The following is a 167,558-nucleotide window of genomic DNA, read 5'->3' on the forward strand; positions in this document are numbered from 1 at the left end:
CTTGGGTTGCCCCCTTGGAAGGCTTGTGTGACAGGCGAGAGCCTGTGGGTTTTTTGCGCGTCATGTCGGTAGCTCTGGAAGTGGGTCGCGGTCACTGCAGGTTGCGTATGTTAACGGAAATCCCGCCTTCCGTGATAATCCAAGCGATCCTCACTTCCTGAAGACACTCTGCTAGAATGTGCGCTTTATTCGTCCCGCCCAATCAGACTGATGGTATGACTTTATGATGGCAGAGTGGATTTCCGTCGGCCTTCTGGCCCTTCTTGTGCTCGTGTTTGTGCTGGATATCGCCAGCAACCGCCGCCGCGTGCCGCGCCCCAAACCTGTTCCTCAGCGCAAACCGGAGGCTGTAAAAGGCCCTGCGCCCGAGGCACCGGTTGAGAAGACAGCCACAGAAGCCCCCAGGCCTGTACCTGAGGAAGCCAGGGAAGTGCCGGCAGTTGCTGAGCCGGCTGTTGTACCAGAGCCAGCAAAGGTTCCTGAGCCTGCGCCTTCGGTCAGTGTTTTTGAGCGTATCAAGCAGGGCTTGGGTAAAACCCGGGCAAGCCTCACCGGCGGTTTGACGGACCTTTTCTCCACCGGCAAGAAAATTGACGAAGACCTACTGGAAGAAATCGAAACCACACTGTTGATGGCGGATGTGGGCGTCACCGCAACCTCGGAAATTATTGAGTCGCTTACCGACAAGCTCCAGCGCAATCAGCTCAAGGATGGCGAAGCGTTGCGCAAAGCCTTGCGTGATCAACTGTATGGCTTGCTCAAGGATGTCACCAAGCCGCTGACGATTGATTCAACGAAAAACCCCTATGTAATCCTCATGGTCGGGGTAAATGGCGTTGGCAAGACCACCACCATCGGCAAGCTCACCAAGAAGTTCCAGGGTGAAGGTAAGTCGGTCATGCTGGCCGCTGGTGACACCTTCCGTGCGGCTGCCGTGGAGCAATTGCAGGTATGGGGAGAGCGAAATAACGTTCCGGTTGTGGCCCAGCACACAGGCGCTGACAGCGCGTCGGTGATCTTCGATGCGATCCAGTCTGGCAAGTCCCGTGGCGTAGACGTGGTGATTGCCGATACTGCAGGCCGACTGCAAAACAAAGACAACCTGATGGGTGAGCTGGAAAAGGTCGTCCGGGTGATGAAAAAGCTGGATGACTCTGCGCCCCATGAAGTGATGCTGGTGCTGGATGCCGGCACCGGGCAAAACGCCCTGAGCCAGGCCCAGGTATTTCAGAAAGTCGTTGGGGTAAGCGGTATTACCTTAACGAAACTGGACGGCACCGCCAAAGGCGGTATCGTGTTCGCCATTGCTCGCCAACTGCAGCTTCCCATTCGTTTTATCGGCGTTGGCGAGCAGGTTGATGACCTGCGCAGTTTTGATGCCGAAACGTTTGTGGATGCCTTGTTTGCTGAATAATCCGGTTTTTTGGAGCAGTAGCCCGCCATGATCGAATTTCGTCAGGTTACCAAGCGGTATGACAGTGACCATACCGCACTGCGCCAGGTGAATTTTCACCTCGATCGCGGTGAACTGGCGTTTCTGACCGGGCACTCCGGAGCAGGCAAAAGTACCCTGTTGAAACTCCTTATGGTTATGGAGCGACCCAGCGCCGGCGAAGTGGTCGTGGGTGGTCAAATGCTCAACCGTCTGCCGAGGCGACAGATTCCCTATATTCGCCGGCACATCGGTGTGGTGTTCCAGAACCATCAGTTGCTTTTTGACCGTACCGTGTTCGATAACGTTGCCATGCCGCTGGAGGTGATGGGTGCCTCTCCCCGCGACATGGGCCGGCGGGTCCGGGCGGCGCTGGACAAGGTCGGCCTGCTCAGCAAGGAAAAAATGAACCCTCTGCAGCTCTCCGGTGGTGAGCAGCAGCGCGTGGGTATCGCCCGCGCGGTGGTGAACAAACCACCCTTGCTGCTGGCGGATGAGCCTACGGGTAACCTCGACCCGAAGCTGTCCGCCGATATCATGAACCTGTTTGCCCAGTTCAGTCAGGTAGGTGTGACCGTGTTGATTGCCAGCCACGACCTTGCGTTGATCAGCGAAATGGGTCGGCGCACGCTGACCCTGGATCATGGCAACCTGATTGCAGGCGGTACGCCGTTGCAGGGAGGCTCAAGTGGCCGCTGATTCCTCATCCAGATCCCGCAAGCCTGACCCTGCTCGGGGTGCCAAAGTATCCCGCTCGCCGTGGCGAGAGCAGGCAGAGTCTTATTTCATGCATCACCGGAAAGTGGCCCGCGACAGCGCGGGTCGTCTTTGGCGAACGCCGGTGGCAAGCCTGATGACCTGGGCCGTTATGGGTGTTGCGCTGGCTTTGCCGGTCGCGCTCCTGTTGTTGTTGACCAGCCTCCAGGGCGTGAGTGCCGGATGGGAGAGCAGTGCTCGTGTGACCGCGTATATGGATCTCGATGCCAGTCTTGAACAGACCCGAAAGCTGGCCAGCGAAATCGCGTCAGACGGCCGCGTGGCAGAGTTGGAACTGGTAGACCGGGATCGGGCGCTGGCAGAGTTCCGGGCATCGTCGGGTCTTGATGACGCGCTGGATTATCTGGAAGAAAACCCCTTGCCCCATACGCTGCTGATCACGCCTGAGGAGAATGCCCGATCTGCGAGCGGTGTTGCCGCGTTGGTAACCTTCATTGAAAGTATGGATCGTGTAGAGCGGGTTCAGGTGGATCTCGGCTGGCTGCAGCGCCTCAACGCCATGACAGACCTGCTTGCACGGGCCGTGTGGGCATTGGCAATATTGCTGGCCGTGGCCGTGGTGCTGGTAATCGGCAATACCGTAAGACTGTCGATTGAAAGTCGTCGTGATGAGATTCTGGTGGCCAAGCTGGTTGGTGGGACCGATGGCTTTGTGCGTCGGCCGTTTTTGTACACCGGCGCCTGGTTTGGGCTGGGCGGTGGCGTTGTTGCCTGGATATTGCTGCAACTTTCGCTGTGGTGGCTGAGCGGGCCTGTTGAGCGTCTTGCCGGGCTGTATCGCAGTGATTTTTCACTCAGCGGCCTGAGTATTGACGGTGCGCTCGCATTGATTATTGCGGCGATGCTGCTAGGCTGGCTCGGCGCCTGGGTTGCGGTAAAGCGCCATCTGAGTGATATTGAGCCGGGCGAAATTGCCGGTGGCTAGTGGTCCGGATTGCGGTAAGACCGTATTGTCACCGGGGTGCATTGCGAGTTAGCTTTGTTGGCAGAAAAAGTCAGGGAGAATTATCCATTTTGTTGATTTAAAACGTAATATTGGATAATTCTGGAACTTTTAAGGTTCGTGGCGGTCTAAGTTTTATTCGTATATATTATGCGATCGTCAGGTTCGGAGGATAAAGCATGGGTACGAGCTTACAGCTCATTGAAAGACTGGTTCCGGGCGCCAATCTCGAGGCTTACATCCAGGCCGCGAGCCGCATCCCGGTACTTACCGTGGATGAAGAGCGGGAACTGGCTGAGCGTCTTCACTACGATGAAGACGTAGACGCGGCCCGTCAGATGGTACTGTCGCACCTGCGTTTTGTTATTCACATTGCTCGCAGCTATTCCGGCTATGGTTTGGCGCAGGCAGACCTGATCCAGGAAGGCAACGTGGGCCTGATGAAGGCCGTCAAGCGCTTCAACCCGGAGTACGGTGTCCGGCTGGTTTCCTTTGCAGTGCACTGGATCAAGGCAGAAATTCACGAGTTTATTTTGCGCAACTGGCGCATTGTTAAAGTGGCGACCACCAAGTCCCAGCGCAAACTGTTTTTCAATCTTCGCAGCCAGAAGAAAAAGTTGGCTTGGTTGAGCCACGATGAGTTACACGCTGTAGCTGAGGACCTGGGAGTCGAGCCAAGAGTTGTGCGGGAAATGGAAGGCCGTTTGTCTTCCCATGACACCGCATTTGATGGCCCCATGGATGATGACGACGACAGCGCTTACAAAGCACCGGCGTATTATCTGGAAGACCGTCGCAGTGATCCAGCTGTCCAGCTCGAAAATTCAGACTGGACTGAGGACTCCAACGGGCGCTTGATGGAAGCGCTGGAAATGCTTGATGAGCGCAGTCAGGATATCCTGCGTGAGCGCTGGCTATCCGAGAGCAAGGCAACGCTTCATCAGTTGGCCGACAAGTATGGCATCTCTGCTGAGCGTATTCGCCAGCTTGAGAAGAATGCGATGAAGAAGATCCGGTTGCAGATGGTTGAAGCTGCCTGATCTGGTAGTTCACGCTTAAGTGTTTTTTAAACGCCACCACCGTTCAGGTTGGTGGCGTTTTTGTTTGTATAGTGTGTAATGGCACCCAAGTCTACGAGGCGATTGGGCAGGCCTTTCCAAAACCGTGCGGAGCCATGGATGGCGGAGCCGAGCGTACAGGGATGTATTTACAGCGTGTTTTGGAAAGGCCTGCCCAATTGTCTCCTCCTCCGATGCTGGATAGAGGCTCACTCCCATGACAAAAAAACTCCCCCATATCGCTTTGCTCGGCATCGGCCTGATGGGCGGCCCCATCGCCCGCAATCTGCTGGATGCCGGGTTTCCTATGACTCTTTGGAACCGCACGGCCAGCAAGTGCGAGCCGTTTGCCAGTGAAGCAACGGTTGCTGACACCCCTGCAAACGCCGTGCGAACCGCGGATGTTGTGATCACCATGCTGGAAAACAGCGCTGTAGTGGAGCAAGTGATGATTGCAAGCGGTGCTATGGCAGCTATGAAACCGGGCGCTCTGGTGATTGATATGAGCTCTATTCAGCCGTCGGTAGCTCGTCGTCACGCTGCTCTTGCGGCGGAAAAAGGCGTAGGTTATGTGGATGCGCCAGTTTCCGGTGGCACTCTGGGTGCGCAGGAAGCACGATTGAGCATCATGGCTGGCGGCTCGGAGGAAGATGTTCTCCGTGCGCGGCCAATATTCGAGGTGCTGGGCAAATGCACGAGGATCGGGCCTGTTGGTGCCGGCCAGCTTGCCAAGCTGGCTAATCAGGCGATTGTGGGGATTACCATTGGGGCAGTGTCTGAAGCCTTGTTGTTGGCCGCCAAAGGCGGGGCTGATCCGGCGGCAGTGCGCGAGGCGCTGATGGGCGGTTTTGCGGGTAGCCGGATTCTGGAACTGCACGGTCAGCGAATGATTGACCGGGATTTTGCCCCCGGTGCGCCCGCCCGTATCCAACTAAAGGATCTGCGTATGATTCTGGATGAGGCCCGGGCAGAGGGGTTGACGCTGCCACTGTCACAGCAGGTGCATAATGAATACCTGTCTCTGGTGGCCAATGGCCACAGTGATGCTGATCACAGCGGTCTGCTACTGGAGTTGGAGCATATTAACGGAACCCGCCTTGCTGCCAATGGCCCGGGCCCCAAGGAGTAATTGGCCATGCCGCGTTTTGCTGCCAATTTGTCAATGCTGCATACCGAAATGCCGTTTACTGAGCGTTTTGCCAAAGCGGCTGAAGTCGGTGGAGCTGGATGAGGACACGGCCTGGCAGACGCTGGTGGCCAATATTGGGTGGGCGGCTGAAAAGCTGGCGGATGAGGGCATTACGTTGTGCCTGGAAGCCATTAATGCGCGGGTCGATATGCCCAGATTTTTTCTTGACACATCCGGAAAGGTCATCGCTCTGATCGAGGAAATTGAAGCCGATAACCTGCGCTTGCAGTACGACATTTACCACATGCAGATAATGCATGGGGACCTCGTGCGCTCTATGGAGTGCCTGTTGCCGTGGATTGGTTACATTCAGTTTACGGATAACCCGGGTCGGCATGAGCCGGGAACAGGGGAGATTAACTTTTCGAATGTTTTCTCAGCGATAGATAAAATGGATTATGACGGCTGGGTAAGCGCGGAATACCTGCCCTCGGGTGCTACTGCAGAAAGCCTGTATTGGCTGCCTGCACAAAACTGACCGTCGCCATTGGCGACACCCTCTTACAAGATCGTAACTGGTCGGTGTCCCGAGTTATTCGTACTCTGTTGCTAATGTAATCCGCTATCAGGAGGGGATCCGGTGAAAGCGCTGGTAATCGAAGACGATCAGGACGTAGCAAACTATCTTGTTAAAGGGCTGAAGGAATCAGACTTCGTAGTAGATCACGCTGCTGACGGCAAAGACGGCATGATGATGGCCGCCAGTGAAGAATACGACATCATGATTGTCGACCGCATGCTCCCAGGCATGGATGGTCTCTCCATCATCAAGACGGTTCGTGCCACGGGAAACCAGGTACCGGTACTGATCCTGAGCGCCTTGGGTGATGTCGACGATCGCGTTGAAGGCCTGCGGGGCGGCGGTGACGATTATCTGACCAAGCCTTTCTCTTTCACCGAGCTTCTTGCGCGGATTGAGTCGCTGGTGCGCCGGAACCGCCAGTCTGCAGAAACCGAAACCGTGCTGCGGGTGGCCGATCTGGAAATGGATCTGCTTGCCCGGACGGTAAAGCGCTCGGGCCAGAATATTGATGTTCAGCCTCGAGAGTTCCGGCTGCTGGAATATCTGATGCGCAATGCCGGCCAAGTGGTCACCCGGACCATGCTGCTGGAGAAAGTCTGGGACTATCATTTTGATCCCCAGACCAACGTGATCGACGTGCACATCAGCCGTCTTCGGGCAAAGATCGATAAGGAATTCGAGACGCCCTTACTGCAAACCATCCGTGGTGCAGGGTACATGCTACGTGAAACTGCTTAGCCAGCTCAGGACATCGTCCTTCCAGCTTGCCCTGCTGTATATGGTGGTGTTTGCCACCTCGGTATTTCTGTTGCTGGCCTTTATCTACTGGCGTACAGCGGGCTTTATGACCGCCCAGACCGACGAGACAATTGAGGCGGAAATCGCCGGGTTGGCGGAGCAATACCGGGGGCGGGGTGTCAATGGCCTGATCACAATCATCCGTGAGCGGGTCGCCCGCGATCCTAATGCAAAAACCATCTATCTGCTGACGACCGAAGATTTCCTGAAACTCGCCGGCAACATAGAGACCTGGCCGGAAGGTTCTCGCTCTGAAAGCGGCTGGATCAATTTTACGCTTAGCTCGGCTGTTGGGTGGACCGGATCGGAACGCTTGGCCCGTGCCCGTATTTTTGAGGTTCAGGGCGGCCTCAGATTGTTGGTTGGCCGGGATGTTGACGAGCTCACCAACCTTAAAAGGGTTATTGAAACGGCTATTAACTGGGGCATGGGGATCACCCTTGCATTGGCGTTGCTTGGCGGCTTTCTGATGAGCCGGAGCACAACACGCCGGATCGAAATCATCAACAACACCTCCCGGCGAATCATGAACGGACACCTCTCCCTTCGCATTCCGACTCGCGGGACAGAGGATGATTTTGACCAGCTCGCGGAAAACCTGAACCAGATGCTGGACCGGATTGTTTACCTGATGGAAGGTATCCGACACGTGTCAGACAGCATCGCCCATGACCTTCGTACACCTCTCACGCGACTGCGCAACCAGCTAGAAAACACCCTGATGTCCGTCGATAACGACGAGGCTCGAGAGCAGGCTGGCCGTGCCGTTGCAGAGGCAGACCAGTTGTTGGCAACCTTTAATGCACTGCTACGTATCGCGCGCCTGGAAACCAAAGGCAACTCTTCTGATATGAAACAGGTTGCGCTGGATGAGCTGGTGTCTGATGCCTGTGAGCTTTATGAGGCGTTGTCTGAAGATAAAGATCAGACGTTTGAGCAGTCTCTGGAAGCGGGAGTCATCATTGAAGGCGACCGGGACTTGCTGTTCCAGATGATCAGCAACCTGATTGATAATGCGATCAAATACACGCCCGAGAACGGCACGATTGGTGTGGCGGTGCGGAAAGAGGGTGAGGATGCCGTTTTTGAAGTCAGGGACAGCGGTATTGGCATTCCTGACGATGAGAAGGATCAGGTCTTCCAACGTTTCTACCGCGTTGGCAAGAGCCGCTCATTGCCGGGTAACGGCTTGGGCCTCAGCCTGGTGAGTGCCGTTGCCGAGATTCACCAGAGCCGGATTGTGCTTAGCGATACCTATCCCGACGAGGTGCCGCCGGGCCTGACGGTAGCCGTGCGTATGCCAGCGTTTACCGGAATACGCAAGCGTATCAGAGCGACTCAAGCGGAGCAGGCTGCTGGTTCGGCCGGCAATGACATTTCTGCCTCAGCCCACACCGGTCGAGCCTGAGGTTTTAGTGGCTCGGGCGGAACCGGTTGACCTGTGCCATTACCGGCGCGATCAGAGCATCTGTGCGGGTTTCAATCTGCTGAGTCATGCGCTCAAACTGTGAACGACGAAGGTTGAGGCGGACCTGAATACTGTCCCACTCACCTTCGAGATGCTTCTGCTCTGACATCAGGAAAGCCGCAATATTGTGGCGGTTAACCTTTCCGGTAATACCCATCTGGTCGAGGCGAAAGCCCAGAGCGTCGACGCCTTCAAGGGCCATATTCAAGATCTTCTGTGTGTTCATGCTGCTATCTCCGTAGCTGGAAGCGGATATAAGATTTGATACCTGAAAGCTATCGGCGTTCCCTAGAGTGTGCAACCTAATTTCCAGCCAGAGCTGCCCAGCCTACCCTGACTAAAAGGTAATTCATCGGCAAGGGCGCGGTAATACCGGGTGTGGAGAATAAGCATTGTAGACAGAGGCAAGCACCAATAGCCGCTTGTCTCTTCCTCCAGCACAGCGCTAGCCTTACCCCGTTTTTACGGGGTTTTTTTATGCCTGGTATTCAATGGCATTGATATACCAAGTGGTTGTCCGCGCTTCGGTTTTCACCTCGGCTTCGTCGCCCACTTCCTTTTTCAGCAGGGCGCGGGCCATCGGGGAATCGATGGAAATATAATCGTTGCGGTTGAAAATCTCGTCATAGCCTACGATTCTGAACTTCAGGATTTTGCCGTCATCGTTTTCGATTTCTACCCAGGCACCGAAAAAGACCTTCCCCTCTTGCTCCGGGCGCTGATCAACCACCTTAAGGTTTTCCAGGCAGCGTCTCAGATACCGCACCCGGCGGTCGATTTCCCGGAGCCGCTTCTTGTTGTACTGGTAGTCTGCGTTCTCACTGCGATCACCCAGGCTGGCAGCCCAGGTAACCTTCTTTGTGATCTCCGGGCGCTCGAATCGCCAGAGCTCGTCGAGCTCTTTTTGCAGGTCGTCGTAGCCCTGTCGGGTGATAAGCGGTGTCTTCAAGGCTGCTCCTGTGTTGCATGGCATGCGAATTTCAGGATTCGATTGTTCGCACTAGTGAAAGTTGTCACAAAACGGTCAGTCAACTGTGAAATACGACTGGCTTGGGGATAAACTGATCAAAAATTGACAGCTTTCGGAGAAGGCGTGTCGCAGATCAGGATGGACTCCATGAATGTCTTGCATCGTATTGCCAGATCATCTGAATTGATACGCCTCCGGATTATCCCAGCGGCTTTCCTGTTCATGGTAGCAGGGTCAGCCAGTGCGCAGGCCAGCCCTGGCGACAGTCTGGTGTTTGAGGTGGAGCAACGCTCAACGCTGGAAACCATTCCGTTCCGCTCCATTGCTGAAGACGCTCTGTCAGATACGGTGATTGAAGGCGGCTTGTCGGCCCCGGCGGGGTTGTTGCCGGGAGCGGAATGCAGGGCGGTTTATTACTTGAGGGCCTCAAGCTTGTCGATGTACTTCTGCATGGCGTCGTCTTTGGACATGCCTTTACACTTTTCCCAGGCGTCGTACTTGGCGCGGCCCACAAAATCCATCATCCCCGGGCGCTTGCCTGATACATCGCCTTCGGAGCCCTGCTTGTACAGGGCGTAGAATTCCAGCTTCATCTCGTTGGATGGCTTGAAATCACCGTCCGCAGTCTTGATGTCGTTCACTGCCGCGTCGAACCTGGTTTTCAGGTCGCTCATATCAATTTCCTCCTTGGTTTTTGTGATCTTGCAGTGATATTCCGCAATCGTTTGCAAGAGTATAGCCACGGCACTGCCTGCAGTCATTGACCGATTCTCCGGTTGTTTTTGCCAATAAGGCACAGCGGCGGCGGGTTTGGAAAAAGTTTGCACATGATCAAAGTTTGGTGATTTTTTCATGCAGAATCTCCCTGCGTGTAGCTTGCGGAAAATTCGACTTTTGAGCACCTCGGTTTTTCGGGGGGATTACCTGTTTCAAAATTAAGAGACATCAAACTGGTTAGCTCTAGGCTGTGGCAAGCACTAAGGTAGATACGTTGGGAGGCCAAGAAGGGCAAGCGCAGGCGGGGTTTTGCTGCGCATAATCTGGGTTTGTCGTGCAGAAAACGAAGCCAAGACTCTCCCTGGCAGTCACACCACTCGGCAGGTGTCGCGCTTTCCTGGCATCCATGCCGGAGGTGAGCCGACACTGTGCTAGCAAATCGACTCTTCTATAGGCTACATGCTGCGTGCCAACATTTCTGTAAGCAAAATCTCACACGAACGTAAGCTTTTGCACACACTGTAACTCCGGAGTTGTAAACTTTATTCTTCGAATTCATCGACGCAACGAGCACTCGCTAAGACAGCCACGGACTCCAATAGTTGTGATCACTGTAGGCCGTCAAATAAAATTCCCGACCGCCTGGCTCCCCCGCAATGATGTATAAGCGGCGAGCATTATTGGCTTTTCTGGGGCGGCATTGAAACTATTAATGGCTGTAGTAGCGCCCTTGGCGTTTTCTGCTTGGTTACTTGGTTAACCCATAGCATTCACCTCTAGGGCGGCTTTAGACACCGTCTGCCGCGGACAAGATTGACCAATGAAACGCAGTATCAGAATAGTAATCTTTTTGGTTGTGAGCGCTTTCGGACTGCACAGCCAAACGGCGATTGCCGACGTAGTGAAAATGTCCAGTAGTGGCTTATGCCATCCCCCACAGAGCAACTGGTATGAAAGAACACAAAACTATCGGGCTTTTAAATCGCTGGATGACTGCTTAGATGCCGGAGGCAAGTTGGCTAAAGGCGTAACGGGAAAAACTACACTGATCCCGTCTCAACAAACTCTGGCAATGGCACAAAACTACGACCGCTCTGCTTTCGGGCATGGTTGGGATGATGCCGACGGGGATTGCCAGGACAGTCGGGCTGAAGCCCTTATTGCGACCTCTACCACACCGGTTCGGTTTGCGACGGGCAAGCGCTGTCGTGTTGTTACCGGCCGTTGGATCAGCCCCTTCACAAACCAGGTTGTCCAGAACGCATCCGACATCGATATCGACCATGTGGTGCCGTTAGCTTGGTCTTGGGATCGTGGGGCAGGGCAGTGGTCACGTGAAAAGCGTGAACGATTTGCGAATGACCCAGTGAATCTTTGGCCAGTCGAGGCAAGTTTGAATCGAAGCAAAGGAGCGAAAGGGCCTAACGAATGGTTACCGCCTGCTGGGCAGTGCGGTTATGTGGCTCGCTTTTACCGGATAGTGAAGATCTACAAACTCGAGCCGCGAATGGGCGAAAACGAGTGGATAAGAGCGTTTCTGAATGACTGCCGAAGCTGACTACCTATTAGATTGGAGTGGTTACCTTGACTTGGCGACAGTCAATTTTTTGGATGGACACCCAAGGTCAGTTATAGCAATGTAATGATGGCCTTGACCACCAACATTCTGCTCGAAACATGGATTGACGCTACCCCCTATCGCTGATAAATTTCGAACTCAACTTGATCACGGCCTGATAGGGTCTGATAGCGGCATTTACGAAAGAGATCCCATCCGGGGTTTTTCGAGGCTGGCAGCCTTTGTCGCTAGATGTCAGTGATAGCTGCATGGTGATTGTAAATTGGGGATCAATCTTCAGGGTGATCCGGTTCGTATTCGGGGAGCCATAGCCCGACATACGGCATCAATTTATAGGTGCCACCATGCCCATTAAAAACGCACAGCGTACTGCCCCCGCATTCCAACACTACAAGCAAATTTCTTACGAAAACCTAGCCGCTAGCTGGTTTACGGCTGATGGCTGGGAAGTGTTTATGCCAGTTACAGACCATGACCGGAAAACCGATCTTGTTGTGGCAGACGACAACCACTACTACCGCATACAAGTGAAGTCACTGGAAAGTGGCGATGATAGCGTGTTCGTTGAGAATAAGTGGCGAGAGGCCAATATCGACTATGTTATCTACTTCTCGCGCACCTCCGAATGGGGCTATATCACTCCCGCCTTTTCAGAAGCTAGGCGCAGACTCAACTCTGCGGGCCATGTGCGCTTCCATCAACATCAGAAGCCCTTTTCAAAGGCGTTCAATAAAGCATGAGCTTTACCTGTTTGTTGCGAACAGTAAGGCTTTGTTGGTATGGCTGAACAAGCGATTGACCTGACGGTGGCCCCATTCTAGGGCCACCCAGAGTCGCGGAAGAATAACTTAAAATACTGTCCAGGATTAGTTGACCACTACAATTACATCCGCCTTATAAACAAAAGCGGACATTCGAGTCAGAGCTATCCTCAAGAGCTTCCAACCTAATCACAGCCATTTCATCCAGTATGATTGGTGGAGCAAACCCCAGACGTTGAATGATCACATGGCAGATATCGCCATGCTCGGCTAACCTATTGTTTTATCGATTCATGTACAGCGCGAGTGATGATTCAAAATCAGTAATAATGACGCAGATAATTTTCTGCAATGATCAAGCGCGCTGCCTAATTGCTTGTAGGTGGGAAGGATACGCCGCACCGTGATAGATCTCTGGAATCCAAACACTTTTGGCTTTGAACTTCAGCGTGTGCTCACAGCGGAATCACAGCTAGTTTTCGACTATCACTCTGAAGCACGCAGATTGATGGACGAGCATCTGAATAGCTCGCCTTATCAAAGCCTAAAGCCGAATCGGTTTTCTTCAGCATACTTATCGTTTCAGGAGCATGAGCTGACACCGATACTGGCCCAGACTCGTGTACGAGTATGGCACTACGCCAGATTGTTGGAACAAGAGGTGGATGCGATGCAACGAAGGCTCGTGCCTTCATCATTGGAGTTTTTGAAAAAACGACTTCATGATCTTGTTGCTATGGAGCTGGTGACGCAAGAGGAAGCCGATAAGGTATTTAATGAGAGCCCCTTTCATTCACAAAGGGACTCTAGGTCGGGGAGGTTGTGGACTGTCATCGTTCCACGGCATTGCAGCGATGGAGCCGTTTCGGCTCTTCTTGGAAGCTGGGGAGGCGAGTCTGCGTATTTTTGGCTTTCAGATAAGTCTTTGGCTACAAAACTGAGAAGCCTTGGATTGCCACGAATTCTTGAGATTGAGGCCGCACTTCCAGACGGTCTCAACGCATGCAGAGTTTCAAATACAGTTATGGAAGCGTGGGCGAAGAAGCTGGGAGTTTGCGTAGTTCCGACTGGTTGCGATCTTGCCATTTCAAATTGCCTCGGCACCGCTAAACTAATCCGGGTACATACTGAGGGCCAAAGCACGTTTGAGGCGGTAGCCAAGACATACCCTGAAGGCGTGAGCGAGAAAATCACCTAACGATTGGCTGCACGGCGACCGATTTTCCGCCGCTTCGCAGCTCCAAACCGGCGGGATTATACGGATGGATCTGAGCAATAAAGAACGAGAATCCATAGGGCTGTGCATTTGCCTAGAGGCGGTTAACGAAATTGTTAATCATGCCGTAATAGATGTCAGGAAAAGCTCAAGAATTCCTGGTGAAGCCCTGATATATTTCAAGGACTTGGTTCATCGCTCTCTGTTTATTATTCGAATTCTTGATTTCGCAAAAGAGGCCGGAGATAGCAGGTTAACGGGCGTTTCCGGTTCCTGCGTTGATATTCTTGAAAAGGTCTGTAAGGACAGTGAACTTGGCATGGACGACAGCGTTCGAGAACTCAAAAGCGCCGTTAATAACCTTAAGGATTGGTTAGATCAAAAGTCGCCTATAAAGCTTTGGTTGCCCACTTTGAATCTGGATGCGGAGATAGAAGTATCAAGAATCGAGTTTCTCAAAATATCCGGAAACAGTTCAAAGCATAATATTTCGAGATTAACGGGTGTTTCGAAAGGCATCCACACAATCCTTTCGGAGCATGGCTACGATGTTCCTATTGAGTTAATCCCGCTCGCCTTAGAAGATTTTCAGGAGCATCTTGAGCAAAATTACTTCACCTACTATGCATCTTGGATGGCTGAGTTGTTGAATGAGATTCGCTGGGGAATTCAAAGATACTTGGAGCCCTTGTATGCAGCGTCATACAAGCACCAGGAGGATGGATTCTCGTACAGATTTGAGTTCCCAGAGGGTTTCAATCACGAGATTCCCAAACAATGGTTTTGGCGCTTGATGAATCACACTAGGTCGGGGCCATATATCGATCGCTTCCGAACCCCCGCTAGTCTAAGGGAGCAAAGCTCTCTTGAGTGGGGAATTTGAGCGTAATGTCTAATCAATGCGTCAACGGGACCGGTTGTTCCGCTGCGCCCTACAAAACGGCCCGTTACGCCAGCGTTAGATTTTGAGGTGATATGACTGAGCAAGCCCAACTGCCTGAACCACCTAGGTTTTCTGAGACCCAAATGAAGAAGTGCCGTGAAACCGGTGACTACATGCCGGTGCTTTTCGAGTGGTATAAATTTGTAGGCCAAGTCTGTGTATATTTTGCGCAGATCGACCGAGAATCCCCGGCTGTAAAGGAAATATCATCTGTTCAATATGCTGTTCTCGTTGGCTTGTTGAATCGTTGCGCAAGACTAATGCTGGCAAACGTAGCGCTATCTCACAATGGTCGTTTTGGGGAGGCAACCGCGCTTTTAGATCGCTGTATTTTTGAGTCAGGCCTGAAGGTGGAGTGGCTGTGTCATAAAGGAAGCGATGATAGTTTTCAGCGATATTTGGCTGATGGGTTAAAGACCGAAGTAGAACTTGAATCCGAAATAAATGGGAATGTTAATAGCCGTGAAGGTAGCGAAGAACTTAATATTGAAAGGCGTATGCTTGCTTCAATCAAGCGTCATGTCGATTTGTCTGGGCTAACTGAGAGCGAAATTGTAGGAAAAAAGAAGCTGCCAGATGTCGCGTCCATGATCAAAGACTTAGGCCATGGAAGATTGATGTATGTCGTAGCCCAGCGGCTTGGTTCACACCATGTTCACGGAACATGGCCAAGTCTGTTGTTGCATTACCTTGAGGTTGATGACGATGGCGGTTTTCATCTGAGGGACCACAATTGCGCTTCGCATCCCAATCAATTCGTAATGACTCCCCTGCAAGTTCTGCAAGCGGTTCGAGCATTTATTGGATATGTCATCGAGCAAGGCGAGGAGTCTAAATCCATCATTGATTTACTCGACTCTATTCAGGAAGAAATCCTACGAATTAACTCTCAAATGGTCGGTAGTGACTTTGAAAGTTCAACAGAAATCTAATCAAGCGCTCAAGTACGTTCTGGACTTCCCCCGATTTGCATGACACTCACGACCCTCAAAGCGAGCCCTTCGACCTTTGATCTGAATGTCCGCTTTGCGACCCTCACGCCGGGCCGGCGGCTCAAAGCAATGGCTTCGTCTTTGAATTCTGGGGTTTAGCGTTGGCTGCTCATGGCACTTTCTCCTATGCTGTAATCATAGGCCAGGTGTGTCCACTACACCGGGGGAAGTCCAATCATAGGCCAGGAGTGTCTACCGCACTGCGGTAGTCCACCGATTGAGGCTCTGGTGTCATGCGTATCGAGGGAAGCCCAGACGAGCTTCAAATCACCTTCATGACAACAGACGTTGGAAAGTACGATGGAACCACTCCGTAAATGGGCGATCAGGCTTGAACTTTATTTCCGGCTGCGTCCTGTCGTCCTGTTCCAACTTTGCACGCTAGTCTGGCTGCTTGATTTCGGGGGCCCTGGGTTTGCCGCTTTGATGGGCGCAATTACCAGTGCCAACCTTCTAGTAAGCGGGCTCTCTCGACGGTTCGATATCGCGGCTCTTCGTGACGTTTTGGCGTACATGGATCAATTCCCAGACTGTCGATTCGAGTCGGTTGATTTGAAGCAGTTGGTAGGAGAGGATTTGTTAAGGAGTATTGGGGGGCGTTCTTTTTCCATAGGACCTAACCGTCCACGGGAGGAGAAGTGGGTTCAAGGGCAGAAAGTCAGCGAGGTGGCCTTGGAGAACACCCACGTCTTCGTCATAAAGCCTGAGCTGGAAAAGTCAATGCCAAACTCCCCAACGGCATTCCCATTGCGCCTTGGGGGATACATATTCCTTCTCGATGCGCCTTCATCTCTTCGCGGCCCTGGTAAATTTATCTTCCTGCATGAACTTGGCCACATTTCAATGGCTGGAAACTATTATGCGCTTCGAGCGCAAACTGGTTACTTACCCTTCCTCCTAGTTACGTTTTACGCGAGCTGCCAACTTGCGCCGACCACCCAGGCGGCCCCCGTACTGGGAATGTATACGGTACTGGCGTACATCTTCTTGAAGACGGCGAGCGAGGTGCTCTCAAAGATGGCCGATGGGCATCATGAAAGTCAGGCTGATTTTTTTGCTTTTCTAAATTTGGACGAATCAGATCGCAAAAGTGCTGCCTCGTTCCTGCGACAATTCCCAATTTCCGACATGAAGCTTGAGCCAGGCTTCGATGAGGTGCGCCGCATTTATCTTGCTAATAACTGCCGCTTGATCGAGTCTGGGAAAGACTGGCTGGAATACCATAAAATATCAGGCGATACGCCTTTTTATGTTTGGATCGCGCTAGGCGCCACTGCTTTACTCGCCTTTTTCATGCGACCACAAGACTTTGATTCAGTCTTCACCGAGATGCTGGTCTTCCTCGGAACTATGGTCTTTTTTTATGCAACCGTTTGGAGAGAAAAACGACTACGACAGCAGGTCAAAGTACGCCTCGAAAACAGGCTCTTGTAAAAACGTTGAAAGAGGAAATTAAAATGAGCCAAGAAACTAAAGAGATTCTTTATCAGATTTTTCCCAACGAATGTGACGCAGTCGGTTCGGCGCTGACGGACAGGCTTATCCAGAGCCAGCCCACCACGACGCCTGCGGAAGGTCGGCGAATGGATCTTTCTGGCGTTATGGAATTACTGGCGGCAGCCGTCACATTCATCAACGGAGTTATCGAATTGAGGGATAGGTTGAAAGCGAAGAAAGGTCCAAATGTTAGCAAGGACGAATTATTGGCGACCGCAAATGAGACTATGCAACCGGCAGATGGTCTTACGCAGGCTAAACAGAAGCAAATCATCGACGCAGTTGTACAAGAAAACGATCGACCGAATTAGAGTTGCCGCTCAGGAGAGGAAGTTGTTCAGGGTTCTACCCCGTTTCCACGGACGTTTTTAAAACGGTGGTAGGCTGTGCAGGCCAAGAGCCATGGGTGAGAAATGAGAGATCACATAACCAGTTGTTGTTCGTTCCGGGCCTCCGGCCCTACACCGGACGCCCATTACGCTGCGCTCCACGGGCGCCGCGAAACGTCGGCATAATCGCACCATCTGAATGTTCGCTTTGCGACCGTCAGCGGAGGGCTCTAATAGAGGTGCAACTAAAACAGGGATGCTTACAAAAGGGATCTTGGCGTTACTGGTAGCCATTTGCGAAGTTCGCCGAGGTACTATGAGAAATCCGGGCTAAGGGACGGTTCTGTGGTCAGGCCTGGTGCGGCCAGCAAGACTGGTCGTGGATAATCGGTCCATCCAGTTATCCGACAAAGCCGCGATAGGCGGACGGCGTTACCCCAAACCGGGCCTTGAACGTCCGGCTGAACTGGCTGGAATCATTGAAGCCGCAGGCCAGGGCGATGGCGGTGATTTTATGTCCGGGCTGGCGTAGCAGGTCACGGGCCCGGGTCAGCCGCTGTTCCTGGACGTATTGATAGGGCGCACAGCCGAAGGTGGCACGGAACAGGCGAGCGAAGTGATAGGGGCTGAGGTTTACCCAGCCTGCCATCTCCGCGAGGGTGAGCGGCTGGTCCAGCTGCTGATGGATGCGGGCCTGTAACAACCTGCGATAACGCATGGAGAGCTGGCCGGTGACAGCGGGTGGTGTCTTTTGCACCGTGGAGTGGCGGCTGAGCACCTGCAACAACAGCCACTGCGCCAGATGGTCCATTGCCATGGCTTGGCCAGGGGCCTGCCAATCGCTCAGCGCCAGCAACTTCCCAGCCTGGGCCAGTACCGGGTCTTCAGCATGGTAGAGCTCGGCAAGCTCGACGTTGTGTGGTTCGCAATCCCAGGTTTGCTCAGCGCATTGGGTTATGTCGAGGTCATTGAAGTAGAAATGGAAGAATTCGAACTGACCGCCGATCTTCCAGGTGGAGTGGCTGCCTGCCGGAAAAAGACAAACGGCACCGGGGAACCCCTGGCTCACGGCCTGCCCATTGACCATCCGTCTGGCTTTGGCACCCTCGTTGATGTAGATGCTCAGGGCGTGATGGTTTGGCCGCTCATAACGCACTTCTCCTTTGCGGTTCTGCCACTGTGCGAGCGCCCGCCCCTTATCCAGTTCCATCAGTTTCTGTGGCGCCACGCCGGCGGCTTTCAGCGTGTCCACGATATCGCGGCGCTTCGTCGGTGAAGTGTTTGTGGGTATCGGGTCGGTATCCATAGCGGGCCTCCGCAAGAATCATCCATGGTTGCGCAGAATGTGACAAGTCTTGCCCTCTCCATCCCCTTACTCTGTCCTTGTCGTTTGGTTACGTGCAACTTTTTTCTGGAATACCTGCCATGCCTGTTTCTGCTCATTATGCTCTCACGGTGCTGATCTGGGGCCTGACCTGGACAGCTATTCGCTTGCAGGTAGAGTCGGCGCCGGTTGATATTTCGGTGTTCTACCGTTTTCTCATTGCCTCTATTGTGACCCTGGCGGTGCTTGCGTTGCTGCGACGCCTGCAGAAGCTGAGCCTGAAGCAGCACAGTTGGCTGGTGCTTCAGGGGCTTACCATGTACAGCGTGAATTTTCTGCTGATCTATCGCGCTGCGGAGTCGATGACCAGTGGCCTTCTGGCGGTGGTGTTCTCGCTGGTGGCGCTGTTCAACGCGGTTAATGGTTGGTTGTGGCTAAGGCTGAAGCCCGTCGCCCGACTGTACCCGGCCGTGGCACTGGGTATAAGCGGCGTCGCGTTGTTGTTCTGGCATGACCTGCAGTTGGGTAACGCAACCGGCGCCAGCATACTGTTTGCCGCTGCGGGTACTTTCTGGTTTTCCATGGGGAACCTGGTGAGCATAAAGGTGCGACTGGCAGAGATTCCCCTGTTGGTCGCCAACGCCTGGGGCATGGTCTACGGTGCCTTGATCCTGGGTGTCTGGTGCCTGATTCAGGGAGTGGAGTGGGTGGTGCCCACGACAGCCACCTTCTGGGGTGCAACCGTGTTCCTTGCAGTCCCCGGGTCCATCATCGCCTTCTATTCCTACATAACTGTGATCCAGATCCTGGGCGCTGACAAGGCGGGCTATGCAACGGTGCTGTTCCCGATCGTGGCCTTGAGTGTGTCCACCTGGCTGGAGGGCTTCGAGTGGACTATTACGGCGGTGGCGGGAGCGATGTTGGCCATACTGGGAAACTACGTGTTGTTTCGTCGACCCGGTCAGAAGACCTAGCGTCTGCCGTATACTGCGGACGAATACACTCGGGAATTAATGGGCGAGCCCAATGACAAACAAAGTTGATATTCATTACTGCACAGGGTGCCGCTGGCTGCTTCGTTCGGCCTGGATGGCACAGGAACTGCTGACCACCTTCGAAGGCGAGCTGGATTCGCTGGCATTGCATCCGGGAAGCGGTGGAATTTTCGAGGTGTGGGTTAATGAAAAGCGGATCTGGTCCCGCAAGGAGCAAGGGGGATTTCCGGAGATCAAGGTGCTCAAGCAATTGGTGCGGGACGAAATCGACCCTGAACGCTCGCTCGGACACGTGGATCGTTGAAGCCCGGGATCAATGAGTCAGCCCGGGCTCTCCTGTTACGGGCCTGGCGCCCTCAGAAGGAGTGATCGATGAAAGGTGAATGTCTCTGCGGAAACGTGAAGTTCGAAATTGAAGAGGAGATTCGAAATTTCTATCAATGCCACTGCTCGTTGTGTCGAAAAGTTACTGGATCTTGGTCTTACCCACGAAAAGTAGACACTCGGTTATGCGCATCTGCGCTCATATTCTACCGGGCTGATATAGCCCAAGGCAGAGTGTCTTCTCTTCCGGTTATAAAACACTTCGATGTACTCGAAGATAGCCGATTTGGCCGCCCTGATCGAATCGAAACACTCGGCGTAGATCAACTCAACCTTGAGCCGGCTGAAGAACGATTCCATGGGGGCATTATCCCAACAATTTCCCTTCCGGCTCATGCTGGGCACACAGTTCCAAGAGCGCAGGTAATCCTGATAGCCCGTTGAACGGTATTGAACACCTCTGTCCGAATGCACAATCAAACCGGGAACCACCTCGCGGCGTCCATAGGCCATGCTTAGGGCATCTGTAATCAGCTGCTCCGTCATGCTCGTATCCAATGACCAACCAACGATCTGACGCGAGAACAAGTCCATCACCGTCGCCAGATACAACCATCGGTCGTTGACCCAGATATCGGTAATATCGGTGGTCCATTTCTGGTTTGGTCGCTCGGCAGCAAACTGACGCCACAACAGGTTGTCGGCGACATTGTTCATCGCCTCTGACGTGCGGCTATATTTAAAAGCCTTGCCATTGCGAGCGCGAATAGACTTCTCCCGCATGATCCCGGCCACATAATTGACCGAACAAGGAACGCCGGTTTCGGTTAATTCCCTGGCAATGCGGGGGGCTCCGTAGCGCGCCTTGAAGCTGGCATACGTTTCCATGATGGCTGACTCTACCTCGGCCCTTCGCTGATCCTTCAAGCTTGCAGGACGCTGCTTCCAGCGATAATAGCCACTGGCAGAGACCTGCATCACCCTGCACATAAGCCGCACGGTATACCACTGACGAAACTGATCCATCAGCGCGTACTTCACTCTTGGGACTTCGCGAAGTACGCAGACACCTTTTTTAGGAACTCGTTCTCCTTCTTCAGGGTATCCATTTCACGCCTGAGCTTGCGCATGGCTTCGCTCTCGGCCTTGGAATAATCGACTCCACCAACCGAATTGAACTGCTTGTCTGATAGTCTCTTGAACTGCTGGCGCCAGTTGTAGATCTGACCGGGATGAATCCCCAGCTCGCGTGCCACAGCCGCAGCTGTGTTATCTGGTTGATCAGCTCTGCGAACGGCTTCCCGACGAAACTCTTCGGTATAGGCCTGGGTCTGTTTGCGACTCATAAAACACCTCCGTGCTAGGGGCTACCCTAACTATAGAAGGTGTCTACTGTTCGTGGGTAACTCGGATCTCTAACGCCAGGTCGCAATTTCAGCATTCAGAGATTCCTCTCAAAGTCGTTCTCGCGGAATCCATGGCGAAAGAGTTGGACTGCAAAAAATGGCTCTATCACCCAAGGATGGCTAACTATCTTGAGTCACACGATCGTAAAGTGGAGAAATCCAGACATTGGGAAGATTTACCACAGTTCCAGGTCCAAAAACAGAACCATCAACCATCTCAAGTAATTCCTTCGGTACGGAAATCAGTAGATTCAGGAATGTATCGAAACGACCGCGGTGAATACCTGTTTTATTGTCGACGTTGTAATCATCAGGTTTTTCTAAATGCTCAACAATGCTTTTGTGAACTTTGCTCTGGTGTCATGTATCGAATCCATCGAGATCAGGTTAATGCCCGTAATCTTTGATTTGCTCGGTAGCTCGTTCTCATAGAAGGACAGCGTTATGTGTGGCCGCTACAACGTAATCGACGACCCTTTAGTACAGGATCTTTTAGAAATCCTGGGCATACCTATACGCGTTCAATCCCGCCTCAACATAGCACCAGGTGCAAAAGGCCAGATCGTCTACGAGACAAACCAGGGCAGAGCCCTGGAAGACGCCATCTGGTCACTGCTCATCGAACCCAAACCCGATGGTAGAGGCTATCGCCCCTCACCAAAATACAGCACCTTCAACGCCCGATCGGGAAGCCTGGGCACCAGCCCACTCTGGAAAAAACGGTTTCACTCCCAGCGGGCCATTATCCCGGCCAGTGGATTCCACGAATGGACCGGGGAAAAGGGGCGCAAGCAGTGCTACAACATTCATCCCGTTGATAGCGCCATCGCGTTTGCCGGGCTTTATGAGTTCTGGGATTTCCAGGGTGATATCGTACCTTCGTTTACCATCGTCACACTGCCGCCACATCCGAACTTCAGGCACATTCATCCGAAAAGCATTCCGTTGATGTTGAGACCGGAGGATTTTGAACTGTGGCTGGATCCTCAGCTGACGAATACCGATCCGTTGCAGCATCTGCTCAAGACGAGGATAGGTGGGCCACTCTCCGTCGAGCCGATAAAGTCTCCGGAGAAACTTGAGATAGCGGGTGAGGTCGAAAAAATTGAAGCGGACGATGCCTGATCAGGAGTGTGGTAGTGCAACCATAATTTGGCCGCGCCTTGTAACCATAAACTGGCCGGGTATAGCCTAGATATGGTGTTATCGATGCGAAGTGTGATATCGAGCTTATTTAAACAAAAGCGAACATTCGAGTCACGGCACTCTCCTGAGAATTCAAGTCGAATTACAGCCATTTCATCGAGTATGATTGACAAAGCAAATTGCAGACTCAGGATGATTACATGGCAAGGTTGTCCGTACTCGGCTAAGCTACTGATTTATCAATTCGAGCGCAGGCACGGCGACGCTTTTTTCTACGGCTTTGCTTTCATTATGAAGCCGAACACGCTGCCGACTTCATACGGCAGCGCACGGGTACTTTCATCCAATCTAATTTGGAGGTTCGGCATCGGTGACAAAAGTAATCAGTTAACTGCGACTCCAATTGCCGATAATAATAGTTAAAATTTAAATTTGGATGTAAGCGGATAGGATCTATCTATCATGGAAGGTTATGCAAATTTCAACAATTAATCGCGAAGCGTCGGACAAAACAAAGGGCTTTAGGCTACAAAAGCTGCGGGCGGCTAAACTAGCGCTAGAAGAAATAGAGAAAGGTAGTTTTTCTAACTTCTACATAGCCATCGAGCAGGGAGAGGATGTTTCTAAGATAACACCGGACGATTTAGGCGAGGAAGAATATTTTGAGGAGGATAAATACTATCCTGACTCAAATTTCACCATTAATTCCCATCCAGTTAAAAACACACTTGTAAGTTTTTTTGATCTTTACCTACAAAGATGGAGAGAGAGCAATAATATCTGCTTTGGTTTCTACACTACGGCTAATATTGGTAAAGAGAGTGCAACAAAATTATCAGCAGAGCATAAAATTAAATTCCCAAAAGAGAAAATACTAGATCTTATCCAGAGCGATGATATTGATGATTCGGTAGTTGATATCATTCATAAGATTTTAATTGTAGAATACGAAAAACAGTACAAAGATAAAGAGACAAGTGGAAACTTGGATATATTGAAGGCTTACGATAAAAAGTCCTTCAAAAAATTTCTTAAATCAATCCGATGGTTTTTCGGCGATGAGGATAATGAGGCCCTAAAAACATCTGCTTTAGTGAAGATCAAAAAAAGCCAATTTTTCAACTTTAAGCTCGAAGGGAAGGAGTCTTATATTCTCTCGGAAATTCTAGAGTGGATCGAGGAGAGGCAGGACAAAGCTAATTATAGCGAGCGGTTCATTGACAAGTATCAAATCGAATTGATCTTCAAAAAAGCAGAGTCGTATGATGAGGCAATAAAAAAAGATCCCGTTTGGAAGAGCTGGGAATCTATAGAAATACCCGATGATACGCGGAATTTGAAAGAAAAAGTTTATTCAGTATGTGGCTCATTTGATAAAAAAGAAATTAAAAGACTGACGCGGCGTGCCTGCGCTGCAAAAATTGAAGAAAGTGATTATGGAAAAGATTATCTTTCTTTGAAATATAGAGTTTTGGAGGCATGCGAAGAGATTATTCATAGCAAAGTTTCTTCTAGTGACATAAATCAGGAAAGAATTTCTCAGATATTTGAGGAATTGAAGGAAAAGTCCAAAGAAAGTATCGAGGAGCTTAAGAAGGATTTCAATTATCCTATCAACAATGCACATTCAATTAAAAGCATTGTATTAGATTTGTTTGATAGTTGTTATCTATCTTTCGACTAACTATGAGTGAAAAAATAGAAAATAAAAAGCGGATTATGTATATGTCTGGAGAAGATTTCTATTTCTTTACATATAACATTCTCTTGATTTTAAAAGAACTGGGATGCACAGATGGTCGAGTGTTCAAGGACTACCGTAAACTTCCATATGTGGTTGATGTGATTTCCGATCAGCATCTACTGAATATCTTAAAAAGAAATAATTTTGGAAGAATTAAGAGTCCTGTAGACAGAAGGCATCTAATAAGCTCTTACACAAACTGTAAGATTAAGACGTCTGAGTATTTAAAGCTTCTTTTTAGTTTAGAGAAAAAAGGATTAATAAAATTAAGTAGCAGCAAAAAAAGCAGCCAAATAGATGTTTCGTTGAATAAAGAATCAATTGCGAGAGAGTTCTTTAAGTCAGAATTCTTTGACAAAGAAAGAGAAAATATTTCTACCTTGAAGTCTGAGGTCCAGAGAATGTCATCTATAAACTTTGATACGCTAATTGACAAGTTATATACAGCTGAAGCGGATCACAAATGGGCAGTTTAAGAATAAATTCGGTCCTTTATGAGGGCAATGATTATTACTATCGATCACCTCGATTTGACAAAAATATTGTCATTATTGAAGGGCAAAATGGTAACGGAAAGTCTACCCTCTGTAAGCTGATATATCATGGCTTCGGTGGCGCTGTTGATGAATTCAAGAGAACCTCCAAAGAGCAGCACCAGGAGATAGTGCGAGATAAAGATAATTATGTAGAGTTAGATATCTCAATTGGCTCAGCTGGTTACCTCATTCGTAGGCTGATTAATGACAATGAAATTACTCTTACACCTTACGGCGTAGCGCCGAATAAAGATGGTGAAGAGGAAATTATTCTGGCGACCGACGACACCAGAGTTTTGCCTATTAACCGAAGTGAGAAAAAGCCCTTTACATTTTCAGATTGGATTCTTGAGAAATTAGATATCTCCGTCATCGATCTAAGTTATGGGGCAGCTAATTTTAAAATTAGATTTAATGATCTTTTCCGCTTGATGTACCACGATCAAAGTCCAGATCCAAATTATATTTATAAAAAACCCGAGTCAGAGAACTATGTTAGTGACTCAATAATGATTCGAAAGGTTATTTTCGAATTATTGATGGGCGAGGCTTATTCAGATTATTACGAAGCGATTTCGAAACGGAGAGATATCGAGAAGGAAAAGGTCTCTTCAAAAGCGATATTTGATGAATATGAGGCTATTGCTAGAGAGCTTCGCGGTTCTTCCGAGCCAAAAAACTTGACATTTTTGCGAAAAGAGATTGAGAATAATGATCAAACTCTAGAAAAGCTTCACTATTCAAGAGAAGCGCTAAAAAAGCCAAGAAGAACTGGTGATAACTTTAATGAAGTAGAAAATATAAAGAATGAAATACTTAAAAACGAATTATTACTTGGCGACAATAAAAAAGAGTTGCTAGACCTCTACAGAGAAAAATCGAGATTGATCGAGTTGAGATCAATAACAAGGGTTGAGGTTGAGCAAGTAGCGAAAATTATTCATACACATAGCCAGCTCAATCTCTTTTCGGCTGACACGTGTCCTTATTGTCTTTCAAAAGTCGATAGGCCAAAAGACCATTGTGTATGTGGAGCCCCTATTCAAGAAGCTCAGTATGAGAGATTTTTTTATACTGAGGCCGAATACAAAGAGCTTTTGAAGACTAAGCAAGCATCATTTAAGTCAATTGCAATTGCTTTAGAAGATTGTAAGGAAGATGAGAAAGAGTTAGAGGAGTCATTAGAAGAGATTGAGAGCAATATTGATAAGTTAAAGTCAAGACTGGCGAATCAGCTGATTGAGGTAGATTACGACACGAATATCACTGCTATGAACGATATCGATGACCAAATTTTGGAGTTAAGAGAAGCTAATGCTAAGTTAATGCAGCTGACTGATATCGAAATAAAATTAGAAAATTTAGATAAAAAGTACGAAGCAATATCAGACGACCTGAGAGAAGCTAAAAGAAACGAAAAAAGACTTGAGCTAAAGGCCCAGGAAGATATAAGCGCAAAGGTTACGAAGTTCAGCTCAATCTACAACCAATTTATGAAAGAGACTTTACCAAACTGTCGTAGCGCTAAGATTGATCCGGAAGACTATACTCCAATAATTAACGATTTCGAGTATAAAGAAGATAGCTCCCGAGTTCAAAAGCGGCTTATGTATTATCTAACGCTCCTGAAAATGAGCCTGATGCCTGAACAAAAGTCAGCATTTCCCCATTTCTTGTTAATAGATACTCCTGACACAGCGGGTATCGACAAGGGCAGGTTGATTCCCGCTATAGGTCAAATATCTAAATTTTCAGATGAGAAGCAAGATTTTCAAATAATACTTACCACAGGAGTTGGTATATACCCTCAAAGCCTTGATAACTTTGTGGCAGTTCGGCTAAGAGATGATGCGAAGCTGCTTAGCAAAAAAGGCTAGTTCTGGGACCATTTTACTAAATAAGGAGCACCACCACTTTCTGAATGAGGCCTATGTGATTCCATCTCAAATGCAATATGACAAGTGACTGTTGTCCGACGCTCCTACACTTTCGGTCTAGCACTCCACAGATCAAAGGCGTTATCCTCGAATCTGAATGTTCGCTTTGCGACCTCAGCGTACTTTGTTTCCGAATAGCGGAATGGGTAAGCCCCTATCTGAAAAGGTCTGCTTTGGGTTCAAACGATCAGTCGCGGCAGCGTAAGAAAGGTCCGCTTTTGAGAACAAAGCCTCGGCGACTGCACCGGCCTCTAACAACAGACTTTCCGAATTTTGCGTACCTTTCCTACTGTACATCTACTGCGCAGAATCAGCATTATGAAAACCCAGCCGGAAAATCATCCCAATTCCAGTAAAATCCGCTCGAAGTGATTCACATCCACCTGATTAGACATTGCCACATTGCCACATTGCCACATTGCTATATGGCTGAAAAAGTTCTGAATAGCCCTACCGGAAAGCGCACTCCCTTTTGCCCCATCTGCTGACAGATTTATTGTGCTTTTGGGGGTATTACAGCGAAAGTGCTTTGCTGATCTTTCCGAAGTGTTGAGCAGGCGGACGCAGAGGCCGTGGTGGTCGAACACCTGGCTGGCAAGGGTCGACTGACAGGCATGATGGGGGCCTTGAAAGTAGAGCTTCCAAACGGTCGCCGCTTCAGTATCGGAACCGGTTTCAGTGACCAGCTGCGTGCCCGGCCACCCGCTCGTGGAACGCGCATAACCTTCAAGTACTATGGTCTCACGGCAATGGGCCTGCCGCGCTTTGCAAGCTTTCTGCGAGTGCGCGACGACGAACCACCAGAGCCTTCGCCCTGATGGCTTTTAAATGCGTTCGCTATTGTCTGTAACTGTCTTCGATTTTATCCAGCTCGCCGGCTTTACGAGCCTCATCCAGGGCTTTTTGAAGGTCGGCAATAATAGTGGGATCGGTGTTGGTGCTGAACGCCAGATACATGGGCGTTTCACGGAATACCAGCACAGGCTTGAGGCCGGTTATTCCATGTTCCTCTCTGGCAACCAGCGGGCCAACCAGGCCATCCGTTACCCACAAATCTGCCTGCCCAAGCATCAGGCGCCGTGTATTTACATCACCCGAGACCGCTGTGATTACGTTGAAACCGTTGGCGATGAGGTAGTCAGACATGACATCACCCTTATAGCCGGCAATTTGCAGATTTTTTGCCTCTTCAAGGGAGTTCAGGCGGATGTTTGAATCCGGAGCGGCGAAAAGCGTCCATTTAATGGATGCCAGAGGCCCCACCCACTGGAATTGGCTCTCACGTTCATCTGTTCTGGCGGTACAGAACAGGCCGTGATTTTCGCGATCCTGAACCCAACTGTAGGCATAACTCCATGCCCGCATTTTCATAACGTAATCGTAGTCCACCCTGGGGAGGGCGGCTTTGACCATGTCAGTGACAAATCGTAGCAGCCTTCCAGATACAACGACTTTGTCTTCTGCGGGATCTGTGTACAGTTACGGATTCCCGGGCGTGTGCTAGAGTATTTTGGGACAGCCCATTGGGTTTGAATCAAACAGGCCTGTTCCAGGCCGTTGTCGATTGAAAATCAGAACCGAATCAGGAGACAGCTCATGGAAAAGCAAACAGCGAAAGATGATTATGATCGCGTTAAAGATGATCTGCAGGTGCTGCGTGAGGATCTTGCATCACTGACAAAGGCGGTTGCAGAAGGCCAGAAATCCAGCGCCAATAATCTGAAAGATGAAATCAGCCGGGAGACCCGGGCGGTTCTCGATCAGCTTCGCAAACGGGGCGACGCAGCGATTGCCCGTGCTACAGAAGCTGGCTCGCAGACCGTAGAGAATGTGGAGCACAAAATTGAGGAGCGGCCGTTTCTCAGTATTATCCTCATGTTCCTGGCGGGTATCATCGTGGGCAAAATGCTTGATCGCTGATGCTACCTGATTCTGCAACTATCCAGAGCACCCTTCGCAAAGCGGTCGCGGCTATCATCGGGATCGTGTTGGCTTTGGTGCTGCTTACGGCGTTATTGGTCACCGGATTTTATCTGCTGGTCAACGCCGCGACCTTGGCTCTGGCTCCCCTTGTAGGCGAGCCAGAGGCCATGGCGATCACCGGGCTTGCGTGCCTGTGCTTGCTCGCACTGTTCTTTTACCGCATGACCCGCCCGTCCAGGGCGCTTCGCAAAACCGAGGGCAACACTTCCGCTTCTGGTTCCGGCTCACCTATCGATGTATTACGTTCTCTGATTGCCAGCAATCCGTTGGAGGCTGCGGCGCTGGCTTTTGCGGTTGGCGTTGCAGAGCAGGGCGATCCGAGGTTAAAAAACCTGTTGCTTCAGGGCGGCATGGCTCTGATGCGTCAGTCTGCTGGTTCCGGCTCCCCGGTAACTGGCGATTCAGAAGGTGCGCCTGCGCCTTCTGCAGACAATACTTCCTCCGAATAGCGCGTTAGTTCCCTCCGGCAATAAGAAAGTCTTCTCATCTGCAAGCGTAAATCTGGCCTTCCGCACTGGCGAGAATGTTCAGGGTCTTAATTTATAATAATATGATTTTTAAGGTTTATTTAGGTTTTTTCTCTGGGAAAATTAAGAGAACATGAAGAGATTTTAGTCTGAATGTAACCCAAATCCGTGATCAGGGGCACTATGGTAGGAGCATGTGTTTCGGGGGCGGTGAATGAATAGACGTAGTCGCCTGAGGAACGCTTTGACGAATGGAATTCTTAACTAGCGAGGATAAAGCGTTATGAACTCTAAATCTCGTATTGCATGCGCCACGGTTTTGTCTGCGAGCGTATTCGCTGCTCCGGTAGCGTTCGCCCAAGGCTCTTATGATCGTGATGTCTCCGGCCCTTACATCAAAGGTAGTTACGGTGGCTATAAATCCCACGGTGGAGATTTCGACGACTCGAACGATCTCTATGGTGTGGGCCTCGGTTATCAGTTCAACGAGTTTTTTGCGCTGGAAGCGGCCTACATAGATTTTGGTAACTTCGGTGAAGATGACGCTAAGGGCAAGCTTAAAGGTGGTTCCCTCGTGGCGATTGGTCGTTTGCCGGTAACAGACAGCTTTGGTGTGTACGCCAAAGCCGGTGCCTTCGCGGCCGCACTTGACGTAGATGCGTTTGATGAGGATGAGACTTATGACGATGTAAGCCCCGTCATTGGTGCCGGTGTCGACTTTCGTATCACGGAGCACCTGACCACCTTCCTGGAATACAACCGCTATAACGTCGACATTGACGAGGACGACTTCAACGGTCAGTTGAACAACGACGGCCCGGAGTTCGATACCGCTCAGGTTGGGCTCAAGTTCCAGTTCTGATCAACGGGGAAAGACGGCCTGCGGTATCTCCCCTGACGTTTTTGGTTGTGCCGATGTCGTATTGGTTCAACCCTGTCGCCTAAAATACGATCACATTATAGCTATCGACAACCCGGTAAAGGGGAGATAGCAATGGCCGTTAAATTCGAAAAAGCATTACTGGATTATCCGCAACAACGGGCGGGTGCCGCCCGCCAGCCCGACAGTGTTGACCAGTCAGACCGTCGGGTACCCATCAATCTGCGTCAGTCCGGCCCTACGCCGGTGGAGATGCTGATTTCCACCCGGGTGCGCAAGTCGCCCTATTGGCACCTCGCTTTCGAGGCTGGCTGCTGGAGGGCGACTGTTTATAACCGCATGTACCACCCTCGCGGCTATGTTCGCCCCGAAGACGGCGGTGCGATGGTGGAATACGAGTCCCTGATACACGACGTCACCATGTGGAATGTGGCAGTGGAGCGCCAGATCCAGGTCAAGGGCCCGGATGCAGAACGCTTCGTGAACTACGTGATTACCCGGGACGCGACCAAAATCAAGCCCATGCGTGGCAAGTACGTCATCCTGTGCAACGAGGATGGTGGCATTCTCAACGATCCGGTATTGCTGCGGATCGCCGAGGATGAATTCTGGTTTTCCCTGTCCGACAGTGACCTGGAGTACTGGATGCGGGGCGTGAACATCGGTATGGGGTTCGACGTCAGCATAGCGGAGATCGATGTGGCGCCGGTCCAGATTCAGGGCCCGAAATCAGAGGCGCTGATGGCGGAGCTGTTCGGGGAAGGGGTGAAAGACATTCCTTTTTACGGGCTGATGGAAGGCCAGGTGGCGGGCCATGATGTAATCGTTTCCCAGACCGGTTTCACCGGCGAGAAAGGCTACGAGATCTATCTGAAGGAAGCCACCAAGTACGCCGAGGATCTGTGGTACACCGTGCTGTCGGTGGGTGAAGCTCACAATCTGCGAATCATTGCACCTGCGCACCACCGCCGGATCGCCGCGGGCATTCTTTCCTGGGGTCAGGATATGGATCAGGAAACCCTGCCGTTCCAGTGTGCCCTGGCGTATCAGGTGCCGCGTAACAAGGAAGCGGACTACATTGGCAAGCAGAAGCTTGAGAAGGTACGCGAGCAGATTGACGCCGGTCATCCGCCGTTCAGCCACATCATGGTCGGTATCCGCTTCGGCGGCGGCAAGGTGATCGATTACGCCAACGATTTCTGGCTGATCAGTGGCTCCGACGGCGGCGAGCCTGAGGGCTATGTCACCTCGCCCTGGTACTCGCCGGAATTGGAGACGAACATTGGCCTGGCCTATGTACCGTTTGACATGCGCGCTATAGGCACACGTTTAACGGTCCACCTGCCGATAGAATACGCCGCAGCGGATGGTTCAATCGATGTGGAAGCAGAGGTGGTGGAAGTGCCGTTTCGGCCATCAGTGAACCCCAATGCCCGCGAACGGGCTCGGGCGAAGGGAATTGACTTCGCAGACTAGCAAACGGGGTGCATGGCTTATGAAGCTGGCAAGCGAAAAGCAGGTAGTCAGTCGCCGGGATGCGGAGGCCGCAGCAAGGCTGCGGGCTCTGGTGCGCTCGGCCTCGATTGAGGCGACACCCCGCCAGATACTGACAGCGGAACATCTGCCGGACCTGCTGCCTGCGGGCACCTGTGTCTATGTGCCGTTCCTGCCCAAAGGGCGGTTCGGCGACACATTGGAAGCCTGCCAACGTCTGATTGATGTGGGCATGCAGCCGATCCCCCATGTGCCTGCGCGCATGGCTGAGAGCCGCGGGCAAATGCGGGACTGGCTGGCCCGGATGACGGAAAGCGGGGTTGACCGTTTGCTGCTGATTGCCGGCGACAGCGACGCCATTGCCGGTCCTTTCCCGGATACCCTGGCCATACTTGAATCGGGACTGTTAGCTGAGTTCCGGTTTCACGGTATTGGTGTCGCCGCCCACCCGGACGGCCATCCCATGGCGGACCGGGCCACGCTGATCCAGGCCCTTGGCATCAAGCGTGAATACGCTCGTACCACGTCCACCCGGCTCTGGGTAGTTACCCAGTTCAGCTTTGACCCAAACGCAGTCATCGACTGGCTGCAAAGCCTTGGCACTATTCTGGAGGAGGTGCCCGTCTACATCGGCATGGCCGGGCCGACGCGGGTGAAAACCCTCATGGCCTATGCCGCCCAGTGCGGGGTAGGGGCGTCTGCCCGGCTGATGTTGAGGCGCCCTGGCAGCGCCCGGCTGTTGCGAGCCTGGACACCCGACGCCATGGTGCGTGCGTTGGTGCGGTATTGCCTGGACAACCCGGATACCCTGCTGCGGGGTATTCACCTCTTTCCATTCGGCGGTCTGCGCCAGTCGGCGCAATGGATACAGGAACACAATGGGTCCGTTGAGGGCCAGAGGGGTCAGTTCCATGAGTCTTCAGTACAGTAAACTGACGCCCGCAACGCCTCCGGCGACAGAGTTTCCGCCGCCGGGCACTCCGGACATAGAAATTGCCCGCTCGGTCCAGCCCCAGTCCATTCTTTTGCTGGCACAACAGCGGTTCGGGCTGCCGGGGGAGAGCCTGGTGCCTTTTGGTCACTACAAGGCCAAGCTGGATATGGCCTATGTGGATACCTCTGACACCGCACCCCGGGGCAAACTGGTGCTGGTGACCGCGATAACGCCGACACCGGCAGGCGAGGGCAAAACCACCACCAGCGTGGGACTTAACGATGGCTTTAACCGTCTGGGTGTACGTTCATCCGTGTGCCTGCGGGAGCCGTCCCTGGGCCCCTGTTTTGGCATGAAAGGCGGGGCTGCCGGTGGTGGCCGGGCCCAGGTGATTCCGATGGAAGACATCAACCTGCATTTCAATGGCGACTTCCACGCCATCACGACCGCCCACAACCTGTTGGCATCGCTGATCGACAACCACATCCACTGGGGCAACGAGGCTGGGCTGGACTCGCGCTACGTAAGCTGGCGCCGGGTAATGGACCTGACCGACCGGTCCATGCGCAACATGGTGTGCGGCCTTGGGGGAGCATCCCACGGTGTGCCCCGGGAAACCGGGTTTGATGTCACAGCGTCGTCCGAGATCATGGCGATTCTGTGCCTGGCAGACGGGCGCGCGGACCTGAAGCAGCGGTTGGGTAACATCATCGTGGGCAGGCGGTCGAACATGACGCCGGTTACCGTGCGTGATCTGGGGGCGGAAGGCTCGCTGACGGTGCTGTTGAAAGAGGCGCTGCAGCCTAATCTGGTGCAGAGCCTGGAGCACAACCCGGTGTTTATTCACGGCGGGCCTTTCGCCAACATCGCCCACGGCTGCAATTCCGTCACTGCCACCCGCGCCGCTCTGGCGCTGAACGATGTGGTGGTGACCGAAGCCGGATTTGGTGCCGACCTGGGTGCGGAAAAGTTTATTGATATCAAGTGCCGGCACACTGGTTTGCGGCCGGACGCCGCCGTGCTGGTTTGCACCATTCGGGCGTTGAAGATGCAGGGTGGCGTCGTGCGCAGCCAGTTGTGCATTCCCGACCTGGCGGCGCTGCGAAAAGGCGCTGCCAATCTGGAGCGACACATCCTTAACCTGCGGCAGTTCGGGCTGACGCCGGTGGTATGCATCAACCGCTTCCCGGACGACACTGAGGAAGAAATGGCGCTGGTGCAATCCATCAGTGAAGAACTGGGGGTAAAGGCAGTACCCGCCGATCACTGGGCAGCCGGAGGCGAAGGCGCCACGGAACTTGCCCAGGTGGTTCTTGACCAGATGGAAGAGGGTAAGCCGGAAATCAACTTCCTGTATGAGGACAGCCTGCCACTGGCGGATAAAATCCGCACCATCGCGACCCGGATATATCATGCCCAAAGCGTGGAGTTTACAACCGTCGCCAGGCGGCAACTGGAAGAATACGAGAGTATGGGCTTTGGTCACCTGCCCGTGTGTATTGCTAAAACCCAGTACAGTTTTACAGTGGATTCGTCAATTAAAGGCGCGCCTTCTGGCCACATGCTGCCAGTTAGGGAAGTGCGTCTGGCGGCTGGTGCAGGATTTGTCGTAGCGATCTGTGGCGACATTATGACCATGCCGGGCTTGCCGAGACGACCCGCTGCGCTGGACATTGCCCTTGATGAAGATGGCCTGGTGGTGGGGCTAACCTGAGGCCGTATCTTCGGGTTGGCCCTCAAAGGTGCCGTAAGTGGGTTCGGTGCGGGCTCGCCTGAGCGCCTGGCGTGAAGAAGAGGGAAGGCTGGCCATGGTATCGGCCATGCCAGCGCCGTCTGCATCGCTGGAATAGACTTCTGTTCTCTCGTACTTGGGCGCGCGCCCCATGGTTTTCCGGTAGCAGCGGCTGAAGTGGGTGGCGGATACAAATCCGCACATGGAGGCGATCTCAACAATGGAGCTGGACGTCTGTTTGAGCAATCGACGTGCCCGGCTCAGGCGTACGCGCAGGTAATAACGCGAAGGTGTGCAGCCCAGATGTTTTAGGAACAGCCGCTCCAGCTGTCGCCGGGATATACCCGCCAGGGTCGCCAGTTCCTGAAGCTCGATGGGTTCTTCAATGTTCGCTTCCATTAGTTGGGCGGCCTCTGCCAGCTTGGGCTGTGCGCAGGCAAGTCTCTGGTGCAGGGGCATGGGTTGCTGTTCGCTCTCTTCGCGCACCCGGTCGCAGACGAACATGTGGGAGATTGCATTGCTGAGTTCCCGTCCATGCCGCCGTGCCAGAAAGGCGAGCATCATATGCATGGGCACGGTGCCGCCGGTGCAGGTCATGCGTTCACGCTCGACGGTAAACAGGCGGTTGTTGGTCTGAACGCGGGGAAATCCTTCCTGCAGCGCTTCCAGACATTCCCAATGGGCGCTGCAGGAGTGGCCGTCCAGCAGGTTGGCGCTGGCCAGAACATAGGCGCCCGTGCACACAGCCCCCAGTAACACATGGCGCCGGGCCATCTGTTTGAGCCAACTGACCTCCGTGCGGGAGAAGCTGTGGGTGACATCAATACCGGCAACTACGATGACCATGTCGAAACGGTGGTCGTCATGAACTGACGCGTCTGGCAGAAGGGTGATGCCGTCGCTGGCGCGGGCTGGCTCGCCTTCGGCAGTCAGCAGTTCCCAGGAATAGAGTTCGGTTCCGGCCAACTGGTTAGCCATGCGCAGTGGTTCAACGGCTGTCGCCAGGGCAATCAGGGTAAAGTTCTCGATCAGCAGGAAGCCGACCCGATAGGGTTGATCGGCGGGCCGGTTTAAGTGCGAGCCTGCTTCAGTGGTCATGCAACCCCCTCGCCCCGTCCGGGGCCGCAAATAAATGCAGTCAATAACCGGAAATACCGTTCAGGCTGCTTTAAATTAAACACTAGTTGGTGCACCGCAAGCGTGCAACAGTAGAGAGTGGATCTGATCTCGCCGTCACTGAGCGCCCTGGACTGGGTAAACCTCTACGCCCTGGCGGTGAATGAAGAGAACGCGGCCGGTGGCCGCATCGTGACGGCGCCTACCCACGGCGCTGCGAGGCGATGGCAAACATTACGTGTCGCTGGATAAAGTGCTGCACACCATGCGGGAAACCGCTCAGGATTTGACCCGTTCGTTGTCCGGATCATACAGCGCCCGGTAGCCCACCGCTTCGATCCGGATGGGGTAGTGTTCCTGAAAATATTCCAGGATCAGTTCCCGTCCTTCTTCTGCATACTCCGCCGGGATATAGCCCAGCAGGATGATCTGGCCCACCGATGGCCCCCAGGCCACGCTGGTGTTGTAGGAACGGCGGCCGTCGCTGTCCACCAGCACGTCGCCGGTTTGCGGGTCGAGAATGGGCCACTGGCCCACCGGGTAGCGCAGGGTGCCATTGGCGTCCCGGTGGTCCAGCATGGTCATGGTGCACAGGTAAGCCGCCTGACGGGGGCGCTCCCGCTGCTCCAGATAGGCGGCTTTGCCATGGAAATCCGCGTCTTTGACCTTGGGCCGCTGCAGTCCGGCTTCGTAAAGATTGTATTCGGTTTCCAGGTCCACGTTCTGCAGGCGCAGGCTTTTTTCCAGGCGCCGGGTGTTGGCGTAGGTTTCAATGCCCACCGGGATGACGCCGGCCTCGTAGAACAGGTCCCAGATCCGCAGGCCATAGCTGAACGGGAAGTACAGCTCCCAGCCCTGTTCACCCACGTAGGAAATCCGGAAGGCCCAGACCGGCACCCCCTGAATGTTCAGTTCCCGGGTGGTGGCGAACGGGAAATTGTCATTGGACAGTGATTCAGGGTCACTGACGAACTGCGCCAGGGTCTCCCGCGCCTTTGGCCCCCATAAACCCAGCGTGGCCAGTTCGTCGGTGCGGTCCTGCAGGTGGATATTATCGAGGCCCTTTTCCCGGGCGATACGGTTGATCCAGTAATGGTCCCGGTGGCCGGTGTCGCCGCCGCAGACCACGCGATAGCTGTTGTCGCCCCGTCGGATAATGGTCAGGTCAGAACGGATGCCGCCACGGCCATCCAGGAAGTGGGTGTAAACGCCTTTGCCATGGGGCGTGGTGCCGCCGACTTTGGCGACGGACAGGTACTCCAGCAGAGCTTCCGCATCGGCACCGGAGACATCAAAAATGGCGAAGTGGGAGAGGTTGATCATGCCCACCGATTCGCTCATTTCCAACTGCTCGGCGTTGGACACCTCCCAGAAGTGCCGCGCGTCCCACTCATGTTCCCGCACCGGAATGCGGTCGCGGTATTTCGTCAGCAGAGTGGGTTCGTTGGTGGCATAGCCATGGGCCCGCTCCCAGCCGGCGGCTTCCATGAAATAAGCCCCCAGCGCCACTTCCCGCAGATAGAATGGACTGGTTCGCATGCCTCGGCCCGTCATGTACGGCTCCCGGGGGTGAACCGCCGGGGTGTAGATTTTCTTGGCGGTTTCGTAGCAGCGGTTGTACACGTAATCCGGCGTTTTTTGCAGCGGATAGTGGCGGGCGATGTCGATGCTGTGTGGATCCACCTCCGGTGAACCGTGGGTCATCCAGTCTGCCAGTATCTTGCCCGCACCGGGGCCGTCCTTGACCCAGACCGCCTCGCAGAACCACAGATTGCGCACCTCCGGCGATTCGCCCATCAGTGAGCCGCCATCGGGGGTGACGGACAACAGGCCGTTAAAGGAGTGTTTTTCCTCCCAGCCCAGTTCCCCCAGAATTGGCGTCATTTCGATGGCCTTTTCGTAGGCCTCCATGACCTGATCCAGGGACAGATCCCGCATGGACGGCGACATCCGCGCATCGCCGGGTTCGGCAATGGCGCTGGGGTAGACCAGTCGCGGGTTTTCGGCCTCGTAGTAGCCCCACTCAATGCGTCCGCCCTCGGTGGTGGTGGGGTCGCCGGTATCCCGGACGTAGGCGGAGTTGCCCTGATCCCGGAACAGCGGGTAGACGATCTGTTTGCCGGTGCCGGCCAGTTCTTCACAGGGCCCGAAGAACAGCAGCGGATGTTCCAGCGGCATCAGCGGCAGGGGCGCGTTGGCGGTGTTGGCCATCAGCGGTCCCCAGATGCCCATGGACAGCACCACGTAGTCGGTTTCGATGTAGCCTTTGTGGGTTTCGACGCCACAGACCTGGCCATCTTTCACATCAATGCGGATGGCCGGAGTATAGGCAAACGCCAGAAGTTTGCCGGTGGCGACGGCTTCTTCCACCAGGTCGCCGGCTACTGCCTGCGAACGGGGTACCACCAAACCGGCGTCCGGGTCCCACATGGCGCCCTGAATGCTGCCTTCGTTTAGTAGCGGGAACAATTCCTTTGCCCTTTTGGGCGAGATCATACTGACGTTGGTGCCGAAGGCTTTTCCGGAACCCACCTTGCGGCGGAGTTCGTCCATGCGCCCGTCGTCATCAATTCGGGCTACTTCCATGCCCCCGCATTTTACATAGTTGCCTCGCTTCTCGTAGAAAGCCTGGCTGTATTTTGTGGTGTAAACGTTCAGCTTGTCGTGGGATGTGGTGAAGCAGAAGTCCGAAGCATGAGAAGTGGAGCTTATGTCTGAGGGAATGGCGGATTTCTCCAGCCCTACGATGTCGTCCCAGCCCTGTTCGATCAGGTGGTGGGCTACCGAGGACCCAACGATACCGCCCTGGCCAATGATGACGACTTTTGCACGTTTCGGTAGTTGTACCATCTTTGTTTCCCTTTTCCACATAATCTCGACGCAACCTACTCACAATATGTGATCGCGCTTCGCAGCATGGCCTTGGACCAATGTGGCTCTGATCGCCAGGGGGAGGTAAATCCAATACGACACCAAGCCGTCCAAAAACGGCAAAACCGGGCCCGCTGTTCAAATTACCCTGTTTTTTATAAAATATTTGAGTACAGGGTCCGCAATGGGGACACTGCGCGGAATGTTCGGATACGATAAACCGGTTTCAGAGCCAACCATGAACCGTCGTGGTAGGGAATCGTCCTCCCCGATAGCCCACCGGCGGTTTGTCCAGATATACTGAAGTTATGCCAGCCGGAAATGCACCGGAACGCACGTCTGTATTCAGCCGAACGGAAGAGAGCTTATGTCTGGAAACCAACCGTTTGACTGGTCATCCACCCCCGCCGCTGTGTGGCGCCGCCATCGCGCAGGCCTGCGTGCCGTGCGCAGGTTGGATCCGGTTCAGTGGGAATCTTTGACCGGCATTGACCGCCAGCAAAAAGCGCTTGCACGCAACACCGAACGTTTCCTGGCCGGAGAGCCCTCAAACAATGCGCTGCTCTGGGGCGCCAGAGGTACCGGCAAGTCATCCCTGATAAAAGCACTGCTGAATCGCTACAACGAGCAGGGCCTGAGAATCATCGAAGTGGACAAGGACGACCTGGTGAATCTGCCAGAGATTGTGGATGATATCTGCGATCTGTCTTATCGCTTCATCATTTTCTGTGACGACCTGTCTTTTGATGTGGGCGAGTCCGGTTACAAGGCGCTGAAAAGCGTGCTTGAAGGTTCGCTGGAGCTGCCGCCTGAGAATGTTCGCGTATACGCCACGTCGAACCGACGCCATCTGATGCCGGAATTCATGTCCGACAACCTGAAAGGCCACACTCAGGATGGTGAAATTCACCCTGCCGAGGCAATAGAAGAGCAGGTTTCTCTGGCCGATCGTTTTGGCTTGCAGTTGTCCTTCTACGCGTTTCCTCAGGAGGTGTATTTGCAGGCGGTGGATACATTGTTCCCGGACGTCACTGACCGGGAAAACCTGCACCGTGAAGCCATCCGGTTTGCAACCCAAAAAGGCGTACGTAATGGCCGCACGGCGCAGCAGTTTTATCGACAGTTCGCCGGAGATGAAAATATCCGTTGAAGCCGGTTTTACTGCTGCTTTGCCAGGCGCATAAAGTGGTGATGGACAAACCGTATGCCCAGATAGACCAGAGCCAGGGTGGCTGGAATGGCAACACCCAGAGCCAGGGATTTATTGAAGATAATGCCGGCTTCATAAATAGAGTCCAGGATCAATTTAAGTAGGCCGATCAGGTAATAGGTGATGGCAACAACCGAGAAGCCTTCAACGGTGTGCTGCATCATCAGCTGGATTTTTGAGCGCCGGTCCATGGAGCTCAGCAACTGCTGGTTTTGGCTCTGAATCGCCAGCTCGACCCGGGTGCGCATCATGTCCGAGGCACGATCCACACGTTTTGAAAGATCTTCCAGTCGCTCGCTGACGGCTTCGCAGGTCTTTACCGCCGGAGTCAGGCGCCGGGTCATGAATTCGGTAAGAGTCAGGTGCCCAGAAAGCTCATCTTCCCTGAGTTCTTCCAGGCGTGTCAGCACCAGCCGGTGGTAGGCACGGGTCGCCGAAAAACGGAAGGTGGCGTTGGCCCGGAAAGCCTCAATACGAGCGGCTATGTTGGTGAGCTGCGCCAGCAGCTTTTTTTCGTCCACATCATGATGGTCTGCCAGTGCCTGGGTGATGATGGCCAGCTTCTGATCCATATCGTTGAGCGATGGTGTGATCTCCCGGGCAACAGGCAGTGCCAGAAGAGACATCAGCCGGTATGTTTCAATCTCCATCAGGCGCTGGGTAAGACGGCCGAGCTGGCTGTCTGACATCTCGTGGTTCACCACCATAAAGCGCCCGAAACCATCAGAATGCAGCCGGAACGTAGCCCATAACTTTGCCGCGCCCTCCTGAGGGCTGCTGCCAACCAGCCGCAGCCCCTCGAAGTGTTTGCGCACATCGTCGGGATCGCCATCGGCGCCGGATTGTGCGGGTAGTATGTCGAGGTGGAAGGCGGCAACCACTGTGCCGGGCAGCTGTTCCAGCCAGCCTTTTGGCAAGGGGGTGATACCGGTTTCGGCAAAGGGTTCGGAGTCGCTGGCGCCGAGATTGATGAAAGTGTAAGAGGCGAACTCCAGATGCATTTCCCTGCGTACCCGCAGAGTGCCGAAGGTCTGCTCAAAACAACCTGTTTCCTGCTCCGGAACCGGATAGCCTAACTGGCGGGAAAGCGCTTGCAGGTGCTCGAACTGTTGTCGGCGTTGCTCCGGCGTGGTGAGCGCTGCAATGTGGGTGACCCGGGCAGAAGAGGGGAGAACCTGGAAAGGCCGGGAATGCAGCTCGTTGTAGAGATCGTCCCTGAGAGGGTGAATCTTCAGGGAGTCAATTAGCGCGCTCACGATAGGACGGATCCTGTGGTTAAAAATGGACGGGCGGAATAATAACCCGGAAACAGACACCGTCAACATCGTTGCGCGACTCATTTTCGGCTTCAACGCGCCCACCGTGAAAATCGGCGATCAGTTGGACAATCAACAGGCCTTGCCCAAGGTGGCCTTCTTCCTGGCCTTTCCGGACCGATACGAAGGGGCTGAAAATACTGGTGTCCAGATTATCCGGCAGAGCCGAGCCCTGGTTAAAAACGGACAGGCAGACATGATTCCCCATCTGTTCCACACCGATATGGATCTGACCATTTTGTGGCGTGAAATCCCGTGCGTTATCCACGAGTTTATCAAGCAACTGCACCATCAATTCCGGGGAGCCTGTCAGGTTGATGCCGGATTCCGGCCCGGTATAGTTAAACTGATGATGTGTGTCCAGGGTCTGGTAAGCCGCGGTCGCCTGGTTGATAACGTCCGCCAGATCGAATGCTTCCTTGTCGGCATGATCAAAGCTTTGCTCTAGCCGGGCCGCTTCGCTCATGCCATTGAGAATTTTCCGCAAACGCTCTGTAGCCGTAGTGGCACGGCCAATGTATTGCAAGCGCTCTTCTTCGGTGTCGCTGTGTGACAGGTTTTCCAGGGATGAGCGCACCACGGCTACGGGTGTTTTGAGCTCGTGGGACAGACGCTGTGAAAAGCTCTCGAGATATCGGTTATAGCCGTGCAGCCGGTCGGCCATCTGGGCAAAGTGGTTTTGTAGTTGCCCCAGTTCGTCCCGGGCTTTTGAGACAGGCAGCGTGCCAATAATCCGGCCGTCCTGATCGATGCTGACGCTGACGGCCCGCTGTAAACGGGCGATACGCCAGGACAGCCAGCTTGCGTAGCCCAGCAGTACCAAAGTCAGGCCTACGATGATAAGAATGCTACGGGCAATAACCGAGCCCAGAGTTGAGCCTGACAGCGTCAGCATCTGGTCCAATGATTGTTCCAGCACCAGAGTTCGGCTGCCGAACACCGGCTGGGTGGTCATGAGCCAGACGCTGTCATCTTCATGTCGGACAAGACCTTCGCGAGGCAGGATGCTCATATCGAGCCGGCTGCTACTGGCGGCCAGGATTGCAGGCCTGGGTTGATAGAACTGCACCAGCGCCCTCAGGGCATTGAGGCTGATGTGCTCAACAATCTGCAAAGGGCTGAGTGTCTCGAACTCTGGTTGTTCTTGCCGGGCAGGCGTTGACTGTTGCGCGACCACCCAGCCTGCCGGCTCAACCAGCCGGGCTATTTGCCCTCTGCTCATTCCCTGAATCAACTGGCGCTCAAGCTCGGGTTTGCGTTCGACCAGAATGGGCAATGGGTCCGTCGATGTGGATGTTTGCGCCGAATCCGGGCCGTCCTGCCATCGCGCGGCAAAACCCAGGCGGCTGCCTTGTGGCGGTTTGGGCAGTTCCAGTTCCAGCTGCCAGCCGCTCCCCACACTGTGCCAATAGCCACTGACCCGGTAATCGGGTTTTTGTTCGTTTCCGTTAGTGGTGTAAATCGTCGCGTAGACTTTGCCGGGTGCGGGGGTGCGGATGAGCCAGGAGGCAGGCTGGATATCCGCGTCCAGATTTTTGTTCGGGGGCTCCAACCAGATCTGAAGCCGATCATGGGTCTGATCTGGCGCACCGGGGTCGAAGAACACGGGGTGGCGATTGCTGATGCGTATCAACAGGTACAGGTGGCGCTGATCGTTTGCTGCTTGCCAGTGCAAAAAAGGTTGGCCTGTCGCTTCCTCTGATTGATTTGAGCGTTCAGCAGATTGCCAGGGCTGGAACTGTTCCTCTTCATCGTAACCGGGCCAGTCGGCACCGTAACCATCCAGATTGAGAGGGCTGCTCAGGTGTTCGACATAGATGGCCGGTGTTTGAGGTGAAATCGCGGGCAGGCCGAGGCTCAGATCTCCGGCGGTTTTCGCCAGCCGCTCAGCCTGATCTTTCAGCTGCTGGAGTGCCTGTTGTCGCAGAGCCTGGTCCAGCTCCAGCACAAACTGCAGGCCGGCCCAGGGGATCAGCAGCATCAACAGGCTGGCAATAAAAAGCTGACGTTTGAGTGTCACGAATCAGCACTCACGGGCATTCCAGCGATAGCCCATACCGTAGGCGGTCTGGATGCCGTCGAAGGTGCTGTCGAGCCGCAGGAATTTGCTGCGTATGCGTTTGATATGGGAGGTCACGGTGTTGTCATCCAGATACGTGCTGGCAGCTTCCATCAGTTGGTCGCGGCTGCGAACGTGGCCGGGGTGCTGTGCCAGTGCGTGCAGCATCCAGAACTCGGTCACAGTGAGGTCTATTGCAGCCTGATCCCAGGCCGCGGTCATGCGATCAACGTTGAGGTTGAGGCGGCCACGATTCAGGACTTCATCGGGTTTCTGCAGAGCCTCTGCCCAGGCATCGGCCCGGCGCAGCAGGGCGGTTACCCGTGCCAGCAGGTGTTCCATGCTCATGTCTTTGGTGACGTAGTCATCCGCGCCGAGGCGCAGGCCGTGTACGGAATCAATATCGCTGTCGCGGGCGGTGAGGAAGATGATGGGCAGTGTTCCGGACAGCGAGCGTAAGTCCTGACAGAGCGTGAACCCACCTTCGGGCTCATCGCCCAAGCCAACATCAATAATGGCAAGGTCGGGCAGGCTCTGGCGCAGAACCTGCCACGCAGAGGAACGGTCACCGTAGGTGGATACGCGATAGCCACGGCGTTCGAAGGCGGCGCGGTAGTTGTCGCGGATGGCGGGTTCGTCCTCTATCAGGACAAGGTGTTTTTTCATGGTTCTGGCTGTTATCCGGGGGTTATGAGGCTCTATTTAAACACGGCCTGCCTTGAGAACAAGGTTAGCTTGCGGTGTTGTCATAATTCATCATTTTTTGTTCGCGGAATGTTTGATTCTGCCACGGGAGTTCCTTTTCGGATTGCTGAAATGGCGAGGTCTTATTGAATCGTGTAGCTAAAGGATCTTGCCATGATGTTTTCTGCCCTATCGTCGAAACACAGTGGTTCATCGTTTTGTCCGAGCCCGCCCTCCCGCGAGGTGGCACCCGCCTCCGAAACACGCTGTGAATACGTCCCTGTACGCTCGGCTCCGCCTCTCGCTGCTTCATGCTCCTGCGTCGCAGCGAGAGTCCTGGGCAGGCCATCCCTGGCCAGCCCGAGAAGAGCTTTGCGCTCTTCTCCCATGGCTCCGCACGGTTTCGGGAGAGGCCCCAGCCGCTCGGGAGGGCTCAGTGCGCGCCGGAAGCTGCGGATGGTGCGTTTTATGGAGGGCGTAAGTTTGTGGCTCGCGGTTTTGTTGGTGCTGTTTGTTCAGCCGCTTTATGCAGAGGCCAGTAACAGTAACGAGGATACGGCGGGTGTGCTGCATTTTGTGAATGGCGAAGGCCAATGGCAGGAACCGGCGCTTGTGCTGGGGAGTGATTTTGATGTTCGGGTTAGTGGGCTGATTGCAGATAGCCGGTTGGTGCGAACGTTTCGGAACATAAGTGATCGGTGGCGCGAAGGGGTGTTTGTGTTTCCGCTGCCGGAGAAGGCGAGTGTTTACGGGCTGACGATGAAGGTGGGGGAACGCACGATTGTGGGGGAGGTTCAGCCGCGAGAGGAGGCAAAGAAGACCTATGAGAAAGCTCGCGACTCCGGGCGTCATGCGGCTACGGTTGAACAGCAGCGGCCGAATCTGTTCACGACCCGGGTGGCGAATATTCCGCCTGGGGCGACGGTGAGTGTGGAGTTGAATTATCAGCAGTTGGTGAGTTATCGGGATGGGGTTTTTGAGTTGAGTGTGCCGACGACTCTGACACCGAGATACATGCCGGGCGAACCTTTGGCTGCGACTCCACAGCAATGGCAGGGTGGCTGGGCGGTGCCTACTACGGAAGTGCCGGATGCCGATGCCATCAGTCCGTTTACGGTGGGTGTGGCAGACGTAGCTGCGGACAGTCACCGGGCGTCGGTTCGGTTCACTATTGATGCGGGCCTTCCGCTGGCGCGGGTGTCCAGTCCCAGCCATGAGCTGGCAACGCAGCAGGAGGGCCAGGTAATGACGGTTGAGCCCCAGGCTGGGGAGATTGTGATGAATCGGGATTTCGTATTGCGCTGGCAGCCTCTTGCGGGTCAGGAGCCGGGCGCCGCTGTTTTTCATCAGCAGTGGGAAGGAGAGGACTATCTGCTGGCGATGGTGGTGCCCGGGCGGGCCGGTAAAACTCGTTTGCCGCGTGAGCTGACGTTTGTGATTGATACCTCCGGTTCCATGGCTGGGGAATCTATCCGGCAGGCAAAGGAAGCGTTGCAGCTGGGGTTGGAGACGCTGGCGCCCGGTGACCGGTTCAATGTGATTCAGTTTAATTCTCAGCCACACGCTCTGTTCATGGCGTCGGAGATGGCAACGGCGAACAATCTGGCCCGGGCGCGGCAATATGTTAGTAGATTGAAGGCCGATGGCGGTACGGAGATGGCGCCGGCTCTGACGATGGCTCTGCAGGGTCACGGCAAGGGCAGGAGTGGGCTGCAAGATGATGCGTCAACAGAAGAGTCAACAAGAGTGCGCCAGGTGGTGTTTATGACCGATGGTGCGGTGGGCAATGAGTCAGCGCTGTTCAGCCAGATCCGCCGCCAATTGGGTGATCAAAGGCTGTTCACGGTTGCGATAGGTTCTGCGCCTAACAGGCACTTTATGCGTGAAGCTGCGCGTTGGGGACGTGGCAGTTATACCGCTGTGCAGGATCCTTCGGATATCAGCGGCCCTCTGGTCCGGTTGTTTGCGGCTATGGAAGCGCCGGTATTGACGGATATCGAGGTGCGCTGGCCGGGCCAGTCAGCTTCGGTGCAGGAAGACAGCTTTCCGCGTCGCCCCGGTGATCTGTTCCAGGGCGAGCCGTTGCTGCAGGTGGTGCGTGGTATACCACCCGCCGGTGAGTTGAGTGTGTCAGGCCGGTTGCCGGGTGGTGGTAAGTGGCAGCGCAATCTGGACTTGCAGCAGGCCGTCTCTGGCTTGGGCCTGAACCGCTACTGGGCCCGGGAGAAAATCGACAGTCTTCTCGATGAAGCACGGGTAGAGGGGCAGGAACCGGACAAAGCGAAAATCACCAGTCTGGCGGTTGAGCATAGCCTGATGTCGCCTTACACCAGTTTTGTGGCGGTGGATGCAACGCACGCCCGAGATCCCGAAAGCACTTTGTTAAAAGATAACTTGCCAACGCTACTGCCGGCAGGAAGTCAGCCCGGTATGGCACGCTACCCGCAAACGGCTACGGTTGCGCCTTTGCTTGTTGCTCTGGGGCTGCTTGGCTTGATGTTTTCTGCCGCCCTCGTGCTCCTGCAAAGGCGGGCATACCCATGAGCCGTTTGCTGCTGTTGCTGATGACAAGCTCTGCCACCCTGCTGGTTTTCGGGCTGTGGATCCCGCTGAAAGCGGTCGTCGCTCAGGAACTGCTGGAGATTGCCTGGGCCGAGAGCCAGGCCCGGCAGACCGAATCCCGACCTTGGCCATGGGCCGATACCTGGCCCGTGGCGAAACTGTCCATGCCGGAATTGGGAGACTCAATGATCGTGCTGGCCGGTGTCCATGGGGAGAGCCTGGCTTTTGGGCCGGGTCAGATGATGGGCGCGGAAAGTCAGCGGGGTGTGGTCATCATTGCCGGCCACCGTGATACTCATTTCCGGCCCTTGCAGTATCTGGAGCCTGGCAATGAACTGCAGTTGCAAAACCGTGACGGGCGCTGGCAGGGGTATCGGGTACAGGAAACAAGGATTGTGGATAGCCGCTCGGAGTTCATTGATACCCACAAGTTGCCTGCGGGTACCCTTTTGCTGGTTACCTGTTATCCGTTTGACACTATGGATGCAGGTGGCCCGCTCCGGTATGTGGTGGAAGCTCGTGCAGAGGTTATTCGCACCCAGGCCACGCAGAACAAAGACTCCTCAGGGAAGATTGATACTGTCGCACGGCTATAAATTTGGCGTACACTTGTGCGCCAAAATCCTGTTGCAGAGTTTGCCGTATGGGCTTTATCAGAAACTTTTTGGCTTGGATGAGTGTTCCTGTGCTTTGTATGCTCGCCTTGCCCCTCTATATTCTCAGGCCATTCAACCCCGATAATAACCGGTTATTGGCCATAGCAATGGCGCGGACTGGCCGCTTGATACTGGGCATGAAGCGGCCTCTGGAAGGCGCGGAACATATGCCCCAGGATCGCCCTGTGGTTGCGATCGCCAACCATCAGTACAACGACGATCTTTTTGTGGTGGGTGATCTCGTTGCGCCTCGTACTGTAACCGTAGGGAAGTCATCACTGATCTGGCTCCCGTTCTTTGGCTGGGTATTCTGGTTGGGTGGCAATGTGATGCTGAACCGTGCGCATTCGCGTAAAGCCATTGCAGCAATGCAGGCCACCAGCGACGCGATCACCCGTGATAACAAGAGCCTGTGGGTTTTTGTGGAGGGCACGAGGAGCAAGGGGCGTGGGCTGCAGAAGTTCAAAAAAGGTGCTTTCTACGCTGCGGTGTCGGCCGGAGCACCGATTGTTATGGTATGTACTGCCGAGTATCGGAACAAAACCCTGGGTTGGTTTGGTCGACGTGAGCCTGTGCCCATCCGGATCTTGCCCCCGGTGGAAACGACAGGCCTTACCACTGAAGATGTCCCTGCCCTGATCGCGCGCTGCCATAAAGAGATGGCGGAGACTATCGCCAATCTCTGAGATGCACCGGGCTTGATTACTCTGTATAAAGAATCTCTTGAAAGACGTCCCGCGAAGAGAGGAAAACGATGAACCTGATTCTGTTTCTGATTATCGGTGGTGTTGCGGGCTGGCTCGCTGGCCTGATCATGAAAGGCCGTGGTTTTGGCGTGCTGGCGAATATCGGTATTGGTATCGTCGGGTCGTTTATCGGCGGTTTTGTTTTTCGCTTGCTCGGGCTGGCCGCTCAGGGCGCCATTGGTGAGCTGGTAACCGCCACCGTCGGCGCGGTGTTGCTGCTGGCGATTGTCAGCCAGATCAGGAAGCGCTGACCATGATTGTACCTGTTACCGGAGTGTTTGCTGCTGTCCTCGGTATATTGTTGCTGGCGTTGTCGGCCCAGGTGGTGAAGTTTCGCCTGAAGTACAAGAAGGGCATGGGCACTGCTGGTGATCGCGATTTTGAAGCCGCCGTCCGCGCCCACGGTAATCTTGTAGAGTACGCACCGCTGGGCCTGATCATGCTGGGTATTGCGGAGCTGAATGGGGTGGCCAGCGGCCTTGTTTACTGGACGGGTATGACCCTGGTGGTTGGTCGTCTTCTGCATGCCTGGGGCATGATCAATGGCCATGGTGAGGAGCATAAGGCCCGATCGATTGGCATTGTACTGACCTGGCTGGCGATTCTGGCCGCTGCGATTCTGCTGTTATGGAATGTCTGGCAAGTCTACGGCTGATTGCGCCAATCATTCCGCCCGGGGCCACCCACTCTGGTCCCGGGCTGCTTTCCTTATCTAAAGTGCTTTTGCCATATCGCTGGCCAGATACTCTATCTCGACCCGGCGATTGGCGGCCCGATCGTCTGGTGTTGTGAAAGGGCGGGCTGAGCCCCAACTGGTAACCAGAATACGTGATTCGGCAACACCCTCTTTAATCAGAAGTCTGGCGACCGCGTTGGTCCGAAGCCTGGACAAAAAGCGGTTAAAGTCCTCGGCACCAAAATTATCAGAGTGGCCATGAATCCGGATGCTGACCGCCGGGTGCTGCCGGAGGTAGACCGCGTGTTGCAGGATAATCGCCTTGTCTGAGCTGTCCAGCGCGTGTTTGTTGAAACCGTAATGAAATCTCATCCGGTGTGGGCGACGCTCTTCCGGCGCCAAGGCCGCTGCATTAAAGCCGGATGCCACGACAGCTTTGGCGATCAACTCCGGGTTGTCCAATACGAGTACGGTCATCTGCAATATCCTTGTTCCAGGTCTCTGGTTTTTCTTGTTATTCCTGCGCACTATTGGCTGAGATAGAAATAACGGCAATTGGCGGATAGTCGACATGACATTCACGCTGAAAATCATTTAAGCGCGAAAATAAGGCACTGGTATGATAGAAAACAGTTTTTCAGGGACAGATTATGATGAATTGTGACCGCCCATGCTGATTATTCCTGCTGAGAACGCTGTTAACTGGAAGCGCCCGCCCTGGGTAACTCTCGGGCTGATGTTTACCTGCCTTCTGGTTTTCCTGTTTTACCAGGGTGGAGACAGCCGCAAACTTGAGCAGGCGGTTGATACTTATGTGGATTCTGGCCTGCCGCTTTTGGAAGGTCCTGCCTATGAGGATTACCTGCAACGGAAAATCCGGTTCGAAGGCGAAGATGAACTGGTTTCCGAGCTTCAGAGATTTCAGAAGCTGAGAGCAGAAGACGAGGACTTCTGGCTGGCGGTCAGCCTGCTTATGGATCGCGAGTTCTACCAGTACCTGCTGCAGAACCGCGATGTGATATGGGCCCCGGCTGATCGGGTGCGCTGGTTGGAACAACGCACCTTCATTGAAGAAACCTACATCCAGCGCCTGAGTGCGCAGCAGCTCGGCCTGATTCCCGCCCAACTGTCTTTCTACACCCTTGTTACCTACCAGTTCCTCCACGGCGGCTGGGGGCACATTATTGGTAATCTGGTCTTCCTGTTCCTGCTTGGCTTTACCGTTGAAAAGGCGCTTGGCCCGGGTCGTTTCCTGCTTGCCTATCTGGTGTGCGGCGCCTTGTCTGGCGTGGTTTTCACCGTTTTCTCGCTCGGCAGTCATATTCCGCTTGTGGGCGCCTCTGGCTCAATATCCGGACTCATGGGTATGTACGTAGCCATCTACGGTTTGCAGAAAATCCGCTTCTTCTATTTTCTTGGCGTGTATTTCAACTACTTCCGAGCGCCCGCGCTGGCCATACTGCCGGTGTGGCTGGGCAAGGAAATCTACGATTACTGGTTTGCCGGTGCGAGCGGCGTTGCCTACATGGCCCACGCTGGCGGCCTGCTGGCGGGCGCTGGGCTGGTATGGCTGCTGGGCAAAAGCTGGCTGCAGGTGCGCGAGGAATTTTTTGAGCCGGAAGGAGACAAACAGGACGATCGCTTTACGACAAGCTACGCCCAAGCCATGGCAAGTCTGGGGCGCATGGATTTTGAGCTGGCCCGGCGTCAGTTCGAGGCGTTGCGTGAACACTATCCGGACAGGCCCGTTTTGTTAGAGCACCTGTATAACCTCGCCAAATTGCGCCCGGACTTACCCGAGTACCAGATCCGCGCCCGCGAGCTGATGAATGGCAACCTGAGCCGCCGGCAGCCGGAACAAATGATTGCGGTCTGGCAGGAATACCTGAGTAAAGGGGAGAGTTACCACCCGCTTGCCGCCGAGGATCATAACCGGGTGTTGTTCGCCAGCCTCAAGCAACACGATCTCAAGGCCGCAGAGAAGGCTTTTGAACGCCTGCGTAGTGCTGATGCCCCGTTGTTGACCACAGAGGCTTGTCGGTTACTCGCAGAAGAGTTCGAGAAATTGCAGATGGAGCCCAAGGCTCATCATTATCGGCAGTTGCTTCAGGCAAATTGACGCAGCCGGGGGCCTGTGAGGGCGGAGCTCCCCAAAACACGCTGTGAATACATCCATGTACGCTCGGCTCCGCCATCCATGGCTCCGCACGGTTTTGGGGAGCTCCGCCCTCACAGGCCTTTCTCCCTCAGTCCTGAATCACAAACGAAGCCCGGGGCCCTTTGAGAAGCTCCCGCTTCTCAGCCTGCTCCAGAAAAGCCGGAATTTGTTCGTGCAGTGGGTGCTTCTCACAGCGCTTCTGGATGAACGTGAGGAAAGCTGTCGCCTTTTCCCACTGGTTCAGGCCGTTAGCCAGGCTTTGCGCAACCAGCAGGTAAGCTGGGGCCAGTTCATCGCTGTCCGGGAAGCGTTTATGGAAGTCCTGCAGCAACCGTATGGCCGGTTTGTATTGCCCGCGCTGATACAGGCAGCGGGCACAGCGCACGGCCAGTTCCGGATCCTCCAGTTTGACCCCCGGTTCCGCCTCTTCAAGCATGCCGAGCAACGAAGCTATACCTTCGCCGTCGTTCCGGTCGGCCAGCCAGCCCAGAATTCGGGGGTGGTACTGGTAAAGTTCAGTCGTATCGTTACGGGCAACCAAGAGCTGGTAGAGCTGGCCGATACGCAGTGCATCGTCCCGGTTTCGCTTCAGGGCTTCCTTCAGCATGCCTTGAACCCGGTCGTAATTGCCGTCTTTCAGGTTCATATCAAGGTCTGCATCAAAGCGGGTACTGCGATCCCGTTGGTCCATGTCCACATTCGCAGGCTCCCCCTGAATATCCGATGCGAATCCCAGCTCCTCCTGATACTGAAATAATAGATAGCCCAGCATGTTGAACAAAATCAGGGTAAAGGTGCTGTTCAGAAAACCGGACAAAGGCTGTGAAAACCAGAAGGGAAAGTGATTGAGTGCAAAATCCTGGGCTACACCAGAGGCCAGGGTGAGCAGAACAAGATAGCCGTATAGCAGAAAGTAGGGGGTGCCAATGCGGGAGATCAGTACCGCCAGATTCATCGGATTTACTGCGGCCCCCACGGATCGCTCCATGGCCAACACCATAATGCTGGCCGGCAGTGCCAGCACCACAAATGCCAGCGCCAGCAGCATGAGCAACGGGCCGCCCAGCATCGCGGCCGCGCCGACCAGCCCGCCCATCAGAATGAAAACCAGCAACTGGAGGATAACGATGTTGAACCCGCTACCGGTGAAGGCGACAGACACCGAAGGCGGCTTCAGGTAACCTTCGGCTGTGTGGTTGATGACCGCATAGGTGTATTTGAACAGCGCCAGTGCCAGCAGCAACCAGATCAGGACCCCGATCAGGTTGGCGGGCGCAACCAGGGGCACCAGCGTACAGATTGCGATGACGATCAGTGGATCCGAGTGGAACGGGTAACGAAAAAAAGATCCGATCCGGTTCCAGAAAGGTATTACCTCCGTCGCAGCGCCCAGATACCGCATGGCTTTGCTGCAGCTTGGACACAATGCTTTGCGCTGACGAATGTCAGCATCAGGCATACAGCCGCGGCAGTAATGAATCTGGCACTCGCCGCAGTGCCATTTGGCAGGGTCACCCGGGTGGTAGTGGCAATCGTGTTTCACGTTAGGTGTTTGTCCTGATCCATCAGAGAAGGGAATGATAATAATGCCAGATGTCCGGGTGGATCACAGCCCCCTCTGTCATGGTAGCAGCAGCCTGTCTTAATGGGGCTATGGCCTTGTATTCAGCGCGCGAATCCCGGACATTCACAGGATCATGGTTGAACTCTGGCCAAACGGTGCGATAGTTATACAAGACTTCACATTCCTTGGCTTTTGCGCCAGCCTGCTTGTTTGGGTTCGAAGCAGAACTTGTAAAAGTGCTCGGATTATGACGAATAACGGAGGCACAATATGTCGAATGATAGCCTTGGCAACGATAGCCTGAATACCCTGACCAGCCTGAGTGCAGGCGGCAAAACCTTCCACTACTACAGCCTGCCCAAAGCGGCGGAATCCCTCGGTGATATCAACCGTCTACCCTTTTCCCTGAAAGTGCTACTGGAAAACCTGTTGCGCAATGAAGATGGTGTAACCGTGGATCAAAGCCACGTCGACGCCATGGTGCAGTGGCTGAAAGACAAGCGCTCAGATACCGAGATTCAGTTCCGCCCAGCGCGAGTGCTGATGCAGGACTTTACTGGCGTGCCCGGTGTGGTTGATTTGGCTGCCATGCGTGAGGCCGTTAAAAAGGCGGGCGGCGACCCTGCGCTGATCAACCCGCTGTCTCCTGTGGATCTGGTGATTGATCACTCGGTGATGGTCGACGAGTTCGGCACTGCTTCTGCTTTTGGACAAAACGTAGCCATTGAGATGGAGCGCAACCAGGAACGCTATGAATTCCTGCGTTGGGGCCAGCAAGCCTTTGATAACTTCCGCGTGGTACCGCCGGGAACGGGTATCTGTCACCAGGTAAACCTGGAGTATCTAGGTAAAACCGTGTGGCACAAAAAGCAGGGCGATAAAACCATCGCCTACCCGGACACGCTGGTGGGTACCGACTCCCACACCACCATGATTAACGGCCTGGGCATCCTTGGCTGGGGTGTCGGCGGCATCGAAGCCGAAGCGGCCATGCTTGGACAGCCGGTATCCATGCTGATACCGGAAGTGGTGGGTTTCAAGGTTAGTGGTAAATTGCGTGAAGGCATCACTGCCACAGATCTGGTGCTGACCGTTACCGAAATGCTTCGCAACAAAGGTGTGGTTGGCAAGTTTGTTGAGTTCTATGGCGACGGCCTTAAAGATATGCCAGTGGCAGACCGTGCCACTATCGCCAACATGTCTCCGGAATATGGCGCAACGTGTGGCTTTTTCCCGGTGGACGAGCAAACCCTCAAATACCTGCGTTTGACAGGTCGCGACGACGAGCAGATAGAACTGGTTGAGGCCTATGCCAAAGCCCAGGGGCTATGGCGTGAGCCCGGTCATGAGCCGGTATACACGGCCACCCTCGAGCTCGACATGGGCGAAGTGGAAGCCAGCATGGCCGGGCCGAAGCGGCCGCAGGATCGGGTCGCGCTGAAGAACATGAAATCAACGTTTGAGTTGTTGATGTCGACGGCCGAAGGCGTGCCGGAGGCGGCTGACAGCCGTGAAAGCAATCTGGAATCAGAAGGTGGCCAGACAGCGGTGGGTGTGGATGACAGCTACCATCACCCGTCGAGCCAGCCGCTGGAAATGAACGGTGAGCAGACACGTCTTGACCCGGGCGCGGTAGTGATTGCCGCTATCACGTCGTGCACCAACACGTCCAACCCCAGCGTGATGATGGCTGCCGGCCTGGTAGCCCGGAAAGCGGTGGCCAAAGGTTTGCAAACCAAGCCCTGGGTAAAAACCTCGCTGGCGCCTGGCTCAAAGGTGGTCACGGAGTATCTCAACGCAGGTGGCTTCCAGGACGACCTGAACAAGCTGGGCTTCGACCTCGTGGGCTACGGCTGCACCACCTGCATCGGCAACTCAGGCCCGCTGCCAGATGCGGTTGAAAAAGCCATTGCTGATGGCGATATAACGGTGGCCTCGGTGCTGTCTGGCAACCGTAACTTTGAGGGGCGTATACACCCGTTGGTGAAAACCAACTGGCTTGCATCGCCGCCACTGGTTGTTGCCTATGCGTTGGCCGGAAACGTGCGGTTGAATCTGCAGGAAGATCCATTGGGCAAAGACCAGGATAGCAACCCGGTGTATCTGAAAGACTTGTGGCCCACCCAGCAGGAAGTGGCCGAGGCTGTGGAAAAAGTCAAAACCGACATGTTCCGCACCGAATACGCCGCCGTGTTCGATGGCGATGCCACCTGGCAAGCCATAGAAGTGCCGGAAACCAAGGTGTACAAGTGGTCAGACGACTCCACTTATATCCAGCACCCGCCCTTCTTTGAAGGCATGGGTCCGGAACCTGAGCCGGTAGACGATATCCGCGACGCGAATATTCTTGCGCTGCTGGGGGATTCGGTAACCACCGACCACATTTCTCCGGCCGGTTCGTTCAGCGCCGACAGCCCCGCTGGCAAGTATCTGCAGGAGCGCGGCGTTGAGCCGAAAAACTTTAATTCCTACGGTTCCCGCCGGGGTAACCACGAGGTGATGATGCGTGGCACCTTTGCCAACGTACGCATCCGTAATGAAATGCTGGATGGCGTTGAAGGTGGTTTCACGAAGTTTGTACCTACCGGGGAGCAAATGCCGGTTTACGATGCCGCCATGAAGTATATGGAACAGGGCACACCGCTGGTGGTGATTGCCGGCAAGGAATACGGAACCGGCTCAAGTCGCGATTGGGCTGCCAAAGGTACACGGCTGCTGGGCGTTCGTGCGGTGGTGGCAGAATCCTACGAGAGGATTCACCGTTCCAACCTGATCGGCATGGGCGTTATGCCATTGCAGTTCCCGGAAGGTACGGATCGTAAGAGCCTCAAGCTGACGGGTGAGGAAACCATTAGCATCAGCGGATTGTCTGGTGAGATAACGTCGGGTCAGACCTTGACCATGACGGTAACCTACAAGGACGGCTCCACTGCAACCTGTGATCTGAAGTCGCGGATCGATACTGCAAATGAGGCAGTGTATTTCGTTCACGGTGGCATCCTGCACTATGTGGTGCGTGAGATGCTCAAGTCTGCCTGAACCAATTGCTTTTCTGGTTCACACCCAAAAAGGCAGCCCGTTAAAGGCTGCCTTTTTCTATGGCTTATCGTCGCCTGACACAGGCAGACGTATCCAGAAGGTGGCGCCCTGGCCGGGCAAAGACTCGAAACCCACTTCGCCCCCCATCGCCGTGGTCAGTTCTCGCGTTATGGCGAGCCCAAGGCCGGTTCCACCCTGGCTGCGGGTGTCAGAACTGTCTGCTTGGGCAAAACGCTGGAAGATCTGGTCCCGAAAGGCGGCCGGAACACCCTGCCCTCTGTCTTCCACGCCAATCACGACGGTTGGTTTCCCTTCTGATAATTCATGGCGGGCGGACAAGTGGACACGGCCGTTGTCTGGGGAGAACTTTATAGCATTGGATATCAGGTTGTTCAGTGCCTGCAATAGCCGCTGGCCGTCTACGAGGACTTCGGTTTCGAGGATGCCAGGCGCTGGACTAATGGTGATTTTGCGCTGCGCGCCGTAAGACTGGTTTGTAACTATCGCCTGTTCAAGCAGGGGCTGAAGGGGCTGTCGCTCCATATTGATGTCCAGTTTGCCTTCTACCAGTTTTTCCATGTCGAGCAGGTCATTGATCAACGTAGCCAATTGTTGGGCATTGCGTTTGGCGATTGCCATCATATCCTGTGCTTTTGCGGGAAGTGACCCGGCGGCGCCGCCGGCCAGCAGACCAATTGCGCCCGTAATGGAAGTAAGCGGTGTGCGTAGTTCATGGCTGACGATGGAAACGAACTGGCTTTTCATGCGTTCGATCTTTTTGCGTTCAGAAATGTCCTCCATCAGAACCCAAAGTAATTTGCGCCCGGAGAAGTCACGTATCAGCATACTGTGAATAATGACGGGGAAGATAACCCCCTCACGATCGATCACGTTTTGCTCGACGGGGCCGAAATATCCCGTCTGCCTTAACTGATCCAAAGCTTCAGTGCGCCGTGATACGTGGTCGGGATCAAGCAGTTTTCGGTAGTCCAGCTTCAGGAACTCATCCTTGCTGTAACCGGTCGATTTGAGCATGGCTGCGTTCACATCGATGATTGCCGACGTCCGGTAGTCCGAAAGAAGGATTCCAGTGGGCGCAAGTTCAAACAGGCGACGAAGCTGCAGTTCGCTTTCCTGCAAACCTAGCAGTGCCTTTTTTTTGTCATCGATATCCTCAAGGTAGCCATGCCAGATAATGCTGCCGTCAGAAAGTTTCTGTGGCGTTGAGCGGCCTTCAATCCAGCGCCAGCGGCGCTCTTGCCCGCGCAACCGGAACTGGATCGACCAAGTGCTCAGTTGACGTGCAGACTCATCAATCGAAGCTTTTACGGCGTGCAGGTCATCTGGATGGATCATCTTGAACAGAGCTGCCGCATCATCCCGGGCCTGCCTTTGGGTCACACCAAGCGTGCGCTCAATCCCCTTACTGCTGAAAGGAAAGCTCATACGCCCATCCGGATAACGGCGGAACTGATAAAGGCTGCCGGGTGCCAGATCAGCAAGCTGTTTTAGCATTACCAGGGATTCATTCTGTTGTTCCAGTTCCTGCTCACGGTAGTGAATGGCCAATTCACGGGCGCTGATCTGTTCTTCAGCACAGTCGGCCAGATCCCGCAGAGACTGCCGATCCTCCTCGCTCAGTGTGTGTGGTTTACGGTCAATAACGCATAAAGTGCCGAGGGCATGGCCGTCTGCGCTGTGAAGTGGTGTGCCGGCATAGAACCGGATATATGGGGCGCCGGTCACCAGTGGGTTATCGCAAAAACGTTCATCTTCCCATGTGTCTTCGATCACCAGCGGTTGCCTGTCGAGAATGGCGTGGCCGCAGAAGGAAATGCTCCTCGGAGTTTCGCTGACATCCAGCCCGACACAGGATTTGAACCATTGTCGGTCTCGGTCTATCAATGAAATAAGGGCGACCGGCACATTCAGCAGACGTGCTGCCATTCGCGTCAGCCGATCGAAGCGTGCTTCAGGGGGCGTGTCGAGAATTCGCAGTTGGTCCAGCGCCGTTTGTCTTGCCCGTTCATTGAATGGAAATTCAGGTGCACTCATGATGACTGGGCCTCCGGCAAAGCGATGCTGTCCATGGGCAGCTCAACCCAAAAATGTGCTCCACCGTCATTGTAGAAGCCGACATTCCCGTTTAGCAGACCTGCAAGCTGGCGGCTGATCGCAAGGCCAAGGCCAGTGCCATTGGTTGCGCGCGTCGTACCGGCTTCTGCCTGGGCAAAACGTTCGAAAAGCTGGCTCTGAAATCCTTCAGGTACGCCTTTGCCCTGGTCGCTGACGGTGATTCGCAGTCGGCTTTGATCGGTTTGTTCAGCATGAAGTGTCACCAGGCCTTGTTTCGGTGAAAACTTGATGGCATTGCTGACGAAATTATCCAGGATTTGCCGCAACCTGTGACCGTCGGTCTGCAGAGTTATCGCGGGTGTGTCCAGAGCGGCGAGCCTGACACCGAACTCCCGCGCCGTTGTTTCGTTGCCGCTGACAGTTTCGGCGAGCAGTTGCTGCAGATGTTCAGGCTGAAAGCTCAGGCGCATTCTACCGCTGGCGAGTTTATTGAAATCGAGCATGTCGCTGATGAGCAATTGCAGGCGTTCGCCGTTGCGCAAAGCTAATGCTGTCATCTCCTTGGCTCGTTCTGGAAGTTCGCCGGTTGTGCCGGATTGAAGCAGCCGCAAAGCGCCATTTATAGAGGTCAGTGGTGTTCGCAACTCATGGCTGACATTGGACACGAAATTGTCTTTGAGTTGGTGGTTGGCATCGCGTTCATCCATTAATTGATTGAATGCCTTAGCCAAATCACGTACCTCTGGTGCACCCTGTTCTTTGAGGCGGCTTGATGATTCCGGCTTCCGGATCATGGAGCGTATGCGACGGGTCATCTGTGTGAGGGACGCGGTTGTCGAGCGGAGTGCCAGGTACGTCAGTAGTAATATGCCGAAGGCCAATCCTATACTGATCAGAAAAAATCGGCTGAAGGCCTCTTGTGCGGGAGCCGTAGCAAGTGACTTGGGAACGGCACGGATAAACAACCACCCAAGGCGTTGCAGATGGCTTGTTGCATAGATCAGTGTTTCACCTGAGGCGGCCTCAACCTCACCAAAACGGATACCGGACAAGGCGGCATCAATCAGTAAATTATCCCCGGGATCGGGAAGACTCTCGATAGCGTTGCCTTCACCAGAGCCTTCTACAAACAGGAAGTTACCCGTGTCTACCACCAGGAAAATAGCATTTTTACTGGCATTATTTCGCACGTGTTCCGGTATCAGAAGCGACTGATCCATTTTCAGGGTGCCGCTGAGGAACCCCAGGAGCTCTCCGTTATCACCCTCGATTGGCGCAATAAAAACCATCAGGGGTATGCCCGTTGTTCGGCCTATAAGGGGGCGACTGATTACGGGGCGACGAGTTTCAATAGCCTTTTTCCAGTGGGGCCGGTCGGCATAATAGGTGCCGACTCTGCCAGGAACAAAAATGTTTTCAGCAATCAGTGTAGCGTTTGCAGTCAGAACCGTCAGGCTGTGGGGAAACAGTTTTTTGAGTTTTTGCTGTTTTTTCAGGAGATCTGTAAGTTGTGCCTGAGGCAACAGTTGGCCATCGTGGCTTAGCATGGCGGTAAACTGAGCCATCACACTGGTACGAAGCTCAAGATCCTGGCTGACCAGGCTGGAGATGTAGGCTGTTTCGTTCGCCTGTTGCACGGACAGATTCGTTGCAAAGTCCTCCAGCAATGCATCGTAAGCGGCGTAGATAACCGAGCCCAAGGTTGCCAGACTGCCAAACAGTACGATCACAGCAAGGCGGGTGCCCAGAGATAGATAACTCAAAACGTGCTCCTGTCTGGCTATTTGCCGAAAAACTTGCTTTGATTGAACAGTAATTGATTCAGAATTCACAGCGTTTGCGCGCGATAATCAGCAAGAGCATTTATGCCTCAAAGCCCTTCTTCCGAGGTGCGCAGAAAACTGGAGACGCTTCGTAATCGCTTTCGCGATAAAACGATACGTGAAATTGAAGGCTTGGTCGCCAGTATTTTTAACGCATCCCGGTATCCGGAAGCCACCGAAGAGCTGATCTTTGTCTATCAGCTTTTACACAGACTGGCGGGTTCGGCTGGCACTTTCGGTTTTACCCAGCTTGGCGAGCAGGCGAGAAAACTCGAGATTGCTATAAAACCTCTGGCAGATCAGATAACGGAAGGGGTCGACAGCGAGCGTATCCGGCTTCAATTAAAGCAGTTGCTGGCTAACGGCTATGAAAACGACATTGCTGGTCTTGGCAGCCTGTTGGGGGTGGCCGAACCGGTATCAACCGGGTGGCACAAGCCGAGACCAGTAGAGGCCGGAAATCAGTCTGTCTTGTTGATTCTGGAGCCTGATCAACAGCGTAAGGAGCTGATATCGCAGGGCTTGGCACTGTATGGTTACCAGGTGCACAGTCTAAGTAGTGGCAAGCAGTGGCCAGATAGTATGGACGAGATTGATCTCGTCATGGTCAAGGATACGCTGCTCCGGGATGATGAGGCTCACTGGTTGTCCAAGCTTCGCAGCATTCCGGTGATTTGCTTCAGCGAGGCCCACGACTTTACGACCCGTTACCAGTTGGCCTGCCTGGGCGTCGATGCCTGTATTGATGAGCCTCAGGATATTCCCGCCCTTGCAGACCGTATAGAGCAGCTCCTGGCTGAGGGGTTGGCAACGCTCACCGGTCGGGTGATGATTGTAGACGATGACAGAGAGCTGCTGGAACACTACCGGGTGGTTCTTACCAGTGGCGGTTTGCAGGTGCGGGCACTTGATGACCCATCGCGCCTGCTGTCGGAACTGTCCGAGTTCCGGCCGGACATTCTGCTTATGGATGTGCAGATGGGGCATTACGATGGCCCGGTTCTGGCCCGGATGTTGCGGTTTCAGGCCGAGTGGCTCAGCCTGCCCATCATCTTCTTTTCGTCTGAAGAAGATCGCGACCTGCAATTGGATGTACTTGCCCGTGGCGGTGATGATTTTGTGACCAAGCCGGTATCCGATGAGTTTTTGCTGCGCACGGCGAGGATTCGATGCTACCGCGCCAGACAGCTTGGCAAGCTGGTATCGCTCGACAGCCTTACCGGCTTGCTGAAGCACGCTCTCGCTAAAGCAGAGCTGAACCGGGAATACGCGCGTTGTACCCGTACCGGGCATGATTCTGTTGTCGCCATGCTGGATCTGGATCACTTCAAACGGGTCAACGACTCCTACGGCCACGGGACAGGCGACATGGTCATCAAGGCCTTGTCCAACCAGCTGCGCCATCGGTTGCGCAAGACGGACATTATCGGCCGCTATGGTGGTGAGGAATTCGTTATCGTGTTACCCGAGTGCTCGCTGGAGAAAGCCGTTGAGGTACTTGAAGCGTTGAGTCGGGATTTTGCCCGCCTGGTGTTTAACGGAGGCAACGAGGAGTTTTCAGTGACCTTTAGCGCCGGTGTTGCCGTATTAACTGCTTATGGGTCCGGTGAGCAGGCTATTGAGGCTGCAGACCGGGCGCTATACCAGCGCAAACGCGCGGGGCGCAACGGCGTTACTGCGGCTTCAGGAGATCAACCGTGAGAGTTTACTGCGATTCGAGAGTGCCGAGATGCATGTATTGATTCTCGAAGATGATGAAATGGTTGGGGATCTGCTGGGGACCATCGTGGCGAGTGCCTGCCCGGGCGCCAAAATCGGTCTTTTTGATATGCTGAAGCCTGCGCTCTATAGCTGGCAGCAGCAGCCGGCAGACTTGGTCATTACCGACTGGAATTTGCCGGACGGCTCCGGGCTGGATTTGATTCGTGAGATCAGGCGAACCAGTGCTGACATTCCTGTTCTCATAATCAGCGGTCGCGCTGACCGTGAATCCATCCTGTCAGCAGCTCACCTGGGCATTAGCGGTTATATAAGCAAGCCTTTCCAGGTAGACGCACTGCACAAACGGCTGACAGAGCTGATGCCGGCTTTGATTGTAAAAGGAAGAGAAAAAGGGGGGAGCACTCTGAATGAGAAAATGGAGGCCGCCTGTAACTCTGCGATTCAGTTGCCAGGCCAGATTGACACCGCTGAAGTCCTGGCCCTCATGAACAGGCTCGACGAACTGGACGCCGCCACACTTGCACAACAATGGAAGCAGGAACCTGCCCTGAGCGCAAAGATGCTGGATGTGGCCAACAGCGCGTCATTCCGGCGTTCTGGCACGTCGGTAAGAACTCCCAGAGAGGCGATCAGCACGATTGGCGTTGCCATGGCCTTGAATCAGGCGCTTGCATTATCGCTGGATATTGCCGGTAAGCTGACCGGTCCGCGTCTGGCTGAGCGCGCCCATCTTGAGCAGGAGCGGGCGCTGCGAGTTGCTGAGGCAGCGCACACGCTGGCAAAAAAGGTGGGAGAAACCCCCACGTTATACTACACCGCAGGGCTGCTGAGTAGGGCCGGTGAGTTGGCGGCCCTGAAAGTGTTGCAGAACCAGTATGACGAGAGTGGTGAGCCGCCGGAATTTGAGCAGATCGATTCTGCCATTACTTACTGGGCCGAAAAGCTGGGCAATCGCATCAAGGTGCAATGGCGTTTGCCGCTGGATCTCAGGGAATTAATTGGTGCCGTGTACTTTTTGAGCAGAAGCAACGTCAGCCGATCAAAACTGGTTATGCGAGCGGCTGCGTTGATGGCGGCAGAGCATGCCGAAAGCCCGGAGTGCCGGACATTGTTGCGAAGGCTGGGGATTGAACACGATGAGCAGGGCCAGAATGATGCCAGACAAACGCCTTAAGCGGATTCTGATGATTGAGGATGAGCCGGACATCCGCACAGTAGCGGAGCTTGCTCTGGAAGCTATTGGCGGGTTTGAACTGACGGCCTGTGAATCGGGGCAGCACGCGCTGGAGCAGATTGACCAGTGCAAGCCCCAGCTTATTGTTCTGGATGTCATGATGCCGGGCATGGATGGCCCGGCGACCCTGAAAGCTATCCGGCTTTTGCCGGCCTATGCCGCGACACCGGCGGTGTTCATGACCGCGAAGGTGCAGAGTGACGAAGTTCAAAGTTATCTTGCACAGGGTGCCGCGGGTGTTATCCCCAAGCCGTTTGATCCGCTCACACTGGCTGATCAGATAAAGGACATCTGGAATGAGGCCTGTGCAATCGGTTAAGCTCTTGCCGGTTTTTACTGTCATTATCCGAAAAGGCTGTCATGTCGTCCTCCCGCAATAACGATGAAACCAAAGCCAGGCTCAACCTGGAAACCTCCCGTATACGCTGGCACGAGCTGCAAACCTATTATGCCCGAGGGCAGGTGGTGCGTGTGGGCTCCAACCTGGACCTGCTGGATGTGGCCTGCGACTTGGTGGCAGATAATCGTGCGCTCTTTGAGCAATGGCTCACTGCTGGCGACGTAGGGGACGTTTCACCCGAGCTGGCCCGCGCCTGGTACGATCGCAACACAGAACTCTGGGCTGTGGTTATAGCGCCCTGGGTGCTGGTTCAGGACCGTTCTGACGCGTCGCTGCATTGATGCTGACCGGGGCCTTGCTGATTCTTACGCCATTGTTTCTGGGCTTTGCACTGTTGCTGAAAAATCGCCGGCTGATGACGGCTATTCATTATTCCGTTGAAGCGTTGGTGTATTTCATTCTGGCACTGCTGGGCTTCGGCCTGGGTCAGATGGAGGGGTTGACGAGCCAGCTTGGAACCATGGCAGGCCAGATGTCTGCTCTTGTCGTGGTTCTGTTTGTGGCCAATATGACAGGGCTGTGGCTGCTTCACCGTTGGAAGCCAATGAGTCCTGAACCCAGGGATACTGACTCGGCAGGCGCTGGTTACGTGCGTCTGTTCATGGCCGCGCTTAAGCCTCTGATTGCAGTGCTGGCAGGCGTGTTATCGGGCTATTTTCTGCTACCAAAACTGCCACAAGCGGAGCAGCTGGCCACCTGGTCTCTGATGCTGCTGTTGTTTCTGATTGGCCTGCAATTGCGTAATGCCGGGCTTTCCCTGCGCAAACTGCTGATGAACACTCAGGGGTTAGGCATTGCGGTGGTGCTTGTGCTCAGCTCTTTGCTGGCGGGTGTGCTGCTGATTCCTGTGCTGGGCCTGCCTTGGCACGACGTACTCGCCCTGGCCTCCGGATTTGGCTGGTACTCGCTCTCCGGAATTGTGATTGGGGAAGCCCTTGGTCCTGCTTGGGGCGGTGTGGCATTTCTCAACGATGTGCTGCGTGAGATTATTGCGCTGGCCATCATTCCGCTGGTTATTGGCAGCCGACCTGCCATGGCTATCGGTTATGGCGGAGCCACTTCCATGGACTTCACTCTTCCTGTGATCCGCAGTAACGGAGGGCTGAGCTGTGTGCCGGTCGCAATTGCTTCAGGCTTTCTGCTGTCTTTTCTGTCGCCGGTTTTTATGGGTGTTTTTCTGTCTCTCGGCTGAACAGGCTCAGGAAAGGAACTTTCGTACGTCAATTTTATACTCATCGGGGTCGACGGCGCGCAAAATGCGGTCCTGATTACCCGCTTGTGAAAGATCGATGGTTGTTATGGCAATCGGCATCCGGAATTTCGTGTGGTACATCACTCGTACAACCGGCAATCGTTGATCCGCCTCGTTGATTTCAATCACAACACCGAGTCGCCCGCTGTCGAGCAGAATTAGTGATCCCACCGGGTACAAGCCGATACAACGGATGAACTGCTTCACCAGTGTCGGGTCAAGGTGACTTCCGCTCCATTCCAGAAGCTTTTTGAGGCCCTGGGTGGGCGTCATGCCCCGGTGATAAACACGGTCGGCGGTAATCGCATCGTACACATCGGTAATGGCGACCATGCGACCGTAAACAGATATCTCCTCGCCTTTGAGGCCTTCCGGATAACCGGTGCCATCCATGCGCTCGTGGTGCTGGGCTGCGGTGATCACCGTAAGTTCGCCTATGCCCTCGGTTGCAGACAGAATATCGCGGGAATGCCGGGCATGAAGTTTCATGACCTCAAACTCTTCTGATGACAGGCGCCCGGGCTTGTGCAACACCTCATCGGGAGTCAGTATTTTGCCAAGATCGTGAAGCAGGGCGCCCACAACGGTTTGGTGCAAAACGTCGGCAGGCAGCTTTCGATACTGCCCGAACAGGGACATCAGAACACTCAGGTTTACCGAGTGCTCGAGCAGGTAGTTGTCTTTTTCGCGAATGCGGCCCAGGCAGCCCAACGCATTGGCATTGCGCGTTACCGAGCTCTGCAATTCGGCGGCAAGCTTGTGGATTGGCGCTATATCGATGGAGACGCCAATTTTGGCGCTGTTCATGAAGCTGCCAACCAGTTCCTGTGCCTCAGAATGAATCCCCAGCGCCGTTGTCATTTCCTCACAAAGAGAAACCCTTGGTACAACGCCGGGCTTTTGCTCTCCGGCTTTTTGCAGAGCCTCTTCATTACGCGCTTCTACTTCTACAGCCGATTCTGAATCCTGAGTGTCTTTGCCTTTTTGGGCATCAATATAGACAAACTGCACGCCCATCTTGCGGATCTTTTCGAGGGTTTCCTCGCGTTTGATAATACCGCGCCTGCGCTGGGTGTTATGGGGAATCCAGTCGTTGTTGAGGTCGGTGATGTACATGCCGACTTTCAGGGCGGATATGGGGATGCGTTTGATCATTGCATGGGGAAAAACGTTTTCAGGCTGTTGTTGTAGGTTTGGACAATCACGTCTTCCAGCGGCAGTTCTTTCACCTCAGCAATTTTTTCCGCTACAAATGGTAAATAGAAAGGTGCATTTTCGCGGCCACGATAAGGCACGGGTGTTAGAAACGGAGCGTCGGTTTCCAGAAGAATCTGGCTGATGGGCGCCATACGAACAATATCCCGCACGTTTTCAGCTTTGTTAAAGGTAGTTATGCCATTAAAGCCGAGATTCCAGCCCTGATCCAGTGCATATCTTGCAAGCCCCGGGCCCGACGTGAAGCTGTGAATCACGCCACGGCGATTAAGGGACTGCTCGAACTCCTTGAGTATGGCGATGGTATCCTCGTCTGCATCACGGCTATGGATAACCACCGGGCGGTCGCTGTCACAGGCAATCTGAAGCTGGCGCCGGAATACCTCGCGCTGAATGGCGCGATCTGCGTTGTCGTAGTAATAATCCAGCCCGATCTCGCCCACCGCAACGATCTTGTCGGCCCGGGCGTGAGCGCGAATTTCAGCTTCAACGGTGTCGCTGTAACTCTCCGCCTCGTGCGGGTGGATGCCTTGTGTTCCGTAGAGCCACGGAGCCTTTGTGCTGAGTTCACGTACCTGCGCCAGATTGCCTGGTGCGACCGCGATGGTAATCACCCGCTCAATGTTCACCTTCTGTGTCTGCTCCAGGGTTTCCTCCAGGGGCCGTTCCTTGAGGTAGTCCAGGTGACAGTGAGTTTCTATGATCGGGTGATCGAATACGGGAATCTCGCGACGTTTTTTACTCATGGGTAGGTGCTAGGCTCCGATATAGGCGGGTAGTTCTGCTACTACTCTTTAGTTTGGCTGCTACGCTTAGGCTCGAGAGGACAAGCTTACCAGCTGTCCGTTTATTGGCCTACATTCGTCAGTAAGGGGTTTCCTTGATGAATGTCGCGGCTCACGTTTAATTCGGGATGGAGGTGTAGATGCACGTTGTCGTTATTGGTGGTGGCGTTGTGGGTGTAACCACAGCCTTTGAATTGAGCCGTCGTGGTCACCAGGTGACGGTGCTTGAACGTCACAGCATAGCCGGCAATGAGACCAGCAAGGGCAACGCTGCTCAGCGTTCATACGGAGTGGTTTACCCTTGGGCAGACCCGAGCATGGTGTTCAAGGCACTGCCTTGGCTGTTCAAACAGGATGGCCCCCTGAAACTGCGTATGCCGCCTTCGCTGGATGCCGTGCAGTTCATGTTTTCGACGCTGCGCTATGCCTGGTCGCCTGGCCTGTTCGGCTTTAACAAGCGCGCCATGCTTCGCCTCGGCATTCATAGCCGTGAGCGCTTTCTGAAACTGGAAGAGGAATTGAGTCTTGCGTTTGATGGCGGCCACCGCGGCTTGTTGCAACTTGCCAGCACGCCTGACGAGCTGGAAGTATACCGGGGCACGCAGCGGCTATTGAACGAAATGGGCATCGCCTCCAGGCTGCTGACTCCTGAACAGGTATACGAGGCAGAGCCAGGCATGGCCCGCAACGGCCCGTTGTGTGGCGCCTTGAGTTACGACACCGATGGCACCGGCGACTGCCACCTGTTTTCCCGGGAGCTTGCCAAGGCTTGCGAAGACAAAGGCGTTCAGTTCCGTTACGGCGTTCAGGTTGAGCGGCTGAAGGCCAACAGCCAGACTGTCGAATCGGTGATACTGCGCAACGAAAACGGCCAGCAGGAAACCTTTGCTGCTGACGCCTTTGTGATCAGCGCCGGTTGCTGGTCTCCGGAGCTGGTTCGACCTCTGGGCCTTAAACTGCCAATATACCCGGTCAAGGGATACAGCATTACTGTGCCACTGAAAAACCCGGAAAAGGCGCCGGTTTCCACGATCCACGACGACAATTACAAAGTTGTGTCGACGCGCCTGGGGGATCGTTTGCGCTCCACCGGTTTTGTCGAACTGGCCGATTTCAACCGTGATATTCCCGAAGCGCGTATTGCCACCATCCGGAAATCCGTTGAATCCCGCTACCCGGGTTGTGCAGACCTGAGTGCCGCGGAAACCTGGACCGGCTTTCGCCCCATGACGCCGGATGGCCCTGCCATCATCGGGCGCGGGCCGCGTAACAATCTTTATCTCAATACTGGTCATGGTACCTTCGGCTGGACCTTCTCAGCGGGCAGTGCGGATGTGATCGCGCAGGTAATTGACGGTGAAGAACCTGCGGTTTGCCTGGATGCCTTCCGCCCGGGGCGCTATCAGGAGTGAGTGCTCGCCAGCCAGCCGAATCTTTTTACTCGCGCTGGCAAACGCTCAATGACTGGTTGCTGCAACATCAGCCCATCTGGCAGCCCGCACCGTTTACAGAACCACGGCCAGCGTGGGTTCGAACCTGTCCAGGGCTGGCGCGACTGGTGATAGAACTCACCGATGCAGAGTGTGATGAGCTGGCCGATGCGCCGGGCGTGCTGGCAAAGCATGCGGCCCGATACCTTCCGGAATTGGCCCTGTATGACCGATTGGTTGGTCTGCCTGAGTTGTCACCCGGGCTGGCGGATGTCATGGCAGCGACGCTTCCGGAAGTCCGCGCACCAGACATGCCCGGGCGTAAGCGGGAGCAGGCGGGTGCCTTTGCTGCAGCGCTTGAACCGCTGCAGCACCCCACTCTGGATTGGTGTAGCGGCAAAGGGCATTTGTCGCGAACCCTTGCTGCCCAGAGCCAGAAGCGCGTTGAAGGCTATGAATGGAACCCGGAGCTGGTGATCAGCGGCAACCGGCTCGCGGCGCACTTTGGAGACTCCGTTCAGATCCACTGCCAGGATGTGATGGCGGGGAGTCTGTCCATACCAGACGACACTCATGGCATAGCCCTGCATGCCTGTGGTGATCTTCACCGGCAGTTGCTCAGGCGCGGAGCTGCAGCTGCATTGCCGCGACTGAGTATTTCTCCCTGCTGTTATCATAAGACTTATCACGAGACCAAGGATGGCATCTATAAGGCGCTCTCCGAGCGTGCAGCGGCTTACGACAACAGATTGAAACTACACAGCAATGATTTACGTCTCGCGGTGCGGGAAACCGTAACGGCGCCGGCTGGGGTCAGAGAGCAAATGCAAACGTTAAGTCAGTGGCGCCTGGGCTTTGATGGCCTGCAGCGCGTCGTTCGGGGTGACGACCATTACCTGCGCCTGCCTTCGTGTTCTCCACGGCTGATTCAAACGGGGTTCTCCGCCTTCTGTAATTGGGCAGCCGACAAAAAGCAGCTTCGTTTGCCTGAAAACACCGATTTTGATTACTGGCTTGCCCACGGCATGCAGCGCCATGCTGAAGTTCGTCGCTATGAGCTCCTCCGGCATGTGTTTCGCCGGCCGTTAGAGCTGTGGATGGCTCTGGACTACGCCGTTTTTCTTGAAGAGCAGGGATACAGAGTGCGGCTTGGCCATTTTTGCGCCCGGTCAGTGACACCCAGGAATCTGTTGCTGGATGCGGTCAGGGTTTGCGGTACTCCACGCGCTCGACACAGCCGTGATTGAAGTAAACGTAGGTCAGTTCGTAAAGTGCGCCGTAATATCGGGTCTGATAAATCCAGACTTCCTGGGGGCCGCCGTAAGTTTCCGGTGGGTTGCCGAAGGCACGACGCACATGTTCCCGAGTCATGCCCTCTACAACCTGTTCCCGAATCAGGTATCGGCGCAGATCCGTTGAGTTGATAAAGTGACAGGTTCCCGCTTTGGACTCGTTGTCAGAGGTGTTTTTAGCCTTGTCCTGTGGCTCTGGTTCAGCCGCTTTCGGGGCTGGCAGATTCTGATTGAAACGGCCTCCGATGTAATTATCCCTGAGCTGAATGGCCTCGGCATCTTCGCCACAGGGTGAATCGGAGAAAACCGTGTTGTTCTCTGCATCAATACAGCGGAACACCTGAGCCTGCACGGAGGCTGTGAACGCGAGTAGAAACGCCAGGCTTATCAATAACCTCAGCATGGACTGCTCCCCACTCTTTACGCCCGCGGAAACTACCAAAAAGAAAGGCGCCCTCGGGCGCCTTTCCTGACTTCACTTACTTCTGTCTTCGTTCAGGCTGTATTAACGAAGAACCTGAATACGGGCTTCAACCCGACGGTTCTCGGCACGACCTGCGGCAGTGTCGTTGGAGGCAACTGGCTCTGATTCACCATAGCCTTTGGCGCTCACTTTTGCAGGGTCTACACCCAGCGGGCCAGTCAAGCGAGCTGCTACAGCTTCGGCGCGACGCTGTGACAGGCGCTGATTATAGCTGGCCTTACCTGTGTTGTCGGCGTGGCCGGCAATTTCCACAACGGTGCCAGGATTGTCCTTAAGCGCATCTGCAACACGACGGATTTCATCATCGAAGGCATGGTCGATCACCGAGCTGTTCGTCGGGAACTGAACCTCGACAGTGAAGGTCTCGATGGTCTCAGTAATACCTTCGCAACCGGTTTCATCCACTTCCGCGCCGGCGGCGGTGTTCGGGCAAAGATCCTGGCTGTTGACGACGCCGTCATTGTCGCTGTCGAGTTCGCAGCCACGGCTGTTAACTTTTGCGCCGCGCGGGGTGTCTGGGCATGCATCACGTACATCGGCTACGCCATCGCCATCTGCATCCGGCTCACAGCCAGTGCTGTCCACCGATGCGCCAGCGGGAGTGCCCGGGCACTGATCACGGGAATCGGGTACACCGTCATTGTCGGTATCTGCCGGAGCCATGGGTGCTGCACTTCCAACCGTGCGGTTGAATGCAAAGCTGATTCCCAGAGAAACCTGAGTATCAAAGGTGCTTTCGTCGATGCCGTGGAATTCGCGCAGGTCACCACGTAAGGAGATTGCATCGCTTACGTTGTAGCGTACACCGGTACCTACGTTAACGCGCGTTTCGTCGTGGTTGGTACCGAGGGTACGAACACCGCTGGAATCGTTTACGCCAAAGTCAGCATGGCCGGCACCCAGAGAAACGTACGGGTTCCAGGCTTCATCCTGAGAGGCGAAGTAATAGGTGCCGTCTACGCGGATTTCTTCAAAATCTGATGATCCGGAGACGTACTTGCGGTCTGCATCAGCCCGGGAGTACATTGCTTCAATCGCCCAGTTCGGCTTGAACCGATATTCCAGGCCCACGCCAAACGTGCCCGTTTCACTCAGGTCACGGTCGTCGTCAAAAAGCTGAAAAGCGGCGAAAGGGTTGATATAAACCGTTTCCTTGCGTTCAGCCAGGGCTGGGGCCGCAAAAGTACTGGCGATGGCGGCCATCGCGATCGGACGCATGATGTTCATGCAGAACCTCCTGTTCGATTATCGTTGTAAAATTGCTGAGTGATTTATCTATTAAGTGATTAGAAAGACACTTACGTGCAATTTAAGCTAAAGGATTACAAAAAACAAAGAATTGATAATAAATGTTACATTAGGAGACGTACCCGTTGCTGAAGCATTTGCCACCTGCATCTACGCCTTATTGGCGCGGAGCGCTGAAATAAAGGTGCGCGCTTTTTTTGCTGAAATTGAGTTTTTCGCCGCTGCCAAAGTGCACCTCGAATGAACTTTCGTCTTCTGCGACCACTGTCCCGGTTCCGAAAATGGCGTGATTGAGACGCGGCTGGTGCCACAAAAGCGCAGTGCTGCTATCACTTGCCTGAATGTCGCCTTCCAGGGTGATGCCTTCCCGCGCAGCGTACCGCGAGCTCACCGGCGTTATTGGTACTTCCAGCTTCAGTGAATGGTGGGTAGCCGGTGTCCGTTTGTCCAGCCAGCGCCCGAACTCATTGGCCAGCTCAAAACAGAATTCTTCCACAAACCGACTGGGACCCTGATCGCCATCCAGATGGGGCTGCCTGCTCACTGGCCGGGTGATCAGGTGCAGCGTTTTCCGGGTGCGAGTCATGGCGACATACAACAGCCGGCGTTCGCTTTCCAGAGACGCCCGGGCATCGTCCTGGGGCTTCGGGCTGTGGGGCAGATATTTTTCCTGTAGCCCCGGGATGATCACTCTTGGCCACTCCAGCCCCTTTGTGCGATGAATGGTGGAGAGTAGAACACCCCCGCTCGCCTGTTTATCGCTGGCCTGCTGCCGCAGTGCTTTGAGGTGGGCAAGGGCGTCTTTGGCACCAACGTCCAGACCTTTCAGGTACCCTCGGAACCCGTGAATGGTATCAATGCGTTCTTCTGCACTGTCATGGGTCAGCGCCAGGCTGCGCACCCCTTCATAGAGATCTGTGTGCTCCGCATAGACTGTGATCAGCCCGGCAACGGAGCCCGAATAGCCGCGCAATTGTTCCAGAACCTCACCCAGCTTGCGCAACTTGCGCGCTGCCATGGGCGCCAGTGCCCCGAAATCCAGTGCCAACAGACGCTCATGCCAGCCACTGGCAAACCCTGCAAGAAATCTCGCCAACTGCTCCAGTTCCGCCTCTTTGAGACCCACATGAGGGAAGCGTAAAAGCTGTCGTGCCAGATCCAGCCGGTCTTCCTCGGGCAGTTTTTCCAGCGTTCCGGAAACAACTTTCAACAGAGCAGTAATGGCCTGCACTTCACGACTGAACAAGGCGCCTTTGCCGGCGTCAATGCGATAGGGGATCTGCCGTGCCAGCAACTTGAGCTCAATGGGCACGCTCTGGCTCCAGACCCGGAACAGGATCGCCGTATCCGCCAGCGTTTCCTGAAGAGAGCCTTCCGTTTCCTGTTCGAGAATGTGCAGTGTGGCATCGGCGTCGTTCTCAGCCCGGTGCAGGGTAATTTCCGTGGCCGGGGTGGAAGGGTGAGAGTGGCACAGAACATCCTTGCGCCCGGTATTGTGGCAGATCAGGTGGTTGGCCAGCAGAGCCACGCGGTGGCCATAGCGGAAGGTGTAGCTCAGCGTCTGTTCCAGAGGGCTTTCAAACTCGTCGCTGAAGCGTTTGAGAATAAACTCCGGTTTCGCGCCCCGGAATTCATAAATGGTCTGATCCGGATCCCCCACCACCGTTACCCGTGCCCGGTCGCCAGCAACATAGCGCAGCAGAAGATGCTGAATCTCGTTGGTGTCCTGGTACTCATCCACCAGAATCAGATCCATTTTGTTGCTCACCAGGCGCTGCAGCGGAGGGTTCTGATGTATCGCCATTACCGGCTCGTACAGCATGTCCGCGAAACTGATGCGGCTTTGCCCTTTGCGCCACTGCTCAAAACTGTGAAACAGGTCAATCAGGTAGCGGTGTTTATCCGAGTAGCCCAGTTCTTCGAATACAATCTCGGCCGGTGACAGGGTGGTTTTCACCAGATCGATAAACCCGGTTGCTGTCTCTACAAAATCTTTCTTGTTGCGCCGGATCTCATCAGCCAGATCTTCCGGCGCCAGCCGCCGCGTTAACAGCCAGGCCTGAAAACTGATTTCCTGCTCGGTCAGGATTTTTTCGGAGAACCCCGGCAGGTAGCCTTCCCGCACAAATCGTTTATACAGTCGCAACCCCATGGCGTGATAGGTGCGTATCTCTGGCAGCGCCAGCCCGCTCTGGTGACAAATCTGTTGCAGCTTGCGTTCAAAATCAACCCGGGCACTGCGGTTGAACATAAGCACCAGCATGCGGCTCGGGTCATGGCCCTGTTGCAGCAGGTAGCGAATGCGCCATGCCAGCGTGGAGGTTTTGCCGCTGCCCGCTACAGCGGTGATCACCGAGTGCTCGTAGCCAGCGGTAATAATCGCCCGCTGCTCGTCGGTGAGAAAATCAGGCAGATCCAGGGCGGGGGATTCGGGGGTATGGGTTGGCATAGATGCTATTGTACTGGCCAACTGGTAGCGCGGGTACCTGTACCGCATAATTGCGGTCAATCTGCCGGGTTCACCTGATCAACCCATCGTTCTGGTTGAGGGGAGGGCGCAGAGCAGGGGCCTATCCAAAATACGCTGTGAATACGTCCGTGTACGCTCGGCTCCGCCATCCATGGCTCCGCACGATTTTGGATAGGCCCCTGCTCTGCTCCTTGCCTCGACAGTTGTAGGAGACAAATATGCAAACTGAAAAGTCTATTAATGTGCTAGGTGAAAAGCTGGAAACTTGCGGCACGGATCCCGAAACCGGGTTCTATCGCGATGGCTGCTGCAATACGGGGCCGGATGATCATGGGTCGCATACCGTATGCGTGGTGATGACCGACGAGTTTTTGGAGTTTTCCAAAGCCCGCGGTAATGATTTGAGCACGCCCGTGCCGGCTTTCGGATTCCCGGGCTTGAAAGCCGGAGACAACTGGTGCCTGTGTGCTGCTCGTTGGCATGAAGCTTTTGAAGCGGGCAGCGCGCCCAGAGTGCGGCTGCGTGCCACGCATCAGGCGGCGCTGGAGCATTGTGCCCTTGAAAATCTGAAAGCCCACGGTGTAGATCTTAGTTAATGAGTTCTGGAACAGTAACGCAGGCGCCGGATGTCGGTGCCTGGCGCTCACTGCAATCTGGCCTTGCGGCTGTCGGAGAACGGCGATTGGTGTTGCTGGAAGGCGCACGTGATCTCTCTATGCAGTGGCTGCAAGGGCTTCTTCCAGCTATCGCGTTGGAAGGTGGGCTCTGGGTTGGAGAGGCTGGTGAGGCTCCGGACACTCGCCTCATCAACATTGAACCGGCGAAGGCTCGGCAGTGGCTGGGTCGTGAAACACCGCTGATTGTATGGGATGGCTGGAGGGGTAATCCGCCGGATGCTTTTGCGGCGCTTTCGGGCACGCTGAAAGCGGGTGGGTTGTTGTTCTGGCTGATGCCTTCACTGGAGGAGTGGGGGCATTTTGCTGATCCGGATTACGCAAGAGCCGGTCTGGATCATGGTCAGGCTCATCCTTTCGCTGAACGCATGGCGGGTATTCTGGTAGCAGATTCTTCGGTAATCCGGGTGCGTCCTGGCTCGCCAGAGGCACTGACCCTTCCGGAATTACCTTCGCCAACCACTGAGTTCAGGGTCGCCACAACGCCCGATCAGCAGAATTTGATTCGTAAACTTGTGGCGTTCGGACTGGGGCATCGTCGCCGGCCGTTAGTGGTGACGGCGGATCGGGGGCGGGGTAAGTCTGCTGCGCTGGGCATGGCTGCCGCCCGATTGCTGCAACAGGGCCGCAGGCAGATTCTGGTAACTGCGCCCTCAAGAGAAAATGTAAGCGCCTTGTTCACGCATGCTCTGGAAAGCCTTGGTGACGAGGTGCTGGAAACGGGTGACGACCGGATAGAAACAGCCTCTGGTGCGCTACTGCGTTTTTTACCGGTCCGGGATCTGCTGCGGGAAAAACCGGAGGCTGAGGTGGTCCTGGTGGACGAAGCGGCGGCTATTCCGGTCTCCCTGCTGAAACGTGTTCTTCTGGGCTGGCCACGGGTGACTTTTGTATCAACGGTGCATGGTTATGAAGGTGCCGGGCGTGGGTTTGCCATTCGCTTCCGCCAGATTCTCGACCAGGCAACGCCGCAGTGGCAGGCACAAACGCTTTCGCAACCGGTGCGCTGGACCGAAGGAGATCCACTGGAACCTTTGATATCGGATCTGTTTCTGCTGGGTGCCGATCATGCCCCGGTTGAGTTGCCGAAAACCGCGGCGTCCGAAGTCGTGATCGAACCCTGGCGGCCTGCCCAGGCTTCGGAGGCGGAACTTGCTGATGCATTTGGCCTGTTGGTAAACGCGCATTATCGGACAACACCGGCCGACCTTCGTCAATGGATGGACGATCCTTCAGCGAAAAGCTGGCGCGCACGCATAAACGGCGAAACCGTTGGGCTCCTTTGGGGCGCCGTGGAGGGCGGATTAAGCAGTGAGTTGGCAGAACAGGTGGCCAGTGGCAAGCGCCGGGTTCGTGGTCATCTTTTGCCCCAGTCTCTTGCCAACCACAGCGGTTTTCCGGAAGCCGCCAGTCAGCGCGGTTTGAGGATTATCCGGATTGCGATTACAGCGCGCGCCAGACGCTCAGGCATTGGTCGCAGCCTGGTTGCTGCTGCGGCTGCCTTTGGGGAACAGGAGGGGCTGGACTTTACGGGTACCAGTTTTGGCGGCAGTTCTGATCTTTACGCTTTTTGGGCATCTTGCAGGCTGGGGTTTGTGCGTATCGGGCTGCAGCAGGAAGCCACCAGCGGGGAGTATCCGGTACAGATGGTTCTTGCCCACAGTGCAGGAGGGGAGTCTCTGGTTTTGCAGGTACAGGCACGGCTGGCGAGGCATTGGCTGGCTCTTGTGCCACTGAACTGGAGAGCTCTGGAGCCCGAACTGTTAATGGATATGACGTCGGATCTGTCATCAGGGGCCCCGCCAGATGCAGCGGATATCCGGGATCTGCAGAACTTTGGTGGCGGCCACCGGGGTTTCCGGCTGATGCTGCCGGTACTGCGGGATCTGAGCCAGGTGCCCGGCGTTATGAGCTGGCTTCGCGAGCACGGAGAGGCGGTAGTCTGGTGTCGTGCTGTGTTGCAGGGCTGGAGTTGGCCCGAGCTGCAAAGGGAGGGGTTGTGCGTTGGCCAGCGTGATGGTGAGGACCGTTTGCGCGGTGTGGTCCTGGATCTTCTGCAAAACGGGCCGGAGATGTGACCCGCTCGATTTAATTGTGACGGCCATCGGCTCAGAATAGACTCCACTTGCCTGACAGAGACTGTTCGTTATGGCCAAGGGAACCGGCTTCCACAGAGCTCCCGGCCAACCTGGATCAGCGGGCGCCAGAGTGAACGCTGCGGGTGCAGGTTTCCGCTCTGACGATGGTGCAACTGCACCGGATGTCGCCCGTGCCAACAATCATCGGGATCTGGAGATGTTGCTGGTACAGGCCGGGGCTGAACTTTAGAAAGGTTGTCTGCTCTTTGTTATTCCAACTGCATGGGGTCTGTTTGATCGTTCCACACGGGCAGGAAGTGGGCCTCAATAATCGCTTCCGGTACCTCCTCGAGGCGGGCGAAAGACCACTTCGGGTTCTGGTCGCGATCAATCAGCCGGGCCCGGATACCCTCGGTCAGATCGGGTCTGCGGGCGCATTCCCAGACCATAGCCAGTTCCATCCGGAACACATCTTTCAATGACATTTGCTGGGCCTTCTTGAGCTGATGCCAGATCAGCCATGCCGATACCGGGCAGCCCCCTTTTAGCGTTTTCATGCAGGTGTTCCACCACTCGCTGTCCACACGAGCCGTCAGTAGCTGATCGACGATCTCGGGCAAGCTGGTGCCCGCGCACAGCCTTGAAATATCCCGTTCGTGCACCTCCAGATGGCTGGCGGGCAATGCGCGATAATCCTGAGACTCAAGCTGATTCAGCAAGCGGAACAGGCGGCTGTCGTCGGATGCTCTTTGCCCACTCCAACGCTCTTCCTGCAGCCGTGACAAAAGACCTTGGTGATCACTGGTTGGCAGCGCCATATCCGCCAGACCCACGCGCAGCGCGTCGGTCGTGTTCAGGCGTGCACCGGTCAGGCCCATAAATAACCCCAGGCGCCCAGGCAGGCGGTTCAGAAACCAGCTTGAGCCAACGTCCGGAAACAGGCCAATGGCGATCTCTGGCATGGCCAGAGTGGCGTCTGGCGTGAGTAGCCGGAAGCGGCAGGCGGAAAACAGCCCCAGGCCGCCGCCCATGATAATACCGTGGCCGATACCCACAACCGGTTTGGGAAACCGGTGCAGGGTGTAGTCCAGTTCGTACTCATGGCTGAAAACACTGAATGCTTCTTCGGGGTTCTCCGGGTTCTTTTCGGGGCTGGTCAAGGCCATGTACAGGTCCCGGATGTCGCCGCCCGCGCAAAAGCCCTTTTCTCCGGCTCCCCGGAGGATCACAACACAGATGCGATCATCGGCAGCCCAGCGTTCGAGGCTGTCCCTGATCGTGATAATCATCCTCTCGGAGAGTGCATTCAGTGTCGCGGGGGAATTCAGAGTCAATAAGCCGATATGGCCTTCGCGACAGGGGAGTTCCTGAACCTCTACAGACATTAATGGTGTCTCCGGGCGTTAATATAATCTTTGATACGAAATTTCGTTCGTACTATCTTCTTAACGGGTCGAGAGTTGAAGAGGACGAACGTCGAATCAGGTGCATTGATCTATGGCATTTGCTCTGTGGCATGGCTGTGATATAAGTTTCTGCCAGTTACTGTCCGGTTTTGAACGCCGGTTTGAAAACTTGAAACAATGATGAGAGGTTAATCATAATGAAATTTAAACACTATGCTGTTGCAGGACTTTTTGCACTGAGTGCCGCAGTTCCGGCAGTATCCTCGGCTGCGGGCGATGCGGCAGCCGGCAAGGCGAAAGCAGCCGTTTGTGCAGCTTGCCATGGCCAGAACGGTATTGCCCAGATCCCGATGTACCCGAATCTGGCAGGCCAGCACGAGCAGTACCTGGTGTCTTCCCTGAAGGCATACAAAAACAAGCAGCGCAGCGGCGGCCAGGCGGCCATCATGCAGGGCCAGGCAGCCGCGCTGAGCGATGAGGATATCGCCAATCTGGCAGCCTACTTTGCAAGCTTGCCAGCTGGCGGCAAGTAAGCGCTACGTGCAAGCACAGCAGCTCAGGCTGCTGTGCTGCTGATATGGTAGCTCGGGCGATAAGCTGAGGTGCCAGGTAGCTTCATTCGGTTCTGGGCGACAAACTGCTCCAGCATGGCCTCGAGAGGCTTGATCAGGGTCGGATCTCCTGCGATCTCAAAAGGCCCTTTCTCCTGCACTTTCCGGATACCCCCTTCCTTTACGTTTCCGGCCACAATGCCGCTGAACGCCTTCCTCAGATTAGCGGCAATCAGGTGCGCCGGTTGATCACGATGTAATGCCAGAGCAAGCATGTTCTCGTGGTCAGGCTCGAACGGCAACTGGAACACCGGGTCGATCTTCAACACCCAGTTGAAGTAATAGGCGTCCTGCATGGCACGACGGAAGGTCTCGACCTCCTTCATACCCTTTTTCATGGTCTGCGCCACCCGCACGGGATCATCAATGATGATTTCGTATTTGTTGGCGGCTTCGTCTCCCAAGGCGTTACGGATGAACCTGTCGATCATCTCGAAATATTCGGCGTTTTCCGGCCTGCCGGTGAAAACCACCGGGAAGGGCATGTCGGCGTTATCGGGGTGCAGAAGTATGCCGAGCAGGTAGAGGATTTCCTCTGCAGTGCCTACGCCGCCAGGGAACACGACTACGCCATGACCGCATCGTACAAAGGCTTCCAGGCGCTTTTCGATATCCGGCATGATGACCAGTTCGTTCACGATGGGGTTGGGTGCTTCAGCGCCGATGATGCCCGGTTCGGTGATGCCGATGTAGCGGCCATTTTTAATCCGCTGCTTGGCGTGGGCAATAGTAGCGCCTTTCATCGGGCCCTTCATGGCGCCCGGCCCGCAACCCGTGCAAATGCTCAATTCCCGCAGGCCAAGCTGGTGGCCAACTTCCTTGCTGTACTGGTATTCCTCATGACTGATGGAATGCCCGCCCCAGCACACAATCAGGTCAGGCTGGCGACCGGGCTGCAACACCCGGGCATTACGCAGAATGTGAAACACCATGTTGGTAAGGTCATCCGGCGCATTACTTTTCAGAATCCGGGCAAATTGCGGCGTGGAGTGGGTATAAACAATATCCCGCAGCACCGAGAACAGATGCTCACGAATAGCGCGCAGCATCTCGTCATCCACAAACGCGTGCGCTGGCGCATTGATCAGGTCCAGCTTCAGGCCTCTGGGTTGTGGTATCAGGCGTATATCGAAATCCGCATGGGCTTCCATCAGGTCCTGGCAGTCATCGGTTACGACACCGGTATTCAGAACGGCCAGAGCGCATTGCCGGAACAGTCGGTACAAACCGCCTTCGCTTCTGTCTTTGAGCAGGTTAACTTCGTGATTGGATAGTATTTCCAGGCTGCCCTCAGGTGAGACAAGAGCATTGATGGTGGGTTCGGTCATGAAGAGAGAAACTCCTGAGTGTTGCGGTAATACCCGATTTTGAGGCATAGCGCCAAAGCGCTACACTAAACATCTTTCAAATCATACACCATCCGACCAAATGCCGATTTATGAAACTGCTTATTCGTCCCGCCCCCGAAGTTGCCATCAAGAGCAAGCCTGTTCGTCGTCGACAGATGCGTCATCTGCGCCAGAATATTCGTAAACTTCTGGCGCGGCTGGATCACGATATTGTTGTGGAGGGCAGTTGGGACAGAGTGGACGTTGAGGTGCCCGACGGCAGGGGCTTGGCAGGTCCGGTAGTGGAGGCGCTTTTGCGCATTTCCGGTATTTCTACTATTCAGGAGATTGCGGCGTTTCCGTTTGTCAGCCTTGATGACACTGTTCAGAAAACGGTTGCAGCCTTTGCCGACCGCCTCGACAGGAAAAGCTTTGCCGTTCGGGTCAGGCGCCATGGTGAACACGATTTTCGCTCCATTGATCTTGAGCGTCTGACAGGAAGCGCGCTGATGCAGGCTGCTTCCGATGCCCGTGTTGATTTGAGGTCGCCTGAGGTGGAGGTGCGTATTGAGGTGCGGGGTGATCAGTTCCACATTGCCCGGCGCAGACATCGAGGTCTGGGCGGCTATCCGCTGGGCAGTGTCGAGAACGTAATGTCGCTGATGTCCGGCGGGTATGATTCGTCGGTAGCAGCTTACCTGATGTTGCGCCGGGGCCTGCGCAGTCACTTCGTGTTTTTCAACCTGGGTGGCGTGGCGCACGAGGTGGGTGTGCGTCAGGTGGTTCACTATCTGTGGGAGCGCTACGGTGCCTCTCACAGCGCCAAGTTTATCTCGGTACCCTTTGACGGTGTGGTAGAAGAAATCATGGGATCGGTCGGTCACCGGCACTGGGGTGTGGTGCTCAAGCGGCAGATGCTGAAGGCGGCCAGTGAGATTGCCCGTAACAACAACGCGGTTGCTCTGGTAACCGGAGATGCTGCGGGCCAGGTGTCGAGCCAGACCCTGACCAACCTGAATGTGGTGGATAGGGCCAGCGATGAGGTGGTTCTGCGACCCCTGATTGCCATGGACAAGGAAACCATTATTGGCATTGCCCGCGACATCGGCACAGAGCCTTATGCCCGAAATATGCCAGAGTATTGTGGTGTGATATCCCAAAAACCGTCCACTCGAGCTCAACTGAGCCGGGTGGAGGCCGATGAGGCGGCAATGGATCCCCTGATTCTTGCTCGCGCCATTGAGGCCCGTGAAGATACCCCGGTCAGCGAGCTGCTGAACACCATTACGACGCCCGAAGAGGTCGATCTGGTAAAAACGCCCGCCGTCAGCGATATTATCATCGACGTGCGCCATCCGGCGGAAGGCGAGCAATCTCCTCTGCAGCTAACCGGTAACGAGATTCTGAAGATTCCGTTCTACGAATTGAATCGCCACATCGGAGAGCTTCCGTCCAATCGCCGGTATCTGCTGTATTGTGATCGCGGCACCATGAGCCGCATGCATGCCGTCCACCTGAAGGCTGAAGGGCACGAAAACATAAGGGTTTACGCGCCCGCCCTTTGATGCCTCAGCCGGCCAGCCCTTTAAAGAACTGCTGAACGTTCTCACTCAGGGTGTCCAGATCGTAGCCGCCCTCCTGAACGACCAGCGTCGGCAAACCAAGCTGGCGCATGTGGGTGCTGAGCCGGCAAAATCCTTCCGAACTTACCGATACTTTGGCCTGGGGATCGTCTTTATAGATATCAAAGCCCAGAGTCAGAATCAGTGCATCTGGTTGAAACAACCGGATGGCCGCCATGGCCTCGTCCAACTTCTCGAAAAAATCACTTTCAGATGAACCGTGCGGCATTGGCATGTTGATGTTGTAGCCGTAACCCTCGCCTTCGCCGCGTTCATTTTCGAAGCCGGTAACCACGGGATAGAAGTTGGTCGGGTCGCCGTGAATGGATATGTAGAGCACATCACTGCGATCGTAGAAAATTTCCTGAATGCCCTGGCCGTGATGCATGTCGGTGTCAAGAATGACCAGCCGGGGGAACCGGGATTTCATATGCTCCGCTGCAATGGCAGCATTGTTGAGATAGCAGAAACCACCGGCGGCATCCTTACGTGCATGGTGCCCCGGTGGCCGGCAGACAGCGTAGGCTGTGCGATCGCCTGCCATCACTGCATCCGCCGCACCGAGCGCGGTCTGGGCCGACCAATAAGCCGCGTTCCATGTGTGCTCACCAATGGGACAACTGCCGTCGGCCTGGTATCGGGCCGCTTCTGCAAGAATGCCTGTCAGGTGATTCGGGGAACGGACAAAAATATTGGAAATCACTTCCTCTCCCCAGTCGTCCATTTTCATCCAGCGGCGGTGGGCCGATTCGAGAAAGCGCAGATATCCCAGGTCGTGCACCTTGGAAATCGGGCCCGCACCATGATCGGAAGGCTGCAGCACCGGTATGCCCATTTCTTTCAGGCCTTCCAGCATCTCATTGGTGCGATCTGGTACCTCCTGGGGCTGACGCATCTGGCCCCTGGTGAAATAGGTTCGGGGCGAGTGCTTATCTTGCGCGGGATGGAAATATGCTTTCATTATCCGAACTCCTGGATTTCCGGTTCTATTGATATAGGCGCTGTCTTTGAGCATAGGCACTGGGAGTATAGGCACAGACAGAGGATGATCAAAAGTCGGGCTATCGACTTTACAGGTAGAGATTCAGCATCCACTATGGAAGACAGATTCAAACGACGCAACCGTGCACCGTCACAGGTGCAATTACTGACATAACAGGAGCCGAAATGATCGAGTCACCACTGCTGGAAAAGCTGACTGGCTACATCGGCGGTCGCTGGACTGACAACGAACAGGGCAACACCTTTGATGTTTACAACCCGGCAACGGGTGAGGTGATTGCACAGGTTGCCTCCATGCCTGAAGGCGAAGTGAAAGCGGCGGTCGAGGCGGGTAAGTCTGCGCTTCGCCTGACAAACCCCTACTCCATCGAAACCCGCAGAAAATGGCTGGAAGATATCCGCGATGCGCTCAGGGAAAACAAGGAAGAAGTCGGTCGGATTCTTTGCCTGGAACATGGCAAGCCGCTGAATGAAGCTCAGGGCGAGGTAGATTACGCTGCCGGCTTTTTTGATTACTGCTCCAAACATATCCAGGCGCTGGATGCTCACACGCTGCCGGAAACCCCCAAGGATTGCAACTGGACGGTGCACTATCGGCCAGTCGGTGTTACTGCTCTGATCACGCCCTGGAACTTCCCCATTGGCATGATCGCCAAAAAGCTCTCTGCCGCCCTGGCAGCGGGCTGCCCTTCTGTGATCAAACCGGCCAGCGAAACGCCGTTGACCATGATTGCGTTGTTCACGCTCATGGATAAGCACGTGGATCTGCCAGATGGCATGGTGAACCTGGTCATGGGCAAAGCCAGCGTGATCGGCAAGGTGTTGTGTGAAAGTCCGGATGTGCCCATGCTGAGCTTTACCGGCTCCACTGAAGTGGGCCGAAAGTTGGTTGTGGATACTGCAGATCAGATCAAGAAACTGGCCCTGGAACTGGGCGGTAATGCGCCGTTTATTGTGTTTGACGACGCCGACCTGGACGCTGCCGCCGATAACCTGATAGCCAACAAGTTTCGTGGTGGCGGGCAGACCTGTGTCTGTGCAAACCGGGTCTTTGTTCACGAAAAGGTGATGGATGCCTTTGGCAAAAAGCTCGCAGAGCGCGTGAATAAAATGACCGTGGGTGATGGTATTGCAGGCGATGTCGACATTGGGCCACTGATCAACAAAGCGGGTTTCGACAAGGTAAGGTGCCACCTGGAGGATGCTCTTAACAAAGGCGCATCGTTGATTGCCGGTAAGCAGCCTGGTGATCTGGGCGACGGTCATCTGTTCTTCCCGCCGACGGTTGTCTCCGGCGTAACGAGGGATATGTGCTGCTATCGGGAAGAAACCTTCGGGCCGCTGGTTCCGATGGCAAGCTTTCAAACGGAAGACGAAGTGATCGACGCCGGCAACGATACCGAATTTGGTCTGGCCTCCTACGTGTTCACCGCGGATGCAGAGCGCGCCCAGCGGGTTGCTGCCGGCCTCAGGTTTGGCCATGTAGGCTGGAATACGGGCACAGGGCCTACGCCTGAAGCGCCGTTTGGCGGTATGAAAGCTTCCGGCACAGGTCGCGAGGGCGGGCATGAGGGATTGTTCGAGTTTGTTGAGGCCCAGACGGTGCCCCGCGGGTTCTGATCTCTTCGCTGTGCTGGAAAAGAAGGCGAGCCACGGCTCGCCTTCTTTGTTTTCAGGGCAGGAAAGCAGGCGCCCATCACAGCTGATATACTTCCGACCTGTTCATTTAACCAGTAGCGAAAGTGTTCCCTATGGATGTCTCCCACATTATTGATTCCCTGAATGATGCCCAGCGTGAGGCGGTTACGGCACAGAACGACCATCTGCTGGTGCTGGCCGGTGCCGGCAGTGGTAAAACCCGGGTGCTGGTCCACCGGATTGCCTGGCTGATGCAGGTGGATCGGGTTCCGCCTACAGGGATTCTGGCGGTCACCTTTACCAACAAGGCCGCTAAAGAGATGCGCTACCGCATCGAAGAGATGATGAGCATTCCCTCGCGCGGCCTTTGGTTTGGCACATTCCACGGCATTGCCCACCGGCTGCTTAGGGCGCACTGGAAGGATGCCGGGCTACCGGAGAACTTTCAGGTGCTGGACAGCGATGATCAGCTCCGCATGGTGAAGCGGGTGATGCGGGAGGCGCAGATTGATGAGAGCCAATTCCCGCCCAGGCAAGCCCAGTGGTTTATCAGCAGCCAGAAAGACGAAGGCTTGCGGGCCGACCATATTCAGGAAAACCTGGGGGATCACTTCACTTCCACCATGCTGAAGGTGTACCGCCGCTACGAGCAGCTTTGCCAACAGAGCGGATTGGTGGATTTTGGCGAGTTGCTGCTGCGCTCCCACGAATTGTGGCTACATCGGCCGGAGCTGCTGGCCCATTACCAACAGCGGTTTCAGCATATTCTGGTGGACGAGTTTCAGGATACCAACACCATCCAGTACGCCTGGCTGCAGGTGTTGGCCAGTAACCGTGTTCCGCTGACGGTGGTGGGCGATGACGATCAGTCCATCTACGGCTGGCGTGGCGCAAAAATCGAGAACATCCAGCAGTACCAGCGTGACTTTCCCAACGCCCGGCTGGTGCGACTGGAGCAGAACTACCGTTCCACACAGCTGATTCTGAAAGCCGCCAACTCCGTAATTGCCAACAACCAGGGCCGGCTCGGCAAGGAACTCTGGACGGATGGCGTGGAAGGCGAGCCCATCAGCCTGTATGCCGCATTCAACGAGCAGGATGAAGCCAACTACATCGCTGACAGCATCTCCAGCTGGGTTGATGAGGGCAATCTGCGCAGCGAGTCCGCCATCCTGTACCGCTCCAACGCCCAGTCCCGGGTGCTGGAAGAGTCGCTAATGCGCCAGGGTATTCCTTATCGGGTCTATGGCGGCCTGCGCTTTTATGATCGCCAGGAAATCCGCAATGCGTTGGCTTATCTGCGGCTGGTGCATTATCGCCGGGATGATGCCGCTTTCGAACGGGTGGTGAACGTGCCGACCCGGGGTATCGGGGCCAAAAGCCTGGCGGAGCTGCGTGAATACGCAAGCAACCAGAACGTGTCCCTGTGGGAGTCAGCTGAGCGTTTGCTGGAGGCCGGGCAGGTGAAAGGCCGGGCGAAAACCGGGCTGCAAAAATTTATTGATATCATTGAAGAATTGTCCGCCATAGCAGAGGACGCGTCGCTCCACGGCCTTATGAAGGAAACGATCGAAGCCAGCGGCCTGAAGGACTACCACGCCAGCGAAAAGGGCGAAAAAGCACAGGCCAAAGTTGAGAACCTGGAGGAGCTGGTTAACGCTCTTGCAGACTTTCAAGTGGAAGAAGGCGTTGATCCGCTCTCGGAATTTATTGCCCAGGCAGCATTGGATGCCGGCGAATCCCAGGCCGGAGATCACGAAGACAGCGTACAGCTGATGACCTTGCACTCCGCCAAAGGCCTGGAGTTCCCGCTGGTGTTTCTGGCCGGCGTGGAAGAGGGGCTATTCCCCCACAGCATGTCTCTGGAAGAGCCAGGGCGCATGGAGGAAGAACGGCGGCTGGCCTATGTGGGCATCACTCGGGCCATGAAAAAGCTGGTGATTACTTACGCCGAGTCCCGCCGACTGTATGGACAGGAGAAGTTCCACGCGCTCTCACGGTTTGTGCGGGAGATCCCCAGCGACTGCCTGCAAGAAGTGCGCTTACGCAATACGGTAACCCGCCCGGCGATGGCCCAGCGGCCAAACGAAGGTTTGTTCAGTCAGGACTCTGCAAAGCAGTCCGGCTTCAGCCTGGGGCAAAGAGTTCGGCACCCGAAGTTTGGGGAAGGTGTTGTTCTGAATGCCGAAGGCAGCGGGCACCACACCCGAGTGCAGGTAAACTTTGATGAAGGTGCCAAGTGGTTAGTGCTGGCCTATGCGCCTCTGGAGGCCTGCTAGGGTTTCGGAGGGGCAGAGGCTGGGTAAGACTTTTCAAAACACGCTCCTTGCGGCACATCCATGTGACGCTTGGGCTCCGCCATCCATGGCTCCGTACAGTTTTGAAAAGTCTTACCCAGCCTCCGCTTCCGGCGCTGTGCCAGTCCTTTCCTACATCAGCACTGCGTAAATAACCCCAGCTAAGACTATCCGATAGATAACATAAGGCCACATGCCAACCGTGTTCAACCACTTCAGGAAGAAGTGGATCGCAGTAATAGCCATCAGGAACGACGTTACCCCGCCAATCAGAAAACCACTCCAGTCCACAATGACATCCGAGGTCGCTACTTCCAGCAACTTCACGGCCGCGGCCAGCACAATGATGGGAATGGCCAGCAGAAACGAAAACCGGGAAGCGGTTTCACGGCTCATACCCAGGAACAGGCCAGCAGTAATGGTGACACCGGACCGGGAGGTGCCGGGCACCAAGGCCAATGCCTGTGCTATCCCCACCAGCAGGGCATCTTTCCAGTTCAGGGAATCCAGGGTGCGCTGACGTTTGGGCAGCCAGTCGGCAAGCCCCAGCAGCAGGCCAAAAATCAGGGTGGTGAAGAAAATGACTTCCACCGCCCGCAGTTCATTGTCGATCATGTCCAGCAAGGCCAGACCGGCCAGGCCGGCCGGGATGGTGCCGATCACCAGATACCAGGCCAGTGCGCCCTGGCCGGTTATTTTGCGCTGGGCGACGGAGATCAGCCCGTCTCTGGCGATACCGAATACGTCGCGCCGGAAGTAGAGCACCACCGCCAGCAGAGTGCCAATGTGAACCGATAGATCAAAGCCTACGCCCTGATCGGCCCAGCCGAAAAACGCAGGGGTCAGGATCAGGTGGGCAGAGCTGGAGATGGGCAGGAATTCGGTCAGTCCCTGGAGGAGACCAAGGAAAAGAGCTTGGTAAAAATCCATTCTTTGGGTTCCGTTCGGGTCAGAAGTTCACGGTTCAAGGCGATGAAAAGATGGGCGGGATATTAGCAGGATGGTCGTTGGCTTAACAGTTCTCCGGCCCGCCAAAAAAGCGCGCGCCGGAGAGCAGTGGGTTATGCCGGGAATTTGTCCCGGGTGTTGTTGGCAATGCGCACCAGCACCAGCATCAGCGGCACTTCCACCAGTACGCCCACCACAGTTGCCAGGGCAGCACCGGATTGCAGGCCAAACAGTGCAATAGCCGCAGCCACGGCCAGCTCAAAGAAGTTGCTGGCGCCGATCATGGCACCGGGTGCCGCAATGCAGTGGCGCACTTTCCATAGCCGGGCCCAGCCGTAGGCCAGAAAGAAGATCAGGAAGGTCTGGATGATCAGCGGCACGGCAATCAGCACAATGTGTAGTGGGTTGTTCAGGATCACCTCACCCTGGAAGGCAAACAGCAGCACCAAGGTAATAATCAGTGCCGCTGGCGTTACCGGGCCAAGGCGCGTCATAAATACGTCGTCGTACCAGCGTTCCCCGTTGCGGGCAATCAGGGTTCGGCGGGTCAGGTAGCCGGCAGTGAGCGGTATCACGATGTACAGAACCACGGACAAGAGCACGGTATCCCAGGGCACCTGGATGTCGGAGATGCCGAGCAGGAAAACCACGATGGGTGCGAAAGCAAACAGCATGATGATGTCGTTCAGCGACACTTGCACCAGGGTATAGGCAGCATCACCTTTGGTCAGGTAACTCCACACAAACACCATGGCTGTGCAGGGCGCAGCGCCCAGAAGAATAGCGCCAGCCAGGTATTCACTGGCCAATTGCGGTGCAATAAACGGTTCAAACACCACCATCAGGAAGAACCAGGCGATGGCGAACATGGTGAACGGCTTGATCAGCCAGTTCACGACGGTGGTAATGGCCAGACCTTTCGGCTCTTTTCTCACGTTCACGATGGCGCTGAAATCAATCTGCGCCATCATCGGGAAAATCATTGCCCAGATCAGGATGGCGATAGGGATAGACACCTGGGCGTATTCGAAGCGGGACAGTGTCTCTGGCACCACCGGCGCAAGCTGGCCCAGGGCCACGCCGGCGACAATAGCCAAGGCCACCCAGACCGACAGGTATCTCCCGAACAGATCCATGCCGCCGCTGGTGCCTTCAGTTCTGGCGGTTTCTGTATTGCTGGTCATTGCTTACCCCAAAGCTTCTTGATGTCTGCATTGAGTACGACAGCCAGGTCGGTAACAGGATTGCGTTATCCTGGTGTCTTTACTTTGTAACGTTCCATGCCTATTATCGCTAAAAATGCATATATGGCAAATCGAATATACGGCAGTGTGAATAGCGGAAGACTCTATGAAAAGAAGCGTTCTGCAGCAAAAAGAAGCCGGCCTGAAACCGGCAGACTACGATCCGGTGACTATTTTCAAGGCCCTGAGTGATGAGTTGCGGCTGGCGGCACTTTTGTTGATCCGGGATCAGAACAAACTGTGTGTGTGCGAACTGACCGAGGCCTTTGAGGTGTCCCAGCCTAAAGTCAGCCGTCACCTGGCCATTCTGCGGGATTTGGGGCTGGTGGAAACGGAACGTCGTGGCCAGTGGGTCTATTATTATCTTAACCCCCGGCTCCCGGCCTGGGTGTCTCGGGTTCTGGAGGAAACCGCTCAGAACAATGGGGCATTGATCGAAACGCCCCTGGCACAGCTGCAGGCCATGGCTGAGCGCCCGGGCGAACAGTGCCCCTGATCATTAATCGGACACACGGAGTGCCAATCTCGCAAGGAGACCGCCATGAACAAGATCAAAGTAGGCATTAACGGATTTGGCCGCATTGGCCGCCTGGCACTGAGGGCTTCCTGGGGCTGGCCGGAACTGGAATTTGTGGCCATCAATGATCCCGGGGCAGACACCCATACCCTGGCACACCTGCTGAACTTCGACAGTGTTCACGGTCCCTGGAGCCATGAAGCTTTGGCCAGTGGTGGTGAGATGGTGATCGAAGGCAAGCGCATCACGGTTACCCACAACAAGGCGATTGGTGACACCGACTGGTCCGGCTGCGACGTGGTGATTGAAGCCAGTGGGGTCAACAAGAAGGTGGCGGTGCTGCAGGCATATCTGGATCAGGGCGTGAAACGCGTCGTGGCTACCGCGCCGGTGAAGGAAATTGGGGCCAAGAACATCGTATTGGGTGTCAATGAGCATATTTTCGATCCGGCCAATGACCGCATCCTTACCGCAGCTTCGTGCACAACCAACTGTCTGGCGCCCGTGGTCAAGGTCATTCACGAGAAGCTCGGTATCAAACATGGCTCTATCACCACTATTCACAGCCTGACCAATACCCAGACCATTCTCGACGCACCCCACAAGGACTTGCGCCGGGCGCGTGCCTGCGGCAGCTCGCTGATTCCCACCAGCACCGGTTCTGCCACGGCGATTATCGAGATTTTCCCGGAGTTGAAAGGGCGACTGGATGGCCATGCAGTGCGGATACCGCTCACCAACGCCTCGCTGACCGACTGTGTGTTTGAAGTGGAAGCGCCAACAGATCGCGACACCGTGAACCGGCTTTTGAAAGAAGCCGCCGAGGGCGAACTGAAGGATATTCTGGGCTATGAAGAACGCCCGCTGGTGTCCATCGACTACAAGACCGACCCGCGCTCCTCCATCATCGATGCCCTGTCCACGCTGGTGGTCAACGGCACACAGGTAAAGATCTACGCCTGGTATGACAACGAATGGGGTTACGCCAACCGGACTGCAGAACTGGTGCGCAAGGTAGGTTCTGCCTGATATGACAGCTGCCATCCGTCAGTATCTGGTGATCACCGGCAATTACTGGGCATTCACCCTGACGGACGGCGCCCTGCGCATGCTGGTGGTGCTGCATTTCCACCAGTTGGGTTATTCGCCCCTGGAAATCGCCCTGTTGTTCATCTTTTACGAGTTTTTCGGGGTGGTGACCAACCTGCTGGGCGGCTACCTGGGTGCCCGCATGGGCCTGAATCGCACCATGAATATAGGGCTGTTCCTGCAGATTGCGGCGCTGGCCATGCTGGCAGTGCCGGCAGCCATGCTGACTGTACCCTGGGTGATGGCGGCTCAGGCTTTGTCCGGCATTGCCAAGGATCTGAACAAGATGTCCGCCAAGAGCGGCATCAAATTGCTGGTGCCGGATGAGCAACAGAGCACTCTGTACCAGTGGGTGGCCATTCTGACCGGGTCGAAGAATACCCTCAAAGGCGTGGGTTTTTTCCTTGGCGGTGTATTGCTGATGTCGGTCGGTTTTACCGGCGCGGTGCTCATCATGGCGGCGGCTCTCGGGTTGGTGTGGCTGGCCAGTTTGTTTCTGCTCAAGCAGGCGCTTGGCAAGAGCAAAGCCAAGCCGAAGTTCCGCGAGATCCTGTCAAAAAGCCGCGCCATCAACGTGCTGTCCGCCGCCCGCATGTTCCTGTTCGGCGCCCGGGATGTCTGGTTTGTGGTGGCTCTGCCGGTGTATCTGCACACGGTATTTGGCTGGGATTTCTGGAAAGTCGGGGGCTTTATGGCCACCTGGGTTATTGGCTATGGTTTTATCCAGACCTTTGCGCCCCGGATTACCGGCAACCTGGAAAGCAAACAGCCGGCGGTGTTCTGGGCCGCTGCTCTGGCACTGATTCCCGCTGCCATTGCTCTTGGCCTGATGGCGGGTTGGCCGCCGCAAGTTGTGGTCATCGGTGGTCTGCTGCTGTTTGGCGTCTTGTTTGCCATTAACTCTTCTCTGCACAGCTACTTGATCGTCAGTTATGCCCGGGGCGATGGTGTGTCGCTGGATGTGGGCTTCTATTACATGTCCAACGCTGCGGGTCGGTTACTGGGGACGATCTTGTCCGGCTGGGTCTATCAGGTTTACGGCCTGGAAGCCTGCTTGTGGATTTCTGCGGGACTTGTGGCCATGGCTTCGCTGCTATCGTTGATGCTTCCCCAAAGGCATGAAACCCTGGCCTGACAGCGGGGAATGCGTCAGAAGCGCAGCACCAGACCGGCACCCTCTTCAACCTGGAGATAGCCGCTGTTGCGATATCTGAGCTCGCAGTCGTCGGAAGCAAAGCCTGGCGCCAATGCGATTAACTGCCTGAAGTTCATGGGTTTCGGGTCTCTGTTGTCGCGTTCTGGCCAGATTGAACGCTATGGTGTCACCATTACAGATACGGGCGACCTTGCCAACAGGCGGAGATCATCCAATTGAGCGATGAGACAGATCAGAATGGAGGTGTTTCTTATGTCGGAGACCAACGTAGTCGTAATCACCGGTGCCAATCGCGGCATAGGTCTGGAGCTTGCCCGCCATTATGCCGGTAAAGGGCATGAAGTGATTGGCGTGTGTCGGCAATCGTCCGAAGAACTGGCAAGCGTGGCCGCGCAAGTAATCGAAGGGGTAGATGTCACCACCAATGAGGGCGTTGCAAAACTGAAGGCCGGACTGATGGGCAAAGACATCGGCCTGCTGATTAACAATGCCGGTCTGTTGCAGGATGAGCAGTTGGGTAGCATCGATTTCGATTCCATCCGCACTCAGATGGAAATCAACGCCTACGCACCGCTGCGTGTGGCCCAGGCACTCATCCCGTTGATGAGACCGGGCAGCAAGATCGCCAATATCACCAGCCGTATGGGCTCCATCGCGGATAACGATTCCGGGGGTCGATACGGCTATCGCGCCTCCAAGGCGGCATTGAATGCTTTCGGTAAATCCATGGCGATGGACTTGAAACCCGAGGGGATTGCCGTGGCTCAGCTACACCCTGGTTATGTTAAGACCCGCATGGTGAACTTTGGCGGCCTGATCACCCCGGAAGAGTCCGCCCGGGGACTGGCGGAACGCATTACCCAACTGAGTATGGAGAATACCGGCTCCTTCTGGCACAGCAACGGTGAGGCATTGCCGTGGTGAGCCGCTTTTGACCGGCCTTTTGCTGGAAAATGTCAGCGTTGGCGCCCTGAGTGACGTGTCACTGGCGGTGCCCGGCGGGCAGGTAGTTTGCTTGTCTGGCCCCTCCGGCAGTGGCAAGAGCCGCTTGCTACGAGCTGTAGCCGACCTGGAACCCCACGGTGGCGCGATTTCCCACAATGGCGCCGACCAACTGGATATGCCCGCACACCAGTGGCGAAGCCGGGTTATTATGGTGCCGGCGGACAGCCAGTGGTGGTTTGATGACGTGGGTACTCACTTTCCCTATAAGGCCGGTGAAAACGTGCCCGAGGCACTGGGGTTTCCACCTGAGGTGATGGCTTGGTCGGTCAGTCGGTTGTCTTCCGGGGAGCGGCAGAGGCTGGCGCTATGGCGGGCTCTTGCGTTGCAACCTCAGGCGTTGTTATTGGACGAGCCTACTGCCAACCTCGATGGCGAGGCCACGAGAGCCATTGAAACCTGGCTGCTCGAAGAAATCCGGCGGCGGCAGCTCGCTACCCTATGGGTGGCCCATGACCCGGCCCAGATTCAACGTGTGGCCAACGCCCATTACCGTATTCACGGAGCCCGACTGGAGCCTGTTCATGGAAGTGATTGATCTGGCCTGGTGGAAGCTCGGGCTGGCGGCCTTGCTGGTGCTGGCTCTGGCGGCGACGGGCCATTTGAGCCGGCTTGGTATCACCCGCAGCCTGTTGATTGCCGCCATAAGGACGGTGATCCAACTGGCCCTGATCGGGCTGGTGCTGGAAGCCTTGTTTGCGTCTTCTGCGTTTTATTGGATTGCCCTGCTGGCCGTGATCATGCTGCTGGTGGCAGGCCGGGAAGTGGTCGCTCGCCAGAGCAGGCGGCTTCGAGGCTGGTGGGCCTTCGGCATCGGCACCGGGGCCATGTTTGTATCGTCCTTTACGGTCACGGTGCTGGCCTTGACGGTGGTGATCGGCCCGGAACCCTGGTATGCCCCGCAATACGCCATCCCCCTATTGGGCATGATGTTGGGTAATACCATGACCGGTGTCAGTCTGGCTCTGGACCGGTTGAATGAGTCCGTCTGGCGGCAGCGTGCGGTGATTGAAAACCGGTTGATGCTGGGACAAACCTGGCAGCAAGCTCTGGAAGACATTCGCCGGGAGGCCATGCGCAGCGGCATGATGCCGTCGATCAATGCCATGGCGGCGGCGGGTATTGTCAGCCTTCCCGGCATGATGACTGGTCAGATTCTGGCCGGTAGCCCGCCGGCGGTGGCGGTGAAATACCAGATTCTGGTGATGCTGATCATTACCGCCGGCACCGGTTTTGGTGCCCTGATGGCGGTATCCTGGGGTGGACGCCGCCTGTCCGACGAGCGCGAGCGACTGCGGCTGGACCGGCTGACAAAATCCTGATTATTGATGTTGCTCCGGCACTTCCCGAATACGCCCGTGCTCATCAATGGCCACGTATACGAACCGGCCTTCGGTTACCTTGCGTGGGTTTTTGGCCGTACGGTCAAGAGTCCACACTTCCACATGGATTTTCATGGAGCTGCGGCCGATGTCTACCAGCTCGCAGTAACAGCCGACCTGTGATCCAACCCGCAGAGGTGAGAGAAACTCCATCCCATCCATGGCCACGGTAGCGTTGCGGCCCAAGGAAATACGGCCGGCCATCGTAGCTGCAGCGATATCCATCTGCTTGACTAGCCAGCCTGCGAACACATCACCATTCGCATTGGTGTCTTGGGGCAGAGGAACAATCTGAAGGATCAGGTCGCCGTGGGGTTTGGGTTTGTCGTCATCGTACGCCGTCATGAAGATTGCCTTTTTATAAATCTCTGGAATTATTTTCTTAGCATGGTAACGACCTGTCACACCGCTGCAAGTTTATTTGCGGCTTCTGCTCACTATTTCAAAAGGTGTAATAAAGCTGTCACACAAAAACTCTAGTCTTCACTCATCAGTAAACCGGTGCTGTACACAACATAAGTGACTGACGGAGATTCAACGTGATTAAACCGAATAAAGCTTTTGCTATCGCTGCATTAACTGGCGGGTTATCTCTGGTTTCCGCCCCGGCCCTGGCTCGTGACACCGTAAACGTTGTGGGCTCTTCAACGGTTTACCCCTTCGCAACGGTTGTTGCAGAGCGCTTCGGCCGAAATACCGATTTCCCCACGCCCAAGCTGGAATCAACGGGCTCTGGCGGCGGTTTCAAGTTGTTCTGTGCGGGTATTGGTACCCAGCACCCGGACATAACTAACGCCTCCCGCCGGATGAAATCCAGCGAGTTTGAAATGTGCCAGCGCAATGGTGTAAAAGCCATCACCGAAGTGAAAATCGGCGCAGATGGCATTGTCATTGCTAACTCCAGGGAAGCGGACCAGATGAACCTGAGCCTGCGTCAGGTGTTTCTGGCTCTGGCCAAGGACGTTCCGGATCCCAAAGGCGGTGACAAGCTGGTCGCTAACCCTTACGAAAAGTGGAGCGATATCGACGCCAGCTTGCCGAACAAAGAAATCAGTGTGATGGGGCCACCTCCCACTTCTGGCACCCGTGACGCCTTCGTAGAAATTGCGATGGAAGGGGGTTGTAAGACGTTTGATTTCATCAAAGCGATGGAAAAGAAAGAAATGCGCGGTGTTTGCCACAATATGCGTGAAGACGGCGCGTTCGTTGAGGCCGGCGAAAACGATAATTTGATCGTTCAACGTCTTGCTCAGGACAAGGATACTCTGGGCATCTTCGGTTACAGCTTCCTGATGGAAAACAGTGGTGAAATCCAAGCCTCGACCATTAATGGTGTGGAGCCAACGCCAGACACCATCGCCGATGAAGAATACCCAGTAGCTCGCTCCCTGTTTTTCTACATCAAGAATGCCCACGTTGGTGTGGTTCCGGGCATAGCGGAGTATGCACAGGAATTCACCACTGAGGGCGCCTGGGGCGACAACGGCTATCTCGTGGATGTAGGGCTGATCCCTAATCCCCGTAATGTGCGGATGCAAGTGGCGAAAGCCGTCAAGGAACTCAAGCCAATGACGGGCGATGAGCTTTAGCACCCGAACGGGTAAGGCGCAGGGGCAATGAACCGAGGAGATGATAATGCAGACAGCTGATTTATTGCCCCTGGTTTTGGTGCTTGCCACGGTGGCTTACGGGTTCGCTTATATGCGCTCCCGAGCTGTGGCAGTGCCGCTGGGGGGCATCCGCAATCTCAAGGCTCTGCCGGTTTACTATGCCGCCAGAGCCGCACTCTGGTGTGCGCTCCCGGCGCTGATTATTCTGGGAGCTTGGGCGGCGTTTGAGGGTAAGGTCATTCAGGACATGGTGATGGCCTCCTTGCCCCCAGAGCTTGCCCCGCAATCGGAAGGACGCGCCAGCCTGACGCTTTCCCAGATCAGCAATCTGGCCGCCGGCAAACTGGATCCTGCCATGGTTCCGGATGGCATATCTGGTGCAGCGGCTTTGCTGCAAGAGCTGCGCGAGCAAAGCAGCCGCTTCAAGACGCTTCTGGTGGTTCTGATTGCCGTTCTTGGCGGTACCTATGCCTGGACACGGGTTGCACCGCACATCAACGCCCGCAAGAGCGTGGAGCGTACGCTGCAGCGCCTGTTTTTTGTATGTGCTGCCGTTGCAATACTTACGACGATCGGCATCGTTTTCTCGGTTATTTTTGAAACTGTCCGCTTCTTTGGCAAAGTGCCGATGAGCGAGTTTCTGTTTGGCACCAGTTGGAGCCCGCAAACCGCACTGCGGGCGGATCAGGTAGGTTCTGAGGGCGCGTTCGGCATTATTCCGTTATTTACCGGCACTCTGATGATTTCCGCCATTGCCCTGCTGATTGCTGTACCGGTTGGCCTGTTGTCGGCCGTGTACCTTTCCGAGTACGCCAGCCGGCCGGTTCGCGCGGTGGTCAAACCCCTGCTGGAAATGCTGGCGGGCGTGCCCACCGTGGTTTATGGCTTTTTTGCAGCGCTCACCGTAGCGCCGTTCATCCGTGATCTGGCTCTTATGCTTGGCCTTGAGGCCTCGTCCCAGAGTGCGCTGGCGGCGGGGCTGGTGATGGGTATCATGATCATCCCGTTTGTGTCATCGCTGTCGGACGACGTGATCAACGCGGTTCCGCGCACCCTTCGGGATGGCTCCCTGGCGCTGGGCGCCACCCAGTCTGAAACCATGAAGAACGTGATTTTCCCGGCGGCGCTGCCCGGCATTATGGGCGGCATCCTGCTCGCGGCATCCCGGGCAATTGGCGAAACCATGATTGTGGTTATGGCCGCCGGCCTGGCTGCAAACCTGACCGCCAATCCTCTGGATTCGGTGACCACCGTAACGGTACAGATTGTCACCCTGCTCACTGGTGACCAGGAATTCGACAGCGCCAAGACGCTGGCTGCATTCGCACTGGGCATGATGCTCTTCATCGTAACGCTGCTGCTGAACGTGATCGCATTGAAAGTTGTGCGTAAATACAGGGAACAATATGACTAACCCAGGCTCACAGGCGGAGCTTGTCCGCCGCTCACTCAAGCGTCGCTATCGCAAGGAACGTCGCTTCCGCTTTTATGGCATAGCCGCTATTTCGATTGCGTTGTTCTCGCTGGTGATCCTGTTTACCGACATTGTCAGCAAGGGGTACACAGGCTTCATTAAAACCACGGTTACCCTTGAGGTGCACCTGGATGGGGACCTGATGTACCTGAACGACGCCTCGGATCCGGAGCAGGTCGCCATGGCGGACTTTCAGGCGCCTATCATCAAGGCCTTGCAAGGGTATTTCCCACAGGCTACGAGCCGGGCGGATAAGCGTGAGCTCAGCCGGATGACAGGCAGCTACGCCAGCAATCAGGTGCGTGATCTGCTGACGGAGAATCCGGATTGGCTGGGCAGCACTCGCACCATTGAGTTTCCGGCCCACGATACTGTGTCGGTTTACGTAAAGCATGAGGGCGACCCCGGGTACTCCATACGCCTGACAGAACAGCAGCAGCGTTGGACGGATGAGCTACTCAGTAAAGGCGTGATCAATACCGGGTTTAACGATGTGTTTTTCACCAGTGGCGACTCCCGGGAGCCTTCTAACGCCGGCATTCTCGGCGCTTTGGTCGGCTCTTTGCTGACCATGGGCATCACCCTGGTCATCGCCTTCCCGGTGGGTGTAGCCGCGGCGGTTTATCTTGAGGAGTTTGCGCCCAGTAACCGCCTTACGGACTTTATTGAGGTCAACATCAACAACCTTGCTGCGGTGCCCTCCATCATCTTTGGGTTGCTCGGGCTGGCGGTGTTTATCGGCCTGTTCGGTATGCCCCGGTCGGTGCCGGTAGTGGGTGGCCTGGTGCTGGCGCTGATGACACTGCCCACCATCATTATCTCAAGCCGTGCGGCGATCAAGAGTGTGCCGCCGTCGATCCGCGAGGCTGCAGAGGGTATAGGCGCTTCAAAAATGCAGGTGGTACTGCATCACGTGTTGCCCCTGGCCATGCCCGGTATGCTGACCGGTTCCATTATCGGCATGGCGCAGGCTCTGGGCGAAACTGCGCCTTTGTTGCTGATTGGCATGGTGGCCTTCATTGTCGAGATTCCAGACGGGTTCTTCAGTTCAGCCACCGTATTACCTGTGCAGATTTTCATCTGGGCTGGCAGTGCTGAGCAGGGCTTCGTAGAGCTTGCTTCAGCCGGCATTATGGTATTGCTCGCCTTCCTGATCACCATGAATGCGTTCGCCATCTGGCTGCGCAAGCGTCTTGAGCGCCGTTGGTAAAGAGGCAACATTTATGAGCACTATTTCCAGCACTACTATTGGCACTATCTCCAGCACCATGAATCCAACAGCCATCAAAGAGTCAGATATGCCTGAAGCAGACCCGAAAAAAGCTCCGATTGAGCGCCCGGCAGATACGGTGATTGAAGAAGGCAAAACCGTCGGTATTCCGTTTTCGGATGATCCCAAATTCCAGCTGCGGAATGTGGAAGTGTTTTACGGTGAAACTCCGGCCATCAAAAACATCAGCCTGGATATCGTCCGCAACGAGGTTATTGCGTTTATCGGGCCTTCGGGATGTGGCAAATCAACCTTTTTGCGCTGCCTGAACCGGATGAACGACAGCATTGATAGCTGTCGGATTAAAGGTTCGCTGCAACTGGATGGGCAGGATATTTATGACCCCAAGCGTGACGTGGTGGAGCTGCGCGCCCGTGTGGGCATGGTATTCCAGAAGCCCAACCCGTTCCCGAAATCCATCTACGATAACGTTGCCTACGGCCCTCGTATTCATGGCCTGGCCAACCGCAAGTCGGATCTGGACGATATTGTGGAAAACAGCCTGCGCAAGGCGGGCCTGTGGAACGAGGCCAAGGATCGCCTTGATGCCATGGCCACCGGCATGTCTGGCGGCCAGCAACAGCGGCTGTGTATCGCAAGGGCCATTGCCGTCAGCCCGGAAGTGGTGCTGATGGATGAGCCTTGTTCGGCGTTGGATCCCATTGCGACAGCGCGGATTGAGGAGCTGATTGCCGAGCTGTCCGAGAGTTACACCATTGTGATCGTGACCCACTCGATGCAGCAGGCCGCGCGGGTTTCCAACCGCACCGCCTACTTCCACCTGGGGCATCTTGTGGAAGTAAACGACACGAGCAAGGTATTTACCATGCCGGAACATGAACTGACGGAATCCTACATTACCGGTCGTTTTGGCTGATCCGGGTGCAAAGAACAGGGGAGAGAAACACGATGGCTGCGAAAAAAGACGACGTATACGGAGATCACATTTCTAACCGATTCAACGATGAGCTTCTGGCCCTGAAAACCCGTTTCCTGAAAATGGGCGGCCTGGTGGAAACCCAGATCGACAGTGCCGTGAGGGCGTTAATTGACGGGGATGGGTATTTGGCAGAAGAAATCCGGGCCAAAGACAAGATGGTAGACCGGATGGAGATGGATATTGATGAGGAAGCCATGCTCATCATCGCCCGTCGCCAGCCCACCGCCCGGGACCTGCGGCTGGTGATTTCGGTAATTCGGATGGTGGCGGATCTGGAACGGGTGGGCGACGAAGCCAAAAAAATTGCCAAGTTTGCGATCAAGCTCACCGAGGAAGGACAGGCGCCCCAGGGCTATGTGGAAGTGCGCAATATCGGCGCCCATGTGATGGGCATGCTCCACGACTCGCTGGATGCCTTTGCGAGGCTGGATTCCGAACAGGCTCTGCGAGTAATGAAGGAAGACAAACGGGTGGATGAGGAATATCAGGCTGCCGCCCGCACGCTGCTTACCTTCATGATGGAAGATCCCCGTAATATCCCCCGCTGTATGTCGGTGATGTGGGTTTTGCGGGCGCTGGAGCGGGTAGGCGATCACGCCTGCAACATTGCAGAGAACGTGATCTTCATGGTCAAAGGTGAAGACGTCCGCCACACACCGATGGAAGAAGCGGAGCGGGTTGTGGGACGTTAAGCCCCACTTTACCCATGCGCCGGGCTACCTCAGCCCTGCTTCATTTTGTCGGTATAAGGCGGCCAACCGAACGGCTTGCCAGCCAGCAGGTGAAGGTGAATGTGGAACACAGTCTGGCCGGAGTTTTCGCCGCAGTTCATCACGGTGCGGTAGCCGTCGTCTGCAAAGCCCATCTCTTTTGCGAGCTTGGCCGCTACCCAGTAAAGGTGGCCAACCAGCTCGCGATCCATCTCTTCGATGTCATTAATGGTCGCGATCATTTTTTTCGGGATGATCAGCAAGTGCACCGGCGCCTGGGGATTGATATCGCGAAAAGCCAGACTGATATCGTCTTCATAAACGATATCCGCCGGGATTTCGCGGTTGATGATTTTGGTGAAAATGGTTTCGGACATTTTGGCTTCCTTTTATCTCTGGTTGCTCTTTATTGTTGCTCGCTGATCATTGCTGTTCAGACACTTAAGTCTGGCTCAGACCAGGCAGCCGGGCTGCTAACTGCCTGATGAAAGCCGGCAGCTCATCGTCGATTCCCATGGCATAGCTTGCCACGCGGTTACGGGCAAAGGGTAGGGCGCGGGCTGTGCCCAGGCCGATGTTCCGGAGCAGGTGGATCGGTGGAATCCGGTTGCTGAACAGATGGTAGAAGGCGTCCATGGCAAACATCATGCGCCGGTTTGCCGGCCGCCGCTGTTGTTCATAGCTGGCCAGTACTGAGGCTTCGGCCAGATCTTTGCCTGCCCGCCTTGCCTCTTTCAGAATACTTTGCAGGCACTGTGCATCCTGAAAGCCAAGGTTTACGCCCTGTCCCGCCAGGGGGTTAATGGTATGGGCGGCGTCACCCACAAGTACAATGCGACCTGCCGAGTAGTGCTTCGCGTGCTGGCGGGCTATAGGAAAGCTGGCGCGGCCTTCAATGTGGGTAAGCTGCGGTAGTTCTGTCGGAAAACACTGCTGCGCCTTCGCCATTAGTGCGTCACTGCTCAAACTTTTCAGGCGGGTGATTTCTTCTGGCGAGTCGTACCACACCAGCGAAGCGCGGCTTTCTCCCGGGTGATCTGAACCTGCGCTGTATAACGGCAGGAAGGCTCTGGGGCCAGATGGATAAAATCCTTGCCAGGTGATGTCTTGCACCGGCCCCTGGTAACGCACGGAAATAACCATGGCCTGTTGGCCGTACTGGTTCCTGGTAACGCCGATGCCGGCCATGTCCCGCACCCGCGACTGCGCACCGTCGGCGCCAATAACCAGCGTGGCGGTCAGTTCCTCACCGCTCTCAAGCGCAACTCTGGCCTGCTCACCTGTCTGATTAATGCCAGTGACGCCATTGCCGGCCAGTATGGTAACCGAGGATTCTGCTTCCGCCGCATGCCAAAGGCCGTGCTGGGTTACTGAGTTTTCGACAATATGACCAAGGTGAGAGGTGTTCAGCCCGGCGGCATCGAACACCACCTGGTTTGACGTTTTCGGCAGCAGGTTGCTCAGGGGGTGTCGGGTTTCGTCCCACACTGCGAGTCGGCGATAGGGCGTTGCGCGCATGTTGAGGATGTGATCCCAGGAGCCCAGACTCTGCAGGTAACGCTCGCTGCCTGCGCTCAGGGCTGATACGCGAATATCGGGGGCCGAGCCCGGGTCGAATTTGGGCGCAGGGGCGCGATCAACCATCGCGACACTGAAGCCCTCCCGTCCGAGGCCGGTGGCAAGTGCGGCGCCGACCATGCCGGCGCCGACAATCACAATATCAAAAGCTTGAGTCATATCGGATTCCTGTCTGATACCCACAGTTTACGCGATGGCAAGGATCAGACAAGCGGCCGGAGGCAGAGATCTTCCTTTCCGACACCGTCGCCGGTATCCCGTGATCTCCGCTAATAAGTTGGATCGCTGAATTGTGATATCAAACACATTTTCAAATTTTAATACTCAAAAATTGTCCCACCGGTAACAATCGACTGCTACGCTTAAAATAGTTAAGGCTTATAAACAGGGACGGGAATGCAGAATAATCAACCATCAGGGAAGGTGGATACCGGCCTTGCTGTGCTCGTCATGTTGGCGCGGTATCATCAGGTCGCAGCCGATTCCAGTCAGCTCCGTCACCACTTCGGAACGCATGAGAATCCTTTCCAAAAGTCGGAAATCCTCCGGGCTGCCCGACACCTCAAGCTCAAAGCCAGAGCGCTGAACGCGCGCTGGGAAAAACTCAGTTCAATCAGTCTTCCCGCGATTGCCGAAACGACCGACGGCGGCTATGTCGTGCTCGCAAAGGCGTCGGATGACGAAGTTCTGATTCAGGACCCCTTGGCCAAAGCGCCAGAGACATTAACCAAAGACCAGTTCCTGGAGCGATGGAGCGGGGGCCTCATTCTTGTTTCCAAGCGGAGTCTCCTGCCGGGAGGCAGCGACAAGTTCGATATCAGCTGGTTTATCCCCGCCATTCTCAAGTACAAACACCTCCTTCGTGACGTCATCATCGCTTCTTTTTTCATTCAGCTCTTTGCGCTAATCACACCCCTGTTTTTCCAGGTGATGATTGATAAGGTGCTGGTTCACAAAGGCCTTACTACGCTCGATGTGCTGGCCTTTGGCTTGATTGTTATCTCGATATTTGACGTTCTACTGAACGGACTTAGGAATTACGTTTTTACCCACACCACCAACCGCGTTGACGTCACCCTTGGCTCAAAGCTGTTCCATCACCTGACCCACTTGCCCATCTCGTACTTTATGAACAGGCAAGTCGGCAATACCGTCGCCCGGGTTCGGGAGCTGGACACTATCCGGAATTTCATCACCAGTTCCGCGCTTACGCTGGTGATCGACCTGTTCTTTACGTTTGTCTTTTTCGCTGTTCTTCACTTCTACAGCCCGACATTGACCTGGGTTGTGCTGGGCTCGATTCCTTTCTACATCGTTCTCTCAATCAGCATCACGCCAGTTCTCCGCAGAAGGCTTGATGAGCAATTCAAACGCGGTGCAGAAAACCAGGCTTTTCTCACTGAGTCCATGTATGGGATTGAAACGGTCAAAGCGATGGCTGTTGAGCCGCAAATGCAGCGCCGCTGGGAAGAAAATCTGGCTGCCTATGTCGCCGCATCGTTCAAGGCGACCAACCTGGGCAATATTGCAAACCAGGCAGCGCAGTTCATAAACAAGATCGTCACCGTTCTAATCCTGTGGATTGGCGCTTCACTGGTGATGGCGAATGAGATGAGCATCGGCCAGCTCATCGCGTTCAACATGATTGCTGGCCGTATCAGCGGGCCGATTCTGAAGCTGGTGCAGCTTTGGCAGGATTTTCAGCAGGCTGGCATCTCGATCAAACGATTGGGTGATATTCTCAATACCCCCGCAGAACCCGGGCACAACCCAAACCGCACCACACTGCCGCGAATCGAGGGCAATGTTCGCTTTGACAACATCAGCTTTCGCTATAACCCCAGCGCTCCCTTGGTTCTGCAGCAGCTGTCGCTAAACGTGAGCGCGGGTGAAATAGTAGGTATCGTCGGCCGCTCCGGCTCGGGTAAAAGCACGCTGACCAAGCTGGTCCAAAGGCTGTATTTGCCAGAATCAGGTCGAGTGCTGATTGATGGCATTGATCTCGCCCAAATGGAACCTGCCTGGCTGCGCAGGCAGGTGGGTGTGGTGCTTCAGGAAAACCGGCTGTTTAATGGCTCCGTCAAAGACAACATTGCGTTTGTGGATCCAAGCCTCCCGGTGGAGGAGGTTGTAAGAGCCGCAAAGCTCTCCGGAGCCCACGATTTTATCGTTGAACTGCCAGAAGGTTACGACACTCAGGTCGGCGAGCAGGGTGCCAGCCTGTCCGGGGGCCAGCGCCAACGGATAGCCATAGCCCGCGCCCTGATTACCAACCCTCGTATTCTGATTTTCGATGAAGCAACGAGTGCGCTGGACTACGAGTCTGAGCGGGTGATACAGGAAAATATGCGGGCCATGTGTGAGGGGCGCACGGTCTTTATCATTGCTCACCGGCTGACCACGGTTCGCCATGCCGACCGGATCGTTGTTGTCGAGGGCGGGGATATTGTCGAGAACGGTCCCCACGACGAGTTGATCGCCTGCAGAGGCTACTATTCAAGGCTTTCTGACTACCAGAATACGTCCATTCCGATCAAGACACGCCAGCCTCAATCCCCCAGCAACGAACCTCAGCCCCAAGACGAGCATGCCGAGAAAAAGCTCGGGTTTGCCTATGGCCCCGAAAAAGTTCAGGGAGTGAGGCTGACATGAAGGACCAGAAAGAGCCGAAGCGCAAAGCCAAAAGTGTTCTGTCAGAGCGTGATATCTACGAGTTCATGCCAGCAGCCATCGAAATCGAGAAAACGCCTGCGTCACCGGTTGGGCGTGTGATTCTTTACGCCATTGTGTTGCTGTTCGTTATCGCTGTTTTGTGGGCCACCTTCGGCAAAATTGACATTGTTGCGGTCGCGCAGGGAAAAGTTGTCCCCAGTGAGCGGGTAAAGGTAATACAGCCGATTGAAACAGCGGTCATCGAGCTGATCCACGTTCAGGACGGCCAAAGCGTGAAAGCTGGCGAGCCACTCATCACCCTGAATACCAGCATCACGCAAGCAGACGTCCGCAGGTTCAGGGAGGAGTGGCGTGGAACTGCACTTAAGCGCCTCAGATTGACCGCTCTGGCCGAGTGGTTTGAGAGCCCTGGCGAATCTGATCTATCTCTTGTTTCCGAGAACTCGGAGCTCATCCCCTACCTTGGTGCTCATCAGTCACTCCTGCACCAGGAGGTAAGGGAGATGAAGGCAAATGTCCGGAATATCCGGCAAGAATCCAACCGGTTGAAAGCAGAACAGCAAATGATCCAGGCCGAGGTTAAAAAAAACCAGCAACTGGCGGAAGTGCTTAATGAAAGAGCCGCCGTTTACGATCAGCTTCAAAGAGAGGGCACCGGCTCCCGTATGGAGTTTCTCGAAGTAAAACAGGAGCAAATCGAAGCTCAGCAAAACGTGTTTGTTCAGCTGGCGCGAGTCAACCAGCTAAACGCCAGCATTGCAGCCAATGAATCAAGACGAGACATGTTGATATCCGAGCGGTTCAAGAACGCGCTTCAAGAACTTCAGGAACTGACCGTGCAGGACGCGATTTTGCGGGAAGAGTTATCAAAGGCCGAACAGCGCAGCAGCAACTACCTGTTGACGGCGCCCATCGACGGCACGGTTCAGGAACTGGCGGTAACCACCATTGGCGGCGTTGTTACACCCGCACAAGAGCTGATGAAAATTGTTCCGAAAGGCGGTGGCGTGATGGTCGAGGCCATGTTCCTGAACAAAGACATCGGCTTCATCCACCCGGGCCAGTCAGCCGAAATCAAGGTGGATACTTTTAACTTTACCAAGTACGGCGTGATTGACGCCGAGCTGTCTGATCTTTCAAACGATGCAATTCAGGACGAGAAGCTTGGGCTGGTTTACAAGGCCCGACTCACACCCGTGAAATCAGAGCTAACCATTAACGACAAGTTGATTAATCTTTCGCCCGGCATGACGGTGACGGCTGAGGTAAAGACAGGGCAGCGGCGTGTGATTGAGTTCTTTTTGTCTCCATTGTTGCGTTATAAGTCAGAGAGTTTGGTTGAACGCTAAGCTTTAACAAATTTTATTTTTTTTGGCCAATGTTAATTTTAATTCTTTAGGTGGTCTTATGACAAATGCGTACAGTGTTCGCCCAAAAACCGTAGAAATAATTGGTGGGGCCGTATTCATTTATAGCTTTCTATTATTTCTTTTTCTTGTAATTGTTCCAGAACGCGCTGCCGATAATTTTGTTTTCTTTAAAGAAATAATTGATAGCCTTCGCCCAATTTTTGGGTTACTAGAAACCATCGAAAATCGCAGTCATTTGGGGGTTAGAGGGCAGATGGTTGTGATTTTTACATTGGTTATGGTTATACCTTTATTGATTGCCGTTGTTTGTAGTGGAATGATTCAGATTTCATTCGGATCAGAATTTTGGAAAATGTTTGTCGTGTCACACCTTTTTATTCTTGTGCCTTGTGATTTTTTCTTTTCGGATAATTCTGATGCTAGTTTTGTTGGTCCGTACGGCCGGGCAATGAAGATGATGATTAATTCGGAATTGTATTTTCCTCTTTTAATATCTTTTGGTGTTTTTATGTTTGTTTTAAGTCTTACCATAAACTTGCTGTGCTGGAAGACAATGCTCCAGCGTTTTTATATAATTCAAAATAAATAAGGGAATATTTATGTCTAGTTATAACTCTAAAGAACTTGCATCAGATGCGAACGAGTATATCCAAAAAGCCAACGAAGCTGCGTCAATTTATACAACACTGTTAAATGAGATGGCTAAGACGGCGCCGGAAGGCGTATCGCTTACTGAGCAGCAACTAAAGAGACTTGCCATTGATGCTGGTTTTCGTGACTTACGCGATATGGCGTTAAGATTTAATCAAAAGGCAATAGCCGCTGGAAGTGCCTCAGCGGCAAAAGCCTGGAAAGATGCGGCTGACAGATCTGATGGTTTAGCAAATGGGCTTATGGATAGCAGAGTAGGTAGCTGGGATACATTTGCGAGTAACACCCGCGGGGCGCTTATCGGTATGACGAAGATTGCTGCCCCGTTGGGTAACAGCATTGCTTTCGTCGATGGCACGTCCGCTGCTTTGGCAGGGGATTGGCGTAGAGTATCCGAGGTGACCGGCAATATCATAGCTGGATCTGGCATTTCTGCTATGTTGGCATACGCTATGACGCCATTTCTCGTTGCCGCTGGTCCAATCGCTATCGCTACAAGTGTCGGCTTAATAGCTGCCGCGGGCATCTTCTCTTCAAGAAAAGGGGAAAACTTAGCCGGGTTGATCTATGACCGTGTGTTCGGTGGAACAGATCCGCTATCCGGAAAACTCCCGGAGCCAAAATTAGACAGCGACGGCGAGCCGGTTTTGGTAATTTCGGGTGATTCACCAGGAGATGCCTTTCGTTACGAAGGTAAGGACGGCGAAATAGTAACCGTAACAGACACTGGTCGGGAGATTGTTCGACAAAATGGCGACCGCATATTTTACGGTGCTGATGGTGAATCGTCGATCATTACCGAGAGCGGCGATAGCCTCATTCTGTTTCCAGACGGCTCTAAGATCCAATACTCAGCGGCAGACGATTCCACCACATATGTTTTCCCAGACGGATCGGGTGAAATACATAACGCAGATGGAACCATTGAAAAGTTTGAAAGTTTACCAGCATTGCCAACTGAATTAGAGCCCGTTGATCCGGCACTCTTACCACCACCTCCACCACCGCCCACACCGCCGGTGCCGCGACGAGATCCATTGGCGTTGGATTTAAACGGGGATGGTGCCGTGGAGACGTTGGCCCGAGATCAAGGTGTGTTCTTTGACCTGGACAACAGTGGCTTCGCTGAGCAAACCAGTTGGGTTGCGCCGAGCGACGGTTTTTTGGTGTTGGATCGCAATCAAAACAATCAGATCGACGGTGGCTCAGAACTGTTTGGTACCGAAACGCTGCTCGCCTTAGGGGAATACGCTGAAAACGGTTATGAAGCGCTGGCTGAGTTCGACGAAAACGAGGATGGTCAAATCACCAGTGACGACGCTATTTTTGGCGATTTGCGAGTTTGGCAGGACGCAAACAGTGATGGCGTGGCCAGTGCTGAGGAATTAAAGGCACTTGCAGATCTGAATATCGCGTCTATCGACGTTAATTACGACATAAATCAGTTCATAGACAATAACAACGTCGAGCATCGCGAAGAAAGTAGTTTTACATTCGGTGATGGCACCTCGGGTTTAACCAACACCCTATGGTTCGATTCGGATCGCCAAAACACTGTGCCTGTCGAAATCCACAGTGGTGAAGGCATAGCTATTCCGGATGACATCTCCGGATTGCCGAACGCGGTGGGCTTCGGTAATGCCTACAGCCTGCATCAGGCGATGGCTTTGGATGTCAGTGGAGAGCTCAAGGTGCGGGTGGAAGCGTTTGTCAGCGAACAAAACGCTGCCAATCGCAAGGCCTTGGTCGGAGATATCTTGGTGTTGTGGGCACGCCAGGAAGACATTGCTCCCTCCAGTCGTGGTAGCTATGTCGATGGACAGCATGTCGGCATCCTAGAAACGTTCTGGGGCCAGCCCGCGCTGCAGGAAAATCCCAGCGGCAGATACGCGCAACTATTGAAACAGGTCTACATCGGACTTGAGAGTTCTATTTATTCCCAGCTCATGGCGGGCAGCCATGCCAGCGGGCTTGGTAGCATGCTATCCTTTGTTGAGGAAGGTGGTGTGTGGAAGGGCGATTTTTCTGTAGTCAGCGCCTATTTCGGCAGTCGTTTTACGATTGACGGTGCCGGTGCTTCCTGGGAGCTAGCTGACTTTATTGAAGTTGTGGGTGGCATTAGTCCCTACACAGGTTCAATGCATGACAATTTCGTCGCTGCTCTTGAGATACAAGCAGAAAGTTTGTCACCAGTTGCTCGTGACTCTATGTTAACTGTCGTTCGTGCTGGAGACGACCATCTATTGGGTTCTGAAGCTGAGGATTCCTTAAACGGATATGGCGGTAACGATCGTATCGAGGGGCAGGCGGGAAATGACGATCTGCGCGGCGGAGATGGCGATGACCGCGTCTACGGCGGGGACGGAGAAGATATTCTCACTGGCGACGCTGGCAATGATCAACTTTATGGCCAAGACGGCAATGATGTATTGAACGGTGGTGATGGTCGTGACCATCTCTATGGAGGCACGGGCAACGACACCTTGCGCGGTGGCGCGGGTGCCAACGACTACCTGGCGGGCGATGCTGGCAGTGACACCTATCTGTTCGAGTTAGGGGATGGCAACACCACGATCAACAACTACGACACCGGCGCGGAGCGCAACGACGTTTTGCGTTTCCTGGGTGGTGTTGATCCGAGTGATGTCAAAGCCACCCGCTCCAGCAGCAACTTGCTGTTGACGGTGTTGAGCACCGGTGAGGTGATTACGGTCCAGAGTTACTTTAACAACGATGGCGTCGGTGGTTACGCGCTTGATGCCATTGAGTTTGCTGATGGTACCTTATGGGGCCTCGGCACGGTGAAAGGGCTGGTTCAGCAGAGTACAGAGGGTGCGGATCAACTGTATGGCTACGCTGGCGCAGACACTTTGAGCGGAGCGGGCGGTAACGACACCCTCTATGGCGCGGCGGGTGACGATGTCTTGAGTGGCGGCGAAGGCAACGATCGAGTCTACGGTCAAGATGGTGACGACATAGTGAACGGCGATGCAGGCGATGACTACCTGTACGGTAACGCCGGCGATGACCTGCTCAATGGCGGTGACGGTCGTGATTACCTTTATGGTGGCGCGGGCAACGACACGTTGCGGGGTGGCGCGGGCACCAACGACTACCTGTCAGGCGATGCTGGCAGTGACACTTACTTGTTCGATGTAGGAGATGGCAACACCACCATCAACAACTACGATACCGGTGCGGAGCGCAACGACGTGTTGCGCTTCCTGGGTGGTGTTGATCCGAGTGATGTTCGAGCCACGCGATCCAGCGACAACCTGCTGCTAACGGTGCAGAGCACCGGTGAGGTGATCACGGTTCAGAGTTACTTCAATGACGATGGCACCGGTGGTTACGCCCTTGATGCCATCGAGTTCGCCGACGGTACGGTGTGGGATATCGACACGGTGAAAGACCTTGTGCAGCAAAGCACGGAGGGTGCAGACCAACTGTATGGCTACGCCGGCGAAGATATTTTGGGAGGTGCTGGCGGTAACGACACCCTCTATGGTGCAGCGGGTGACGACGTCCTGAGTGGTGGTGACGGCAATGACCGCCTCTACGGCCAAGACGGCAATGACGTCTTGAACGGCGATACGGGCGACGATGACCTATACGGCAATGCCGGCGATGACGTGCTGAATGGAGGTGGTGGTCGTGACCGTCTCTATGGGGGTGCGGGCAACGACATCTTGCGTGGTGGTGCTGGTACCAATGACTACCTGTCGGGTGATTCTGGTAACGACACCTACCTTTTCAATACAGGGGATGGCAACACCACTATCAACAACTATGACACTGGTGCGGATCGCAACGACGTGTTGCGCTTTCTGGGTGGTGTTGATCCGAGTGATATCAAAGCTACGCGCTCAAGCAGCAATCTGCTGTTGACGGTGGTGAGCACCGGTGAGGTGATCACGGTCCAGAGTTACTTTAACAACGATGGAGCCGGTGGTTACGCCCTTGATACCATCGAATTCACCGACGGCACCGTGTGGGATATCGACACGGTGAAAGATCTGGTTCAGCAAAGCACGGAGGGTGCAGACCAACTGTATGGCTACGCCGGCGAAGATACTTTGGGAGGTGCTGGCGGTAATGACACCTTACATGGTGCTGCAGGTAACGACGTTTTGAACGGTGGTGATGGCGACGACCGTCTCTACGGCCAGGACGGCAACGACCTTCTGGAAGGGGATGAGGGTCGCGACTATCTATACGGCGGTAACGGTGCTGACACCCTGTACGGTGGCCAGAGTGCCGACAATCTTTATGGTGGTGCCGGCGCGGACCTGCTGTCTGGGGGTGATGGCGATGATCGCCTCCAGGGAGAGCAAGGCGATGACGTTTATCGCTTTAGCAAGGGCGATGGTGCTGACCGCATCTACGATTCAGAGGGTCAGGACCGGATTGAGTTTGTCGATGTTGCGTCTTCCGAGGTGGTGGTTCGCCGGGAAGGTAACCACCTTCGCATAACCATTCCCGCCACTGGCGATTCGGTATTGATCGAACGCCAGTTCGACGGCACGGATGTCGGTGTCCAATCGACCAGTATTGAAACCGTGGATTTCTCCGATGGTGTTAGCTGGGATTTCGATCAGTTGATGGCCCAGGCCATTGAGGGCACGGACGCTGATGACTTGATTCACGGTTTTGACCTTGATGAGTCCATCGATGGTGGTGAGGGCGCTGACGAGATCTATGGTCATGACGGTGCCGATACAATCCAGGGTGGCGCTGGTAACGATACGCTATACGGTGGCGACGGGCAGGATACGCTCCACGGTGGCAGCGGCGATGATGAACTCAAAGGTGGCACCGGTGACGACACCCTGGCCGGTGGAAACGGCGTTGATGATTTGCATGGTGGTGCTGGCGCGGATTTGCTGTCTGGAGGTAAAGGCGATGATCGACTCCAGGGAGAGCAAGGTGACGATGTTTATCGGTTCAGTAAGGGCGATGGCGCAGATCGCGTCTACGATACGGAGGGTCAGGATCGAATTGAATTTGTCGATGTTGCCTCGTCAGAAGTGGTGGCCCGCCGGGACGGTAACCACCTCCGCATAACCATTCCCGTCACTGGCGATTCTGTACTGATTGAAAACCAATTCGATGGTACGGGCGTCGTTGCCCAATCGACCAGTATCGAAACCGTGCATTTCTCCGATGGAGTTACCTGGAATTTCGATCAGTTGATAGCTCAGTCGGTTGAGGGCACGAACGGTGATGATCTGATTCATGGCTTTAGCCAGGATGAGACCATTAACGGCGGTGAGGGTGTTGACGAGATCTATGGGTACGAAGGTGCTGATACGATCCATGGTGGTGCCGGTAATGACATGCTCACCGGTGGCACCGGTGGCGACACGCTATACGGTGATGATGGTGTCGACATACTTCGTGGTGGAGATGGCAATGATGAGCTATACGGTGGCCAGGGGGTGGATGACCTACACGGTGATTCTGGCGCAGATGTGCTCTCTGGTGGAACGGGTGATGATTACCTTCGTGGTGGACACGGCGACGATGTTTACCGATTCAGTAAAGGCGATGGTTTAGACACCATTAACGACACTGAGGGGAAGGATAAGATCGAGTTTGTTGACGTTACATCTTCGGAGGTGGTGGTTCGTCGGGAGGGTGATCATCTCAGAATAGCTATTCCCTCTACTGGGGACTCGGTGCTGGTCGAACACCAATTCGCCAACACCAGCAGCAATACACAGTCCACAAGCATCGAAACGGTTGGCTTTTCTGATGGCGTCACCTGGGATTTTGATCAGTTGATGGCTCAGGCGATTGAAGGCACTAGCGCGGACGACCTTATTCACGGTTTCGACTTTGACGAGTTGATTAATGGCGGCGCGGGTGTTGACGAGATCTATGGGTACGAAGGTGCCGATACGATCCATGGCGGGGCTGGAAACGATACGCTCATCGGTGGCACCGGTGGCGATACACTACACGGTGGCGACGGCGCAGATATCCTTCGTGGGGAACAGGGTGATGACACTCTGTACGGCGAAGTGGGTGAAGATGTGCTTCACGGCGGCGACGGATCTGACGCACTTTATGGCGGTAAGGACGCCGATGAGCTCTCTGGAGGATCGGGCGCTGATCTGTTATCAGGTGGTGAAGGTGATGATGTACTCCACGGGGGCAGCGGTGACGACACACTGAACGGTGATGAAGGCAATGATGTGCTGTTCGGCGACGGCGGCCTTGACACCCTGAGTGGTGGTTCCGGCAACGATGAGCTGTACGGTACCGGCCAGCTTTCCGGTGGCGACGGAAATGACTATCTGGAAGGCCAAGGTGTTCTTGATGGGGGCGCTGGTAACGACGAGATTCGTGGTCAAGGATCCGATACGCTGCTGGGTGGCTCAGGCGATGACATTCTGGTCGCCAATACCGATCCATGGCAGGAAACCAGTAACATCCTCGAAGGCGGCATCGGTAACGATCAGCTGTTTGGCTCTTACGGCAATGATACCTACCGTTTCAATCTGGGTGACGGACAAGACACCCTGACTGAGACTCCTGAAGGCGAGGCGTACAGCAATATTACGCCGTCCATCGACACGCTGGAATTCGGCCCGAATATTTCGGCTGGAGATCTGGCCTTCACAAGAGTTGGGCAAGACCTTCAAATCAATCATGCGAATGGTACTGACGGAGTTCTGGTCAAGAATTGGTTCCAGGAGCCTACCAATCATTACAAGGTGAACAACTTTGTATTTGCCGACGGGTCTGTATGGTCTGATCTGGATGTTGAGGAAGCTTCTATCACCCTTGGTACCGTTGGTGCGGATACGTTGCTTGGTTATCGCGACCTGAACGAAGAGGTCTTTGCCGGTGATGGTGACGATCAGGTTTGGGGGCGCGCTGGAAACGACGTGCTCAATGGCGAAGCCGGTAACGATTACCTTGATGGCGAAGAGGGTGATGATCACCTTATCGGCGGAGCCGGAGACGACAACCTGGTCGGTCATGATGGCACTGATATCCTGGAAGGTGGCATTGGAAACGACACCCTGCAGGGTGGCACAGGAGCCGACGTGCTGCTCGGCGGAGTGGGTGAAGATACGCTGTTTGGTGGTGACGGCAACGATCAGCTTGACGGCGGTGCTGACGATGACTTCCTGGAGGCCGGTGCAGGAGACGATGTGGTTAACGGTGGCGCTGGCGACGACCAGCTCAACGGCGGCATGGGGGACGATGCTCTCACCGGCGGTGCTGGAAATGACATGTACGTCTTCGCTGCCGGCTCGGGGCACGATACGATTTACAACGCGGATGGTGGTACTGACGGTGTCATGTTTACCGGAGGTGCTACCGAAGGCCGGATCAGTTTCACGCGCGATGGAGACGATCTCGTGTTGCTCATCGACGAGGGAGCCGAGGGCAGTGTCCGTGTGGTGAATCACTTCCTCGGCGGTGATCATGCTATCGACTGGGTCCAGCCTGACGGCGGCTATATGATCACGACGTCGCAGATCAATCAGCGGGTGGCCGCAGGCGAAACTAACGGAGATTATGATTCGGTCGTTACAGGAACTGCTTCTGGTGAGCAACTTGTCGGTGGCAGTGGCCGGGATCTCCTGGAAGGCCTGGCTGGTAATGACACACTGTTTGCCATGGGCGGCGACGACCAGTTAGAAGGCGGCGCCGGAGACGATCAACTCTACGGTGGTAATGGCAGTGGTTCCGGCAGTGGCAATGACGTCCTGATCGGCGGCAACGGCAATGATGTACTGGTTGGCGAAGATGGCAACGATACTCTGATGGGTGGTGCTGGCAACGACAGTTACTATTACAAGGCTGGCCAGGGCGTGGATGTTATCGACAATCAGGGCGGCGGTTCTGATGGGGTGTTCTTCCTGGATGGCCTTGACCGTAACCGCTTGAGCTATCACCAGGATGGCAACGACTTGGTGATCCTCGTTGATGGTGATCTGGAACAGCAGGTGCGGGTGACTGGTCACTTCCTTGGCGGCGATCACGCGATTACCTATGTTCAGCCAACGGATGGTGGTAACTCCATCATGGCTAGCAGCATACCCAGCATGCTGACGGCATTGCCCAGTGATGAACCTGCTCCTGATGACGGCTCAGGTGACGGTGGTACTCCAGATCCAGATCCTGGAACCATCCCGACGCCCGAACTTGGCGGCGATGATGTTCTCACCGGCGGATCGTCCGACGATATCCTGGTGGGTGGTGCAGGCAACGATACCCTCGCTGGTGGCCTTGGTAATGACCGGCTCGAGGGTGGTGTTGGAGACGATACCTACATTTTCACCGGTGGCCAGGATGTACTCAGGGAAGGTGGTGGTGGTGATGTACTGAGGTTTGGTGCTGGCATTACCTTTAACCAGGTTGCGTCCGGCTTGATGAAATCTGGCGACGATCTCGTATTGAAGGTAAATGGTGGCCCTGATCAGGTAACGCTTGAGGGTTTCTTCCTGGGTGGAGATGCCGTTGTCGAAACCATTGAATTCGAGACTGGAGGCCAGATCACTTCTGGCCAGATCTACGGTGCCTTTGGCCTGTCAGAACCGACACCGTCCGCCGGATTCTCTCAGAGTGTTGCTGGGACAGCTGGAGACGATAGTGCTTTGGCTGGTGGCGCTGACTCCGACCTGATTCAGGGCTTTAACGGTAATGACGTTCTGGACGGCGCTGGAGGTGATGACCGCCTGGAAGGCGGCAATGGCGATGATGTTCTGAAAGGTGAGCTGGGAGCCGACACGCTGATTGGCGGACGTGGCAACGATCTTTACCAATTCAGCACAGGGGATGGCCAGGATGTTATCGACAATACGGGGGGCGGTGATGACACCCTTCATTTCGAGGACATCAGCTTCAATCAGGTCGCCAGTGGGCTGATGAAGTCGGGCAACAACCTGGTGCTAGGAATCGGTGGAGGATCGGATTCCGTCACTATCCGGGACTTCTTCTCCGGTGGGGATCAGTCCATTGACCAAATCACCTTTGGGTCAGGTGGGCAGCTCACGTCAGGCCAGATCTTTGGTGCTTTCGGGGTTATTAATCCGGACCCACAGGGATCTCCGGTCTATCAGGGCTTGCCTGACGAGCGCAGCTTCGGCAACCTGGTCACCGGCACGTCAGTAGCAGAAACCATTCTGGCCTCCTCCGACGCCGACTTTATCGATGGCGGTGCCGGCGATGACACGATCACAGGCGGTCTGGGCAATGATTACCTATTGGGCGGCGAGGGTGACGATACCTATCGCTTTGCCAGCGGTGATGGGCAGGACACGATCAATAATCTGTCTAATGGAGCTGGAGACGATCAACTGCGTTTCGAACCAGGTATTGATGAGTCACAGTTGTGGTTCTCGCGCGACGGTGATGATCTGGTCACGAGCGTTCTCGGGAGCGATGACCAGGTACGTGTGCAGGATTGGTATGGTTCTGACGTCCAGAAAGTGGATAGTGTCCATACCGACGATGCCATGATCACCGCAAATCAGCTGGAACAGCTAGTGGCCGCTATGGCTGCATTTGGTGCGCCGTCAGGTGGAGAAGTCACGCTTACGCCACAGGAGGAGAATCAGGTGCAAGCGGCTATAGCCAGTTCTTGGCAGCCGGGCCTGTAAAACAGTCAGGACAGGGTATGATGTATTGCTCTGTCCTGTTCCGTGCATTCGTTGACCACTAAACAGCCCGGCCAGTTATAAGTGCGCTATCAACCTGCCACGCGAGATACCTGATGCTCTGATGCATCTCCCTGCTGGCGACGGCCTTTCAGCAGCCAGGCAGGCTTCCGGGCACCGGGTTTGATGAAGCCCCGATTGAGCACCATGGGCTGAACCAGGTTCAGGAAGTCCTGGGTTTTCATGTGCAGGGTTTCGGTATGGCTGCCTGCGGCAAAGGCGAGTTCGGGTTGTTCTGTTAGCGGCTCAGCGCAGTACACGGTCATGCCGAACAGGTTGCCGAAGGGCGGCATGGCACCGACTTCGCAGTCGGGGAAGCGATCCTGAAACTCCTGCTCGTCGGCAAGGTCGACAAAGTCGGTGTCCAGAATGCGCGAAAGGCTCTCCCAGCGAACACGCCAGGTTGCTGGCATCACCAGCATGGCCATTTTTCCATCCAGTTCGATAATGACGGTTTTGACGACCTTGTCACCCGCAATTTTTACGTGGTGAGCAAGTTGCTGAGCGGTGAACGCGGGAGGGTGAGTGAGGCACATGTATTCAACATTTGCCTCATCAAGAAACTCTTTCAACTGCTGTATCGGCACAGTGACGGCCTCCTACCAGCAATGACAGCAATCCGGAGCGGGTGATCAAGAGCTCAGCCGGCTTCGGCGACGGTCTGGCGGGGCGCATTGCCCCACCATTATTCGTAGCTTAGCTGAGGTTTTGGAGTTTGCGAGTAACCGGTTGTATCTGTGCGGTACGGATTGCTACCTCACTCGGTTTTGTACATGTGTACGTCGCGCTGAGGAAAGGGAATGGAGATACCTTCGGCATCAAACGCTTTTTTTACGCGCTCCTGCATGTCCCAGTAAAACGGCCACAGATCCCCTGATTTTGTCCAGGCGCGAACGGTAAGATCAACTGAGCTTTCACCAAGACCACCCACTACAATCAGCGGCTCCGGATCTTTGAGGGCGCGCTCATCTTCTTCGATAAGGCGTTTGCAAATGCTCTTCGCCTTGTCGATGTCGTCGCTGTACCCGATCCCGAATTTCATGTCACAGCGACGTGTGTCGTAGGCGCTGAGGTTGGTCAGGCTGGAGTTGGAGAGATCACCGTTTGGTATTACGATCCGACGGTTATCAAAGGTGTTAACGATGGTATAGAGAATGGAGATTTCGACTACGGAGCCCAGGAATCCCTGAGCCTCGATAACATCACCCACCTTGAACGGCTTGAAAATCAGAATCAGTACGCCGCCCGCGAAGTTCCCCAGACTGCCCTGAAGTGCAAGACCAACAGCCAGGCCTGCGGCACCGATAATGGCGATAAAGGAAGTGGTTGCGATGCCGACCATGGAGGCGACAGAGATGAGCAGAAGGATCTTGAGAACGGCGCCAATCAGTCCACACAGGAATTTGTTCAGCGTCGGATCTTTCTTGCCAAGCTTTGCGTCCAGCACTCTTACAAAGCGGTTGATCAGCCACATACCGATAATCAGCGTGATGATGGCCAGCAGAACTTTTGGGGCGTAGGTCATGACCAACGCAATGGCTTGGTCGATGTATTCGGCGGCACGCCCGTCAGCGCTCAGTAAGTCTTCCATAAGGGGTTCCTTGGTTAATTTCTGTTTCTTATTTATCAAGCCGTCAGCATAACTCTGGAGCGGCCGGGGGTGTTTAAGGCTTTGTATAGCAGACAAAATGATGTGGGTACATCAGAGCTACTATTGAAGCGGGTACTGTCTACGCAGGGGCCTTGTTATTGGCCCAATCGATTACAGCATCTGCGTTGCCACGGACAAGTATCCGCCCCCGCTTCTGGCTCAGCTGATAGTCATACATGGGGTCGTAATAGTCCTTCAATAGAGGTTGAATCCAGGCGTCGTGGGCGTGGACATCGCCACTGCGCTCCTGTTCTGCCAGCGCCTGTTCCATAACGCTGCGCAGTTGGCTGTGACGTTCACCGCCCAGGCGCTTGCTTATGCGACCCAGAGCCTCGAGAAGATAGCCGCTGAAATTCAGCCAGCCAGCTTCCTCGCCATCACGGTTGATATAATCGGCGGACATGGCTTCTACATAGTCTTCGCGGATGATGCGTGTGCGGTCTTCCAGAGACTGTTCAAGAACAAGCAGTGGGGCCTGGGCCATCCGCTCTTTCATTGCATCTGGTATGGCACAGCGACCGACCAGGCGGCTTTCATCTTCCAGATAAACGGGGCCATCTTTTAAATGACGGGCCTTCAACATGGCGACCGCGAGACGGTTTTCGAAATCAATCTGTGATGGCTGGGGGGTTACCTGGCGACCGAAGCTGGAGCCCCTGTGGTTTGCCAGTCCTTCCAGATCAACGGGGTTCGGGAGCCGCCGCAATACACGGGTTTTGCCGGTTCCTGTGCGCCCACTGATGATGCGGAAATCACCGGATTCAATGAGGTTGTCGAGACTGTCGATCAGGAATCTGCGCAGTGCCTTGTAGCCGCCCCTGACGAGGGGGTAGTCAATACCCGCGTCCCGGACCCACTGCTGGGTGAGCCTGGAGCGCAAACCACCGCGAAAACAGAACAGATAGCCTTCAGGATGGCGCGCTATAAACCGCTTCCAGGCTTCAATACGTTGGGCCTTGATGTCACTGCAAACCAGCTGGTGGCCTAGCCGAATGGCTTCATCCTGACCTTTTTCCTTGTAACAGATGCCTATCCGATGCCGCTCTTCGTCGTTCATCAGCGGCGCATTTTCCGCCGTCGGGAAGCTGCCTTTGGCGAACTCTACCGGTGCTCGCACATCCAGCAGGGGAGTATCGTTCAGGAACAATGACAGGTAGTTGTCGGTATCGGGTCTGCTTGCCATTTCAGGGCTCAATCGCTTGCCAGAATGAGGCGGCAGTATAACGGATGCGAGGTTTCCCTGCTTTGTGGACTTGTCTCCAGGGGAAATTGCGCAGAAATTCTAGGAAAATCCGGAATAAAAAAAGGGCAGCCCTCAGGATGCCCTTTACCGGAACATGTCGGCGCGTCCTTGCGCTGAGTGCAACAGCCGTGTTGCGAATCCTTGGCCCACTCCGTGGTGCCGGCGTCCGAGCCAGCGATCCGAATAGTTATCCCCTAAGCCAAATATCCCTGTATTCCTGCTTCTCCCTGCATTCCTTGCCGGGGTACATCCAATGCGTCGTCCTTTTCCCTGTCATCCTTGACGAAATCACTATACCAACAGGTGATGTGGAAGCGTGGGAACCATGCATGTCTGCGTGACGCGTCATTTTTTTGGGATTAATAAAGGTTAATAATATCAAGGTATTAGGGTCTAACGAGCGGGGATAATCGCTGCTGCGTACGTTAAATAACTGCAAGATCTTACAGCGATGTGCGATATATCTCACACGGATTTGGGCGAATCTCTCAAGTCTCTTCTGGCGACTTTACGTAGGCCCGGCCAAGGCATGAGTCCAACCAATATCCCTGCGCCATCGGCGGCAACGTCTGCCAGCGAGAAGTCCCGGTATGGCAGGGTGGCCTGCACAATCTCAATGCCCAGCCCGAACGCCAGAAGTGCCGGCGCATACCAGATGCTGCGCAGCTCTGGCCAGGCCAGCCGCGTAAGAATTGTGAGTTCGATAAACGCGATGAGGTGGTTCACTTTGTCGCTGGGGGCAGACGGAATGGGATAGCTGCTGCTGGTCGTTGCCAGAAAGCCAATAGCGACCACCGATATCAGAAATGCAAAGCGCCACAATGGCCGGAAGTGCAGCAAGGTTGTCAGTTGGTGTTTCAGTGTTGCCATTGGTGAAATCCGTCAGAGTTCTCTGGCTGTGTGAAGGTTTTCAACATGATATGCTTTGCGCCCCGTCACTGTCATTGAAGCGGAGGATTAAACGGCGATGCTCAGAGGTAATTTTTTCCGTGGCTTGGGCTACTTGGGTGAGGGTTTCCGCCTGATCCGTCAACCCGGCCTGAGGTTGTTTGTCGCCATTCCGCTTGTGATCAATATTCTCCTCTTTGGGCTGCTTTTCTACTTCATGGGTGAGCTGTTTGGCACCCTGATTGCCGCTGCGATGTCCTGGCTGCCCGACTGGGCCTGGTTACAGGCGCTGGACTGGCTGTTCTGGATTTTATACGGCGCCGTGATCCTGCTTATGCTGGCTTTCGGTTTTGTGATGGTCGCCAATCTGATTGGTTCCCCGTTTTACGGTTACCTTGCGGAGCTTACCGAGAAGCATCTCACCGGCCAGGAAGTCAGCCCTGATGATGGCTGGGCGATCATCATAAAAGACATCCCCCGGTCACTCTGGCGCGAAGTGCAGAAAATTGTCTATTACCTGCCGCGGGCCATTGGTCTGCTTATTATCGGTTTGATCCCGGTGGTTAACCTGGTTGCTGCGGTGCTGTGGTTTTTGTTTAACAGCTGGATGATGGCGCTGCAGTATGTTGACTACCCCGCAGACAATCACAAAGTGAGCTTCAAGGCACTGCGCCAGCTGCTTGGTGATACCCGGCTGTCTGCATTGGGTTTCGGGCTGCCGGTGGCACTGGCCGCCATGGTGCCGGTTTTGAATCTTGTTGTGGTCCCTGCTGCCGTTTGTGGCGCGACCGCCTATTGGGTGCGCGAGAACGGCGCAACACGAAATTAATGAGTCGGGAGGCTTTTTGGACGCATCGGAATTTGTTATTGGCCAGCGCTGGGTAAGCCACAGTGATACCTCGCTGGGCCTCGGCATAGTCACAGATATCTCCGGCCGCCGGGTAACCCTCGGGTTCCCCGCGGCCGACGAAGAGCGCACTTACGCCATTGATAATGCGCCGCTTTCCCGCATTGTTTACCAGATTGGCGAGGAAATCGAGACCTTCGACGGCGCAAGATATCGTGTGCGCGCGGTCGCGGACATTGGTGGCGTGCTGATGTATCACGCAGATGCTGACGAAGATGATGGCGAGCAATCTGAGGGGGGTGTTGAGCAGATATCCGAGGTAAAACTCGCCGGTTCGGTTAATTTTTCTGCACCCCATCAACGCCTTTTTGCCGGCCAATTTGATCGCAACGGCGCCTTCCGCCTGCGGTTTGCGACGGTGCAACATATGGACAGGTTGCGGGCTTCTCCCGCCCGGGGCCTGATCGGGGCCCGTACTCAACACTTGCAGCACCAGATCTACATTGCTCACGAAGTAGCCAAGCGCCATGCGCCGCGTGTGCTCCTGGCAGACGAAGTTGGCTTGGGGAAAACCATCGAGGCGGGCCTTATTCTGCATTACCAGCTGCAGGCCGGGCGAGCCCGGCGCGCCTTGATTGTGGTGCCCGATTCCCTGATTCATCAATGGCTTGTGGAAATGCTTCGGCGTTTCAATCTGCGTTTCTCCATTGTTGATCAGAGCCGGTACGACGCTCTGAAAAACAGCGAAGACGATGTTGATGCTCTGATGGATCACATCTTCGGGGGTGACTCCTCCGTTAACCCCTTTGAAAGCGACCAGTTGGTGCTGTGCAGCCTCGATTTTCTGGTGAACAGCGAGAACGCTCGCAAGGATGTCTTGAGCGCCGGTTGGGACCTGATGATCGTAGATGAGGCGCACCACCTGGCCTGGAGTAAAGAAAGTGTTAGCCCTGAGTACCAGATAGTGGAGGAGCTCTCGGCAGCCAGTGAAGGCCTGTTATTGCTCACAGCAACGCCGGAGCAGGTGGGCGTGGCCAGCCACTTTGCCCGACTCCGGCTGCTCGACCCCGCACGTTTTCATGATTTGCAGGCGTTTCAGGAAGAAGAGCAGCAGTACGAAACGATTAACGGCGTAGTGCGGCGCTTGCAGGACGAAGGGGCCGACATTCAGGAAGAAGATCGCAAAGCGCTGGAAGCCTGGCTGGGCAGCGAGCTGGCGCAGTTGCTGAAGGGCGATTCGCCGCGACAGTCCATTATTGATGCTCTGCTTGACCGTCACGGCACAGGACGCGTTTTGTTCCGGAATACCCGGGCGGCGATTCAGGGCTTCCCCGAGCGGCGTGCCAATGCGACGCCCTTGGAATGCCCCACCATGTATCAAGGGCAGGAGTTCGGTTATTCAGGGTTGGCGCCGGAGCAGTCCGTGCCTGAAGAGCAGTGGCTTACGGATGATCCGAGAGTTGCCTGGCTGGAGAAAAAGCTGGCGGGACTGCGCCCCGCTAAAGTCGTGGTGATCTGTGCCAGGGCTGAGACCGCCATGGCATTGGAGAGTTATCTTCAGCTCCGTGCGGGCATTCGTAGCGCCGCGTTCCATGAGCACTTGAGCCTCGTGGAACGTGACCGCGCCGCTGCCTACTTTGCCGACGATGAACAGGGCGCTCAGGCGTTGATTTGCTCAGAGATTGGCAGCGAAGGCCGCAACTTCCAGTTCGCTCATCATCTGGTATTGTTTGATTTACCCGCAAACCCGGACTTGCTTGAGCAGCGCATAGGGCGACTTGATCGTATTGGGCAGACTGAAACCATTGATATCCATATCCCCTATCTTCGCAATACCGCGCAAGAGGTTCAGTACCGCTGGTTCCAGGAAGGGCTGAATGCATTTTCCGAAAGCTGTGCCGTTGGTGTGGCGGTACAGGAAAAGGTCAGCGAACCGTGGGAAAGCGCGCTGGCCGGCGATATCTCCGTGCTGGATGGCCTGGTTGAGACTTCCGCCACCGAGGCTGCCCGGCTGAGAACCCTCCTGCAAAATGGCCGCGATGCGCTGATCGAGCTCAATTCCTGCCGTCGCGATATAGCCGATACACTGATTGCCGGAATTGAAGAGGAAGAGGGCTCCGTTCAGGTACGCGATTACATGATGGAAGCTTTCGATATTCTCGGCGTGGAAGTGGAGGATCATTCGGAATACGCCGATATTCTGCGCCCCGGAGAGCAATACCAAGCCGGCCACGTAGCGGAGTTGCCGGAAGACGGGATAACCGTCACCTGGGATCGCCAGCATGCGCTGGAGCGCGAAGACATTGCGTTCATGAGCTGGGAGCACCCCATGGTAACCGGGGTGATGGACTCGGTGACCAGCTCCGGGCTGGGCAAGGCGGCGCTGGCCAGTTTGTCGGTCAAGGCCCTGCCGCCGGGCACCCTGCTGATGGAAGCCTTGTTCACAGTGCATTGCCCGGCACCCGAAGCCTTGCAACTGACCCGCTATCTGCCAGTGTCGCCCTTGCGGCTGTTGGTGGATGTGAACGGCAAAGAGCTCTCTGCCGCATTGCCGCACGATCGCTTGAACGACCTTTGTTCAAATATCCGCCGGCGCACTGCGCAGGCGGTTGTACCGCAGATTCGGCCCCAGGTTGAAACCATGGTGGATCATGTGGAGCGTTTGTCTGCGCCGCATCTGGAGCCTATGAAGCAAAAGGCACTGGAGCAGCTGGAGGCAAACTTTGAGCCGGAAATTCGCAGGCTGGAGGCCCTGAAGAAAGTGAACCCGGCTATTCGCGAAGATGAAATTGACTACTTCCGAAACCAGCTTGATGCGGCCCGTGACGCAATCGGACGAGCCAGTCTGGCACTGGAAGGTATCCGGGTAATTGTCACCGCCTGAGAATGTGCGTTTTGTGAAACGGTTAACCGCCGGGTGCTGCTGCGCCCGCTGGTCAGTGATCATCTGATGAGATACCGTAAACGTAAGTATTTGTAGACTTAAACCATGGATGACAGAGAGAGCTTATGATGACTTTTATCCTGTTTCTGGTGGCGCTGACCGCCTTGTTGGTGGTCATGCGGCGTGAATCCGGTGCGAAGCCGGCTATTGGTGTAATGGTTGTGGTTGGCGTGCTGTCGATGGTGTTTGCATCCGGATGGCTGGCCCTGGTTCTCTTTATCGGCGCCGCTGTAACTGCTGCAGCCGGGTTGCCAGGACTGCGCCAGAGCTGGCTCACGCCTCGTGTTTTCGCCATATTTAAAAAGGTTGCCCCGAAGGTCTCCGATACCGAGAAGGTAGCCCTTGAGGCGGGCACGGTAGGCTGGGACGGTGAGCTGTTTACCGGCCGACCAGATTGGCACAACCTGTTGATCAACCGGCATACAGGTTTGAGTGAAGAAGAGCAGGCCTTTGTGGATAACCAGTGCGTTCAGGCCATATCCATGTGCAATGCCTGGGATATTGCTGTCGAGCGCGCCGATCTGCCGAAAGAGCTTTGGGATTTCCTCAAGAAAGAGAAGTTTTTCGGGATGATTATCCCCAAAGAGTACGGTGGGCTGGGTTTCTCCGCCAAGGCTCAGACGGCGGTACTGCAGAAAATTGCAGCTAATGAAATGCTCATGGTTTCAGTAGGCGTACCCAACTCCCTCGGCCCTGGCGAATTGCTGCTCAAGTACGGTACGGATGAACAGAAGAATCACTATTTGCCGCGCCTGGCCGATGGCCGCGAAATACCCTGTTTTGGTCTGACCGGCCCCCGTGCGGGCTCGGACGCCACCTCTTTGCCGGATGTCGGCATTGTGTGCAAGCGAAAGGTCGACGGCAAGGAAGTGGTTGGTATCAAGCTGGATTTCGAAAAGCGCTGGATTACGCTTGCGCCCATCGCAACTGTGGTTGGTTTGGCGTTCCGCATGTTTGACCCGGACGGCCTGCTCGGCGATACCGCAGACTATGGCATTACCTGTGCGTTGATACCCCGCGATACCAAGGGTATGGAAATTGGCCGCCGTCATTGTCCTATCGGTAACCCATTCCTGAATGGTCCGATCATTGGCAAGGATGTTTTTATCCCGCTGGATTACATTATCGGCGGTATGGAAATGGCCGGTCAGGGCTGGCGTATGCTGGTTGAGTGTCTCTCTGTCGGCCGTTGTATTACGTTGCCCTCTGGCGCGGCGGGTTCTGCCGCTTATGCCGTTGGCACCGCCGGTGGTTTCACCCGTATCCGTCGCCAGTTCAACACCCCGGTGGCAGATATGGAAGGTGTTCAGGAGCCTTTGGCCCGCATCGCCGCAAAAACCTATATTGCCCAGTCGGCGGTTAACCACACCGCAAACATGATCGACAAGGGCGAAAAACCCGCCGTTCCGTCCGCCATCCTCAAATACCACCTGACCGAAATGCAGCGCGAGACCCTCACCGATGCCATGGATGTTCACGGTGGTAAAACAGTGACTCTCGGCCCGCGCAACTATCTGGGTATTGGCTACAGCGGTGCAGCCGTGTCCATTACGGTGGAGGGTGCAAACATTATGACCCGCAGCCTGATGATATTTGGCCAGGGGGCTATCCGTTGTCATCCTTATGTGCTGAAAGAACTGGCTGCGAAAGATAACGACGACATCCATGCGTTTGACGATGCCTTCTTCGGCCATGCCGGCCTGATTTTCGGGAATGCTGCTCGTGCGTTCACTCAGGGGCTTGGTCTCGGTCGCGCAGACGTACCGTTTGACAGCGCCAGCCGCAAGTACGCCCAGGCGGTTGCGCGTTTCAGTGCTGCTTTTGGTCTTTGCTCGGATGCGGCCATGACCACGCTTGGCAGTGAGTTGAAAATGCGCGAGCTGATATCTGCTCGTCTCGGCGACATGCTGTCTAACCTGTATCTGGCGTCCATGGTTCTCAAGAACTGGCACGAAACCCAGCCGGTGGAGGGTGAAAAAGAAGTGATGCAGTACAGCCTTGGCCTGTTGCTGCATCGCACGGAAGAAGCTCTGGACGCATTTCTCCAGAATCTGCCTAACCGGGCGGTTGCTCTGGTTCTGCGTGCAGTTACCCTGCCTCTGGGCCGACGTTGGGGTAATCCCCATGATGATCAGGCGCGCAAGCTTGCCCGGTTTATCTCGACGGATACGCCGATTCGCCACAAGCTGCTTGCCAGTACCTGGACCACAGAGGGGGATGGCGCGGTGGAAAACCCGGTGGCCCGTTACAATGATCTGCTGAAAGACTATGACAAAGCTGAGCAGCTCTACCGCAAAGCGACCAAGGCCTACGCCAAAGGCGAGTTGCCAATGACTGCGCTGCATCCGGAAGAGCGCTTTGACGCAGCGCTGGAAGCGGGTATCTACACCAAGGAAGAAGCTGAATTCATGCGTGAGTATGAAGCTGTTGTTCTGGAAATGTTGACTGTGGACGATTTTCCGTTTGATGAGTTTGCCCGAAACAAGGAAGCCGTGATTGACCACAATCCCGCGTAAGACGGCGACCGGCTGATATGTGGCTATCTTTCATTGCGGTCAGCATTGGCGCTGTTGTCGGCGCCAATCTGCGCTGGTTGTTAGGGTTATGGCTGAACGCAAGCTATCACGTGATTCCTTTCGGAACCCTCATAGCCAACCTCAGTGGAGGTTGGCTGGTTGGGCTACTGATTGGCTACTTCAGTCATGGCAGTGCACTGGCACCTGAGTGGCGACTATTTGCCATCACCGGTCTGTGTGGCGCGCTGACGACCTTTTCCACGTTTTCTCTGGAAATGTTTGCAGCTATTCAGGAGGGTAAATGGGCAATGGCCATCACCGGTATCCTTGTCCATGTTGTTGGTTCCATTCTTATGACCGCCTTAGGCATTTACACTTTTGGCCTGGTGAAGGGCTGATTGGTAACATTACGTACAGGATTTGTTTCAAATCTACTTGGCAAGCCGGTTATTCAGTAGTAGAGTGTTTTGGAAGGAAAGATTCAGCAAAGCATTTCATGAATAAGACGTACTCCGCAGTTAGTAGTGACCGTCCTGTTTTTGATCCCGCGAGTTCTGTATTTCCGTAAAACGCTGACCAGCCACATTCAGTGAATGGCAGCAGATAATATGATTGATTTCAGGAAGTTTAAGTATGTCTACTACTACCGGTACTGTTAAGTTCTTCAACGAAGCAAAAGGCTTTGGCTTTATCACTCGTGAAGGCGGCCCGGACGTTTTTGTTCACTACAGCGCTATTCAGGGCAGCGGTTTCAAGACTCTGGCAGAAGGCCAGCAAGTCGAGTTCACCGTTACCCAGGGCCAGAAAGGTCCTCAGGCGGAGAACGTTACTCCTCTCTAATTCCATTCGGATAGAGTAGTAACCGCCAAAAAGGCAGCTTCGGCTGCCTTTTTTCGTTGGAAAGGACCTGCTTTTTGTTGGAAAGGACCTGTTAATTTTCCTGCGCCGGGGCTTTGATGTGCTACATTTCAGCCGGACACTGAGTATTACTGGGTTAGACAACCGGAGAGTTTATGAAGCTGATTGGATCGAGTACCTCGCCCTATGTTCGCCGCATCCGAATTTTGCTGGACGAAGAGCCTTACGAATTCGTTAATCTCGATATTTACGGCGCAGACCGGGACGAAATCAGACGAACCAATCCAGCGCTGAAAATACCGGTGCTGGAAAGCGATGGTCAGGAAATCTACGACTCCCGGATTATTTCCCGTTATCTCAGCGCCAAGCAAGGCAGGGACCCTCTTACCTGGGATCAGCAGAATCAGCTCACCCTGATTGATGGCGCCAATGACTCAGCCGTCATCCTGCTTCTGGCCAAACGCTCCGGGCTGGATGTCGATACCCCGGGCGTCTTGGTTTTTGATTTGCAGCGCGAGCGCATCATGACCACCATGCGCACGCTCGCAGCGCAGGTGGAAGACGGTCAGTTTGAGCATTGGAACTACCCGGCAATGTGTCTCTATTGTCTGGTGGACTGGCTGGAGTTTCGCGATCTGGTTGACTTCGCTGGAATCGAAAGCCTGCTCGCCTTCCGTGATAGCCGGAAAATCAACCCCTGGGTTGCTGAAACAGATCCGCGTCAGGCGTAAATTCCAAACCGGAGCAGGCAGCCGGCCTGGGGAGCCGACTCCCGTCTGATCGTCAGCGCAGGCCGCGGGTGATCAGCGTTGGGTCGCCGCGGCCCTCCACGGCGGCCAGCTCGGCGCTGGACAGCCACTCTCCGGGAGGCTTGTCCAGAACACTGGCGCAGGCCGCCAGCGCGTGGGCCCAGGAGCAGCGGTTGGTAAACAGCATGCCGGCCTCGTTTAATGTGCCGCCCCGGTTGATATAGCCCAGGACTCTGCTGCGGCCCGGATCCGGGAATAACGGGTGAAAGTGCCCGCGGAATACTTCAGGCCGCATATGAGTCAGCGCGACTCTCCGGTGCAGTCGATTCGGCAGCAGGCGTTCCCGCTCAAGCTCGGACATGCAGCTTTTCGCTTCCAGAATATCCCTGGGCTCTCGGAAACGCCCCGGTTCCTGCAAATAGACCAGGCGAAACGACGTGCCGGTCTCGCGCAGGCGCTCGCAGGCGCGAATGGCCTCGGATAACTGGTAGGCGCCGTTGGCGATCAGCAGTATCGGCTCTCCCCCGGACGTATCTTCATCAACAACCAATGCGCCTTGCCGAGCAAGCGCTTCCGCTTCACGAGTGTCAAAAACGCAAGGCCGTTCCCTTTTGGGAATGACCATGCAGCTGATTTTTCCGCGCCCGGTGAAGACCGACGGGAGAACCGCCAAGGTGCTGTTGTAATCGGCGGGGAAGATGACCCGCGACACATCGCCCATTTCTCCCAACAGGCTTTCGCAGAAGGTAGTGTCTTGATGGGATTGTTCGTTTTTGCCGTTTTCCCAGGTATGGGATGTGGCAATAACCGGCAGTCCAAGCCAGCGTGCCGGGCGGCCCACAGCTTTTTGGTGGCGCGAAAAAATCAGTTCCTGTCGAATGGCGCCAAGCATTTTCACGCAGAAGGCTTCGTAGCTTGCCACCAGGTTGAGCCCGGCCTTATTCGCCAGACAGGCAGAAACGACCGCTTCTTCGTTGAGCACGGTGATGATTTTTCCATGCACAGATTCCGATGAGTTTTCAGGGTCGTTCACGCGATGCTTGAGATCTTCCAGAACGCCGGTCAGACGATTGCTCGCAAGCTCGTCAGGGTTACCAACTCGGGCCCGGAGATCAGGGTTTTGCGCAACAAGAGCCCGGAAGAAGCTGTCCACTGCCAGCATCGGGGAAACCGGATCGTGGCGTGCGGGTACGGCTGGAATAACAATGTCTGGCGGATTGCGCTTTGCCAGTGGGTGGTCACGTTCCAGAGGGCGAGCCTGTTGTTCATGTTCCTTCAGGTTCAGCACACTGTGTGCAAGCTCGTCCGGAGCGACCCAGAGGCGAGCCGCATGTTCCTGAAACAGTTCTCGGGAGCGCACATCTACGCGCGGGTTGCCCGGCAGTGGTAAGTTGTGGGCGGAGTTCAGGCCAGCGCCGTAAAAGCCGAAGCCTTTGACGGTTTCCGCAATGCCATAGGGAATGCGAACCGGATAATCCACCTCGCCTTCCAGCGCACGGTCGCTCCGGTGTTGTAACGAATGCTCCATTTCCGCCAGCGCGCACACAAACGCCGCCGGGTCGCGGCCATCAAACCGGAACGGATCAAAGCCCCGGGCTGCCAGATGCGCCTCAAAGCGTTCAAGCCCTTCGCGGGTGCCGAGCTCGGTGCGCTGTTCAATGCGGCGGCCGTTGGCAATCATAACGGGCGTTACAAGGCCGCAGTCATCCGCCCGCCACCACCGGGGTATCCAGTCGCTGCCGCGCTGTTCTTCAGCAGCGCCGTCAGAAAGAAACGCTACCAGTGACTCACCGGGCAATGGCATATGGGCGTACTGCAGTTCTGCAAAGCCCAGATAACCGCCTTCGATAATGCCACCTGCTGTGTATGGGTTCACGTGGCTGCCCAATGGCGCCGCCATACTGCCGTCCGGTTTTTGCTGGTAGCTGTAAAAATCCGCTACCATTCGTGACAGCCCGCCTGTTCCTGTATAACGTTCATGCTGTTCCGGGAGCAGATTACCGGTGAGCACATTCAGCGCATCGATGGCTGCCACGCAATGTCCCTGGCCCATCAGCCAGCTCCGGGTTCGCCCGGTCAGATTATTGAGAGCCATATAAGCCGCGTAAGCGGGTACCATATTCAGTGCTCCACCGGTATGGCCTTCAGGGTTGCTTTTGAAATCCCGTGCTGCCAGCGGGTCGCCAGAGCTGTCAACGCGGTTGGCATAGGTCATATGCACAACCAGCCAAAGGCCAGCGCTGGTCAGCCGGTCCAGATCTGCAAGCTTGCGATAGACGGTTGCGATATCGGGTTGATGGCCAGCAGCAACAAGACGCGAAGCGAGAACCTGTACATGATTGCAAGTAGTTTCGGTATGCTGGATCACGCCATAACCCTGACGCCACAATTTATAATCGGGGCAAGCCTCTGATGGCGAATTGGGTGATGACATAGTGTGCCTCCACGGCCTAATTATTTCGAACGAGTGTAAAACACGCGAACATCATTCCGTTTGATGCAGGTCAGTCAGGCTGACGTCTGACACCAACTGTGGTTTGTGAACGCTTTTGATAAGGAGAGACCGATGACCGATGACAAACGCCGCCGCTATTCTGCTCCCGTGGTAGACGGTGTTGGCAAGTCCGCCAGCCGGGCCATGCTCCGGGCCGTCGGCTTTACCGATGACGATTTCCGCAAACCCCAGATTGGTATTGCTTCAACCTGGAGCAACCTTACGCCCTGCAATATGCACATCCATGAGCTGGCGGAAGCCTCCTCGGCAGGTGCTGATTCGGCCGGTGGCAAGTCACTGATCTTCAATACCATTACGGTTTCCGACGGCATTGCCAATGGTACTCTCGGGATGAAGTATTCATTGGTTTCCCGGGAGGTCATCGCAGACTCCATCGAAACCGTGGCAGGTTGTGAAGGTTTTGACGGGCTGGTTGCCATCGGCGGCTGCGACAAGAATATGCCGGGCTGCATGATGGGTCTGGCCCGCCTGAACCGGCCATCGGTGTTCGTGTATGGCGGTACCATCATGCCCGGTGAAAACCACACGGATATTGTTTCGGTTTTCGAGGCGGTGGGCGCACACGCCCGGGGCGATCTTGACCTGATCGAAGTAAAACAGATCGAGGAAACAGCCATTCCAGGCCCCGGTTCCTGCGGCGGCATGTACACCGCGAATACCATGGCATCCGCGATCGAGGCCATGGGTATGAGCCTGCCCGGTAGCTCAGCTCAGAATGCGGTATCCGACACCAAGACTGACGATTGCAGAGCCGCCGGTGCGGCGGTTCTGAACCTCCTGGACAAAGACATCAAGCCTTCGGATATCATGACACGTGAGGCGTTTGAGAACGCGATTACGGTTGTGATCGCTCTGGGCGGCTCAACCAACGCGGTTCTCCATCTTCTGGCAATGGCCAGTACAGTTGATGTTGAACTGAGCCTGGAGGATTTTGTCGAGATTGGAAAGCGCGTACCTGTGTTAGCGGATCTGCGCCCAAGCGGGCATTACATGATGTCGGAACTGGTGGCGATCGGTGGCATTCAGCCTCTGATGAAGATGCTGCTGGAGCGGGGCTTGCTGCACGGGGGCTGCCTGACAGTAACCGGGCAGACGATGGCGGAAAACCTGGAGCGTGTTGCGCCTTACCCTGAGGCACAGGACATCATTCACGCCTTCGACAATCCTATCAAGGCCGACAGCCATTTACGTATTCTCTACGGCAACCTCGCTCCGGAGGGCTCGGTGGCCAAGATTACGGGAAAGGAAGGCACTCACTTTTCCGGCCGGGCCCGGGTATTCCATTCGGAAGAAGAGGCCCAGGACAGAATTATGGATGGTACGGTCGTTGCCGGTGATGTGCTGGTTATCCGCTACGAGGGACCCAAAGGGGGCCCGGGTATGCGCGAGATGCTGACCCCGACGTCAGCGATCATGGGCAAAGGGCTTGGCAATGATGTGGCACTGATTACCGACGGTCGTTTTTCCGGCGGCAGCCACGGTTTTGTGGTTGGCCACATTACGCCGGAAGCCGCAAACGGTGGCCCCATTGCGCTGGTCGAGGATGGCGATACAATTACCATTGATGCGGTTGCCAACAGCATCGAGCTGGATATACCCGCTGAGGAACTGGAGCGTCGGCGCTCCGCTTGGGTAGCGCCCCAGCCACGCTTTACCCGAGGCGTATTGGCAAAATACGCCCGCACCGTAAGTTCTGCATCCACTGGCGCAGTTACCGATCTGCCTTGATGCCCTGACACTGCATGAACAGAGTTCAAAAAGAGCGTAATAGATGAATAGAAAGAGTATGGCGAGGATGGTGTTGTGGCTGGTCTTCAGCCTGCCGATGGTGGTTCACGCGCACCAGAAAGGTTTCGATAAAGTTGATGGTGATGCGCAGGGCCCGAGCCTGGCCTCCGTCAACGCCGCTGTGGCCCTGGTTGGCAGCAATGCTCTTGTGTATGGCAAGAACGCGGATCGGTCCGTGCCCATTGCCTCCATTACCAAAGTGATGACGGCGCTGGTGGTGCTTGAGTCCGGCGCACCTTTGAATGAATGGCTGGTCTTCCAGAAGCGTCATACGCCCGCAGCGGCCAATGCTTACAGTCGTATCCGGATTGGCTCACAGATGCGTCGTGCCGATGTGTTGCGCATTGCTCTGATGTCGTCAGAGAACTTTGCTGCCTATACGCTCGCCCGAAGTTACCCGGGAGGCTTCGTTGGGTTTGTAGAGGCCATGAACGCCAAGGCCAAAGCCCTTGGTATGACGGGCACCCGGTTTGTGGATCCGACGGGGCTTTCGGCAGAGAATCTCTCAACCGCCGGGGATCTGGTAAAGCTTGTCAATGCGGCTGCGGAATATCCAGAGATCAGGGAGTACTCCACAACCAATTATTTTCGTGGTCAGTTCCGCAAGCCCCGGTACAGTTTGTCGTTTGGCAATACCAACGCTCTGGTGCATCGTGACAGCTGGGGTGTGGGGTTGAGCAAAACTGGCTATCTGTCGGAGGCTGGGCGCTGCCTGGTGATGGTCTCCAATATGAACGGCAAACAGATGGTTACAGTTCTTCTGGACTCCCTGGGTACCCGGTCACCCATGGGTGACGCCGGGCGTATCAAGCGCTGGCTGGATACCGGTGCCCGCGGGAAGGTGGCGACTGCGGCGCGGAAATACGCGCTGGAAAAGAACGCTAGCTACAACTCTGCGGGCAACAGCACCACGGCTGCGCTGAAATAAGCTGTAATAAAACCCGTGCGAAAGCGCGCGACACCTTGAGCAGGGTAGAGGCTTCATGATCCGGATTTTTACGACGGGCGGCACCATCGACAAGGTGTATTTCGATGCCAACAGCGAGTTTGAAATCGGTGAGTCTCTGGTGCCGGAACTGCTGGTGGAATCCAACATCCACAAGGGCTATAGTCTGCAAGCGCTGTTGCGCAAGGACAGCCTGGAAATGACCGATGAGGATCGTGCACAGGTTCTTGAGGCTGTAACAAGCTGCGACAGTCATCGCATTCTGATTACCCATGGCACTGACACCATGCCTGAAACTGCCCAGACGTTGTCGTCGCTTAGTGACAAAACCATTGTTCTCACCGGGGCGATGCAGCCTGCCCGCATGCGCCGCAGTGATGCGGTTTTTAATATTGGCTTTGCCTGGGCGGCCGTGCAGCTTTTGCCGCCTGGAGTTTATATCGCCATGAACGGAGAAGTATTCGAGGCAGGTGCCGTGCGCAAAAACCTGAAAGCCCAGCGCTTCGAACGCACCTGACCTAGCCGGCTGAGGCGACTTCCTGTTCTGTCAGTTCGCGGTAATCGCCAGGTTCCAGCGCCGGGTCCAGAGTAATGCTTCCTATGCTTTGCCTGTGCAAGGCTTCCACATGATTGCCCGCAGCTGCCAGCATGCGCTTGACCTGGTGATAGCGCCCTTCTGAAATTGTTAACTCAATCAGCTTCAGCTCCAGCACCTTAACCTGCGCGGGCTTTGTCGGCTTGGGGTCGTTATGGAGCATAACCCCGGTTTCCAGATCTTTAATGGCCGACTCTGAAAGGGGCGTGCTCAGGCTGACCCGGTAGGTTTTCGGGCAGTCTACTTTCGGTGAGGTGATCCTGTGGGACCATTGGCCGTCGGTTGTCAGTAGCAGTAAGCCCGTGGTGTCTGCATCCAGCCGGCCGGCGATGTGAAGCTTGCTGGTCAGCTCTGCTGGCAGAAGATCCAGTGCTGTGGGGTGGTCGCTGTCGCGTGTTGCACTGACAACGCCTGCAGGCTTGTTGAGCATCAGATAGCGCTCACCCGGCAGTGTTAGCGGCACTCCTTCCAGCATAACCTGAGCGCCGGCTGGCAGGTGTTTGCCGGTACCTTTCCAAACCTCACCGTCTACCTCGACGTTACCAGCATGTATGGCGCGCCTGGCCTCTTTGCGCGAAAGGGTTGAGCTCGTGGCAATAAACTGATCAAGACGCATGGTTTTAACATTCCTCGCCGATGGCTGGCGTTGCAAGGCTGGCAAGGCACAGAACCGGAATGGCACCGGTCGTGCGGGCCCACAGTAGCGGCAGTGCCCCGGTATTTATGGCTGGCCGTGGCGCTCGTTCACCATCAGCCGGTGTAAGGCGGCCATCTTGTTCATAGGCCAGCACAAAAGAAAAAGGATGAGCTCCCGGGATACCCAGGCGAACATCGGTTGCGGTGATTTTGCCATTGGTTGCTCTGTAGTCGAGAAAACCGCGGGTAAACCATTCCAGACGGCGGGTTTCCGGCAATTGTGATACGGAGTTCGCGAGCTTCGGTTGGCGGGGGAAGTACTCAAGCGTTAAGGGGGCGCCGTGATCCAGAAAGCCGGTAACGATTTCTACCCGCTGCTGATCCGTGATCGCGGTGGCGCGCCAAAGCACTGTGTTGAACGGCATGGGTTGTACCAGAAGCCGGGCGTCAGAGAGGCCGGCTTCTGCGAGTGCAGGTTGCACGCGCTCGGTAATCACCTGCTGAGCTGCAAAGGACCAGCCGAGATACCCAGTGGACAGAAACAGGCCAGCCGTTATGGCACGCAACGCTGGAGGGCGCACCAGAAAGGCTAGGCAGCCAGCGAGCAGGGGAAGCGTATACAACGGGTCGATGATGAAGATACTGCTTATGGCAAGCGGCCTGCCAACCGGCCAGAACAACTGGGTACCGTAGGTGGTAAAGGTGTCCAGAAGGGGGTGCGTCATCAGCACCAGGGCTGTTAGCAGAAGCCAGCGCTGGAACCCCAAATTGGGCCTCCAGCGCCAGAGCAAGGTCGCAAACAGCAGAGAAAGCGGTGCAAGTACAAACAGTGAGTGGCTGAAACCCCGGTGCTGGGTAAAATTCGCGACGGCTGTGCCGTAATCAATCACTACATCAAGATCGGGAAGCGTGGCCAGGAGCGCACCTGTGAGCAGAACTGATCGCCCGAGAGTTTTTCCCGCCACAAGGCCTGCGATTGAGGCGCCAAGGGCAGCTTGAGTGATTGAATCCATGAAGGCAGCGGCCGGTCAGGAGCCGTTCAGCCCAAGCCGATCAAGCAATTCCTGCCCCGGAAAACCGTCAGCGATTAGTCCCTCAGCATGTTGGTACTTGCGAATAGCAGAGCGGGTCGCGGGTCCGGTAATACCGTCCGGCTTGCCAGCATCGTATCCGCGTTCATTGAGAGCAGTCTGAAGTTCAAGAACAGTGTCTCTGGAGAGCGCGGGCGTATCCACCGGTGGCGGATTCTGAAGCATTCCGGCACCGGCAATGCGGTCAGCCAGATGGCCCACTGCAATGGCGTAAAACTCCGAGCGGTTCCAGCCCATGATCACCTTGAAGTTGTGATACGCCAGAAAAGCGGGTCCTTGATGGCCGGCCGGGACAATCAATGCCGCATTGATATCTTCCCGGGCGAGCGGTTTGCCGAATGCGTCGGTAATACCCAGCTCCCGCCATTTGTCCAGCTCAAGGCGCCGGCCGTCGGCCAGAGAGTAGTCAAAGTTCTCGGGCAACAATACTTCACGACCCCAACGATAATCTCCGTCCCAGTTCATGGACTCGAGAAACCGCCCAGCGGACATCATGGCGTCTGGCAGGCTGTTCCAGAGATCACGGCGCCCGTCGTCATCGGCGTCTACGGCATGCTTCAGGAATACTGTGGGCATGAACTGTACGTGGCCCATGGCGCCGGCCCAGGACCCTTCCATCTGAGCTGCCGGTATGGCGCCTTCATCAATAATGCGCAGCGCGGCAATCAGCTGTTCGGTAAAGAACGTGCTCCGCCGGGCATCACAGGCGAGTGTTGTCAGCGAATCCGGCACGGACATTTTGCCGAAATAGCTGCCAAAGTTGGTTTCCAGCCCCCAGAAGGCAACGAGATAGGCTGCGGGCACGCCGGTTGCCTCGGTAACCCGTTCCAGCAGAGCGCTGTGCTCTTTAATCAGCTCACGGCCCTTGTTCACCCTGTCGTCGTTAACCCGACGGTTCAGGTAGTCTGCAAACGTGGTGGTGAACTCGGGCTGCTTGCGGTCCAGCTCGATCACCCGGTCTACGTGCTCGACGTTGGCCATGACTTGCTGAGCCGTTTTCGCACTGACCCCAGCCGCAATGGCTTTTTCCTGCAGTTGCAGCTTGCACTCTTCAAAGCCATCAGGTGCGTCCAGAACGGCCTCGCTGTCTGCCACTTTAGCCATTGCAGGCAGCGAGGAGATAGCCAGAAGGGCGGATACAGAGAGACGGCACGCCATATGCCGGTTGGGCAGAATCCTTGCAAGCTTGGTCAGCACGTGAAACCTCGGTCAGGGTAAACTGTGTGGATGGTGCGTGATCCCATGGTAGCGTGTTTTGGGATCAGGGAAATACTTAACGAAGCCACCAGGGGTGACAGTTCTTTAACCTGCTGCTCGGAGGGCCTTGTGAAAGAGTGCCGCTATTTGCTTTTACGTTTGAAGTTTGTGGTTTTTTGTAGTCTGTGGGTTTTCCTCGCGGGCCTTTGTTCTATAGTTGAGCGATACTTTTACAAGAGTTTGGAACATGGCAACGCTGAAAGCGCTGGTGGTTGATGACGCCAGTTTTGTAAGAGATCTTGTTAAGCGGACGATACGCCAGCGCTTTCCAGTGATAGAAACCACCGATGCGCAGAATGGCCGCAGAGCGCAGTCGCTTATGTCCCGCGCGAGTTTTGATCTGATTTTGTGTGACTGGGAGATGCCGGAGATGTCTGGCCTTGAGCTGCTGCAATGGATGCGTCAGCAGCCCCAGTACGAGAAAGTGCCTTTCATCATGATTACCAGCCGGGGTGACAAGGATCACGTGATCGAGGCAGTGAAGGAGGGTGTGTCCGAGTATCTGGGCAAACCTTTCAGCCCGGACGGCCTGAGTAAAAAAATCATCAAGGTAATGGGAGGAACCCTGACAGCTGCCATGGACCGAAGTGGCAAATCCATGGCTGGGCCGACCGAGGCGCTCAAGGAGTCGGCGGCTTTGCTTACGCAAAAACGTGAGCCCCTGTCCACCGCTGCGACTCAACTTGGGCCTGTGCCCGGAGACTCTGCACGGCCATCTGCGCAAGGCTCAAAACCGGCAGTTACAAAAGGCGGTATGAGCCTGGCTTCGATTCGCTTTGCGGACAGTACGCTGAGGTCAGCGGTCAAGGATATAAACCTGACGGAAGTACGAGTGATTGCGAAGCGGGAGCAGGCGTTTCCGGGCATTCTGGATCAGGCGGTGGTTGATATAGAGATCGGCGATGGGCAGATGGCAAGGCTGAACGGCTATGTGCACCAGTTGCAGGCGGTGGACAAACGTCAGGACACAGACTTCGTCAGCGTAACCATCCGCTTTGTGGACGAGGATCCGAAAAAGCTTGAGGATCTGTCCCGGTTTGTAGCGCGTTTCCGGGCGGGTAAGCGTTAAGCCTCGCCCACACCCGTCGTATGACTTTGAGGACTCTCAATCAGTCGTTCCGGGGGGAAGTGACAGACAAATTTGCTGCCTTCACCAAGGCGGCTGTGGATCTCCAGGCTGCCATCATGATTGATCAACACGTGCTTTACGATGGCCAGTCCCAACCCGGTGCCCCCGGTGTCTTTATGCCGGCTGGGGTCGGCACGGTAAAAGCGTTCCGTGAGCCGGGGAATATGAACCTGATCGATACCGGCGCCGGTGTCTTTCACCGAGAGGTGCCCCCCTTCCGCGTTGGTGAACCAGGCGACGGTAATCCGGCCTCCGGCGGGCGTGTATTTAACAGCGTTAAATATCAGATTGGAGAAGGCACTGCGTAGCTGGTTTCCATCGCCTTTAAGTAAATGTGGGTCGGTTGCCTCGAGGATAATCTCGTGCTGCTTTTCGCCGCTGAGTGTTTGCGCGTCCTGGCAGACCTGTCGAACCAGTCTGCCAACGTTCGTTGGTGCATCATTCACAGCCTGTTCACCGGTTTCGATCCGGGATAGCAGAATGAGATCGGTAACCAGTGTCTCCATACGAAAAGACTGGGTAGCCATTGTGTTGATGGCTCGTCGCCATTTGGCAGGCAAATCACCAGCGTTGTCTGCCAGGGTTTCCAGGTAGCCACTGATCACCGTCAATGGAGTCCGCATTTCATGGGAGACGTTACTCACGAAATCCCTGCGCATCTGCTCCAGCTGGTGCAGGCGCGTGACATCTTTGGCTACTATGAGACGGTCTTCTTCCCCGAACAGGCTGATCTGAATTTGCAGATGAATATGGGGCCTGGCGGGTGAATGCAGCTCCAGCGGCTCGCGGTAATCTTTGGCGTCGAAGTAGGCTTTGAAGGCCGGAGTCCGGATGAGGTTAAAGATGTACTGTCCCTGATCTGTGTTACGACGAAACCCCAGCAGATGTTCTGCCGAACCGTTCCACCATTCCATGGCGCCGCGGGCGTCGGTCATGATGACGCCATCGCGCATGGCGTTGGTGGATTCCTGTATGCGGTCTATCCTTGCCCGCAGTTGGTCACGGGTTTGAAGATAATTCTGGTTGAGTTTGTGCAGCCTGTCGAAGAGATCGCCCCAGATGCCCAGGCTCTGGGGGGGGTCATCTTTGGCATCCGGGTCTGCCAGCCATTGCGCCAGGCGACGGGTCTGGTTAAGCGTCCACAGCAAATACAGCCCCAGCCCGGCGGTCAGTCCATAAACCGGGTATCCCACATAAAAGCCAGCAAGAGAGGTGCCTACGAGGCCGGCAAGCGTGTAGCGCAGGTGTCGCGACCAGATCTGCTGCATGAAAACCTGCCTTGAAATATCTTCGTGGGTTGCAACAGCCTTTCAGGCTGGTTGGGTAGAGAACCGATAACCGGCGCCTCTCACGGTCTGAATCAGATAATCGTGGCGCTCTCCCAGAGCTTTGCGCAGGCGCCGGATGTGTACATCAACGGTTCGCTCTTCAACATAAACGTTGCCGCCCCACACCTGATCCAGGAGCTGTGAGCGGGTATATACGCGCTCCTGGTGCGTCATGAAGAATTGCAGCAAGCGATACTCGGTAGGCCCTACGTTCAGAAAGCTGTCGTTGGCGGCGACGCGATGGCTTGAGGGATCCAGCGTCAGCCCGTCGACCTCTATGGTCGCATCGATACCCGGAGGAGTTGCCCGGCGAAGTACGGCTTTCAGCCGTGCGACAAGTTCCCGGGGGCTGAATGGTTTGGTGATGTAATCATCAGCGCCCACTTCGAGGCCGCGGATCTTATTGTCTTCCTCGATTTTGGCGGTAAGCATGATAATGGGTATGTTTGCCGTGGTTTCTTCTTTCTTCAGGCGCCTGGCAAGCTCTATACCGCTGGTGCCGGGGAGCATCCAGTCAAGCAGAATGATATCCGGTTGCCTGTCGACAATCAGGGCGTGGGCTTCACGGGCGTCTGCGGCTTCCAGGCACTCGTAATCGGCCATCTCCAGGGCGACCGCAATCATTTCCCGGATGGCGGGTTCGTCGTCGACAATCAGGACGGTTTTTACAGACATAATCTATAACCTGTTTCAGACCTCGATTTGTTGCGGACTTATTACAACGCCCCAGTGTTACAAACATGTGACAGGCTCTGTCAGGAGAGAATCAGATCGATGACCAAACCAGAGAAAACGGCAAATCCTGCCCAGTTATTGTTCAGGAATGCTTTGAAGCAGCCATCGCGTTCGCGATCCTTGGCCAGAAACTGTTGGTAGATAAACAGGCAGGCCATGGCAACCAGCCCAAGATAGTAGAAGGTTCCCAGCTCAACGCGGTGGCCCACGATGATGAGAATGAGCACCACCATGGCCTGAAGTGCGCCAATGATGACGCGGTCGGCATCACCGAAGAGGATGGCCGTGGATTTGATACCGACCTTGAGGTCGTCGTCGCGGTCAACCATCGCGTAAAACGTATCGTAAGCGACGGTCCAGAGCACGTTGGCGGTGAACAGCAGCCATGTGATCTGGCTGAGTTCGCCGGCCTCGGCGGCCCACGCCATGGGGATGGCCCAAGAGAAGGCTGCGCCGAGAAACAGCTGTGGCAAGTGGGTATAGCGTTTGGTGAAGGGGTAAATGAACGCCAGCAGTGCGCCGCCAAAGGACAGATAGAGAGTGAGCGTGTTGGTGAACAGCACGACCATGAGAAACGAGATAATACACAGGCCGCCGAACAGGGCGACCGCTTCCCAGCCGTTTACCCGGCCGGTGGTTAACGGGCGGTCTTTGGTGCGTTTGACGTGCTTGTCCCAGTCCCGGTCGGCAAAGTCGTTGATGGCACAGCCGGCAGCGCGCATGAAGAACACGCCCAAAGTGAAGACAATGATATTGCCAATACCGGGGCTGCCGTCCCCGGCAAGCCAGAGCGCCCAGTAGGTTGGCCACAACAGGAGCAGCGTGCCAATAGGGCGGTTGATTCGCAGCAGCTGTGCGTAATCGGCAAGACGGCTCCGTATGTGTTCTGGCACGGCATCAGGCAGCATGGATCTATCCGTTTGGGGTATTTGAAAAAGAAGGTCTGAATAATGAAAGTGCAGGGATTATAGCCAGTGCTTGGGCCAGGGTGAAAGCCGCAGCGCTTTTCCGATGGGTTGTCAGTTCTGGCGGTAAAGAATCGGTAGCAGGTATTCACCTACGAGCAGAGCGCTCTTTTTGTTGTTGAACAGGGAGCGGCGTGCAATTTCAGGCATGCCGGTTTTCGAAGATCCGAGGCCCTGATGATTGCAAAGCCCGGTTTCAAGCGGCCCGCGTTGCCAGCCTCGGCTGCTGAACAAATAAGCGCCCAGGGGTTTGCTGCCAAGATGAAGAAGGCGCCTGCCCTCGCCCGTCAGGCAGGCAAGGGGAATAACCGTGCGTGCGAGAACCCAGGGTTTGCCATCTCCGCAGAGGCGTACTTCGCGGATCCATGCAAGTTGGCGCAACGGAATCCTGAGGCGCCTGGCCTCTTCAAGAGTTGGTGCAGCAAAGCCTTCCCGCTGCACTTCCACGTGAAATGAGCTTGCGCACCGGTTCTGCAGCGCCCGGGTAAAAGACCCTTCCACTTGCAGCCAATACCGCGCCGGGCCATGAACGTCCGGATTGCGGAGCCCGGCAGCGGCGAAAGACCGGTACCAATCGGTTGGCGGAATGATCAGGCTGGTGTTGTCTTCACAGGTGTCGATATCATAGACCCTTGACGGCATAGATCCCGGGCGCGTTACGCCAGTAACCTTTGTAATCCATGCCGTAACCAAACAGGAAGCGGTCTTCAACATTCAGTCCGGTGAAATCCGCCTTGAGATCCGGGCGGGCTTTGCGGTCATGTTGCTTGTCGACCAGCACGGCTGTCAGCACCTGTTTTGCACCGTGGGTCAGACAATAGTCGGCGATGGCGCACAGCGTTGTGCCTTCATCGAGAATGTCGTCAACAATCAGCACAATGCGGTCTTTCATGTCGGCGTCTGGCTGAAGCTTCCACTCAAGAATGCCGCCAGTGGTTTCCTGTCGGTAGCGAGTGGCATGAAGGTATTCTGCCTGTACCGGGAACTTGAGCCGGGGCAGCAGTTGGCCGGTAAAGATCAGTCCGCCGTTCATTACACAAAGCAGCAGAGGGTTGCTGTCTTTAAGGCGGCCGGTAATGTCGTCGGCCAGGTTACGGATGGCAGCCTGTACCTGCTGTTCGTCAACCAGGCAATCAGCTTCGGCCATAACCTGATTCATTTCGGCGACGGTATCGGTCATAACGGTCGGTCCTGTCGTAAAACCGGCGATTATACCGGAGAGGGGAGGCGGAGGGGAGGGGGTGCAAGGCGGACAATTGGCAGAAAAAGCCAGGTGGGTGCGTCTTCACCAGCATTGGTCAATCCGGATGTGCCGGGTATTATGACGCTGCAGCGCTCATAAGCGAACCGGCGCGGCAGACTTCACAGTCTGCCAACGGGAAAAGTACTTGCTTGAAGTATTGTTCGACAATTAATTAATATTGCAGCCACAAACGGGTGGTGGAGAGATTGTTTATGAAGAAGTGGCAGTGCGTGGTATGTGGACTGGTCTATGATGAAGCGGAAGGCTGGCCGGAGGATGGTATTGAGCCTGGTACCACGTGGGACGATGTACCCGAAGACTGGCTTTGCCCCGATTGTGGTGTGGGCAAGGAAGATTTTGAAATGATCGAGATCAGTTGATCCGGACGGAGTATGGTGATGACAGAGCAGACCCCCATCGTTATTGTCGGGACCGGTTTGGCGGGATATTCCCTTGCCCGGGAAATCCGCAAGCAGGACAAGGGCGTCCGGATTGTCATGGTGACCGCTGATGATGGCGTAAGCTACTCCAAGCCCATGCTGTCCACCGGATTTACCAAAGGAAAGGATGCAGAAGGTCTGGCCCAGGCTGATACGGATGCCATGGCGGAGCAACTGAATCTGGAGCTGCGCACCTATACCACGGTGACCGGTATAGACACGGAGGGCCACAGGCTATTACTGGGCGACGAGAGCCTGCCATACAGCAAACTGGTACTCGCCTGGGGTGCGGATGTCATTCGCCTGACGCTGCCGGGTGAGGGCCTGGAACGGGTTTTTTCGATCAACGATCTTGGGGATTATCGTGCGTTCCGTAAGGCGCTGAAGCCGGGAAATCGCGTGGCCATTATGGGTGCGGGCCTGATTGGCTGCGAGTTTGCGAACGATCTACGCAATGGCGACTATGAGGTAGAAGTGATTGCCCCTTCCGATGCCGTCATGCCGAGCCTGCTGCCGCCCGTCGCCGCTAATGCGGTGCAAAAAGAGCTGGAATCTCTGGGTGTGCGCTTTCATCTGGAAACGTTGGTTGAACGGATTGAGCCGGCAGAAACGGGCGTAACCTTGCATTTGGCTAACGGTGAAAAGATACCGGTGGATTTGGTTATATCGGCGGTGGGCCTGCGGCCCCGCGCGCACTTGGCACGCGCCGCAGGAATCGATACAGGCCAGGGAATCAAGGTGAATCGAGCTCTGGAAACCTCGGCTAAAGATGTCTTTGCCTTGGGCGATTGCGCAGAGGTAGATGGGCATGTACTGCTCTATGTTTTGCCTTTGATGGCCTGCGCCCGTGCTCTGGCGAAAACGCTGACCGGTGAGCGCACCGAAGTGAGCTACGGCACCATGCCTGTGATGATTAAAACACCCTGTTGCCCGGCGGCCGTCTGCCCCCCTCCGTCAGATGCCGAGGGTAGCTGGGAAACCGAGCAGGATGGCACCCATGTAAAAGCCCTGTTCAAAAACGCGGAAGGTGATGTCCTGGGCTTCGCGGTTACCGGCCGGTTTGCACTGGAAAAGCAGGCGTTGTCCAAAGTTGTGCCACCCATTCATTCGTGAACACCTTGCCTTCAGCAGGCACTTTACGTTGCGAAAACCGCCCGCTTGGGGTAGAAACTCCTTCGTGTGCTAACGAATCAACAGGAGCAGGCATGCTTGACGTTACAAAAAAACTGGTGGAACTGCTGTATCTGTCCCCCAATGGCGATGACCAATATCGGGGCGACAGCCAGGATCTTGGGTTCCCTCACGTGTTCGGAGGCCAGGTTCTCGGGCAGGCGCTTATGGCTGCAAGTCACACGGTTGAAGACCGTCTCTGCCACTCTATGCATGCCTATTTTCTGCGCCCGGGCAATCAACACATGCCTATTGATTACGAGGTTCAGCGGGTGCGCGACGGCCGAAGTTTTTCTGTTCGCAGGGTCATTGCCCGCCAGGATGGCAAGGAAATCCTGACCGGTTCCATGTCGTTTCACGTCACTGAAGAAGGTTTCGAGCACCAGGCGGAAATGCCCGATGCACCAGACCCGGAAACACTGCGCTCTGAGCAGGAGTGGGGCAAGTTGATGGCGTCGCAGGTGTCAGAGAAACTGCGGGCAATCATGACCCGTGATCGCCCCATCGAAATTCGACCGGTGAATCCGATGAACCCGCTTCAGCCTGAAAAGCGTCCGCCCCATAAGCAGAGCTGGATTCGTGCTCTGGGGCCGCTGCCGGATGATCCTGTTCTGCACCGCTGCCTGCTTACCTATGCATCGGATTTTTCGTTCCTGGGGACGTCTCTCAACCCCCACGGAGTGTCCTTTATGAACAAGGGGCTGCAGATTGCCAGCCTGGATCATGCCATCTGGTTTCACCGGGATTTTCGCATGGAGGATTGGCTGCTTTACGATAAAGACAGCCCAAGCGCTACTTCGGGGCGCGGCTTTAATCGTGGCAACTTTTTCGATCAGGCTGGCGCTCTGGTGGCGTCGACAACTCAGGAAGCACTCATTCGCCAGCGTTGAGGCTGTTAGCCAGGCACTTGTTGCAAGGCCGATTTGCGTCTTTCGGCGAGCCAAATCAGCATGTCTTCAAGCGGCAAAGGCCGGCTCAGCAGATAGCCCTGAATCATGTCGCACCCCATATCCTTAAGCATGTTCGCAGTCACCTCGTGTTCCACGCCTTCCGCTACCACCAGGTAGCCGAGGTTGTGGCACATGTCGATGGTGGTCTGGACAATAACCCGGTCTTCCTCCCGGGTAGCCAGATCGGTGATGAGTGAGCGGTCGATCTTGATTTCGCTCGCGGGCAGTTGCTTGATGTAAGAAAGTGACGAGTAACCGGATCCGAAGTCATCGATGGATATCGGAATGCCGGCATTCGCCAGTGAGTTAAGTGCTTTAAGGGCGTTGACAGGATCCTGCATCATTGATGTTTCGGTCACCTCGAAGATGATTGCGCCGCTGTGCCGTGGGTGGGCGCTCATTAGCCGTTTCACGAACAACGGGAAGTCCGGCTCCCGGAGATTGTTGGGTGAGATATTGACCGAGAGGTCGACGACGTGTCCGGTTTCAAGAAGACAGCTTCGCAGTTGCAGAGACTGCTCCAGCACCCAGCGGGTCAGCGGTTTGATCAGCCCTGTTTGCTCTGCCAGAACGATGATTTCATCCGCACCTACGGGCTGATCCCGGCCTGGCCAGCGAATCAGGGCCTCCATGCCAGCAATCCGCCCGGTGTTCAAATCCAGCTTTGGCTGCACGTGGAGCTTCAGCCCGTCGTTCGCAAGAGCTTGCTGCAACTCTGAGACCATTGTCAGCCTGCCCGCACTGTAGGAGTCGCATGAGGGTTTGTAATAGGCTATTCCGCGCTCACGGGCGCGGTCTGAACCCTCGGCTATGATCGCTCGGCGGATCAACGATGTGGAATCTGTGCCATTAACCGGGGAAATAGCAACGCCTACCTGGGCATTTAACGGCACTTGCATGCCGAGATAGTCGATTGGGCTGCGAACGGCATCCAAGGCATGCACAACAGCGCGACGTGCATTTTCAGCAACACTGGCCTCCACCACACAGGCAAAGGTCTCCGAGTCGAGAGACGCCAGAAAAAAGTTGCGCCCATTGTGTTGCCCCAAAGAGATAATACCCGGGAGCTCGCGCATGATGGCACTCATGTTCCGCGAGGCCAGCTCCAGTATGCGATCGCTGTTCTGATGCCCCAGAGTTTTGGTGACCGACTGAAGGTTGTTCATATGAATCACCACAACACCGAGCCGCGTATCCGGGGACTGGCGAATCAGGTCGCTCACTTGCATCTCAAAGCTGGCACGGTTGGGTAACCCTGTAAGGGGGTTGTGCAGTGCACTTTCGATCAGCTTGAGTTCGGCTGAACGCCTCGCAGCCATGGCCGCCAATTCCGCCTCTCGTGCCTCCACCTTGTCCTGCCGTTCCTGGTACAGTCGCGCCGCCAGAGCCAAGGCAAGCAAAATTACCTCAAAGGCTGAACCGATTTCCATGCCGTAGGTGGTGATGAAATTGTTGGGAAGTAATCCGTACTTGTTGGCCGCAGTGATGGCGCTGCCAAGGGATAGAGCGCCCCAGGCCACAGTGTAATAGCCTGCCTGAGGCTTGCCTCGAAACCACTGCAGCGGACCGATCACTGTGAGCAACAAGGTGCTGGGTATGGCCATGGCAACAATTAACCGCATGGCGGTGCTGTATTCCATAATGCCAGTGATCACCACCATGGCAGCGTTCAACGTTACGAAGCCAAGCACAACCCGGTTGAGTAGTGGCCCGGTTTGTTTGAGCCTGAGAAAAGAGCGTGAGAACAGCAGCGTGAAAATCACGGCCAGGGGAACCGTGAACAGCATGGCGCGGTTCTGTATGTCCGGGCTTCCGGGCCAGATCAGCTGAAATGCGGTGCCGTTCATGTTGCCAATGATTAGCAGGTACCCGAATGTGGATAGCACATAAAGCAGATAAACGGGTTCCCGCAGGGCAAAAAATACAAACAGGTTGAAGAAAATAACGCTGATCAGAATGCCGTAATATACGGCGTGCAGCTGTTCTTCAACGGAGGCATGTTCAAAAAATGCCTGTGTGTTCCAGAGAGTCATCGGAACCTGAAGCGTGCCTTCGGTGCGGATTTCCAGAAGAATTTTCCGGTTTCCGCTGGCGTCCGGGCTGAATGGGAACAAAAAATGGCGATTGAGAATGGGGCGCTGGGTAAAGGGATAGCGATCCCCCGTAATTATCGCTTCGGTCAGCTTGCCGTTATCGACAACATAAAACGCGACGTGATCAAGCTGGGAATGGGCAATTTCAAGCAAATCAATCTGACGATCGGCGGGCACATTCAGGCGGAACCAGACGGTGTCAAGGGTGTAGCCAAAGTTTGGGCTGCTGGTCTCAAGAGGTTGCCAGGCGCTGGAGGCCAGCGCTTCCTCTGCGGAAATCTGCACGCCTGGTGCCAAGCGTATGAATTCAACGTCGGGGAAACGAAACGTCTCGGCGCCCCGGCAGGAAAATGCCAGGGGCAGAAGTAGCATCAGCACCGCCAGACGGCGAGACCGTTGGAACCTTGTCACGATTCACTGCTCATCGTTGTTGTTGTCCGGGTGAGCATGATATATAGCCGATAGCGACTCAAGTTGTACTCATGTCAATACGGTGGATATCCAGTCGCGCACCCATGGCAAAGCCTCGTTTTCGGGCTCCAGAGTTTCCAATGCGTCAATGCAAAGCGTTTCGCCAACCTTGCGGGCCGAGGTTTCATATAACGCTTCCTCCATAAGATCACCGGCACCGCAAAAGGTATCGCCATAAGAACTGTCCCCCAGCACAATGACACCGAATGGCCGGCCTGGTTGCTGTGGCAACTGTTCTCGCAGTGCTACGTAGAAAGGCAGCAAGTTGCCGGGAACCTCGCCCTGGCCTGTCGTTGACGTGCACACGAGCAGCGGAGCTGTATCCGATGTTATATCGTCAAGCACCGGGTTCTCCAGAACGGACACCGAGTAGCCTTCAGCGTCCAGCGCCTGTTTGATCGCTCTGGCGGTCATCAGTGCGCCACCGTAGACGCTGCCTACCAGAATTCGAATGTCTGCCATGGAGATACCTGTTCATTACAAGGGCGGATTACCGGTTTCGTACAGTGCCTGATAATAGCGATCAAGGTAAATGGCCTCAAGCATCTGGCTCACTCTGAATATTTGTGCCCTGGCTGCGAACCCGAGGTGCAATCCGGTTGCGACCGGCGGCTTTTGCTTTGTAAAGCTGCAAGTCTGCCTGCCGGAGCATGCTGTCGATAGAGTCGGCTTGCGCAATAGAACAAACGCCCGCGCTCATGGTGAGGGGTAATTTGTTGTGGCCGGAATACCAGACTTTGGAGGCGATGCCGGCAAGAGACAGAATCGCCGCAAATGACAGCCATGTCATTATGCGTGAAACCTGGGCACCTTCACGTTCCTGCGCAGCCTGGTAGCCCAAGGATGAGTCTCTGGTCATAACGGCCCTGTTTGAATACGCAGCACTCATGTGCAGCATTCTGGCATTTTTGCTTATTGTGCGTCAGGCAGTGGTAGGTGTGCATCCATTGCATGTGTATCGTGTGACCGGTTCGCGTTCTCGCAGATTTGTTTCAATTTAGAGGCAAAAAATTTATAGTTGCGCGCTACACACCGGTTCGTTCTCCATTCAGACCAAATGAGACCTTTTCTGTTATGGCCCGTTCAAGCGGATTCCTGGATACTCTTCTTACCAGCAACTCTACGGAACGATACCGGATAGGGTTCAGCCTGTTGTTCCTGCTGGGCGTCTGGCTGGCTGTAGGCTCCTTCAGTGAAGGTCTGCCCAACAGTACGCTGCTGATGGCTGCTGCTGTCATCGGCGGCTATATGGCCATCAATATAGGTGCCAATGACGTTGCGAACAACGTTGGCCCTGCCGTTGGCTCGGGCGCCCTGTCTCTCGGAGCTGCCGTTATTCTCGCGGGTATTTTCGAGTCGGCAGGCGCGCTGATTGCCGGTGGCGACGTCGTGTCCACCATCAAAGGTGGCATTATTGACCCCACAAGCCTGGAAGATAGCCGCGCCTTTGTCTGGTTGATGACAGCAGCACTGCTGGCGGGTGCGCTCTGGCTCAACCTGGCAACCTGGATGGGCGCTCCGGTATCCACCACGCACTCCATCGTGGGTGGTGTGCTCGGCGCAGGCATTGCGGCGGGTGGCTGGGGCATTGCGGACTGGGCCGTTATGGGCAAGATTGCCGCGAGCTGGGTTATTTCTCCGGTACTTGGTGGTGCCCTGGCGGCTCTGTTGCTATTTACCATCAACAAGACGGTGCTGTACCGAAAAAACGTGATACCCGCCGCCCGTACGTTCGTACCCTGGCTTGTCGCCATCATGGCATGGGCGTTCGGCACTTACCTGATGATCAAGGGCGTCAAGCAAATCATCAAGGTAGACTTTCTTCAAGCCTCCCTGGTTGGTCTGGCCGCTGCTGTCATTGCATTTTTTGTTGTGCGTTCGCTGGCTGCGCGCAAGGCCGCTACGATGGAAAACAGCGTTGGCGGCGTGAATACCCTGTTCACCTGGCCGTTGATATTTGCAGCTGCTCTTTTGAGTTTCGCCCACGGTGCAAACGACGTAGCCAACGCTATTGGCCCGCTTGCGGCAATCAATGATGCGCTATCCAATGGCGCGGTAGTAACTGCCTCAAGCATTCCCTTGTGGGTCATGATGATTGGTGCTTTGGGGCTGACCGTCGGCCTTATGTTGTTCGGCCCGCGCCTGATCAAGACCGTGGGCAGCGAGATTACCGAGCTGGATAAAACCCGCGCGTTCTGTATTGCTTTGTCGGCGGCACTGACGGTTATTCTGGCTTCGCAACTGGGCTTGCCGGTGAGCTCTACCCACATTGCCATTGGCGGCGTTTTCGGCGTTGGCTTCCTGCGTGAGTACCTGAAGTCCAACTACGCGACCCAGCTGCACAAGATCATGGAGGAGCGCGACGCCGACGATCAGGAGCGCCTCAAGCCTTTCCTTGACGATTTCCGCAACGCCTCCGTTGAGGAAATGGAAAAGCTCCTGAAGCGGGCAAAGAAAAAGAAACATGTGCCTCTGACCAAGTCGGATCGCAAGCGGCTCAAGAAGATTTATAAAGAAGAGATGGTTAAGCGCTCGCACTTGGTGCGTATAGCGGCGGCCTGGATTATTACGGTACCTGCCTCAGCGATTATGGCGGCTATTCTGTTTTTCACTCTGCGCGGGCTTTTTGTCTGATGCGCTGGCTGGTTGTAACGCGCGGGTTTGGTCATACTATGCGTATGCCGTGGGAGCTGCAGGCTTCCCGAGAATTCATTTGCCCGGAGGGTGAGTTATGAGTACACCGGTTGAAAGCCGTCGTCAGGCCAGGGTGATTGATGAGCTGCGAGTGTTCATCAAGAAGGTGCTAAGTGATCCGACGATCGCGGTGAAGTCCATAGATATTGCCCGCAAGTATCGTTCAGAGGCTGATTCTGACGAATTGATCGCCCGGGAGATCAGCGCTAACACCACCATTCGCATTCCGGAAAAGTGGAGCGAGGCTGATCGTATGTTTCTGGATATCATCCACGAAGTGCTGGATGACGAAGAGGCGCTTTACTGAGTTTGGTGTCGGTGGAGTGAGCGGGACGGAGCGGTTTCTGTATCGCCCCGTCCCGCTCACCGAATATTCTGAGTTGCCTGCGCTAGGCTTGCCTTTGGCCTTGTTCGTGCTGCTTAAGCACTGCATCCGCCATCTGATGCAATATCCTTATTTCGTCCTGAATCCCTTCTTCCCCTGAAAGCTCTCTTTGCTCTTCCAGAATGTCCGCCAGAATCTTTGGTGTGGTCAGAGGGTTCGCCAGAACAACACGGAACACAATGCACGGGAACCTGTAGTAACGGGCAGGTTCCAATCGGGTTCTTGAAACAAACGCCTTGCCGCGCTCCCGCTGCGTTTTCTGGATAAACTTGGTGATTCTGTTCAGGCAGGCATTGAGTTTTTCTGCCTGAAGCGGATCCGCCAACGCCAGTGCCTGATACACATTGGAGGGGCAGTAACGGTAGGTCAGAATGTTCAGCTCGGGCCGCGTAATCAACTCAAAGTCAGGCTGCTCCTCGATCATATCGGCGAAGGTGGAAGCCTTTTCAATGCCTTGGTCAATCAGTATCTCGTAGCCTTCCCGGGCCAGGATTTTCAAGCCGGAATGTATCAGCATGGACATGCCGGGGCGTGAGCCTTCCAGCGTCGTGGAGCCCAGGTCACGGGAGCCTTTGCGGATGATGTATTGGGCATGGTGTTCAACCGCACTGGCCAGGCTCGGGTCTTTGAATACCACCAGTCCTACACCCATGGGAACGTACAGCTGTTTGTGAGCATCGAAGGTGACAGAGTCTGCCTTTTCGATGCCCCGCAGTAAATGGCGGTAGGTTCTGGAGAACAGCGTGGGCCCACCCCAGGCGGCGTCCACGTGGAAATGCGCGCCGAATTCCCGGGCAATGTCTGCCATGGCGTCCAGCGGGTCCACGTTACCGGTCTCGGTGGTGCCGGCAACGCCACAGATGGCCAAAACCTTGACTTTCTGTTTCTGCAATTCCAGGCACTTGTCGCGCAGGGCGTCGGTCTGGATCTTGTTGTTGTCATCGGTATCGACCGCTACCAGTGATTCCCTGCCCAGGCCTAACACGTCGGCGGCTTTGCTCAGAGAATAATGGCCACGGCGGGATACCACGATGGCAGCGCCTTCGTAGCCGTAATATTTCAGGGCGCGAAACAGACCTTCCTGATGCAGGCCGCGGAAGCTGCCTTCGGCCGGGAAGGCACGGTTGCGGGCAACCCAGAGTGCGGTCAGGTTGGCGACGGTGCCACCGGAGCACATGGCTCCAAGGGCGTAGCGGGGGTCGTGCATCCATTTTCGGTAAAAGGCACCGTCTTCCTGATACACCAACCGGTGAATCATACCCAGAACCTGTCGCTCCATGGGCGTAAACGCCTTGGAGGTTTCGGTTTTCACGAGGTTCTGGTTCAGGGCAATCATGATTTTCGACAGCGGCAGCATGAAGTAGGGTAGCGCTGAGGTCATGTGTCCGATAAAGGCGGGTGATGCAGTATGGACGGAGTTGGCAACCAGTTTGTCGAGCAGGAATTGAGCCTGTTCGGAAACGAACACGGGCTTTTCCGGGATGGCGTAGTCAGAGAAGTTCTTCTCGACGTCTGCAAGATCCCGTTCAACCGCAACGATATGTTCCTGCAGGAAGCCTGCAAGATTGCGGGATATGTTCTGGTCAATACGGCTGAGCGCGGACTCCGGTGCCTCAGGCACGGTGAACACGCGATACATGGCTTCAATTGAGGCCTGGGCCGTTTTTTTCTTGCCGGTCATAGATACCACACACAATCAGTGGTCATCCGCAAGGCCGGTTCCGGATGCCCGACGGATACAGCCGGGGTCTGATTCCGGCATTGGTTACTTGTCACCTGTAGCTTACAGGCACACTGGCATCCCTGAGGAGGCGTAGTATACGGCCTGCATTGATGTTGTGCCACAGCGCTTTTTCAGAGAATCTCACGGTGAATGCCGAGTATGGCTGCATCGACCTTCTCCTGGATGGCTTTCTCTACCTGATCGAGGCGCTGGGTGATCTGCTGCGAGGAGGTGCCGAGGGCCGCGATTGTCCAGGTAGCGCAATCGAGGGCTTCGAGATCGGCGGTTTCTGCTACGGCCAGGTCGGGCTCTTTGCCCCATACGGCGCGCAGTGGGGTGAACACTTTACGCTTGGCCTTGAGATCTTCGCAGCCGTAGAGCTGGAAGTGCAGGGTCAATACGCCTACGTGCGGTGTAAGCGCGGTGTTGTGTTGAGGCGCGTTGCCTTCTTTGAGTAGTTTTCTTAGTGCTTCAGACATGGGTGTTCCGGCTTTGGTGCTGAAACCGGCGGGGCAAGGCTGTTCAAAACACGCTCCTTGCGGCACGTCCATGTGGCGCTTGGGCTCCGCCATCCATGGCTCCGCACAGTTTTGAACAGCCTTGCCCCGCCGGTTCCCGAACAATTCAAGTGGAGTCCACCAAGTGGATATCTTTACGCCTTGGTGGGCATAAACACTAGCCTACTACAGGCGTTGCCCGCTTGATAATAGCCGCGGCGTCGGTGCCGGAGGGCAGGTTGCCGTAGTTCATACCACCATTGGATTGCAGCCGGGAGGCGCAGAAGGCGTCTGCCACTGCTTTGTCGCCGTTGCGTAGCAACAGGGAGACTTGCAGGGTCAACGCCATGCGGTCTACCAAATTGCGGGCGCGGTACTGGACGTCGCTGATGTCGGCGAAGTCGTTTTGCAGTTGCGCCAGGAACTGGTCGAAGCGACGGTCTGCGCCTTTTGCTTCAGCAGCTTCGCGGAAGAAGGCGTCAAGGGTTTCAGGTTCCTTGTGGATAGCTCGCAGGGTGTCAAGGCACTGGACGTTGCCGCTGCCTTCCCAGATGGCGTTCACCGGGGATTCACGGAACAGGCGGGGCATAATGCAGTCTTCCATTACGCCACTGCCGCCAATGCATTCCATGGATTCGTAGGCGTGGTTGGGTGTGCGTTTGCAGATCCAGTATTTGCCTACGGGTGTGGCAAGTCGGGCCAGCAGGCGTTCGTGTTCCTGATTCTGGTTATCAAGGGCGCGGGCGACTCGCATGGTGTAGGCGAGCGCGGCTTCGTTTTCCAGAACCAGGTCCGCAAGCACGTTCTGCATGAGGGGCTGGTCGATGAGCTGGCTACCGAAGGCGCTACGATGGCGGCAGTGATGTGTGGCCTGGGCTACGGCCTGGCGCATGCCGGCTGAGCTGCCAATCATGCAGTCGAAGCGGGTCATGGCGACCATTTCAATAATCGTGGGAACGCCACGGCCTTCTTCGCCGATCATCCAGGCCAGTGCGCCGCGCAGTTCCACTTCGCTGGATGCGTTGGCTACGTTGCCCATTTTGTTTTTCAGACGCTGTATCTGCCAGGGGTTTTTGGTGCCGTCCGGGCGCCAGCGTGGCATCAGGAAACAGGACAAGCCGCCGGGCGCTTGAGCCAATACCAAAAAGGCGTCGCACATGGGCGCTGAGACAAACCATTTGTGGCCAACCAGTTCATAAGCCTGGCCCGGGCCATTGGTACCCACGGGATAGGCCAGAGTGCTGTTGGCGCGAACGTCGCTGCCACCCTGTTTTTCGGTCATCGCCATACCGATGGTTACGGAGCTTTTCTGGCTGTCGGGGACATTGCGGGGGTCGTAGTTGTTGGCCAGTACCCGGGATTCCCAGAGCGATGCCAGTTCCGGTTGCTTGCGTATGGAAGGAATGGCGGCAAAGGTCATGGTGACCGGGCAACAGTGTGCCGCTTCCACTTGGGAGTGCATGTAGTATTTGGCCGCACGGGTAACGTGCGCGCCTTTGCCCGGGTCTGTCCAGGGGCTGCTGTGAAGGCCGTTTTCGAAAGCGAGGCGCATGAGTTCGTGGTACGAAGGGTGGAAATCCACTTCGTCGATGCGGTGGCCAAAGCGGTCGTGGGTATTGAACGTCGGTTTGTTGTTATTGGCCCGAAAACCCAGGTCGATGATTGCAGCATCACCGGCAAGGGCGCCGAAGGTTTTCAGGTCGCTTTCAGCCTTCCCGGCACCTTCGCGCTGCACAGCCTCCTGAAGTGCAATGTCCTGTTCATACAGGTTATAGTTTTCCAGCGCTGGCGGCTGATTGACGACTTCATGGGTGGCCGCCAGATAGCGATCACCCTGATTATCTGTGGGCATTCCGGGCTTGGGTTGTGGAGCGTTCATAGCTACCTCCTGGTGCCGGTCAACCCCTGTATGCAAAAGCGGATGATGGTGTTGACCAGCGGGCCTTTGTTATCGGTTTCGTCTGCGGCAGCCTGGCTGGTCTGGGTTGGTGATAGTGGGCCGACCAGGCTTTCCGCGATAGCGCCTACCAGGCAGGTACTGCTCTGGCGGGCGTCCTGATCCGGAATGCATCCTTCTTCGATGCCCTCGCGAATCGCTTGTTCAAACAGATCGGCGTAGGCTTTTCGATAAGCCAGTCGCTCTTCTTCAACTTTCGGGTCCACCGGCTCAGCAATGAGTGACCAAGCCATAACAGGGGCTTTCAATGCGCGCTCGGCAAACTGCCGCAATGCTTTTTCCAACCGCGCCGTAGCGGTTCCCGGTGTTGCCAGTACTTCCGCCACCTTGTCTACTTCCCGCTGCGTGGCCTTGCGAAATATCTCGGCAAACAAGTCCTCTTTTGACTCGTAATGACGGTAGATCGTTCCCGTGGCCACACCTGCGAGCTGTGCAACACGGGTGATTTTCGCATTGCGAAAACCGCCTTCGGCAACGCACTGATAGGTGCACTCTGCGATCCTCTGTCGCGCGGCGGCTTTTCGCTGACGCATTTTTTCCGTTTCACGATAAGCCATTTCGGCTCCTTGAATTAGTGAATCATTATTCATTCTTTGTGTCAATGCACGCGTCTCTGAGCGTCTGTATTTTGCCATTTGAATTCATCAGGTTATAGCAGGTTACAAAATTTTACAAAAAATGCATTGTTCCTAAATAGCACTGTAATCGAAAGCAGATTATAAAGACGCCAAGACGTTGCCGCAGTAGTGGCTGGTCGATACGGAGTGCGGCGCCCGGAGGGGGCGTGGCACTTGTAACGCTGTTTTCGTTGAAGGAGAAAATCATGAGTGAGCTCGACGAAAGCAATCTGGAGCAGTCCGGGAACTGGGTTAATTCAAGTAATGAGAGTGATGATACCCATTCGATTGCAGGCCGGGCACGGGTTCGGGCGCAGTTACAGCAGGATATCGAAGCGTTCCTGAGCCAAGGGGGCAGAATTCAGGAAGTTGAGACATCTTTTCGGGCTGATTACACGCGTAAGGTTGAGGCAGACTTTAACAACCGCTCTCTTTGAGCATTGTCATTACAGGCCGGGGTTGGTGAATCCCGGCCTGTTTATGCGGTCTGTCTCGGTATAACGCCTCGGTTCTGTCTATTATGGTCCGTGCACAGCCCCGTTCTTCGTCTCTCTCCCAGCGTTCGGGAGCGAAGCCAAGCCGTCATCAATCCGCCGGACCTGCCTTGTAATCATGAATTCAACTTCCAGACTCTCCTTTGCCATACCGGTGATCATAGCAGTTGTCATTGCACTCTGGCTGCTTGCCGATGGTGGCCGGGATCAGCCTGCCTCCACCCGTAACTCTGATCGCCCTGCTGATGCTACAACGGATGCGGCCGGCTTTTCGGCAGCGCGTCAGCAATCGCCTTCAAAAATGGTTGTTGAGTCGGCGGAACTCACGATGCCTGACCAGCAGCCAGCGTCTCTGGCGGGAACGTCAGAGCCGGCAGGTTGGGCAAAAACAGACCGTTTTGGCAATCTTGTCCCTACGGGCGAGTTGCGGCAGCTGTTTGAATACTATCTTTCTGCGCTGGGAGAGGAAGCTCTGCCGCAACTGGTGGTTCGAATCCGGCTTGCGCTCTCGGTTCTGGAGGAGCCCGCACGAGGCCAGGCACTCGACACTCTGGGCCGGTATCTGGATTACAAACTGGCGCTCGCAGATCTGGAGACAGCTTATGGAGAAGCGCGAGCCGGAAGCCTCGATGAAATTCAACGCCGTATGGCCGAAATTCAGGCCCTGCGAAGAACCTGGATGGATGCCGATACTGCTGAGGCCTTCTTTGCTGATGAGGAGGCGATAGATCGTTATCAGCTCCTGAAACGGAACCTTGGCAGGGACGAGAGCCTGACTGAACAACAGCGTGAAGACGCTCTTGCCGAAGCGGAAATGGCTTTACCAGAACCTGTAAGGCAAGCCCGGCTGGACACCGGCAAGTTCTCACGCTACGAAGAGGCGCGTGAAACCCTGGCTAATGATCCGGAAGCTTTGCGCGCATGGCGGCAGCAAGAGTTTGGTGATGAGGCCGCCCAAAGGCTGGAGGATCTGGATGCAGAGCAGAAGGACTGGAGCCGGCGTTGGCAATCTTATGCAAAGGAGCGTGACGCTCTGAAGGCATCCGGTCTGGCGGAGCCTGAACGTGAAGAAAGCTTGGCCCGGCTTCACGAGAGGTACTTCAGCGAAACTGAGCGTATTCGAGCCAAAGCGCTGGATTCCATTCAGTAATACGGCTATTGGGAAAGCCCCTGCTGCGGCCTCCTGGTGCCATGTTATTGTTCCGGATCTTTTCCTGTATCCAGAGGCAGCCTGCAACCAGCGGTCCCGGCGGTGTATGATGGTGCAAACGGTGCTGTCAGTGCGCCGTGATTTTCGATCCAACTCTTTGCAGTGTCGTTCAGGAGGTTTTCTGTGTCGCTCTCAACACCCCGCGTTTTCCCCGCTACCCGTCTGCGTCGCAACCGCGCCAGCGATTTTTCCCGCCGACTTGTGAGGGAAAGCCAGCTGACGCCAGACAACCTGATCTTCCCGGTTTTTGTCCTGGAAGGTGAAAATCAGCGTGAGCAGGTGCCATCGATGCCAGGCGTAGATCGCTTGAGTATTGACCTTTTGGTCGAGCAGGCTGAAGAACTGGTGCAGTTGGGCATTCCCGCGGTAGCGCTGTTCCCCGTGGTTTCGGCTGAGAAGAAAAACCTGTCTGGCTCCGGAGCCTGGGACTCTGACGGGTTGGCACAACGGGCCGTCCGGGCGCTGAAAAAAGCCTATCCGGAGCTGGGTGTGATCACCGATGTAGCGCTGGATCCGTTCACTACCCACGGCCAGGATGGCATCATCGACAACGATGGCTACGTGTTGAACGATATTACCGTAGAGGCACTGGTAAACCAGGCGCTATCCCACGCTGATGCTGGAGCAGATGTTGTTGCACCCTCCGATATGATGGATGGTCGCGTTGCGGCCATGCGTGAAGCGCTGGAGTCGGCGGGGCACGTGAACACCCGTATCCTGGCTTACTCTGCCAAGTACGCGTCGGGCTATTACGGGCCATTTCGTGATGCAGTTGGCTCCGCAGCAAATCTCGGTAAAGGCAACAAAGCCACCTATCAGATGGACCCGGCCAACAGCAACGAGGCGATTCATGAGGTGATGATGGATCTCGCCGAAGGCGCGGATATGGTGATGATCAAGCCCGGCATGCCTTACCTGGATATTGTGCATAGAGTGAAAACCGAGCTTCAGGTGCCGACTTTCGTATACCAGGTCAGTGGCGAGTACGCCATGCATATGGCTGCTGAGCAGAATGGCTGGCTTGATGGTGACACGGTTATGATAGAAAGCCTGATGTCCATGCGCCGTGCCGGTGCCGACGGCATTCTGACCTACTTTGCGGTGCGGGCAGCTCGCCTGATGCGTGATCAACAGCGCTGAAGCCGTTTGCGAACAATCCGCAGCCGATGAAGGGCTGACGGTAAACCAGACAGGAACGGAAAGGCCATGACAACGGAAATCGCCAGGAATCTGACAGCGGAAGGGGAGCAGAGTATACCTGCGCCAATGGATCTCCCGCCGGTAGGTGAAGTGATTAATCTGGACGCCAGTGAAAACTACTTCAACCGTGAGCTGAGCCAGCTTCAGTTTAATTACCGCGTGCTGAAGCAGGCGCTTGATACCACCCACCCGTTGATTAACCGGCTGATTTTCTGTTGTATTTTTAGCAGCAACATGGATGAGTTCTTTGAGATACGGGTGGCTGGCCTCCGCCAGCAGATCAAGTACGGCCGAGAGACCCTGGGTGCTGACGGCATCATGCCGGAACAGGCGCTGAGTGAGATCAGCCGTGTTGCCCATGAGTATATTGATGAGCAGTATGACATTCTGAACCATGTCCTGATCCCGGAGATGGAAAAAGAGAACATTCACTTCGTGCGGCGCCAGGAGTGGACACCGGAGCAGGCGGAGTGGGTGCGCAATTATTTCAAGGATGAGATTCTGCCTGTGGTGAGTCCCATCGGGCTGGATCCGTCACACCCGTTTCCGCGCCTGGTGAACAAAAGCCTTAACTTTATTGTTGAACTGGATGGCAAGGATGCCTTTGGCCGGGAGACGGGCATGGCGATAGTCCCGGCCCCGCGTTCTCTGCCGCGGCTGGTGCGCCTGCCGGATGAAGTCTGCAGCGGCGGCGAGAATCTCGTTTTTCTGTCTTCGATGATTCACGCCCACACCGATGAGCTGTTTCCGGGCATGGAAGTCAAGGGTTGCTATCAGTTCCGCCTAACACGTAACGCCGATCTGGAGCTGGAAGACGATCTTGAAGACCTGGCATCCGCACTGCGCGGAGAGCTGCTCAGCCGCCGTTTTGGTGACGGTGTGCGGTTGGAAGTTGCGGACAACTGCCCGCAGGAGCTGGTGCAGTTTCTGCTGACGGAATTTGGCCTTGGGCAAAGGGATCTTTACCAGGTAAACGGGCCGGTCAACCTGACTCGGCTTATGGCGGTTAAAACACTGGTAGACCGCTCTGATCTGTCGTATTCCAGTTTCTCGCCCACGATACCCAAGCAGATCCGCAGTAAAGAAACCCTGTTCGACGCAATTCGCAAACGGCCGATCCTGTTGCATCATCCTTTTCAGAACTTCAGCCCGGTCGTCGATTTGCTGCGTCAGGCCGCGAAGGATCCACACGTTCTGGCGATCCGACAGACCCTTTACCGCACCGGCGCCAATTCGGAGGTTGTTGAAGCTCTGGCAGACGCGGCCCGTCGTGGCAAAGAGGTAACCGTCGTCGTTGAGCTGCGGGCACGATTCAGCGAGGCTGAAAACCTGGAGCTGGCAAGCCGGTTGCAGGAAGCTGGTGTGATCGTGGTTTACGGCGTGGTGGGGTACAAAACCCACGCCAAAATGATCCTGATTGTGCGCCGCGAGGAAGGCCGACTGCGCCGCTATGTTCACTTGGGAACCGGCAACTACCATGCGGTCAACGCGCGCCTTTATACCGATTACAGCTTCATGACCTGTGACGAATCCATCGGCGACGACGTTAACAAGCTGTTCCAGCAGTTAACCGGAATGGGCAAGGCGCTGAAGATCAAAAAGCTGTTCCATGCGCCGTTTACGCTTCACAAAAGACTGCTCAGCCTTATTGAGCGCGAAGCCGAACTGGGGGATAAGGGCCGCATCATTATCAAGATCAATGCGTTAACAGAAATACAGCTCATCAAGGCTCTGTACCGGGCTTCGCAGGCTGGCGCGAAAGTTGACCTGATTGTGCGCGGCATCTGCAGCCTGAGACCCGAGGTGCCAGGCCTTTCAGATAACATTCGTGTGCGTTCCATTGTGGGGCGCTTTCTGGAGCACACCCGGGCTTATTATTTTGGCAACGATGGCAAGCCCGAAGTTTACTGCTCAAGCGCAGACTGCATGGAACGTAACCTGCTGAGCCGGGTTGAGACGGCGTTTCCAATTGAAGATCCGGAGCTGATTGCGCGTGTGCGCGAAGATCTGGATACTTATCTTGCCGATAACTGCCAGTCGTGGATGTTGCAGCCGGATGGCAGTTACATTCAAAATCAGCCCGCCGAGGGCGAAGAGCGTGTGGCCTCACAATTGGTATTGCTGGAGCGCCTGACCGGCAAATCCTGACATTTTCAGACGGAGAGAATTCTTGAAAACAAAGTGGATAATTGCCGGCGTCGGTGTATTGGTTGTTGCCGGCGCAATCCCCTGGGCAGTGGGTTATATAACCGAGCAGCAGTGGCAAGTGGTTACCCGTGAACTGAACCAGGCGCAGCCTTTTGTTCAACTGCAAACAGACGATTACCGCCGTGGTTTTTTCGGATCGGAGCTGGACGGTGTTGTAACGATTCTGAACCCTGAGAGCGGAGAGGTTCGCCCGATTGCGTATCGTGCAAAAGTGACTCACGGGGTGACCGGCAGCTTTATCGATTTTCAGCCTGTTGAAGGCTGGGCGCCTGAAGGTGCTGACTGGTTTCAGGAGCACCCAAGGCTGACTCTCGAAACGCGCCTTTGGGGCACCGCTGTGCTTGAGCTGGAAGCTCCTGCCATCGCGATCAATAATTCTGAAAGCGGAGAATCGTTCAGAACCAGCGGCGGAATCGCCCGAATTGAAATCAGTGACACCGGTTCCCAGGCCGAGGCTTTGGTTGTTTGGCCACAGCTGACTTTCTCCGGCCCGGATATGAGCGTTCGCGTTAATGACTTCCGTGTTGAGCACAACATGACTCACTTGCAAGGTGATGTCTGGACGGGAACCGTGGAGGCGTCGATGGCCTCCGTTGCGTTGACGGCTGCTGAGGGACCCCCGGTAACAATCGAGGGTTTGCTGGCGCGTAGCAGCACCGAGGCAAATGCTGACGGTCAGCGTCTGGATTCCCGACTATCGATTGAGGCCGAAAAAGTTCGCTATGAAGACCAGGCCTATGGCCCGCATAAAGTGGCATTCGCTCTGGAACATCTTGATGTTGCAAGTTGGAGTGCGCTGACAACCAGTATGGCAGAGCTCCAAGGTATGGCTTTGGCACCCGATACAGATAGCCAAGACGCATTTGAGCGGCAGATGGCGGCGATGGGTCAGGTGAATACGGCGCTGCGCGATTTATCGGCGGCCGGGTTTTCGGTTGGATTCCCTGAGCTGACACTGGATACGCCTGAAGGCGAGGTGACGGGCAGTCTGGTGATCAGCCATCCCGAGCTGACCGCAGATCAGAAAGCAGAAATGCTCATGGTAATGCAGCAGTTAACCGGAGAAATGAATCTGAGTGTGCCTTCGGTACTGGCGGAAGGCTACCCCGCCGTGAGGATGCAGCTTGCGCCTTTGATCAAACAGGGTTTTCTGGTGCCCGAAGGCGACAGGCTGGTGCTGACTGCAAGGCTGAGCGATATGGTTGTAGAGGTTAATGGTCAGGAGTTTCCGCTGCCGCCTTTATTCTGACGCAGCTTCAAGAATGAAAAAGCTCCGGTCGGGGCTTTTTCATTATCGGCTGTTGCTTCAGGCCTCGCTGAATTTCTCTTTCAGCGCCGCTTCTACAACAGGGTCAACGAACTCGGAAACATCGCCCCCCAGCGAAGCAATTTCCCGAATCAGGCTTGAGGAAATATAGGAAAGGTGATTGGAAGGCGTCAGAAACACGCTTTCCAGTTCCGGCGCCAGACGGCGGTTCATATCCGCAAGCTGGAACTCATACTCGAAATCGGAAACCGCCCGCAGGCCCCGGATAATCACGGTCGCACCCTGATCACGGACAAAATCAGCGAGCAGATAACTGAAGCCGGTAACGGTGACATTCGGGATGTGGGTCGTGGCCTGTCGAACCAGTTCGCAGCGCTCTTCCACGTTAAACAATGGTTTTTTCTTCGAGTTGTAGGCGACGGCAACAACAACCTCATCAAACATGCGCCCGGCACGCTCAATAAGATCCGTGTGGCCGTTAGTGATGGGATCAAAGGTGCCCGGGTAAATGACTTTAGGCATGCACAGCTCCTTTTTTAACAGGCATCCAGAGTATCAGCATTCCACGGGTTTCTGTAGGCCGACTGGCGGCGCGGAGCTGGAGCACTGTTAGCTGCCCGCCAGGAGAGTCATACTTTCAGTTGTTGCGCAAGCCGGGTGCAAGGGCGGCACTTCCAGCTTGTAGCCCACGTCTCCATCCACGCCTTTACTGAAGTTGAACTCGTCAGAATAGACAGATTGCGGCGCACCATAAAACGGATCTACCAGCTTTGGCACTTGTGCAACGCTGGCGCTCACCGGGTGAATGAATGACCGCTTGCCAACGCGCCCATAGGGGTCGGGCAACCCGGAACGTAACAGCAGGCCAGGTGATCCTATTGCGCTGGCGGCGACCACGAAATGCCTGGCTTTCAGTGTGATCTGAATGCCCGTTGGTGTAATGCCATCGCTGGCCATGGCGCTGGCCTGCAAGGAATCGATACGGTCCTGCTTCATCACCAGTCGTTCGGCGCGCAGGCCATGGAACAACCGGGCGTTATGGTCCAGGGCCCCGGGGATGGTGGTCATCAGCGCGCCTTGTTTGGCGTTGGTTGGGCAACCTACGCCGCAGTACCCGAGGTTCCAGCAACCTTTCACATTACGCGGAATAATCTGCCAGCTGTAGCCCAGCTTTTCGCAGCCCTGGCGCAAGATGTCGTTGTTGAGGTTCGGATCCATCTTCCAGGGCGATATGGAATGGCGTACTTCCCGGCCGCTGAACCAGGGCGCCATGGCTTCCGGGCTCAGCGCATCGAGGCCAAAGCGTTTGCCCCAGTAGTTGAGAGTTGCGTCTGGCGTACGGAAGCTGCTGGTCCAGTTGACGGTGGTTGAACCACCCACACATCGGCCCTGCAGAATAGCAATGGAACCGTCTTTGGTGGCTTCCTAATTTAGACCAGATACTGCAAGCTAAAGCCGCAGCCTGAAAGTCAGGCGTTGCGGAATTGTGGAAGGGCTTGTACGGCCCACTCAGGCGGCCCGGGATAACCGGAAAGATGCCAGTTCTCCTGGCAGCCGTAAAACGCCACGTTGCTGATTTTGGTGAGCGCCATATAGCCGTTATTGAATAACCCGATGCGGCTCGAGCGCCAGCGTTCCAGAAACGCATCGGCCTGCGCTGTGGAGGCGTTGCGCCAGGATGGCCAGACTCGTGCGATCGTCACCCGGGTAGGACCGAAGTTGAGCAGATCGAACAGTTGCCGGAGTTCTTTCTGGTTGGCTGGCCCGAATTTGTGAATACCGGCGTCAATGCGTTCGACCGTGCCGGCAATCATCATGCGCCGGGCGTTGGGTTGCTCCGGGAGCGCGGAGCCCAGGATGGCCGGGAGCAGGGCTTCAAACAGGTCTACATCTTCCGTTGTCAGAAAACGGAACTGGTAGCGAGCGTCCATCCGTGTTGCAACGGCGCCAAGCCGGCTGGCAGGCCCTGTCGCACAGCCACTCAGGCCGGCAGTTACACTGACAGTGCCCAGAAACAAGGCACCACCCAGCCCGGTGCGCAGAAAGAAAGCTGCGCCGGTTCAGAGACACGGAATCCTGCCCTTCGATTGAAGTGAGATCGTCCGTCATAATTCGTCCGCTCAACGGATAAAGAATTTGTAAACCATTTTGTGGAACGATGTTCCATAAGGAGGATAAACAAACTTTCCACTGTTGAATTTCTGTTTGGAAAAAATGGCGCGCTGGTGCGAGAAGGTCAGGAAGCCTTCCTTGCCATGGTAGTGGCCCATGCCGGAATCACCTACACCACCGAAAGGCAGGTCGTCCTGGGCAACGTGCATCAGTGAATCGTTAATGCACGTGCCCCCTGAGAGCGTGTTGTCGATGACCTGATGCTGCTGGCTGCGGTCGTAGCCGAAAAAGTAAAGAGCCAGCGGGCGCGGTCGATCATTAATGTATTGAATTGCCTCATCGAGATTGCCATAGCTCACGACCGGGAGGATCGGCCCGAAAATCTCTTCCTGCATGAGTTTCATGTCCGGGGTGGTTTTCAGCACCAGAGTCACCGGGATCTTGTAGGTGCCGTCGCCCATGTTTTCCTGCGCCGGGTTCATCTCGATCAGCTCGGCACCCTTGGCTCTTGCATCCTCCAGATAGCCTTGCAGGCGCTTGTACTGACGCTCATTAATGATGGCTGTGTAGTCGTCGTTGTCGCGCAACGATGGGTACATCTCCGAGAACCGGGTGCGGAACTGGTCAACAAACGCCTGCGTGCGGTCAGCAGGACAGAGCACGTAGTCTGGCGCTACACAGGTCTGACCGGCGTTGAATGCCTTCCCGAAGGCGATACGCTGAGCTGCATCGTCCAAAGGTACATCCGGGGAAACAATGGCAGGTGATTTGCCACCGAGCTCCAGAGTAACCGGTGTCAGATTTTCGGATGCGGCGCGCATCACCAGCTTGCCGACGGACGTGGAGCCGGTAAACAGCATGTGATCGAACGGACGGGCGGAAAAATCGGCGGCAACATCGGCTTCGCCATTGATAACCGCCACCAGATCTTCCGGGAAGGTGGCCTCGATAAGCTCTTTGAACAGCGCTGAGGTGTGAGGCGTGAATTCGGACATCTTGATCATCGTGCGATTACCTGCTGAAAGCGAGGCAATCAGAGGCCCGACTGCGAGGTATAGCGGGTAGTTCCACGGCACAATAATGCCCACAACACCTTTCGGCTGGTAGCAGACCCTGTTGCTGGCGGGCTGGAACAATATGGATACGTGACGGCGCGAAGGTTTCATCCAGCCTTCAAGGTTTTTCAGGGTGTAGTTGATTCCCTGGATGGACGGCATCACTTCGGCAATCAGGGACTCGTCCCTTGAGCGGCATGAAAAATCCCGGTCAATAGCATCAAGAAGGCGGTCCTGATAGGTCAGCAGGGCCTGCTTGAGGCGCTTGAGGTTTTCCTGGCGTTCGGTCAGCGACGGTGTGGGATTATCGTGAAACGCTTTTTTCTGAACTTCGAACACCCGGTGAGTATGTTGAATATGGTCTTTGCTCTCAGTGAGCTGAACAACGCTGGCACCCATGATGTCCTCCTTTCGGCGCCGTCGTTTTGCGGCGGCGGCCTGTTGTTTTGTGTAGGCGTGTGATGGCGGAAAAACGCTCAATTTGCACTTGAGAGTATTATTAGAGTATATACTCTAGGGAGTCAAGTGGAGCCCAATGGCGATTCAGGCCATCTGTGAGCTGTAAAACAACGAATGCCGATGAGCTTATGAAAACCAGAGACAAGATACTGCTGTCCAGCCTGGAGTTGTTTAATGAGCTGGGCGAACGGGACGTCACAACAAATCATATCGCCGCGTATCTGGCGATTTCGCCGGGCAATCTCTATTACCACTTCCGTAACAAGTCGGACATCATTTACGAGATATTCCAGGAATACGAAAAGCTGGTGGATTTTTATCTGGATATCCCGGAAGACCGTCCGATGACGCTGGACGACATGACGTTCTACCTGGAGTCGGTATTTGATGGGCTCTGGAGCTACCGGTTTTTCCACAGGGATCTGGAATATCTGCTGGACAGAGACCCGCGCCTGCGCAGTGACTATCGGGAGTTCACCAACCGGTGCCTCGCCGCCATAAGCCGAATATTCGAGAAGCTGGCAGATTCAGGCATCATCGAGCCGCAGCCCGAATCGCTGCGGGGAGCCATGTCGCTGAACGTCTGGCTTGTGATCACTAACTGGATGGCATATCTGAAGACAGCCCATGCGGCCAAAGCCTCCGCCAGCCTGAGCCTTCATGAACTGAAGCAGGGCATATATCAGGTGCTGACGCTTGAGATTCCATACCTTACGCCAGCTTACCGTGAACAGGTTATGGCGTTGCGGGAACAGTACCGGCCAACAATGCCGGAGCAGGAAGAGAAGCGAGAGACCTCTGTAAACTGAGCGTGCTACTTTTTTCGAGCAGAAAACGTGCAGATCAGGCTTTTTTGGAACCTTTGGCAAACGAGTCTGTCACAACAACAGGTGCTGAAAATCCGGACATTTCTGGCGCCTCCTGAGCGAGTTTTCAGGTTTTAACACGTCGCAAACCCTGACGTTCTACCGGCCTGTTTTTCACAGGCCGGCTTTTTCTGTGTTATTCCCGCGCTTTTCCATCTTCCAGCCAATTAATCAGCGCTGCCCGGCACTCATCAACGCCGAGTTTTGATGTGGACGAAAACATGATCAGGTGTTCCACACAGGTGAATGCCTCAAGCTTTCGGGTGATGTCCATCATGCTGGTTTTTGCCTGCCCGAATTTAAGTTTGTCGGCTTTGGTTGCCAAAATCATCAGTGGCAGCTTGTTATGCTCGCACCATTCCACCATCATTTGGTCAAAATCGGTAAGTGGATGGCGGATATCCATAACCAGAACAAGGCCGCGCAGACATCTGCGGTCGTTCAGGTAGTGTCCAAGGTGTTTTTGCCAGTCGTCTTTCATGTCCCGAGATACTTTCGCGTAGCCATATCCGGGCAAATCCACCAACCGGGTATGCTCGCGGTTCAGGGAGAAAAAGTTAATCAGGCGTGTGCGCCCTGGAGTTTTACTGGTGCGCGCCAGCTTTCCGTTTGCGGTAATTGTGTTCATGGCGCTGGACTTTCCCGCGTTCGAGCGCCCGGCAAAGGCGACTTCAGCGCCGGTGTCGGGCGGGCAGTCTTCCAGTCGGGGCGCGCTGACCAGGAAGCGGGCGCTGTTAAAAGAGATGCTTTTTTGAGTCAGATCAGAGTCCACAGCGGTTGGCTTTCCTTTGGATTTCAGTTATCAGGGATTAATGTATAATGCTACACCAATTCCTGGTGGTACGCTTGGCGTAACCGCTGTCAGTCCCGGTCTTGAGCCTGGCTGGTCAGCGTCTGCCGGCTGCAAACAAAGAATATTTTCGAGATGAGAGAAGCGGAGCGAGCATGAAGAAACTGATCGCAGGGTTTGTTTTCGGCGTTGGCCTTACAGCCATGGCGCACGGAGCAGGGGATCCTGAAGCGGGCAAGCAGAGTGCAGCGGCCTGTCAGGCGTGTCATGGCCAGGGTGGAGCGAAGCCGATTATGGGCGTCTATCCCAAAATATCCGGGCTGGGTGAGAGGTATTTGTATAACCAGTTGGTGGCCATTCAGGAAAATGCTCGAGCTATTCCGGAGATGACTGGGCAGCTTGATGGTAAATCCAAGCAGGATCTTGAAGATCTGGCGGCGTATTTTGCAAAGCAGGATATAGGCGTCAACCAAGCGGATCCGGAACTGGTAGAAAAAGGAGCTGCTGTATACCGTGGCGGTAATATGGCTTCCGGCGTTCCGGCCTGTGCCGGCTGTCATAACCCGCAGGGTAAGGGTAACGAACCCGCCGGGTATCCGCATCTTGGCGGTCAGAATGCGGAGTATCTGGCCAAACAGCTGAATGCCTACCGTGACGGTACCCGGGCGAACGGCGCCAACGCTGCCATCATGATGGACGTTGCGTCCAGACTGACGGATGCAGAGATTGAAGCCGTCGCCAGTTACATTTCCGGCCTGAACTGATTCAGTCGTTCGGTGCCTGACAAACCCCGCCTTGCGCGGGGTTTTTTGTCTTTCGAACCTGTAATCCATGAACGATGGAACTTTTCAGGTTCGACGGGTCATAATTCACTTATAACGACATCCAAAAACCTGGAGATATTTCATGTTTCGAGCGCTCAGAACGGTCGCCCTGCTGTTGTCAGTCTTTGCTGTATTCGGCCAGGCCAACGCGGCCGACTGGAAGGAAGGTACGCATTACAAGAAACTGGACACCCCGGTACGCACAGACAGCGGCTCACGCGTTGAGGTGGTGGAGGTGTTCTGGTATGGATGCCCGCATTGCTATAACTTCAAACCCTTGGCTGAAAGCTGGGAAGCAAAAGCTCCGGACTACGTAGACTATGTGAGACTGCCCGCGGCTCTGGGTCGCTCCTGGGAGCCGCACGCCCGGGCCTTCTATGCGCTTGAGGCCATCAATGCTCTGGATAAACTGCACGATGCTCTGTTTGATGCCCTGGCAGGCGAGCGCCGGCCGCTAAATGATGGCGAGTCTCTGGCGGATTTTGTTGCTGGCTACGGTGTGGATCGCGAAGAGTTTCTTGATAGCTACAACAGCTTTGGTGTGAATGCTCGCATGCAGCAGGCGCAGGCAAAAATTCGGGGTGCGCGCATTACCGGTACACCGACTATGCTTGTAAATGGCAAGTACACAGTCAGCGCCTCCATGGCGGGTAGCCTTGAGCGGGTGCTGGAGGTTGTTGATTATCTGGTTGCCCGGGAGCACAACACCGCAGGCGAATAATCGCAGGCGTGCCGTGGGTGGGCTGAGCATTATTCCGATGGATATGGGTGGCCATGTATAAGCGTTTGCGACGTCAATGGAATGAAAGCCAGAAGGCGGCGGATGGTGCCCGTGGCAGCTCATCGGGCCTGGATCATGTTCCGGATTTTTCAGCCGTCGGTCGCATCCGTCTGCTGACGTTCAACATTCAGGTGGGCATCAGCACTTCGGCTTACCGGCATTATCTGACCCGCAGCTGGCAGCACGTGTTGCCCCATCGCAGCCGGTTTGAAAACCTGGACCGGATTGCCACCCTGCTCAGCAACTACGATGTAGTGGCGCTGCAAGAGTGTGATGGCGGCAGTTTGCGCAGCGGGCACGTCAATCAGGTGCAGTATTTGGCCGAGGCCGCTGGAATTCCGTATTGGTATCAACAGCTCAATCGCAATCTGGGGCAGTTTGCCCAGCACAGCAACGGTTTGCTGAGTCGGTTCAGGCCGCTGGAAGTAAAAGAGCACCGCTTGCCGGGGCTGATTCCCGGCCGTGGTGTGATTGTGGCCAAATACGGCAACCCGGAAGACCCGTTGGTGCTGGTGATGATGCACCTGTCATTGAGCAAGTCCGCCCAGCAGCGCCAACTTGGCTTTGTTAGTGATCTGATCAACGATTACCGCCATGTGGTGTTGATGGGCGATATGAATGCGCACGCGGAACAGCTACTGACCAACACCCCGCTGAAGCAAACCGATTTGATCCCGCTACCTGCAGATGCTCACAGCTTCCCCAGCTGGCGACCGGAGAAAGCGTTGGACCACATTCTGGTTAGTCCGAGCCTCCAGGTACATAGCTCCGGGGTTGTCAGTTATCCGATGTCGGATCACCTGCCCATCGCGCTGGACGTTACGGTGCCTGTAACGCCGTGATATTCTTTTTCGCCCATAAAAAAACCCGACCAGCGAATCGGGTTTTTTTATGGCTGCCAGATCAATTACTTGATCTTGGCTTCCTTGTACGCAACGTGCTTACGGACAACCGGATCATACTTTTTGATCTCGATTTTTTCCGGAGTGTTACGCTTGTTCTTCATGGTCGTGTAGAAGTGACCCGTGCCTGCTGAAGATACCAGCTTGATTTTTTCGCGCATGATGCGGCTCCTTATACTTTCTCGCCGCGGGCACGAAGATCGGCCAGTACAGCGTCAATACCATTTTTATCGATGATGCGCATGCCTTTGGTAGACGTGCGAAGCCTTACGAAACGCTTTTCAGACTCAACCCAAAAGCGCTTGCTTTGCAGGTTAGGCAGAAAGCGACGACGGGTGTG

At 55.2% G+C, this 167,558-nt stretch carries 145 protein-coding genes and 3 pseudogenes (1 of these 148 running past the window's edge); 90 read left to right on the forward strand and 58 right to left on the reverse strand.

The annotated features are described in order from the left end of the window. Positions 1–64, reverse strand: partial view of a 16S rRNA (guanine(966)-N(2))-methyltransferase RsmD gene (gene rsmD, locus ACN0V1_RS09620; protein WP_417544787.1) — the 5' portion only. It extends 596 nt beyond the left edge of the window; only the first 64 of its 660 coding nucleotides appear in the window; it begins with the start codon at positions 62–64; its stop codon lies beyond the left edge, outside the window. A gap of 159 nt (positions 65–223) precedes the next feature. On the opposite strand from rsmD, the gene ftsY reads away from it, so the two are divergent. The 8 genes from ftsY to ACN0V1_RS09660 all read left to right on the forward strand — a co-directional run bounded on the left by ftsY (position 224) and on the right by ACN0V1_RS09660 (position 8,128). Next, the gene (ftsY, locus tag ACN0V1_RS09625; protein WP_417544788.1) at positions 224–1,414 is read left to right on the forward strand and encodes a signal recognition particle-docking protein FtsY; all 1,191 of its coding nucleotides are present in this window, start codon (positions 224–226) and stop codon (positions 1,412–1,414) included. A 27-nt stretch (positions 1,415–1,441) separates the two neighbouring features. After that, positions 1,442–2,131 carry a cell division ATP-binding protein FtsE gene (gene ftsE / locus ACN0V1_RS09630; protein WP_417544789.1) on the forward strand — a complete coding sequence of 230 codons (690 nt, stop codon included), beginning with the start codon at positions 1,442–1,444 and terminating at the stop codon, positions 2,129–2,131. Next, positions 2,121–3,134 (forward strand): permease-like cell division protein FtsX, encoded by a 1,014-nt coding sequence (gene ftsX / locus ACN0V1_RS09635; protein WP_417544790.1) that lies wholly within the window; start codon positions 2,121–2,123, stop codon positions 3,132–3,134. Before ftsE ends, ftsX begins: the two co-directional genes overlap by 11 nt. Positions 3,135–3,331: 197 nt before the next feature. After that, positions 3,332–4,192 (forward strand): RNA polymerase sigma factor RpoH, encoded by an 861-nt coding sequence (rpoH, locus tag ACN0V1_RS09640; protein ID WP_291948403.1) that lies wholly within the window; start codon positions 3,332–3,334, stop codon positions 4,190–4,192. A 235-nt stretch (positions 4,193–4,427) separates the two neighbouring features. Beyond that, positions 4,428–5,339, forward strand: a complete 912-nt coding sequence (locus tag ACN0V1_RS09645) for an NAD(P)-dependent oxidoreductase (protein ID WP_417544791.1) — start codon at positions 4,428–4,430, stop codon at positions 5,337–5,339. A gap of 67 nt (positions 5,340–5,406) precedes the next feature. Beyond that, a complete protein-coding gene (locus ACN0V1_RS09650; RefSeq protein WP_417544792.1) occupies positions 5,407–5,877 on the forward strand; it encodes a hydroxypyruvate isomerase family protein in 471 nt (156 codons plus the stop codon). Between the two features lie 102 nt (positions 5,878–5,979). Next, positions 5,980–6,660, forward strand: a complete 681-nt coding sequence (locus tag ACN0V1_RS09655) for a response regulator transcription factor (RefSeq protein ID WP_113816488.1) — start codon at positions 5,980–5,982, stop codon at positions 6,658–6,660. After that, positions 6,647–8,128 (forward strand): HAMP domain-containing sensor histidine kinase, encoded by a 1,482-nt coding sequence (locus tag ACN0V1_RS09660; protein WP_417544793.1) that lies wholly within the window; start codon positions 6,647–6,649, stop codon positions 8,126–8,128. Before ACN0V1_RS09655 ends, ACN0V1_RS09660 begins: the two co-directional genes overlap by 14 nt. A gap of 4 nt (positions 8,129–8,132) precedes the next feature. On the opposite strand, the gene ACN0V1_RS09665 is transcribed toward ACN0V1_RS09660, so the two are convergent. The 3 genes from ACN0V1_RS09665 to ACN0V1_RS09675 all read right to left on the reverse strand — a co-directional run bounded on the left by ACN0V1_RS09665 (position 8,133) and on the right by ACN0V1_RS09675 (position 9,832). Then, positions 8,133–8,414 (reverse strand): hypothetical protein, encoded by a 282-nt coding sequence (locus tag ACN0V1_RS09665; RefSeq protein ID WP_417544794.1) that lies wholly within the window; start codon positions 8,412–8,414, stop codon positions 8,133–8,135. A gap of 249 nt (positions 8,415–8,663) precedes the next feature. After that, positions 8,664–9,137 (reverse strand): transcription elongation factor GreB, encoded by a 474-nt coding sequence (gene greB / locus ACN0V1_RS09670; protein ID WP_417544795.1) that lies wholly within the window; start codon positions 9,135–9,137, stop codon positions 8,664–8,666. 434 nt (positions 9,138–9,571) lie between these two features. Then, positions 9,572–9,832 carry an acyl-CoA-binding protein gene (locus ACN0V1_RS09675; protein ID WP_339780809.1) on the reverse strand — a complete coding sequence of 87 codons (261 nt, stop codon included), beginning with the start codon at positions 9,830–9,832 and terminating at the stop codon, positions 9,572–9,574. Positions 9,833–10,695: 863 nt separating this feature from the next. Between ACN0V1_RS09675 and ACN0V1_RS09680 the strand changes: the two genes are divergently transcribed. The 7 genes from ACN0V1_RS09680 to ACN0V1_RS09710 all read left to right on the forward strand — a co-directional run bounded on the left by ACN0V1_RS09680 (position 10,696) and on the right by ACN0V1_RS09710 (position 17,174). Next, on the forward strand, positions 10,696–11,433 hold the full coding sequence (locus ACN0V1_RS09680) for an HNH endonuclease family protein (protein WP_417544796.1): 738 nt from the start codon (positions 10,696–10,698) through the stop codon (positions 11,431–11,433). A gap of 365 nt (positions 11,434–11,798) precedes the next feature. Further along, positions 11,799–12,194, forward strand: coding sequence for a group I intron-associated PD-(D/E)XK endonuclease (locus ACN0V1_RS09685; protein ID WP_417544797.1), 396 nt, complete (start codon positions 11,799–11,801; stop codon positions 12,192–12,194). A gap of 424 nt (positions 12,195–12,618) precedes the next feature. Further along, positions 12,619–13,413, forward strand: coding sequence for a hypothetical protein (locus ACN0V1_RS09690; protein WP_417544798.1), 795 nt, complete (start codon positions 12,619–12,621; stop codon positions 13,411–13,413). Between the two features lie 64 nt (positions 13,414–13,477). After that, a complete protein-coding gene (locus ACN0V1_RS09695) occupies positions 13,478–14,314 on the forward strand; it encodes a hypothetical protein (RefSeq protein WP_417544799.1) in 837 nt (278 codons plus the stop codon). A 92-nt stretch (positions 14,315–14,406) separates the two neighbouring features. Continuing rightward, positions 14,407–15,306 carry a DUF5677 domain-containing protein gene (locus ACN0V1_RS09700; RefSeq protein WP_417544800.1) on the forward strand — a complete coding sequence of 300 codons (900 nt, stop codon included), beginning with the start codon at positions 14,407–14,409 and terminating at the stop codon, positions 15,304–15,306. 360 nt (positions 15,307–15,666) lie between these two features. Beyond that, the gene (locus ACN0V1_RS09705; RefSeq protein ID WP_417544801.1) at positions 15,667–16,800 is read left to right on the forward strand and encodes a hypothetical protein; all 1,134 of its coding nucleotides are present in this window, start codon (positions 15,667–15,669) and stop codon (positions 16,798–16,800) included. Positions 16,801–16,823: 23 nt separating this feature from the next. Further along, a complete protein-coding gene (locus ACN0V1_RS09710) occupies positions 16,824–17,174 on the forward strand; it encodes a hypothetical protein (protein WP_417544802.1) in 351 nt (116 codons plus the stop codon). 418 nt (positions 17,175–17,592) lie between these two features. On the opposite strand, the gene ACN0V1_RS09715 is transcribed toward ACN0V1_RS09710, so the two are convergent. Next, positions 17,593–18,498, reverse strand: coding sequence for a helix-turn-helix domain-containing protein (locus ACN0V1_RS09715; protein ID WP_417544803.1), 906 nt, complete (start codon positions 18,496–18,498; stop codon positions 17,593–17,595). 119 nt (positions 18,499–18,617) lie between these two features. Here ACN0V1_RS09715 and ACN0V1_RS09720 point away from each other — a divergent pair, with 119 nt between their 5' ends. After that, the gene (locus tag ACN0V1_RS09720; protein WP_417544804.1) at positions 18,618–19,490 is read left to right on the forward strand and encodes a DMT family transporter; all 873 of its coding nucleotides are present in this window, start codon (positions 18,618–18,620) and stop codon (positions 19,488–19,490) included. Positions 19,491–19,542: 52 nt separating this feature from the next. Next, the gene (locus tag ACN0V1_RS09725; RefSeq protein ID WP_417544805.1) at positions 19,543–19,815 is read left to right on the forward strand and encodes a SelT/SelW/SelH family protein; all 273 of its coding nucleotides are present in this window, start codon (positions 19,543–19,545) and stop codon (positions 19,813–19,815) included. 203 nt (positions 19,816–20,018) lie between these two features. Here the strand turns inward: ACN0V1_RS09725 and ACN0V1_RS09730 are convergent, their stop codons facing one another. Together ACN0V1_RS09730 and ACN0V1_RS09735 are read right to left on the reverse strand one after the other, a co-directional pair. Beyond that, on the reverse strand, positions 20,019–20,876 hold the full coding sequence (locus ACN0V1_RS09730; protein WP_417544806.1) for an IS3 family transposase: 858 nt from the start codon (positions 20,874–20,876) through the stop codon (positions 20,019–20,021). Further along, on the reverse strand, positions 20,873–21,181 hold the full coding sequence (locus tag ACN0V1_RS09735) for a transposase (protein WP_216008835.1): 309 nt from the start codon (positions 21,179–21,181) through the stop codon (positions 20,873–20,875). Before ACN0V1_RS09735 ends, ACN0V1_RS09730 begins: the two co-directional genes overlap by 4 nt. A gap of 504 nt (positions 21,182–21,685) precedes the next feature. On the opposite strand from ACN0V1_RS09735, the gene ACN0V1_RS09740 reads away from it, so the two are divergent. The 5 genes and pseudogenes from ACN0V1_RS09740 to ACN0V1_RS09760 form a co-directional block, all read left to right on the forward strand. Beyond that, positions 21,686–22,366 carry an SOS response-associated peptidase gene (locus ACN0V1_RS09740; protein ID WP_417544807.1) on the forward strand — a complete coding sequence of 227 codons (681 nt, stop codon included), beginning with the start codon at positions 21,686–21,688 and terminating at the stop codon, positions 22,364–22,366. A gap of 493 nt (positions 22,367–22,859) precedes the next feature. Further along, positions 22,860–24,071: a hypothetical protein gene (locus ACN0V1_RS09745; RefSeq protein ID WP_417544808.1), complete on the forward strand. Its 1,212-nt coding sequence runs from the start codon at positions 22,860–22,862 to the stop codon at positions 24,069–24,071. 41 nt (positions 24,072–24,112) lie between these two features. Beyond that, positions 24,113–24,607, forward strand: a complete 495-nt coding sequence (locus ACN0V1_RS09750) for a hypothetical protein (RefSeq protein ID WP_417544809.1) — start codon at positions 24,113–24,115, stop codon at positions 24,605–24,607. Continuing rightward, entirely contained in the window at positions 24,595–26,544 is a 1,950-nt protein-coding gene (locus ACN0V1_RS09755) for a hypothetical protein (protein WP_417544810.1), read from the forward strand. The genes ACN0V1_RS09750 and ACN0V1_RS09755 overlap by 13 nt, the downstream gene beginning before the upstream one ends. A 620-nt stretch (positions 26,545–27,164) precedes the next feature. Further along, positions 27,165–27,422, forward strand: a pseudogene (locus ACN0V1_RS09760) (DNA ligase); the annotation flags it as partial. Positions 27,423–27,441: 19 nt separating this feature from the next. Here the strand turns inward: ACN0V1_RS09760 and ACN0V1_RS09765 are convergent. Next, positions 27,442–28,017, reverse strand: coding sequence for a substrate-binding periplasmic protein (locus ACN0V1_RS09765; RefSeq protein WP_417544811.1), 576 nt, complete (start codon positions 28,015–28,017; stop codon positions 27,442–27,444). Positions 28,018–28,200: 183 nt separating this feature from the next. Here ACN0V1_RS09765 and ACN0V1_RS09770 point away from each other — a divergent pair, with 183 nt between their 5' ends. From ACN0V1_RS09770 to ACN0V1_RS09795, 6 genes are all read left to right on the forward strand, one after another. Next, positions 28,201–28,524: a hypothetical protein gene (locus tag ACN0V1_RS09770; protein WP_417544812.1), complete on the forward strand. Its 324-nt coding sequence runs from the start codon at positions 28,201–28,203 to the stop codon at positions 28,522–28,524. Next, positions 28,524–29,036, forward strand: a complete 513-nt coding sequence (locus ACN0V1_RS09775; protein WP_417544813.1) for a hypothetical protein — start codon at positions 28,524–28,526, stop codon at positions 29,034–29,036. Before ACN0V1_RS09770 ends, ACN0V1_RS09775 begins: the two co-directional genes overlap by 1 nt. 301 nt (positions 29,037–29,337) lie before the next feature. Beyond that, a complete protein-coding gene (locus ACN0V1_RS09780) occupies positions 29,338–29,916 on the forward strand; it encodes a porin family protein (protein WP_417544814.1) in 579 nt (192 codons plus the stop codon). Positions 29,917–30,048: 132 nt separating this feature from the next. Next, positions 30,049–31,410 carry a glycine cleavage T C-terminal barrel domain-containing protein gene (locus ACN0V1_RS09785; RefSeq protein ID WP_417544815.1) on the forward strand — a complete coding sequence of 454 codons (1,362 nt, stop codon included), beginning with the start codon at positions 30,049–30,051 and terminating at the stop codon, positions 31,408–31,410. Positions 31,411–31,429: 19 nt separating this feature from the next. Continuing rightward, positions 31,430–32,359 (forward strand): methylenetetrahydrofolate reductase, encoded by a 930-nt coding sequence (locus ACN0V1_RS09790; RefSeq protein WP_417544816.1) that lies wholly within the window; start codon positions 31,430–31,432, stop codon positions 32,357–32,359. After that, on the forward strand, positions 32,340–34,076 hold the full coding sequence (locus tag ACN0V1_RS09795; protein ID WP_417544817.1) for a formate--tetrahydrofolate ligase: 1,737 nt from the start codon (positions 32,340–32,342) through the stop codon (positions 34,074–34,076). Before ACN0V1_RS09790 ends, ACN0V1_RS09795 begins: the two co-directional genes overlap by 20 nt. Here the strand turns inward: ACN0V1_RS09795 and ACN0V1_RS09800 are convergent. Further along, positions 34,068–35,192, reverse strand: coding sequence for a GlxA family transcriptional regulator (locus ACN0V1_RS09800; RefSeq protein WP_417544818.1), 1,125 nt, complete (start codon positions 35,190–35,192; stop codon positions 34,068–34,070). The two genes, ACN0V1_RS09795 and ACN0V1_RS09800, sit on opposite strands and share 9 nt — an antisense overlap. 135 nt (positions 35,193–35,327) lie before the next feature. On the opposite strand from ACN0V1_RS09800, the pseudogene ACN0V1_RS09805 reads away from it, so the two are divergent. Next, positions 35,328–35,429: pseudogene (locus ACN0V1_RS09805) on the forward strand (L-serine ammonia-lyase, iron-sulfur-dependent, subunit alpha); the annotation flags it as partial. Between the two features lie 60 nt (positions 35,430–35,489). On the opposite strand, the gene ACN0V1_RS09810 reads toward ACN0V1_RS09805, so the two are convergent. Further along, positions 35,490–38,060: a GcvT family protein gene (locus ACN0V1_RS09810; RefSeq protein WP_417544819.1), complete on the reverse strand. Its 2,571-nt coding sequence runs from the start codon at positions 38,058–38,060 to the stop codon at positions 35,490–35,492. Between the two features lie 388 nt (positions 38,061–38,448). Between ACN0V1_RS09810 and ACN0V1_RS09815 the strand changes: the two genes are divergently transcribed. Beyond that, the gene (locus ACN0V1_RS09815; RefSeq protein ID WP_417544820.1) at positions 38,449–39,231 is read left to right on the forward strand and encodes an ATP-binding protein; all 783 of its coding nucleotides are present in this window, start codon (positions 38,449–38,451) and stop codon (positions 39,229–39,231) included. Positions 39,232–39,239: 8 nt separating this feature from the next. Here ACN0V1_RS09815 and ACN0V1_RS09820 read toward each other — a convergent pair whose 3' ends face one another. From ACN0V1_RS09820 to pdsR, 3 genes are read right to left on the reverse strand one after another with little or no spacing between them, the layout of a single operon-like run. Next, a complete protein-coding gene (locus ACN0V1_RS09820; protein WP_417544821.1) occupies positions 39,240–40,547 on the reverse strand; it encodes a DUF3422 family protein in 1,308 nt (435 codons plus the stop codon). 19 nt (positions 40,548–40,566) lie between these two features. Then, positions 40,567–42,627, reverse strand: coding sequence for an ATP-binding protein (locus ACN0V1_RS09825; RefSeq protein WP_417544822.1), 2,061 nt, complete (start codon positions 42,625–42,627; stop codon positions 40,567–40,569). A 3-nt stretch (positions 42,628–42,630) separates the two neighbouring features. Then, complete coding sequence (gene pdsR, locus ACN0V1_RS09830) at positions 42,631–43,332, reverse strand: proteobacterial dedicated sortase system response regulator (RefSeq protein ID WP_417544823.1); 702 nt, start codon at positions 43,330–43,332, stop codon at positions 42,631–42,633. Between the two features lie 474 nt (positions 43,333–43,806). Here pdsR and ACN0V1_RS09835 point away from each other — a divergent pair, with 474 nt between their 5' ends. The 5 genes from ACN0V1_RS09835 to ACN0V1_RS09855 all read left to right on the forward strand — a co-directional run bounded on the left by ACN0V1_RS09835 (position 43,807) and on the right by ACN0V1_RS09855 (position 47,969). Continuing rightward, entirely contained in the window at positions 43,807–45,894 is a 2,088-nt protein-coding gene (locus ACN0V1_RS09835) for a marine proteobacterial sortase target protein (protein WP_417544824.1), read from the forward strand. Next, a complete protein-coding gene (locus ACN0V1_RS09840; protein WP_417544825.1) occupies positions 45,891–46,508 on the forward strand; it encodes a class GN sortase in 618 nt (205 codons plus the stop codon). Before ACN0V1_RS09835 ends, ACN0V1_RS09840 begins: the two co-directional genes overlap by 4 nt. A gap of 47 nt (positions 46,509–46,555) precedes the next feature. Beyond that, positions 46,556–47,254 carry a lysophospholipid acyltransferase family protein gene (locus tag ACN0V1_RS09845; protein WP_417544826.1) on the forward strand — a complete coding sequence of 233 codons (699 nt, stop codon included), beginning with the start codon at positions 46,556–46,558 and terminating at the stop codon, positions 47,252–47,254. A 68-nt stretch (positions 47,255–47,322) separates the two neighbouring features. Continuing rightward, complete coding sequence (locus ACN0V1_RS09850) at positions 47,323–47,565, forward strand: GlsB/YeaQ/YmgE family stress response membrane protein (protein WP_144777641.1); 243 nt, start codon at positions 47,323–47,325, stop codon at positions 47,563–47,565. 2 nt (positions 47,566–47,567) lie between these two features. Continuing rightward, positions 47,568–47,969: an MAPEG family protein gene (locus tag ACN0V1_RS09855; protein ID WP_291949880.1), complete on the forward strand. Its 402-nt coding sequence runs from the start codon at positions 47,568–47,570 to the stop codon at positions 47,967–47,969. Between the two features lie 57 nt (positions 47,970–48,026). On the opposite strand, the gene ACN0V1_RS09860 is transcribed toward ACN0V1_RS09855, so the two are convergent. Then, positions 48,027–48,467 (reverse strand): OmpA family protein, encoded by a 441-nt coding sequence (locus ACN0V1_RS09860; protein WP_417544827.1) that lies wholly within the window; start codon positions 48,465–48,467, stop codon positions 48,027–48,029. Between the two features lie 193 nt (positions 48,468–48,660). Here ACN0V1_RS09860 and ACN0V1_RS09865 point away from each other — a divergent pair, with 193 nt between their 5' ends. Beyond that, positions 48,661–50,109: a rhomboid family intramembrane serine protease gene (locus ACN0V1_RS09865; RefSeq protein WP_417544828.1), complete on the forward strand. Its 1,449-nt coding sequence runs from the start codon at positions 48,661–48,663 to the stop codon at positions 50,107–50,109. 127 nt (positions 50,110–50,236) lie between these two features. Here the strand turns inward: ACN0V1_RS09865 and ACN0V1_RS09870 are convergent, their stop codons facing one another. Beyond that, the gene (locus ACN0V1_RS09870; protein ID WP_417544829.1) at positions 50,237–51,691 is read right to left on the reverse strand and encodes a hypothetical protein; all 1,455 of its coding nucleotides are present in this window, start codon (positions 51,689–51,691) and stop codon (positions 50,237–50,239) included. Between the two features lie 291 nt (positions 51,692–51,982). On the opposite strand from ACN0V1_RS09870, the gene acnA reads away from it, so the two are divergent. Further along, the gene (gene acnA / locus ACN0V1_RS09875) at positions 51,983–54,751 is read left to right on the forward strand and encodes an aconitate hydratase AcnA (protein ID WP_417544830.1); all 2,769 of its coding nucleotides are present in this window, start codon (positions 51,983–51,985) and stop codon (positions 54,749–54,751) included. A gap of 57 nt (positions 54,752–54,808) precedes the next feature. On the opposite strand, the gene ACN0V1_RS09880 is transcribed toward acnA, so the two are convergent. Both ACN0V1_RS09880 and ACN0V1_RS09885 read right to left on the reverse strand, forming a co-directional pair. Then, positions 54,809–56,806 carry an ATP-binding protein gene (locus ACN0V1_RS09880; protein ID WP_417544831.1) on the reverse strand — a complete coding sequence of 666 codons (1,998 nt, stop codon included), beginning with the start codon at positions 56,804–56,806 and terminating at the stop codon, positions 54,809–54,811. Then, positions 56,803–58,590, reverse strand: coding sequence for an ATP-binding protein (locus ACN0V1_RS09885; protein WP_417544832.1), 1,788 nt, complete (start codon positions 58,588–58,590; stop codon positions 56,803–56,805). Before ACN0V1_RS09885 ends, ACN0V1_RS09880 begins: the two co-directional genes overlap by 4 nt. 102 nt (positions 58,591–58,692) lie before the next feature. Here ACN0V1_RS09885 and ACN0V1_RS09890 point away from each other — a divergent pair, with 102 nt between their 5' ends. The 5 genes from ACN0V1_RS09890 to ACN0V1_RS09910 are packed head-to-tail and all read left to right on the forward strand — an operon-like array spanning position 58,693 to position 63,198. Further along, a complete protein-coding gene (locus ACN0V1_RS09890) occupies positions 58,693–60,351 on the forward strand; it encodes a diguanylate cyclase (protein WP_417544833.1) in 1,659 nt (552 codons plus the stop codon). A 28-nt stretch (positions 60,352–60,379) separates the two neighbouring features. Continuing rightward, complete coding sequence (locus ACN0V1_RS09895; protein WP_417544834.1) at positions 60,380–61,546, forward strand: response regulator; 1,167 nt, start codon at positions 60,380–60,382, stop codon at positions 61,544–61,546. Further along, positions 61,509–61,925, forward strand: a complete 417-nt coding sequence (locus tag ACN0V1_RS09900) for a response regulator (protein ID WP_417544835.1) — start codon at positions 61,509–61,511, stop codon at positions 61,923–61,925. The genes ACN0V1_RS09895 and ACN0V1_RS09900 overlap by 38 nt, the downstream gene beginning before the upstream one ends. A gap of 41 nt (positions 61,926–61,966) precedes the next feature. Then, positions 61,967–62,287 (forward strand): DUF2288 domain-containing protein, encoded by a 321-nt coding sequence (locus ACN0V1_RS09905; RefSeq protein WP_417544836.1) that lies wholly within the window; start codon positions 61,967–61,969, stop codon positions 62,285–62,287. Next, complete coding sequence (locus ACN0V1_RS09910; RefSeq protein WP_417544919.1) at positions 62,287–63,198, forward strand: lysine exporter LysO family protein; 912 nt, start codon at positions 62,287–62,289, stop codon at positions 63,196–63,198. The genes ACN0V1_RS09905 and ACN0V1_RS09910 overlap by 1 nt, the downstream gene beginning before the upstream one ends. Before the next feature lie 6 nt (positions 63,199–63,204). Here the strand turns inward: ACN0V1_RS09910 and ACN0V1_RS09915 are convergent, their stop codons facing one another. Both ACN0V1_RS09915 and ACN0V1_RS09920 read right to left on the reverse strand, forming a co-directional pair. After that, positions 63,205–64,413 carry an HD-GYP domain-containing protein gene (locus ACN0V1_RS09915; protein ID WP_417544837.1) on the reverse strand — a complete coding sequence of 403 codons (1,209 nt, stop codon included), beginning with the start codon at positions 64,411–64,413 and terminating at the stop codon, positions 63,205–63,207. Further along, a complete protein-coding gene (locus ACN0V1_RS09920) occupies positions 64,410–65,219 on the reverse strand; it encodes a TatD family hydrolase (RefSeq protein ID WP_339783175.1) in 810 nt (269 codons plus the stop codon). The genes ACN0V1_RS09915 and ACN0V1_RS09920 overlap by 4 nt, the downstream gene beginning before the upstream one ends. 179 nt (positions 65,220–65,398) lie before the next feature. Between ACN0V1_RS09920 and ACN0V1_RS09925 the strand changes: the two genes are divergently transcribed. Both ACN0V1_RS09925 and ACN0V1_RS09930 read left to right on the forward strand, forming a co-directional pair. Then, positions 65,399–66,670 carry a D-amino acid dehydrogenase gene (locus ACN0V1_RS09925; protein WP_417544838.1) on the forward strand — a complete coding sequence of 424 codons (1,272 nt, stop codon included), beginning with the start codon at positions 65,399–65,401 and terminating at the stop codon, positions 66,668–66,670. Continuing rightward, positions 66,667–67,935: a methyltransferase gene (locus tag ACN0V1_RS09930; RefSeq protein WP_417544839.1), complete on the forward strand. Its 1,269-nt coding sequence runs from the start codon at positions 66,667–66,669 to the stop codon at positions 67,933–67,935. Before ACN0V1_RS09925 ends, ACN0V1_RS09930 begins: the two co-directional genes overlap by 4 nt. On the opposite strand, the gene ACN0V1_RS09935 is transcribed toward ACN0V1_RS09930, so the two are convergent. The 3 genes from ACN0V1_RS09935 to ACN0V1_RS09945 form a co-directional block, all read right to left on the reverse strand. Beyond that, positions 67,892–68,383 (reverse strand): DUF4124 domain-containing protein, encoded by a 492-nt coding sequence (locus tag ACN0V1_RS09935; RefSeq protein ID WP_417544840.1) that lies wholly within the window; start codon positions 68,381–68,383, stop codon positions 67,892–67,894. The two genes, ACN0V1_RS09930 and ACN0V1_RS09935, sit on opposite strands and share 44 nt — an antisense overlap. Positions 68,384–68,485: 102 nt before the next feature. After that, positions 68,486–69,691 carry an OmpA family protein gene (locus tag ACN0V1_RS09940; protein WP_417544841.1) on the reverse strand — a complete coding sequence of 402 codons (1,206 nt, stop codon included), beginning with the start codon at positions 69,689–69,691 and terminating at the stop codon, positions 68,486–68,488. Positions 69,692–69,869: 178 nt separating this feature from the next. Further along, positions 69,870–72,209, reverse strand: coding sequence for an ATP-dependent helicase (locus ACN0V1_RS09945; protein ID WP_417544842.1), 2,340 nt, complete (start codon positions 72,207–72,209; stop codon positions 69,870–69,872). A 191-nt stretch (positions 72,210–72,400) separates the two neighbouring features. On the opposite strand from ACN0V1_RS09945, the gene ACN0V1_RS09950 reads away from it, so the two are divergent. The 3 genes from ACN0V1_RS09950 (at position 72,401) to ACN0V1_RS09960 (ending at position 75,184) form a co-directional block, all read left to right on the forward strand. Further along, complete coding sequence (locus ACN0V1_RS09950) at positions 72,401–72,778, forward strand: DUF2237 family protein (RefSeq protein ID WP_291944910.1); 378 nt, start codon at positions 72,401–72,403, stop codon at positions 72,776–72,778. Continuing rightward, entirely contained in the window at positions 72,778–74,934 is a 2,157-nt protein-coding gene (locus ACN0V1_RS09955; RefSeq protein WP_417544843.1) for a tRNA(Met) cytidine acetyltransferase TmcA, read from the forward strand. Before ACN0V1_RS09950 ends, ACN0V1_RS09955 begins: the two co-directional genes overlap by 1 nt. A gap of 70 nt (positions 74,935–75,004) precedes the next feature. Next, positions 75,005–75,184 carry a hypothetical protein gene (locus ACN0V1_RS09960; RefSeq protein WP_417544844.1) on the forward strand — a complete coding sequence of 60 codons (180 nt, stop codon included), beginning with the start codon at positions 75,005–75,007 and terminating at the stop codon, positions 75,182–75,184. Positions 75,185–75,203: 19 nt separating this feature from the next. On the opposite strand, the gene ACN0V1_RS09965 is transcribed toward ACN0V1_RS09960, so the two are convergent. Next, positions 75,204–76,319 (reverse strand): enoyl-CoA hydratase/isomerase family protein, encoded by a 1,116-nt coding sequence (locus tag ACN0V1_RS09965; RefSeq protein ID WP_417544845.1) that lies wholly within the window; start codon positions 76,317–76,319, stop codon positions 75,204–75,206. A 218-nt stretch (positions 76,320–76,537) separates the two neighbouring features. Between ACN0V1_RS09965 and ACN0V1_RS09970 the strand changes: the two genes are divergently transcribed. After that, the gene (locus ACN0V1_RS09970; RefSeq protein ID WP_417544846.1) at positions 76,538–76,873 is read left to right on the forward strand and encodes a c-type cytochrome; all 336 of its coding nucleotides are present in this window, start codon (positions 76,538–76,540) and stop codon (positions 76,871–76,873) included. Positions 76,874–76,896: 23 nt separating this feature from the next. Here the strand turns inward: ACN0V1_RS09970 and ppnN are convergent, their stop codons facing one another. Further along, complete coding sequence (gene ppnN, locus ACN0V1_RS09975) at positions 76,897–78,279, reverse strand: nucleotide 5'-monophosphate nucleosidase PpnN (RefSeq protein WP_417544847.1); 1,383 nt, start codon at positions 78,277–78,279, stop codon at positions 76,897–76,899. Positions 78,280–78,389: 110 nt separating this feature from the next. Here ppnN and thiI point away from each other — a divergent pair, with 110 nt between their 5' ends. Further along, on the forward strand, positions 78,390–79,844 hold the full coding sequence (gene thiI / locus ACN0V1_RS09980; protein ID WP_417544848.1) for a tRNA uracil 4-sulfurtransferase ThiI: 1,455 nt from the start codon (positions 78,390–78,392) through the stop codon (positions 79,842–79,844). 4 nt (positions 79,845–79,848) lie between these two features. Here thiI and ACN0V1_RS09985 read toward each other — a convergent pair whose 3' ends face one another. Next, a complete protein-coding gene (locus tag ACN0V1_RS09985; RefSeq protein WP_417544849.1) occupies positions 79,849–80,862 on the reverse strand; it encodes a histone deacetylase family protein in 1,014 nt (337 codons plus the stop codon). Positions 80,863–81,068: 206 nt separating this feature from the next. Here ACN0V1_RS09985 and ACN0V1_RS09990 point away from each other — a divergent pair, with 206 nt between their 5' ends. Together ACN0V1_RS09990 and uvrD are read left to right on the forward strand one after the other, a co-directional pair. Next, on the forward strand, positions 81,069–82,523 hold the full coding sequence (locus ACN0V1_RS09990) for an NAD-dependent succinate-semialdehyde dehydrogenase (RefSeq protein ID WP_417544850.1): 1,455 nt from the start codon (positions 81,069–81,071) through the stop codon (positions 82,521–82,523). A 131-nt stretch (positions 82,524–82,654) separates the two neighbouring features. Further along, positions 82,655–84,820, forward strand: coding sequence for a DNA helicase II (gene uvrD / locus ACN0V1_RS09995; protein ID WP_417544851.1), 2,166 nt, complete (start codon positions 82,655–82,657; stop codon positions 84,818–84,820). 150 nt (positions 84,821–84,970) lie between these two features. Here uvrD and ACN0V1_RS10000 read toward each other — a convergent pair whose 3' ends face one another. Both ACN0V1_RS10000 and arsB read right to left on the reverse strand, forming a co-directional pair. Next, positions 84,971–85,768, reverse strand: a complete 798-nt coding sequence (locus ACN0V1_RS10000; RefSeq protein ID WP_417544852.1) for an undecaprenyl-diphosphate phosphatase — start codon at positions 85,766–85,768, stop codon at positions 84,971–84,973. Positions 85,769–85,899: 131 nt separating this feature from the next. Beyond that, positions 85,900–86,970 carry an ACR3 family arsenite efflux transporter gene (arsB, locus tag ACN0V1_RS10005; protein ID WP_417544853.1) on the reverse strand — a complete coding sequence of 357 codons (1,071 nt, stop codon included), beginning with the start codon at positions 86,968–86,970 and terminating at the stop codon, positions 85,900–85,902. A 166-nt stretch (positions 86,971–87,136) separates the two neighbouring features. Between arsB and ACN0V1_RS10010 the strand changes: the two genes are divergently transcribed. Genes ACN0V1_RS10010 through arsJ form a run of 3 tightly spaced genes read left to right on the forward strand, consistent with a single transcriptional unit; the run spans position 87,137 to position 89,771 of the window. Beyond that, positions 87,137–87,526 carry a metalloregulator ArsR/SmtB family transcription factor gene (locus ACN0V1_RS10010; protein ID WP_417544854.1) on the forward strand — a complete coding sequence of 130 codons (390 nt, stop codon included), beginning with the start codon at positions 87,137–87,139 and terminating at the stop codon, positions 87,524–87,526. A gap of 45 nt (positions 87,527–87,571) precedes the next feature. After that, entirely contained in the window at positions 87,572–88,576 is a 1,005-nt protein-coding gene (locus ACN0V1_RS10015; RefSeq protein WP_417544855.1) for an ArsJ-associated glyceraldehyde-3-phosphate dehydrogenase, read from the forward strand. Between the two features lies 1 nt (position 88,577). Continuing rightward, on the forward strand, positions 88,578–89,771 hold the full coding sequence (arsJ, locus tag ACN0V1_RS10020; protein WP_417544856.1) for an organoarsenical effux MFS transporter ArsJ: 1,194 nt from the start codon (positions 88,578–88,580) through the stop codon (positions 89,769–89,771). A 14-nt stretch (positions 89,772–89,785) separates the two neighbouring features. On the opposite strand, the gene ACN0V1_RS10025 is transcribed toward arsJ, so the two are convergent. Then, positions 89,786–89,908 (reverse strand): hypothetical protein, encoded by a 123-nt coding sequence (locus tag ACN0V1_RS10025; protein ID WP_417544857.1) that lies wholly within the window; start codon positions 89,906–89,908, stop codon positions 89,786–89,788. Between the two features lie 136 nt (positions 89,909–90,044). On the opposite strand from ACN0V1_RS10025, the gene ACN0V1_RS10030 reads away from it, so the two are divergent. The 3 genes from ACN0V1_RS10030 to ACN0V1_RS10040 are packed head-to-tail and all read left to right on the forward strand — an operon-like array spanning position 90,045 to position 92,116. Continuing rightward, positions 90,045–90,716 carry an SDR family oxidoreductase gene (locus ACN0V1_RS10030; protein ID WP_417544858.1) on the forward strand — a complete coding sequence of 224 codons (672 nt, stop codon included), beginning with the start codon at positions 90,045–90,047 and terminating at the stop codon, positions 90,714–90,716. A gap of 7 nt (positions 90,717–90,723) precedes the next feature. After that, positions 90,724–91,332, forward strand: coding sequence for an ABC transporter ATP-binding protein (locus ACN0V1_RS10035; RefSeq protein ID WP_417544859.1), 609 nt, complete (start codon positions 90,724–90,726; stop codon positions 91,330–91,332). Next, entirely contained in the window at positions 91,319–92,116 is a 798-nt protein-coding gene (locus ACN0V1_RS10040; RefSeq protein WP_417544860.1) for an ABC transporter permease, read from the forward strand. The genes ACN0V1_RS10035 and ACN0V1_RS10040 overlap by 14 nt, the downstream gene beginning before the upstream one ends. Here the strand turns inward: ACN0V1_RS10040 and ACN0V1_RS10045 are convergent, their stop codons facing one another. Then, positions 92,117–92,521, reverse strand: a complete 405-nt coding sequence (locus ACN0V1_RS10045; RefSeq protein ID WP_417544861.1) for an acyl-CoA thioesterase — start codon at positions 92,519–92,521, stop codon at positions 92,117–92,119. Positions 92,522–92,715: 194 nt separating this feature from the next. Here ACN0V1_RS10045 and ACN0V1_RS10050 point away from each other — a divergent pair, with 194 nt between their 5' ends. From ACN0V1_RS10050 to phoU, 5 genes are all read left to right on the forward strand, one after another. After that, positions 92,716–93,765 carry a substrate-binding domain-containing protein gene (locus ACN0V1_RS10050; protein WP_417544862.1) on the forward strand — a complete coding sequence of 350 codons (1,050 nt, stop codon included), beginning with the start codon at positions 92,716–92,718 and terminating at the stop codon, positions 93,763–93,765. A 46-nt stretch (positions 93,766–93,811) separates the two neighbouring features. Continuing rightward, a complete protein-coding gene (gene pstC / locus ACN0V1_RS10055; protein WP_417544863.1) occupies positions 93,812–95,200 on the forward strand; it encodes a phosphate ABC transporter permease subunit PstC in 1,389 nt (462 codons plus the stop codon). Next, positions 95,193–96,470, forward strand: coding sequence for a phosphate ABC transporter permease PstA (gene pstA / locus ACN0V1_RS10060; protein WP_417544864.1), 1,278 nt, complete (start codon positions 95,193–95,195; stop codon positions 96,468–96,470). Before pstC ends, pstA begins: the two co-directional genes overlap by 8 nt. 88 nt (positions 96,471–96,558) lie before the next feature. Beyond that, positions 96,559–97,407, forward strand: coding sequence for a phosphate ABC transporter ATP-binding protein PstB (pstB, locus tag ACN0V1_RS10065; RefSeq protein ID WP_417544920.1), 849 nt, complete (start codon positions 96,559–96,561; stop codon positions 97,405–97,407). Between the two features lie 32 nt (positions 97,408–97,439). Next, a complete protein-coding gene (phoU, locus tag ACN0V1_RS10070; protein WP_417544865.1) occupies positions 97,440–98,162 on the forward strand; it encodes a phosphate signaling complex protein PhoU in 723 nt (240 codons plus the stop codon). 29 nt (positions 98,163–98,191) lie between these two features. Here the strand turns inward: phoU and ACN0V1_RS10075 are convergent, their stop codons facing one another. Next, positions 98,192–98,557, reverse strand: coding sequence for a histidine triad nucleotide-binding protein (locus tag ACN0V1_RS10075; RefSeq protein WP_417544866.1), 366 nt, complete (start codon positions 98,555–98,557; stop codon positions 98,192–98,194). A 64-nt stretch (positions 98,558–98,621) separates the two neighbouring features. Further along, on the reverse strand, positions 98,622–99,917 hold the full coding sequence (locus ACN0V1_RS10080) for an FAD-dependent monooxygenase (protein ID WP_417544867.1): 1,296 nt from the start codon (positions 99,915–99,917) through the stop codon (positions 98,622–98,624). A gap of 237 nt (positions 99,918–100,154) precedes the next feature. Here ACN0V1_RS10080 and ACN0V1_RS10085 point away from each other — a divergent pair, with 237 nt between their 5' ends. The 4 genes from ACN0V1_RS10085 (at position 100,155) to ACN0V1_RS10100 (ending at position 114,072) form a co-directional block, all read left to right on the forward strand. After that, the gene (locus ACN0V1_RS10085; RefSeq protein ID WP_417544868.1) at positions 100,155–102,410 is read left to right on the forward strand and encodes a type I secretion system permease/ATPase; all 2,256 of its coding nucleotides are present in this window, start codon (positions 100,155–100,157) and stop codon (positions 102,408–102,410) included. Then, positions 102,407–103,780 carry an HlyD family type I secretion periplasmic adaptor subunit gene (locus tag ACN0V1_RS10090; RefSeq protein WP_417544869.1) on the forward strand — a complete coding sequence of 458 codons (1,374 nt, stop codon included), beginning with the start codon at positions 102,407–102,409 and terminating at the stop codon, positions 103,778–103,780. The genes ACN0V1_RS10085 and ACN0V1_RS10090 overlap by 4 nt, the downstream gene beginning before the upstream one ends. 58 nt (positions 103,781–103,838) lie before the next feature. Further along, the gene (locus ACN0V1_RS10095) at positions 103,839–104,390 is read left to right on the forward strand and encodes a hypothetical protein (protein WP_417544870.1); all 552 of its coding nucleotides are present in this window, start codon (positions 103,839–103,841) and stop codon (positions 104,388–104,390) included. Between the two features lie 367 nt (positions 104,391–104,757). Then, positions 104,758–114,072 (forward strand): calcium-binding protein, encoded by a 9,315-nt coding sequence (locus tag ACN0V1_RS10100; protein ID WP_417544871.1) that lies wholly within the window; start codon positions 104,758–104,760, stop codon positions 114,070–114,072. Between the two features lie 89 nt (positions 114,073–114,161). Here ACN0V1_RS10100 and ACN0V1_RS10105 read toward each other — a convergent pair whose 3' ends face one another. The 4 genes from ACN0V1_RS10105 to ACN0V1_RS10120 all read right to left on the reverse strand — a co-directional run bounded on the left by ACN0V1_RS10105 (position 114,162) and on the right by ACN0V1_RS10120 (position 117,893). Then, positions 114,162–114,716 (reverse strand): aminoacyl-tRNA deacylase, encoded by a 555-nt coding sequence (locus ACN0V1_RS10105; protein ID WP_417544872.1) that lies wholly within the window; start codon positions 114,714–114,716, stop codon positions 114,162–114,164. Positions 114,717–114,886: 170 nt separating this feature from the next. Further along, positions 114,887–115,720: a mechanosensitive ion channel family protein gene (locus ACN0V1_RS10110; RefSeq protein WP_417544873.1), complete on the reverse strand. Its 834-nt coding sequence runs from the start codon at positions 115,718–115,720 to the stop codon at positions 114,887–114,889. Between the two features lie 139 nt (positions 115,721–115,859). Further along, complete coding sequence (gene mnmH / locus ACN0V1_RS10115; RefSeq protein WP_417544874.1) at positions 115,860–116,963, reverse strand: tRNA 2-selenouridine(34) synthase MnmH; 1,104 nt, start codon at positions 116,961–116,963, stop codon at positions 115,860–115,862. A 525-nt stretch (positions 116,964–117,488) separates the two neighbouring features. Beyond that, positions 117,489–117,893 (reverse strand): VanZ family protein, encoded by a 405-nt coding sequence (locus tag ACN0V1_RS10120; protein WP_417544875.1) that lies wholly within the window; start codon positions 117,891–117,893, stop codon positions 117,489–117,491. A 97-nt stretch (positions 117,894–117,990) separates the two neighbouring features. On the opposite strand from ACN0V1_RS10120, the gene cysZ reads away from it, so the two are divergent. The 6 genes from cysZ (at position 117,991) to ACN0V1_RS10150 (ending at position 125,807) form a co-directional block, all read left to right on the forward strand. Then, positions 117,991–118,740 (forward strand): sulfate transporter CysZ, encoded by a 750-nt coding sequence (gene cysZ, locus ACN0V1_RS10125; protein ID WP_417544876.1) that lies wholly within the window; start codon positions 117,991–117,993, stop codon positions 118,738–118,740. 16 nt (positions 118,741–118,756) lie between these two features. Beyond that, on the forward strand, positions 118,757–121,642 hold the full coding sequence (gene rapA / locus ACN0V1_RS10130; RefSeq protein WP_417544877.1) for an RNA polymerase-associated protein RapA: 2,886 nt from the start codon (positions 118,757–118,759) through the stop codon (positions 121,640–121,642). 125 nt (positions 121,643–121,767) lie between these two features. Next, positions 121,768–124,218: an acyl-CoA dehydrogenase gene (locus ACN0V1_RS10135; RefSeq protein ID WP_417544878.1), complete on the forward strand. Its 2,451-nt coding sequence runs from the start codon at positions 121,768–121,770 to the stop codon at positions 124,216–124,218. Between the two features lie 17 nt (positions 124,219–124,235). Further along, positions 124,236–124,616 carry a fluoride efflux transporter CrcB gene (crcB, locus tag ACN0V1_RS10140; protein ID WP_417544879.1) on the forward strand — a complete coding sequence of 127 codons (381 nt, stop codon included), beginning with the start codon at positions 124,236–124,238 and terminating at the stop codon, positions 124,614–124,616. Between the two features lie 235 nt (positions 124,617–124,851). After that, positions 124,852–125,058: a cold-shock protein gene (locus ACN0V1_RS10145; protein WP_071265711.1), complete on the forward strand. Its 207-nt coding sequence runs from the start codon at positions 124,852–124,854 to the stop codon at positions 125,056–125,058. 173 nt (positions 125,059–125,231) lie between these two features. Then, positions 125,232–125,807, forward strand: a complete 576-nt coding sequence (locus ACN0V1_RS10150; RefSeq protein ID WP_417544880.1) for a glutathione S-transferase family protein — start codon at positions 125,232–125,234, stop codon at positions 125,805–125,807. A gap of 52 nt (positions 125,808–125,859) precedes the next feature. Here ACN0V1_RS10150 and ACN0V1_RS10155 read toward each other — a convergent pair whose 3' ends face one another. Next, on the reverse strand, positions 125,860–128,259 hold the full coding sequence (locus ACN0V1_RS10155; protein ID WP_417544881.1) for a xylulose 5-phosphate 3-epimerase: 2,400 nt from the start codon (positions 128,257–128,259) through the stop codon (positions 125,860–125,862). Between the two features lie 132 nt (positions 128,260–128,391). On the opposite strand from ACN0V1_RS10155, the gene ilvD reads away from it, so the two are divergent. The 3 genes from ilvD to ACN0V1_RS10170 are packed head-to-tail and all read left to right on the forward strand — an operon-like array spanning position 128,392 to position 131,591. Further along, entirely contained in the window at positions 128,392–130,068 is a 1,677-nt protein-coding gene (ilvD, locus tag ACN0V1_RS10160; RefSeq protein ID WP_417544882.1) for a dihydroxy-acid dehydratase, read from the forward strand. A gap of 43 nt (positions 130,069–130,111) precedes the next feature. After that, complete coding sequence (gene pbpG / locus ACN0V1_RS10165) at positions 130,112–131,056, forward strand: D-alanyl-D-alanine endopeptidase (protein ID WP_417544883.1); 945 nt, start codon at positions 130,112–130,114, stop codon at positions 131,054–131,056. Between the two features lie 55 nt (positions 131,057–131,111). After that, a complete protein-coding gene (locus ACN0V1_RS10170) occupies positions 131,112–131,591 on the forward strand; it encodes an asparaginase domain-containing protein (RefSeq protein WP_417544884.1) in 480 nt (159 codons plus the stop codon). A gap of 1 nt (position 131,592) precedes the next feature. Here the strand turns inward: ACN0V1_RS10170 and rsuA are convergent, their stop codons facing one another. The 3 genes from rsuA to ACN0V1_RS10185 are packed head-to-tail and all read right to left on the reverse strand — an operon-like array spanning position 131,593 to position 134,554. Further along, the gene (gene rsuA / locus ACN0V1_RS10175; RefSeq protein WP_417544885.1) at positions 131,593–132,285 is read right to left on the reverse strand and encodes a 16S rRNA pseudouridine(516) synthase RsuA; all 693 of its coding nucleotides are present in this window, start codon (positions 132,283–132,285) and stop codon (positions 131,593–131,595) included. A gap of 4 nt (positions 132,286–132,289) precedes the next feature. After that, positions 132,290–133,318, reverse strand: coding sequence for a metal-dependent hydrolase (locus tag ACN0V1_RS10180; RefSeq protein ID WP_417544886.1), 1,029 nt, complete (start codon positions 133,316–133,318; stop codon positions 132,290–132,292). 15 nt (positions 133,319–133,333) lie between these two features. Then, positions 133,334–134,554: a lytic murein transglycosylase gene (locus ACN0V1_RS10185; protein ID WP_417544921.1), complete on the reverse strand. Its 1,221-nt coding sequence runs from the start codon at positions 134,552–134,554 to the stop codon at positions 133,334–133,336. Positions 134,555–134,840: 286 nt separating this feature from the next. Between ACN0V1_RS10185 and ACN0V1_RS10190 the strand changes: the two genes are divergently transcribed. Then, positions 134,841–135,722, forward strand: coding sequence for a response regulator (locus ACN0V1_RS10190; RefSeq protein WP_417544887.1), 882 nt, complete (start codon positions 134,841–134,843; stop codon positions 135,720–135,722). Here the strand turns inward: ACN0V1_RS10190 and phoR are convergent. The 5 genes from phoR to ACN0V1_RS10215 all read right to left on the reverse strand — a co-directional run bounded on the left by phoR (position 135,719) and on the right by ACN0V1_RS10215 (position 139,990). Next, positions 135,719–137,050 (reverse strand): phosphate regulon sensor histidine kinase PhoR, encoded by a 1,332-nt coding sequence (phoR, locus tag ACN0V1_RS10195; protein ID WP_417544888.1) that lies wholly within the window; start codon positions 137,048–137,050, stop codon positions 135,719–135,721. The genes ACN0V1_RS10190 and phoR overlap by 4 nt on opposite strands. 42 nt (positions 137,051–137,092) lie before the next feature. Next, positions 137,093–137,785, reverse strand: a complete 693-nt coding sequence (gene phoB, locus ACN0V1_RS10200; protein WP_417544889.1) for a phosphate regulon transcriptional regulator PhoB — start codon at positions 137,783–137,785, stop codon at positions 137,093–137,095. Positions 137,786–137,865: 80 nt separating this feature from the next. After that, entirely contained in the window at positions 137,866–138,753 is an 888-nt protein-coding gene (gene ubiA, locus ACN0V1_RS10205; protein WP_417544890.1) for a 4-hydroxybenzoate octaprenyltransferase, read from the reverse strand. Between the two features lie 111 nt (positions 138,754–138,864). Continuing rightward, positions 138,865–139,452, reverse strand: coding sequence for a chorismate--pyruvate lyase family protein (locus tag ACN0V1_RS10210; RefSeq protein ID WP_417544891.1), 588 nt, complete (start codon positions 139,450–139,452; stop codon positions 138,865–138,867). Beyond that, a complete protein-coding gene (locus ACN0V1_RS10215) occupies positions 139,433–139,990 on the reverse strand; it encodes a hypoxanthine-guanine phosphoribosyltransferase (RefSeq protein WP_417544892.1) in 558 nt (185 codons plus the stop codon). Before ACN0V1_RS10215 ends, ACN0V1_RS10210 begins: the two co-directional genes overlap by 20 nt. A 275-nt stretch (positions 139,991–140,265) precedes the next feature. On the opposite strand from ACN0V1_RS10215, the gene ACN0V1_RS10220 reads away from it, so the two are divergent. From ACN0V1_RS10220 to ACN0V1_RS10230, 3 genes are all read left to right on the forward strand, one after another. Continuing rightward, positions 140,266–140,433 carry a rubredoxin gene (locus ACN0V1_RS10220; RefSeq protein WP_417544893.1) on the forward strand — a complete coding sequence of 56 codons (168 nt, stop codon included), beginning with the start codon at positions 140,266–140,268 and terminating at the stop codon, positions 140,431–140,433. 18 nt (positions 140,434–140,451) lie between these two features. Further along, the gene (locus ACN0V1_RS10225; RefSeq protein ID WP_417544894.1) at positions 140,452–141,606 is read left to right on the forward strand and encodes an NAD(P)/FAD-dependent oxidoreductase; all 1,155 of its coding nucleotides are present in this window, start codon (positions 140,452–140,454) and stop codon (positions 141,604–141,606) included. A gap of 92 nt (positions 141,607–141,698) precedes the next feature. Continuing rightward, the gene (locus ACN0V1_RS10230; protein WP_417544895.1) at positions 141,699–142,553 is read left to right on the forward strand and encodes an acyl-CoA thioesterase; all 855 of its coding nucleotides are present in this window, start codon (positions 141,699–141,701) and stop codon (positions 142,551–142,553) included. A gap of 5 nt (positions 142,554–142,558) precedes the next feature. Here ACN0V1_RS10230 and ACN0V1_RS10235 read toward each other — a convergent pair whose 3' ends face one another. The 3 genes from ACN0V1_RS10235 to ACN0V1_RS10245 all read right to left on the reverse strand — a co-directional run bounded on the left by ACN0V1_RS10235 (position 142,559) and on the right by ACN0V1_RS10245 (position 146,036). Beyond that, positions 142,559–145,078, reverse strand: coding sequence for an EAL domain-containing protein (locus ACN0V1_RS10235; protein WP_417544896.1), 2,520 nt, complete (start codon positions 145,076–145,078; stop codon positions 142,559–142,561). Positions 145,079–145,186: 108 nt separating this feature from the next. Beyond that, positions 145,187–145,639 (reverse strand): flavodoxin, encoded by a 453-nt coding sequence (locus ACN0V1_RS10240; protein ID WP_291944190.1) that lies wholly within the window; start codon positions 145,637–145,639, stop codon positions 145,187–145,189. A gap of 76 nt (positions 145,640–145,715) precedes the next feature. Beyond that, a complete protein-coding gene (locus ACN0V1_RS10245) occupies positions 145,716–146,036 on the reverse strand; it encodes a diguanylate cyclase domain-containing protein (protein WP_417544897.1) in 321 nt (106 codons plus the stop codon). Between the two features lie 215 nt (positions 146,037–146,251). Between ACN0V1_RS10245 and ACN0V1_RS10250 the strand changes: the two genes are divergently transcribed. Together ACN0V1_RS10250 and ACN0V1_RS10255 are read left to right on the forward strand one after the other, a co-directional pair. Next, on the forward strand, positions 146,252–147,811 hold the full coding sequence (locus ACN0V1_RS10250; protein ID WP_417544898.1) for an inorganic phosphate transporter: 1,560 nt from the start codon (positions 146,252–146,254) through the stop codon (positions 147,809–147,811). Between the two features lie 97 nt (positions 147,812–147,908). Next, positions 147,909–148,178 (forward strand): hypothetical protein, encoded by a 270-nt coding sequence (locus tag ACN0V1_RS10255; protein WP_144777712.1) that lies wholly within the window; start codon positions 147,909–147,911, stop codon positions 148,176–148,178. Between the two features lie 82 nt (positions 148,179–148,260). On the opposite strand, the gene panP is transcribed toward ACN0V1_RS10255, so the two are convergent. The 4 genes from panP to ACN0V1_RS10275 all read right to left on the reverse strand — a co-directional run bounded on the left by panP (position 148,261) and on the right by ACN0V1_RS10275 (position 152,990). Then, complete coding sequence (gene panP / locus ACN0V1_RS10260) at positions 148,261–149,937, reverse strand: pyridoxal-dependent aspartate 1-decarboxylase PanP (RefSeq protein ID WP_417544899.1); 1,677 nt, start codon at positions 149,935–149,937, stop codon at positions 148,261–148,263. Positions 149,938–150,110: 173 nt separating this feature from the next. Then, positions 150,111–150,551, reverse strand: a complete 441-nt coding sequence (locus ACN0V1_RS10265) for a DUF503 domain-containing protein (protein WP_417544900.1) — start codon at positions 150,549–150,551, stop codon at positions 150,111–150,113. A gap of 103 nt (positions 150,552–150,654) precedes the next feature. Next, complete coding sequence (locus ACN0V1_RS10270) at positions 150,655–152,355, reverse strand: acyl-CoA dehydrogenase family protein (RefSeq protein WP_417544901.1); 1,701 nt, start codon at positions 152,353–152,355, stop codon at positions 150,655–150,657. 2 nt (positions 152,356–152,357) lie between these two features. Further along, on the reverse strand, positions 152,358–152,990 hold the full coding sequence (locus ACN0V1_RS10275; protein ID WP_417544902.1) for a TetR/AcrR family transcriptional regulator: 633 nt from the start codon (positions 152,988–152,990) through the stop codon (positions 152,358–152,360). Positions 152,991–153,256: 266 nt separating this feature from the next. Between ACN0V1_RS10275 and ACN0V1_RS10280 the strand changes: the two genes are divergently transcribed. The 5 genes from ACN0V1_RS10280 (at position 153,257) to ACN0V1_RS10300 (ending at position 159,411) form a co-directional block, all read left to right on the forward strand. Then, positions 153,257–153,487, forward strand: coding sequence for a hypothetical protein (locus ACN0V1_RS10280; RefSeq protein ID WP_417544903.1), 231 nt, complete (start codon positions 153,257–153,259; stop codon positions 153,485–153,487). A gap of 175 nt (positions 153,488–153,662) precedes the next feature. Next, positions 153,663–154,694: a lipase secretion chaperone gene (locus tag ACN0V1_RS10285; protein ID WP_417544904.1), complete on the forward strand. Its 1,032-nt coding sequence runs from the start codon at positions 153,663–153,665 to the stop codon at positions 154,692–154,694. A gap of 183 nt (positions 154,695–154,877) precedes the next feature. Then, positions 154,878–155,894 carry a porphobilinogen synthase gene (gene hemB, locus ACN0V1_RS10290; protein ID WP_417544905.1) on the forward strand — a complete coding sequence of 339 codons (1,017 nt, stop codon included), beginning with the start codon at positions 154,878–154,880 and terminating at the stop codon, positions 155,892–155,894. 66 nt (positions 155,895–155,960) lie between these two features. Then, on the forward strand, positions 155,961–158,102 hold the full coding sequence (ppk1, locus tag ACN0V1_RS10295) for a polyphosphate kinase 1 (protein WP_417544906.1): 2,142 nt from the start codon (positions 155,961–155,963) through the stop codon (positions 158,100–158,102). A 22-nt stretch (positions 158,103–158,124) separates the two neighbouring features. Then, positions 158,125–159,411, forward strand: a complete 1,287-nt coding sequence (locus tag ACN0V1_RS10300) for a DUF945 family protein (protein WP_417544907.1) — start codon at positions 158,125–158,127, stop codon at positions 159,409–159,411. A 57-nt stretch (positions 159,412–159,468) separates the two neighbouring features. Here ACN0V1_RS10300 and coaD read toward each other — a convergent pair whose 3' ends face one another. The 4 genes and pseudogenes from coaD to ACN0V1_RS10320 all read right to left on the reverse strand — a co-directional run bounded on the left by coaD (position 159,469) and on the right by ACN0V1_RS10320 (position 162,995). Next, a complete protein-coding gene (coaD, locus tag ACN0V1_RS10305; RefSeq protein ID WP_417544908.1) occupies positions 159,469–159,951 on the reverse strand; it encodes a pantetheine-phosphate adenylyltransferase in 483 nt (160 codons plus the stop codon). 87 nt (positions 159,952–160,038) lie between these two features. Beyond that, positions 160,039–160,836 (reverse strand): annotated as a pseudogene (locus ACN0V1_RS10310) (GMC family oxidoreductase N-terminal domain-containing protein); the annotation flags it as partial. Positions 160,837–160,898: 62 nt separating this feature from the next. Further along, positions 160,899–161,447 carry a hypothetical protein gene (locus ACN0V1_RS10315; protein ID WP_417544909.1) on the reverse strand — a complete coding sequence of 183 codons (549 nt, stop codon included), beginning with the start codon at positions 161,445–161,447 and terminating at the stop codon, positions 160,899–160,901. 102 nt (positions 161,448–161,549) lie between these two features. After that, positions 161,550–162,995: a coniferyl aldehyde dehydrogenase gene (locus ACN0V1_RS10320; RefSeq protein WP_417544910.1), complete on the reverse strand. Its 1,446-nt coding sequence runs from the start codon at positions 162,993–162,995 to the stop codon at positions 161,550–161,552. Between the two features lie 188 nt (positions 162,996–163,183). Between ACN0V1_RS10320 and ACN0V1_RS10325 the strand changes: the two genes are divergently transcribed. Further along, a complete protein-coding gene (locus ACN0V1_RS10325) occupies positions 163,184–163,864 on the forward strand; it encodes a TetR/AcrR family transcriptional regulator (protein ID WP_417544911.1) in 681 nt (226 codons plus the stop codon). A 193-nt stretch (positions 163,865–164,057) separates the two neighbouring features. Here the strand turns inward: ACN0V1_RS10325 and yihA are convergent, their stop codons facing one another. Further along, entirely contained in the window at positions 164,058–164,693 is a 636-nt protein-coding gene (gene yihA, locus ACN0V1_RS10330; RefSeq protein ID WP_417544912.1) for a ribosome biogenesis GTP-binding protein YihA/YsxC, read from the reverse strand. Between the two features lie 173 nt (positions 164,694–164,866). Between yihA and ACN0V1_RS10335 the strand changes: the two genes are divergently transcribed. From ACN0V1_RS10335 to ACN0V1_RS10345, 3 genes are all read left to right on the forward strand, one after another. Continuing rightward, positions 164,867–165,475, forward strand: coding sequence for a c-type cytochrome (locus ACN0V1_RS10335; RefSeq protein WP_417544913.1), 609 nt, complete (start codon positions 164,867–164,869; stop codon positions 165,473–165,475). A 142-nt stretch (positions 165,476–165,617) separates the two neighbouring features. Next, positions 165,618–166,256 (forward strand): thiol:disulfide interchange protein DsbA/DsbL, encoded by a 639-nt coding sequence (locus ACN0V1_RS10340; RefSeq protein WP_417544914.1) that lies wholly within the window; start codon positions 165,618–165,620, stop codon positions 166,254–166,256. 53 nt (positions 166,257–166,309) lie between these two features. After that, the gene (locus tag ACN0V1_RS10345) at positions 166,310–167,158 is read left to right on the forward strand and encodes an endonuclease/exonuclease/phosphatase family protein (protein ID WP_417544915.1); all 849 of its coding nucleotides are present in this window, start codon (positions 166,310–166,312) and stop codon (positions 167,156–167,158) included. Positions 167,159–167,223: 65 nt separating this feature from the next. Here the strand turns inward: ACN0V1_RS10345 and rpmG are convergent, their stop codons facing one another. Further along, entirely contained in the window at positions 167,224–167,379 is a 156-nt protein-coding gene (gene rpmG / locus ACN0V1_RS10350; protein WP_071263342.1) for a 50S ribosomal protein L33, read from the reverse strand. 11 nt (positions 167,380–167,390) lie between these two features. Beyond that, a partial coding sequence (locus ACN0V1_RS10355) for a large ribosomal subunit protein bL28 (RefSeq protein ID WP_417544922.1) occupies positions 167,391–167,558 on the reverse strand: 168 nt, incomplete at its 5' end.

The sequence above is a fragment of the Marinobacter sp. genome (assembly GCF_048266785.1).
Taxonomy (GTDB): domain Bacteria; phylum Pseudomonadota; class Gammaproteobacteria; order Pseudomonadales; family Oleiphilaceae; genus Marinobacter.

Coding starts and splice junctions, on each gene's coding strand:
- ftsY (WP_417544788.1), top strand. CDS start 224: ATGATGGCAGAGTGGATTTCCGTCGGCCTTCTGGCCCTTCTTGTGCTC.
- ftsE (WP_417544789.1), top strand. CDS start 1,442: ATGATCGAATTTCGTCAGGTTACCAAGCGGTATGACAGTGACCATACC.
- rpoH (WP_291948403.1), top strand. CDS start 3,332: ATGGGTACGAGCTTACAGCTCATTGAAAGACTGGTTCCGGGCGCCAAT.
- ACN0V1_RS09645 (WP_417544791.1), top strand. CDS start 4,428: ATGACAAAAAAACTCCCCCATATCGCTTTGCTCGGCATCGGCCTGATG.
- ACN0V1_RS09665 (WP_417544794.1), bottom strand. CDS start 8,414: ATGAACACACAGAAGATCTTGAATATGGCCCTTGAAGGCGTCGACGCT.
- ACN0V1_RS09675 (WP_339780809.1), bottom strand. CDS start 9,832: ATGAGCGACCTGAAAACCAGGTTCGACGCGGCAGTGAACGACATCAAG.
- ACN0V1_RS09680 (WP_417544796.1), top strand. CDS start 10,696: ATGAAACGCAGTATCAGAATAGTAATCTTTTTGGTTGTGAGCGCTTTC.
- ACN0V1_RS09685 (WP_417544797.1), top strand. CDS start 11,799: ATGCCCATTAAAAACGCACAGCGTACTGCCCCCGCATTCCAACACTAC.
- ACN0V1_RS09695 (WP_417544799.1), top strand. CDS start 13,478: ATGGATCTGAGCAATAAAGAACGAGAATCCATAGGGCTGTGCATTTGC.
- ACN0V1_RS09700 (WP_417544800.1), top strand. CDS start 14,407: ATGACTGAGCAAGCCCAACTGCCTGAACCACCTAGGTTTTCTGAGACC.
- ACN0V1_RS09705 (WP_417544801.1), top strand. CDS start 15,667: ATGGAACCACTCCGTAAATGGGCGATCAGGCTTGAACTTTATTTCCGG.
- ACN0V1_RS09710 (WP_417544802.1), top strand. CDS start 16,824: ATGAGCCAAGAAACTAAAGAGATTCTTTATCAGATTTTTCCCAACGAA.
- ACN0V1_RS09715 (WP_417544803.1), bottom strand. CDS start 18,498: ATGGATACCGACCCGATACCCACAAACACTTCACCGACGAAGCGCCGC.
- ACN0V1_RS09720 (WP_417544804.1), top strand. CDS start 18,618: ATGCCTGTTTCTGCTCATTATGCTCTCACGGTGCTGATCTGGGGCCTG.
- ACN0V1_RS09725 (WP_417544805.1), top strand. CDS start 19,543: ATGACAAACAAAGTTGATATTCATTACTGCACAGGGTGCCGCTGGCTG.
- ACN0V1_RS09735 (WP_216008835.1), bottom strand. CDS start 21,181: ATGAGTCGCAAACAGACCCAGGCCTATACCGAAGAGTTTCGTCGGGAA.
- ACN0V1_RS09740 (WP_417544807.1), top strand. CDS start 21,686: ATGTGTGGCCGCTACAACGTAATCGACGACCCTTTAGTACAGGATCTT.
- ACN0V1_RS09745 (WP_417544808.1), top strand. CDS start 22,860: ATGCAAATTTCAACAATTAATCGCGAAGCGTCGGACAAAACAAAGGGC.
- ACN0V1_RS09750 (WP_417544809.1), top strand. CDS start 24,113: ATGTCTGGAGAAGATTTCTATTTCTTTACATATAACATTCTCTTGATT.
- ACN0V1_RS09755 (WP_417544810.1), top strand. CDS start 24,595: ATGGGCAGTTTAAGAATAAATTCGGTCCTTTATGAGGGCAATGATTAT.
- ACN0V1_RS09765 (WP_417544811.1), bottom strand. CDS start 28,017: ATGGTCAAAGCCGCCCTCCCCAGGGTGGACTACGATTACGTTATGAAA.
- ACN0V1_RS09770 (WP_417544812.1), top strand. CDS start 28,201: ATGGAAAAGCAAACAGCGAAAGATGATTATGATCGCGTTAAAGATGAT.
- ACN0V1_RS09775 (WP_417544813.1), top strand. CDS start 28,524: ATGCTACCTGATTCTGCAACTATCCAGAGCACCCTTCGCAAAGCGGTC.
- ACN0V1_RS09780 (WP_417544814.1), top strand. CDS start 29,338: ATGAACTCTAAATCTCGTATTGCATGCGCCACGGTTTTGTCTGCGAGC.
- ACN0V1_RS09785 (WP_417544815.1), top strand. CDS start 30,049: ATGGCCGTTAAATTCGAAAAAGCATTACTGGATTATCCGCAACAACGG.
- ACN0V1_RS09790 (WP_417544816.1), top strand. CDS start 31,430: ATGAAGCTGGCAAGCGAAAAGCAGGTAGTCAGTCGCCGGGATGCGGAG.
- ACN0V1_RS09795 (WP_417544817.1), top strand. CDS start 32,340: ATGAGTCTTCAGTACAGTAAACTGACGCCCGCAACGCCTCCGGCGACA.
- ACN0V1_RS09800 (WP_417544818.1), bottom strand. CDS start 35,192: ATGACCACTGAAGCAGGCTCGCACTTAAACCGGCCCGCCGATCAACCC.
- ACN0V1_RS09810 (WP_417544819.1), bottom strand. CDS start 38,060: ATGGTACAACTACCGAAACGTGCAAAAGTCGTCATCATTGGCCAGGGC.
- ACN0V1_RS09815 (WP_417544820.1), top strand. CDS start 38,449: ATGTCTGGAAACCAACCGTTTGACTGGTCATCCACCCCCGCCGCTGTG.
- pdsR (WP_417544823.1), bottom strand. CDS start 43,332: ATGAAAAAACACCTTGTCCTGATAGAGGACGAACCCGCCATCCGCGAC.
- ACN0V1_RS09835 (WP_417544824.1), top strand. CDS start 43,807: ATGGTGCGTTTTATGGAGGGCGTAAGTTTGTGGCTCGCGGTTTTGTTG.
- ACN0V1_RS09840 (WP_417544825.1), top strand. CDS start 45,891: ATGAGCCGTTTGCTGCTGTTGCTGATGACAAGCTCTGCCACCCTGCTG.
- ACN0V1_RS09845 (WP_417544826.1), top strand. CDS start 46,556: ATGGGCTTTATCAGAAACTTTTTGGCTTGGATGAGTGTTCCTGTGCTT.
- ACN0V1_RS09850 (WP_144777641.1), top strand. CDS start 47,323: ATGAACCTGATTCTGTTTCTGATTATCGGTGGTGTTGCGGGCTGGCTC.
- ACN0V1_RS09855 (WP_291949880.1), top strand. CDS start 47,568: ATGATTGTACCTGTTACCGGAGTGTTTGCTGCTGTCCTCGGTATATTG.
- ACN0V1_RS09860 (WP_417544827.1), bottom strand. CDS start 48,467: ATGACCGTACTCGTATTGGACAACCCGGAGTTGATCGCCAAAGCTGTC.
- ACN0V1_RS09865 (WP_417544828.1), top strand. CDS start 48,661: ATGCTGATTATTCCTGCTGAGAACGCTGTTAACTGGAAGCGCCCGCCC.
- acnA (WP_417544830.1), top strand. CDS start 51,983: ATGTCGAATGATAGCCTTGGCAACGATAGCCTGAATACCCTGACCAGC.
- ACN0V1_RS09880 (WP_417544831.1), bottom strand. CDS start 56,806: ATGAGTGCACCTGAATTTCCATTCAATGAACGGGCAAGACAAACGGCG.
- ACN0V1_RS09890 (WP_417544833.1), top strand. CDS start 58,693: ATGCCTCAAAGCCCTTCTTCCGAGGTGCGCAGAAAACTGGAGACGCTT.
- ACN0V1_RS09895 (WP_417544834.1), top strand. CDS start 60,380: ATGCATGTATTGATTCTCGAAGATGATGAAATGGTTGGGGATCTGCTG.
- ACN0V1_RS09900 (WP_417544835.1), top strand. CDS start 61,509: ATGAGCAGGGCCAGAATGATGCCAGACAAACGCCTTAAGCGGATTCTG.
- ACN0V1_RS09905 (WP_417544836.1), top strand. CDS start 61,967: ATGTCGTCCTCCCGCAATAACGATGAAACCAAAGCCAGGCTCAACCTG.
- ACN0V1_RS09910 (WP_417544919.1), top strand. CDS start 62,287: ATGCTGACCGGGGCCTTGCTGATTCTTACGCCATTGTTTCTGGGCTTT.
- ACN0V1_RS09915 (WP_417544837.1), bottom strand. CDS start 64,413: ATGATCAAACGCATCCCCATATCCGCCCTGAAAGTCGGCATGTACATC.
- ACN0V1_RS09920 (WP_339783175.1), bottom strand. CDS start 65,219: ATGAGTAAAAAACGTCGCGAGATTCCCGTATTCGATCACCCGATCATA.
- ACN0V1_RS09925 (WP_417544838.1), top strand. CDS start 65,399: ATGCACGTTGTCGTTATTGGTGGTGGCGTTGTGGGTGTAACCACAGCC.
- ACN0V1_RS09935 (WP_417544840.1), bottom strand. CDS start 68,383: ATGCTGAGGTTATTGATAAGCCTGGCGTTTCTACTCGCGTTCACAGCC.
- ACN0V1_RS09940 (WP_417544841.1), bottom strand. CDS start 69,691: ATGAACATCATGCGTCCGATCGCGATGGCCGCCATCGCCAGTACTTTT.
- ACN0V1_RS09945 (WP_417544842.1), bottom strand. CDS start 72,209: ATGCGGTACAGGTACCCGCGCTACCAGTTGGCCAGTACAATAGCATCT.
- ACN0V1_RS09950 (WP_291944910.1), top strand. CDS start 72,401: ATGCAAACTGAAAAGTCTATTAATGTGCTAGGTGAAAAGCTGGAAACT.
- ACN0V1_RS09955 (WP_417544843.1), top strand. CDS start 72,778: ATGAGTTCTGGAACAGTAACGCAGGCGCCGGATGTCGGTGCCTGGCGC.
- ACN0V1_RS09960 (WP_417544844.1), top strand. CDS start 75,005: ATGGCCAAGGGAACCGGCTTCCACAGAGCTCCCGGCCAACCTGGATCA.
- ACN0V1_RS09965 (WP_417544845.1), bottom strand. CDS start 76,319: ATGTCTGTAGAGGTTCAGGAACTCCCCTGTCGCGAAGGCCATATCGGC.
- ACN0V1_RS09970 (WP_417544846.1), top strand. CDS start 76,538: ATGAAATTTAAACACTATGCTGTTGCAGGACTTTTTGCACTGAGTGCC.
- ppnN (WP_417544847.1), bottom strand. CDS start 78,279: ATGACCGAACCCACCATCAATGCTCTTGTCTCACCTGAGGGCAGCCTG.
- thiI (WP_417544848.1), top strand. CDS start 78,390: ATGAAACTGCTTATTCGTCCCGCCCCCGAAGTTGCCATCAAGAGCAAG.
- ACN0V1_RS09985 (WP_417544849.1), bottom strand. CDS start 80,862: ATGAAAGCATATTTCCATCCCGCGCAAGATAAGCACTCGCCCCGAACC.
- ACN0V1_RS09990 (WP_417544850.1), top strand. CDS start 81,069: ATGATCGAGTCACCACTGCTGGAAAAGCTGACTGGCTACATCGGCGGT.
- uvrD (WP_417544851.1), top strand. CDS start 82,655: ATGGATGTCTCCCACATTATTGATTCCCTGAATGATGCCCAGCGTGAG.
- ACN0V1_RS10000 (WP_417544852.1), bottom strand. CDS start 85,768: ATGGATTTTTACCAAGCTCTTTTCCTTGGTCTCCTCCAGGGACTGACC.
- arsB (WP_417544853.1), bottom strand. CDS start 86,970: ATGACCAGCAATACAGAAACCGCCAGAACTGAAGGCACCAGCGGCGGC.
- ACN0V1_RS10010 (WP_417544854.1), top strand. CDS start 87,137: ATGAAAAGAAGCGTTCTGCAGCAAAAAGAAGCCGGCCTGAAACCGGCA.
- ACN0V1_RS10015 (WP_417544855.1), top strand. CDS start 87,572: ATGAACAAGATCAAAGTAGGCATTAACGGATTTGGCCGCATTGGCCGC.
- arsJ (WP_417544856.1), top strand. CDS start 88,578: ATGACAGCTGCCATCCGTCAGTATCTGGTGATCACCGGCAATTACTGG.
- ACN0V1_RS10025 (WP_417544857.1), bottom strand. CDS start 89,908: ATGAACTTCAGGCAGTTAATCGCATTGGCGCCAGGCTTTGCTTCCGAC.
- ACN0V1_RS10030 (WP_417544858.1), top strand. CDS start 90,045: ATGTCGGAGACCAACGTAGTCGTAATCACCGGTGCCAATCGCGGCATA.
- ACN0V1_RS10040 (WP_417544860.1), top strand. CDS start 91,319: ATGGAAGTGATTGATCTGGCCTGGTGGAAGCTCGGGCTGGCGGCCTTG.
- ACN0V1_RS10045 (WP_417544861.1), bottom strand. CDS start 92,521: ATGACGGCGTACGATGACGACAAACCCAAACCCCACGGCGACCTGATC.
- pstC (WP_417544863.1), top strand. CDS start 93,812: ATGCAGACAGCTGATTTATTGCCCCTGGTTTTGGTGCTTGCCACGGTG.
- pstA (WP_417544864.1), top strand. CDS start 95,193: ATGACTAACCCAGGCTCACAGGCGGAGCTTGTCCGCCGCTCACTCAAG.
- pstB (WP_417544920.1), top strand. CDS start 96,559: ATGCCTGAAGCAGACCCGAAAAAAGCTCCGATTGAGCGCCCGGCAGAT.
- phoU (WP_417544865.1), top strand. CDS start 97,440: ATGGCTGCGAAAAAAGACGACGTATACGGAGATCACATTTCTAACCGA.
- ACN0V1_RS10075 (WP_417544866.1), bottom strand. CDS start 98,557: ATGTCCGAAACCATTTTCACCAAAATCATCAACCGCGAAATCCCGGCG.
- ACN0V1_RS10080 (WP_417544867.1), bottom strand. CDS start 99,917: ATGACTCAAGCTTTTGATATTGTGATTGTCGGCGCCGGCATGGTCGGC.
- ACN0V1_RS10085 (WP_417544868.1), top strand. CDS start 100,155: ATGCAGAATAATCAACCATCAGGGAAGGTGGATACCGGCCTTGCTGTG.
- ACN0V1_RS10090 (WP_417544869.1), top strand. CDS start 102,407: ATGAAGGACCAGAAAGAGCCGAAGCGCAAAGCCAAAAGTGTTCTGTCA.
- ACN0V1_RS10095 (WP_417544870.1), top strand. CDS start 103,839: ATGACAAATGCGTACAGTGTTCGCCCAAAAACCGTAGAAATAATTGGT.
- ACN0V1_RS10100 (WP_417544871.1), top strand. CDS start 104,758: ATGACGAAGATTGCTGCCCCGTTGGGTAACAGCATTGCTTTCGTCGAT.
- ACN0V1_RS10110 (WP_417544873.1), bottom strand. CDS start 115,720: ATGGAAGACTTACTGAGCGCTGACGGGCGTGCCGCCGAATACATCGAC.
- mnmH (WP_417544874.1), bottom strand. CDS start 116,963: ATGGCAAGCAGACCCGATACCGACAACTACCTGTCATTGTTCCTGAAC.
- ACN0V1_RS10120 (WP_417544875.1), bottom strand. CDS start 117,893: ATGGCAACACTGAAACACCAACTGACAACCTTGCTGCACTTCCGGCCA.
- cysZ (WP_417544876.1), top strand. CDS start 117,991: ATGCTCAGAGGTAATTTTTTCCGTGGCTTGGGCTACTTGGGTGAGGGT.
- ACN0V1_RS10135 (WP_417544878.1), top strand. CDS start 121,768: ATGATGACTTTTATCCTGTTTCTGGTGGCGCTGACCGCCTTGTTGGTG.
- crcB (WP_417544879.1), top strand. CDS start 124,236: ATGTGGCTATCTTTCATTGCGGTCAGCATTGGCGCTGTTGTCGGCGCC.
- ACN0V1_RS10145 (WP_071265711.1), top strand. CDS start 124,852: ATGTCTACTACTACCGGTACTGTTAAGTTCTTCAACGAAGCAAAAGGC.
- ACN0V1_RS10150 (WP_417544880.1), top strand. CDS start 125,232: ATGAAGCTGATTGGATCGAGTACCTCGCCCTATGTTCGCCGCATCCGA.
- ACN0V1_RS10155 (WP_417544881.1), bottom strand. CDS start 128,259: ATGTCATCACCCAATTCGCCATCAGAGGCTTGCCCCGATTATAAATTG.
- ilvD (WP_417544882.1), top strand. CDS start 128,392: ATGACCGATGACAAACGCCGCCGCTATTCTGCTCCCGTGGTAGACGGT.
- pbpG (WP_417544883.1), top strand. CDS start 130,112: ATGAATAGAAAGAGTATGGCGAGGATGGTGTTGTGGCTGGTCTTCAGC.
- ACN0V1_RS10170 (WP_417544884.1), top strand. CDS start 131,112: ATGATCCGGATTTTTACGACGGGCGGCACCATCGACAAGGTGTATTTC.
- rsuA (WP_417544885.1), bottom strand. CDS start 132,285: ATGCGTCTTGATCAGTTTATTGCCACGAGCTCAACCCTTTCGCGCAAA.
- ACN0V1_RS10180 (WP_417544886.1), bottom strand. CDS start 133,318: ATGGATTCAATCACTCAAGCTGCCCTTGGCGCCTCAATCGCAGGCCTT.
- ACN0V1_RS10185 (WP_417544921.1), bottom strand. CDS start 134,554: ATGGCGTGCCGTCTCTCTGTATCCGCCCTTCTGGCTATCTCCTCGCTG.
- ACN0V1_RS10190 (WP_417544887.1), top strand. CDS start 134,841: ATGGCAACGCTGAAAGCGCTGGTGGTTGATGACGCCAGTTTTGTAAGA.
- phoR (WP_417544888.1), bottom strand. CDS start 137,050: ATGCAGCAGATCTGGTCGCGACACCTGCGCTACACGCTTGCCGGCCTC.
- phoB (WP_417544889.1), bottom strand. CDS start 137,785: ATGTCTGTAAAAACCGTCCTGATTGTCGACGACGAACCCGCCATCCGG.
- ubiA (WP_417544890.1), bottom strand. CDS start 138,753: ATGCTGCCTGATGCCGTGCCAGAACACATACGGAGCCGTCTTGCCGAT.
- ACN0V1_RS10210 (WP_417544891.1), bottom strand. CDS start 139,452: ATGCCGTCAAGGGTCTATGATATCGACACCTGTGAAGACAACACCAGC.
- ACN0V1_RS10215 (WP_417544892.1), bottom strand. CDS start 139,990: ATGACCGATACCGTCGCCGAAATGAATCAGGTTATGGCCGAAGCTGAT.
- ACN0V1_RS10220 (WP_417544893.1), top strand. CDS start 140,266: ATGAAGAAGTGGCAGTGCGTGGTATGTGGACTGGTCTATGATGAAGCG.
- ACN0V1_RS10225 (WP_417544894.1), top strand. CDS start 140,452: ATGACAGAGCAGACCCCCATCGTTATTGTCGGGACCGGTTTGGCGGGA.
- ACN0V1_RS10230 (WP_417544895.1), top strand. CDS start 141,699: ATGCTTGACGTTACAAAAAAACTGGTGGAACTGCTGTATCTGTCCCCC.
- ACN0V1_RS10235 (WP_417544896.1), bottom strand. CDS start 145,078: ATGCTACTTCTGCCCCTGGCATTTTCCTGCCGGGGCGCCGAGACGTTT.
- ACN0V1_RS10240 (WP_291944190.1), bottom strand. CDS start 145,639: ATGGCAGACATTCGAATTCTGGTAGGCAGCGTCTACGGTGGCGCACTG.
- ACN0V1_RS10245 (WP_417544897.1), bottom strand. CDS start 146,036: ATGACCAGAGACTCATCCTTGGGCTACCAGGCTGCGCAGGAACGTGAA.
- ACN0V1_RS10250 (WP_417544898.1), top strand. CDS start 146,252: ATGGCCCGTTCAAGCGGATTCCTGGATACTCTTCTTACCAGCAACTCT.
- ACN0V1_RS10255 (WP_144777712.1), top strand. CDS start 147,909: ATGAGTACACCGGTTGAAAGCCGTCGTCAGGCCAGGGTGATTGATGAG.
- panP (WP_417544899.1), bottom strand. CDS start 149,937: ATGACCGGCAAGAAAAAAACGGCCCAGGCCTCAATTGAAGCCATGTAT.
- ACN0V1_RS10265 (WP_417544900.1), bottom strand. CDS start 150,551: ATGGCGGAGCCCAAGCGCCACATGGACGTGCCGCAAGGAGCGTGTTTT.
- ACN0V1_RS10270 (WP_417544901.1), bottom strand. CDS start 152,355: ATGAACGCTCCACAACCCAAGCCCGGAATGCCCACAGATAATCAGGGT.
- ACN0V1_RS10275 (WP_417544902.1), bottom strand. CDS start 152,990: ATGGCTTATCGTGAAACGGAAAAAATGCGTCAGCGAAAAGCCGCCGCG.
- ACN0V1_RS10280 (WP_417544903.1), top strand. CDS start 153,257: ATGAGTGAGCTCGACGAAAGCAATCTGGAGCAGTCCGGGAACTGGGTT.
- ACN0V1_RS10285 (WP_417544904.1), top strand. CDS start 153,663: ATGAATTCAACTTCCAGACTCTCCTTTGCCATACCGGTGATCATAGCA.
- ppk1 (WP_417544906.1), top strand. CDS start 155,961: ATGACAACGGAAATCGCCAGGAATCTGACAGCGGAAGGGGAGCAGAGT.
- coaD (WP_417544908.1), bottom strand. CDS start 159,951: ATGCCTAAAGTCATTTACCCGGGCACCTTTGATCCCATCACTAACGGC.
- ACN0V1_RS10320 (WP_417544910.1), bottom strand. CDS start 162,995: ATGGGTGCCAGCGTTGTTCAGCTCACTGAGAGCAAAGACCATATTCAA.
- ACN0V1_RS10325 (WP_417544911.1), top strand. CDS start 163,184: ATGAAAACCAGAGACAAGATACTGCTGTCCAGCCTGGAGTTGTTTAAT.
- ACN0V1_RS10335 (WP_417544913.1), top strand. CDS start 164,867: ATGAAGAAACTGATCGCAGGGTTTGTTTTCGGCGTTGGCCTTACAGCC.
- ACN0V1_RS10340 (WP_417544914.1), top strand. CDS start 165,618: ATGTTTCGAGCGCTCAGAACGGTCGCCCTGCTGTTGTCAGTCTTTGCT.
- ACN0V1_RS10345 (WP_417544915.1), top strand. CDS start 166,310: ATGTATAAGCGTTTGCGACGTCAATGGAATGAAAGCCAGAAGGCGGCG.
- rpmG (WP_071263342.1), bottom strand. CDS start 167,379: ATGCGCGAAAAAATCAAGCTGGTATCTTCAGCAGGCACGGGTCACTTC.